The sequence below is a fragment of the Rhizobium sp. IY2 genome (assembly GCF_047532935.1).
In the GTDB taxonomy this organism is placed as follows: Bacteria; Pseudomonadota; Alphaproteobacteria; order Rhizobiales; family Rhizobiaceae; genus Rhizobium; species Rhizobium anhuiense.
Genome location: NZ_JBLKNU010000002.1, coordinates 800,439 through 1,028,954, shown reverse-complemented (window position 1 = coordinate 1,028,954; position 228,516 = coordinate 800,439). Strand labels below are relative to the sequence as shown.

The following is a 228,516-nucleotide window of genomic DNA, read 5'->3' as shown; positions in this document are numbered from 1 at the left end:
GCCGAGATAGCCCTTTTCGAGGACGGCGACATTGGTGACGCCGAATTCCTTGGCGAGATAATAGGCGGTGGCAAGACCATGGCCGCCGCCGCCGACGATGATGACGTCGTAATGCGGCTTCGGCGCCGGATCGCGCCAGGCAGGCGCCCATCCCTTGTTGCCGCGAAGGCCGTTCAGAAAAATCGAAAGAGCGGAATAGCGCATGGGTCACCCGGAAAGAACAGGAGCATGATGCCAGAAAGAGACGCGTGCACTTGCACAATAAGGACATAAATAGCTAAGAAAGAGACATGTCCTCACTTGATAGCAGAAATGTCCAGACAATCGGCTTCATCCTCATCCCGGGATTTGCGCTGATGTCCTATGCCTCGGCCACAGAGCCGCTCAGGGCGGCAAATCTTCTGGCCGGGCGCGAGATCTATCGGCTGCGGATCTTCTCGCCGGATGGTGCAGCGGCGCTTTCCTCCTCGGGCACCAGCGTTCCCGCCGAACTTTTGCCGGTCAGAGGCTCGGGACTTGGAACAGCCTTCGTCTGCGCCGGCGGGTCACCGCGCGACTGGCGATATCCCGGTGTGCTTGCCTGCTTGCGGCAGCTGTCGCGCGAAGGTGTGCGGATCGGCGGCATCTCGGGTGGCCCCTATCTGATGGCCGCCGCCGGATTGCTGGGCGGCCGCGACTTCACCATCCACTGGGAGCATGCAGCCGCCCTTCTCGAAGCCTTCCCGGACCTCACGCCGCGCCAGGCGCGCTTCATGATCGACGGCAACCGGATCACCTGCGGCGGCGGCATCGCGCCGCTCGACATGATGCATGTGCTGATCGCCGAGCGCATGGGGCCGGATTTCGCCCGCCGGGTCAGCGACTGGTATCTTCATACCGAGGTCAACGAGCCGGCAGCCCCGCAGCGCGCCTCGCTGGCCGAACGTTACGGCGTCCATCATCCCGGCCTGCTCAGCGTTCTCGAACGGATGGAGGAGACGATCGAGATGCCGCTCGAACGTGCCGCCATGGCGCGCATTGCCGGCGTCACCGCACGCCACCTCGACCGGCTCTTTGCCGCCTATCTCGGCACCACCTTCCTCGATCAATATCGCAGGATCAGGCTGCAGCATGCCCATCGCCTGCTGAAACAGAGCCCGCTTTCGGTCTCGGAAATCGCGGTCGCCACCGGTTTTTCCAGCCTGAGCCATTTTTCCCGGATGTTCCGCGCCGTCTACGGCATCGCTCCGCGCGCGGCGCGGCGGGAATAGGTTTTCTTCACGGTTGAGGAATTTTCACTATGGCGATAGGGTTGCCTTCAGATCAAAGAGAAGGCGGCGGTGGAAAATCCATGAAATCCAAGCGTGAAGCGGCAGAGCAACCGGAACAGGCGCATAGTGGACGCGCGCCCTTTTCCCAGGATCCGCACGCCGTCCGGGAGCCGAAGGAGAACAACCTCGAAATGGCGATCGGCCACGAGGTGCGCGCCTACCGCAAGAAACTCGGCATCACGGTCACCGATCTGGCGGCCGCGACCGGCATTTCGCTCGGCATGCTGTCGAAGATCGAGAACGGCAACATCTCGCCGTCGCTGACGACGCTGCAATCGCTGTCGCGGGCGCTCGGCGTGCCGCTGACCGCCTTTTTTCGCCGCTTCGAGGAACCGCGCAATGCCGTCTTCGTCAAGGCGGGGCAGGGCATCGAGCTCGAACGGCGCGGCACGCGCGCCGGCCATCAATATAATCTGCTCGGCCATATCGACAACAATACCAGCGGCGTCATCGTCGAGCCCTATCTGATCACGCTGACGGCCGATTCCGATATTTTCCCGACCTTCCAGCACGAGGGCATGGAGTTTCTCTACATGCTCGAAGGCGAGGTGATCTATCGCCACGGCGACCAGCTTTTCCAGATGCAGCCGGGCGACAGCCTGTTCTTCGACGCCGACGCGCCCCATGGGCCGGAGCAGTTGATGAAGTTGCCGAGCAAGTACCTCTCGATCATCAGTTATCCCCAGCAGAACTCCAAGAGCTGACTTGCCTTAGAAGAAAAGTTTATTCCTCCCAGTTGATGTCCTGATGTAGACCTGCTAGTCCTTTCTCAACATGAAAGGAGGCACACCTATGTGCGGCATCGTTGGACTGTTCCTCAAGGACAAGAGCCTTGAGCCTCAGCTGGGAAATCTGCTCTCGGATATGCTGATAACCATGACCGATCGCGGTCCGGACTCGGCCGGCATCGCCATCTATGGCGGCTCCGCCGAAGGCAGGGCAAAAATCACCATCCAGTCGGCCAATCCCGGCGCGGATTTCGACGGCCTCGCCGGCGACCTTGAGAAGGCCGGCATCAAAGCCGACGTCTCGATCAAGAGTACGCATGCGGTCATCGAGCTGGACGCGTCCAAGCTTGGCAATGTGCGCAAGGCGCTTGAAGAGATCCGCCCGGCGGTCCGTCTGATGGGATCGGGCGAAAGCGTCGAAATCTACAAGGAGATCGGCCTTCCGAAAGAGGTCGTGGCGCGCTTCGGCGTCCGGGCGATGAGCGGAACCCACGGCATCGGCCATACCCGCATGGCGACGGAATCCGCGGTCACCACGCTCGGCGCGCATCCGTTCTCGACCGGCGCCGACCAGTGCCTTGTGCACAATGGCTCGCTCTCCAACCACAACAACCTGCGCCGCGAACTGGTGCGCGAAGGCATGACCTTCGAGACGCAGAACGATTCCGAAGTCGCCGCCGCCTATCTCACCGCCGAAATGGCCAAGGGCAAGGATCTCGGCCAGGCGCTGACGGGCGCGCTCGACGATCTCGACGGCTTCTTCACCTTCGTCGTCGGCACCAAGTCCGGCTTCGGCGTGGTGCGCGACCCGATCGCCTGCAAGCCCGCCGTCATGGCCGAGACGGATCAGTATGTCGCCTTCGGCTCGGAATATCGCGCGCTGGTCAACCTTCCCGGCATCGAGAATGCCCGTGTCTGGGAGCCGGAGCCGGCAACCGTTTACTTCTGGGATCACGACAAGGCCGCCTGAAGGACGCCTGAAAAGCAGGAGCCGGCGCAAACCGTCTCGGACCAACGAGGAATAAATGCCCACATTCGATCTTTCCAACACGCCTCTTCGCGAACTGAACAGCGCGCTGCACGCCCTTTCCCAGGGTGCCAACGACACTGAATTCGAAGTCATCAACCCGCGCGGCAGCCATGCCGTCGCCGTTGGTATCGACAGCCCCGTCACGGTCGCTGTCAGAGGATCGGTTGGCTATTACTGCGCCGGCATGAATGACGGCGGCAGGGTGACGGTTCATGGTTCGGCCGGTCCGGGCGTTGCCGAAAACATGATGTCCGGCACCGTCGTCATAGAGGGCGACGCCAGCCAATATGCCGGCGCCACCGGCCGCGGCGGCCTGCTCGTCATCAAGGGCAACGCGGCGTCGCGTTGCGGCATTTCGATGAAGGGCATCGACATCGTCGTTCATGGCAGCATCGGCCACATGTCGGCCTTCATGGGTCAGTCCGGCCATCTGGTCGTACTGGGCGACGCCGGCGATGCGTTGGGGGATTCGCTCTACGAAGCCAAGCTGTTCGTCCGCGGCGAGGTCAAGAGCCTCGGCTCCGACTGCATCGAGAAGGAGATGCGGCCGGAGCATCTGGACAAGCTTGCCGAGCTGCTCGATCGCGCCGGGGTCACGGACGTCAGGCCCGAAGAGTTCAAGCGCTACGGCTCCGCCCGCAAGCTTTACAATTTCAACATCGACAACGCCGACGCGTATTGAGGCGAGGGACCCCCATGAGCTATCACAACCCCTATACCCCGCCGCGCAAGTCCGCGACTTTCGACGACTATACGCTTGCCGAAATACGCCGCGCGGCCGCGACCGGTATCTATGACATCCGCGGCGCCGGCACCAAACGCAAGGTTCCGCATTTCGACGACCTGCTGTTTCTCGGCGCCTCCATCTCGCGTTATCCGCTCGAAGGTTACCGCGAGAAATGCGACACGACAGTGGTGCTCGGCTCACGTTTCGCCAAGAAGCCGATCACGCTGAAGACGCCGATCACCATTGCCGGCATGAGCTTCGGCGCGCTGTCCGGCAATGCCAAGGAAGCGCTCGGCCGCGGCGCGACGATCGCCGGGACCTCCACGACGACAGGCGACGGCGGCATGACCGATGAAGAGCGCGGCCATTCGCAAACGCTGGTCTACCAATACCTGCCGTCGCGCTACGGCATGAATCCGAAGGATCTGCGCCGCGCCGACGCGATCGAAGTCGTGGTCGGCCAGGGCGCCAAGCCCGGCGGCGGCGGCATGCTGCTCGGCCAGAAGATCTCCGACCGCGTCGCCAATATGCGCAACCTGCCCAAGGGCATCGACCAGCGCTCGGCCTGCCGCCATCCGGACTGGACCGGCCCCGACGATCTGGAAATCAAGATCATGGAGCTGCGTGAGATCACCGACTGGGAAAAGCCGATCTACGTCAAGGTCGGCGGCGCGCGTCCGTACTATGACACCGCTCTTGCGGTGAAGGCGGGCGCCGATGTCGTCGTGCTCGACGGCATGCAGGGCGGCACGGCGGCGACCCAGGACGTCTTCATCGAGAATGTCGGCATGCCGACGCTCGCCTGCATTCGTCCGGCTGTCCAGGCGCTGCAGGATCTCGGCATGCACCGCAAGGTGCAGCTCATCGTTTCGGGCGGCATCCGCTCCGGCGCCGACGTTGCCAAGGCGCTGGCGCTGGGCGCCGACGCGGTCGCGATCGGCACGGCGGCGCTCGTGGCGATCGGCGACAACGATCCGCATTGGGAAGAGGAATACCAAAAGCTCGGCACGACGGCCGGCGCCTATGACGATTGGCATGAAGGCAAGGATCCGGCCGGCATCACCACCCAGGACCCGGAGCTTGCCAAACGCCTCGACCCGGTTGCGGCCGGCCGCCGCCTCGCCAACTACCTCAAAGTCATGACGCTCGAGGCCCAGACGATCGCGCGAGCCTGCGGCAAGAACCACCTGCACAATCTCGAGCCGGAAGACCTCGTCGCGCTGACGATCGAGGCATCGGCCATGGCGCAGGTGCCGCTCGCCGGCACCAACTGGATCCCCGGCAAGACCGGTTTCTAAAAACGCCGGCCGGGCGCGTTTGGGAGGATGCGGCCGGCTTCATTATCAAGTGTCTAAGATCATTACATAAGGTCAATACAAGGGGACAAACGTGACACTGGACCTCTCGCAATACGCCTCCGAAAAAGGCATCAAATATTTCATGATCAGCTACACCGACCTGTTCGGCGGCCAACGCGCCAAGCTGGTCCCCGCCGAAGCCATCGCCGACATGCAGAAAGATGGCGCCGGCTTTGCGGGCTTTGCAACCTGGCTCGATCTGACGCCTGCCCATCCCGACCTGTTCGCGGTTCCCGATGCTTCCTCCGTCATCCAGCTGCCCTGGAAGAAGGACGTCGCATGGGTTGCCGCCGACTGCGTCATGGACGATCAGCCTGTCGAACAGGCCCCGCGCGTTCTGCTGAAAAAGCTGGTCGCCGAGGCTGCGAAAGAGGGGCTGCGGGTAAAAACCGGCGTGGAGCCCGAGTTCTTTCTCATCTCTGCCGATGGCTCGGTGATTTCAGACCAGTTCGATACCGCCGAGAAGCCTTGCTATGATCAGCAGGCGGTGATGCGTCGCTATGATGTCATCGCCGAGATTTGCGACTACATGCTCGAGCTCGGCTGGAAGCCCTATCAGAACGATCACGAGGACGCGAACGGCCAGTTCGAGATGAACTGGGAATATGACGACGCGCTTCAGACGGCGGACAAGCACTCCTTCTTCAAGTTCATGGTCAAGTCGGTCGCCGAAAAGCACGGCCTTCGCGCCACCTTCATGCCGAAGCCCTTCAAGGGCCTGACCGGAAACGGGTGCCATGCCCACATCTCGGTCTGGGACATCGATGGCAAGGTGAACGCCTTCGCGGACAAGGAAATGGCCTTCGGGCTCTCCGCTCAGGGTAAAACCTTCCTCGGCGGCATCATGAAGCACGCCTCGGCGCTCGCCGCGATCACCAATCCGACGGTCAATTCTTACAAGCGCATCAACGCGCCGCGCACGACATCGGGCGCCACCTGGTCGCCGAACACCGTGACCTGGACGGGCAACAACCGCACCCACATGGTGCGTGTGCCGGGACCCGGACGTTTCGAGCTGCGCCTGCCGGACGGGGCAGTCAACCCGTACCTCTTGCAGGCGATCATCATCGCCGCCGGCCTCGACGGCATCCGCAGCCAGGCCGATCCCGGTCGGCATTACGATATCGACATGTATGCCGAGGGGCATCTGGTGAAGGACGCACCGCGCCTGCCGCTCAACCTGCTCGACGCGCTGCGGGCCTATGATGCCGACGAGGGCTTGAAGGCGGCCATCGGGGCTGAGTTTTCCGCCGCCTACCTCAAGCTCAAGCATCGGGAATGGAATGCCTACTGCTCGCATTTCACCCAGTGGGAACGCGACAACACGCTCGACATCTGAGGAGCGGGCAGACCTGCAATAGGCACGCCGGACGGAAAAGCGCCGGCGCGCCCAGGTTCTCTGCGCTTGAAACGGCGAAGGAAAAGACCGCATGAAGAACTTCGTACTCACCGTATCCTGCCAATCGACGCGCGGCATCGTTGCGGCGATTTCGAGCTATCTGGCGGAGAAGGGCTGCAACATCATCGACAGCTCGCAGTTCGACGATCTCGATACCGGCAAGTTCTTCATGCGCGTCAGCTTCATTTCGGAAGAAGGGCTTTCGGGGGCCGATATCGACGCCGGTTTTACAGCCGTCGCCGCGCCCTTCGAGATGGATTACGAGTTTCACGACAGCGAGAAGCGCATGAAGGTGCTGCTGATGGTGTCGCGCTTCGGCCATTGTCTCAACGACCTGCTCTACCGCTGGAAGATCGGCGCGCTGCCGATCGATATCGTCGGCGTCGTCTCCAACCATTTCGACTACCAGAAGGTCGTGGTCAACCACGACATCCCCTTCCACCATATTCCGGTCACCAAGGCCAACAAGGTGCAGGCCGAGGCCCGGATCATGGAGGTGGCCGAGCAGACCGGCACCGAACTGATCGTGCTCGCCCGCTACATGCAGATCCTGTCGGACGAGATGTGCCAGAAGATGTCCGGCCGGATCATCAACATCCATCATTCCTTCCTGCCGAGCTTCAAGGGCGCCAATCCCTACAAGCAGGCCTATGGCCGCGGCGTCAAGCTGATCGGGGCGACGGCGCATTACGTCACCGCCGATCTCGACGAAGGCCCGATCATCGAGCAGGACACGGCGCGCATCACCCATGCGCAGTCGCCCGACGACTATGTCTCGATCGGCCGCGACGTCGAAAGCCAGGTGCTGGCGCGCGCCATCCACGCCCATATCCATCACCGCACCTTCATCAACGGCAACCGCACCGTGGTCTTCCCGGCAAGCCCCGGAAGCTACGCCTCCGAACGCATGGGTTGAGAGAGACGGCCATCGACGGCAGCACGCAGTCGCATCGGTCATGCAGGACGTTAAAGCTGCGGCGAGTGCCGCCGAAAGTTTGGGAAATGCATGCCGGGCGGGCTTGCCACGGCGCGAAAGACTTATATAGTCAGGAAATAAATATTCCGTAGAGGAAATAAGAGGGAACGGAAATGGCTTTATCATGGCGTTTCTCCGTCTTGGCGGATCGGCATCGCGCTCTGGGATCGAAGCTCGAGGACTGGAGCGGCATGGGAACCGCCTGGACCTACGACAAGGACATGTCGGAAGAACATGTCGCCGTTCGCACCAAGGCCGGCATCATGGATGTCTCGGGCCTGAAGAAAATGCACCTGGTCGGCCCGCACGCCATCGCCGTGCTCGACTACATCACCACCCGCGACCTGACGAAGATCTATCCCGGCCGCTCGGTCTATGCGACCATGCTGAACGAGCGCGGTCACTTCACCGACGACTGCATCGTCTATCGCACCGGCCCGAATTCCTGGATGCTGGTGCATGGCTCCGGCTCCGGCCACGAGGAAGTCGTCCGCCAGGCGGCAGGCCGCAATTGCGCCGTGCTCTTCGACGACGACCTGCATGACCTGTCGCTGCAGGGTCCGCTCGCGGTCGACTATCTCGCCAAATACGTGCCCGGCATCCGCGACCTCAAATATTTCCACCACATGCAGACGACGCTATTCGGCGCGCCGGTGATGATCTCCCGCACCGGCTATACCGGCGAGCGCGGCTACGAGATCTTCGTGCGCGGCCAGGACGCCGTGATGGTCTGGGACCGGATTGTCGAGGAAGGCACGGAGATGGGCATCATCCCCTGCTGCTTCTCGGTTCTCGACATGCTGCGTGTCGAAAGCTACCTGCTCTTCTACCCCTACGACAATTCGCAGATGTATCCCTTCGCCGATCAGCCGCCCGGCGACAGCCTCTGGGAACTCGGCCTCGACTTTACCGTCAGCCCCGGCAAGACGGGCTTTCGCGGCGCCGAGGAACATGCCCGCCTCAAGGGTAGGGAACGCTTCAAGATCTTCGGCATGCTGATCGATGCCGACGGACCGGCCGATCTCGGCGACGAGGTCTTTGCCGACGGCAAGAAGGTCGGCGTCATCACCTGCCCGAGCTATTCGTCGCTGACGAAGAAATCCATGGCGATTGCCCGTCTCGACGTTGACAAGGCGGTGCATGGGACGAAACTCGAAGTCCGCGGCAAGAGCCTCAAGGCAGGCGCCACCGCCCATACGCTTCCCTTCGACGATCCGGAGAAGAAGAAGAGGACTGCCGTAGGTTAAGGAGCACGCGAATGCTCGTTGCAGGCATCAAGAGCCGACCAGTCTACACGGGACTGACCATCCAGCCCAACGCCCGGCGGCACATTTTCGCGGTCGAAGGGGAGGGCGCCAAGGCTCTCCTCGATCAGCAGCCGGCGCTTGACGACACGGCGCTTTCCCGCAGCGAAATCCTCTATGTCGCCCGCGGCTCGCAAGGGTCCGGCCTGGACGAGGCGCTGCGCCGCCTCGGCGCCGACATGTTCTTCACCGCCCCGACCATCGCAACGCTGCTCTTCCGGTTGAAAGGCTCGCTCGCCACCGCCCATATGGGCACGCGGCTTTATATCTCGGGCACCGAAGGCTTCATCGGTCAGGCGATGCTGGTGGCGCTCGAATACGGCATGGACCATGCCTCCGTCATCACCGAGCATCGCGGCTCGCTGGCCCGACGCGTGCAATGCGTCCATTGCAAGGGCATCACCGACGACGTCACCACCAGCCCCTTTGCCTGCAGCCATTGCGGGCTCCCGCTTCTGGTGCGCGACCATTATTCACGCCGGCTTGCGGCCTTCCAGGGCGTCAATATCGATGCCGAAGAGCCCGGCAGCGCGCCTGATCCGGAGGAGTTGTTCCTTTGAGCGGTGGTACTGAAATTCCTGTCCGCGTGGCGCGGATCACGCCGATCGCCGAGCGCGTCAAACGATTTCGCTTCGAGCGCCTGGACGGCAAGCCGATGCCCTATTTCTCCGGCGGCGCGCATGTCATCGTCTCGATGAACGATGGCGGCCACATGCGCCGCAACGCCTATTCGCTGATGTCGCCGCCGCATGACTGCACAGCCTATGAGATCAGCGTGCTGCATGTCGAGGATTCACGCGGCGGCTCCACCTTCATGCATGAGAAGGTCAGCGAAGGCGACGAACTGAAGGTCAGCTATCCCGTCAACCTGTTCCAGCCGGACTGGCGTGGGCGCAAGCATCTTCTGATCGCCGGCGGCATCGGCATCACCCCCTTCATCGCGATGATGGAGCAATTTTCCCGCGAAGGCGCCAATTTCGAGCTGCACTACGCCATCCGCTCGCGCGACCGCGGCGCCTATTGGCGGGAACTGCTGGAGCGCTACGGCGGGCATCGCATCAAGATCTATTGCGACGCCGAAGGTGGCGCCATCCCGTTGACGCGTCTGCTCGACAGCCAGCCGCTCGGCACGCATCTCTATGTCTGCGGCCCCACAGGCATGATCGACGGCGTGCTGAAAACAGGCCTCAACGCCGGCTGGCCGGAACAGAACCTGCATTCGGAACGGTTCCTGTCGTCGCTGCCCGGCAAACCGTTTACGATGGAACTGATCCGCTCCGGCAAGACCGTGAAGGTCGGCCATCACGAAAGCATGCTGGAGGCGATCGAGGCGGCGGGCGTCGACGCGCCCTTCCTCTGTCGCGGCGGCGCCTGCGGTCAATGCGAGACGGGTGTCGTCACCTGCGACGGCAAGCTGCTGCACCATGACGTCTATCTGACGAACGAAGAAAAAGCATCCGGCCGCAAGGTGATGATCTGCGTGTCCCGCTTCGAGGGAAACACGCTGCATCTCGATCTCTAGCGGCATCTGATAAAGCGGGACAAGGAGACCGAACATGGCAATCGCCTTCAAGCAGGAAACCTTCCGGAACGATTTCAGCTACCGCAACAGCCCCGAAAACATCCGGCGTTTCCCGTTTCCCTTCGACCGCGACGAATACATGTATTCCGTCAACATGGAGCCGCATGTGCGCGGCCGGACGGGCACCGTCTACGAAAACCTGATCGACGTCGACGAGCATTACGTCGCCGAAATGCACGACCGGGCATTGGTTCTGAAGGAGGATCCGCTGCGTTATCAGGCGCTGCCGCACATGATGAGCGCGCAATGGGATACGCTCGAACTTTTGATGGAAGAGCAGGCGGCGGGTTACCCCGACCATTTCACGCTGATCCGCAACGGCGATCAGTGGCGCTGGATCAACCGCCCGCTCGGCATCGACAACAGCTTCACCTTCGGCGATGACTCGACGCTGCCCTGCGAACCCTTCGAATATATCACCCGCCAGGCCCAGGGCGACTTCTGCATCGTCGATCAGCGCGACGGCAATCTCTGGATGGACGCCGGCATGGTGACGACGCAGGCCGACTGGTCGCTCGATTTCGATATCGGCATGAATTTCATGGAATGGCACGGGCCGGTGCCGCTCGCCCACCAGATCGGCGTCTTCGACCGGGCGCTGAAATTCCTGTTGAACCTGCAGCAGGGCAAACCGACACGGCGTTTCAACTGGACGATGACGATCAATCCGCGGCTCGACACCAGCCCGGAGAATTACCACAAATGGGGTCCCGATCGCACCACGGTGACGCCTGACAATGTCGGCGAGAAGGTGCATCTGCGCGTCGAACTGCAGAGCCTCTGGCGCCTGCCGCGCTCGAACGCCATCCTCTTCGTCATCCGCTGCTACCTGATGAACATGGAAGAGCTCGCCACCGTGCCGAAATGGGCGCGCCGCTTTCCGCGCGTGCTGAAGACGCTGCCGCCGGAGCTCATCGACTACAAGGGCCTCACCCGCTTCCGCGAGACGACGATCGACTGGCTTTCCAAATATGACGACGGAGCTCCGACCAGTCCCGGCATCTATCCCGACTGACGCGCAGCGGTGCGCACCAGCGCCGCGTGCGGTTTCAGACGCGCAAAACAGGCAATGACATATAATCAAGAGGGGAATGCTTCATGACAAGAGTAGCCGTCATCGGTGCCGGTCCTTCCGGGCTTGCGCAGCTACGCGCCTTTCAATCGGCCGCCCAGAAGGGCGCCGAGATCCCGGAGATCGTCTGCTTCGAAAAACAGTCGGATTGGGGCGGGCTCTGGAACTATACCTGGCGCACCGGCCTCGACGAATATGGCGAGCCGGTCCATGGCAGCATGTATCGTTACCTCTGGTCGAACGGCCCGAAGGAATGCCTCGAATTCGCCGATTATTCTTTCGAGGAGCATTTCGGCAAGCCGATCGCCTCCTATCCGCCGCGCGCCGTGCTCTGGGATTACATCAAGGGCCGCGTCGAGAAGGCGAATGTCCGCCACTGGGTGCGCTTCAGCACGCCGGTGCGCATGGTCCGCTTCGACGATCAGACGAAGAAATTCACGGTGACGGCGCATAACCGCATCGAGGACCGGATGTATGACGAGGAATTCGATTATGTCGTCGTCGCAAGCGGCCATTTCTCGACGCCGAACGTGCCCTATTTCGAGGGTGTGAAGACCTTCAACGGCCGCGTGCTGCATGCCCATGATTTCCGCGACGCGCTGGAGTTCAAGGGCAAGGATATCCTCATCGTCGGCCGCAGCTATTCGGCCGAAGACATCGGCTCGCAATGCTGGAAATACGGCGCGAAATCGGTGACGACGAGCTACCGTTCAAAACCGATGGGCTTCAAATGGCCGGAGAATTTCGAGGAACGGCCGCTGCTGACCAAGCTCGAAAACCGCACGGCGCATTTCCTCGACGGCTCGAGCAAGGAGGTCGATGCTGTGATCCTCTGCACCGGATACCAGCACCACTTCCCCTTCCTGCCCGACGATCTCCGGCTGAAGACCGCCAACCGCCTCTGGGCCGACAGCCTCTACAAGGGGGTGATCTTCGACAAGAACCCGCAGCTTTTCTATATCGGCATGCAGGACCAGTTCTACACCTTCAACATGTTCGACGTGCAGGCCTGGTGGGCGCGCGACGTAATGATGGGGCGCATCACCCTGCCGTCGGAAGAGGCGCTGAAGGCCAATTTCGACATGTGGCGCGCCCGCGAGGAAACGCTTGAAGATGCCGAGCAGATGATCTGGTATCAGGGCGACTATGTGAAGGAACTGCTTGATGAAACCGACTATCCCTCCTTCGACATCGAGGGCACCAACCGAACCTTCATGGAGTGGGAACATCACAAGGCCCACAATATCATGGGCTTCCGCGATCATGCCTACCGGTCGCTGATGACCGGCAACATGTCGCCGACGCATCACACGCCCTGGGTCGAGGCGCTCGACGATTCCATGGAAGAATATCTGCGCAACTGATGAGGCAGGCCTGCATTGCCGGAGGAGGGTGGTCGTGCATTCTCTTCCGGCGCATGCGCCGTATTAAATGAGACGACATAAATCCATCTGCAACTCTTCTCTTCGGATGTGGCCTTCATGGATTTTCAAACGAGCATTCTCGGGCGCATGAACGGTTTTCTCTACCGCTGCCGCGCCGACGAAAACTACACCATGCTTGAAATGACCGACGGCATCGAGCGCATCTTCGGTTATCCCACCGACGAGATCATCGGCAATCGCACGCGGACCTTCACCTCGATCATGTACGAGGAAGACGTGCCTCTGATGGACGAGATCGTCGGTCGGGCGCTGGAGAAGCGCACGGACTGGACGATGGAATACCGCATCCGTCACGCCATGGGTCATCTCATCTGGGTCACCGAGACCGGCGGCGGCATCTGGGACGAGAAAGGCGAGCTTCTCTATCTCGAAGGCAGCATCATCAACATCGAATCACTCTATCAGCGAATCGATGAGCAGACCGCCGACATGCGCGTCACCGCCTCGAAGACCAATGAGATCCTGCAATCGCTGCGTTACCTGAAGCTGCTCGCCGTCAATGCCGGCATCGAGGCCGCCCGCGCCGGCACCGCCGGATCAGGCTTTGCCGTGCTGGCCGCCGAGATGCGCACGCTCGCCAACTCCTCGGAAGAGGCCGCACGCGCCATTTCCAACGCGCAACGCAAGGCGGAAGGCTGAGCGTCACCCGGCGCAGCGGCAGATTTGCGGCTGACGTCGAAAGCCGCATTATTAACTGTTCGGCACTGCTGGAGAATACAAAGCTTTTGCAATGGCTTGGCGCAATCTCGCCCTTGAAAACCCTCACGTCATTATGGGTAATGTTAAGGCCGCGTTAACTTTTTGTTAACCATAGCAGCGCTAGACATGGTCAACGATTTCTTCACATAGATGACCAAAGTGCTAACAGACGCTCGCTCTATCCGCATCAAGGGCCGCTCTTTCCTCGCGGTCATGCTGTCCCCGGATCTTCCCATCGATGATTGGTTGATCAGGCTGGACGATCTGGCCGCGCGTTCGGCCGGGTTCTTCCTCGGCCGGCCTGTCGTGCTCGACCTGACCGACCTGCAGATCGACCGCTCGCAGCTGAAGGACCTGATTGCCGAACTTGCCAAGCGCAATGTCAGCATCATGGGCATCGAAGGCGCGCGGCCTTCGATCCTCGGCTCCGGCATGCCGCCGGCGCTCAAAGGCGGCCGGTCGGTTTCCGATATCGAGGTTCCGGCCAAAGAGAGCGTCGATACGCCGGTCAAACCGGCAGCGGCGGAGACGCGTCCGGCCATGCAATCGATCGTCATCCGGGAGCCGGTACGCTCCGGACAATCGGTAATATTCCCGGAAGGTGACGTCACCGTCATCGGATCGGTCGCCTCGGGTGCCGAGGTCATCGCCGGAGGGTCCGTGCATATCTATGGCGCCCTGCGTGGCCGAGCCATGGCGGGGTCCATCGGAAACGCGTCGGCGCGGATCTTTTGCCGCAAGCTCGAGGCCGAGCTGGTTGCAATCGACGGCATCTACAAAATGGCGGAAGACATGGCCCCCAATCTTCGCGGACAGGCTGTTCAGCTCTGGCTCGAAGAGGACGCGATCATGGCAGAGAAACTGATCTGACGGCAGCGCTGCGCGTCTCTTCGAGAGCCGCAAAGGACGCTGTAACACTTTGAATTACTGGGGCCACGGCAAAGGAGAGACAATGATGGGGAAAGTGATCGTCGTCACGTCAGGCAAGGGCGGGGTTGGCAAGACCACCTCGACCGCCGCATTGGGAGCGGCGCTGGCGCAACGCAATGAAAAAGTCGTCGTCGTCGATTTCGACGTGGGCTTGCGCAATCTCGACCTCGTGATGGGCGCCGAACGCAGGGTCGTCTACGACCTGATCAACGTGATCCAGGGCGACGCCAAGCTTACCCAGGCGCTGATCCGCGACAAGCGGCTGGAAACGCTGTTCCTGCTGCCGGCCTCGCAGACGCGCGACAAGGACAATCTGACGGCCGAGGGCGTCGAGCGCGTCATCAACGACCTGAAGCGCTATTTCGACTGGATCATCTGCGACAGCCCCGCCGGGATCGAGCGCGGCGCAACGCTTGCCATGCGCCACGCCGATGTTGCCGTGGTCGTCACCAATCCGGAAGTCTCGTCGGTGCGCGATTCCGACCGCATCATCGGCCTGCTGGATGCCAAGACCGCCAAGGCCGAACGCGGCGAGCGGATGGAAAAGCACCTGCTGCTCACCCGCTACGACGCCAACCGCGCTGAACGTGGCGACATGCTCAAGGTCGACGACGTCCTTGAAATCCTTTCCATCCCGCTGCTCGGCATCATACCCGAAAGCATGGATGTCCTGCGTGCCTCCAACATCGGTGCGCCGGTCACGCTGGCAGACAGCCGCAGCGCGGCTGCGATGGCCTATTTCGATGCCGCCCGCCGGCTCGCCGGCGAGACGGTGCCGATCGCGATCCCAGAGGAAAAGCGGAATATTTTCGGCAAGATCTTCGGACGGAGGGCGGCATGAATATTTTCCGTCTTTTCAACAAACAGAGAACCGCACCGGCCGCCCGTGAACGGCTGCAGGTCCTTCTCGCCCACGAACGTTCCTCGGCGGGGTCGGACCTGGTCTCGCTGCTGCGCGAGGAAATCCTGGCGGTGATTGCAAAACACGTGCAGCTCGACCATGACAAGGTGCAGGTGACGATCGATCGCAACGAATACGTCTCGACGCTGGAGATCGATGTCGAAATCCCGCTGAATGCGGCCGTGCAGGCCGCTTGAAGGATAGCGCTGCCTGTCGTTTCGACAGGCGGCGCCGACAGTCAGGACTTTCTGGCTTTGCGATTGGCGTAGCGCAGGTCGCGTTCGGCCTTTCGGGCCGCTTCATCGGCAATCACACGGGCGATCCGGTCTTTGTCAGCTGCTTCGCGCGCGTCGGCCTCGGCGCGTGCGGTAGCCTCGGCGGCAGCCTGACGCTCGGCTTCCGCGGCCTGAGCCCGCTCCAGTTCCTCGAGCTTGACCTGTTCGCGCGCAGCACGCCGTTCTTCCCTGGCCGCGGCAATGGCCTGGCGCTCCGCCTGCTTGGCGAGCCGGGTGGGTTCGGCCGTATCCTTGGCGGTACGATAGGCATTGAGGAGAGCGGCCTTGGCTTCGGCAGCGGCGCTGCGGCGATCGGCAAGCTCGTTGTTTCTGGCGTTTTTCAAATCTGTTTCCTGACTGTTGGATGTCTGGCCCGAAGGTCAGATTTTCTTTTTCTTTGCGGCAAGAGCGGTAACCGCTGTCAAGCGATCCTGCAACTCCTTGGCCTCGCGGGCTTCGCGTAACCGCAAGGTCTTTTCTTCGCGGGCCCGCACCGTCTGATCGACTTCCTCAACCGCACGGCTTCGCGCCAGGAATTGCGATTGCGCGTTTCCAAAGGCAATCTCCGCCTGCTTGCGTGATTTGCTATGTGACTCTGTCATATCCGTCCTGGATTCATGCGCCGCTCAGCGAACGCAGCAAAAAGGCCAGGCAAATTGCCTGACCTTGATAGTATCATGCTTTCGGCAGTGCCGGTACATCCGCGGTCAAAGGAAAGCAGATTTCAGCTCAGGCAGCCTGGAGATTGCAAGCGGACATTTTGCCCGACTTGTTATCGCGCTCGAGCTCGTAGCCGATCTTCTGGCCTTCGACGATTTCGCGCATTCCGGCGCGCTCGACGGCAGAGATGTGAACGAAGGCGTCAGCGCCGCCGTCATCAGGCTGAATGAAACCGAAGCCCTTGGTGGAGTTGAACCATTTAACTGTGCCAGTGGTCATAACAAACCCTTTCATAGCAATTGACAGACCGCACGTGCGCAAGCACGACGGATGATGATCTCGATTTTGAAGAGGGAAGTTCGTCCAGGGCACGTTGCTAGCGTGCGATAACAAAAGTCAAACAAGCAATATCGACAACCGGGATATAGTCATCCAAGCCGAGTTTGTCAACTTTTAGTTTTTCAGAGTAGTGAAATCTCCACCAGGTTGTATATCGGCCGCCTTGCATGCTGAAAGTCAGATCACCGCCTCAGACCTCAAAGAGCAGGGGTTATGAGCGCGGCCGCGACTTCTGCGGGTCGTAATGCGAAAGCGGCACGATCGTCGCCGGCAGGCGCTTCTGGTGGCCGTCGAGCTTGCCGATTTCGACCTCTGTGCCGGGGTTTGCATGCATCACGTCGATGCGGGCGAGCGCGATGGTCCTGCCGAGAACAGGCGAGCGCGTGGCGCTGGTGACGACGCCGACCTGGGCCCGGCCGATATGGACGCAATCGCCATGGCCGACCGCCTCGTTGGCCTTGATGTCGAGGCCGACGAGCAGGTGGCGCGGATGCTCCTTGCGCCGGATCAATGCCTCGCGGCCGATGAAATCATCCTGTTTGGATTTCAATGGCACGGTGAAACCGATGCCGGCCTCGAACGGGTCCGTCTGGTCGGTGAATTCGTGATGGGCGAAAATCAGGCCCGCCTCGATGCGGACCATGTCGAGCGCCTCCAGCCCCATCGGCTTCAACCCGTGCGGCTGGCCTGCCTCCCAGACGGCGTCGAACACCGTCAGCGCATCCTTCGGATGACAGAAGATCTCATAGCCGAGCTCGCCGGTATAGCCCGTGCGCGAGACGACGACAGGGGCGCCCTCGAAGCCGCCGATGCGACCGACGGTGAAGCGGAACCATTCGAGCTCGCCGATTTCAGGCTGGCGCGGCGCCGTCCAGATGATCTGCTTCAGGATATCGCGGCTCTTCGGCCCCTGGAGGGCGATATTGTGCATCTGGTCGGTCGAGGAGCGGACCCAGGCCTTGAAGCCCTTCTTCTCGGCCTGTTGACGCAGCCATATGCCGCTGAAATCATCGCCGCCGATCCAGCGGAAATTCTTGTCGCCGAGCCTGAACAGCGTGCCGTCATCGATCATGCCGCCGTTTTCGTAGCACATGGCGGAATAGACGACCTGGCCGGTCGACAGTTTGCGCACGTCGCGCGTCAGGCAATATTGCAGCAGTTCCTCGGCATCCGGCCCCGTCACCTCGAACTTCCGCAAGGGCGAGAGATCGATGACGGCGGCGCGCTCGCGGCAGGCCCAATATTCCTCGACCGGCCCTTCGCTGGAAAAGCGGTTCGGCAGCCAGTAGCCGCGATATTCGGCGTAGTCCCGCGTCAAGGCGGAGAGGCGAGGATGGAAGGCGGTTTCGCGCGTCAGTTCGGCGTCGGCATCTGGGGTCATGCGATAGGCTACCGCTCGTGAGAATTTCTCTTTTCCGGAAAAGGTGCGGACGTGGATATCCGTCGGATCCCAGCCGTTCGCCGCGTCGATATCGTCGGGACAGGACGAGGAGACGCAGACGAGATCGGTCAGCGCCCGCATCAGCACGTAATCGCCGGGACGCGACCATGGCTCGTCGAGATAGAGCTGGTTGTTGTGGTCGATATTGGTGTTGTAGAAATAGTTCAGCGCTTCCCAGCCTTTGCGGCCGGCAATGCCGTAGGGCGCCAGCGCCGCGTTGAAATTATCCGTGCAGTTGACGTGGCCGGGATAGCCCATGTCGTCGTAGTAACGCGCATTGCAGGCGGTCGCGAAAGCGTCGTGGCGCCCGACCGTATCCTGGACGATCTCGACCAGCGGCTCGAAGTCGCGGTCGAAGGCCTTGGAGGGCAGGCCAGGCATGGGATAGCTGCGGCCGAGCAGCGTGCGGGTGACGGTGGAATCAAGCGCGAGATCGAGGCCTTTGTCGACCTTGCGGGCGGCAAACGCCTGGAAATCGGTGCACTGGCGTCCATAGACGTCGATGATCTGGATGAATTCGCCGGCACGTACGAAATAGGCAGCGGCGGTCGCCGCCCGGATGCGGATATCCTCGACCGGATCGGCGACCGGTTCCGGCAGGGCCGAGGCGTAATCGCGGATCAGCAGGCTGCGCTTGATCCTGATCTCGATCGGCGTCGCCGTATCCTGCGCCTCCGGCGACATGGCTGCGGCGGGTGCCGCGACAATCAGCAGGCCCTTCATGGCAATCGTGAAATCCGCTTGGCTGCCCGGGGTCGATCCCGCCCCGAAAATGCGAAGCGCTCCGGCCGAAGCCAGATCGGCGCCGCGGCGCTGAAGCGCTACGCGCGTGCGTGCGGCGCTCTCATGCTCTGCCTGAAGAATGGCCTTCAAACCCTCGGCTGAATTGCTGAATGCCGCACCAAGACCGGCCGCCCGGAATCGTCCCTTTTCGTCGAGGAAAGAGATCTCGCAGACCTGCCCGCCCTCGCTGTCGATGACGCTGACGCGGTCGCCCGGCGCGACGCGCATGACGACCGATCCGCCGCCCTTTGCCCGGTAGCGCTCGGTTCCCTCCGGCAGAGTGGGAATGCCGGGATAATGCACGAGGCTCGCAGTCGCCGGGCGCAGGCCGTTCATAGCAGGATGAAGTTCTCGCATGCTGCCCTCATGGGGGATCGGCGTACCCTGGGGCACACCCATACAGGTTACAAAATGCCTCGGGAAAGTAAAGTCATGTTGACTAAAAAGAAAATATCTTCACTATGCATAAAGAGTTGAGACTCGGGGAATCCGTCGGGAACACGGATCGCCAAAATCATCCGGGCCGGCTTGAGACTGTCAGGGAGACACGTTCAGGGAGACGTACAAAGATACGTCCGGAACAAATCGAATGGGGAATTTCACCGATGACAGATGTTGTGGAGGCCGGAATTGCATCCGGCACCGAGGGTAAGCTTGTACGCGCGCTCGATTGGAAGGGCGCATTCTGGGTGGCTGCGGGCGTGCCGCCGCTCGTTCTTTTCTCCATCGGCGGTATCGCGGGCACGACGGGCAAGCTCGCCTTCGTCGTCTGGATCATCTCGATGGTGATGGGTTTCCTGCAATCCTTCACCTATGCCGAAATCGCCGGCATGTTCGGCAACAAATCCGGCGGCGCCTCGGTCTATGGCGCCACCGCCTGGCTGCGTTATTCGAAATTCATCGCGCCGCTGTCTGTCTGGTGCAACTGGTTTGCCTGGTCGCCGGTGCTGTCGCTCGGCTGCGCCATCGCCGCCGGCTACATCCTCAATGCCTTCTACCCGATTCCGGCGGCGGATTCGCAAATGGTCCTCGACTGGATCGCCGCCCATGCCGCTTCCATCACGGCCGATAGCCCCCGCGTCGCCGAATATATCGCAGCCCATGCCGGCACCACCCCCGATGACGCCGTCAAGGCATTGCTCAGCACCGACGGTGTCGCGGCGCTCACGCCGGCGATCCGCAACTGGTCGCTCGTCACCTTCAACATCCCCTTCCTTGCCACCGCCAATATCAATGCCACCTTCTTCATCGGCGGCATCCTGATGCTGATCATCTTCGCGATCCAGCATCGCGGCATCTCGGAAACGGCCAGCGTACAGAAGTGGCTGGCAATCATCGTGCTGGTGCCGCTGCTGATCATCGGTCTTTACCCGATCGTCAGCGGCCAGATCCTTGCCACCAACGTCACCGGCCTCGTGCCGCCGACGGCTGCCTATGCTGCCGCCGACGGCACCTGGAGCAACGGCGGCTGGACGCTCTTCCTCGGCGGCCTCTATATCGCCGCCTGGTCGACCTACGGCTTCGAGACGGCGGTCTGCTACACCCGCGAACTGAAGAACCCGAAGACCGACACCTTCAAGGCGATCTTCTATTCCGGCCTTGCCTGCTGCCTGTTCTTCTTCCTCGTGCCCTTCGCCTTCCAGGGCGTTCTCGGCCATGCAGGCATGCTCGCCCCCGGCATCGTCGACGGCACCGGCGTTGCCGAAGCGCTCGGCGGCCTGATCGGCGCCGGCCGGATCGTCACCCAGCTGCTCGTCGTGTTGATGATCATGGCGCTCTTCCTCGCCATCATGACGGCGATGGCCGGCTCGTCGCGCACGCTCTACCAGGGCTCGAAGGACGGCTGGCTGCCGAAATACCTCGACCACGTCAATGAGAATGGCGCGCCGACGCGGGCGATGTGGACCGATTTCGCCTTCAATCTCTTCCTGCTGGCAATCGCCTCGGATGTCGGCGGCTATTTCTTCGTGCTCGCCGTCTCGAATGTCGGCTACATCATCTTCAACTTCCTGAACCTCAACTCCGGCTGGATCCACCGGGTGGATTCCGGCCATATCGAACGCCCCTGGAAGGCGCCGACGTGGCTGATCGGCCTCAACACCGTGCTCGCCTTCGTCAACGCCCTCTTCCTCGGCGCCGGCGCCAAGGTATGGGGCTATTCCAATGCGCTCTGGGTCGGCTTCATCTTCGCCGCCCTGATCCTGCCCGTCTTCGCCTATCGCCACTATGTGCGCGACGGCGGCAAGTTCCCGGCCGGCGCGATGGAGGATCTCGGTCTGGTCGGCCAGGATCTCGGCGTCAAGAAAGCCGGCATCCTGCCTTACCTGGCGCTCGCCGGCGGCTTGGCGATCGTCCTGATCGCCAACGTGATCTTCCAGCTTCCGGCCTAAAATCGCCTCCCAAGCAGCAAGGCCGAAAAGCCGCCATGGAAACATGGCGGCTTTCTTCGTTGGTGTTGCAGACCGGGCGAGACGACTCATCCGGTTATGGGCGGAGACTCAGCGGCCGCCCTCGATCTTGCGGTGGCGCTGGTTGATGCCGCCCTTGCCGTAGGGATAGTCGAACGGCTGAGGGGCGCTCACCTCGTTCAATCTTGCCATGTCATCATCGGAGAGCTTGAGCTTCATGGCGCCGAGATTGTCGGCGAGCTGTTCGGGCGTGCGGGCGCCGAGGATGACCGAGGTGATCGCCGGCTGTGCCGCCGTCCAGGCGAGCGCCACCTGCACCATGCTGACGCCATGCCCCTTGGCGATCTCTTCGACAACAGCGATGATCGCCCAGGTTCGCTCCAGCGCATTGCGCGGCGCATAGGATTCGCCGCCGCGATTGGGGTTTTCACCGAGGCGGGTAGCACCCGTCGGCATCTCGTCGCGCTTGTACTTGCCGGTCAGCCAGCCGCCGCCGAGCGGCGACCACGGCAGCAGGCCCATGCCGGCATCCTGGCAGGCCGCGACAATCTCAAGTTCGATGTCGCGCACCAGCAGGTTATATTGCGGCTGCAGCGTCACCGGGCGGGTATAACCGCGTGCCTTGGCGATTTCCGAGGCCTTGGCGATGTGCCAGCCGACATAATTGGAGAAGCCGTAATAGGCGATCTTGCCGGAGGAAACCGCATCGTCGAGAAAGCGCAGCGTCTCTTCGATCGGCGTCAGCGCATCCCAGGCATGCATCTGATAGAGATCGATCTGCTCAAGGCCGAGGCGGCGCAGAGAATCGTCGAGCGCCTGGCCGAGATGCCGGCGCGACAGGCCGATATCGTTGGGTCCGTTGCCCATCGGGAAACGCCCCTTGGTGGCGACGATCGCCTGGCGGGCCTCGGTCGGGCGCGCTTTCAGCCAGCCTCCGATGATCTCTTCCGACTTGCCGGCGCTGTAGACATCGGCGGTATCGATGAAATTGCCGCCCCAGGCGAAATAATCGTCGAGCAGTTTATGCGAGGCGGCCTCGTCAGCCTCCGCGCCGAACGTCATGGTGCCGAGGCAATAGGCGGTGACGACGGTCCCGCTGGGACCGAGCTTGCGATAGTCCATTTCTTCCTCCTCATGCGGATACCCGCAGCCGACGCGCAAACGGTCGGGGTAGAAGCCGGGGCTCCTGCAATCAATGACAATATTGAGCTTGAGGCGGCCGCTTGCCGCCGGATGACGTACCGCGCCCTGAGCTCGCAGCGCAGGGGCGAGGGGGAGCATAGCCAATCCCGCCCTCGCGACAAGTGAGAAAAAAATTTTCCCGCCTGCCGTCGCAGCCGGCGACGGTTACGGATTTTGCGAAAACGAGCCGGCGATCAGATCGGCCGCAGCAACCCCGGTCTCGTAGGCGCCGTGCGCCGTTGAATAGCGCGACGTCGAACAGGCTTCGCCGGCAAAGAAGATCCGCCCGTCATGCGGCGCGGCGAGACGGCCGCGCAAATTGGACGCGCCGGGTTCGGCATAGGAATAGGAGCCGCCGATATGGGGCACAGCGGCCCAGGCCGACAGTGCGGCGACCGACAATTGCTTGCGAATGTCAGCGCCGAAATGCGCTGCCAATTCGTTGCACGCGAAGGAAAAGGCGGCCTCGCTGCCTTGCCCTTCCAGATCATGCGCGAGGTCGCCGGCGAAATAGGCCTCGACGACAGGCGCGCCGAACGGCCGGAGCTGATAGGTGCCGGTCGCGCCACGACTGGTGGAACCGAGCATATGCGTATCCGCCGGCAGCGCCTCCGGATTTGCGAGCCTCAGGAAGAGCTTGTCGGCGAGGCCGAGCGGCAAACGGGCTGCCGCCTCGATCTTGTCAGGCAGAGGCGGGTCGAAGGCGATCCTGCCGGCGGCAAGCACATTCGTCGACACGGTCACCAGCACGGCGCGGGCACGGAGCACACCCTGGTTCGTCTCGATGCCGATACGGCCGGCATGACGGTGGTCGATGCGCGTCACCTCGGTGCCGAGCCTTGCCGGAACCGGCTTACCGTAACGCGAGACCAGCGTTCCATAACCCTCGCGCACCCGCCAGTCGGGACCGGGGCCGGGATCATATCTGTTGTAATCGACGATTGACGACCGCTCCAGCTCGGCGCCGGTGATATAAGTGCCGATCGCACGGATCTGGCCGTTCCAGGGATTGCCGGGCTCGAGCAATTCGGCCATGGCGGCGTCATTCCCCTCATGGCTCTCGAGACGCTCGAAATAGGCGCCGATCGCCTGCCTTGCGGCACGCGCTTCCGCGCCATCACGCTGAAGCTGGCGTCCGCCGTCGTTCCAGGGCGCCGGCGTGCGGTCGACCGTCAGTCCGACCTCGCCGGCGATCGCAGTCCAGGCATTGGTCCGCGCGCCATGCAGCCAGCCGCAGCCGAGATCGAGCGCAATATCGGCGTCAGGCAGTCCAACCGTCCAGGCGCGCCCGCCGAGACGATCGCCGGCTTCAAGCAGGAGGATGGACAGATCCGGGCGGAGCGCCTGCAAGCGACGGGCGGCGGCAATACCGGCAGCTCCACCGCCGATGATGACGACATCCGCGTCGGCACCCTTGCTATCGTCACCAGGCATCTATTTTCCTTCGGTCGCGCGACGGTTAAGTGGAAAGGGGCAAGGCAGTGCCGCTTCGCTATTGCAACTGTGCCAGCAGCCGCCGGAGCGCTGTCCGCAGATCGTCCATTTGCTGCTGGCTGGTCAAGGCGGCCCAGCTTTCATCGACGCGCCGGCCCGCCGCCATCGCTATCGGCCTGACTCCTTGGCCTTTTTCCGTCAGAAACACCAGCCGGCCGCGCCGATCGTTCGGATCGGGCCGGCGCTCGACATAACCCAAGCGCTCGAGTTCTTCCACGGCCTGGGTCATCGTCTGCTTGCGAACACGGGCGAGCTTGGTCAGCTCGCTGACCTGAATGCCCTCGGGTCGCGCGAAGGTGAAGACGTTGGCGTGCGGCGGGCGGATATCTCCGTAGCCGGCCTCATCGAGTGCCGCTTCGACAGCCTGTGTCCAATGCTGATGGACCAGACGCAACAACAGGCCAAGGGACGAAGACGCCATGAAACCCCCGCGGCAATATAGACAGTTACCTGTCTATATGATAAATGGACAGTTGCCTGCCTATATAGCACGAAAGCGCGGAGCTCCATATGCCGACCATCGATATTCTCACCTCGTTCATCTCCTACGAGGAACTGGGGGAGGGCGACCCGATTGTCTTCCTCCACGGCAATCCCACTTCATCGCATCTCTGGCGGAACATCATGCCAGGCGTCGGGCCAGGCCGTTGCCTGGCGCCCGATCTGATCGGCATGGGACGCTCCGGCAAACCCGATATCGACTATCGCTATGGCGATCACATCGCCTATCTCGACGCCTGGTTCGAGGCGCTTGACCTCGACGACGTCGTGCTCGTCGGCCACGACTGGGGCGGTGCGCTGGCATTCGACTGGGCTTCGCGCCACGCCGAACGTGTGCGCGGCATCGCCTTCATGGAAACCATCCTGCGGCCGATGAGTTGGGAGGATCTGCCAGGCGGCGGAAAGGCGCGTTATGAACTGTTGCGGGGCGCCGGAACAGGCGAGGCCAAGGTCCTCGATGAAAATTTCTTCATTGAGCAGGCCTTGCGTGCAACCACGCTGAAAGGGCTTAGCGATGCCGACTGGGATGTCTACCGCGCTCCCTATCCGGACCGTAACAGCCGGCGCCCGCTGCTGGAATGGCCGCGCGCCATGCCCATCAACGGCGAGCCGGCCGATGTGGTCGCCAGGATCGAGAACTATGACCGCTGGCTTTCCGCCAGTCCTCAGACTCCCAAGCTGCTGCTGACCTTCGACGGGCCTGCCGAAACGCTGTTGATCGGCAGCGAGATGATTTCGTGGTGCCGCGACAACATCGCAGGCCTGGAGACCAGGGGGTGCGGGCCTTCGCGCCACATTGCCCCTGAGGACCAGCCCGAGGCGATTGCCGCCGAAATCAAAAGCTGGATCGACAGGAGGGGTCTCAGGGCAGCGCAGCCGAAGGTCGAGTCTCAGGTATAAAATCTGCGTCTGCGTCACCGTGACTGCGCCATGACAGACTGTTGCAATGTTGAGCCGGTTCATGGGCGGGATCAATCAGCCGCTGTGAAGGTCCAATGCCCCGTTTCGATCGACGACGCTTTCTTCTCGCCTGGCTTCGCGCGCCGTTGCGCATCGCTTCGATCACACCATCAGGCCCCCGCCTTGCGGGCCTGATGACCAAGGAAATTTCTGCGCTCACCGGGCCGGTTCTCGAACTCGGTCCGGGCACCGGCGTTTTCACCGCGGCCCTTTTGCAACGCGGCATTGCCGAGCGGGATCTGACGCTGGTGGAATACGAGCGTGATTTCGCCACGTTGTTGCAGGACCGCTTTCCCGATGCCAGGGTGCTGCAGGTGGACGTGCGGCAGATGTGGAAGACGTCGCTTTCCGGAAGTTTCTTCGGCGGCGTCGTCAGCGGGCTTCCGCTTCTTGCCATGCGGCCGGACGACGTGCAGGCGCTGCTCGAGGACTGCTTTGCCAACCTCAGGCCGCACGGCGCCTTCTATCAATTCACCTACGGGCCGAAATGCCCGGTGCCTGCCGAAATCCTCGACGCCCTCGGCCTTGTCTCAAAAAAGATCGGCTGGACGTTGCGCAATATTCCGCCGGCCGCGGTCTATCGCATCAGCCGCCGCTACCAGCCAATGGCCCTGATCGAGCAGCGCCGCGCATGATGACGGATACGATCCTTTCCGACGAAGCGGCGCTCTTGCATTCGATACGCCACGGGCACCGCAGACTTGCTTGAGGGTGATATGGTTTCCACCTATGGATCGACGGCCCCGACAAGCCCCCATAGGCCCTGCGACAGGAATGTGAGATGCGCATATTACTGATCGAGGATGAACCTCAAATGGCCGCAGCACTCCGAGGGGCGCTCACCAGGCACGACATGGTGATGGACCACGTTTCGAGCTTGGGCGACGCCGAACTGGTGATCGGCGACGGCGCCCATGACGCCGTCCTCCTGGATCGGCAGCTGCCAGACGGCGACGGTCTTGAGCTTATTCCGAAGATCCGCAAAAGGGGATTGACGCTACCGGTCATCGTCATCACCGCCAAGGGAGAGGTTCCAGACAGGATCACCGGCTTGGAGACCGGCGCCGACGATTACCTCGCCAAGCCCTTCGTCTTCGACGAACTTCTGGCGCGGCTGCGTGCCGTCATGCGCCGCTCCGAAACCTTGCGCCCCGCGCTGATCTCGATCGGCCGGCTTTCATTCGATCCGACCTATTGCGAGATCATCGTCTCCGGCCGGCGTCTGGAAATGCCGCGCCGGGAAGCGCTGGTGCTCGAATGCCTCGTGCGCCGGGCCGGCCGCATGGTGCCGCGACCGGCCTTGATGGAAGCGGTTTTCGGCTTCGACGACGAGATCCAGTCGAACGCGCTCGATTCCCACATATCGCGGCTGCGGCGCAAGCTGGCAGCGTCGCAGGCGGGCGTGGTCATCAACGTTATCCGGGGCGTGGGTTATCTCCTGCGTGAGGCATCATGAGCAAACATTGCTCCTATTCGCTGCACAAGCGGCTGTTCTGGCGGCTTCTTGCCGTCCAGTCGGTCGTGCTCATCCTGGTGATGATCGTGCTGATCTCGGTGGCCAAGATATGGGATTACCGGTCGACGGAAGGTACGATCGAGATTCTGCGCCAGGCCGTCTTCCGCCAGCCCACCGGAGCGTTGGGCCTGAGGGAGACCGAGGATATCAGGCAGTTGCGGAAAGATGCGCCCGATCTCTGGTACACCATTCGCGACATGCAGGGGCATGTTTTGACCGAGGGCCGGATTCCGGAAGAATATGCCAGCATCGGCAATACGCTCGATCATGTCGGCCAGGCGCGCTTCGGCGAGAATCTCGGCGACCACGACCGTCCGGCGGCAAGGATGAAGTGGATTGCGATGGATGGGGGACAGGTGCAGTTCCTGACCGGCACCGACGGCCCCAACCCGCTCGCCCCTTTCCTGTTCGGCGTTTCGCTGATCCTTGCGAAAATGGTGATTCCCATCGTTGCGGTGATGGCGTTGGGAGCGCTGATCGCAACGCCGCTCGTCGTGCGAAGGTCGCTGGTCGGGATCGACCAGGCCGCGTTGCAGGCCGATACGATCGATATCGACCAGCGCGGCGGCCGGCTCTCGGCAGACGATATTCCCGACGAGATCGCGCCGCTGGTGCGTGCCGTCAACCGCGCGCTCGGCCGTCTCGACGAGGGGTATGAGCGGCAGGAACGGTTTCTGACCGACGCCGCCCATGAACTGCGCACGCCAATCGCCATTCTGAATACGAGAATTGGATCCCTGCCGCACAGTTCGATCAAGACCGACCTTCTGGAAGATGCCGCAAGGCTCGCCGTCCTCACCGAGCAGATGCTCGATCTTCAGCGGCTGAAACAGGGCAAGGTCCAGTTCAGCAAGGTCGATTTGGGGCAGCTGGCGCGCAAGGTCATCATCGAGATGGCGCCGCTGGCCTTTGCCGCCGGTTATACGGTGCAGTTCGAGGTCGACGGCGCCGGAGAGATCGACGGCGATCCTCTGGCGCTGCAGCGCGCCCTGATGAACATCCTGCAGAACGCGATCAACCACGGCGGCAGGAAAGGCATCATCTCGCTGACGTCAGGCTGCAACTGGATCGAGGTCAGCGACGAGGGACCAGGCATTCCCGCCGATGTCCGGGATCGGATATTCGAGCCCTTCTTCAAGCGCCATCATGACGGACGCGGCGCTGGCCTCGGCCTCAATCTGGTTCGCGACATCATCCGTTTGCATGGCGGCGAGGTGACGATCGACAACCGCAATCCCGGCGCGGTCTGCCGGTTGAGCTTCCCGCTGGAGAGGGCCGCAGGTGGGGACACTCCACAGCGGCTGGCGCGAGTGATGGATTCAATCGCCTCTCCGTGACATATAGATTCGATGAGCGTGCATAGAGATTCGCAACTCGACATGTTTGCTAAGGCATCGCCCGCGATCGCCAAGGCGCGCGGTCCATCGCGCCGGCCGCCGTCGCAGCCGGCCGGCTCTTCCCAAGAAGACATGGCGCGGACGCTGGAAGAGAGCGGCAATTATCGCATCCTGAGAAAACTCGCCGCCCGGCCGATTGCGCCCGTCAGACGGCCGGGATTTTCGCGGCTCGGCGTCGTTCTCGACACCGAGACGACAGGTCTCAGCCACCGCAACGACGAGATCATCGAAATCGGCGCCGTCGCCTTCACCTTCAACGATGACGGCGCGATCGGCGACATCGTCGGCATTTATGGCGGCCTGCAACAACCGTCCCGGCCGATCCCGCCCGAGATCACCCGGCTGACGGGCATCACCGATGCGATGGTCGAAGAACAGGTCATCGATATCCAGGCGTTGCGGTCCCTGATCGAGCCGGCGGATCTGATCATTGCCCACAATGCCGGTTTCGACCGGCCGTTCTGCGAGGCCTTCTCGACAATTTTCGCCGGCAAGGCCTGGGCATGCTCGGTGTCGGAGATCGACTGGAGCGCCCGGGGTTTCGAGGGCACGAAGCTCGGCTATCTCGTCGGCCAGGCCGGATATTTCCATGACGGCCATCGCGCGGTGGACGATTGCCACGCGCTGCTGGAAATTCTCGATCGAGAGCAGGGCGAGAGTGAAAGCCCGTTCACCGAGCTTTATCGCGCCAGCCAGCGTTCGCGCATCCGTATCTTTGCCGAACACAGCCCGTTCGAGATGAAGGACCACCTGAAGGCGAGGGGCTATCGCTGGTCTGATGGAAGCGATGGCCGGCTGAAGTCGTGGTGGATCGAGGTCGACGAAGACGGCCTCGGCGACGAGCTTTCCTATCTGCGCGCGGAGATTTACCGGTGGAAAGAAGCAGAACCACCGCTCGTGCGGCTGACGGCCTTCGATCGCTTCAAATCCTGATCGCGAAGCGGTTCCGATCGTGACCGCGAAATCGCCCATAGATAGCGACCCATGCAGGCACCGCATAGGTGCAGTGATGCATTGGCGCTGCAACAATCGAAGGTCTCGTACTATATAGAACTCATCGAAGCGAACGAAGCGCCAAGGACTGGCAGCTAGGCTTCGAAAGCCCACGGAAAGGGGATCATTATGAACGTAGCACGCTCTTTTAACAACTGGCGCAAGTACCGTCAGACGGTCGCTGAACTGGGTCGCATGTCCGCACGCGAACTGGACGACCTCGGCATCGGCCGCAGCGAAATCCGCAATGTCGCCCGCGCAGCCATCGCCCGCTAACGGCAACTAAGACTACGCATTTTCGAGACTGTGCCCAGCGCCTGCTTCCTCCCGAGCGGGCGCTTTGCTTTTGTGTTTCCGGTGGATGGATCACGGGCAGTCGAGCCGCCCGCTTTTCGCATAACGCATAGCTGCCTTGCAAAGAAATGCCTATCAACTGGGCAAGAAATAAGTATGATTATTTCTATCGAAGCGATGCACCTCCTCCCGCATCCCTTCGATATACAGGCGCCCCATCCTCCTCCCAGGGTCGTCTGTGGAACGACAGCACTCCTCCTCCCAGCTGTCGTTCGGTTCTTTTCGAAAGCCTGCCGCACCTCCTCCCGCGGCAGGCTTTTTCGTTTTGGCCGACAGAAATTCTAGCGGGGCTGAGAAACGAGCACCTGCGATCCGTCGCTTGGGAGATGACAGTTTTCCCGTTTATTGTTGATTTTATTCCCTATTTTCCCGGTCCGCTTGCTGCCGCGCGCGAGCCTGCAGAAACATATTGACTCCGAACTTGTCGTACAACTATGTAACCGTATGGTTCATTGCCGAGCGGAGCGGACGGTCGAACCGAGCCGGCTTTCGCGACAGCAACAACGCTTGACGACAACGAAAACTGAGGAATTCGACATGCAGACCGACGTCAGACATGCCTCCCATCCCGAGGCAGTGCGCAATTTCGACACCGAAACGCTGCGGCGTCACTTTCTGGTCGAGACCATCTTCGAGGGCGGCGAGATCCGGCTCACCTATTCCCATTACGACCGCATGGTCATCGGCGGCGCCACACCGCTCGATACCGGGCTGACACTGACGGCGCCGACGGCGATCGGACAGGAAACCTTCCTTGCCGAGCGTGAACTCGGCGCGCTGAACATCGGCGGCGCCGGCCGTATCGTCGTCGACGGTACCAGCTACGATCTCGCCAAGTATGATTGCCTCTATGCTGGCAAGGGTGCCAAGGATATCCGGTTCGAGAGCGCCGATGCCGCCAATCCGGCAAAGTTCTATCTGGTCTCGACTCCGGCCCATCAAACGCACCCGACCGTGTTGCTCACCCGCGAAAAGGCCCGTCACCTGACGCCCGGCGAAGCCGCGACGGCCAACAAGCGGTCGATCTACCAGTTCATCCATCCGGACGTCTGCCAGTCCTGCCAGCTCACGCTCGGCTTCACCATGATCGAGCCGGGCAGCGTCTGGAACACCATGCCGGCCCATACGCATGACCGCCGCATGGAAGCCTATCTCTATTTCGATCTCGAAGCCGAGCAGCGCGTCTTCCACTTCATGGGCGAGCCGCAACAGACCCGGCATATGCTCGTCGCCAACGAGCAGGCGGTCATCTCGCCGCCCTGGTCGATCCATTCGGGCGCCGGCACCAAGAACTACAGCTTCATCTGGGCGATGGCCGGCGACAATAAGAGCTTCACCGACATGGACCATATCGCCATTGCGGATCTGAGGTGAGCGCCGTGGCCAATCCCTTCGACCTGTCCGGCAGGACTGCCGTCGTTACCGGCGCCAATACCGGCCTCGGCCAGGCGATCGCGGCGGCGCTGGCCGAGGCCGGCGCGTCGATCGTCGCCGTCGGCCGCTCCTCGATGGACGAAACCGAGGCGCTGGTGAAGCAAGCGGGAAGCCGCTTCCATGTCATCAAGGCCGATCTCGCCAGCATCGAACCGGTAAAGGGGATCGTCGCCGAGACCATCCAGACTTTCGGCGGCCTCGACATCCTCGTCAACAATGCCGGCATCATCCGCCGTGCCGATGCGCTCGACTTCACCGAGGAGGACTGGGATGCGGTGATCGACGTCAATCTGAAGACCGCCTTCTTCCTGTCGCAGGCGGCCGGCCGCCATATGGTCGAGAAGGGCAGGGGCAAGATCATCAACATCGCCTCGCTGCTCTCCTTCCAGGGCGGCATCCGGATCCCGTCCTATACGGCCTCGAAAAGCGGGCTTGCCGGACTGACCAAGCTGCTGGCCTGCGAATGGGCCGGCAAGGGCGTCAACGTCAACGCCATCGCCCCCGGCTACTTCGTTACCAACAACACCACGGCGCTGCGCGAGGATGCCGACCGCAATGCCGCCATCCTTGCCCGCATCCCGGCCGGGCGCTGGGGAACGCCGTCCGAACTCGGCGGTGCGGCCGTATTCCTGGCATCGTCGGCGTCCGACTACGTGCATGGAACGGTGCTACCCGTCGATGGCGGTTGGCTGGCGCGGTGATCCGCCCATTGAACGACGACTGCATCATTCAAAGTGCGACAGCGCCGCGCGTCTGAGAAGATACGCGGCGCTGTCGGCATAGAGCTGCTGTTGCTCGATCGCGAGCTTGAGGGCTTGGCGGAGCGTGAGGAACAAGCGCTGGAGGAGGACTAACGCCTATGCTGGCACAGCCTAGGCGCCACTTTTGGGTGACTACATCGTCTGACCTATTGACGCGTGCATGAATGTGCACATATACATTCTTTATGACGGAGAATTCCACCACAATCGATAGTTCCTGTATGAGTCGCCAAGCTGCGGCCGACAAAATTGCCCGCATCCTCGATGCGCAGTTCTTCCGCGCTCTGTGCGAACCCGTCCGCATCGAGATCATATTGGTCCTGATCCGAAAGGGTCGATCGGATGTTGGTGCCATCGCCGAAGAGCTTCCGCAGGACCGCTCGGTGATCTCTCGGCATCTCCAAGTGCTCGAACGCGGGGGGATCGTGTGCGCCAGCCAGGAAGGGCGGCATGTGTTCTATGAACTTGACGCTTCCACCAGCGTCCAGCGCTTTGAGGCAATCCTGGGCCAGCTCAGAGCTCTGCTGCCGCTGTGTTGCCCGGCCAAGCCGCGATAGATCGATAGAGTTTTGCCATAAATATGCATAAGGACGCACAGATGCATGTACTATTTATTGCTCCCGTGCAGCCTCGGATCGCAGGCGCGCCATGTTGATCGCCGCGACAACTTTCGTGAGCTGCACAAGCACTGGCATTCCAGTCCTTCCTGGCGGCGCATCTCTACCGCACCGATCCATCTTGCCGACGCGTGCAATCGCTCGGGAGGTTCGCGGCCTGCTGTGACCACCCTGTGGTCGGGATCAGGAATTTCTACGCTCCCTCTCCATTCTGAAGAACGCTTATCGCGACGTAGGTTGCAAAAGAGGTATTTTCCAAATGACAGCTGTTCAAAATCTGGATGTACTGGTCATCGGCGCAGGTCAGGCGGGGCTCGCGGCCGCCTGGCACCTACAACGCGCGGGTCTGAACTTCCTTGTTCTGGAAGCGTCCGACGCCGTCGGTGGAGCGTGGAACCTCTACTATGACAGCCTCACACTCTTTTCGCCGCGGCGCTTCTCCGAGTTGCCCGGAATGGCCTTCCCCAAGGCGGCAGGTGAATATCCGCGCAAGAATGAGGTCAGCGCCTATCTTGCGGCCTATGCCGACAGTTTCGGCTTCCCAATCCGCACGCGCTGCAACATCGTATCGGTGCGGCATGATGGTCGGCTATTCACGGCTCTGAACGATGGCGGCAACGTGTTCGAAGCTGCCAACGTGATCGTCGCAGCAGGCGGTTTCGCCACGCCAAACTGGCCGAAGATTCCCGGCGAAAACACATTCAAGGGAACAACCCTCCACGCCTACGCCTACCGTAACCCGACAGGATACGAGGGAAAGCGCATCGTTGTGGTGGGAGGGGGCAACTCCGCCGTCCAGATCGCGGCCGAGCTGGCGGATTGCGCGGACGTGACCCTCACCACGCGGGAGCCCATCAAATATCTGCCTCAGCGCGTGCTTGGCCTGGACCTGCACTATTGGCTCTGGTTGACGCGCCTTGATCGTACCCGCCTGTTCAATGGCGGGGGAACGCCGGTCCTCGATGACGGCACCTACAAGGCCACCATCGCGGCGGGCCGTCCGCGACACCGCGCAATGTTCAGCTACTATACCGAAAACGGGGTCGTTTGGCCGGATGGCGAGGAGAATGAGATCAATACGGTGATCTATGCAACCGGCTACCGCCCCACAGCCGGCTTCCTCGCAGAGCTGCCGGGCGCGCTCGATATGGACGGCAGGCCCAGGCAGCACGACGGGATTGCCGATCTGCTGCCGGGTCTGTTCTTTGTCGGCATCCCCAATCAGCGGAATCTTGCATCCGCCACCCTGCGCGGCGTCGGCCCGGATGCCGACTATATCGTCAGCGCAATGAAGCGACGCTGATGGCCGCCGCTATCCGTGGTGATGCCGGCGGAAAACATGGCGAAGAGCTCCGCCCAGCGTTACGATTCACGAGATGATGCTGATGATAGACCGACACCTGCGACCGGAAACCTATGCCAAGGCGACCGCACCATTGTCCACTCCTCCAGCTGCGAGGGCCGCGGCATAGGCGGCATCCACGATTGCGCGTCTGAGCGCTGAAGGCGAAATGTGGTCGTGGTATATTTATGTCGCCCGGCGATTCTCCATTAACATTCGTTCGACTTCCGCGGAATATTCAGGAAGGCAAACATGTTTGACAGGCAACCGGTTCTCGAAAATCAGCGCGTCCATATTCGTCCGCTTACCCAAGGGGATTTTGACGCACTTTATGCGGTCGCATCCGATCCGCTGCTTTGGGAGTTGCATCCGGCATCAAATCGCTGGCAGAAAGACGTTTTCATTGAGCTTTTTAATGCCGCCATTGATTCAGGCGGGGCGCTGGCCGTGATAGACAAGGCTGCGAACCGGATCATTGGTTCGTCTCGCTTTAACATGCCCAATGTGAAATCTTCCAAGGCGGAAATCGGTTGGTCCTATCTCGCGAGGGATTATTGGGGCGGCGCTTGGAACCGCGAAATTAAGCGGATTTTGATGAGTCATGCATTCCGGTTCGTCGATACTGTCTACTTCCGCATTGCGGAGGCAAACATGCGTTCGCGCCGGGCAACTGAAAAGCTCGGCACGCGCCTGATCGAAAAGACGGAAATCATCAGAATGCCTGACGGAACGCCAGTCCTCCACGTCTTTTACGAGATCACGAAAGACGAATTTGCAGCCCAGGCACTGCTTCCGTCCCGCTAGGTCTAGGCCTTTCTCGTGAAGATAGAGAAGTAACAGTGACGGCTCTCGTTTCCGCAGTGCCCACTGATCACAAACCATGGTCGGCCGACTGCGATGAGACCACGTCTTTACTCATCGAAGAGCGAAACTGCATTGCTTTTAGAAAGGAGGAAGTGCCACTAATAACCTCAGGCGCAAGGATTGTCTGTTCGGCCAGTTAGCCGCAACTCGGCCGCCGCCGGTTTGAAATCACAAACCAAAAGCCACAGCCGTGACCGGCGTCGTTTTGCCTTTCCTGCCGGCATGCGTTAGCAAAAGGAAATGAGGCCGGCGCAGCCGCATCGACACGCAGGATTCAATAGGCATGACGGACAGGGACAAGGCGGTCTTCAACACCATGCGGCAGCCGGCTAATAACCTGCGCAGCGGCCTTGCGGATACGTTGACGGCGCAGATCGAGTCCGGCGACCTGAAACCCGGCCAGCGTCTGCCGACCGAACAGGCGATCATGCAGGCGACCGGCGTCAGCCGGACGATCGTTCGCGAAGCGCTCGCCGCGCTGCGCGCGAAAGGCCTGATCACCACGCGGCAAGGCCTTGGGGCGTTCGTCGCGAACGATCCGACGACCCGATCCTTCTCCATCATTCCCAACGACCTGCAATCGATCGACGAGGTTCTGCGCGTGCTGGAGCTGCGCATGGGGATCGAATACGAAGCCGCTGGCCTTGCCGCATTGCGACGCACGCAGGACGATATCGACCGCATGCAGGATCGTCTCGATGCCCTCGACAAGGCGCTCGAGGAGGGCGGTTACGGCGCGCAGGAGGATTACGCCTTCCACAGGTCCATTCTGGTCGCGACGCAGAACTCCTATTACAGCCGCCTCTTCGATACGTTCGGGGACATCATGGTGCCGCGGCAATGGGCGCGCCTGGACAAGATGACGGCAGTCGAGCGCAAGCGCCATGCGGCACGCATGCGCCGGGAACACCACGCGATATTCGCGGCGATCCGTGACCGAGAGGAGGCCGCCGCACGCCGTGCCATCCGGACCCACCTGTCGAAAAGTGCGGCGCGCTTCGAAGAGTTGCGCGACGCTACGGTATAATCCTTCTTACAGCTCAGGCTTCGGCTTCATCAGCCGCCGCCAGGCGGCGTGGTCGGTGTGCAGATCGACGGAAGCGTGGATCGCGGGAAGAAGCGGTTTGCGTTTGCGCCGGCCGAAGCGCCGTTTGAAGCCCAGGATGTTTTCGACGAAGCTCCTGGTGTAGAGGCCGGGGCCGCTCGAATAGATGCGCCATCCGCCGTCGACGGCGATCTCTCCCGCCTTGACGCGCTCCCATTCGGCCGCCGCCTGGTAGCGGTCATGGAAAGCCGCATCGCTGCTGCTGAAATAGGTATTGCGCTGGCGCAGCGACGCATGCGGCAGCGCTGACGTGATCGAAATCGGATTGACGACGGCGATCGCCTTCCAGAGCTCTTCCGCTTCGGCCTCCAGCGCCAGCGTTTCGCAATAGCGCAGATGCGCATGCACATACATCAAGCCGATCTCGCGGCCGAAGAAGGAGGAGGATTCGGCCCGGCGAAACAGCGTCTCGGGTCCGCCGGCATAGGTCGCCGGCTTCTCCATCAGCCGCACGCCGTCGGGGAAGAGCAGATGCTCTTTAATCAGCTTCATATGATCGCGTCTCTGCGCCGGCGTGAACAGGCCGCCGAGCATTGCCTGCGTCATCGAGATCAGCGAGAAGTGCAGGCCGGTGCGCCGGTCGCTCGGGTGCAGCAGCAATTCGACGCCGTCATGGGCGGGATCGAAGATACCGTAGCCGGCAACGACGCCGTCACGCACGAGATGGCGGTTGAAATCCCGGCGCATCGCGGTTGCGATCTTCCGCAGTCCCTTGGCCTTGTTGCCATGGCCGAGGCGGCGCAGGATCGCGGAATAACGGACGATCTGCTCATAGAGCAGGGCGACGGTCCAACTGCTGACCATCCAGTCGCGCAGATGCGGATCGGCCGGCTGCAGCGAATCGTTCCAGTCTCCCTCGCCATAGCGGATCAGATGCGTTCCCGGGATGAACGCTTCGCGGACGGTATCGAGCAGCTTCTCGACATGGATCTCGATGGTATCGAGCTCCGGCGCCCTGGCCATCGTCTTCTCATCGCGCCAGGAGACTTTCTCGTCGAGGAAGCCGAGATCGCCGGTCGCCTCGATATAGTCGCAGAGCGCCTTCAGCGGCCAGACGACGATATCGCCGTGGCTATCGCCCGCCCGGATATTGGCATAGGGCTCCAGCATGAACCATTGCGGCCAGTCGCCTTTCTCCAGATATTGTTCGCTGAGGACGGTCTTCAACACCTCTTTGGCTTCGCGGTCATGCTCATAGGCGAGCAGGAATTCGATCGGCCCCTGGCAGGCGTCGCGTGTACCCCAGGCAGCGCCGGTATATTGTTCGAGGCCATGCGGCACGCTCAAATGCACGATGGCGTCATGCGCGAGCCAGGGTAGCAGGGCCGTCTGCGCCGCAAGATCGGGCGAGGTGCTGCCGATCGTTACGCCGCGGACGGCGTTGCGCCAGAATTTTGATGCCGGCGCAAGCATGGCCTCGTCGGTGACGCCGGCCTCATAACGCTGCGCCAGGCGCTCGGCTTCCGCCGCATCGGTCATCGAACCGACGACGGCGAAGGAAAGCCCCCGCGTCGGTCGGGATCGGAGCGCGACGAAGGCGCCGTTGCGCGCCACCCCACCGCTATAAAGCAGTTCGTCGCCGCCGATCTCCTCGATGGCATCGGGTGTCGAACTTACCAGCCAATAGCTGGCATCGGGATAACGCTCGCCCCAGAGCCAGGCCGGGTCCGGCCGGAAAAGGATGCGTTTGCCCGAGGTGTCGAATTCGATCTGGCCGCCCGCATCATATTCGCGCTCGCCGAGCACGACATGGCCGAACACCAGGAAGCGGCACGGCGTGCCCTCGACGGAAATGGTCCACTGCATCGCCGCATCCTCGCCGGAGGCGACCGCCGAAACGATGATCGTGCGTTCGGGGAGGCGATAGATCCAGCGGCAATCGCTGAGACCCATGTCGAAAGCCGACGGTACCGCCAGCAGCTGCCAGCCGGCGCCAAGATCCACCATGATGCGCAGCCCGCTGGCGCGCGTCAGATTGTAGGGGTCGCGGGACACGGAAAAGAGTTTGTGAAAGGAGGTATTGCCGATCGTCAGCTGCGCGGCGAAAATGCCCTGCATCCAGCAGGTCGCGGCAAGCGTCGCATCGTCGAGCAGCATATTCTGGCCGCTACGAACGATCGCGCCGTGGCGGCGGGCCACCATGAGTTCCTTGTCGCGCAGCACGACATGGCGGTTCAAAACGCCGTCGGAGACAAAAAACGACAACAGCTTTCCGCCGCCCCGCTCTTCGAGGCTGCGCTGGGGATAAAGCTGGCTGATCGCGTTTTTGTCGAGCGTTTCGGCCTTCAGCAGGGCGGCATCCTGCAGCAGGCTGCGCACCGGCGCCGCCTCTGCGATATCGGCGGCCGTATTGTCCGCCGTCGCCAGCCCATCGAGCCGCGAAAGATCGGCATCGCTCGACGCCTCGGGATGATCGGCGGCAAAGACGGCAAAGAAGGTCGCGGTCACACCGCTTGCCGGCACGGAGAGCGCTTTCGACTGGATGGCGGGACATGCCGTCTCCTGCTGGCGCCGTTTGCTTGGCAGGCTGGTGCCGAAGGGGCCGACCAGCAGATCATCGAGACGGTTCTTCGCCTGCACCAGCTGGATCGCATCCGTGGCATAGGCAGCCGCGCCATCGACGCAGCCCTGCGCGAGCCAGGGATTGCGGGCGCCCGACTGCTTGAGATTTTGCCGGTTCATCACCACAGGGCCGAGTGTCTGATGATCGGCAATATGGTGATCGACATATTGCGAGGCATAGGCTTCGCTGTTCATCAGGAAGCCGCGATCGCCGAGACCGACGTCCTGGATCAGCACCAGATCCGCCGGCAGCGTTCCCTCCTTCAGATGCCGGATGGAGACGCGCCAGAACCAGGCCGTTTCGGAAGGATGCAGCTCAAGACGGACGGCGTAGCCGATATCGCCTGTTTCGCCGCTCCAGGAAAGGCTCGTCACATCGTGCCCGAAGCCGCCATTGGCGCGTGGCCCGACAATCTCGACGACCTCGGGTGCCGCGCCGCCGATGCGCAGATAAAGGCGACCGATGCCGCCAAACAGCGGCGAGCCCTGGATCTGGTTGATCTGCACCGATCCCTTGTCGTCGGCATATTCGATGGCAAACAGCGTGCCGTTCGGCAGGGCCGATACCGACAGGCCGGACCCGTTGCTGATCGTGACGAGGCCAAGCTCCTCGCGTCGGGGCATTTGAAAACTGCGCGTAAGGTCCGGGGCCATTGAGATCTCGTCGATTGGCTTCAGAGGGGAACTGGAGGATGACGCAAAATGATTGAGAGAAATCTTACCGGCGATCGGAAGATCGGCAACTTATCACCTTGGTTTTCACGTTGACGCCGGCCGCCTGGCGAAGGGGACTGAGAGCAGGGCGCAGCCGGTCAGGACGGCGATGACCAGCCAGGCTTCGTTGATCGCCTGGACGCTTGCCGCGGTCTGGACCAGCGGATCGAGCACCGCCGTCGTGTCCGCATCGAAGCTGCCGCTATGTCCCGATATGGCCTGGAGAGGTGCGCCGACAAATGTCGCAGCCTCGATATCGCCGGTTTGAAGACGGGTCCAGAGGCTTTGTCCCAGCGGTTCCGAGCGCGTGTAGATGATGGTGTCGATCAGCGCGATGCCGATCGCCCCGCCGAGATTGCGCATCAGATTGAAAAGACCGCTCGCATCGGGGATGCGATCCGGCGGAAGCGTGCCGAGCGCCAGCCGCGTCGGCGGCAGCAGGCAGAACATGATGGCGACGCCGCGCACGACCTGCGGCCAGAACATCGCGTCATAATCGGAGCGGGGATCCTGAAACGCGCTCATTCCGACACCGATCGCAAACAGGGCGAAACCGGCGGCCGACAGCAGCCGCGCATCCATGCGCTTCTCCAGCGCCACCGCGATCGGCGCGGTGATCAGTTGCGCAATGCCGGTGACCAGCATCGTCATGCCGATTGCGAGCGCGTCATGTCCCCTGATGAAAGCGAGAAAGACCGGCATGAGATAAACCGAGCCGAAGAGGCCGATGCCGAGCACGAAGCTCAGCACCGAGCCGACGAGAAAGTTCCGGTCGCCGAAATTGCCGAGATCGACGATCGGCCGGCTTCGGTAGAGCGTTCGCCCTATGAACGCGCCTCCCGACGCAAGACAGAGGGCCAGCAGGCCGAGCACATAGGCCGAGGTCCAGCCGCTGGTCGGCGCCTCTTTCAGGCTGAGTTCCAGGCTCGTCAACGCGGTCGCCATCAAGAGAAGCGACAGAACGTCGAGATGCCCAAGCTCGGACGGATCGGCCGCCTGCCGCGGCAGGAAGCGCGCCGCCAGAATTGCCGAGACGATGCCGGGGATGATGTTGATCAGGAACAGCCAATGCCAGGAATAGGTCTGCGTCAACCATCCGCCGACGATCGGCCCGACGGTCGGCGCCAGCACCGCCAGCACGCCGGCGATGGTCGTCGCCAGCGCCTGTCGCTCGTTCGGAAAGAGGATGAACACGGCTGAAAATACCGAGGGGATCAGGGTTCCACCGGAAAAACCCTGCAGCACCCGCCAGGCGACCAGCTCACCGAAACTGCCGCTGGCCGCGCAGCCGGCGGAGGCGGCGACGAACAGGCTGATGGCGGTGACGAACAGCCACCGCATCGTCAGAAGCCGCGTCAGCAGGCCGGTGAGCGGGATCGCCACCACTTCGGCGATGAGATATGCCGTCTGTATCCAGCTCATCTGATCCGGATCGATGCCGAGCGCCGACTGAATGGTCGGCAGCGATGTCGCCACCACCTGGACGTCGAGGATCGCCATGAACATGCCGACGCACATCGCCAGAAAGCCGAGCCAGACGATGGCGGGCGTTTCACCAGAATGGGCAGATTCAAGTCGTTCCGACATGCGATGATCCCGCACACTGCATTCTTCGCTCCCGACTGCGAAAGCCAAGGCTGATCGCGTTTACGATCGAGACGACCGACGGCATGGTTCAAGCAAAGAAATGGACCGCGATTCCGCCGATCGCGACACCATAGTTCGGATGAGGACGGAAGCGATAGAGCCTGCCCACACAAATACGTCACCAACGCAATCGAGCCTGACCGGGAAGGCCAGACTCGATCTTCGATCGGCGAATGCGGTCCGGGCGTTTTATGCGCTCGGCTCCTTTGCGGCCAGGACGATTAGCCGCGGAAGAGCGACAGGATGTTCTGCGACGACGAATTCGCGATCGACAGCGACTGGATCGCCAGCTGCTGTTGTGTTTGCAAGGCGGAGAGTTTGCTCGACTCCTCCTCCATATCGGCATCGACCAGCCGGCCCACGCCCGAGTCGATCGAATCGGAAAGCGCACCGACGAAGTCTTCCTGCAAGTCGATGCGCGTCGAGATCGAACCCAGTTGCGCACCGGCAGAGGTCATTGCCGATAGCGCGGATTCGATGGTCGACAGGGCCGACTGGATCTGACCGGTGGTGAAGTTCGTGATATCGAGCGAATAGACGGAATTGCCATATGCATCAGCCGTTCCGAGAATACCCGTGGAGGTTTCGATCGACCCGCCGCTCATGCCGAACAACACATTGCCCACGGAGCTGGTATCCAGGGTGTATTCCGTCATCTTAACGGAAACGGCGCCGGAACCGTCGCGAACGAAGGAGGATACGACACTTTTCGTGCCATCCGCGCCCGCAACCCAGTTCTCGCCCGAGAACGACGCCGACTGGGCAATGCTCGCCAGCTGTTCCTGCAGCTGGCTGATTTCTTCCTGGACCTTGGACTTGTCGACACCGTCCTCGGTTGCTGCGACGAGCTTGGATTTGATCTCGTCGACGACGTCAATCGCATTGTCCATGGCCGTATAAGCCGTATCGACCTTTGCTGCGCCGAGGCCGAGCGCGTCGGACACGGCGGAGAGCGCCTTGTTGTCGGACCGCATCGTGGTTGCGATCGACCAGTAAGCGGCGTTGTCGGATGCGGTGTCGACCCGGTAACCGGTGGAAACGCTGTTCTGTGTCGTTTCGAGATTGGAGTTGATGCTGCGCAGCGTCTGAAGGGCAGACATCGCTGAATTGTTCGTATTGATGCTCGTCATGGGAAATTCGCCTGCTTCGGAGGTTGAATGTGTTGCATCCCGGGGAACATCCCGGCCGTGGCGAGCAGCCTCATGCTTATCGATCCGTGTTTCCGATCAATTCGCCACCGTTGGGTTAATTATCGTACTTAAAAGTACCTTAATGGTTAACGCGGCGCGCATGGCCCGATATTTTTCTCGAAACGGGACGTGAAACCTCGGAAGACCCTGATCCGCCGGCCATCTCACGGGCGAATCCTGCATTGATTTCTGCCGAAGAGCTGAGCCGAAAGGTCGCTGCAGAAATTTGAGATCGGCAATTGACGGGTCGGCGGGAAACTGACTATCAATATTAAATCAATTTGATTGACTACAAAAATAAAGCACAAGGGGAACATTGGAATGAGATCGAGCAAGAGGGCAATCCGCAATATTTCCGTGCGTGCCGGCTGGGCGGCGGCAACCGCCCTGACGGCACTCGTCGTTTTTGGGGCAGGTGGTGCAGCCGCTGAATCGGTGCTGACGATGCACATCGAGGAGCAGACCAGCTGGGTGCAGAACTTCAATCCCTTTGACCTCGCCGGCCGCCGGCAGAGCACGATGGATTTCATCTACGAGCCCCTGGTCATCTTCAATGCCGAGGATGGCGGCAAGCCGGTGTTTCGCCTGGCGACCGATTATAAATTCTCCGAGGATATGAAATCGGTGACCTATACGCTGCGATCCGGCGTGAAGTGGTCGGATGGCCAGCCGCTGACGTCGGCCGACGTGAAATACACGATCGATCTGATGCTGAAGAACGCCGCCCTCGACACCGTCGGCGTCGGCGAGAGCGTTGCCTCCGTCGAAACGCCGTCGCCGACCGAGGTCAGGATCGATCTCAAGGCGGTGAATTCCGATTTCCCGGAATCGCTTGCGGATCTGGCCGTCGTTCCCGAGCATATCTGGAAGGACGTTTCCGATCCGGTCGCTTTCAAGAACGAGAAGCCTGTGGGCTCCGGCCCGATGACGGAGCTGCGCCGCTTCACGCCGCAGGTCTATGAGCAGTGCCGCAACCCGAATTACTGGGATGCTGCCTCGCTGCACGTCGACTGCCTCCGGCTGCCGCAGATCTCCGGCAACGACCAGATGCTTGCCATCCTGCCGGAGGGCAATATGGACTGGATCGGCTCTTTCATTCCGCAGATCGACAAGACCTTCGTCGCGCTCGATGCCGATCACAACGGCTATTGGCAGCCGCCGGCCGAAACCGTCGCCTTCCAGATGAACTTCAAGAGCGGCAATGAAGGCAACCTCGAGGCCTATAAGGACCTGAATTTCCGTCACGCCTTCAGCCTTGCCATGGACCGCGCATCGATGGTCGATATTGCCGGCTTCGGCTATCCCGTCGTCAACGAACATGCGACCGGCCTGCCGCCGCGCTTCGAGACCTGGCGCAACAAGGGCGCCGAAGGCGACAAGGACGCCTTCATGGGCTTCGATACCGAGAAGGCCAACAAGATCCTCGACGATGCCGGCTACAAGAAAGGCGCCGACGGTTTCCGCACGACGCCAGGCGGCAAGCCAATCGCCTTCCCGATCATCGTTCCGAACGGCTGGACGGACTGGATCGACGCGGTGCAGATCGCGGTCGAAGGGCTGCGCGCCGCCGGCATCAACGCGTCGGTTGCCACGCCGGAATACGAACAATGGCGCAAGCAGATCATCGACGGCAGCTTCGAGGTCGTCATGAACTCCCGCGCCGACGGCGCAACCCCGTTCCGCGGCTATTATCAGAGCCTGTCGACCGCCTATGGCGGGCGCATCACCGGCGCGCCCTCGCGCTATTCGAACCCGAAGCTGGACGCCCTTTTCGATCAATATCTGAAGGCAACGTCGGAGGATGATCACAAGAAGATCTTCAACGATATCCAGCTGCTGATTGCCGACGACTTCCCCGTCGTGCCGGTGTTCAACGGGCCGACCTGGTATCAGTTCTCCAGCAAACGCTTCACCGGCTGGGTCACCGACAAGGATCCCGTCATGAATCCGGAGGATCATGACAATAACCGCATGCGCCTGATGCATTTGCTGCGCCTCAAGCCGGTCAGCTGAGCCTCGCGAAGGAGCGGAAATGCGCGTTTCGAGCCGGCGCCTCGGCGTCTATGCGGTCGCCCTGGCGTTCGCGATCGTCATGAACTTCATCCTTCCCCGGCTCATGCCGGGGAGTCCGGTCGATGCCATGGTCGCCCAGCTCGGCCCGCGGGCGACACCCGCGGCCGTTGAGGCGATCAAGGCGCGCTTCGGCGCGGTCGACCAGCCGATGCTCTGGCAGTTCGTCGATTACGTGAAGGGGCTTGCGACCTTCGATCTCGGCGTCTCGGTCAAATATTATCCCCAGACCGTCGTCCAGGTTCTTGGCCGCTCGACGCTCTGGACGGTCTTTCTCGTGACGACCGCGATCATCTTTTCGCTCTGCGTCGGTGTCGTGCTTGGCGCGATCTCGGCCTGGCGCCGCGGCGGGCGCTTCGACACGATCGTCTCGCCGCTCTCCGTGATCATGATTTCGGTGCCGCCTGTCATCGTGGCGCTGACGACGCTGTTCGTCTTCGCGGTCTCGCTGCGCTGGTTTCCTGTCGGCTATGCCTATGATCCGAACCTCGATCCTGCCTTCGATTTCACCTTCGTCGGCAGCGTCTTTGCCCATGCGATCCTGCCGGTGCTGACGCTGTCACCGTTCCTGATCGGCGAATTCCAGACGACGATGCGCTCGTCGATGATTTCGGTGCTCGGCGAGGATTATGTGACTATGGGGCGTGCCAAGGGCCTCAGCCACCTCACGGTCATGTTCGGTTACGGCGCGCGCAATGCCATGCTTCCGGTGCTGACCAACCTGGCGCTGATGCTCGGCGCCGTCTTCGGCGGCTCGATCGTTACCGAGATCGTCTTCAACTATCCCGGCTTGGGACTGACGCTCTATACTGCGAGCATCGCCCGCGATTACCCGGTCATCCAGGGACAGCTACTGCTGATGACGCTCGCGACGCTCGGCGCCAATTTCCTCGTCGACCTCATTTATGGGCTCGTCGATCCCAGATTGCGGGAGGCCGTATAATGGGCTTCGGACTCCGGCCTATTCTCAGGCAGAAGAAGGCGCTGGCCGGCCTCGTCATCATTGTTGCCCTGTGGCTGATGGCGCTGTTTGCGCCGATCGTCGCGCCCGGCGAGCCGGGAGCGCGTGTCGGGCGGTCGCACCAACCGCCATCGATCGAACATGTCATGGGCACCACGAAGATGGGGCGGGACGTCTATCGCCAGTTCGTCTGGGGCGCCCGCAGTTCTCTCTCCGTCGGCTTTGCCACGGGGATTGCCATCACCGTTCTCGGCACGGCCATCGGCCTCGTCGCCGGTTATGCCGGCGGCAGGACCGATGCGGTGCTCGACCTTGCGACCAACGCCGTGCTTGTCGTGCCGAACATGCCGCTCTTAATCCTGCTCGCCTCCTTCGCCGGCACGGTGGGGCCGATGACGATCATGGCGATCATCGCGCTGACCTCCTGGCCCTGGGGCGCCCGCATGACGCGCTCGCAGACGATGGCGCTTCGCAACCGTGATTTCGTCACGGCCTCCAAGATGATCGGAGAGCCGGCCTGGCGCATCATCTTCGTGGAAATCCTGCCGAACCTGACGACGCTGATCGGCATCAACCTCGTCGGCAGCATCATCTACGCCATCGTTGCCCAGACGACGCTCGAATATCTCGGCTTTGGCGATCCCTTGAAGGTCTCCTGGGGCACGATGCTCTACAATGCCCAGAATTCCTCGGCGATCATGGTCGGCGCATGGTGGGACATCGGCGTGCCGGCAGCAGGCATCGCACTGACGGGGCTTGGCCTTGCGCTTTTGAATTTCACCTTCGACGAGATCGCCAATCCGCAGCTGCGCTCCGGCCCGGCGCTGACGCGCTGGTTCCGCCTCACCCGCGCCCGCAACCGGGAACTGGAGCTTGGCCGATGAGCGACAATCTGCTGGAAATCGACAAGCTCAATGTCGACTATCTCGTCGACAAGGGAGAGTTTCGCGCCGTCAGGGACGTCTCCTTCACTATCGGCCGCGGCGAGATCTTCGGGCTGGCCGGTGAATCCGGCTGCGGCAAGAGCACGATCGCCTATGCCATCACCCGTCTTTCCAAGGCGCCGGCCTGGATCAGCGGCGGCAGCATCCGGCTCACCGGACAGGATCTCCTGAGGCTGCCGGAACGCGAGCTGCAGCGTATCCGCTGGAAGCGCATCGGCATGGTCTTTCAGAGCGCGATGAATTCGCTCAATCCACTGATGCGGGTCGAGGCGCAGTTCCACGACGTTCTCTACCGGCACACCGGTTGTTCGCGCGAGGAATCAAGAGCTCGGGCCGAGGAGATGTTCCGCCTTGTCGGCATTCACACCCATCGCATCGGCGATTACCCGCACCAGTTCTCCGGCGGCATGCGTCAGCGCATCGTCATTGCGATCTGCCTGGCGCTGAGGCCCGAACTCATCATCATGGACGAGCCGACGACCGCGCTCGACGTCGTCGTGCAGCGGGAGATCCTCGAGCAGGTCGTCGATCTGCAGCGGAGCTATGGTTTCTCGGTGCTCTTCATCACCCATGACCTGCATCTGATGGCGCAGCTCTGCCAGCGCATCGGCGTCATGCTGAAGGGCGAACTCGTTGAAGTGGGCGACGTGCGGCAGGTCGCCCAGGCGCCGCTGCACGCCTATACCCGCAAGCTCTGGAATGCCATTCCACAGCTTCCGGGCAATCCGCATCTCTCGGGGGTCCTGGCATGAAAGCGGAGACTGATGCTGTTGTCACGGATGCCGTGATCCGGCTCGAAGACATCAAGCGCAATTTCGGCCCGGTCCAGGCGCTGAAAAGGGTGTCCTTCTCGCTCTTTCCCGGCCGGGCATTGGCGCTGGTCGGCGAATCCGGCTGCGGCAAGACGACCTGCGCCCGCATCATTGCGCGTCTGGACAAGCCGACCGGCGGCAGGCTGTTTTTCCGCGGACAGGATCTGACCGCCCGCGGCGAGGCCAAGGATGAGCATCGCTACCGCCGAGAGGTGCAGATGGTCTTCCAGGATCCGTTCTCGTCGCTCAACCCGGCCTTCACCGTCAGCCATCATCTGGCGCGGCCGCTGCAATTGCACCGGCAGAACGGCGCGAGGGCGGATCTTGCCGAAGAGATTGCCAGCCTGCTGGCAAGCGTGGGGCTGGAACCCGATTTGACCCGGCAAAAATTCCCGCATGAGCTTTCGGGCGGGCAGCGGCAGCGCGTCAACATCGCCCGCGCGCTGGCGGTCGCGCCGAGCGTGTTGGTCGCCGATGAGCCGACCTCGATGCTCGATGTCTCCATCCGCAAGGACATTCTCGATCTGCTCGCCACAGTGAAGCGTGAAAACGACTTGGCCATGCTCTATATCACCCACGACATCGCGACGGCCGCACTTGTGGCCGAGGAGATCGTCGTGATGTTCGCCGGTCAAATGGTCGAATGGGGCGATACCGATGCCGTCCTCTCCGATCCCCGCCATCCCTATACGCGGTTGCTGCTTTCAGCCGTTCCGGATGGCAGCCGGCCGTTCGTGACGGGCGGAAGCGCGCGTTTCCTCGAACAGGCGGAAAAGGTGCGCTCGCTCAGCCGTCCTGAGTCCACCGTCGTCGAGCAGGTCGGCCCCAATCATTTCATGCGCGCGCTTGGCGGCTCGAATGCCGGAATGCTCGAGAGCTGATTTTCAAAAGGCCAATTCTCAAAAGGCCAATCCTCAAAAGGAAAGAGTGACCATGTCCACATCACGACCGAAAGCCCTGCGGCTTGAAACCCTTTGGAACCCGCCTGCCGACGGCAAGGAGTTTTCCTACGTCCTGCGCCTCAAGAACCTCGGCACCGAGCCGCTTTCGAATTTCTCGCTTTGCGTCAGCGGCCCGGGTCGTGTCGATCCGGCAGGTCGTGTCGAAGGCGCCACGGTTTCGCAGCGGCTCTCGAATTTCACCGAATTCCAGCCGCCGGCCAATTTCGTTCTCGGCGTCGGCGAGACGTGGACGATCTCGGTCTATGCGCTGAGCTGGCAGTTCCGCCACTGGACGGACGGCGCGACGAGCGGCTATCTCGCGCTTTCCGACGGCAGCACGATCGTGCTCACCATAGAGCCGACGCGATCTTCGGTCAGCAACGCGCCGCTGAAGCGTGGCGCCGAGATCTATCCGGTTCCCGTCAACGCGCCGGTTCAGGTGTCAATCATCCCCTGGCCGAACCATGTGGCCGTCACTGCCCGCCGGCCGCTGCCGGCCGGTTTTGCGCCGCAGGCGCAAAGCGCTGAAGGGGAGGCGGCAGCACGCAGCTTCGCAGCGCTGGTCGAGCATCTCTTCGCCGTTGAAGGCATCGTGCGGAGCGAGGCGGAAGGCGCGGTTCCGGTTGTCCTGAAGGAGGCCACCGGGTTCGGACCAGAGGCTTACCGGCTGAGTTTCGAAGGTGAGACGATCACCATCGAGGCAAGCCGCCAGAGCGGCTTCTTCTACGGTCTCGTCACGCTCGGCCAGATCTGGCGCGGCGCAAGGCTGCATCCCCAAGTCTTCCAGTTTCCGGCCGCAGGCGAGATCGTCGACGAACCGTCGATGGGCTGGCGCGGGCTGCATCTCGATGTCGCCCGCCAGTTCTACGGTGCTGCCGAGGTCAAGAAGCTCGTGGCGGTGCTGGCCTGGAACAAGCTCAACCGCTTCCACTGGCACCTTTCCGACGACGAAGCCTGGCGCGTCGAGATCGACGCCTATCCCGCCCTGACCGCGGTCGGCGCCTGGCGCGGCCATGGCCTGGCCGTTCCGCCGCTGCTCGGTTCGAGCCCTGCCCGCACCGGCGGTTATTACACCAAGGCTGCGATCCGCGAGATCGTCGCCCAGGCTAAGAGCTTCGGCGTCGAGATCGTGCCGGAGATCGATGTCCCCGGCCATTGCTACGCCATGCTACAGGCGATACCGGAGCTGCGCGACCCGGCCGAGGTCGGCAGCTACTATTCGGTTCAGGGCTTTCCCGACAATTGCATCAACCCGGCCCGCGAGAAGACCTACGAGATCATCGAGACGATCCTCTCGGAACTCATCGAGCTCTTTCCGTTCAAGACCATCCATCTCGGCGCCGACGAAGTTCCGCTCGGCGCGTGGTCCGGCTCGCCGGAAGCGCTCGAGCGCCTGCGCACCGTGGCGGGCGACGAGGTGGCCGATGCGCATGCCAAGCGGCTGAACGTCGTGACCAATACCCATGGCGCCGACGACATCCACGGCTCGGGCGCCGCCATCCTGCAGGCGGAGTTCCTGAATCGTGTCCAGCGCTTCCTTGCGAGCAAGGGCTGCATCACCGGCGGCTGGGAAGAGGCCGCCCACGGCGATGTCATCGACAAATCGAAGAGCTATCTCTGCAGCTGGCGCAACGTCGAGGTCTCGGCCGAACTTGCCGAACGCGGCTATCAAATGGTGGTCTGCCCCGGGCAGGTCTATTACCTCGACATGGCGCTCAGGCCCGATTGGGACGAGCCCGGCGCCAGCTGGGCGGGGACTTCGGATGCGGAAAAGCTCTACAATTTCGACCCCATCGGCGGCTGGACGACAGCACAGAAACAGAAGCTCCTCGGCATCCAGGCCTGCATCTGGTCCGAGCCGATGACGGATCGCGCCGTTTTCGACCGCCTCGTCTTCCCCCGCCTTTCCGCCCTTGCTGAAACGGGCTGGACGAAGCCGTCATCCAAGTCGTGGGAGCGTTTCAGGGCGCTAGCAGGACTGATGCCGCTGCTCTACGGGCTGCAGCAGTCGTAGCGCCCGGATCGGCCACGGGTTTTGATTTGCCGACCACCCTTGCCATCGCCGGAGGCGGTGATGGCGGGGGATACTGACATTGCTTTCAAAGGGAATTGTCCGGTGCCGCTTCATCTGCCGCGGGCGGCTGACATTCGGCTGCGGCGATACGAATCGGACGTGTTCCAATCGGCGCGCCGGTCGCGCGGTCGATGGTGACGGGATCGATCTCGGTTCCGGTCTCGGCGTCGAAGAAGCGGGTGACGTCACCGCCGCCGCGATGCTTGCGGCCCCAGGCACCGATCGCAAACAGCACCGGCAGAAAGTCGCGGCCAGCCTCCGTCAGCACATATTCATCGCGCGGCGGGCGCTCGGAATAGCGGTGTTTTTCCAAGAGCCCTTCCTCGGTCAACGATGACAGCCGCCCCGTCAGCATCGTCGGGACGATGCCGAGGCTTTTGCGAAATTCATCGAAGCGGGTCAGCCCCGCATGGGCGTCGCGCATGATCAGCATGCTCCACGCATCGCCGACGAGCGCTAGGCTACGGGCGATCAGACAGGGTTGATTTGAAAGATTCTTCATGTCGATATCTTTTTAGTAGTGACTTGCTATCAATTTGATAGTAACAGGTTGCGCATAGATGTTCCATGACAAAAACGAAGGCAGACATTGATGAGCAAGAGAGAACGCGGCGTTGCCCTGGTCACCGGGGCTTCCTCCGGCATCGGGCTGGTGACGGCGAAAGCGCTGCGGCACGACGGTTACCGTGTGTTCGGCACCAGCCGGAAGCCGATGCCTGATACCGCCGATGGCATCACCATGCTGGTCTGCGACGTCATCGACGATCAATCCGTGCAGGGCGTCGTCGACGAGGTTCTGAAACGCACGGGACGGATCGATCTGCTCGTCAACAATGCCGGGATCGGCCTGCTCGGCGGTGCCGAGGAGTCGACGACGGCGCAGGCCAAAGCCGTCTTCGACGTCAACGTCTTCGGCACGATGCGCATGACCAATGCAGTGCTGCCGGTGATGCGGCGGCAGCGTAGCGGCCGGATCATCAACCTGAGCTCGATCCTCGGGCTGATCCCGGCGCCCTTCAACGCGCTCTACGCAGCAACCAAACACGCGATCGAAGGCTATTCGGAATCCCTCGACCATGAGGTGCGAACGCAGGGCATCCGCGTCGTGCTCGTCGAACCGGGCGTCACTCGCACCTCTTTCGAGGAGAACATCACCCGGCCGGACAAGCCGCTTGCCGTCTATGATGCGGTGCGCGCCGATGCAGAGAAGCTGATGCGCGAGATCGTCTCGAAGGGCGATGCGCCCGAAGTGGTCGCCGCAACCGTCGTCCGGGCTGCCAATGCGCCATCGCCCAAGAGACGTTACACGGCCGGGAAAGCAGCAGGACAGGTGCGTTTCATCCGCCGCTTCCTGCCCGAGTCCTTCGTCGACAAGAGCCTGCGGAAATTCAACAAACTTCCCGATTGATCCTGGCTTGCCGCGCATTGTCGGCTCATCACAAACACGAAAGTTCGCCTTCATGAAAGCATTCCTGATCGATCGCTACAAGAAAGGCGGCGCCCTCAGGCTCGGCCAGAGCCCTGAACCGCAGCTGCGCGAGAATGACGTCATGGTCGAGATCCATGCCGCTAGCGTGAACCCGCTGGATGCCAAGATCCGGGACGGAGAGTTCAAGCTGATCCTGCCTTACCGGCTTCCTTTGGTGCTCGGCAATGATGTCGCTGGTGTCGTGGTCCGGGTGGGCGCCAATGTCCGGCAATTCAAGCCCGGCGACGAGGTCTATGCGCGCCCCAGCAAGGATCGCATCGGCACCTTCGCCGAGTATATCGCCATCGACGCTGCCGATATCGCCCTGAAGCCCGCCAATCTCAGCATGGAAGAGGCCGCATCCATTCCGCTTGTGGCGCTGACCGCATGGCAGGCGCTGGTCGAGCGCGCCAAGCTGCAGAAGGGGCAGCGGGTGCTGATCCATGCGGGCTCGGGCGGCGTCGGCACCATCGCGATCCAGCTTGCCAAACATCTCGGCGCCCATGTGGCGACGACCGTGAGCACGGCAAATATCGAGCTGGTGAAAAGCCTCGGCGCCGACGTGTTGGTCGATTACAAGAAGGACGACTTCGAAAAGGTGCTGAAGGGCTATGACGTGGTGCTGAACAGCCTCGGCAAGGATACGCTGGAGAAATCGCTCGCCGTCCTCAAGCCGGGCGGCAAGCTGATCTCGATATCAGGTCCGCCTGATCCCGACTTCGCCAGGGAAAACGGCTTCGGCTGGCTGCTGCAGCAGGTCATGCGCTTCTTGAGCTTCGACATCAGGCGGAAATCGAAACGCCTGGGGATCGGCTATTCCTTCCTCTTCATGACGGCAAACGGCGCGCAACTCGGCAAGATCACCGCGCTGATCGAGGCGGGCGCCATCCGCCCCGTCATCGACCGGGCCTTCCCGTTCGAGAAGACCAACGAGGCGCTGGACTATGTGGAAACGGGACGCGCGAAGGGCAAGGTCGTCATCGCGGTGAAGTGAGGTCTTTAGCCGGGGGGCTTTTGCAGGACGTCAAGCGCGGATTGGTTTCGGAAAAGACAAGTGCGGTCGAGCGAAGGGCGTCACTGTTGCTGCCGGTAGGCAGAGGGTGTGACGCCTGTGCCCAACTTGAATGCCCGTGTCATGTGGCTCTGGCTGCTGAAACCGCAGGCCGAAGCGATCTGCGCGATCGGGTCCATGCCGCACAACATCGATTTGGCGCGCTCGACACGCCGATGGGCCACCCAGCCATGCGGGGACACACCATAGCTTGCCCGGAACATCCGCTGAAAATGAAAGGCGCTGAGCTGCCCGATCGTCGCCAGATCCTGTAGGCGGATCGTCTCACTGAGATGGGCCTCGATATACTCGAGAATACGGCGTCGCACATGAGGAGCGAGCCCGCCGCTGATCGCGCAGGGACGCATCCCGCCAAAACGCGGATCAACGAAAAGATCGTTGATCGTCTGCGTCATTGCTTCTTCAGCCAACAGATGACCGCCCGCCAAAATCGCTTTCGTCATCTGCCGCAGCGTGTGCGCCACGGCGGGTGCCTCTGCGAAGGTCACTTCGGGAAGAGCCATGAGCCGAGCATCGCGGTCAAACGTCTCCGAAAACATCCGGCGCATTTGATCGTCGGGAACATACAGATGCACGAATTCGAAGAAGTCGGTGATTTCCCATTCGGACGAGTGCCCCTGTGGCATGATGCACAGGACCCCTGGACGGCCGCGCACGGGGCTGCCGTCCAGACGACGCGTTCCGGCGCCGCCTCTGAGATAAAGACTGAACGTATGACCGTTCGGCCGCTCATAGCTCATCCTGTCGTGTGAATTGTTCCAGATGGCCGCTGATCGCCCGAAACCCAAATCGATGGATTGTGACATCCGCGCATTGGGAGATGCGGACAAAAACCTGAAAACCGAGAGTCGGCTATCTTTCACCAATACTTCCCCATGCCTGGCCACGCCTTGCGAACAATACTGGTCGACGACCCACATGGCGAGCAGGAAGTCCGGGCAAATCGATTTCATAGCAAGAATGTGCAAGAGCCCTGCGCGCGGTTCGCCTATTGGTCGCGAAAACGAGGATCACTCCATGGCAAATGCCGCTCTCTTCATCGCGACCGTCCTCATATGGGGGACGACCTGGATCGCCATTGCGATGCAGGTCGGTCCCGTGCCGGTCCTGGTCTCGGTCTTTTACAGATTTGCAGTCGCAGCAGTGATACTCGTCGCCATCCTGGCTGTCATGCGGCGACTCAAGCTCCCTACCTTGCGCGATCAACCTTTCATCCTTGCGCAAGCGCTCTGCCTGTTCAGCCTCAATTTCATCTGTTTCTACAGCGCCGCCGCCTCCATCCCGTCCGGGCTGATCTCCGTAATCTTTTCGCTCGCAACGATCTACAACGCAGTCAATGCGCGCCTGTTCTTCGGCGACCGCATTACGGGCCGCACGCTTCTCGCAGCGGCGCTCGGAGCAACCGGGCTCCTCCTGCTTTTCGGCGAGGAAGTTGTCGTCGATTTCGATACGGGCACGTTGAAAGGGATCGGGCTCGCAGCGCTTGGCACGCTCTTCTTCTCGCTGGGCAACATGGCATCGCGTCGAAACAGCGCGGTCGGAATCTCACCGCTGACCGCCAATGCATGGGGCATGACCTATGGCGCGATCATCCTCCTCTTCCTGATTGCCGTGACGCAAACGCCGATCGTGGCGCCGCCCAACATCACCTATATTGCCGCCCTGTTCTATCTCGCGGCAATCGGATCGGTGATCGGTTTCACCACCTACCTGATGCTGGTGTCCCGCATCGGTTCCTCACGCGCTGCCTATGCCACCGTCCTGTTCCCGATCGTTGCCCTGTCATTGTCGACGGTCTTTGAAGGCTACCACTGGAGCGGTCTGGGCCTGATCGGCCTGGCGCTGACGCTTCTCGGGAACGTGGTCATCTTTGCGCGACCTCTCGCCCGTCGCCCGCTGCAAGCAGATGCGAGGCAGCCGGCCGGCGGATGAGGCCGGCATCGGTAACCTCCCGGGCGCTCTAGCACTTTGAATCTACGCATCGCGCTTTCCGAAAATCGATTCCGATTTTCGGGCCGATGCGCTAGCCGAGCGGTTTTTGCAGGACGTCGAAGCGCGGATTGGTTTCGGAAAAGATCGGCAGCGCGGCGGCGCCGAGGATGGCCGTATCCTTGCCGGTCATGCCGATCATGACGCGAGGCGCGGTGCGCTTCTGGCTGGGGTCGATCGGGGTGTACAGCGGCTCCAGCCGCTCTGCCAGCCGAAGCATCAGCGATGTCGATATGCTGCCGCCGAGCACGATGGTCTGCGGATCGAAGGCCAGTTCCAGAAAATCGACAGTCTGCCGCAGCGGCTGGACGGCCTGATCGAGCCAGGCATCGAGACCCTCACCGCCCCTGGCGATCAGTGCGTCGAGATCGTCAGGCGAAAGCTCCTCGGCATTGGCAATGCCCATGAATTCGTAGGCAACGGTCGGCGAAATGTAGCGATCCAGACAACCGCGCTTGCCGCAGCTGCAGAGCTTGCCATGCGGTTCGACGATGATATGCCCGATCTCGCCGGCATTGTTGCGGCTGCCCTTGTAGAGGTGGCCGTCGAGGAACATTCCCGCACCGATGCCGCCGCCGCCGGCGAGGAAGAGACAGACGAAGCTGCCCAAACCGCGGGCGACGCCGTGAAGACGCTCGCCGATCGCCGCTGCCGTCGCATCGTTCTCGACGAGCACCGGCACCTTCACCCGCTGTTCCAGCTCATGCCCGACAGGAAAGTCCTGCCAGCCGGGCAGGCTCTGCGGGCTGAGAGAGGTTGTGCCGCCATCGGCATAACGGCCGGGCAGGGCCATGCCGACGCCGAGCAGCCGGTTCCGGTCGAATGCGAAGGCCTGCTGAAGATCCTCGACGATTGTCTGGAGAGCCGGCATGGCCCTTTGCGGATCGGGGTGTTCGACATGGCGCTCGATGCGTGCGCAAACGGCGCCGGACAGATCCGTCAGAACGCCGCTTGCGCGCTGGCGGCCGAGTTCGAGGCCAATCGAATAGGCACCGCGTGGATTGATGGTGTAGGGGATGATCGGCTGACCGCGCGCCAGCTTCTGCGCCTCGGACGGGACGAGAAGGTGCGATCTCTCCAGTTCCTCGACGATATTCGAGACGGTCTGGGCGGTCAGCGCCGTCATCCGGGCGATCGCCGCGCGCGACAAGGGGCCGTGCGTGCGGACAGCCTCGATCACCACACGCCGGTTGTGAGACTTGGCCTGCTCGAGATTCGTGCCAGAGATCGCCTTCATGTCGCCTTCAAAGGAAATGGTGCGTCACCCTTGTCACAAGACGAACAGCGATGAAAGCTCCATTCTTCGCAACGTCTTATTTGCTCAACGGGCTCTGCGTCCTTGCAGGAAGCCGAGGAGCGCTATGCCGGATAATCCGGTGACGGCGCTCAGGATGGCGGTTCCCGAATAGCCTGTCATGAATGTGCCGGCGGCAAAGACCAGCGCGCCGATCCCGGCGCTGGCAAAGATGTTGACGGAGATCAGTGCGCTGCCGAGCCCCGGCCGGTCGGCGATGAGATCCTGCAGATAGGTGATCGGAAAGCTGATGATCGCGGCCGCTCCAATGCCTGCGAGCAAGGTGAGCCCATAGAGGTGCCACGGCTGCGAGGCAAAGCCGAGAAGGCTGAGGAATACGGCATAGATGACGGTGCCGGCGGCAAGCGCCGTCATCTGCCCGGTCTTCCGGGCAATCCGCGACCAGATGATGATGAAGACGACCTCCAGCAATGCGACGATGCCGACAAGAATGCCGACGTCGCTGAGCTTGCCATGCGCAGCACCGGTGGCGATCAACGGCAGAAGGGCGTCATTGAGATGCAGCGTGCTGGTAATCAGCGCCACCCCGCAAATATGCGCGGAGATGCGCGGCGAAACCACCTGGCGCAGCGCGCCGAGATAGCTGAGATGATGGACCGCGGCCATCTCCGTTGCCGACCGCTTGGGCAGGGCGAAGATGATGATCGCCTGGCAGAGCAGACATGAGATGGCGGCAAAGAGATAGGCCGGCAGCATGCTCGATGCGCCGGACAGCATGAGGCCTGTTATCCCCGGGATCAGCACCCAGGACAGCGAGATCATGGCGCGCACACCGGAGTTGGCCGTCACCATGTCGCTTCGGTTCATGCCGTGCATCGCCGCGCGTGCATTGGCAAACAGCAGCGAGTTCAGCGCCCCGTAAATCGGCAGCGGCAGCAAGCCGCTGATGACGAAGACGGCGGCTGTGGGAAAAGCGTAGACCATGCCGTAGCCGGCGATGCCGAACAGGCAGGCGCCGATCATCGTCGACCTGTACTCGCCCAGCCGATCGGCGAGATTGCCGAGCAGGATGCTGATGACGACGTTCACCGCCGCCGAGACGAAACTCAGGAAGGAATAGAGGCCGTCGCTCAAGCCCAATTCGCGGATACCGACGATCGAACGGTAGGGTGCAGTCATCGCCCCCGCCATCCCGAAGGTAAAAATGGCGATCATGCTGGCGCGGATCGCCGGATTGCGGAAGACATCGGGAAAAAGGCGGCTCATGCGGTCATCGATCCGAAGTAAGCCGGCTTCACAACCTGCTCCTCTCGTATTCCTCTAGAGCAATTCCAGGAAAAGTACGAACCGGTTTTTCGTCCGGAATTGCGTAAAAACAAAAAGTTAGAGCGGTTCGGCGCTTCCATGAAAAGATGAACCGCTCTGGATTTCAATAATGTTCCGATTGCGAGAAGGTCCGCGCCAGTTCGGCTTGGCCAGCCGTGAGGCCGCAATCGACTGGCAGGCAGACGCCTGTGATCGCTGCGGCAAGAGGACCGGCAAGGAAGGCCACGGCATTGGCGACGTCTTTCGGATCGACGACGCGCTGCAGCGGATACCAGCGGCGAGCTTCCTCGAAAACATTTGGATTGGCGCTTGCGCGTGCTTCCCAGGCCTGCGTCTTCACCGTGCCGGGTGCGACGGCATTGGAGCGGATGCCGAACTTGCCGTATTCCACGGCAACCAACCGGGTAAAATGCAGAAGGCCTGCCTTGGCGGCGCTATAGGCAGGGTGTCCGAAGACATGCAGGCCGTTGACCGAGGCGATGTTGACGACGGAGCCCTTCGAGGCCTTCAGCATGGGCTCGCATGCGCGGAAACATAAGAATGCCGCTTCGAGATTGAGCGCAACGTCCGCCCGCCAGATCTCCGGCGTCGTCTCGTGCAGGTTGGTGGCGCGGGCCGCACCGGCATTGTTGACGAGGGTCCGAACCACACCGATCTCCGCCGCACGCCTTGCCAATTCGGCAATGCTCGTCTCGTTGGTCACGTCGCATCCGACGGCCACGAAACGATTGCCCGGCCCGAGTTTTGACGCCACGGCAGCCGCAGCGGCAGCATCGATGTCGGCGAGCAGCACGACGTCGTGGTCATCGGCGAGCCGTGCGGCGATCGCCGCGCCGATATCGCCTGCAGCGCCGGTCACGATGGCTATCGACTGCGTCATTTCCTGTCGCTCCCGTTCATGAACCTCAATCTCCAAGCAATTGCCGGTCGTCGCCGTCGCGGTGAATGACCAGCTGCTGCTTGATGCGCCGAAGCGTGGTCGTCGCCTTTGGCTGAACGGCGTAGGCGACCAGGCTCGACAGAATATCGACCGTCGCGATGTAGGCGATGCGCGTGGAGGTCGGGCGATAGATATTGCTGCCTTCGGGAAGGTCGATCGGCACGACGATCTCGGCAGCCTTGGCAACCGGGCTTGCCGTCTGGGTCAGAGCGATCGTCTTCACCTTGGCCTGGCGGGCAAGCTCGAAGGCCCGCACCAGCTCCGTATTGCGTCCCGAGAAGGAGGAGCCGATCAACACGTCGCCGGGCCTTGCCGCGGCAGCCATCATCAGCTGCATGCTGTGGTCGGAACTTGCCGTGATGCGCAACCCGAGACGGAAGAGGCGATTCTGGAGTTCGTCCGCGATCATCGACGAATTGCCGCCCGAGCCGAAGGCGTAAATCATATCGGCCTTGGCGATATGCGAAACGGCGGCTTCGATCGCGGCGAGATCAAGCGACCGGTGCAGGAGAAACAACGCGTTCTGGGCCTTGGTGATGATATCCTGGGCCACATCGGCCGGGTCGGTGCTTTTCGATTCCGGTTTCAGATAACGCACGCCGATATGGGCGGTTCGGGCGAGCTGCACCTTGAAGTCGGAGAAACTTTCGCAACCCAGCCGACGGCAAAAACGGGTGACGGTCGGCGGCGATACCTCGGCCCGTTCCGCCAGCTCGATGATCGAGGCGTTCACGGCAAACTCGAAGTCGTTGACGATGATTTCCGCGATGCGGCTCTCGGAGGGGGAGAGCCGGCTCTTGTCTTCCTGCAATGTCGAAAAGATATCCAAACCCGTCCCCCCGATGGCGCGCTATCCATCCTTCTTCTTATAGGCCACGCAGTCGATCTCAACCTTGCAATCGACCATCATCGACGATTGCACACAGGCGCGTGCCGGCGGATGTTCGCCGAAATACTCCTGATAGATTTTATTGAAGGTCCAGAAGTCGCGCGGATCGTCGAGCCAGACGCCGACGCGCACGACGTCCTCGACGCCGTACCCGGCCTCATCGAGGATCGCCAGCACATTGGCGATCGTCTTGTGGGTCTGGGCAATGATGTTACCGTCGATGATTTCGCCATCTTCCATCGCAACCTGCCCGGAAACATACAGCCATCCGTCGGCTTCGACCGCACGTGCGAAAGGCAGCGCCTTGCCGCCGGCGCCGGTTTGAACAGTGCCATAGCGCTTGATGGGCATGCTGAAGTCCTTGCAAATTATTTTCTTGATAAGTTGACAAATGACCATAGAAAGCGGAATTTGACCAGTGAAAAACGCGATTTATGAAAAGAATTTCAATCCGGGGCAAACATGCGCGATCCTTTCCTAAATCCTTTCCCGTCCGACAGCGCCCGGTCTGCGATCTGGGAAATGCTCGTTCCGCGCGATATCGATGCCTTTCTGGCCGCCGACTGGTCGATGGTCGAGCATGACTTCGTCGAAGAGGGCTTCATCGGCATCGACGGTCAGAAGGCCGTCAGCCCCGACAAGTGGCGCCTCGCATTTCCGACGCTGTCGGCCTATCGCGAGGAATGGCTGAGGCAGGCCAGGGATTTCGCCGCACAGAGTTTCGCGGAAGATGCGCGCACGGCGATCTTCACCACGACGACGCTTGAGGATATCGAGATCGAAGGCGACATGGCGCTTGTCCGCAAGAAATTCGACGGCGGCATTTCCAAGCCTGACGGCACCCGCGATATCATGCAATGGCAGACGCTTTATTATTGCAGGCTTCACCAAGGACGCTGGAAAATCTCAGGTTTCACCGGCTACCTGCCGAACCCGATGGGTTGACGCGCGGACGACAACACGAAGGCCACTTTCTTGCGCATTTTCACCGCAGCACTGGCGACCGAGACCAACACCTTTTCCCCGATCTGCGTGGATCGCCGCGCATTCGAAGCCTCGCTTTATGCCCCGCCCGGCCAACATCCGGAAACGCCGACGCTCTGCACTGCACCGATCACCGTCGGAAGGCGCGTCGCCCGAGAAAAAGGTTGGGAGCTGATCGAGGGAACCGCCACCTGGGCCGATCCCGCCGGTCTCGTCAACCGGGCGACCTACGAAGAATTGCGTGACGAAATCCTCGATCAACTCCGCGCGGCAATGCCGGTCGACGCTGTCGTGATGGGCCTGCATGGGGCCATGGTGGCCGCCGGATACGAGGACACGGAAGGCGATCTTCTCGCGCGCATGCGCGAGATGGTCGGGCCCGACGTGCTGATCTGCGCCGAACTCGATCCGCACAGCCATCTCACGGTAAAACGCGTCGCGGCACTCGATTTCGCCGTCTATTTCAAGGAATTTCCGCATACGGATTTCGTCGATCGCGCCGAGGATCTCTGGCGCATCGCCGTGGAAACACTGGAAGGCCGGGCCCAGCCTGATATGTCGGTGTTCGACTGCAAGATGATCGACGTCTTCCCGACATCGCGCGAGCCGATGCGCTCCTTCGTCGACAAGATCATGCGGATCGAGAAAGATGATCCGGACATCCTGTCGATCTCGGTGATCCACGGCTTCATGGTGGGCGACGTTCCCGAAATGGGAACGAAGCTGCTTGTCGTGACCGACGACAAGCCGGAAAAGGGTGCGGCTCTGGCGCGCGAACTCGGCCTGGAGCTGTTTTCCAAGCGCGGCACCTTCATGGTTCCGCAGATCGACGAGAAGGAAGCCGTGTCGCGGGCGATGGCCGCCACCGCATGGCCCGTCGTCATTGCCGACGTCTGGGACAATCCGGGCGGCGGCACGGCAGGGGATGCCACTGTCGTCCTCGGCGAACTCCTGGCCCGCGGCGTCACCAGCGCCGCGATCGGCACGATCTGGGATCCGGTCGCCGTGCAGATCTGTTTTGCGGCGGGCGAGGGGGCGGAGATTCCGCTGCGCTTCGGCGCCAAGTCGGCGCCCGGCACCGGCAACCCCATCGACGGCACCGTGAAGATCGTCAAGCTCTTGAAGAACGCCGAGATGCAGTTCGGCGAGAGCCTCGCACCTTTCGGCGATGCCGCCCATATCGTGCTTGACGGCATCGACATCATCCTCAATTCCACCCGCGCCCAAAGCTTCGATCCGAGCCTTTTTTCGGTGATGGGCATCGATCCCACCAGGCAGAAGATCCTGGTGATCAAATCCACCAACCACTTCTTCGCGTCCTTCTCGAAGATCGCAGCGGAAATCCTTTACTGCTCCGCCGGAACGCCCTATCCCAATAATCCGGCAACGACGCCGTACCAGCGGGCACCGAAGACCATCTGGCCGATCGTCGCCGATCCACATGGGATAGAACGCGGAGCCGCCTAGATGCCTGATACCAGCTTCGCCGTCGTCGCCAAGGCAGGCGACAGGATCGCCGACCTCTCGACGCCGCGTCCCGTGATCGACGAAGACAGGCTGGCGGCAAACATCGCCCGCGTTCAATCCTACATGGATCAGCACGGGCTGAACTTCCGGCCGCATATCAAGACGCACAAGATCCCGGCCCTGGCCGTCGCGCAGACTGCCGCGGGCGCCAAGGGCATCAATTGCCAGAAGGTGACGGAAGCCGAAGTCTTCGCCGCGGCCGGCTTCGAGGACATCCTCATCACCTTCAATATCCTCGGACCGCAGAAAATCGAGCGGCTGGCCAGGCTGAACGACAGGATTTCGGCGCTCAAGGTCGTCGCCGACAGCGAAGTGACGGTCGATGGGCTGGCAGCACATTTCTCCGGCCACAAGCCGCTGAACGTACTGGTCGAATGCGATACCGGCGCTGGCCGCTGCGGCGTACAGACGCCGGGGGAGGCGGCCTCGCTCGCCAAGCGCATCGCCGCCGCCGACGGCCTGACCTTCGGCGGCATCGTGACCTATCCGAAGCCGCAATCGGCGGCCGCCGTGGAAGCCTTCATCGCTGAAACGCTGGCACAGCTGAAAGCCGAAGGCATTGCCTGCCCGATCGTCAGCAATGGCGGCACACCCAGCCTCTTCGAGGCCCATCTCGTCAAATCGGCCACCGAACACCGCGCCGGCACCTACATCTACAACGACCGCCAGATGGTGCGCATGGGCCATTGCACCGAGGACGATTGCGCCATGCATGTTCTGGTGACCGTGGTGTCACGCCCAAATGTCGACCGCGCCGTCATCGATGCCGGCTCAAAGGCGCTGACCTCGGATCTTCAGGGCTTCAGCGATTACGGCCTGATCGTCGGTTATCCCCAAGCGCGGATCAGCAGCCTCTCGGAAGAACACGGCGTCATCGATCTGTCCAATTGCACCGGCCCCCGGCCGCAGATCGGCGAGAAGCTCTTCATCATCCCGAACCACACCTGCGTGGTATCCAACCTGTTCGATACGATGGTCTTCCACCGCGGTGGCGTCGTCACCCGCGTCGAGGAAGTCGCGGCCCGCGGCCTCGTCTGGTAGGGGAGGAACGCCGCTCGACGGGGCTCAGTGCGTCACTTGGGCATATCGTGAAGGTATGTTTCAAACTTTGACCAGAACTGGTGGTCAAATACGGTTTCTTTATCGAGCTTTAGCTGCCGTGCCATGCCGATGCATTCGCTGGCGTTTAGTTTGATCGTTTTTCGAGATTTGATAAGCTCTAAAAACAGACCCTCGAAAGCCATTTCATATTCTCGATTGTCCAGATAAAGCCCAATGGCCTCACCGGATTCAGCATCGAGATCTGCGCGTGACATCACGCTTCGCACAAACTGATCGATCGGCTCAAAATCATCACTTGTTTGTCCGCACGGCATGTATCCGTCCTAGGCGGCCGTCGGATTGATGAGGTTCATATCGATTTCGGTCAGTTCCACCCGCCGCTCGAAGGCAATGCCCGCCTCGTCGAAGAGGTGGCAGTCCGCAGCATTGATGCCGGTTGCGACAGGCGCATCCGCGCGGATGCCGACGCTGCCGGGCAGCATGGCGCAGAAATTCTCGGCTTCGCCGTTCAGCGAGGCGTAAGCGACCGTATTTGCCCCGAGGCGCTCGATGACCGTCGGCGTCACGGTAAAGACGATGTCGCCGCCGCCGAGCTGGATATGCTCCGGCCGGATGCCGAGCGTCAAAGCCTTGCCGACCATGCCGTCGCGCGGCGTCACTGGCAGAACGGCTGTCTGGCCCTGATAATCCACCTCGACGCCATTGGCGCTGACGCCCTTGCAGGTCACCGGCAGGAAATTCATTTTCGGATTACCGATGAAGCCGGCGACAAACTGGTTTGCCGGCTTGTGATAAAGCTCCAGCGGCGCCCCCGTCTGCGAGATATCGCCGGAATCGAGCACCACGATACGATCGGCCATGGTCATCGCCTCGACCTGATCGTGCGTCACATAGATCATCGTCGCCTTCAACTGCCTGTGCAGCTTGGCAAGCTCGATGCGCATGTCGGCGCGCAGTGCTGCGTCGAGGTTGGAAAGCGGCTCGTCGAACAGGAAGATCTTCGGTTCGCGCACGATGGCGCGGCCGATCGCGACGCGCTGGCGCTGGCCACCGGACAGCATGCCGGGTTTCTGCTGCAACCGCTGTTCGAGGTGAAGGATGCGGGCGGCATTTTCCACCTTGGCCTTGAGCTTTTCCTCTTCCATCCTTTCGACGCGAAGCGGGAAGGCAATGTTTTCGAAAACTGTCATGTGCGGATAGAGCGCGTAGGACTGAAACACCATGGCGATGCCGCGCTTGACCGGCGGCAGGTCATTGACCCTGATACCATCGATAACGATATCGCCCGCGCTCGTCGCATCGAGACCGGCAATCATGCGCAGCAGGGTGGATTTGCCGCAGCCTGACGGGCCGACGAAGACGACGAACTCGCCGTTCCTCACCTCGAGCTGCACGCCCTTCAGAACTTCGTAGTCGCCATAGAACTTCTGAACTTTGTTGAGAAGGAGCTGTCCCAAAAATCTGTCTCCACCGGCGGCCTTGTCGCACATTCGATCGGGGAGGGATCGCGGGCTGTGCACCCGCGATCCCAAAGAGTCCAAAGCGCTTTACTTGAACGCTTCGATTTCGCCGGCAGCCTTCTTCAGCGCGGCTTCCGGTTCGGCCTTGCCCGTCACCACCGACTGAATCATCTCGATGATCGAGTTCTGGAAGCCCTTGTAGTCGGTGAAGAGCGGTTCGGGACCACCATAGTTGATACCCTCGATGAGCGGCTTCCAGTAAGGATCCTTGGCGACGAACTCGTCGACCTTTGCCGACGGGCGCAGCGGGGTCAGGCCGGCACCGCCCTGCAGCTCGTATTCCGACTGGACGTCGGGCGAGGTGATGAACTTGGCGAATTCCGTCGCCTTCTCCTCGACCCCCGAACCCTTGAAGATCGCCAGGCTGTCGGTGATCAGCAGCGTGCCGGGTCCCTTGGCGTCGGGACCGAGCGGCAGCGTCGCAATACCCCAGGCAATCTTCGTCTCCTTCAGCCTGGAGGCGGCGCCCGATCCTGCCTGGATCATGGCGACCTTGCCGTCGAGGAAGATGGCGCGGACTTCGTTCTGCTCATAGGCCGTCGGGCCTTCCTCGGAGTAGGGGACGATATCCTTGTAGGCCTTCAGCGCGGCGAGAATCTGCGGGCTGTCGAGCGTGACCTTGCCTTCGGCATCCGTCACCGCGCCGTTGTTGGTGTAAACCCAATGCATGAACTGGTGCATCGTGTTGTCGAAGGTCTTGGCGGAGAGACCGAAGCCCGGAATGCCGGTCTTTTCCTTGATGGTCTTGGCCATTTCGATTTCTTCAGCCCAGGTCTTCGGCGGCTTCTCGGGATCGAGGCCGGCCTGCTTGAAGAGGTCCTTGTTCCAGTAAAGCGCCTTGGTGGAGAAAGCGATCGGGACGCCCCACTGGGTATCCTCGAAGGTCACCGTGTCGACGATGTGCGGATAGTAGCTCTTCTTTTCGTCATCGGTCATCGGCACCGGGACGATCAAGTCGTTCTGCGCGAATTCCTTCAGCGTGCGCGAGCCGACATAGGCCATGGCAACGGGCGTGCCGGCGGCGGCGAGCGTCGTTGCCTTGTCCTGGCACTGCGCCCAGCCGACAACTTCGGGCGTGACCTTCCAACCTGCGTTCTTTTCTTCCCACTGCTTGATGTATTTGGTGTGGACCGGGTCGATCGTGTCGCCGCAATAGATCCAGCTGATTTCCTTGTCGGCCGCCTGGGCAGTGACTGCGGTCAATGCCGTCGAACCGAGCAAGGCGAGGGCCATCAGGCCTGTCTTGATGGTAATGCTCACGTCGTGACTCCCATTCTTGTGTTAGCTGTTCACTCGTTTTTTGGTCTTATTGTTTCACCGCACCGGCGGTCAGCCCGCCGACAAGGTAGCGCTGAAGGAAGAAGATGACGACCATCGCCGGCGCGATACCGACGAAGGAAGCCGCCATCAGTTCGTTCCAGATGACCTCCTGCTTGCCGAAGTAAGCAAAGAGCCCCACCGGCAAGGGCATGTATTCGCTCTTCGAGTTGAACGTCAGCGCGAAGATGAATTGCTGGGCGTAAGCGCCGATGAAGGTGGTTATGGCGACGACGATAATCCCCGGCATCGCAATGGGCAGGATGACACGGCGCAGCGTGTAGAAATGGCTGGCGCCATCCATGTAGGCCGCTTCGTTGAGCTCCTGTGGAATGCGGATCATATAGGTGCGCAGCAGCCAGATCGCCGACGGGATCAGGAAGGCGACGCCCGGCACGATCATGGCGAGATAGGTGTTGAGCACGCCCATGCTGCGCATCAGCCGGAAGAGCGGGATCAACAGCACGGCGCCGGAGAACATGTTCACCGTCAGGAACGCGCCGAGCAGGATCCCCATGCCCTTGAATTCGAACTTCGCGAAGGCGTAAGCCGCCGGAATGACGAGGCAGAGCACGATCAGCGTGACGATGATCGAGATGAAGAACGAGTTGAAGATATAGCGCCCGAAGCCCGGAACGCTGATCCACATTGTCCGGTAGGCTTCGAACGAGCCGTTCTCCGGCCAGAAGCGGTAAGGCGAGGAAAAGAGCTGGGCGAGCGGCTTCAGCGACACCAGGAAGCCCTCGACGAAGGGCGACAGCACGAAGAACAGAAACATCGCGATGCCGCAATAGATCAGGATGATTTCCCACCAGCGGTAACGGTCGATCATGGCGGCACTGCTCATGCGCGCTTCTCCGGATTGAGACGGCGGGTGACGCGGAAATAGGCGAAGCAGAAGAGCGACAGGAAGATGCAGATCAACACAGCGCGCGCTGCACCTTCCCCGTATTTCTTCGAACCGATCGCCGTCTGATAGGTATCGATGATCATCGTCGTCGTCTCGCCGCTCGGTCCGCCCTGCGTCAGGATCCAAATGATGTCGAACGAGTTGAAGGTGGCGATCAGCGACAGCATCGACATGGTGATGATCGCCGGAACCATCAGCGGCAGGGTGATGCGGCGGAAGCGGTACCAGCGGCCGGCGCCGTCGGTCCAGGCAGCCTCATAAAGATCCTTCGGAATGGATTGGATCGCCGCCAGGAAGTAGATCGTCACCAGCGGCACGCCGATCCACACATCGGTGATGATCGTTGCCCAGAAGGCGGTGCTGCCATAGGCGAGGAAGGCGACCGGGCCGTCGACGAGACCGAAGCGCTGCAACAGGCCTGATATCATTCCGAACTGGCCGTTATACATCCAGCCCCACATGAAGATGCCAATGGCCATCGGCACGATCCATGGCGGCATGGTCAAAAGCCGGAACAAGGAGCGGCCTGGTACGGCGGCATTCAGCATGCATGCGCCGAAGGTGCCGATCACCATTTTCAGGGCGACCGAGAAGAACGTCCAGATGAAGGTCCGGAAGATGACTTCCGCAAACCGCTCATTGAAGATCTTCTCGTAGTTGATCCAGCCCACCCAATTGGTGGTCTTCCTCAGCGATGCATCGGTGAAGGAGAGAATGAACGTATCGACCAGCGGATAGGCGACGATCGCCAGAACGTAGAGGACAGCCGGGAGAAGAAGGATCCAGGCGAAGATGACCGTGCTTCTTTGAACACTCATCTTGCCACTCTCCTCAAGCCGCTCTTGCGTGAAGGGCTTCGTCGAAACGGTCCCAGATCGGTCTGAGATCGACGACCGTTTTCTTCATCCTCGCCTCGTCCATCGCCAGAGCCAGAATGCCGGCTTCGAGCGCATTCAGCGTGGAAACGGGAAGTTCGAGCCCGGTGCGCACGCTTTCAAGCAGGTCGCTCGCCATCTGTTCATCGGCGCCGTAATGCTGGGAGAGCTCGGTGGCGGCATATTTGTTTTCGACCACCTTGTTGCCGGTCAGCTGTTCGTGAACGTCGAGATAGCCGCGCACGAAATCGCCTTCGGCCATGCCGCGCGACCCCATGATGGCGAAACGGCGGAACTGGTCGGGCACGTTGAGATTGGTGTGAAAGTTCATGCCGACGCCATTGGCATATTCGACGATCGCCACCTGGTAGTCGATGATATCGGCATCGCTGTCGAAGACCTTGTCCGAGCCCATCCATCCGCTCGGCTTGCGGTGGAAGAGTTCGAGGTCGTTGATGCCCTCGCGCGCCGGATCGTTGGCCGGAATGAAGCTCTTGCGGCCGCCGAAACTGGCGACGCGTTCCGGCCGTGCGCCGACCACGCCATTGTAAAGATCGAGGTCGTGACAGCATTTCTCCAGCATGAAGCTGCCGGAGTAACGCTCGTAGCGGCGCCAGTCGCGCATGAAGAAGGCGCCGTGATAAGGCTCGATATGTTCGGAGGCCTCGATCGACACGATCTGACCGAGCTTGCCCTCGGCCTGGATGGCGCGGAGATCCTTATAAAGAGGGGAATAACGCAGCACGAGACCGACCATCAGCCGCTCGTGGCCGAATTTTGCCATCAGATGGGCAAGCTCGATGCTTTCTGCGATGGTCGTGACGATCGGCTTTTCACAGAAGACCTTGAGACCGGCCTGAAGGCCGAGCCTGATATGGTCGAGATGGAGGTGATTGGGGGAGCCGATCATCAGCAGATCGAGCTTTTCGGAAGCGAGGAGTTCTTCCGGCGAACCATAGGCCTTGCCGACTGAAATGCCCTTTTCCGTCAATCCGGGAAGTCCGGCGGGTTCCGGATCCACATAGCCGACAATGTCGAAGCTGCTATCGATTGCCTTGAAAACATAGCCGAGATAGCCGAGCCGGAATCCTAGCCCAATGATTCCCACTTTCATGCCGATCAAGTTCCCATTTAGTAATTTATTTTCTTTAAGTTGGGACAAAAATCGAGAGGCGTCAATAGAAAACGGGCCTCAAAGCGCGAGTATGAAATTAATTTTCATAGATCGATAGCGGGCGGCCCATTGCTTGCAACAACTGGGCGGACGCGGTTCGCCGGATGGACGTTGGTGCGCACGCTCCCGAAGCCAAGGCAGTCATTCGGCGCGGTTGCCCCGGCCGACAAGCTCACGCGAAACTCGCGAAATGTTGAAAAGAGTCGCGAGCTTACCTGTGTAGGATGGTGCGAGAACAAGGAGGCAGGAGGAGCCATCATGACGCGTATGACAGCCAAGGATTTCCCTCAGGAACTTCTCGAACTCTACGATTATTACGCCCACGGGAGAATTACCAAGCGTGAGTTTCTCGACCGGGCCGGCAAATTCGCCGTCGGCGGCGTGACGGCGGCCGCCATTCTTGCGTCGCTGAGCCCTGACTATGCGCTGGCGACCCAGGTCGAGTTCACCGATCCCGACATATCAGCCGAATACATCACCTATCCCTCGCCAAAGGGAAATGGAGATGTGCGCGCCTATCTCGTCCGCCCGAAAAACGTGACCGGCAAAGTCGCGGCCGTGGTGGTCGTTCACGAGAACAGGGGCCTGAACCCCTATATCGAGGATGTGGCGCGCCGCGTGGCAAAGGCGGGTTTCGTAGCACTTGCCCCGGATGGCCTGACGTCGGTCGGAGGCTACCCCGGCAATGACGAAAAGGGGCGGGAGCTTCAGCAGAAGGTCGACCCGGAAAAGCTGATGAACGACTTCTTCGCGGCGGTCGAATTTTTGATGCATAACGATCTCACCACCGGCAAGGTCGGCATCACCGGCTTCTGCTATGGCGGCGGCGTCGCCAACGCCGCGGCGGTGGCCTATCCGGAACTTGCCGCGGCCGTGCCCTTTTACGGCAGGCAGCCGCGCGCCGAGGACGTGCCGAAGATCAAGGCGCCCTTGCTTCTCCATTATGCCGGGTTGGACAAGGGGATCAACGAAGGCTGGCCGGCCTATGAAGCTGCGCTGAAGGCATCGGGAAAAACATTCGAGGCCTACATCTATCCCGACGTCAATCACGGCTTTCACAATGATTCCACGCCCCGCTACGACGAGGCGGCAGCCAAGCTCGCCTGGCAGCGAACGGTCGACTGGTTTACGAAATATCTCGCCTGAGAAGGCCGGATTTGAACGAGCTGCGGCGGGGAGCCTTTCCCCGCTGCTATCCGTCCCGTGGCCTGTCAAGGCGACTGACGGCCTGTGATCAGGTTCCAGAAGGCACCGTCGCCGGACAGGTTTTCAGAATCGGCAAGCTTGCGAAGCTGCAGGAAAGAGGCCTCGGACACATTCCGATTTCCCCAGCGCAAGCAGTCCATGAACTTGACTTCGCGTTCCTGCACACTCATCGGCTCTTCGAGCGATCCCTTTGCATGCAAGCGAGACTTGCTCAAGATGCGCCCATCGCGCGTCGTGACGGTGACGACGTGCGGGAGGCGCTCCACACCTTTTTCCTCTTCGGCCGAATAGGACTGCATTTCGATGCACGGCATGAGTTCCCGGATTTCCGGCCGCCCAATCTCCTGCCGCGTAAAGTCCGAAAGGCTAAGGGAGCCTTTGAGGAAAGCTGTCGCCAGGCAATATTGCATCGAGAAGCGGGCCTGCATCTCATCGGCGGGGTTGGGATAAGCGAGGTTGCGGGCAGCGGATATGCCGACTTTCGTCTCGATCCTGGCAATGTCGCCAGCCAGAAGCCCATGCTCCTGCTTCAGTTCCAGAAGCGCGTCGATGGCGCGATGGGTCGAGGCGCAACAGGGATGGCGCTTGGTCACCACGCCGCGGCTTTCGATGATATGCTCCTGCTCGAAGGTCAGTCCCTCCCAGCCCTTGGCATCATCGCCCCCGAAAAGATCGAGGAAGCCTTGCGGCCGCTCGAGGATATCCGGCCGCCCGCTCATGCCCGCCAGCGCCATGCGCGCCGCATCCACGGCATGGCGCGCGGCAATGCCGGCGTGAAGCGGTTTCGCGGTCGTGCCGAATTGCCCTTTCGGGCCGCAGGCGAAGCTCGTCGCAAGGCTCATCGCTGCGGCTACGCCGTCTTCGTCGGCGCCGAGAAGCCGTGCCACGCCAGCCGCAGCCCCGATGCTGCCGACCGTCGCTGTCGCGTGCCAGCCCCTGTTGTAGTGAGAGGGATTGACGCCGAAGCCGACCGCCGCTTGCGCTTCCAGCCCGGCCAGGTAGGCCTCGAGAAACCGTCTTCCGCTTGTCACCTTGCCGCTGGTCAGAACCGCCAGCAGTGCGGGCACCAGCACCGCGGAAGCATGCGCCCTCGCCGGATGGAAATTGTCATCGAAATCCAGCGCATGCGCCGCGGTTGCGTTGATGAGTGCGGCGAGCGAAGGCGACGCGGAGCCGCCGGTGACGAGCCGCGCTTCGCCGCCTCCGGCGATTTCTCCGTCGAAGGCGCGGATGAGTGCGACAACGCTTTCATCGCTGCTGCCTGCAATCATGCAGCCGATGGTGTCCACCACAGCATCTCTTGCCCGGTCTATGGCGCGGTTTGAGAACGTCGGTCGCGACAGGAGCTGTTCCGCGATCTTCCAGAGAATGGTGGCCATTGACGAAAGTCTTTCCGTGAGTTTGGTTCTGCGCGGAAAATGTTCAACTTTCCGCAGCTCCGCAATCTTATGCGGATCGCGGGTAGGGCTATCGACATTGGAGATAGAATGGCGCGAGACACGAGTGCGGCGATCAGCCTGAAGCATATCGAGGCCTATGACGCCATCGCCGCGACGGGCTCGACCATCGCCGCTTCCGTCGAGCTTGGTATCTCGCAATCGAATGCCAGCCGTTTGTTGCAGCAACTGGAAGACTATCTCGGCGTCCGGCTGTTCGAACGGGAAAAGAACCGGCTTCAACCGACCCGCGAGGGACTGCAGCTCGGCCCGGAAATCCGCGCCATTTCCGACCGGCTGCGCGCCTTGAAAACCGCGGCGATGGAGCTCGAGAGCGGTCGGTCGCGCGAGATCATGCTGCGGCTCGCCTTTCCCTCCAGCCTTTCCTCGACGCGCATTCCGAAGCTGGTGAAGAATTTTCTCGCAGCCAATGGTCCGATGCGCGTCGAAATTGCATCCGGCAGTTATCTCGCAATAGAGCGGATGGTGGCCGACGGCGAGGCCGATCTCGGTTTCGCGCGGCTGCCGCTGATGAGCCCGGGGTTGAAACAGGAGAAGGTGCTGTCGTCGCGGATTGTTTGCGTCCTGCACAACGATCATCCCAAGGCCGGCAGCCGCCTATTGTCGGTGGGTGACCTGAAGGGGCAGGATCTGATCATGCTGAACAGGGAGCGGCCGGTTCGCCATGAACTGGAGGCATTGTTCTACAAGGCCGGCATCCGCCAACGCCCCCTGCTCGAGGCGCATTCGGTGGCGAGTGCCTGCGCTCTGGCCGCCCAAGGGCTCGGCATTGCGCTGGTCGGTGAGATCATCGCCCGCGAATATGCGACGCTGCCGCTGCAGTTCATCCCGCTCGAACCGGAACTGCCGGTTGCCTACGCGCTGATCAGCGGCGAGAAATTTCCGATGCCCAAGGCCGCCAGCCTCTTCCTTCAAAGCATTTCGGACTGGGCATGATGACGGTGCTTGGACTGTCCCGGGGGATCGCAAACGCATGAATATCAAGCAACTGGAAGTCCTGCGCACGCTTCTGGCGACGGGGTCGACGATTGCCACGGCAAAGACGATGGGTCTCAGCCAGTCCGGTGTCAGCCGCCTCCTCCAGCAGCTCGAGGCGGATCTTTCGATGTCGCTTTTTGTGCGCGACAAAGGCCGTCTCATTCCCACGCCCGAGGCCCTGCTTCTTGCCCGCGATGCCGAGAACATCTTGCTGGCGGTCGATCGGATGTCGGGTCATGCGGAGGACCTAAGAAGCGGCGCAGCCGGTCCGGAGATCGTCCGCATCGGCCTGCCGAGCAGCATGTGGGAGCATTTCGCGCCGGCCATGCTGGTCGATTATATCAGGGATTTCCCCGGTGTGCGGATCGAGACCTTCTTCGAGACGACGACTGCGATCAACAAGCTTGTCGGGCAGAGGGTGATCGATTTCGGCTTTCTGCGCATGGAGGGCGAGAGCGGACCGGGCATCGAGGTCGAGCGCGTCGCCACCGGCGAAAGCGTCTGCGTCGTTCCGAAGGATCATCCTCTTGCGAAACTGGAGGAAATCACGGTCAAGAATTTGCGCGACGTTCCTCTCATTCTGATCGGGCGCCAACGGCCGAACCGCATGGCGCTCGACCAGACCTTCCGGCGAGCCGGCATCAAGCAGATCGTCAAGATCGAGACACATACCAACAGTTCCGCCTGTTCCTATGTCGCGCATGGCCTTGGGGTCACGATCATCAGCAGCTTTTATGCCAATCTCTATCGCCACCTGCCGGTGGTTCACCGTCCTTTCGTGCCACGCGCGACCCAGGAATTCGGATTGGCGAGGGCGGTCGGGACGCCACTCTCGATTGCTGCCCACGCTCTGAGCGACGCCTTGAAGCGACAGATCCGGCTTTCGCAAAAAGACGTTTGAAATTAAGCTATTAGCCTGAAGCCTTGCGCGAACGCAGTCGCTTTGGTTGCGGTCGTATTCCGCATAGACTTATGACGGAATCGCATAATATTGCGGATATTTCTTCATTCGATCATAGTCTGCGGCAACGAAACCGATGGCGCCGGGCACAGTCCGTCGCCCATCGCGGGGAACAAAAATGCTGAAATTCGTTCTAAACCGCCTGCTGATGGCATTGCCGACGATCGTCCTCGTTTCGGTGACTGTCTTCACCCTGATCCGCTTCATACCCGGCGATCCGGCGGCACTGATGCTGGGGGATATGGCTGAGCCGGATCAGATCGCGGCAATGCGCTCGGAACTCGGCCTCGACAAATCGCTGCCTGAGCAGTTCCTGATCTGGACCGCCAATGTCGTGCAGGGTGACTTCGGCCGCTCGATCGTCAATGACGAGGCGGTGCTGCCGCTCGTCGCTTCACGTTTTCTGGTCAGCGCCGAAGTCGTCGTCGTCGCCGTGCTTCTGGCAAGCCTCATCGCCGTGCCGGCCGGCGTCATCGCCGCCTGGCGGCAAAACAGTCTGACGGACCTTGCGCTGGTCGGCACGGCCACGATCCTGCTGTCGATCCCGACATTCTGGCTCGGCCTCCTGCTTCTGCTTTTCTTCGGCTTGAAACTCAGCTGGCTGCCGGTGCTCGGCTATGTCTCGATCGGCAGCAACCTCACCGGCGGCCTGCTCTATCTCGTGCTGCCGATCATGACTCTGGTCATTCACGAGATGGGTGTGTTGATCCGCATGGCACGCGCCTCGACGCTGGAAGTGCTGCGTCTCGACTATATCACCCACGCCCGGGCCAAGGGGCTTTCCGAAAGCGCCGTCCTCTGGCGGCACGCCTTCAAGAATGCCTTCGGCCCGACCTGGACAGTCATCGGTCTGATCCTCGGCAATCTGCTCGGCGGCATTGCCGTCATCGAGACGGTCTTCACCATTCCGGGACTCGGGCGACTGATGGTCGACAGTATTTTTGCCCGCGATTACCCGGTGATCCAGGGGTGTCTGCTGTTCGTCTCGCTTTCCTATGTGCTGGTCAATTTGGTCGTCGACCTGCTCTATCCCTTGTTCGATCCGCGGGTAGTCGCCGAATGAAAAACGTCACGTTCAACGGCTTCATCGGCAGCATTCTGATTGCCGCATTGCTCATCTCCGCTGCGATAGGCCTTTTCTGGACCCCCTATGATCCGATGAAGCTCGGCTTCACCGCGCGGCTGGCGGCGCCAAGCAGCGCCCACTGGCTCGGAACCGACGAATTCGGCCGCGACGTACTCAGCCGCCTGATCGTCGGCGCCCGGGCGAGCGTCTGGATCGGCACCTTGACGGTCACATTCGCGACGGTCTGCGGCACGCTGATCGGTCTCGTCAGCGGTTACGCCCGCGGTTGGATCGATGCAGTCATCATGGCCGTCAACAATGCGCTTCTCGCCTTTCCGGGCATTTTGCTGGCGCTCGGTTTGCTCGCCGTCTTCGGCGCCAACCAATATGGCATCATCTTCGCGCTGGGCATTGCCTATTCGCCCTCGATGGCCCGGGTTGTCCGGGGTGCCGTTCTGTCGCTGCGCGAGCGGGAGTTCATCGAGGCTTCCAAGGTGATGGGCAATGGCGAGCTCTACACCATGTTCCGCCATATCCTCCCCAATTGCATCGCCCCGATCACCGTGCTTGCGACCTCGATGTTCGGCTGGGCGATCCTTTCGGAAAGCGCGCTCAGCTTTCTCGGCCTCGGCGTGCCGCCACCGGCGCCCACCTGGGGCAACATGCTGGCCGCCGGCCGGCCATTCATCGAGCAGGCGGTCTGGCTGGGTCTCTTCCCGGGCCTGGCGATCGCCCTGACGCTCCTCGGAATCAATCTTCTGGGCGACGCTCTTCGAGACAAGCTTGATCCGCGGATGAGGGGACTGAAATGACCAAGGAAACGCTTTTGAATGTCCGCAACCTGTCGCTTCAGGTCGCCGGCACCGGTGTGCAGGTCGTCAAGAACGTGAGCTTCGACATCGCGCCAGGCGAGATCTTCGGCATCGTCGGGGAAAGCGGATCGGGCAAGACGCTGGCAACACGCGCCCTGATCTCGCTGCTGCCGGCGCCGATCAAGGTGATCGGCGGCTCCGTTGCCTACAAGGGACGCGACGTGCTTGCGATGAGCGCTGCGCAATTGCGCCAATTGCGCGGTGCGGAAATCGGTGTCGTCTTCCAGGAACCGATGACCTCGCTCAATCCCTCGATGACCGTCGGCCGCCAACTCGAAGAAGGGTTGCAGCTGCATACGAAATTTTCGCAGGAAGAGCGGCGCAGCCGGATCCTTGACATGCTGAACCGGGTCGGGATCCGCGATCCCGCCGGGGCGCTCACTTCCTATCCGCATGAATTCTCGGGCGGCATGCGCCAGCGCATCATGCTGGCATCGGTCATGCTGCTGAAACCGGCGCTGTTGATCGCCGACGAGCCGACGACGGCGCTCGATGCCGTGATCCAGCGCGATGTCATGGAATTGATGGTGGAACTGACGCAGGCGGAAGGCACCGCCGTGCTGCTGATCAGTCACGACCTGCCGATGGTTGCCCGCTACACCAACCGCATCGTTGTCATGGAAAAGGGCGTGATCGTCGAAGAAGGACGCACCGCCGATCTGCTCGACGCACCACAGCGTGCCTATACGAAGAAACTGCTTTGCTCCCTGCCGTTCCGCGGAGAGACCCGGACGATCGACAAGACCAAGGCGCCGATGGTCTCGGCACGGGATATCGTCGTCGATTATCCGGGCCGGCGGTCGCTGATGAAAAAGGCAACGCCAAAGCGGGCGCTGCATGGCGTCAGCATCGATATCCACGAGGGCGAAGTCGTGGCACTGGTCGGCGGTTCGGGTTCCGGCAAGACCACGCTCGGCCGCACCATTGCCGGACTGGTCCGGGAGAGCGAAGGCGATATCCGGTTCAGGGGACGCAGCCGCGACGACAACTGGATGGACTATCGGCTGAATTGCCAGATGGTGTTTCAGGATCCTTATTCCTCGCTCGATCCGCGCATGACCATCGTCGCGCTTGTGGAAGAAGCGCTGCGGCTCGTTCCCGATCTCGACGCTGCGGCAAAGCGCACGCGCGCCCTGGAGACGCTGGAGGAAGTCGGGCTTGGGGCCGACTACGCCGGGCGCTACCCGCATGAACTTTCGGGCGGCCAGCGTCAGCGCGTGGCGATTGCCCGGGCCATTGCGCGCCGGCCGAAATTCCTGATCGCCGACGAACCGGTATCGGCCCTCGACGTGACGGTCAGGGCGCAGGTGCTCGAACTCCTGTCCGATCTGCAAAAACGCTACGGCTTTTCCTGCCTGTTCATCAGCCACGATCTCGGCGTGGTCGAACAGGTGGCCGATCGTGTCGTCGTCATGCAGGACGGCCGGATCATCGAGCAGGGCGACCGCGATACGGTTTTCGACAGGCCGAAGGAGGCCTACACACAACGGCTTCTCTCGGCCATCCCCGCTCTGGACCACAATGCTCAGGGCGGCGTGATCCTCAAATGGCGCCTGGAGAACTGACATGACGACGATGATTGAATCCGCAAAGCTTGCGGAGCGATTGAATGCGATCTGCGATGCCCAGCCTTTCGTGACGCGCTTCATGGTGCGTGCGCTCGGCAGCGGAGAAACGATCGGCAGAGGTGCGGACGAGGAAACGCCCTCCGCCAGCACCCGAAAGACCTCGATCATGATGGCAGCCTTGAAGGCCGCGCATGAAGGCCGCCTGGATCTGGACGAACGGATTACCTACGAAAAGCGTTTCGCCGAGGAAGTGGCAAGCGGGATGTTCCGCTATCTCAGCCCCGGAATCGTCATATCGCTGCGCGATGCCATCACCGGCATGATGGTGCTGAGCGACAATGTCTGCACCAAGATGGTCTTCGAAAGGCTGACGCTCGAAGAGGTCGACAATTATTGCAAGTCGATCGGCATGACAGGCACCAACCATCGCTTCCTCATCCCTCCCTTGGCGCTGTCGCCCGATCATTCCTTGAAGGCCGTCACCACGACGACGGCGCGGGATCAGGTCTATCTGCTGCAGACCATCCTGGATGCGCAGGATTCGCGGGACGCTGCGGACCGGCTCGGCTGCTCGCAGGCGCTGTGCGCCTACGCGCTTCAAACCCTGAAGAACCAGATCCTGCGCTATGCCATTCCTTCCCGGCTGCCGTTCGGGGTGCTCGTCGCCCACAAGGGCGGCACGGGAAAGCGCGGCCGCATGAATGCCGGCATCGTCTATCGCGACGGGACCCCCTTCTACATCATCGCCGCCTATACCGACGACGTGCCGCAGGAAATGCCGGACGGCACACCTGGTTATACGGTCGCGCTCGAAACCATCGGCAGGCTTTCACGCGCCTGCTGGGATGAACTCCGATCCTAACAATCCATAAAAGAGGGTAGAACAATGCATAAGCTTCTTCTCGCAGGCACCATGTTGATGGCGATGGCCGGCGTGGTCGATGCCCGCGATATCGTCGTGGCGCAAAGTTCCGATTTGCGCAGCGCCAATCCAGGCGTCAATCGCGACGGCAATACCGATGGCGTCATCCTGCATATCGTCGAAGGGCTCGTCGGCTATGCCAACAACGGCGAGGTCAAGCCGCTGCTGGCAAAGAGCTTCGAAGTCTCGGCGGATGGGCTGAGCTACAGCTTCAAACTGCGTGACGACGTCAAATTCCACAACGGCAAGAAATTGACCGCCGATGACGTCGTGTGGAACTGGAACCGCTATCTCAAGCCCGAAACGAAATGGACCTGCCGTCCTGACTTCGACGGCAGCGGCAGCGTGCATGTTACCGGGGTCAAGGCAGTCGATACTTCGACCGTCACCATCACGCTGGAAAAGCCATCCGCGGTCTTTCTTGGCCTGATGTCGCGCCCCGAATGCGGTTACACCGGGATCATCTCCCCGGAATCGGTCGGTGCGGACGGAAGCTTCATCAAGCCGATCGGCACCGGTCCCTTCAAATGGGATGAATGGAAGAAGGGCGAATATATCCATCTCGCCAAGTTCGACGATTATGTCTCGCCCCAGAACGACGGCAAACCCGACGGCATGGTCGGCTCGAAACGCCCTCTCGTCGATGGCATCAAGTTCATGGTCATTCCCGACGCTTCGACCGTAAAGGCCGGCCTTCAGTCCGGCGTGCTCGATACCGCGGAGATTTCACCGGATCTCATTCCCGAATTCAAGACGAGCGACACGATGCAACTGATCGTGGCGCGCAACAACGGCAAAAACCTCTTCTACATCCAGACGCGCGACAAGGTTCTGAGCAATCCCGGCGTGCGCCGCGCGATGGCGATGGCACTCGATCTCGACCAGCTCGTCGAGGCAGCCTCCAATGGCACCGGCACCGCCAACGGTTCGATGGTTTCGCAAGACTCGCTCTATTTCGACGATGTCCAGAAGGAGCGCCTGCCCTACGACATCGAGGCGGCAAAGAAGGAGCTTGCGGCCGCCGGCTACAAGGGCGAGCCGATTACCATCATCGCCAACAAGCGCAGCAACGTGCCAAGCTTCCCGGCCGCGGTGATGGCGCAGGCCATGATGCAGCAGGCAGGTCTCAACGTGCAGATCGAGGTGCTCGACTATGCGACGCAGGTCGATCGTCGCCGCTCCGGCAACTACCAGATCATCTCGCAATCGGTCGCGCCGCGGCTCGATCCGGCGCTGATGTACGGCTTCTATGTCGGCAACAAGGACAAGAACGCTTCGTTGATGTGGGATGACCCGAAGGCAGTCGAACTGATGAAGGCGGCCTATGCCGAGCCCGACCAGGCGAAGCGTCAGGCGATCTTCGACGAGTTTCACACGCGGATGCTCAAGGAAATGCCGGGCATCTTCCTCTATGACATGGTCGATGTCTGGGGCGCGACCAAGAAGCTCAAGGGCCGGCCCGTCTGGCAATCGAATGCCCGTCTTTGGGAAGTTTCGCTCGACAATTGAGCCTGAACGGCGGCGCCCGGTGGGTCGGGCGTCGCTATTCCACTTCGACAGTCAACAGAAGATCCGGCAGGCATCAGTCCTGCCGGGTCCGGTGCAACACGTCCCTGTGGCGGCAGGACAGACAGCGAGGAAATGCCATGAATCTTGACGCGATCAGCTCCATTGCCGCGACGATCGAAAAGATGAAACCGGATTATCTCGCTCTCAGCGACAGCATCTGGGATTTCGCGGAGCTGAAATTCGAGGAGCGGCGCTCGTCGCAATTGCTGGCAACGGCACTCGAGGAAAACGGCTTTGCCGTGCGCCGCGGCGTCGCAGGCATGGAAACGGCCTTCATCGGCGAATCCGGCAGCGGCAAGCCGGTGATTGCTTTCCTCGGCGAATTCGATGCCCTGGCCGGAATGAGCCAGACCGCCGACGTGGCTGAGCCTCTTCCCCAGGCGGCGGGAGCAACCGGTCACGGCTGCGGGCATAATCTGCTTGGTGTCGGGTCGCTGATGGCGGCGGTTGCGCTTGCCCGCCACCTCAAGGAGAACAATTTGCCCGGGACGGTGCGCTATTACGGCTGCCCGGGAGAGGAGGGCGGTTCCGGCAAGACCTTCATGGTTCGCGCCGGCGCATTCGATGATGTCGATGCCGCCCTGACCTGGCATCCGGCTCCGTTCAACGGTGTTCGCTCGACGAACAATCTTGCCGTTCTCGAATATTACTATCGCTTCAGGGGTGTCGCGGCACATGCCGCCAACAGTGCCCATCTCGGCCGTTCGGCGCTCGATGCGGTCGAACTGATGAATGTCGGCGTCAATTTCCTGCGCGAACACATGCCGCAGGATTGCCGCGTTCACTACGCGATCACCGACACCGGCGGCAGGGCGGCCAATGTCGTCCAGGCCAGCGCCGAGGTGCTCTATCTGATCAGGGCGCCTGACATGCCGCAGGCGCTTGAGCTTGCCGGGCGCGTCGAGAAAGTTGCACGAGGTGCGGCGATGATGACTGAAACCGAAGTCGAGATCGTGTTCGACACCGCCTCGACGAACCTTCTTCCCAACATCACGCTGGAAACGGCAATGCACCAGAACATGGTCGCGCTCGGGCCGATAGCCTTCGACGAGGCCGACATCGCCTTCGCCAGGAAAATCCAGGATACCTTCACTGAGGAAGCAATCAGGAGCAGCATCCGCCTCTATCAGATCAAGGGCGATGTGTTCTCCAATGCCAAGGTCGATGGCTCGACGCCCTTGCACATCGGTCTGCGCGATTTCGAGGGGCAATCGCATTTCCGGGCCGGATCGACCGATGTCGGCGACGTCAGCTGGGTGACGCCGACCGCGCAATGCTGGGCGCCAGCCTGGGCGATCGGCACCAATCCCCATACCTGGCAGGTCGTCGCACAGGGAAAAAGCCCGGCCGCGCACAAGGCCATGGCACATGCGGCCAAGACGCTTGCGACAACGGGGCTCGCATTGATGTCGTCACCCGACCTCCTGGCAGCCGCGACGGACGAGTGGCGAGAAAAGACCAGCGGCAAAGCCTATACATGTCCGATCCCCGACAATGTGATGCCCGCAACGGTTCATGGCCGGTAGTTCCCGTCTCCGTCTGCTGTGACAACGACCTGCATCGCACCCGCTTGCAGGATCCCATGAAAAAGCACTAAGGGTATGGAAGTCGAAAGCGCGGAACTGAGGCATTCACCGCTTTCGAACCTCCAACACGTCGGAAAAGGCAAAGATGACAAGCTCCGAATGGCGGGTGGGAGTGCTGTTTTCCAGAAGCGGAATTAGCGAAATTACGGAAACCGAGCACTTTCTTGGCACCGCACTTGCGATCGAGGAAGTCAATGCGGCGGGGGGCGTGCTTGGCAAGCCCATCGTTCCGATCGCCTATGATCCGGGCGGGGACCAAACCGCCTATCGCAATCTGGCCCGGCGCCTGCTCGCCGATGACGACGTCAATATCATTTTCGGTGCCTCGATGTCGGCCAGCCGAAAGGCGGTGCTGCAGATCGTCGAACGGCACAACGGACTGCTGTTTTATCCGTCGATGTACGAAGGTTTCGAATATTCGGAGAATGTGGTCTATACCGGCGCCACCCTCAATCAGAACACCTTCGCGCTTGCGGAATACCTTCTGCGCCACCATGGACGCCGGATCTACTTCGTCGGCGCGGATTATATTTATCCGCGCGAATCCAATCGGGTCATGCGGGATGTGGTCGAGGCAAAGGGCGGTGAAGTCGTCAGCGAGCGATATCTTCCTCTTCATGCCGACGAACAGACCTTGCGTTCGGTGATTTCCGATATCGTCCGTCTCAAGCCCGATGCCATCTTCTCGACGATCATCGGCCGGCCGGCGCAGCGTTTCTACCGCATGTATGCCGAGGCCGGAATCGATCGGACGCGGGTTCCGATTGCAAGCCTGACCATGGCCGAGAGTGAGATTCGCGAGATCGGAGCCGACGCCTGCACCGGCCATATTCTTTCGGCGACCTATTTCCAGACGGTCGAGAACGAGGCGAACGAGCGCTTCGTGGGGGCATTCAAAGCCCGTTTCGGCCAGGACTTCACCACGAGCGTCTGGTCGCAGCCGGCCTATGCGCAGGTTCACCTTTTCGCCCGCGCACTTGCCCGGGCCGGCTCGCTCGAGACCCATCGTATTTCCGAAGAAATCCTTCTGGAAGATTATCTTGCTCCAGAGGGCCGGATCAACTTCGACGCCGACACCCGCCACCTCTGGTTGCATCCCCGCATCGGCGTGGCGCGCGCCGATGGGCTTTTCGACATTGCCTGGCAGGCGCCTGGCCCGATCCGGCCGGACCCGTATCTGACGGCGTCGCGGTTCGAAGACGTCTGGCTGGAGGCCTGAGATGGCGGGACCGAGCAGGATCGTTCAGGATCTGCGGCGCGCACGCGTTCTGGTTGTCCATCCGCGTGACGAGGACGGCAACGTGCTGATCGCTCACCTCAAGCGCCTTGGCTGCGAGGTCCGGGCCACCTGGCCGCTTCCGCCAGCCTTGCCTCCCGACGTGGACACCGTCTTCCTGCATGTAGAGGATGTGCATGTCGAGCACGCGCTTGAGATCATCGACCTCCAGCAGACGGCGATCATCGCCATCGTGACCTATGAGAGCCCGACAGCCCTCCAGGCGATCATCGATCTCAACGCCCACGGCGTTATCAGCAAACCGTTGCGGCCGCTCGGCATCCTGACGCAATTTGCGCTTGCACGCTATCGGCAGAGCTACGAAAAGCGGCTCGCCGGCAAGGTGCAGAAACTCGAGGAAACCTTGAAAAGTCGCCGGCTGGTCGAAAAAGCCGTTTCAGCGCTGCGGGCCATGAATGGTCTCGACGAGGCCGCGGCCTATAAGCTCTTGCGCGATCAGGCGACGTCAAAGCGCGTTCCGATGGCGACGATCGCCGAATCCATCATTGCCGCGCAAGACACCATGAAAAGCCTCGGACTTTCCATCGGCGCAAAAACTCAACCTTAAGTTGCCAGCACTGGCGTCGCTGAAAATGCCTGCTGACGCGGCTTGACGGTCACATTCTTTCGTGCAAGCCTAAAGACAACGAGCAGGTTTGCTCAGCGGCAGGGCTGCCGCATTCACATCATGGCTATGTAGCCTCTGGTTCACGGATTGAATTCCGTGCCAGAGGTTTTTTGCGTTTGGAGACAAGATTGAGTGTCAAGACCTCAACCGCACGGGCGGTAACCGTCGCAACCGTCCAGTTCGAACCGATCATCGGTGATCGCGCCGGTAATCTCGCGGCTATCGAGCGGCTGGCGAAGGCGGCGAAGACCCAAGGCGCGGAGATCGTCGTTCTGCCGGAACTGGCCGATAGCGGCTACACCTTCCGTGACGGCGAGGAGGTTGCCGCATTGGCCGGCCCGGTACCCGGCGGCCCGAGTGCCGAGACGCTCCGCCGCCTTGCCGAGGAGTTTGGCCTTTACATCGTCAGCGGCATTGCCGAGCAGGATGGCGACCGGTTTTACAACAGTGCTCTTCTTTGCGGCCCCGAGGGATATATCGGCAAATACCGCAAGCTCCATCTGTGGAACAACGAAAACCGTCTTTTCAGAAAAGGCGATCTCGGACTGCCGATATTCGACCTGCCTTTTGGCCGTATCGGCATTGCCATCTGCTACGATGGCTGGTTTCCGGAAACGTTTCGTCAGTTGGCCCTGGCCGGCGCCGAGCTGGTCTGCGTGCCTACCAACTGGGTCCCGATGGCCGGTGCCGAAGGCCTTCCCGAGCCGATGGCCAATATCCTCCATAAGGCGGCCGCCCACACCAATGGCCTTTACATCGCCTGCGCCGACCGGATCGGCATCGAGCGCGGCCAGTCCTTCATCGGCCGCAGCCTGATCGTCGGCCCGCAGGGTTGGCCGATCTCTGGTCCGGCCAGTGCCGATCGCGAGGAAATCCTCCTTGCGCAAATCGATCTGTCGAGCGTGACGGAAACCCGCACGCTCAACAGTTTCAATCATCTGCTCGGCGACCGCCGAGCCGATGTCTACGGGTAATGTCAATCCACTCAAGAAAGGGGAACAAAATGCAAATGAAAACCATAATCCTTACACTGGCATCTGCGGCATTCGCCACCGCAGCTTTCGCCGAGGATCCGATCAAGATCGGCGTGCCGGTCGGGCTTTCAGGCGCAAACAGCGTGGTTGCGCCGTCCGTCGTCCAAGCTGCGGAGCTCGCCGTCGAAGAAATCAATGCCAAAGGCGGCGTGCTCGGGCGGCCATTGGAGCTTGAGATCGCCGACGATGCATCAGGGGCGGCCGGCGCGCAAAAGGCCTTCGATTCCCTGGTTTTCCAGAAGGAGGTGAACGTCATCATCTCCATGGAGACAAGTGCTGCGCGCAATGCCGGCCTGCCGATCGTTTCCAAGGGTGAGGTGCCATACATCTACACGTCCTTCTACGAAGGCAAATCCTGCAACGCCAATCTTTTCGTCGATGCCTGGGTTCCAGAACAGCAGGTGCCGCCTGTCGTCGACAATTTCATCAGCAAACAGGGCGCAAAGAAGTTCTTCCTGATCGGTTCGGACTATGCCTTCGGACGCGGCATGCTGACCTTCGCCAAGGGCTATATCGAAAAAGCCGGTGCTCAGATCGTCGGCGAGGAATATCTGCCGATCGACGGCAGCGATTGGACGGCCATCATCTCCAAGGTCCGCTCCTCCGGCGCCGATGCGATCATCACCTCGACGGCCGGCGGCGCACCGAACGTGACCTTGACCAAGCAGTTGCGTTCGTCTGGCGTCACCCTGCCTTACGGCAATCTCGCGGTCGACGAAGGCACCGCCAAGAGCATGGGCGCGGATGCCAAGGACATCTTCCTTTCGGCCTCCTACGTCACCGGCATCGACAGCCCGGAAAACAAGGCTTTTCTCTCGGCCATGGACAAGAAGTTCGGCAAGGAACTGCGCACGCCGAACGATCTCTCCGTGCCGCAATATGAAGCGATCTACCTTTACAAGGCAGCCGTCGAAAAGGCTGGCAACACGGATACGGCGGACGTGCTCAAAGCCCTTCCTGACGTCTCCTTCACCGGTCCGCGCGGCAAGATCTCCATGAACAAGCAGCACCACGCGCCGCTGACGATGTATCTTGGCCAGGTCAAGGACGACGGCAGCGTTGCAGTCGTCGATAGCTTCAAGGACGTCGATCCCGGCGATCAGTGCCCGAATCTCTGAAACCAGCGTGGCGGGGCAGGGCGCCCCGCCTCCAGCATCGGAGTTCTAGAAATGACGCTCTTTCTCGATATCGTCAGCACTGCGGCCATTCTCTTCATCGTTGCCGCCGGGCTGCTTGCGATCTTCGGCGTGCTGAAGATCATCAATTTCGCGCATGGCGCATGGCTGACCATCGGGGCTTACTGCGCTGTTGTCGTCAGCGGGTTCGGTCTCAATCCATGGCTTGCCATCCCCTTTGCGTTTCTGGTCGGCGCGATCCTCGGCGGTGTTGCCGAACGGTTCATCGTACGGCCTCTCTATCGCCGCCCGCTCGACGCCATTCTTGCAACCTGGGGCCTTGGCATCGTCATCGGCCAGCTGATCACGCTGTGGTTTGGCCGCGACGTGCAGTTCACGCCGGCGCTGCTGCCGGGCACCTTCGATCTCTTTGGCACCGGCTACTCGGCCTACCGTCTTTTCGCCATTGTCGCCGCCATCTGTCTGGGTCTCGGCTTCACCTTGCTGCTCGATGGGACAAGGCTTGGTCTCTCCGCCCGGGCAGTCATCATGAACGAAACCCTGGCGCGCGGGCTCGGTATCGATACCGAAAAGGTGCGGCTCGCGACCTTCATGATCGGCACCGGCCTTGCGGCCCTTGCCGGCGTGCTGCTCGCGCCGCTGACCAGCGTCGATCCCAATATGGGCGTCGCCTGGCTGACGGGCGCCTTCATGCTGGTGATGGTCGCAGGCTCTTCTTTCACTGCGCTTGCTGCCGCCTGCCTCATCTTCGGGGCCGCCCAAGTGCTCGTCAGCACCTATTTCAGCCCAATCCTCGGCGGCATCACCGTGGCCGTCCTCTGCGCGATCACACTGCGCATACGTCCGAAGGGATTTGCCCGTGCCTAATAGACAAAAACTCCGGCTTGTCCTTCTTCTGACGCTGGCGCTCGCGGCTCTCCTGCTGATCGTCATCGGACCGATGTTTCTCGGCCGCTTCAGCCTCAACGTGCTGACGCGTTCGATGATCTACGCCATGCTGGCGATTACCGTCGACTTGCTCTGGGGCTATACGGGCGTTCTCACCTTCGGGCAGGCGGCATTCTTTGGCGTGGGCGCCTATGCCACCGCCATGGTTCTCACCCATATCGGCGCAAGCCCGGCGCTTTTCGTCGTCGCCCTTGTCGCCGCCGTGTTCGTTCCGCTCGTGCTTGGCCTCGCCGTCGGCTGGCTGTCGTTCTATCACGGATCGACACCGCTCTATGCCACCGTGATCTCGCTCGTGGTGCCGATCGTCGTCACCCAACTCATCTTTTCCGGCGGCACCTGGACCGGTTCGTCGAGCGGCCTTGTCGGTTACGAAACCCTCCCGCTCGGGCTTCCTGGCTATTTTCGCCTGTCGGGCGCGTGCCTGCTGGTCTTGGCCGTTCTTGCCATCGTCTTCGTCCGGTCGGACGCCGGCCGTCTGCTGGTTGCAATTCGCGACAACGAAGCCCGCATCGCCTATCTCGGCATGAACCCCGCTCGGCTGAAGATCGTCCTGACGGCCGTTCTGGCTGGCGTATGCGGCCTGGCCGGCTTCCTTTATGCCAACGCATCCGGTGTCGTCGCACCCGAGAATACCGGCTTCGTATTCGGAACCGAACTCGTCGTCTGGACGGCGCTCGGTGGCCGGGGAACGATCATCGGACCCTTGTTCGGCGCAATCGGCATCGACTATCTGAGCGCCAGCCTTTCGGGCGATCTGCCCTTCCTGTGGCAATTGATCATCGGTGCGCTCTTCGTCGCCATGATCATCCTTTTGCCGGGCGGCCTCGCTTCCCTGGTGACGCGATTCCTGCAGTCGGCCAACTCCAGCAGCACTCTGAAGTCCTTGCCGACGCGCATCGTCGCCGAGGACGGTCCGTTGGCGGGCAAAAGCCTTCTGTCGATCCGCGGTCTCGGCAAGTCCTATGGCAGCCTCTCCGTCCTCAAGGGCATCGACCTTGAAATCGGCGCCGGAGAACTCGTCAGCCTGGTCGGCCCCAATGGCGCCGGCAAGACCACGCTGATGCGTTGCCTGTCGGACGGTACCCAGCAGATCGAAGGTCAAGTGGATATCATCGGCACGAATATCGCCGGTCATGCACCGGAACGGATCGTCGCTCTCGGCGTCGGCCGCAAATTCCAGGTTGCCAGCATCTTCGACAGCATGACCATCGGCGAATGCCTCAAGATGGCGCGTTTCAGCCGCGAGACACCCAGTCCGATGCGATCGCTCGCCGAGATCATGCTGCCGGCCGCTGCAGCTGAGATCCTGACGCTCACCGGCATGGCCGACATGTTGGACAAGCCGGTCTTGCTGCTGTCGCATGGTCAAAGGCAGGCTCTCGAACTGGCGATGGTCGTCGCTCTGGAACCACGCATCATTCTTCTCGACGAACCGACGGCGGGTCTTACCAAGACCGAGCGCATGACCATCGGAGCCATCCTCAAAAAACTGACGGACGAGATGGGTTTCGCCGCCATCCTGGTCGAACACGATCTGGATTTCGTGCGCGACATATCGAGTCGCATCGTGGTTCTCCACCAGGGCAAGCTCGTTCTCGACGGCACGGTGAATGACGTGGTCAATTCCGAAACGGTTCGCACCATCTACGCAGGAGGCGCCCATGGCTGACGCGTTCAAACTCAAACTCAGCGGCGTATCGAGCGGATATGGCGCGGTCGACGTCGTCAACAGCGTGTCGCTTGCCATCCGGCCTGGCGAAATCTTCACCCTCATGGGCAAGAACGGCATGGGCAAAACGACGCTGCTGAAGACAATCCTTGGCTTCCTGCGTGCCGGCAAGGGCAAGATCGAGGTCGATGGTGCCGCTATCATCGACAGGAAGCCCGCCGAGTTGATCGCTTCCGGCATCGGCTACGCCCCTCAGGAATTGCCGTTGTTTCAGGATCTCTCCATCCGCGACAATCTGCGCCTCGCGCTCAAAGGCGATCGGGATCTGGCATCCGCCCTGGAGCGGGTCTACGCCTATTTCCCGTTCCTGAGGGATCGGCTGGCACAGAAAGCCGGCACGCTGTCGGGCGGGGAGCAGAAAATGCTGATCCTCGCGCGGGCGCTGATGCTGCGTCCGAAACTGCTGCTGATCGACGAAATCTCCGAAGGTCTGCAGCCCTCTGTTGTCCAGAACATCGCCAAGGCATTGAGGGACGACCGCGAAAAGCGCGGCACGACCATCCTGCTGGTCGAACAGAATCTGGATTTTGCCCTTTCGGTGGCGGACCGCTGGGCCATTCTCAAACTCGGGGCGATCGAAGACGAAAGCCTCAACGGTCCGGAGAGCCGCGCCCGTGTCCTGCAACATCTGAAGATCTAGGGGCCGGCGCAAGTGCGAGACCCATGGAACGCTTTCATGCCCTATCCGGATGCGGATGTCGGGCACGCGGCCAGCGGCCCGCTTTCCGGCCTTCGACTGGCGGTCAAAGACCTTTTCGACGTTGCCGGCTATCCCACAGCGGCCGGCAACGCCACGGTACTTGCTGCCTCCGGCATCAAGACATCGACGGCGCCTCTGGTCCGAACACTGCTCGATGCCGGCGCCTGCTTCGTCGGCAAAACCAATACGGATGAGCTCGCCTATTCCCTGATCGGCGGCAACATCCATTTCGGTATGCCGATCAATCCGCGCGATCCCAATCTCATCCCCGGCGGGTCGTCGTCGGGCTCGGCCGTCGCGGTTGCTGCGGGCCTTGCGGATATCGGGCTTGGAACAGACACGTCCGGCTCCATCCGGCTGCCGGCCGCCGTCAACGGCCTCATCGGCTGGCGGCCGACACATGGAAGCCTCGACAACCGGGCACTGCGTCCGCTGGCGCCAAGCTTCGACGTGCCGGGTTTCATCACGAGAAGCCTGGAACCAATGGCTGCGGTGATGAGCGCCGTCGGCATGCCCGCGGCAGATGACCGACCATCATCTATTCTCATTTCCGCGGATATCTTCGCAACCATCGACGACGCGTTTGCCGACGAGATGACCGCCAGCCTTCGATCAGCGGCCATACCTGTCCGCAGGATAGATGCGATCTCCTCGTTCAGCCTCGCCGACCTTGCTTCGGCGTTCATCACCATCCTGCAAAGGGAAGCCTGGGACAGCAACAAAACACTCTTCGAGCGGGGCCCTGAAGCCATTGCTCCCGATATTGCTTCGCGCCTTCTGTCAGGATCTCGTCTGGATGACGAGGAGGTGCGTGAGGCACGTGCGATCGCCAAGCTCTTTTCCGCGGAGATCGACCGATTGCTGTGCGAAAATGTGATTGTCGCTCTTCCGACCTTGGCCATGAACCCGCCAGCGCGCGATGCCGGCGCAGAAAGCTTCGCTAGATTCCGTTCCGCCTGCATCGAGCTTCTGTGTCTTTCGGGCCTTAGCTGCTGCCCGCAACTGGCTCTTCCAATTGCCAGTTACGTGGGGAAAGTTTCGCTTTCCTTGTTAGGCGAAAGGAGCGCCGACAGGATGCTCATGAATGTGGCCGGGCGACTAAGGGCTGAATGAAAGAGCAAATGCGGCCGGGACGCTTTCCCGCCGTCCATCCATCCCCGTGACTTGCGACCGGCCGATGAAATTGCCCCTGCAATGGCAGCGGAAGCGCGGCACGACGCTTGGCTATTGTGTGCCGCCGCCTTTGCGTCGCCTGACCATCTGGCCACCGATGATTAGCAGAGCCGAATTGACCGCACCTATGCGGGCAATCGCCCAACTGCCCGCCGCCACAAACTGCGGAAACACTGCGTCCCGCAGTTGACGCGAAACGCTTTTTGACGATACGGCAGGGCGAAATCGCAAATGGCGGATGGTCGTCGGTGGGGCGGAAGAGCTGCGGAGCATGGGTTTGAAACGGGCGGTGGATTTTTTCCTGGCTTTGCTTGCATCGGTGGTCCTGCTCGTTCCGATCCTGATCGTCGCTCTTTGTGTTCGCTTAACCTCGCCAGGACCGGTTCTCTACTGGTCAAAACGGATCGGTCGTTTCAACCAGATCTTCCTGATGCCGAAATTCCGGAGCATGCGTGTCGACACGCCGACGGTTGCCACGCATCTGCTCGACAATCCGGATCGGTTTCTGACACCCATCGGCTCGTTTCTGCGCAAATCCAGCCTCGACGAACTGCCGCAGCTTTGGTGCATTCTCGAGGGGAAGATGAGCTTCGTCGGTCCGCGGCCGGCGCTCTACAACCAATATGATCTGATGGAGTTGCGCACGGCGCACGGTGTCGACAAGCTCCTGCCTGGATTGACGGGATGGGCGCAGATCAACGGGCGCGACGAATTGCCGATCCCGGAGAAGGTGAAATTCGATGTCGAATATCTCGAGCGGCGCTCATTCGGCTTCGATATGCGCATCCTGTTCTTGACCGCCGAGAAGGTCATTCGCCGCAAGGGTATCAGGCATTAAGTTACCTACTTCTGATAGACTAGCGGTGCAGAAGGCCTTGATTTCCGATTATTTCAGTTGCGCTCGTTGGAGAAAGTGACAAGAAGGTGGTTGTCTGATTGATCTGCGAGACGCTGGTAAGCAATGCCTGAAAATACCCCCGCTGGGACGCCGCGCTCAGGATGGTTGTTACTGCCGATGCAAGCGCTCGTCGCTCCTCTCCTGGCGATGCCGCGTGTTGCCAAACGCGCACTGGCTTTGCTGGTGGATTCCTGCTTTTGCATTCTGACGATCTGGCTCGCCTATTGCTTCCGCCTGAACGAATGGACGGTGCTGACCGGCGTGCAGTGGTTGCCGGTCTTTGTTTCGTTGTGCATGGCACTTCCGATCTTCATCGTCATGGGCATGTATCGGGCGATCTTCCGTTATGCCGGCCTGGCGGCTTTCATCGCGGTTCTGAAGGCCATTGCCATCTACGGCGTCGCCTTCATGACGATATTTACGGCGCTCAGCGTCCCGGGCGTTCCGAGAACCGTCGGCATTCTCCAGCCCTTCCTGCTGCTGATCGGGATCGGCCTGTCGAGGTTGGGTATCCGTTACTGGCTCGGGGATGCCTACCAGCGCATCCTTAACAAGAATACGGTCGCCAAGGTGCTGATCTACGGGGCAGGGAGTGCCGGGCGGCAGCTGGCGGGTGCCCTGACGAACAGTGCCGAACTCAATGTTGTCGGCTATCTCGACGATGATCCGCGCCTCAAGGGCGGCATCATGGGCGGCCTGCCGATCTACGATCCCTCGGATCTTCCGGTGCTCGCCGAAACGCTTGGCGTGCACAATGTGCTTCTTGCTCTTCCATCGGCATCGCGGCAGCGCCGCAACGAAATCCTGGAGCATATTCGCACAGCCAGGGTGAACGTTCGCACATTGCCGGATCTTACGGCCCTGGCTCAGGGGCGGATCGCCGTCTCCGACATCCGTGAACTGGAGATCGAAGATCTGCTCGGAAGAGAAGCGGTTGCGCCGCGGCAGGCCTTGCTCGACAAGGCGATGCGCAACAAGGTGGTGATGGTCACGGGTGCCGGCGGCTCGATCGGCGGCGAATTATGCCGTCAGATTTTGCGTAATAGCCCTTCCAGCCTGATCCTCGTCGATCAGAATGAGTTTGCGCTTTATAATATCCACGCCGAGCTGCAGAAGCTGGCCGAACTGTACAAGCATGAAAATCTGCAGATTGTCCCGATTCTCTGTTCCGTCCGTGATCAGGATCGCATCGAGCATATCATGCAGAGCTGGCGACCTCAGACGCTTTATCATGCCGCCGCCTACAAGCATGTGCCTCTTGTCGAACATAATGCCGTGGAAGGCATCAAGAACAACGTCATGGGGACGCTGGTCACGGCACGCGCGGCGAACAAGAACGGCGTCTCGAATTTCGTGCTGATCAGCACGGACAAGGCCGTGCGTCCGACAAATGTGATGGGCGCCAGCAAGCGGCTGGCGGAGATGGTTCTGCAGGCGCTCGCAGCAGAGTCGACGACTGACAGACTGCAAACGAATTTCTCCATGGTGCGTTTCGGAAACGTCCTTGGCTCCTCCGGTTCGGTCGTGCCGCTTTTCCGGCAGCAGATCAAGGAAGGTGGTCCCGTGACGCTGACACACCCTGATATAACCCGCTATTTCATGACCATTTCGGAAGCCTCGCAACTCGTTATCCAGGCTGGCGCGATGGCCGAGGGCGGAGATGTTTTCCTGCTCGACATGGGTGAGCCCGTTCGCATCGCAGATCTCGCCCGCAAGATGGTGGAGCTTTCCGGGCTGACGGTTCGCGACGAGGACAATGCCGAAGGGGACATCGAGCTTTCCGTCACCGGCCTCAGGCCCGGCGAGAAACTCTATGAAGAACTGTTGATCGGGGATAATCCAGAAACGACCGAACATCCCCGGATCATGAAGGCGCGCGAGGATTTCCTCTTCTGGCCGGAGCTTTCGAAAAAGCTCACCTCACTCAATGTCGTCTTGGATCGGAACGATATGACCGCAGCGCGGTCGATGTTGGCGGAGCTCGTCTCTGGCTATTCATCAACGGGCGAGGTCTCGGATCTCGCGTTCACCGGTGCCGAAACCACTACCGCCGCCTGAGACATCCGGCAGCTGGTTCCGGCTGACAGACGCTCAGCCGCGAACGCCGGTGTTGTTCCCACGGTCGGAAAGCCGTTGTGGGCAGCCGAGTGGGCTAGCTGAAGAGCCAATTCATGTGCTTCATCGACCTGTCCGTTACTATCGCCAGTATGCGCGAGTCGAACTTTCCGCCGATGATCGACCGAGGAAGTAGCCGAGGCCGAATGCCAGCATGCCGGTGGCGAGCAACAATGCGCTTGCTGCTTGCGGGTGATCCCTCGCGCCGGAGGCGACGGCATAGACCTCGCGCTTCACCTCGTTGGCGGCCGACTTCGCGACCTTGGTCAATCCCTCCGGCTGCTCGGTGGGCGTGCCGGTGAATCCGGCGTTCAAGTTCTGTTTGTCGGCCATGTCGAGGACCTTTCCTGAGAGTGGCGCGAAGCAGAAAGTTCAATCCTGCTCGCGTGTGCCGGGGGAGGCTTCGCGTTGATCCGCGTCTTCGAGATCCGTCTTGACGAGGAATGCATCCGTATGTTCGCGTGAGGCCTCTCGCAATGCTGCAAGGCTTGGAGGATTGTCAGCCTCGCCCTGCTGTGCATCGAGTTCATGTTCAGCCAGGCTCCAGTGATGCTGATGCTTGCCGTCCGGCCTTCCTTCCTTCTCCCACAGAGAATGGGCCCTTTTTCGGATCTCCTCCTCGCGGGTGGCTGCCGGCGACGCGACGCTCTGCTTGTTGATATCGGTTGCGGCTCGCCGAGCCATCTCCCGTCCGCTTGTTTTCGTGGCGGACGGAACTTCCGGCCGGTCACCGTCGGTCGCGCTTTCGCGTATCTTGCGTCGTGCTGGGTTTTTCATGAGCGCCTCCTTGGAGTTCTCAACCAACTCGACCGACCTAAGTTCCAAACAAAGTTTGCTTCTGATTTCGTCAGGTTCATGCCGTCACTCGACCGTAGTGCGTCTTGGCATGGGGACAAAACTAATATACTAGTATGCCAGATAGGTTCAGCGTCCCGGTATCGTTATGCGGCAGGCATCAGAAACCGAAGTTTTGGTCGTCCCGGCCCCGCAAGAGGTTGCCGGCAGGTTGCGCCGTATCACCGCGGCCGGCGCAATCTACGAGCGCCTGCATGCCGACATCGTGTCATTGCGAATGCCGCCCGGCATGCTGCTGCAGGAAAAGCGGATCGCCGATGATTTCGGCGTCAGCCGCACGCCGGTACGTGAGGCGCTGCTCCGGCTTTCCGAAGGCGGACTGGTCGATATCTATCCGCAGTCGAGCACCGTCGTGTCGCGGGTGCCGGTTTCGGCGATCCCCGAGGCGGTCGTCGTGCGCAAGGCGCTCGAAGGCGCGACTGTCGAGACCGCGGCCCTGACCGCCACCGCCGCAGACATTGCCCGTCTCGACGCCATCATCGCGCGGCAGCAGACCCATGCTGCGGCCGGCAATGCCTCGAATTTCCATGAGGACGATGAGGCCTTTCACGAGGCAATCGCACAGATCTCCGGTTATCCCGGCATCTGGGCGACCCTGAAAACGGTCAAGGTGCAGCTCGATCGAGCACGACGGCTGACGCTGCCGGTTCTCGGGCGCATGGACAATGTGGTGCACGAACATATGATCATCCGCGATGCGCTCGCCGCCCATGATGCGGTGGCGGCACGCAGCGCGATGACCCATCACCTGAGCGCGGTCATTCCCGATGTCGACGAACTGCGCGCACGTTACCCCGATTATTTCTGCTGACGGCAGGCGAACATGAAACGAAAAGGCGAGGGAAGGACGAAGGATGCGACAGGGTTGGAGATGGTTCGGACCGGAAGCGCCGGTGACGCTGGATGACGTCCGCCAGACGGGTGCGACGAATATTGTCTCTTCGCTGCATCAGGTGCCGATCGGCAGGGCCTGGACGGAAACGGAAGTGCGCGAGCGCCAGTCTCTGATCGAGACGACGCCTGGCGACCGTTCGCCGCTCGTCTGGTCGGTCGTCGAAAGCATCCCGATCCCCGACGCCGTCAAACGCAAGGGTGGGGAGGCCAAAGCCGAAATCGAGGCGTGGATCGCCAGCCTCGAAGCGGTGGCCGCCTGCGGCATTCCGATTGTCTGCTATAATTTCATGCCGGTGGTGGACTGGACCCGCACCGAACTCGATTTCGTGACGCCGACGGGTGCCACCGCCATGCGCTTCGACCACGAGCGCTTCGCGGCCTTCGATCTCTTCATTCTGGAACGGCCGGATGCGGCGCAGCACTATTCCGCGGAGGACCGCGAACGGGCGCGTATCGTCTTCGAGGCGATGACGGACGACGAGATCGCCGACATCACCCGTATCATCACCTCGGCTCTGCCTGGCTCGACCACCGAACCTCTGACCATTCCGGCCTTCCGCGAAAAGCTGGTCGCCTATAGCGGTATCGATGCCGCCAGGCTGCGCCGGCACCTGATCGAATTCCTGGAGGCGGTGACGCCGGCTGCCGAAGCGCGCGGTGTCAAGCTGACGCTGCATCCCGATGATCCGCCGCGTTCGCTGTTCGGCCTGCCGCGCATCGCCTCGACGGCCGATGATTATGCCGCTCTTTTCGATGCGGTGCCATCGGCGGCGAACGGCATGTGTTATTGCACCGGCAGTCTCGGGGTGCGCGCCGAAAACGATCTGCCGGCGATCGCCCGGCGTTTTGCTTCGCGCATTCATTTTGCCCATCTGCGCGCCACGACGCGCGAAGGCGACGGCCGGACGTTCCATGAAAGCGCGCATTTGGAAGGCGACGTCGATATGGTCGCGGTCCTCCGGGAACTGGTGGCGGAAGACCGCCGCCGCGGCGCGCAGGACACCATTGTCTTCCGCTCGGACCATGGCCACCGCATGCTCGACGATCTCGACAAGGTCGTCACACCAGGCTACCCCGCCATCGGCCGCATGCGCGGCCTTGCCGAGCTGCGCGGCATCCTGCATGCGCTGGGCGCCCCGCCGAACTGAGGGCGTCCCCTGTTCGCGCAGCGCCCTTCGGCGGAAATTATCGCGCTCTGAAGCCCGAAGGACGCTTCAGAGCGCGCAACCCTTCAAGAAAAGATCGGCGCACATCTTTGCCCGCGCCTGGATCGCCTCGATCTTGGGCGGCGGTTCCTGGCGCAGGATCGCCGCACGCTGCGGCTCCATGGCCATCATGCCGCGCAGCATGCCGCAGGCCAAATGCGGATCGTCGAGCGCAATGAGGCCGCGCTCGACCTGGCGGCGCAGCCAGTCCTCCATCAGCTCATTGGTGCGCAGGATCGCCTGTTCGTAGAAGGACGTGGCGATCTCCGGAAAGCGGTCCGATTCGCCGATCACGAGGCGCATGATGGTGACCGTCTCGTCCGAGAGCGACAGCATGCCATAGGCCATCAGCATGCGCTCCAGCCCGTCCCTCAGGTCTGCAGTGGCGAGCGTTGCGGGATCGAGCGCAAGCAGGAAACCGACGATACGCTCGGAGATCATGCTGGCGAAGAGATCGGCCTTGGTCGGAAACAGCCGGTAGAGGGTCTTTGTGGAAACGCCGGCCTCCTGGGCGATCGTGGCGATGCTTGCCGCCGCGTAGCCATTCTCGTGAAACTGGGTGTTTGCTGCCTTGATGATCAGACCCTTGGTGTCGTCGTCACAGCGTATCTGCGGCCTGCCGCGCGGCCTCTTCTCGATTTGTTGATTTTGGACCATCGCAATTTTCCAAATTCTTGTTGACATCGATTTTATAGAGCATATTTTGGAAAACATCAAGTTTCCTAATTAGGATTCCACCTGACTTCAGAGGCCGCAGCCCAAGAGACGGCGACCGTCATCCGGAGAAAGACAATGACCATCAAGACGCTGCATGCCCTCAACAACAACGCTGCTCCCGAAACTGTCGCCGAAGCCGCCCCGGCCAGCCTGGACGCGGGCCAGCCGCCGCGCATCGCCGAAGCTGCCGCTCCGATTTCCGAGAAAAAGCCTGCCCGCAAGCGCGGCGGCCGATCGCTGCTACTTGGCGCCACCGCACTGGTGCTGATCGCCGCCGGCGCCTATTACGGCCATGATTACTGGACGGTCGGCCGCTTCCATATCTCGACCGACGATGCCTATGTGAAGGCCGACAACAGCACGATTGCCCCGAAGGTTTCCGGCTATCTCGCCGAGGTCCTCGTCATGGACAACGAGACCGTCAAGGCCGGCCAGCCGCTTGCCCGCATCGACGATCGCGACTTCAAGGCGGCCCTCGATCAGGCCAAGGCCGATGTCGCTGCCGCGGAAGCTACCGTCAGCGCCAAGCAGGCGTCGCTCGAGATTCAGCAGTCGACGATCGCTGCGGCCCGCGCGACCGTCGACGTCGATCGCGCCAACGAGACCTTCGCCGAGCAGAACAACAAGCGTTATTCGAACCTTGCCACCAGCGGTTATGCCCCGGTCCAGACCGCCCAGCAGGCCGCCTCGCAGATCGCCGCCGCTCAGGCCACCATCGTGCGCGACAGCGCCTCGCTCGATGCCGCCGTCAAGCAGGTCGATCTTCTCAATGCCGAGCTTGCCCAGGCGAGGGCCTCTCTTGCGCGCAGCCAGGCCGTCCAGCGCCAGGCCGAGCTCAGCCTTTCCTATGCGACGATAACAGCCCCGGTCGACGGCACCGTCGGCAACCGGACGCTGCGCGTCGGACAATATGTCCAGGCCGGCACTCAGCTGATGTCGGTCGTGCCGACGACGGCTGCCTATGTCATAGCCAACTACAAGGAAACGCAGTTGACCGACGTGCGGGCCGGTCAGCCGGTCGAGATCGAGGTCGATATGTTCCCCGGCCGCACCTATCACGGCCATGTCGACAGCCTCGCTCCGGCAAGCGGCCAGGAATTCGCGCTGCTGCCGCCCGATAACGCCACCGGCAACTTCACCAAGGTCGTTCAGCGCATTCCGGTGAAGATCCTGCTCGACGGCGATGCCGCCGCAAACGGCGATCTGCGCCCCGGCATGTCCGTTCAGCCTGATATCAATACCAAGAACGATCGCAGCTAGGCCAGCGGCGAGGAGTTTGTGTCATGTCCACCATCACAGCAACAGCCATCGCCGTTCCGCAACAAAGGACCGGGGCTAGCACCCGGGACTGGATCGCCGTTCTCGCAGGCATGATCGGCGCCTTCATGGCGATCCTCAACATTCAGATCACCAATGCCTCGCTTCTCGACATCGAGGGCGGGATCGGAACAGGCGTCGACAACGGCGCCTGGATTTCCACCTCCTATCTGATCGGCGAGATCGTCGTCATTCCGCTGACGGCCTATTTCAGCAACGTCTTCTCGTTCCGCCGCTATATCCTGGTGAATTCGATCCTCTTCCCGCTGTTTTCGATCGCCTGCGCCTTCGCCCATGATCTCGGCACGATGATCCTGCTGCGCGGTCTGCAGGGTTTTGCCGGCGGCGTGCTGATCCCGATGGCCTTCACCATGGTGCTGACCAAGCTGCCGAAGAACCAGCAGCCGCTCGGCTTGGCGATCTTCGCGCTTTCGGTCACTTTCGCGCCGGCAATCGGCCCGACCATCGGCGGTTATCTCACCGAAAATTACGGCTGGCAGACGATCTTCTTTATCAACGCCATCCCGAGTGCCATCATGGCAGTCGCCCTTGCCCTGACGCTCGACAAGCAGCCGATGCAGCTCGGCCTGCTGAGGGAAGGCGATTGGGCGGGCATCGTCACGATGGCAATCGGTTTGTCGGCATTGCAGACGGTGCTTGAAGAAGGCAACAAGGAGGACTGGTTCTCCTCGCCCTTTATCGTCAAGCTCAGCATCCTCGCCGTCGTCTTCCTCGTCGCCTTCATCTGGATCGAGCTCACCGTGAAGAAGCCGCTGGTCAAGCTCAGCCTGCTGAAGCAGCGCAATTTCGGCATCGGCGTTGCGGTCAACGTGCTGGTCGGCGTCGCCCTTTTCGGCACCGTCTATATCCTGCCGCAATATCTCGGCCAGGTGCAGCGCTACAATGCCGAGCAGATCGGCAACGTGCTGGCCTGGACCGGCCTGCCGCAGCTGCTGTTGATCCCGCTCGTGCCGATGATGATGAAGCGCTTCGATGCCCGCTACATCGGCTTCCTCGGCATTTCGATCTTTGCGATCAGCTACTTCATGAACATCATGCTTTCGGCCGATACCGCGGGCGATCAGTTCTGGATCCCCAACATTGTCCGCGCCATCGGCCAGGCTCTGGTGCTGACCCCGATCACCGCCATCACCACTGCCGGCATTGCACCTGCAGATGCCGCCGCCGCTTCCGGCCTGACCAACATGCTGCGCAATCTCGGCGGCGCCGTCGGCACGGCGACACTCGGCACGGTGCTGACCAAACGCGAGCAGTTCCATTCGAACATCATCGGCCAGTCGGTGACGCTCGGCCGCGACGAAGTCCGCAATCGCCTCGACCAGATGACAGGCTACTTCCTGTCGCACGGCGTCTCCGACCATGCCGTCGCAGCCCAGAAGGCCGTCGTGGCGCTGGGTCAGGTCGTCAAACGCCAGGCTCTGATCATGGGTTTCAGCGATACCTTCGCCGTTATCGGCGTGGTTCTTGCCATCGCAGCCGTCGCCCTGCTGCTCACCCAAAAACCGCGTGCCGGTGGTGGCGCCGGCGCTCACTGAAACGACAGCGCTCGCCCGCCTTCCCGGCGAGCGCTTTCTCTATTGCGGAATTTCGACCGTGAAGGCGAAGCGGGCCACAGCGCCCGGCGCCAGGATCGTGGTGGACGGCCTCGCCGAAAGCTCGCTCGATGCTCCAGCTTCCGCGGCCGTTCCATGCCAGGGCTCGATGCAGAGGAAAGGCGCACCCGGCTTGGTCCAGAGCGCAAGATTGGGCAGGTTTTCGAAATGGAACCGCATGGTCGGCCCGCCTTCGGCGCCATAACTCAAGCCTTTGCCCGCCCCACTCGGAAAGATCATCGCATCCTGTTCGAACATCGCGTGATCGAGCATCAGCCGACCGGCATCAAACGGCGAGGGCAGAGGCGCAGGGTTGATCAGGCCACCCGCCAACCGCACAAGACCCGGCTCGCCTTCATTGTCGAGCGTCACGATATGGTCGCGCCCGGCAGCGCCGGGCAGCGGCCAGGCGAAAGCCGAATGGAATCCGAGGCCGAAGGGCATCGGCTTCTGGTCGCGATTGGCAACCTCCGCCGTCACCGTCAGCGCACGGCCCTCGACCGCATGCACCACAGCCAGCTGAAAATCGAACGGATAGACTGCCCGCGTCTCCTCCGAGGCGATGAGTTCGTAGCGGCACATCGTTGCGGTGGATCCGGCAAGCGCGAATTCGCTGCGGCGGGCAAAACCATGCTGGGCCATCGGATAGACCGCGCCGTCGATCGCTATCTTGTCGTCCGGCGCCTTGCCGACGATCGGAAACAGGATCGGCGACCGCCCGGTCCAGAAGGCCGCATCGCCGGTCCATAACCACGAGCGTCCATCGCTTGTCGTCAGCGCCTGCATCTCGGCGCCGAGCGAGGAGACTTCGACGGCGAGATCTTGATTCCCGATCCGGATTGAGCTTGGCATCGCGGCTCCCTTTCGCATTGGTGCGGCACCAAGCCATACCTTTCCGCACCGGGTATTTCCACCCCATTGAGAGAGGCGGGACGGCAGCCACGATGACAATAGCAGTGCCGTCGCGGTGCTTATTTCCGCACCGCGCCTAATCTCGCGATCACTTCATTCGGAATGCCGTAGCGCTGAATAGCGTCACGGTTGTTCCGCAACCCGCATATCTCACGCTGGATGAAGAATGCCCAGACGGCGTCGGATGCTTCATTGAGAAGCCTCTCGCGTTCCTCAGCGGTCTGGTGATCGGGAGCCCAGGCCTTCAGGGCGGCAAGTGCCGCCTCCACCTTCAGCCCGTGACGTCCGAGCGAATCCGCGCGTTCCGACATCAGCTCGTATTCGAGGACGTTGAAGCCGCTTTTATCCTGCTGGGATTGTCGGAAGGACTGCGGCGGACGAACGCTCATTGGCACAGGTCTCCGTTGGCGTGAGTTCCGATATTATCCAATCCTGTTCCAAATTAAAGAAGGTGAGCAAGATGCCGTCCGAAATCCGCACTCGCTTTTCGGCGTCGTACTCTTGATCGAGAGGACAGGAAACAGGGCTATCCTGCGGTTTCCTTGCATGGCATAAGCGCGCCAAAATCTCCTTCTCCAGGCGCCGCGCAAATCATGATCCGTATCGAAAATATCAGCAAGCAGCTCAGCCACCGTATCCTCTTCATCGAGGCGTCCGCGGCCCTCAATCGAGGCGAGAAGATCGGCCTGGTTGGTCCGAACGGCGCCGGCAAGACGACCGTCTTCCGGATGATCAACGGCGAGGAGCAGCCCGATGAGGGGCAGGTCTCCTGCGAGAAGGGCGTCACCATCGGCTACTTCAACCAGGATGTCGGCGAGATGTCGGGCCATAGCGCCGTCGCCGAGGTGATGAATGGCGCAGGTCCCGTCAGCATCGTTGCCGGCGAATTGCGCGAGCTCGAAGCCGCCATGGCCGATCCCGAGCAGGCCGACAATATGGAGGAGATCATCGAGCGCTACGGCGAGGTGCAGGCGCGCTATGAGGAACTGGACGGTTATGCGCTGGAGGGACGGGCGCGCGAAGTGCTTGCGGGCCTGAGCTTCAGCCAGGAGATGATGGACGGCGATGTCGGCGCGCTATCGGGCGGCTGGAAGATGCGCGTGGCGCTCGCCCGCATCCTGCTGATGCGTCCTGACGTCATGCTGCTCGACGAGCCGAGCAACCATCTGGATCTGGAAAGCCTAATCTGGCTGGAGGAGTTCCTCAAAGGTTATGAGGGCGCGCTGCTGATGACCTCGCATGACCGCGAATTCATGAACCGCATCGTCACCAAGATCATCGAGATCGACGGCGGCACGTTGACGGCCTATTCCGGCGATTATGAATTCTACGAGCAGCAGCGGGCGCAGAACGAGAAGCAGCAGCAGGCTCAGTTCGAGCGCCAGCAGGCAATGCTCGCCAAGGAAATCAAGTTCATCGAGCGCTTCAAGGCCCGCGCCTCGCATGCCTCGCAGGTGCAGAGCCGCGTCAAGAAGCTGGAGAAGATCGACCGGGTGGAGCCGCCCAAGCGCCGCCAGGCCGTCTCTTTCGAGTTCCAGCCGGCGCCGCGATCCGGTGAGGACGTGGTCAACCTGAAGAACGTGCATAAGAAATACGGCAGTCGAAGCATCTATGAGGGGCTGGATTTCATGGTGCGGCGGCGGGAACGTTGGTGCATCATGGGTATCAACGGCGCCGGCAAATCGACGCTGCTGAAGCTGGTGACGGGCACCGCCGAGCCTGACCAAGGCAGTGTGGCTCTCGGCGCCAGCGTCAAGATGGGCTATTTCGCCCAGCACGCCATGGATATTCTCGACGGCGAGCATACCGTCTTCCAAGCGCTGGAAGACCGGTTTCCTCAGGCGGGGCAGGGGCCCTTGCGCGCGCTGGCCGGGTGTTTCGGCTTCTCCGGCGACGATGTCGAGAAGCGGTGCCGCGTGCTGTCAGGTGGTGAGAAGGCGCGCCTCGTCATGGCGATGATGCTGTTCGACCCGCCGAACCTGCTCGTGCTCGACGAACCGACGAACCATCTCGACCTCGACACCAAGGAAATGCTGATCAAGGCGCTGTCGCAATATGAAGGCACGATGCTGTTCGTCTCGCACGACCGGCATTTCCTGGCCGCGCTCTCCAACCGGGTGCTGGAGCTGACGCCCGACGGCGTCCACCAATATGGCGGCGGCTATACCGAATATGTGGCGCGCACCGGCCAGGAGGCGCCCGGCCTGCGAAGCTGACGGCATTTTTGCCCCGGCATGTCGAAACCGTCGGCGTCGAAACGACCAGTGAAGAGCCGGCCAGCGATATCGTTGGCCGCTCGGAGCAACGGAGGAGAAATGCCCATGCAGTTGGATCGGATCGAAGTCGTCACGCTGTTCGTCGATGATATCGGCGAGGCCAAAGCATTCTACCAAAAGGTCTTCGCACCTGATGTCGTCTTTCAGGACGCAGTATCCTGCGTGCTGAAATTCTCAGGAACGATGATCAACCTGCTCGATGCTGCGCAAGCGCCTCAGCTGGTCGAGCCATCCGCCGTGTCGTCCCCCGGTTCGGGGGCACGCGTACTGCTGACGATCAAGGTCGATGATGTCGATGCAGTTTGCGCAGAACTGCGCAAACTCGGGGTAACGCTGCTCAATGGTCCCGTCGATCGTCCATGGGGCCGCCGGACGGCGGCCTTTGCGGATCCGTCGGGCCATGTCTGGGAGGTCGCGCAGGAGTTGCGCTAAGCTGGTGTCGCCGCGTTCCGAGGTCGCCTTCAGATTTTGCGACTGTGATGCGTCTCGGCAAGTTTCGTTCACGCGAAGAACAGATTCGGCGGCTATCGCCACGATGATGACCAAATTCCGTGGTGTTCGGAGCCCTCTTCATGCAATCGGGGACGGGCGCATCGGCATGGACTGGATCAATCGCTATATCGATCAGCCGCTACTGCACGGCGCGGCGGGCTTGCTGCGGAGTTGGCATCTGCGCACGCGGCAACCGCCGGAGCTGCTGGAGCCGACATGGAATCTCGTCGTGCTCTCCTTTCTGCTGATCGCGAGCGGCCAGGTCGTAGCCGGCAAGCCTTTCGCGCTCAGCGTTGCCGCGCTGGTCATGCTGGCCCTGCCCTCAGTGCGAAAGCTGCTTTCGGCGGCAAAGGCAGGGGGAGGCGGTTACGGCGCGCGGGAATACAAGTCGCTGAGAGCGCGCGCCATCGCCAAACGCGAGGCGGAGTGGTCGGTGCGGATCATCGTGTTGTTCGCATCTGCCTGCCTTCCGTTCATCGCCCGCATCGACGATCCGGTGGGAGCCTATTTCATGCTGGGGGCAAGCATCTGGTTCGTATTGACCGGGCCGCTCAAGGCTTATCTCGATGCGGCCGAACCTCCCGAACCGAATGAAGGCGACCGGACGTATAACGGCGTCTTTCACCTCGGCTGACTGAAGTCGAGGCGGCATGCATGCGCCCACTGTCAGGCCGACGGGAACCAAATGGGGCGGCCTCCGTTATCTCCGCAGCAACGTAAAAGGAGATTGCGATGCTTTACTACGCTCTGGTGTTTCTCGTTGTGGCCTTGATTGCCGGCGTCCTCGGATTTGGCGGCATCGCAGGGGCCTCAGCTTCCATTGCCCAGGTTCTGTTCTTCATTTTCCTGGTGCTGTTCGTCGTATCGATCGTCATGCGCCTGATGCGAAAAGTATAGTGCGGACAGATAAAGTATAAAAACCCGGCGAGACATATCGCCGGGTTTTTATTTTACTGGGCCAGGGCAGTTAAAAATTCTGCGCCTAAGGCAGAATGAAAGATGGCCGTTTTGCGATAAATGGCACCTAATCGAGGATTGGGATATGAGGCGCTGCCGTCCTTGGCAACACACCGGTTAGTCTGGGATCATCTGCCACTTCGACCATGAAAGCATATGGCTTGAAACCGGACCGCTGATAGAACGGCAATGCATTCGGATGATCGAAGTGGCAGGTGTGGACCCAAAGCCGTTCGATGGGATGCGCCCAGGCAATCGATAACGCCTTGTCCATGAGATAGCGCCCCGCACCGGTTCCGATCGAACTTTTGGCAACTCCAAAGAAAACCAGTTCACACCGGCCATGTTGCCGGAAATCAAGCTCCAGCATGCCGGACGGTCGTCCGTCCGCCAGGAGGACGTATATTTCCACCAGCGGGTCGTTGATAATGGCCGTCAGCCTGTCATCGGGCATGACCAAGCGCGAAACCCACATCCAATCCTCTCCGACCAGCCGGAAAAGCTGGCGATATGCCATCAGATCGGGAGCTGTCATCCGCTCCAAAGAGATCCCAGGGATAAGCTTGGCTTCCCTGGAGGCCGGCTTCTCCGTCATCTCCAGACAGGTGACGGCATTTGCCAGTTTACCCTTGGGGACCAGAGAATATCCCTCTGGCAAATGTGGATTGGAATTATTCGATTTTTCAACAGTTTCCATAGCCATCACACCGTTGCGATCCGCTGCCTCTCCCGTCGATTTCTTGCATCGCATGAACCGCTGACTTGCGCGAGGAATTTATCGTTAGGGATGGTGTGACAACTCGCGCGTGAGAAAATCATGCAGGCATTGCGTTGCGACTTGCGTCGGTGCGGGACTGCGCAATACTCCGAGCGATAAGTATTTTGAAAGGCCGATTGATTTTGCCATCCATATTTTCACCTGTTTCACTGTCCGAAGACGCGGACTCACCAAGCGGATGGTGGGTCGTCCGTGGAGCGCATGCGCTGACAGCTGTAACCTTCGGATCAGCCTACGCCTTCTCCGCTGTGTTTCCCGGTCTTTCCGAGGAATTCGCGGCATCGCGTGGCGAGATCGCGCTTGTCTTCTCCATCTCGGCTTTGGTGTTCTATTCGCTGGGCGCAATCGCCGGCCCGCTTGCCGATCGCTGGTCGTCCCGCGCCGTCATAGCGACCGGTTTGGTGGCAATGATCATCGGTTACGTCGGAGCCAGCCAGGCACAGTCGCTGGCCTCGCTCTACATTTGGTACGGTGCCGGGGTGGGGGTTGGGATCGGCCTCTCTTATGTTCCGGCGGTTGGAGCTGTGCAGTCTTGGTTTATCCTCAAGCGGAGCCGCGCGTCCGGCATTGCTACGGCCGGCATCGGCCTCGGCACACTCTTGCTGCCGTTTACGACCGGCCGGCTTGTCTCCGGGCTTGGTTGGCGTGGATGTTTCATCGCTTTGGCGGTTGTCATAGCCGCAATCGGTCTGCCGGCGGCAATGCTCGTGCGTAGACGCCAAGACAACAGCATTCCTTCAGAACTGCGATCCAGCGACCGGCCCAGCCCTTTCACCGTATGGCGCGATGGCCGTTTCAGCCTGTTCTACATCATGCTGCTCTTGGTGTCGTTCTGCACATTCATTCCCTATGTGCATATCGTCCCGGCAGCGCATGACATGGGTCTGTCGCTTGAAAGCGGTACAATCCTTATAGCGCTCATCGGCGTCGGAAACATCTTTGGGCGTTTCGTGCTGGCCGGTTTGGGCGACCGCATCGGTTCCTTGCGCCTTTTGACAATTCTTACCTTTGCTGTTGCCGGCTCATTCGTCCTGTGGTCCGCTGCCAACGGCATGGCCATGATGGTGCTTTTCGCCCTGTTGTTCGGGGCGAGTTATGGTGGCTGTGTCGGCCTTTATCCGGCCGTCGCCGCCAATCTCTTCGGCACCCGTCATATCGGAACGATACTGGGCTATCTCTATACGGCCGTGGGTGTGGCTGCTTTGCTGGGGCCAACAATGGCGGGGCTCGTATTCGATAAAACCGGTAGCTATCTGGGCCCCATACTGTTCAGCGCGGCTGCCGCTGTCGTTGCCGGTTTCCTGACACTCTGGCTTCGGCAGAAATGGTAGCGCCGCAAATGAACAGAGGCGGCCAGACCGAGCCTTGTGGTCACCGGCCGCTCAGCCGGATGTCACCGGTCGAGATCGATGTGCCTTTCTGGCAACCATTCCGGATAAGATCATGAAATAATCGAATGCCGCGAAAAGGTGCCTTCGAAATGTCCCAATGGGGCTGAACCGTAGGCTTGTTTGTCGCTTGCGCCTTCCCATGCGCTTTGACATGCGATGCGTAAATGATGCCGGTTCGGGATCGTTTTGCGGTTCCGTCCGTTATCTGTTGCCGAATCTGGTGGCGAGTAGCCGGGTATGCTCCCGTCACGATTTGAGAAGGAGAGACTTATGAACAAAATTCTTGCGACGGCCTTTGCCGCGGTATCGTTGACCTTTGTCGGAGCGGGGGTGGCCAATGCAGCCGACCTCGTCACAAGGACATATGAAGAGCCGGACCTGCGCAATGGCGTGAAGATCGGTTATCTTACCTGCGATATCGGCGGCGGCACGGGTTATGTGCTCGGTTCATCCAAGGAAGCCGATTGCATTTTCCAGTCGACCGTCGGCAACGAGCTTTCGGATCGTTATACCGGCGAAGTGAGAAAACTTGGCATCGACCTTGGTTTCACCACGCGCAGCCGCCTGATCTGGGCCGTGTTTGCGCCGACCGCCGGCTATCACCGCGGCTCGCTCGCCGGCCTCTATGTCGGCGCTACCGCCGAAGCCACGCTCGGCGCCGGTGTGGGCGCCAATCTCCTGGTCGGCGGTACCTCCGGCTCGATCCATCTGCAGACGGTCAGCCTGACCGGCCAGCTCGGCCTCAACGTTGCGGCAGGCAGCGCCTCGATGACGCTGACGGCAGCGAATTGATGTTCTCTTTTGGCGCCTCCTGCCGCATGGCGGTGGGGAGGCGCCAACTCTTCTGAGGAGCGATTTCGCGCCCTCGCATGCCCAAGCCGGATCACGACATGATGGATATTCGAATGGCAACGCCCGACGAGGACGAGGTCCTGGTGGGGCACTATCTGAAGATCTGGGACAGCTACGGCACACCACCGGAACACTACAGCTCCGATGCGGCGGCGCGGATCTTGTCTTTCATCAGAAGCGGTCGCGAAGAGCGCCGCCTGACCTCGTTCCTTGCGATCGTCGACGGTGAAATCGCCGGTTCTGCATCCTGCCAGCTGCACCAATCGCCGTTTCCGGAGGTCATCCGTCCGGAACAGCGGCTGTTCGGTTATATCTGGTCCGTCTATGTCGCCGACGCCTTCCGTCGGCGCGGCATCGCATTGGCGCTGACCAACAAGGCCGTCGATTATCTGAAATCGATCGGCTGCACGACGGTCGTCATCCATGCCTCGGATGCCGGCGAACCCGTTTATAGGGCTGCCGGTTTCGAACTGGCGAAGGAAATGCGCCTGAAGTTCCCGGAGGAATAACGAACGGATGCGGCCGGTGCCGCATCTTCCGCTTACGTCTTCGGCCGGCCGGGTGCGATAAAGGCGGCGATCGTCGCCGCGTCATGGCCGGCCTCACGCAGGAAGCGGCTGGCAAATTCGATGGCGGGGCCTCGAAGCGCATCGTCCGGGCGGATCAGGTGAAAGGCCACGTGATAATCGAGCGTCCGTTCCGAGACAGTGACGACGCGCCCGGCCGCCAGCGCCGCATCCGACAGCGGCGGTCGCGCCAGCGCGATGCCGAGCCCCTGCGCACAGGCGTCGATCACCAGATTATAGTCTTCGAAGCGCCGGTCATGGCCGCGCGGCGTATAGTCGACACCCTCGCGGGCGAGCCAGCGGCGCCAGCCTTCGATGTTCGAATCGTGCAGGATCGGCAGTTCGAGCAGCGACAAGGCATCTGAGCGCTGTCCGAGCCGGTCCGCCAGCGCAGGGGCAGCGATCGGACACGATTTCTCCTGCCAGAGCGGCAGGGCGCGCACGCCCGCCCACGGCCCCTTTCCGCAGCGGATGGCAAGATCCGTGCCTTCGCCGAAATCCGCCAGCCGATGTTCGAGCGTCAACTCGACATGCAACTCGTTTCCCTCAAGCTTCGGCAGGCGCTGAAACAGCCATAGCGAGGCGACGGAGGGCGTTACCGAGAGGCGCACTACCGCCTTGTTGCGGCGGGGCAGCCAGCGCTCGCCACTATTGCCGAGCAGCGCCAGCGCTTCCTCCGCCCGCGCGAAAAACCGCATACCTTCCGGCGTCAGGCGCACACCTCGGGCTTCGCGGGCAAACAGCCGCACGCCCATCCAGCGCTCCAGGCGCGAGACCTGCCGCGACACCGCGCCATGGGTGATGCCGCTTTCCTCGGCCGCGGCCGAAAACGATCCGAGCCGGGCGGCGCGGGCAAAGGTCTCGAGCGTGTCGAGGGGCGGAAGCACGGGCGAGCTGTGAACCATACGCACATTTGATCATCGATTGCGATGCTTTTCAAGCACGGATCGAAGCCCTAATCCATTCTCACGGAAACAGATGGAGGCGAAAATGAGCATGGCGGCAAGCGCACCGGTTACGGCGAAACAGCAAGGCGGGTTCGATATGGTGGCCTTTGCGGCGATCCTCGTTACCATCCTCTTCTGGGCGTCCTCCTTCGTGGTGATCCGCATCTGTCTCGGACCGCTGACGCCGATCGAACTGGCGACGGCGCGTTATGTGGCAGCCGGCGCCATCGCCCTCGTCTACCTCGTCATCTACCGGCCGATGCCGGAAAGGCGCGATTTCCTCCGCCTCTCCATTGCCGCCGTGCTTTTCATCGCCGCCTATGCGGTTTTGTTGAACACCGGCGAGCAGACGGTTGCGGCAGGGCCGGCGAGCTTCATCATCAACACCATGCCCGTCTTCACTGCCCTGATTGCCACATTCGCGCTCGGCGAGCGCTTTGGCCGCTGGGGCTGGGCGGGTACCGCGGTTTCCTTCGGCGGCGTAGCGCTGATTGCGGTCGCCTCCGAAGACGGTTTCAAGCTCGATCCAAATGCGGTCATGATCCTTGGTGCAGCGCTCTGCTCGGCGATCGCCAGCGTGCTGCAGAAGCCGCTGCTTGGACGGCTGCCGGCGCTTGCCGTCACCGCCTGGATCCTGCTCATCGGTTCCGTGCCGCTGTTTCCGGCCGTCCCGGCGACAATCCAGGCGCTCGCGGCCGCACCGGCCGAAGTGAACTGGGGCGTTGCCTATCTCGTCATCTTCCCCACTGTGATCGGCTATCTCACCTGGGCGATCGCATTGAAGCGGCTGACGGCCGCCCGCGCTTCGAATTTCCTCTACGGCGTTCCGCCGGTCGCCACGCTAATCGGTTTTGTCTGGCTGGGCGAAACGCCAACGGTGCTCGGTGCGGTCGGTGGCGTCATGGCAATCCTCGGTGTGCTCATCGTCAACGTGATGCGGAAGCGATAGCGTGAGATTCGAGCCGCGAGGGCGAACTGGTAACAGATAGGCATTGCGCTGCCCTTCGCTTTCTTTAAAACGAAAGCAGATACGAAAGGTATGCGCCCATGTTCTTGACCGACCGGCAAACCGAAATCGTGGCGATTGCGAAATCGAGCGGCAGGGTTCTGGTCGAGGAGCTTGCCTCTCGCTTTTCCGTGACGCGGCAGACGATCCGCAAGGATCTGAACGATCTCTGCGACGCACAGGTGCTGACACGTATTCATGGCGGTGCCACATTCCCGAGCGGCACCGAGAACGTCAAATACGAGGCGCGCCGACAGATCGCCGCTTCCGAGAAGCAGGCGATCGGCATTGCCGCGGTCGAGTTGATCCCGAGCGGCGCCTCGCTCTTCATCAATATCGGAACGACGACCGAGGCGGTGGGCGAGGCGCTCGCCAATCACCACGAGTTGATGGTGATCACCAATAATATCAACGTTGCCAATAGGTTGCGTTCCTTTCCGGCGATCGAGGTGGTGATCGCCGGCGGGGTCGTGCGTGGTTCGGACGGCGGGATCGTCGGTGAAGCGGCCGTCGATTTCATCCGTCAGTTCAAGGTCGATTACGCCGTGATCGGCGCGTCGGCGATCGACGTGGACGGCGCGCTTCTCGACTACGATTTTCGCGAGGTGAAGGTGGCTCAAGCGATCATCGCCAATGCCAGGCATGTCATCCTGGTTGCCGATTCGACGAAGTTCGAACGCACTGCACCGGTCAGGATCGGCCAGCTTTCGCAGGTCCATACCTTCATCACCGACCACTGTCCGGTGGCGTCGATCCGCAATCTCTGCCTCGAAAACAATGTGAAGCTGATCGAAACGAACGGCAGATCGCGCTAGCGGATAGGGCTGAAAAGCATCAGCGCCTTTCGAAAGCGCACGATGCTCTATGCCTTTGATTCAGATGACAATTCTCATTTTATCCTGATCCGGCCTAAAAATCGTCCAGATCAAGGTGGTGATCTGCGAAACATTCGTTTGACATTCGTATTTCTTTCGTTTTAACTGATGTCACTTTCGCAATTGCGCAAGTTTTGTGCGATGCGAAATCTGCAGCGGGGCTCGGAGGGGATATTGGGCCGGGAGATTCACGACATATTCGTCATCGGTGGCGGCATCAACGGCTGCGGCATTGCGCGCGATGCTGTTGGGCGCGGCTATTCGGTGGCGCTGGCGGAGATGAACGATTTCGCCTCGGGCACCTCGTCGGGCGCCACCAAGCTGATCCATGGCGGCCTGCGTTATCTCGAGCATTACGAATTCCGCCTGGTGCGCGAATCGCTGATGGAGCGCGAAATCCTCTGGGCGATGGCGCCGCACATCATCTGGCCGCTGCGCTTCGTGCTGCCCTATCACAAGGGCGGCATCCGTCCGGCCTGGCTGATCCGGCTCGGCCTCTTCCTCTACGACCACCTTGGCGGCCGCAAGCTGCTGCCGCCGACCTCGGTGCTCGACATGCGCCGCGATCCGGCCGGCAAGCCGCTGAAGGCGCTGTTTGCCAAGGCCTTCGAATATTCCGACGGCTGGGTCGACGATGCCCGGATGGTGGTGCTGAACGCCCGCGACGCCGCCGACAAGGGGGCGACCATCATGCCGCGCACCAAAGTCGTGGCGGCAAGGCGCGAGAAGGGCCTGTGGCATATCGAGACCACCGATACGGTCACCGGCCGCAATGACAGCCATCAGGCCCGCATGCTGGTCAATGCCGCCGGTCCCTGGGTCGACCATGTCATTCGTTCCGCCTTCGGCCAGAACGAAGCCCATCATGTCCGCCTCGTCCAGGGCAGCCATATCGTCGTGAAAAAGAAGTTCGACGATGTGAGAGCCTATTTCTTTCAGAACCCCGACAACCGCATCATCTTCGCCATCCCCTACGAGGGCGACTTCACACTGATCGGCACCACCGACCGCGACTATACCGCCGATCCCAAGGATGTCAGGATCTCCGAGGAGGAGACCGTCTATCTCTGCAATGCGGCGTCGGAATATTTCAAAGAGCCGGTTAAGCCGGAAGATATCGTCTGGACCTATTCGGCGGTCAGGCCGCTTTATGACGACGGTGCCTCGAAGGCACAGGAGGCGACGCGCGACTATGTGCTGAAGCTGGAAGGCGAAGGTGCCGCACCGTTGCTCAACGTCTTCGGCGGCAAGCTCACCACCTATCGCCGGCTTTCCGAACATGCGCTGGAGAAGATCGGTGCTGCCATCGGCGTCAAGGGCGCCCCGTGGACGGCCAAAAGCCATCTGCCGGGCGGCGACTTCCCGGTCCGGGGCTATGAGGCACAAGTTGACAAGCTGAAACGGCGTTATCAGTTCCTCGCCGATCAGCATGCCCGCCGCCTGGTGCGCCGCTATGGCACCAGGGCTGAGGTGCTGCTCGGCGATGCCCGCGGCATCGACGATCTCGGACGGTTGTTCGGCGGTGATCTCTACGAGGCGGAGGTCACCTATCTCGTTAAACAGGAATGGGCCCGGCACGCCGAAGACGTGCTGTGGAGGAGAACAAAGGATGGCCTGCGCCTTTCGAAGGAGCAGGCTCAGTCACTGGAGGAGTACATGGCTGCCATGCCGGCGATGGCCGGATAGGAGCCCTGTGGTCCCCGCTGCGTGGAGGCACGGGAATCGGAATGCTGGAACTGCGGAACGCCGCCAAGATGGTGGGCGCGGACTATCACATTTATCCGACCGATCTGGTCCTCGAGCGAGGCACGCTGAACGTCCTGCTCGGGCCGACGCTGTCGGGCAAGACGTCGCTGATGCGGCTGATGGCCGGCCTCGACCGGCCGACGGGCGGCTCCGTCCATTTCGACGGCGTCGATGTCACCGGCATGCCGGTGCAGAAGCGCAACGTTGCCATGGTCTACCAACAATTCATCAACTATCCGGCGCTGACCGTCTACGAGAACATCGCCTCGCCGATGCGCATATCAGGCAAGGATGCCGCCACGATCGACCGCGACGTGCGCAAGGCGGCCGAGCTCCTGAAGCTCACGCCCTATCTCGACCGCACGCCGCTCAATCTGTCGGGCGGCCAGCAGCAGCGCACGGCGCTGGCGCGCGCCCTCGTCAAGAATGCCAGCCTGGTGCTGATGGACGAGCCGCTCGCCAATCTCGATTACAAGCTGCGTGAAGAGCTGCGGCAGGAATTGCCGCGCATCTTCGCCCAGTCCGGCGCGATCTTCGTTTATGCCACGACGGAACCCTCCGAAGCCTTGTTGCTGGGTGGCAATACGGCAGCGCTCAACGAGGGCCGGATCACGCAGTTCGGCCCGACGATCGAGGTCTATCGCAATCCGCTCGATCTGACGACGGCGAAAACCTTTGCCGACCCGCCGCTGAATTTTATTGATCTGGTCAAATCGGAAGGCAATTTCCTGCGCGATGGCGCCGTGATTTTTGCCGTGCCGCCGCATCTTCAGAACGTGCCGGACGGGCCGGCAACGATCGCGTTTCACCCGCATCATCTTGCACCAACCGCCCAGACGGCTGATTCGGCGCAGCTGATAGCACGGACGCAGATTTCGGAGATCACGGGATCGGAAAGTTTCGTGCATCTACAATTTGCCGGCACCCGCTGGGTGATGCTTGCGCACGGCATCCACAATATCGATCCGGACACGGACCTCTCCGTTTTCATCGATACGCGCCACCTGATGGCGTTCGGCGCGGACGGCCGGGCGATCACCATCGCCGGGCAGAGGGGCTAGGAGAAGATCATGGCACGTATCACCCTCGATCATATTCGACATGCCTATGGGCCGAACCCGAAGAGCGAGAAGGACTATGCTCTCAAGGAAGTGCACCACGAGTGGAACGACGGCGGTGCCTATGCGCTGCTCGGACCTTCAGGCTGCGGAAAGACCTCGCTGCTCAATATCATTTCCGGCCTCATTCAACCGTCCGAAGGGCGAATTCTCTTCGACGGACAGGATGTTACGAACCTGCCGACGCAGCAGCGAAATATTGCGCAGGTATTCCAGTTTCCGGTGATCTACGACACGATGACCGTCTATGACAATCTGGCTTTCCCCTTGCGCAACCGCGGAGTCGCGGAGCCTGATGTTGATCGTCGTGTCCGCGAAATACTGGAGATGATTGATCTTTCAGACTGGGCCAAGCGGCGCGCGCGCGGTTTGACGGCGGACCAAAAGCAGAAGATTTCGCTCGGCCGCGGCCTTGTGCGCTCGGATGTGAACGCGATTCTCTTCGATGAGCCGCTCACCGTTATCGATCCGCATATGAAATGGGTGCTGCGGTCGCAGCTCAAGCGGCTGCATAAGCAGTTCGGCTTTACGATGGTCTATGTCACGCATGACCAGACGGAGGCGCTGACCTTCGCCGACAAAGTCGTGGTGATGTACGATGGCGAGATCGTGCAGATCGGCACGCCGGCCGAGCTCTTCGAGCGTCCGAGCCATACCTTCGTCGGCTACTTCATCGGTTCTCCAGGCATGAACTTCATGCCAGCCAAGGTGGAAGGCCGCACGGTTCGGGTCGGCGAGCACGCGCTGACGCTCGACTATGCGCCAAAGACTGCGGCAGCGGCCAAGGTAGAGCTTGGAATCCGGCCCGAGTTTATCAGGGTCGGCCGCGAGGGCATGCCTGTAACCGTCAGCAAGGTGGAAGATATCGGCCGGCAGAAGATCGTCCGCGCGCAGTTTGCCGGCCAGCCGATCGCGATCGTCGTCCCTGAAGACGGGGAAATTCCGGCGGATCCACGGGTGACCTTCGAACTGTCGGGTATCAGTATCTATGCCGACTCTTGGCGCGCCGGACCGGAGGCTTGATCATGGAAAAAACCTGGAACAACAAAGCGTGGTTTCTGGTCCTGCCGGTCCTCGTGCTGGTGGCATTCTCGGCCGTCATTCCCTTGATGACGGTTGTGAACTATTCCGTTCAGGACACTTTCGGAAACAACCAGTTCTTCTGGAACGGAACGGACTGGTTTACCCAAATCCTGCATTCCGACCGTTTCTGGGCCGCCCTGCAGCGAAATCTAGTTTTTTCGTTGATCATTCTCGCTCTTGAGATCCCGCTCGGTATCTTCATTGCGCTCAACATGCCGAAATCGGGCATCGGCGTGCCGGTGTGCCTGGTTCTGATGGCGCTGCCACTACTGATCCCGTGGAACGTTGTCGGCACGATCTGGCAGGTGTTCGGCCGCAACGACATTGGTTTGTTCGGCTATTCCCTCAATGCCATCGGCATCGATTACAACTATGTGCAGGATCCGCTCGACGCCTGGGTGACGATCATCATCATGGACGTCTGGCACTGGACGAGCCTGGTCGTCTTGCTCTGCTATGCCGGCCTCGTTTCCATTCCGGATGCTTTCTATCAGGCAGCGAAGATCGACGGTGCGTCTCGTTGGGCGGTATTCCGCTATATCCAGCTGCCAAAGATGAAACGCGTTCTTCTGATCGCCGTGCTGCTGCGTTTCATGGATAGTTTCATGATCTACACCGAGCCTTTTGTCGTCACGGGCGGCGGTCCCGGCAACGCGACCACTTTCCTGTCGATCGATCTGGTCAAGACCGCCCTCGGACAGTTTGACCTCGGTCCGGCCGCTGCTATGTCGCTGATCTATTTCCTGATCATCCTGCTGCTTTCGTGGGTGTTCTACACCGTCATGACAAGCCACGACGCGGAGAATTGAAATGAGCGCCTCCAACGAAACGACAGCGAGCCGAAAAATCTCAGGCGTTACCAGTGTCGCAAGCGGTCTCTCCTCCGATGAAGTAAGCCGTCTGATGCGCCGGCGCGGCGAGGAATCGCGCTGGTGGTGGCTGGTTCCGACGATCTATATCATCGTGCTCCTGCTGCCGATCTATTGGCTCGTCAATATGAGCTTCAAGACCAATGCGGAAATCGTCAATTCTCTGACGCTTTATCCTCATAACCCGACGATCGCCAATTACGTGACGATCTTCACGGAGAAGGCGTGGTATTCCGGCTACATCAATTCAATCACCTATGTCGTGATCAACATGGTGATCTCGGTGGCAGCCGCGCTGCCGGCGGCCTATGCCTTTTCCCGTTATCGGTTCCTTGGTGACAAGCATCTTTTCTTCTGGTTGCTGACGAACCGGATGGCGCCGCCGGCGGTTTTTGCCCTGCCGTTCTTCCAGCTCTACTCAGCCTTTGGACTGATCGATACGCACATCGCCGTGGCATTGGCGCATTGCCTCTTCAACGTGCCGCTTGCGGTCTGGATACTTGAAGGCTTCATGTCCGGCGTGCCGAAGGAAATCGACGAAACGGCCTATATTGATGGCTATTCGTTCCCGCGGTTTTTCCTGAAGATCTTCACGCCGCTGATTGCGAGCGGCATAGGTGTCGCCTGCTTCTTCTGCTTCATGTTCTCTTGGGTCGAGTTGCTGATCGCACGAACGTTGACGACTACCGACGCGAAGCCGATCGCTGCCACCATGACCCGTACCGTCTCCGCATCCGGCATGGATTGGGGCTTGCTCGCCGCCGCGGGTGTTCTGACCTTGATCCCAGGGGCGCTGGTGATCTGGTTTGTGCGCAATTACATCGCCAAGGGCTTCGCCCTGGGGAGGGTTTGATGGGCTTTTCGCTTCCCGATTTTTCATGGATGGCATGGACCTGGCCGACGGCCGCGTTCTTCATCGTTATCGCATTGCTGCTGATCGGCATGGGGGTCTGGGAGTATGCCGTGCCGGGCGGCAACCCGCGGATCGGAATCCTGCGCTTCGAGACGACGCGCGGTGACCGGCTTTTCCTTTCGCTGCTCGGCAGCGCCTTTATCCATCTTGCCTGGCTTGGTCTCGCGGGATCAAGCCTCTGGTGGGCTCTCGCTCTCTCCGTTGTCTACGCCGTCGGCGTATTCCGTTACGTGTGAGGCAAACTGATGCAGATGGCCGGGGTTTTTCTGGCCGCCTGAGACGTGAAGACTGCAATCGCAAAACCCTGGGAGGATATCATGCGAAGGCATTTATTGACGACGACAGCAGCGGTACTGCTGGCCATGACCGGGTCGGCCTATGCCGGCATGGACGAGGCAAAGACTTTCCTGGACAAAGAGATCGGCGACGTGTCGACGCTCTCTCGTGGCGACCAGGAAAAGGAAATGCAATGGTTCGTCGATGCGGCGAAGCCTTTCCAGGGTATGGACATCAAGGTTGTTTCGGAAACCTTGACCACTCACAAGTATGAGTCCGAGGTTCTGGCTCCGGCCTTCACTGCGATCACCGGCATCAAGGTCACGCACGACGTCATTCAAGAGGGTGACGTTGTCGAGAAGATCCAGACGCAGATGCAGACCGGGCAGAACCTGTATGATGGCTGGGTCAACGACTCCGACTTGATCGGTACGCACTGGCGCTATCAGCAGGTGCGCAATCTGACCGACTGGATGGCCGGCGAAGGCAAGGACGTTACCAATCCCGGCCTCGATATCGACGACTTCATCGGCACCAAGTTCACGACCGCGCCGGACAAGAAGCTCTACCAGCTTCCCGACCAGCAGTTCGCCAACCTCTATTGGTTCCGCTACGACTGGTTCAACGACGAGAAGAACAAGGCCGATTTCAAGGCGAAATACGGCTACGATCTCGGCGTTCCGGTCAACTGGTCGGCCTATGAAGACATTGCCGAGTTCTTTACCGGCCGTGACGTCAACGGCAAGAAGGTCTTCGGCCATATGGACTACGGCAAGAAGGACCCGTCGCTCGGCTGGCGCTTCACCGACGCCTGGCTGTCGATGGCCGGCAACGGCGACAAGGGCCTGCCGAACGGTCTTCCGGTCGACGAATGGGGCATCAAGGTCGACGAGAATTCGCGTCCAGTCGGTTCGTGCGTCGCGCGTGGCGGCGATACTAACGGCCCGGCATCGGTCTATTCGATCCAGAAGTATCTCGATTGGTTGAAGGCGTACGCACCGCCGGAAGCTCAGGGCATGACCTTCTCGGAATCCGGTCCGGTGCCGGCACAGGGTAACGTCGCGCAGCAGATCTTCTGGTACACGGCGTTTACCGCAGACATGGTCAAGCCTGGCCTGCCTGTTATGAATGAGGACGGAACGCCGAAATGGCGCATGGCACCGAGCCCGCATGGCGTTTACTGGAAAGACGGCATGAAGCTTGGTTATCAGGACGTCGGCTCGTGGACGTTGATGAAGTCGACCCCGACGGACCGCGCGAAAGCTGCCTGGCTCTATGCACAGTTCGTGACCTCCAAGACTGTTGACGTGAAGAAGAGCCAGCTCGGTCTCACCTTCATCCGCGAATCGACCATTCGCGACAAGAGCTTTACGGAGCGCGCTCCGAAGCTCGGCGGTCTGATTGAGTTCTATCGTTCGCCGGCCCGTGTTCAATGGTCGCCAACCGGCACCAACGTTCCCGACTATCCGAAGCTGGCTCAGCTTTGGTGGCAGGCCATCGGTGACGCCGCTGCCGGCGCCAAGACACCGCAGGAAGCCATGGACTCTCTTTGCGGCGAGCAGGAGAAGGTCATGGGCCGTATCGAGAAATCGGGTGTCCAGGGCGATATCGGCCCGAAACTCGCCGAAGAGCATGACCTCGCTTACTGGAACGCGGATGCGGTGAAGAAGGGCAACCTTGCACCGCAGCTGAAGATCGAGAATGAGAAGGAAAAGCCGGTCACTGTCAACTACGACGAACTCGTCAAGAGCTGGCAGTCGAAGTAAGGCGGACCTCGGCCGGAGGCGACAAAGCTTCCGGCCATCACTTCCTGCCACCGGCTACGGCCGGTGGCACCCACAATCTTTCTCTCATGAAACCTCCGCGTCTGCCCTCCTTGCCGGGCGGAGCGGTTTCGTGCGAGCCGGAGACGGATATGAGCGGCTATATTCTTTCAATCGACCAGGGCACGACGTCCTCACGCGCGATCATCTTCGACGGCGACATGAAAATGGCCGGCTCCGCGCAGGCGGAGATCACCCAATACTATCCGCAGCCCGGATGGGTGGAACATGACGCCACGGAGATCTGGCTGTCCGTGATCGACACGGTGCGCAAGGCGATTGCAGATGCCGGCATACAGGCCGGCGACATTGCCGCGATCGGCATCACCAACCAACGCGAGACGGCGGTCGTTTGGGATCGCAAGTCCGGAACACCGCTTCATCGCGCGATCGTCTGGCAGGACAGGCGCACGGCTGAAATGTGCGAGAGCCTGAAGGCCGACGGGTACGAGAAGCTGTTCAGCGCCAAGACCGGGCTGTTGCTCGACCCCTATTTCTCCGGAACGAAGCTGCGCTGGCTGCTCGACAATGTCGACGGTCTGCGTGAGAAGGCGGAGGCAGGCGATGTCTGCTTCGGCACGATCGACAGCTGGTTGATCTACAATCTGACGGGCGGCCGTGTGCATGCCACCGATGCGACCAATGCATCGAGAACGCTGCTCTACAATATCGATGACGGTGCCTGGGACGAGGAGCTTCTCGGCATTCTCGGTATTCCCCCTGCGGTGCTTCCCGAGGTCAGGGAATGCGCCGATGATTTCGGCCGCGTCGACAAGGCGCTGCTCGGTGCGGAGCTTCCGATCCTCGGCGTTGCCGGCGACCAGCAGGCGGCGGCGATGGGCAATGCCTGCTTCGAGCCCGGCATGATGAAATCCACCTATGGCACCGGCTGCTTTGCCCTGCTGAACACCGGCCGGGACCGTGTTTCCTCCTCCAACCGGATGCTGACGACGATCGCCTACCGGCTCGACGGCGAGACGACCTATGCGCTCGAAGGCTCGATCTTCATCGCCGGCGCCGCCGTGCAATGGCTGCGCGATGGCCTCGGCATCATCGGCCAGGCGTCGGAGGCGGGGGTGCTTGCGGCCAAGGCCGACCCCGGACAGCAGGTCTATATCGTTCCGGCCTTCACCGGCCTCGGCGCCCCCTATTGGGATCCGGCCGCGCGCGGCGCGATCTTCGGCCTGACCCGAAACAGCGGGCCGGCGGAATTTGCCCGCGCCGTGCTCGAATCCGTCGCCTACCAGACGCTCGATCTGCTGGTGGCGATGAAGAAGGACTGGGGCGTCAACCAGCTGGAAACGGTGCTGCGTGTCGATGGCGGCATGGCGGCTTCGGATTGGACCATGCAGTGCCTCGCCGACATGACGGGGAACCCCGTCGACCGCTCGGCGATCCGCGAGACGACGGCGCTGGGTGCTGCCTGGCTTGCCGGCTCGAAAGCCGGCATCTGGCCCGGCAGGCGGGAGTTTGCGCAGGCCTGGGCCTGCGACCGCCGCTTCAGCCCTTCGATGGAGGAGACCGAGCGGCAGACCAAGATCATCGGCTGGAAGAATGCCGTCTCCAGAATGATTTCGGACGCCTCGGCGGGATAGAACCGCTTCCGGCTCTTACGCGCCGCCGGCAGCCTTTCTGTTGATGAAGCTCAGGGCCAGCACGGCAAAGATCAGCGTTCCCGTGCCGACCTGCTGCCAATAGAAGTTCAGGTCTGTCAGCAGCAGCCCGTTGGCGACGATGCTGAGCAGCAGCGCGCCGAGGACGGTCCCGCCGACATTCGGCCGCCCGAGCGGGCTGAGCGTCGTGCCGATGAAGGTGGCGCCGATGGCATTGAGCAGGAAGGCATTGCCGGAGGATGGAATGTAGGTGGTGACGGTTGCCGTCAGGATCAGGCCGGCGATGGCCGCGATCAGCCCGACCAGGATGAAGGTCACCGCGACATGGGCCGGCGCTGCGATGCCGGAATAGCGCACGACGCCCGGCTGGATGCCGATCGACAGAATGACGCGGCCGAAACGCGTGCGGGCAAAAACCACCGCTGCGGCTGCGATGACGATGATGGCCGCGGCCAGCGGCACCGGAAAGCCGGCGACCGTGCCGTGGCCGAGGAAGCGGAAGGCCTCCGGCACGCCGTTCGGCGGCAGATAGACCGGATTGCCGCCATTGGTCAGCAGTTGTTGAACGCTGCGGCCGATGAACAGCGTGCCGAGCGTGGCGAGGAACGGCGACACGCCGATCCCGGAGATCAAGAGCGCGTTGAAGGCGCCGACGACCGCCCCGGCCGCCAGTCCTGCGAGCGCGGCGAGTGCCACCGGCTGCCCGGCGAGAACCAGCGAAACGAAGGCGAAGCTGGCGAAATCCATTGCCGTTCCCACGGAAAGATCGATGCCGCCCGAGGCGACGGCGAAGGTCATGGCGATGGAGACGATGGCAAGCAGCGTGAAATTGTTGACCAGTATGCTCTGCAGGTTCGCCAGCGTTGTGAATGTCGGCGTTGTCAGGGAAAAGGCGGCGAATACCGCAACCAGGGCGAGGATCAGCCCATAACGCACCAGGCCGCCGGCGATCAGACGCGGCAAGCCTGTCGTAGCGGGGGTAGGGGTATGGAGCGACATGGTCAGACCTCCTGCCGGCGCAGCAGCGTCGTCGCGGAAACGACGATGAGAATGAGCACGCCCTGGACGCCGCTGACCAGGGTGCTCGAAATATTCAGCAGCTGGAAACCGTTGACCAGGAAGCCGACCAAAAGGGCCGAAAGCAGCGTCCCGGTGACTGTCGGAACCAGCCGACGCGAAAAGACCGAGCCGAGCAGGGCCGTTACGACGACCGGCAGCAGCATCTCGCCGGAACCGGTCGTGCTGCCGCTCAGATAGGAAACCGACAGGATGCCGGCGATGCCGCCGGAGAGGCCGCTGGCGACGAAGGCACCTGATAGTAGCCGGCGAAGCGGCAGGCCGGCGGCACGCGCCGCATCCGGAAACTCACCGACAGCATAGAGACGCAGGCCGAGCGGAGTATATTGCACGATCGCCGTCGCGATCGCCGTGAAGCCGAGGAGCACATAGGCAAGAACCGGTATGCCGAAAGGATCCGAGGCCGAAAGCGCTGAGAGGAAGGGCGTCGAGGCCGGCAGGACGGTATTGCCGGTCAGCACCAATTCCAGGCCGGCGACGACGTTCATGACGGCAAGCGTGGCAAGCAGTGGCACGATGCCGGCATAGACGACGGCAATGGCATTCACCGTGCCGATTAGCGCCCCGGTCAAGATCGCCGCCGCAATCGCCGTCGCGTCGCCGTAGCCGAGCTGCGTCAGGCTCGCATAGACTGCGGCGCTGAGACCCATATTGGCGGCGAGCGACAGGTCGATGCCGCCGGTGACGACATTGGAGCCGCCGGCGATCAGCACGATCGTCAGACCGATGGCAAGCACGCCTGAGATGGCCGATTGGCCAAGCACATTACCGATATTGCCGATGCTGAGGAAATAGGGTGCAGTCAGCGAGAAGACGATCAGAATGGCGGCGAAGGCGATCAACGATCCGAAGCGTAGCGCGGCCGCTGCAATATTGCCGGCCGGCCGGGGAGGCGGTTCCGCAGCAGACAAACCGGAAGGCGCGAATTCCACTTCAGCCGACATGGCGTTGTCCCTCGGATGATCCGGTCGATTGCGCCAGCACGGCATCCGCCGTGGTCTCCGACGAGATGAATTCCCGCACCACCCGCCCGCGGAAGAGCACGAGGATGCGGTCGGTGATGCCGACGAGTTCGGGCAGATCCGAAGACAGCACGATCACACCGGCGCCGCGCGCCGCGAGTTCGCCGATCAGCGTATAGATCTCGACCTTGGAGCCGATATCGACGCCGACCGTCGGCTCGTCGAGGAGATAGACCTCGGAGCGGCGGCTCAGCCATTTGGCGATGGCGATCTTCTGCTGGTTGCCGCCTGAAAGCGTGCGCAGCAGGGCATCGCGCCCATTGGTTTTCACCTGCAGCCGACTAATCAGGGCATCGGCTTCGTCCCGTTCGCGTTTGCGATCGAGAAAGCCGAAACGGGTGAAACGGCCAAGGCTGGAAAGGCTGATATTTTCCGCGACGCTGAGGTCGAGCGCGATGCCGTGGCGTCGCCGGTCTTCCGGCACCAGCGCGATCTCGCGCCCGGTCGCCTGCGTTGGATTGGTGAAACGGGCAGCCTTGCCGCTGACCTCGATACGGCCGGACGCCGCTGTCTCCAGACCGAAGAGCGCGCGGACCAGCTCCTTGGCGCCGGAGCCGAGCAGGCCGGTGAGGCCGAGCACCTCGCCGCGGCGAAGCGTGAAACTGACGTCGCTATATTTCCCCGGCGCCGACAGTTGCTCGACCTTGAGGATTTCCTCGCCAGGCGTCACCTGTGGCTTCGGGAACATCTCCTTGATGTCGCGCTCGACCATCAGCCGCGCAATCGCACCGGCCGAGGTGTCCCCGATCGGCAGGGAGGCGACATCAAGCCCATTGCGCAGCACGGTGACGTGGTCGCAGAGCTCTTCGATTTCGTTCAGGTAATGCGAGATATAGATGATGGTGACGCCCTCGTCGCGCAGACGACGGATCAGCCGGAAGAGGATATCGGCCTCGCGGCGCACCAAGGCGGCGGTCGGCTCATCGAAGACGAGCACTTTCGGCTGATTGAGGAGGGCGCGGGTGATCTGCACGATCTGCTTTTCGGCGGTCGACAATTCGCCGATCAGCGCGCTGTTCGGCAAGCGGATACCGAAATAGTCGTTGAGAATGTCGGATGCGCGCCGCTGCATCAGTCGCCGGTCGAGGAACGGCGTGCCAGATATGCGCGGTTCCCGGCCGAGGAACAGGGCTTCGCCGACGGTGAAGGTCGGCACCAGCAGCCGATCCTGGTGAATGAAGTGGATGCCGAGCTCTTCGGCAAGATGCGGCGTCAGCCTGTCGAATGTACGCCCTTCGATCTCGATCCGGCCGCCATCCGGCTGGTGAAGACCGGCCAGCAGCTTGATCAGCGTCGACTTGCCGGCGCCGTTCTGGCCGACGAGACCGTGGATGGTGCCGCGCCTGACGATCAGCGACGCGCCGGCAAGCGCCTGCGCCCCGCCGAAATGCTTGACGATGCCTTCGAAGCGGATGATGTCGTTGCGTGCCGTGACCGGCTGCTTCAACGAAATGGCCGTCATGTCGATCTCTCCGGGCGGGCAGATTCCGAGCGATCCGGCAGGGCCGGATCGCTCGCGTTCAGTGTCAGCCGATGCCGAGTTTCTTGGTGACTTCGCCGACATTGGTCTTGTTGGCGAGCAGCGCCGGAACATAGGTTTCGCGCGGCAGGGTCTGGCCGGCGAGCAGCTTGGCGACGTTGCGGATGGCGGTGCGGCCGATTTCCGCCGGCTGCTGGGCGACATCGGCGCCGGCCGGCGAATTCGGATCGGCGATGAGCTGCAGCACTTCCGGGCTGCCGTCGACGCCGTAGGTGCGGATCTCGGTCCGCCCGGCGGCCGTCAGAGCCTGAGTCGCGCCCAGCTGCGGAATGTCCCAGGCCGACCAGATCGCCTTGATCGAACCCTTTTCCGGATATTTGTTGAGGATGGCCGTGATCTGCGTGAAGGCGTCCTGCACGGTGTTTGGGATGACGTCGCGCAGTTCCGGCTGGAGGATTTTCACCTTCGGGAAATATTTGACGACATTGACCAGCTGGTCGTAGCGGATCGCGCAGGGGGTGACGCCGTAGAAGCCGTTGAAGACGACGATATTGCCTTCGCCGCCGATATCGGAGACGAGCTGTAGCGCCAGGTCCTTGCCGATGCCCCAATTGTCGGAAGTCGTGTTGTTGATCGAATTGGTCGAGCCGACGTCGACGGTCAAAACCGGGATCCCGGCATCGCGCGCCTTCTTCAGCCAGGGATCGATGACGCTGAGCGTACCGAGGATCTGGACGATCGCATCCGGCTTCTGGGCGATTAGCGTCTGCAATTGCGAAACCAGCTTGCCGTCATTGCGCCCGGCATCGACGGCGATGGGCTCGCCGCCGAGGCGCTTTACCTCTTCGATCTGGGCATTATAGGCCTGCAGGTCGAAGAAGTGATCGGTGCCGGTGGCGCTGATGGCGATGCGCTTGCCTTTCAGCGACAGCTCTTCGGCTGCAAAAACCGGCTTCTGCCCGATGAGCGAGGCACCGGCGACGGCAACCCCGGCCGCGGCGGACAGTTTCAACAGGTCTCGTCTTCCGAGACCGCTTCCGGATTTTTCGATGCTCATTGCCATTCTCTCCAATTAATTATGTCTATAGATTAAATGGATTAATGCGGATGAGGAGGAACGAATTTCCAAAAGAACGATCTCCGGGGAAAAGAGTGGAGGGAACGAAAGCTGATCCCTGGCTGCGGTTTCCCATGACCGGGAATGATTTCGGATGTCTCGGCGGTTTTGAGAGCGATCAGATGAGTCGACAGTCCACGGCCACCGATCAGGAAGAAACACGCACTGCATAATTCTTGCGCATGCGACCAGATTTGCCGAGGGTGAACGCCTGCCAGGCCGTGGTGCCGTGTGGCGCGACAGCAGTCATAAAATCACGATTTACATGGGCGCGGTCGGGTTTTATCCCACGACGTTGATATCCAGCGCGAAGCTTGGCTTCCATTTGGCGCGCAACTTGCCTCTCTCCCTGTCAGGGAGAATGAAACAATGCCCGATATCGATCCGCAGATTTTCTCAATAAGCCGGCCATCCCTCGGAGGCTACAAGGCCTTCGTTCAACGCGACATGATCGTCGAGACCTATCGCAGTGCCGCGGGGCAAATGGTTTCAAGGGGCTCGCTTCATAGAATTTCGATCAACCGTACGGCGCACGGCAAATATGCCTATCGGTTTGGAAGCGGGGCATTCTGCAAAGTTGAGAGGCCGCCCTTCACTCTGGGATTTCAACCGGCTGCCACGGTCCTTGAGGTCGAGGGCGATGCGGCGGATTATATCTCGATCTTCCAGTCACCGGCGCTCTACAGCGGCATCGGGGGTTCTCGCTTCGATCCCGAGCATTGGGATAGTGATGCGCTGAGCGCGACGACGGATCCGACAACGCTGCAGGTTGCGCTTTCTCTTGCATTTGCCGCCGAGAAGACTGGGCGCGACGACCCGCTTTTGATGCAGCATCTGGGAATGGCGCTCGCCTGTTGTGTTGTAAAACTGCTGGGCGCCAAACCTGAAGCCGGCGATCGTCCGCTGACATCGGAGAATCTCCGGCGCGTGATCGATTACATCGAGGACCTGCTTGGCAAATCCGATTTGAGTGTTGAGGAGCTGGCCGGTGTGGCCCATATGAGCCCCTTTCACTTCAGTCGGGAATTCAAACGGGCGGCGGGCATGGCGCCGCATCGCTTCGTCCTCGAACGCAGGATCGAGCGGGCGCGACTTTACCTTGCCGATGGCAAGGAGACGCTTGCAAACATCGCTTATACCACAGGCTTTTCCAGCCAGGCGCATTTCTCCAGCGTCTTTCGGCGTCTGATGGGGGCGACACCGAAGGAATACCAGCGTTCGGTCCGTCTTTGAGCCGGCGCCCGCCGATGGCAAATCAGCAATTTTGCGAAAGATAATCGCACGAATTTGAAATCTCTTGAGGCTGCGGTCTGCGAGGCTCTTCCCATCAGGAGGCCTGCATGACCGCTTTTGCCCAAACCAATCCGATTACCGATATCTGTTTTTTGGTCGAGGATATCGAAAGAGCGTCGGCCTTCTATGTCGAGCGGCTTGGCTTCAAGCCGCGGCGCCGCGCTCCGGGCTTTGCCGATTTCAAAGGGGCTGGCGTGACGCTGGCGCTCTGGGAGATCGCGCATATCGCCGAGAATACCGGTGTCTCAAACCGCCGGGCTCCTCCGGGCGTGCACAAGGCCTGCGCGGCCATCGAGCTTGCCTCGCCAGAGCAGGTCGATGCTGCCTATGTGGAGCTGAAGGCTGCGGGCGTGCTCTTCCACGCGCCGCCGCAGAATTACGTCTGGAATGCGCGATGCTGCTATTTCGCTGATCCCGACGACAATCTCTGGGAGATCTATGCGTGGTCTGAAGGCGGCCCGATCGGCGACATCGACCCGCGGCAACGAGCATAAGCGGCCCAGCCAGCCGTCCGACAAACCAACAAGGGGAAGGCAAGCAAATGAACGGGGATGACAAACAAATCGTGGTCGGCAGGCGTACCGTCCTGAAGGGCGGAGCCTTTGCTCTCGCCGCGGCGACGGCGGGGATCAGCGTATTCGTACCGCGTCATTCGAACGCCGCCGCATCCAAAGTCGTCATCAAATATGATTGGCTGATGAGCAACGGACAGATCGGCGATATCGTTGCCGTCAAGCAAGGCCTGTTTGAGGCCGAGGGTCTCGACGTCGAGTTTTCCCCCGGCGGTCCCAATTCGGCAACGGTGCCGCCTGTGATCACGGGTGATGCGCAGCTCGGCCAATTCTCGGATTCGGCACAGCTCCTTCTTGCCCGGTCATCCGGCGTGCCGATCAAGATCTTCGCCTGCGGTTTCCGCATGGCGCCTTTCGCCTTCTATTCGCTGCCCAAGGCGCCGATCCGCACCGTCAAGGATATGGTTGGCAAGCGCATCGGCATCCAGCCGACCGCCCGTTATGTGCTCGATGCCATCCTGCTGAAGAACAATATCGACCCCTCGAGCCTGACCATCACCAATATCGGCTTCGACATGACGCCGCTGATGACCGGCCAGGTGGATGCGGTCACCGGATGGATCACCAACACGCAGGCCCTTTCCGTCATCGGCCCCGACCGCATCGATCTGATGATGAAGGACACAGGCTTGCCATCCTATGCCAATGTCTATTTCGCCACCGACGATGCCGTGAGCGGCAACGCCGAGACGCTGGCAAAGGTGCTGCGTGCGGTCGCCAAGGGCTGGGCCTGGACGCATGAACATCCCGAAGAGGCGGTGAAGTTGACAGTCGAGGCCTATCCGCAGCTCGATCTTGCCGTAGAGCTGCAGACCGTGCCGCGCATATTGTCGCTGAGCTTCGACGCTGCGACCGGCAAGGATGGCTGGGGCAGCTTCGATCCGGCCGCGCTTGCCGAGCAGATTTACGTCTATGACAAGATCGGTCAGTTCAAGAGCGGCGCTCCGAAGCTGGAGGATTGCTATACGACTGAGATACTGGACATGACGGCGGGCGACCGCCCGAAGATTGCGTGAGAGCGGATTTGCCTGAAGCAGCGGCCATCGAAACCAAGGATCTGGCTGTCGGCTATGCCGGCGCTGTCGAGACGACCCGCATTCTGTCCGGCGTCGACCTCAGCGTCGGCAGGGGTGAGTTTCTGACCATTCTCGGCCCTTCCGGTTGCGGCAAGTCGACCTTCCTGCGTGCGGTGGCGGATCTTCTTCCGCCGCTTGACGGGCGGCTGTCGGTGCTCGGCAGGACAGCTTCGGAGGCGCGCCGGCGGCGCGAGGTCGCCTTCGTCTTTCAGGACGCAACGCTGTTGCCCTGGCGGACCGTGAGGGAGAATGTCGCTCTACCGCTCCAGGTGGGGAAGAAGAGCGTCTCGCGATCTGTCGATCCGCGGCCCGACCATTGGATCGAGCTGGTCGGCCTGTCGCATCTGGCCGACCGCTATCCGCATCAATTGTCCGGCGGACAGCGCCAGCGCGTCGCCATAGCGCGTGCGCTTCAATGCGAGCCGGATATCCTGCTCATGGACGAGCCCTTCGGTGCGCTCGACGAGATCACCCGCGAACGACTGAACGACGAGCTTCTGGACGTCTGGCGCCGGACCGGCACGACCATCCTGTTCGTCACTCACAGCGTCATCGAGGCGATCTATCTCGGCGGACGCGTGCTGGTCCTGGCCGCCAATCCGGGCCGCGTCCAGGCGCTGATCGACCTTGCGCCGCTGAAAGACGAGCGCGGCCTCTGTCGGCGTGAGAGCCTCGATGTCCAGGAGACCGCCGCCCGTCTGCGCCAATTGCTGCAGGAGGGGAGTTCGGCTGCATGACGCACCGTCCGTTATCCATCATCGAGGCGATCGGCCTTCCTGTTATCGGTGCCCTCTCATTGCTTCTCGCCTGGCAATGGCTGGTGCCGGCTCTCGGTATTCCCAGTTATATCGTTCCCACGCCGCTGGCGATCCTGCGCACGCTTGGCATCGAATGGCGCTTCCTGCTGTCGAATGCCGTTCCGACATGGGGGGAGGCGGGTCTCGGCTTCCTCCTGGGCAACGGTCTCGCCGTGATCATGGCGATTGCCTTTGTCTATAATCCGCGGTTCCAGGCCGCCTATTTTCCCGTCGTCCTGCTCTTCAACACCATCCCGGTGCTGGCGCTCGCGCCGATCATCATCCTCATCTTCGGCCTCGGCATGCTTCCGAAGATCATCATCGCCGCTCTCATCTGCTTCTTCCCAACCCTGGTGAATACCGCCCGGGGCCTCAATCTGGCGACTGCGAGCGAGCTTGACCTGATGCATGTGCTTTCGGCGAGCGGATGGGAAACGTTCTGGCGCCTGCGCGCACCACGGTCCGCCCCCTTGCTCTTTGCATCATTGCGCATTTCGGCAACCACCTGTGTGATCGGCGCGATCGTCGGGGAGTGGATCGGCTCGAACCAGGGGCTGGGTGCTGTCATCATCCAGTCGACATTCAACTATCAGGCGGAAAGGCTCTTTGCCGCCGTCGTGCTCGCTTCTCTCTCCGGCATCGTCTTTTTCGCCGTCGTTGCCCAGATCGAGCGGATTTTCCGTCGGCTGCATCAGGGGCAAAGCTGAAGCCCCGGTACGAACGAACCACCAGTCCGAACTCATGCCCAGATGCCGATCACGCAGACGCAGATATTTGGCAGCTATCGAAGATAAGCCGGATCGGCGCTATTGAACATTGTATCACTTGAGACTAAATATAACCTCAAGTGAAAAGGATCCATGATCATGATGGGATTTGCGCTCATCGCCGATGTTCTCGGATTGCCTGCCAGGGAACCGGCATCGCGTTCGGCCTTCGGCCTGCTCTCCAGCATCGAAGAAGGCTTGCCGGTCAAGGCGCTCGATCGCATGGCGCTGCTTCTGGCGCCCGATGATGTCCAGTTCAAATACCGCCTCGTTCCGAAGGCCACCTATGAGCGGCGCAAGTCCAAGCATCGGCTCTCTTCCGACGAGGGCATAAAGCTCGCCCGTCTTGCCCGTGTCTGGGGCCTTGCACTCGATGTCTGGCAGAGCGAGGCTGAGGCGCGCGACTTCCTGTTTCGCCCGCATGCAATGTTGGAGGACAGGCGGCCGATCGACGTGGTCATCCAGAGCGAGATCGGCGGCGAGCTGGTACTCGATATCCTCGGAAGCCTGAAATACGGCAGCGCTGCGTGAGCGCACAGCATCTCGACCGGACGTTGACATCCGTCCGCATCGGCGATCCCGCCGGAACCTATCCGATCTTCGACGCCACCGGCTCGACCATCGCGCCGGGACGGTGGAACACATCGGGCAGCCCGATCATCTACACCAGCGAGCATTATTCGACGGCGCTGCTCGAAAAGCTCGTTCACGGCAGCGGGCGGCTGCCGCCCAACCAGCACTATGTGACGATCACAATACCGCGTGGGTTAAGCTACGAGGTCTTCTCCGAGCCCGCGCTGCCCGGCTGGGACAGCATGCCGGCTGTTGTCAGCAAGGCTTTCGGCGAAAAATGGTGCCAGGAAAAACGCAGCGTCATCCTGCTGGTGCCAAGCGTCGCCGCCCGCGTCGACCGCAACATATTGATCAACCCGGCCCACCCGGAATTCCCCTCGATCACCGCGAGCCTCCACCAACCCGTCTTCTGGGATCGCCGTTTGTTCGGCATGTGATGGGTTGAGGGTGCAATCAACGTTTCGGTGACGACCGGCGCCGCATTTCTCCCGGATTGCCGCAATCACACCTCCCGCCGCGGCGAGCGGGCCATCAGCCTGGCATAGGCGATGGCCGATAGCATGTTGACGTGGTTGGCCTTGCCGGTGCCGGCGATGTCGAAGGCGGTGCCGTGGTCGACCGAGACGCGGTCGATCGGCAGGCCGAGCGAGACGTTCACTGCCGTCTCGAAGGCGACGAGCTTGATCGGGATATGGCCCTGGTCGTGATACTGGGCGATGACCAGATCGAAAGCGCCGTTATAGGCGCGAGCAAACACCGTATCGGCCGAGATCGGCCCGACGACGTCGATGCCTTTTGCCTGCGCCTGCTCGACGGCCGGTGCCAGGAATTCCATATCTTCGGTGCCGAACAGGCCGTTTTCGCCGCAATGCGGGTTGAGGCCGGCGACGGCGATACGCGCCTTGCGGCCGAGCCGCAGGAAGTGCCTGTGACCGGCTTCGATGGTCGCCAGCACCCGCTCGGTCTTGGCGCGCTCGATCGCGCCCTTCAGCGAAATATGGGTGGAGACGTGGATGGTGTTCAGCCGCTCGGAGGCCAGCAGCATGAAGGAGCTTTTCGAGCCGGTGAGATGCGCAAGCAGCCCGGTATGGCCGTCATGGTGATGGCCGGCGAGGTTCATCGCTTCCTTGTTGATCGGCGCAGTGACGATGACATCGGCTTGCCCTGACATGGCGAGATCGACGGCGCGGGTGATATAGCGCACCGAGGCATCGCCGGCGACGGGGCTGACCTTGCCGATTTCGGGTAGATCAGCGCCGAGCGGGACTTCGTCGACAGCGATCCTGTCGTCACCGGCGGCATCGGCAGGGCCGAATTTCAGTCCGGCGCCGGTGACGCGGTCGGCGCGTTCCAGTGCTTCGACATTGCCGACAATGACGAAATCGCGGCGCTCCTCCCTCGGAAGGGCTGCCAAGGCCTTAACGATCACTTCGGGGCCGACGCCGGCCGGATCGCCCAGCGTCACGGCGACTTTCGCATTCCTGTCCATCGAGCGGGTCCCTTCTGAAAACTTTGCCGCCTAAAAAGCGGCGGCGTAAATCGAGCGAATGTCGGCGCGCGAGAGGTCGCGCGGATTGTTATCGAGCAGGCGGCGAATGGCAAAGGCGTCGTCGGCCATGGCGTCGAGATCGCTCTCCGGCACGCCAAGGCCGGAGAGCTTCATCTCGATGCCGAGCTCGGCGCAGAAAGCGTAAGCCGCATCGAAGACGGATGCTATATTCTCCGAGGTCTCGTAACCGAGCGCTTCCATCACCGCCTTCGTTTTTTCCGGGGCAGCCGGCGTGTTGAAGGCGAGCACATGCGGGAAGATCAGCGCATTGGCCGCGCCATGGGCCACGTGCCAGCGGGTGCCGAGGGGATAGGCGAGCGCATGGCCGCCGGCGGTGTTGACCGGGCCCAGGCAGAAGCCGCCGTAAAGCGAGGCGAGCGACAGGCCGGCGCGCGCCTCGGCGTCGTTGCCGTCCTTGACGGCGCGGGCGAGATATTTGCCGACGAGGCGCGCTCCCTCGATCGCATAGATATCGACCATCGGATGGGCTTTGCGGTTGGTGAAGGCCTCGACGCAATGGGCCATCGCGTCGACGCCGGTGGCGGCCGTCGTGCGGGCAGGCACGCTGAAGGTCAAGGCCGGATCGATGACGGCGATATCGGCCAGCATGTGCAGGCTTTCCACCGCAAGCTTTGCCATCGTGGCGGGATCGGTGACCAGCGCGCGGATGCCGGCCTCGCTGCCGGTGCCCGATGTCGTCGGCACCTGGGCGAGAGCGACCTTGCGCGGCCCATGCACCCTGTTCGGGCCGACGACCTCATGCAGCGTCTGCGTGGAGCCGGCAAGCACGGCCGCCAGTTTTGCCAGATCCATGGCGCTGCCGCCGCCGAAGCCGACGACCAGCTCGGCATTGGCGGCGTTTGCCGCCGCCAGGACCTTTTCGAGATTGGCCGTATCCGGTTCAGGCATCACATCGGAGAAGACTGCCACCTCACCCTTCAGCTCCAGCACGTCGATGCGCGAGGCGTTGAAGGCATCGGAGATGACAAGTGTGCGCCGATAGCCCTTATCGGCGGCCCATTTGCCGAGCTTTCCCGCCGTGCCGACGCCGAATTCGATCAGATGCGGCCGAACGATCGTGATTGGCGAACCCAAGCTGGCCATGAACCAGTCCTCCCTGCAATATCGTCGCTCTCTTTAATGTAAAGTTGTAAGATCAAAGTCAAGCCGGCATTCCAAAGGGTGGAGATTTTTATCGGCAGATATGGGCTTGCCGCGCCTTGAGACGGGGGTTCCGTGTCAGTATCAATAAATATATCAGTGGGTTATGGATTCCATATCGATGGCGACTGCAGTTCGGCGCAAAGGGCCGGCCGCCACGCCGACGGCGGTGAATAATCCGATCCTGTTGTCAACTACCATCCCGCTGCCGATCGGCGGCCGTTGTATCCTGTATCTTTCGCGTGCGATTGGATGCAGGTTTACAATTTTCCGGCTGCCGCTTTGCTCACGGCAGGGATTGCGGGGCGAGGCTGACATATTTGATGGCGCGCCGGTAGTAGGTGTAGGCGATATGGAGCGTGCCGTTGTGACCCTGGAGGACCGAGGGATAGGAGAATTCGCGGTTCAGCGAATCCTTCGAATTGTTGCTGAGGCAGAAGCCGTCGCCGGTATCGAGGTCGATGTGGTGTGGAAAGCTCTTGCCGCCATCCCGCGATATCGCCAGGCTCAGCGGCGCCCGCGGAACACCCCAAATGGCTTTGCGGCCGCCATCGGCTGCAACGACGGTCTCGCCGGCAGCGCCACCCTCGATTTCATCATAGAGCGACTGGCGCCGCGCATCCGACATGCCGGCATTCGAATGGTTGTAAACCATTGCGATTGCTCCATAATTCAGGATCGTGGCCTGGATCGAGGAGTTGTTGTTCGGCAGGTCGGTGGCTTCGGGCGCACTCCAGGTCTCGCCACCATCGGAAGATCGGCTCGACAGGATGTTTACGGCGAAACGGTTACGATAGAAGGCGATCATCTCGTCGCCGCCGAGCGGCAGGATGTTCATATGTACAGCGCCGACACTGTCCGGAATGTCCCGCATCTGCCAGCTCGCGCCGCCATCGCGCGACGTCAGCACGGCAGCCGTGTCGGCATCGCCGCTCCAGCGCTGGCCGTTCAGGCCGACGCAGCGGAATACCGGAAGCAGCCAGTCGCCCCTGCCATTGACGACGATCTGCTGGCGAACGAAGGTGCCGGGGCTGTCACAGAGGATTCGGACAGCGCCGAAGCTCCGGCCGCCATCACTTGAAATCCGGCATTTGACAATCGAACCGTCCTGATTGCCCGAGGTCTGCGAGGTATAGAGCAGCCAGATCTTTCCGTCCGGAGCATTGAAAATCAACGGATTTTGCTCGGATTTCTGCGGATCGTCGCTCATCTTTTCCGGTGCGGACCAGCACTCGGAGCCGGGCGCCAGCCGCGACATGTAAATCGAGATGTCACCCATGCCCTCCATGGTGCCGCCGAACCAGACGCAGGTCAGCGTGCCGTCTGGCAGAAAGGCAAGATTGGCCGCATGGTTCTGGATGCAAGGGGAGGGCAGGTAGGCCTCGGCGCGGCCCTCGATCGTGGGGTGAGGGGCGATGGCCCCTGTCATCAGGGCAGGAACGGCTTCCGGAGGCAGGCCGGTAAAACGCATGACGGATCTCCTCAAGGCAGCTTGGCGTAGCTATCGGCGAGTGCGGCATAGTCGGCATCGCCGAGCGGCATCAGCGGCGCGCGCGTGCGCCTCCAGGCGGGATTGCCGGTTTTCAGCCCCACCATTGCCTTGATGGTGGGGATCTGGACGTAGGAATTGGACAGCGTGCGATAGGCGTTGATGCGGGCCTGCGCCGCCTCGACATCGCCAGCACGCGTCTCGTCATGGACATGGTCGTAGACAGTGCGCAGCGAATTCGCCACGAGATTGGAGGTGGCGGTGATGCAGCCGGCCCCGCCCGCCTTCAAGAGCGGCAGCAGCAGCGGATCGGCGCCCGCCAGCACCGAAAAACTGGGATGGGCGGCGATGATTGCCTGCATGTTGTTGAAATCACCCGCAGATTCTTTGATGCCGACGACCGTTTCCGGGAAGGCGGCAATCAGCCGGCCGATCAGCGGAAGGGAGAGCGGCACGCCGGAGACCTGCGGGATATGATAGAGGATGACCTGCAGGCGGGTATCGGCGACTTTTTCCAGCACCTGCGAATAGGCGGCGAAGAGCCCATCGTCGGTGACGCCCTTGTAGTAGAAGGGCGGCAGCATCACCACCTTGGTCACGCCAAGCGACAGCGCGTGCCGGGTCAGCTCCACGGTCTCGGGGATGGCGACGACACCGGTGCCCGGCAAAAGCCTGTCGGCCGGAATGCCGGCCTTCAATGCCGCTTCCAGAATCGTGCGGCGCTCGGCTGCGGAGAAGGAATTGGCCTCGCCCGTCGTGCCGAGCAGCGCCACGCCATGACATCCCTCGGCCAGCAACTGCCGGCAATGATCGGTGAAAAGGGCGAGATCAGGTGTATTGTCTGCCGTCAGCGGCGTTGCCGATGCGCTGAAAACGCCTGTAATCCTGTGATGGCTCATTTCGCCCTCCTCGGCGCGTCCTGTCTGGGGGCGATGAACCGCCCGATGGCGCATGGAAATGTCATTCATCTGTCGTGATGGAGTGCAAAGAACTTTTCCATTGCGGCCATTTTGTCAAGAAGACAAAGTGCTGCGGTGCAGATTAGAAAACTTATCTATCTGTTATTGTTTATATATTTTTACAACGAAATTTTGTTCGGATCAAAATAACGATTTTTTGTTGACATATTTACAATAACGAGAGAACGATACGGGACGGATTGTGCTGCGCCTGGCAGGTGCAGGGAGAGCGCTGCCGAATTCACCGTGGGAGGGAATGCCATGTCTTTTGACCAAACGGATAAAACCAATCTATCGCGTCGCAACGCGCTGAAGCTCGGCCTTGCGGCCGGCGTCGGCCTGACCGTGTTCGGGATGAATGCCCGCATCGTGATGGCCGATGAAGGCCAGGTGCTGAAGGTCGCGCATCCGGCCTTCGACCAGGACTGGTCGCCGCTGCGCGGCGGCGGCAGGACGTTCCGCTGGAATTCGATCTGGTGGGCCTCGCCGATGTATTTCGACAGCCAAGGCAATATCAAGCCTTACGTCTTCACCAGCTGGGAATCGGCCGACAACACCGTCTGGACCTTCAAGATCGAACCCAAGGCCGTCTTCTCCGACGGCAGCAAGATCACCGCGGCCGACGTCAAGGGATCGTGGGAAGTCGCCTCGATGCCGAACACCAAGAACCAGCGCGCCGACCAGGTGCTGAGCAAGGTCAAGGGTTACGCCGAAATCGCTGCCGGCTCCGGCAACGAGCTGACGGGTGTCGCGACCCCCGACGAGGGAACGGTCGTCGTGACGCTGGCTGCCGCCGATCCGATCTTTTTCATGCGGCTCGCAAACCACATCGCGCCGATCACCAAGGCATCGCAGTCGCGCGGCAGCGACGGCGAGGAGATCATCGACTGGTACAAGCCGGATAGTAAGCCGGTCTTCTCCGGCCCCTTCAAGCTCACGAGCCTCGATATCGACGCCGGCAAGCTTTCTTTCGAGCCGAACGAGAATTTCTTCGGGCCGAAGCCGAAGCTTGCACGCATCGACATCACCTCGATCGAAGACAATGTCAGCGCGACGTCGCTGATCAAGTCGGGAGAGTTCAACGCCCATACCGAACTCATCACCTCGACCATCATCCAGGATCTCGGCCCGGAATTCTCGGCAGGACCACTGATTCCGACGAGCCAGCACTTCTGGTTCAACATCTCCCGTGCGCCGATGGACGATCCGAAGGTCCGCCAGGCGCTGATCATGGCGGTTGATCGCGACGGGCTGTTCAAGGCGTCCTATCCCGATGGGCCGCACAAGAAGGCCGACCAGATCCTCAATTCGGTTCCGGGCGCTGACAATTCCGGCTTCGAGCCCTATCCCTATGATCCGGAAGGCGCAAAAAAGCTGCTTGCGGAATCGACCTATGGCGGGCCGGAGCGCCTGCCGAAGATCCTGTTCGTCGGCATCTCGGGGCCGGCCATTCAAGCGGCCGCCCAGTTCATTGCCGAGCAGTGGCGCCAGAATCTCGGCATCACGGCCGTCGACATGAAGCCGCAGCAGGACTCCTATGCCGGTCCGGACCAGAACTCGGTCCAGATCTTCCGCGACGACGTCGGCACCCGCGTGCCCGATGCGGTCTCTTATCTCGCGGGTTCCATCGCCTCGACCTCATCGAACGCACAGAACAAGCTCGGCGGGTACAAGAACGACAAGGTCGACAGCGCCCTTGCCGAAGCGACGACCAAGGCTGCGGATGATCCGCAGCGCATCGCTCTCGCCCAGCAAGCCCAGAAGGCGTTCCGCGACGATTGGGCCTTCATCCCGTGGTATTCTCAGGCGATGTCGCGCTGGGCCACCAAGGACGTCAAGGGCCTGGAAAAGAACCTCGACTGGCAGGTGGTCGAACCCTGGAACATTTCCATCGGTTGATCGGCGGAAACCGTCCCTGTCGGCACTAACCCGCGCGAAGGCTGCAAGGCCTTCGCGCAAGTTTCAAGAAGAAGAGATGCGATCGCAGCCAAAAGCGGGAACGCATCGAACAACAGGTGGGAGGTGGCCTTGCTGCGCTACGTGCTAACCCGGTTTGCCATCTGGATTCCGTCGGTTCTGGTGGTGATGCTGGCCGTCTATGCGCTGGCCTTCTATGGCGCCGGCGATCCGATCAAGCTGATCTTCCTGCGCGCGCCCGGTGATGTCGCCTATAATCCGCAGCGCATCGAAGCCATTCGCGAAAGTGCCGGCCTCAACAAGCCCTTCATCGAACAGTTCGGCCTTTACATCTGGAACCTGCTGCACGGCCAGTTCGGCAATTCGCTGACCTCGGGCCGCTCCGTCTGGGCAATGGTTTCGGCGGCTGCACCCGTCTCCTTCCAGCTGGCTCTCTGTTCGATCATCCTGACAGCCGTCGTTGCGATTCCGCTCGGCATGATCGCGGCGCTGAACCAGAATTCGCGCATCGACTATGCCATTCTGGGCTCGGCGCTCTTCCTCTGGGCGATCCCGGCCTATGTCGCCGGTCCGCTGCTGATGGTCGGCCTCATCGTGCTGCTGCCGGGTGCAAGCGTGCCCTACGGCTGGGGCGGCATATTCGATGTCCGGATACTGCTGCCGCTGCTCGTCCTGTCCTTCCAGCCGATCGCGTTGATCGTGCGCCAGACGCGCGCCGCCGTCATCGAGGTGCTGTCTGAGGATTTCGTCCGGACCGCCCGCGCCAAGGGCGTGCCCGAGATCGTCGTGGCACTGCGCCATATCCTGCGGCCGGTGCTCACACCCGTCGTCACCCAGCTCGGCCTGATCATGATCACCATCGTCAACGGCGCGATCTTCGTCGAACTCGTTTTCGGCCTGCCGGGCCTTGGCCGCTTGACCGTGCAGGCGCTGATCAATTCCGATTATCCGGTCATTCTGGCCATCACGCTGATCGGATCGTTCCTGGTGATGGTGTCGAACCTGCTGGTGGATGTGCTCTACCCGCTGCTCGATCCACGCGCCAATGATTCAAGAAGGAGCCGCTGACCATGTCCGCCGTCCCTCTTTCCACCGCTGAAACCATCGAGGAGCCGCCGGTCAGCCTCTGGCGCGACGCTTGGTACCGGCTGAAGCGCAACAAGCTTGCCATCTTCGGCCTCGTCGTCGTCCTGATCCTCGCCTTCACGGCGATCTTTGGGCCCTATCTCACGCCCTACGACTATCTGAGCCAGGACCTCAACGCCCGCAACGCACTGCCGTCGATGAGTCATCTCTTCGGCACCGACGATCTCGGCCGCGACGTCTTCAGCCGTGTGGTCTTCGGCACGCGCACCGCTTTCCTCGTCGCCGTCATCGTCACCTTTTTCGCGGTGGTGATCGGCCTCACGCTCGGCGCGGTGGCCGGTTTCTTCGGCAATCCCTTCGATCGCGCCATCATGTGGCTGACCGATGTGACGATGTCGGTTCCCAACCTGCTGCTCGTCGTCGTCATCAACGCCTCGCTGAAATCGCCGATCAGCAAATGGATGGAGGCGCGCTACCTCGAGACCCTCAATCCCTTCTACCGCCAGACGATATGGGTGGATTTCATCCTCGTCTTCGGGTCGATGGCGTTGATCTCCTGGCCGCCCTATGCCCGTCTCGTCCGCGCCCAGGTGCTGTCGATCCGCAGCCGGCCCTATATCACCGCGGCCCAGGCGCTCGGCCTGTCGAACTGGATCATCATCAAGCGTTATGTCATTCCGAATGCGCTGGGGCCGTTGATCGTCTCGGTCAGCGCCGGTCTCGGCACGGCGATGGTGCTGGAAAGCGCCTTCAGCTTCCTCGGCGTGGGTGTCAATCCGCCGACGCCCAGCTGGGGCAACATGATCTCGGACGGGCTTCGCGTCTGGCAGCATTATCCGCATCTTCTCGCCGCTCCGGCGGCCGTGCTTGGCCTTGCCTCGGTTGCCTTCAGCTTCCTCGGCGACGGCCTCAACGACGCGCTCAATCCGCGGGGCAGCAAATGATGGACACCAAAAGCACCGACCGCCTGCTCGATGTCAGAGGCCTTACCGTCGAAATCGACGGCCGTAACGGCCCGGCCGTCGTCGTCGACGGCATCGATCTCCATGTCGACAAGGGCGAGACCCTCGGCGTCGTCGGCGAATCCGGCTGCGGCAAGAGCCTGACCATGTTGAGCCTGATGCGCCTGCTGCCGAACAAGATCAAGGTCACCAGGGGATCGGCGACGTTCGACGGGCGCGACCTGCAGACAATGTCCAATCGAGAGCTGCGCAAGGTGCGCGGCGGCGATATCGGCTTCGTTTTTCAGGATCCGATGACCTCGCTCAATCCCGTCATGCGCGTCGGCGACCAGATCTGCGAGCCGCTGATCTACCACCGCGGCATGAAAAAGGCCGAAGCCCGCACGCGCGCTGTCGAGCTTCTGCGCCTGGTCGGCATTCCCGGCCCGGAGGAGCGCCTGCAGGCCTATCCGCACGAACTTTCCGGCGGCATGCGCCAGCGGGTGATGATCGCGATCGGCCTTGCCTGCAACCCGAAACTTCTGATCGCCGATGAGCCGACGACGGCGCTTGACGTCACCATCCAGGCCCAGATCGTTGATCTGGTGAAGGAACTGCGCGCCAAGCTCGGCATGTCGGTGGTCTGGATCACCCATGACCTGGCGCTGATCGCCGGCCTCGTCGATCGCGTCGCCGTGCTCTATGCCGGCACCGTGGTCGAGGACGCGCCGGTCGACGAACTCTATGCCCGCCCGAGCCATCCCTATACGCGCGGTCTGCTGTCCTCGATCCCGAAACTGTCAGACCCGCCGGCAAGCCGGTTGAGCTCGATCGGCGGCACGCCGCCGGAGCCTGGCCGCCGGCCGAAGGGCTGCCCGTTTGCGCCGCGTTGTCCGCTTGTGGAAAACATCTGTCACGAGAAGGTGCCGCAACTCGAACCGCTGAGCGGCAGCAGCAATCATCGCGCCGCCTGTTTCGTCGTCCAGAGAATGCAGGAGGCCGCATGATGGGTGCCGAACCGCTGCTCAAGGTCGAAAACCTGGTCAAGCATTTCCACGTCAAGCTCGGCGCCTTCGGGGAGCGTTCGGCGACCGTTTATGCGCTCGACAATGTCAACCTCGACATCATGGAAGGCGAGACGCTGAGCCTTGTCGGTGAATCCGGCTGCGGCAAGTCCACGACCGGTTTCACCATCCTCAACCTCTACAAGGCGACCAGCGGCAAGGTCGTCTACAAGGGTCAGGATCTCGCGACGCTCGACGAAAAGCAGATGCGGCCCTTCCGCCGCGACCTGCAGATCGTCTTCCAGGATCCGTATTCGACGCTCAATCCGCGGATGACGGTGGGCGAAGCGATCGGCGAGCCGATCCTCTTCCACAAGCTCTGCACCAAGGCGGAGCTGAAGGAGAGGGTGGCGACGCTGCTCACCGATGTCGGCCTGCCCAAGCGATTTGCCCAACGTTACCCGCACGAGCTTTCCGGCGGCCAGCGCCAGCGCGTCGTCATCGCCCGCGCGCTCGCCTGCCAGCCGAAATTCATCGTCTGCGACGAGGCGATCTCGGCGCTCGACGTGTCGATCCAGGCACAGATCATCAATCTGCTGCTGGATCTGCAGGAGAAATATGGGCTGACCTATCTCTTCATCGCCCATGACCTCGCCGTGGTGCGCCACATCAGCACCCGCGTCGGCGTCATGTATCTTGGGCGGCTGGCCGAACTTGCCACCCGCGAGGAACTCTTCGACAATCCGCTGCACCCCTATACCAAAGCGCTGCTGTCGGCCGTTCCGGATACCGATCCGGAGCATGAGCGCACGCGTCAGCGCCAGATCCTGCAGGGCGACGTGCCGAGCCCGCTGAACCCGCCGTCGGGCTGCCGTTTCCACACGCGCTGCCCGATCGCCATGGATGTCTGCAGCAATATCATTCCCGCGTGGAAGGAGGCGAAACCCGGCCATCTCGTCGCCTGCCACGCCGTCAACACCGGACAGACCGCATGACGCTGAAGGCCGTTATCATCGCCGATGATCTGACGGGTGCGCTCGATACCGGCACGCCCTTCGTCGAAGCCGGCCTCTCGGTTTCGGTCGCCGTCGATGTCGAGGCTGCTCAGGATGCGGTCGCCACCGGTTGTGATGTCGTCGTCGTCAATACTGCATCGCGCGCCATTGGCGAGCGCGAAGCTGCCGAGAGGGTGCGCCACGCGACTGGGGCGCTTCGCGGCGCAAAGCCTGATATCGTCATGAAGAAGATCGACTCCCGGTTGAAGGGTAATGTCGCGGCGGAAAGCCTGGCGCTGGCGGAGGTGCTCGGCCTGGAGACCATCCTCGTGGCGCCCGCCATTCCCGATCAGGAGCGCGTGACCTACCGGGGCTGCGTCGTCGGCCGCGGCGTCGACGGGCCGCTGCCGATCGCCGATCTGTTCAAGGGCCGCGCGGGCAATGTTGCCGTTGCCGATGCGGAGGACGATATGGATCTCGACCAGATCGTTGCCGATCATGACTGGCGGCTGACACTTGCGGTGGGCGCCCGGGGTCTCGGCGCCGCACTTGCCCGCCGGCTTGGCGAAGAGGAGCGACAGCCAATGCCGGAATTTGCAGCGACCCAAGGTACGCTATTTGCCTTCGGCTCGCGCGACCCGATTACCATAGCCCAGATGGACCGGCTCGAAGCTTCGGGCGTCCTGCGCATGGTGGTGGACGCGCCGATGGGGGAGATCGAAGGCGGGGAGGGCATGGCGCTGCCGGCGCTACTGCGCTGCTCCGGCGATATGGCAGCCGATGCAGCACTGGTCGCCCACCGTTTTGCGGCAGGCGTCAAAACGGTTATCGACGATACCGGGCCTGACATGCTGATGCTCGGGGGTGGCGACACGGCGCTTGCCGTTTTCCATGCGCTCGGGGTCAGGGTGCTCGCCCCGAAGGGCGAGATCGAAGCCGGCGTGCCATGGTTCGATGTCACGGCCGCCGATGGTCGGCATTTTCGGTGCGCCGTGAAGTCCGGGGGCTTCGGCAAGCCCGATAGTTTGCTAAGACTGGTTCGTTGGAATCGGGCGGCATAGAACAGGATGAGAGCATGATGTCGTCCGAAAACGGCTCACGCTTTTCGGCATCATGCTCTAGTAAGATACCGCCGGGGAGAATGACGTGGCTGAAGTGAATGGCGAATCTTTGAACGCGGAAGCCGGCCCGCCGGGCAAGCCGGAACGCGGCAAGGCCGTCAAGTTGGTCGATCGCGTCTTCGACCAGTTGCTCGAGCGTATCCGCGGCGGAAACTATCCGCCGGATTCACGCCTTCCCGGCGAGCATGAGCTTGCCTCGATGCTGGGTGTGTCGCGGCCGATCGTCCGCGATGCGCTGGCGCGCCTGCGCGATCAGGGCATGGTCTATGCCCGGCAGGGCGCCGGCACTTTCGTCAGCGCGCATGGATCGCCGACGACGCAGCTTGCCTATTCGCCAGTCAAGACGATCGCCGATATTCAGCGCTGTTACGAATTCCGCCTGACGATCGAGCCGGCGGCGGCCTATTTCGCTGCCAAGCGCCGCAATGAGCAGGCGATCCAGAAGATCGCCAGCGCGCTTGCGGATCTGCGTGAAGCGACCAGCCATCAGCTTCACCGCACCGACGCCGATTTCATGTTCCATCGTGCCGTCACCGAAGCCGCCAACAATCATTATTACACGGCCTCGATCGATGCGCTGAAGGCCCATATCGCCGTCGGCATGCATCTCCACGGCCTCTCCCTGCTCGGCCCGCGCCAGGGGCTGGAACAGGTCTATGAAGAGCACAACGCCATCTACAAGGCGATCGCCGATGGCCGGCCTGACGATGCGCAGAGGCTGATGAAGGCGCATCTCGAAGGCTCCCGGGACCGCCTGTTCGAGGGCAGGGTGCTTGACCTGTCCTTCTGAAGCGCATTCCCAGGCGGCTATCCGCTCGAAATGAGTCAGCCGGATTTCTGCTTCTTGATGATGCTGATGTTGCCGCTCACTTCGAGGATGGCAGATTTTATCTCCGTCACGCTCTCGATACCTTCCTGGCTTCGCGCTGCCTGCATGACATCTTCCTTCTGCAGCCGGGCTCCTTTGAGCGCGCGTTCGTCGTAGACGCCATCCGTCACCAGAACGGTCGGAACGCCATCGATGATATGAGCTGCGCGAGGCCACCACCTCTTGACGTAGGACAGGCCGATGTCGGTCGTAAAGAGTGTCAGCGCGGACGCAAAAGTTCCCGGTGATGACGGGGCCGTTGCCGTGTACATCGGATGCGTAGCAGTCCAGGCGCCTTCGCCGATCAAGGGAACGAAGCGCACCCCGCCGAGATCCTCTTCCTCGAAGGCGTTGGCCCCGGTACGGGTGAGGCGTTTCAGGCGCTGCGCTTCACTACGTCCGACCGGAATGATCAGCCGCCCTCCGAGGGTCAACTGTTCTTTCAAGGCGCTTGGCACCTCGGGTGCGCTCGCAGAAACGATAATGGCATCGAACGGAGCGGCTTCCGCCCAGCCCTTGCTGCCATCGCCGACGCGAACGTCAATGTTGTCGTATTCCAGCTTCTCGAACCGTTCCTTGGCCTGAAGCGCCAGGCTTTCATGGCGCTCGATGGAATAGACGTGGCCTGCTATCCGGCTGATGAGGGCTGAAGCGTATCCGGAGCCCGTTCCGACCTCGAGCACTTTGTCGCCGGCATCCAGATCGGCCTTTTCGAGCATGAGAGCCACGATGAACGGCTGCGAAATTGTCTGGCCCTCGCCAATCGACAGCGGCGCATCCTCATAGGCGAATTCCTCGAAGCCTGGAGCGACGAATTTTTCGCGCGGCACCAGGCGCATTGCCCTGGTGACGTTTTGATCGCGAATACCACGACCTGACACCTGGTGCTCCACCATGCGTTCTCGGATGCGCGTCATGTCCACGGATCAGCTCCACTGTCGCCGATTGCACCTTGGGCAAACGTCCGGGTGGTGCAGACTGTAAAACAAATGGGCGACGAGGGAGTTCCTGCGCGGAGCAGATTTTGGCAAGCGGCGAGGGCGCGGGTGAAGCGACACCCGATGGGTCGCACTTCATCCTTGAACCCACCCCGCTACATGAAAAAGTTGCATAATGCATGTTATGGAACTAAAATATATTTTAAATTACAATAGCTTGTATTAAATCGCGCGCGACCGCCCCGCGTTCCAAGACGCTCCCCGTCACAACATATCGCAACAATAAAGCGCAAACCGCAACACCGAACCGCAGCATAATGCATCGCTCCCAGCCGACTTGCCGGTTTGCTGACGCCCTTTCCAATCATCGAAATGACGAGGCACTTTAATGTACACAAAGATAATCACGCTGGCCGCCGTGGCTTTCTCGGCCGTGCCGGCTTTTGCCGCCGATGCCGTGGTTCAAGATCCCGCTTACATCCAGCAGGCACAGACCCAGTCGGCCTTCGACTGGTCGGGATTTTATCTCGGGCTTCAAGGCGGATACACCTCGACACATGCGAGCTATCTCAACGGTTCCGAGCAGGATCTGGATGGAGGTTCGACGGGTATCTATGGTGGATATAATTTCCAGCACGGTCCCTTCGTCTTCGGTATCGAGAATGACTTCAACTACAACTGGAAGGACGGGAGCGACGTTTCCCTCAAATGGGACGGCTCGGCGCGCGGGCGCGTGGGATATGCCTTGGACCGTACGCTGATCTACGGAACCGGAGGTTTGGCCGCGGCCGGTGGAGAAGTCGACGTGCCCGGCGTTGGCAAGAAGGACGACATTCTGATCGGCTGGACAGCCGGCGGCGGCGTGGAACATGCCCTGACCGACAATATAGTGATGCGCGCCGAATATCGTTATGACGACTTCGGACGCAAGGATTTCGGCTCGGCGCTTGGCGATTTCGAGGTCAATCAGCAAAAGGTCACGGTCGGCACCAGCTTCAAATTCTGAACGTCGATCCGATCACGCCTCGACATCGGTTGAGGCGTGATCATCTCCTGGTGTGCGAATATTGGCATTGCAGGCAATCTCTGATCTAGTCTCGAACTCTCTCCGCCGGGCAGTCCAGCCGCAGGCTCCTGATATTCGAAACGAGCGAGAGCTGTATTCTCATGACCACGCACCGCTTCATTCCGACAAGCTTTCACAATGTCATCGGCTCTCTTCAGCCGGCCCTGCATATTGCCGACGGCGATACGGTCGTCACCGAGACGCTCGACGCTGCCGGGCATGACAAGGACGGTATCAAGCAGGCGCCTGGCGGCAATCCGATGAACGGCCCGATCTTCGTGGAAGGGGCTGAGCCCGGAGATGCGTTGCGAGTCGAGATCATCAGCATGACCCCGACCAGGGATACGGGTTTTACACGCAGCGTCGTCGCGGCCAATGTCGTCGATCCCGAAGCGGTTCGTGACCTGCCGCCGCGCGATGTCGCCATCTGGGCCATCGATCGCGAGGCATTGACCGTCCGGCTTTCCGAGCCCGTCTCCGGCCTCGAAAATTTCGTTCTGCCTCTCGCCCCGATGATCGGCTGTTTCGGCGTGGCGCCCAGCCTCGGCCAGGCGATATCGACCGCGACCAGCGGCGAATATGGCGGCAACATGGATTATCGGCTGTTCGGCCCGGGCACCACGGTCCGCTTCCCGGTCGCGGCGCCCGGCGCCTTGTTCTTTCTCGGTGACTGCCATGCGGTGCAAGGGGATGGCGAGATCGTCGGCACCGGTGTCGAGACCACCTTCGACGTCACGGTGCGGCTGACGGTGGAGAAGAAGGCCGGCCTGGTCTGGCCGCGCGGGGAAACCGCCGACGATATCTTCACCATCGGCAATGCCCGGCCCCTCGATCAGGCGCTCCAGCATGCGACCAGCGAAATGCTGACCTGGCTGGCATCGGACTATGGCCTGGACAGGACGGCGGCCAGCCATCTGCTCGGCCAGGTGGTGCGCTATGACGTCGGCAACGTCTTCGATCCGGCCTATACGATGGCATGCCGTGTCGCCAAGAAATGGCTGGTCGGCTGATAGAGATCATCGGAACCTACCATCCCTGGTTGGGCTCCTCTCCACGCCTGACATGATCGACTACCTCAGCCCGCGGAGCATGGGGAAGAAACAGTTCAAGAGCAGCGGAAAGGTCCGTGCGGCCGCGGCGGATTTCGCCGTCGCCGGCTTCCACTCCGATCAGGCCTTTATTGTGCACATCGGCGAGCCTGACGATCAGATCGGCGTAATTGTGCGAAAGTCCTGCGCGCGTCAGCGTTGCCGGCCAATCGGCACGCGGCAGTTCGCGTGCGACGACGCTCCGGGTCATTAACCGCCCCAAGGCCGCAGCGATCTCGAGCGCCGTGTATTCGCGCGGCCCCTCGCCATGGACGATCCGCGGCGAATGTCCATGTTCCTCGCCGGCCAGCAGAAGGTCGGCTGCCATACCGCCAATATCGGCGGCGGAGACCGTCGGGAAAGGCCGCGATAGCGGCTGGTGCATGCTCGGCATTATGCCGGTCTCGCCAGCGATCTTCAGGTAGCGTGCCCAGTTTTCCATATGTTCGGCCGAGCGCAGAAAGACCATCTCGGTAGCGCATTGCCGGAACCGTTCCTCCATCGCATGGAACAGGCTGGTAATGCCGGTATCGATCGTCAGATGTGCGCCGTAATCCGAGATCGCCAGGACGCGCGGCGGCCGGGCGGCGTCGATCGCGTCCGCCATCCGCTCGATTGATCGCAGCATCTGGCGTCTGACATCGGCAGCATGCGGATTGATTGGGCAAATGAGCTGGACGGCTGTCGCATTCCTCATCGCGCCGGCCATGGCATCGGCATCGCCAATCTCGGCAATGGCGATCTCGCATCCGAGTGCTGCAAGTGGTGCAGCCTTGCCGCGATCACGGAGCACCGCCCTGACGGGAGCGCCCTCGGCCGAAAGCTTTGTTATCGTTGCCTTGCCGACCTTGCCGGTGGCGCCGAAGATGACAAACATTGTTCTCTCCTTCGCTTGTTCGCTATCGAAAGAGGATGCCTTGATGTCGTGGATCTGGCCTGCGCATTCGGCCGATCCGTTGCAGGATCGGCCATTTTTCGTCAATTGACCAAGCGGGCGATGGTGCCTGGGCTGATGCCGAGCAGCCGCTTCATGCTGTTTGCCATATGGCTTTGATGCGCAAAGCCTGCCGCCAGCGCGATCTGGCTCAGCGGCAGGCCAGAGGTCCGAATCAGTGCCTCGGCGCGCGAGACCCGGCGTTGCATCACATATTGATGCGGCGGTATGCCGAAACTATTTCGAAATTGCGTCTTCAGGCGCGAGAGGCTGAGTCCGGCAAGACCGGCAAGACCGGCAAGACCGGCAAGTTCGGCAAGCGAAAGCAGCGCGTCGAGATTGTCCTCGATGTAGTCGGTAAGTATCCGCTTCTGACGGGGCGAGAGCGCTCTACCGGCATCCGCCGGGCGAGAACTGCCGCTGCCGGCCTCGACCAGACGGAGCGCCAAGGCTGTTGCCAGCGTATCGGCATAGAGATGGTCGGACGGCTCGTCCGCTTCGAGCTCCGCTTTCAAGGCCCAGGCGATTGCCTCGAGTCGCTGATCGCGGAGCTGAAATTTCGGCGCCATCGCTTCCGCGGGATCGCGTCCGAGGTCGATGGCAGCCTGATGGAAAAGATCCTTGCTGATCTTCAGCCGCAGGATCATGCATTCGCCGTCGTCCTCCCAGACGCCATCCAGGCCGGCTGGCACCACATCGATATCGCCGTGCTTCTGCAGCCGGCGATGCTCCCGCCCGTCACAGCGGCATTGCGCTCGCACAGGTCGGCCGACGTGGATTCCGAGGCGATGATAGGGTGTCCCTGCAATATGGGTGCGGCCGGGCGGAATGCGCAGCAGCTCGGCCTCCAAGCCGCGCCAGCCACGCCCCCTGCTCGTTGCAAGGATGGTCGCGCTTCCTGCTTGCGGATGATCGTTCATTGGTCCGTCCCATTCGCTTTCGAATGGGACGGAGACTATCCCAAGCGTCATTTCCGCGGCAAGAAGCGGATTGGGTGAGTTCTCAATCGTGCCGTGACAGGAAAGTGGAAACGGTCGCCAGGCAAAGCTGCTTTTCCTCGACATGCGGCATATGGCTGGAATTTTCGAAGAGCACCCATTCGCAGCCGGGAACGTGTTCGAGATAGGGCCTTACCACCAGGGGTGTCGCCTCGTCGTATTTTCCCGAGATCAGCAGCGTCGGGGCCTCGATGCGGTCGAGCCTGGTTTCGATCGTCCAGTCCTTCATCGTGCCGATGACGTGAAACTCGGTCGGGCCGTTCATGTTGCGGTAGACGGTATTGTCCTCGTCCATGATCGCGAAGGTGCGCGCCACTTCAGGCGGCCACGGCACCACGCGGCAGACATGGCGGTCATAGAAGACGCGCGAGGCGGCGATATAGTCCGGATCGGCGAGGCTTCCCGCCAGCTCATGCTTCAGCAGCGTGTCCTGCACCTCCTGTGGCAGTTCCTGCCTTAGCCGGTTCGCCTCCGAAACCCAGGTGTGCATGTTGGCCGGCGAATTGGCGATAACAAGCGCCTTCAGGCCTTCAGGCCGGCGCACCGCATGTTCGGCGCCGAGCATGCCGCCCCAGGACTGGCCGAGAAAGGCATAACGATCCTGAATGCCGAGATGGGAAAGCAGCGCATCCAGTTCTTCGAGGAACAGGCCGACCGTCCAGAAATCCGGACCCTTTTCCGGAAGGCGGGTGGAATTGCCATTGCCGAGCTGGTCGTAATGGATGACCGGGCGGCCGTCGAGAGCGGCGATATCCTTGAAGGAATCGACATAATCATGGGTGCAGCCGGGTCCGCCATGGGCGACGACGAGCGGCAGCTTGCCACTGGCAAGCGAACCGGTGACGCGATACCAGGTGCGATAGTCGCGAAAGGGCAAATAGGCTTCTTTGGTCGTGACTTCGCCCACGGGCGTCTCCATCTCTTGGCCGTATGAAAAAAGCATAACGCGGCGGCAACGGTGAAGGCAGCTATCACAAGTTATAGGGTGGCCAATGATGGGTCGGCCGGTCTTCGAGCAGGCGGTAATGGGTGGCGCGCACCACGGCCTGGGTGCGGTTGCGGGCGCCGAGTTTCTTGGCCGCGGCGTTCAGATGCATGACGACGGTCGGCACGGAACGATCGATGATGCGGGAAATTTCCTTGGCGGAATAACCTTCCGCCGAATGGCGCAGGCATTCGCGTTCCCGCTCGGTCAGCCGGATCGTGCCGACGCTTTTCGCCCGCGTGTCGAAAAGCGTATAGGCGCTCTCATGGAAGACGTGGGCCAGCAGGTTGAAGTCGGCGATATAACGCAGGGCGTGCCGTTCGAACTCGTCGTTACCGCCGAAGCGGATGCCGGTGACCGTCGCATAGTCGCCGCGTGGCATATGGACCGGGACGGTGACGCCGGTCGACATGTCGCGTTCGCTCAAATAGCGCGTCACCGGCGCCGTGTCCTCGTTGATGAAACCCCTGATCAGCGTGTCGGCGTCCGGGTCGTAGTTCCAGAAGAAGGGTGCGGAGGTGCGCAGCGCCACCTGTTGCACCGGATCGATACGGAAATAGCCTTGATTGAACCAGTAGTCGTGCATGTCGTCGGAAATGTTCCTGAGCTTCAGCAGCGACGGTATCATGATCGCGCCGTCGAGATCGTAGGGCACCGGCGTGTAGTCGTAGATCAGCGCCTCGAAGCCGATCTGCTTCATCGCCTCGAAGGCCTGATCGATCCGGCCGTCCAGCGTTTCATGCGCTGTGAACTGCGCTCTGATCGTTCCGATATCGTCAAGCACGGGCTGCTCCAGTTTCGACGTGGCGCCCTACCCTATCACTTCTTATAGCTGGCACGGAACGCGATTTACGATAAAAAAATAACCACGCCCAAATATTGAGCAAGTGAAACCTTCTGCCGGAGCGATCAATGTGGCGTGAAATACAGCCGGACGAGCGATTCTTGATCGATGTCGATGGTTATCGCATCGTTGCTTACAGTTTCGGAGCCGGCAGTGAGACGGTTTTCTGCCTGAACGGCGGGCCGGGTCTGCCCTGCGATTACCTGCGCGAGGCGCATTCCTGTCTCGTCGACAAGGGCTATCGTGTCGTCGCTTTCGATCAGCTCGGCACCGGCGCTTCCGACCGGCCGGACGATCTCTCGCTCTGGACAATCGGCCGTTATGTCGAGGAGACGGAAACGGTGCGCAAGGCGCTGGGGCTCGGTAAGGTCCACATGCTCGGCCATTCCTGGGGCGGGTGGCTGGCGATCGAATATGCGCTGACTTACGCTCAGAACCTGAAGACGCTGATTCTCGAGGATACCGTCGCCGACATGCCGCATCTGATCTCGGAGCTGGAACGGCTGCGTGCAGCACTCGGTCCCGAAACCGTATCGATGATGCAGAAACACGAGGCGCAGGGCACCTACAATCATCCGGAATATCTCGCCGCCGTCACCATCCTCAACTACCGCCACGTCTGCCGTCTGCCGGAATGGCCGGAGCCGGTGCGCCGCTCGCTCGACGATTGGAACATGGCGCCCTACGAGACGATGCAGGGACCGAACGAGTTTCTCTATATCGGCAACCTCAAGGACTGGAACCGCATCCCCGATCTGCCGCGGCTGACGCTGCCGGTGCTCATCACGACGGGAGAGCATGACGAGTTGACGCCGGCCTGTGCGCTCAGGATGAAGCTTGCGCTGCCGAATGCCGAGCTGAAGGTATTTGCCAATGCCAGCCATATGCCGTTCTATGAGAACCCGCAGGATTATTATCCGGCGCTTCTCGATTTTCTCGCCCGGCACGAGGCACACTGATGCAGCACAAAGCGGAGCGAAGCCGACGAAAACAGAGAGGCGATCGCCGTCATGCATCGCTATAAATTCGTTCTGACGCGACCGCTGCAGTTCCTGCCCGTCATTTTCGGCATCAGCATCATCACTTTCATTCTGGTCCGGCTGATCCCCGGAGACCCGGCGCGCAACATCCTCGGCACGCGCGCCACGCCGGCGGCCCTTGCCAGCATCCGCGCCCAATACGGCCTCGATCAGCCGATGTGGCTGCAATATGTCTATTTCCTCAAGAACCTCGCCAATGGTGAGATGGGCAAGTCGATCCTCTACAAGATCGACGTGCTGAAGCTGATCGTTACCCGCATCGAGCCGACGCTTGCGCTCGTCGCCGCGAGCGTCGTGCTGTCGGTGCTGATCGCGGTGCCGATGGCGGCGATCGCTGCGCGCAATGCCGGCCGGGCGCCGGACCATGCGGTGCGCATCGTCTCGACCTTCGGCATCGGCTTTCCGCCCTTCTGGCTGGGACTGATGCTGATCATCCTCTTCAGCGTCGAACTCGGCGTGCTGCCGGTTTCGGGCTACGGCGCGACGATTGGCGAAAAGCTGTCGCATCTCGTGCTGCCGAGCCTGACGGTGGCGCTGTCGCTTTCGACCGTGCTGACGCGCAGCCTGCGGGCGGCGATGATCGAGCAGCTGAAATCGGATGTCGCGACGGCGGCGCGCGCCCGTGGCATGCCCGAAGGCATCGTCTTCTGGCGACATGTGCTGCCGAATTCCTTGGTACCGACGATCAACCTGCTTGCCGTCAACATCGGCTGGCTGATCGGCGGCACGGTGGTGGTCGAGAGCGTCTTTGCGCTGCCCGGCATGGGACAGCTGCTCGTCAGGGCGATCTTCTCGCGCGACTATATGGTGGTCCAGGGTGTCGCCATGGTCTTTGCCTGCGCCACCGTGCTCATCAACTTCATCGCCGACATCGTCACCGTCGCCGTCGATCCGAGGGTGAAGCTATGAGCATCGAGGCGATTGCTCCCGCATCTCTCGGCTGGCGCCGGTTCTTCGGCCGGCGGCTGATGCTTGCCGTCGGTGCCGGCCTGCTGTTGTTCTTCGTCCTGCTGGCGATCGGCGCGCCCATTGTCGCACCCTACGATCCGATCATGCAGAATGCCGATGTGCGGCTGCAGGCGCCTTCGCTGTTGCATCCCTTCGGCACCGACAATTTCGGCCGCGATATCCTCTCTCGCGTTATCTGGGGCGCGCGCCTCGACCTGCAGATGGCGCTGATCGGCGTCATTTTTCCCTTCCTGATCGGCACGACGGTCGGCACGATTGCCGGCTTCTTCGGTGGGATCGTCGATGCGCTGTTCATGCGTCTTGTCGATATCATTCTTGCCTTCCCCTTCCTGGTGCTGATGCTGTCGATCATCGCAATTCTCGGCCCTGGCCTCGGCAGCTTCTATATCGCCATGGCGCTGGTCGGCTGGGTCTCCTATGCGCGGCTGATCCGGGCGCAGATGCTGGTGCTGAAAAGCAGCGACTATGCCGTCGCCGCCGTCAGCCTCGGCTTCAGCCGCACGCGCATCATGTTTCGCCATCTGCTGCCGAACGCGATCGCCGGCTCGATCGTCTTTTCGATGTCGGATGCGACGCTGGTGCTGCTTAGCGGCGCCGCCGTCAGCTATCTCGGCCTCGGCGTCCAGCCGCCGATCGCCGAATGGGGCGTCATGGTCGCGGAAGGACAGAGTTTCATCACCACGGCCTGGTGGATCACGCTGTTTCCCGGCCTTTCCATCGTCTGTCTCGCCTTCGGCTTCAGCATGCTGGGCGATGCGCTCGGCGAGCTGTTGGGGGTGCACGAATGAGCGGCTCCGTACTCTCCGTCCGTGATCTTACCGTCAGGGCGCATGTCGATTCCGGCCCGCGCACGCTGCTCGATGCCGTCTCGCTCGATCTCGGCAAAGGCGAGATCCTCGGTCTCGTCGGCGAAAGCGGCTCGGGCAAGAGCCTGTTCTGCCGCTCCCTGGTGCGCCTGCTGCCCTCTTCGCTGCTGAAGATCGAGAGCGGCAGCGTGCTGCTCGAAGGGCGCGACCTCATGCGGGTCGATGATGGCGAGATGCTGAAAGTGCGCGGCGGCGAGATCGGCATGATCTTCCAGAACCCGACCAGCCATCTCGACCCGGTGATGCGGATCGGCGATCAGATCGCCGAAGGCATCCGCTATCATCAGGGCCTCGGCGCCCGCGAGGCCCGCGCCGCAGCGACGGACATCCTGGCGCAGGTCGGCTTCCCCGATCCCGCGCGCCAGTACGACAGCTATCCGCATGAATTTTCCGGCGGCATGCGGCAGCGGACGATGATCGGCGTGGCGCTGTCCTGCAATCCGAAGATACTGATCGCCGACGAGCCGACGACGGCGCTCGACGTGACCATCCAGGCGCAGATCCTGCGGTTGTTGATCGACATTCGCGACCGGCGCGGCCTGTCGATTATTCTGATCACCCACGATCTCGGCATCGTCGCCCAGACCTGCGACCGCATCGCCGTGCTGCGCGGCGGCAAACTGCTCGAAGAGGGGCCGAAGCGGACGATCCTGGCGCGGCCGCAGCATCCCTATACGATCAACCTGATCAACAGCCACCCTTCCCTGCCGGGCGAGACAGCGGCGCCGCTGCCCGAAATTGCCGAGGCCGGCCAGCCGGCGAGGCCCTTGCTCGAAATCGATGATCTCCACGTACGTTTCAGAGCCGGTGGCGCCCTGCTTAAGGGCGGCGCCAAGACGGTGAGCGCCGTTGCCGGCGTCAGCCTGCAGATCATGCCGGGCGAGACGGTCGGCATCGTCGGCGAATCCGGCAGCGGCAAGAGCACGCTTGCCCGCGCCGTGCTCGGCCTCACACCGCTTTCCTCAGGCCACGTCACTTTCGACGGCGTCGATCTGGCGCTGCAGAAGAGCGCGGGCCTCGCAAAGCTGAGACGCGAGACGGCGATGGTCTTCCAGGACCCCTATAACGCGCTCAATCCGCGCCTGACCATCGGGCAGATGCTGGCCGAGGTCCTGAAGGTGCAGGGCAAGGTCGCCAAAGCCGATATCCCGGCGCGGATCAATGCTCTGCTCGACCTCGTTGGCCTCGAACGCGAATTTGCCGGCCGCAAGCCGCGCAGCATGAGCGGTGGCCAGTGCCAACGCGCCGGCATCGCCCGCGCGCTGGCCGTCGACCCGAAACTGATCATCGCCGACGAGTGCGTCGCCGCCCTCGACGTTACCATCCAGGCGCAGATCATCGAGCTCTTTCGCGAGCTCACGGCGAAGATGAACCTCACGCTGATGTTTATCGCCCACGATCTCGCGATCGTCCGCAATCTCTGCGAACGCGTGGTTGTGATGTATCGCGGCGAGATCGTCGAGGAAGGCCGTTCCGAAGAGGTGTTCGCGCGGCCGAAGCATCCTTATACGGCGGCGCTGATCGCCGCCATTCCCGACATCGATCCTGACAAACCGCTGCTGCAAGGCGCCGGTGGCAAGGACGATCCGCAATCGATACCGATCCAGCCCATCAAACGCATGCCATAACAACGAAGGGAACGAATTCATGACAAACAGGTGGAAATCAATCGGGCTTGCAGCCTTGCTCGCCGGCCTGACGCTCAGTGCAAGTTATGCCGAAGCCGCCGGTGTGCTGACCATCGGCCGCCGCGAGGATTCGACGACATTCGATCCGATCAAAACCGCGCAGAACATCGACAACTGGGTATTCTCCAACGTCTACGACGTGCTGATCCGCGTCGACAAGACAGGCACGAAACTGGAGCCGGGCCTTGCCGAAAGCTGGACCGCTTCGGATGACGGGTTGACCTACACGTTCAAGATCCGCGACGCGAAATTCTCCGACGGTTCGCCGCTGACCGCGGAAGATGCCGCCTACAGCCTGCTGCGCATCCGCGACGACCCCGCCTCGCTCTGGAGCGATTCCTACAAGGTGATCGATACGGCGGTCGCGACCGACGCGCACACGCTGACGATCAAGCTCAAGAACCCGTCTGCGCCGTTCCTTTCGACGCTGGCGCTGCCGAATGCCTCCGTCATCTCCAAGAAGGGCATGGAAACGCTGGGTGCCGATGCCTACGGCGAGAAGCCGATCGCATCCGGCGCCTTCGTGGTCGAGGAATGGCGGCGCGGCGACCGCGTCATTCTGAAGAAGAACCCGAACTTCTGGCAGGCCGACCGCGTCAAGCTCGACGGCGTCGAGTGGATCTCGGTGCCTGACGACAACACCCGCATGCTGAACGTTCAGGCCGGCGAGCTGGACACGGCGATCTTCGTTCCCTTCTCCCGCGTCGAGGAGTTGAAGAAGGACCCGAACCTCAACGTCGATATCGATGCCTCGACCCGCGAGGATCATCTTCTGATCAACCATGCGCATGGCGCGCTCGGCAAGAAGGAAGTCCGCCAGGCGCTGGATCTTGCGATCGACAAGAAGGCGATCGTCGATACGGTCACCTTCGGCCAGGGCACGGTCGCCAATTCCTACGTTCCGAAGGGCGCGCTCTATTACTATGCCGACAATCTGCAGCGGCCTTATGATCCCGAAAAGGCAAAGGAGATGCTGGCTGCTGCCGGCGCCTCCGACCTGACGCTGAACTATCTGGTGCGCGCCGGCGACGAAGTCGACGAACAGACGGCCGTGCTCGTCCAGCAGCAGTTGCAGAAGGCCGGCATCACCGCAAATCTGCAGAAGGTCGACCCGAGCCAGGAATGGGACATGATCGTTGCCGGCGACTACGACGTCTCTGTCAACTACTGGACCAACGACATTCTCGATCCGGACCAGAAGACCACCTTCGTCCTCGGCCACGATTCCAACAACAACTACTCAACCAACTACAAGAACGAGGCGGTGAAGGAACTGGTGGCCAAGGCGCGTCTCGAGCTCGACCCGAAGAAGCGCGAACAGATGTATGTCGACCTGCAGAAGATGGCCAAGGACGACGTCAACTGGATCGACCTCTACTACAGCCCCTATATCAACGTCTCGCGCAAGAATATCGAGAACTTCTACCAGAACCCGCTCGGTCGTTTCTTCCTGGAAGATACGATCAAGAACTGAGTTCGGGCAGCATGCAAATGCTCCGCCGCCGTAAAGGCGGCGGAGCCTCATTTATTGCTGCGACACGTGGCTGAGGCCGCCTGCTTACTCGGCGGCCGCGAGCTTGTCCTGCGTCCTGGTGTCGAAGTCGCTGGCGTCATGGCGCTCGTGCAACTGGCTTGCGGGCTCGCCGGAGAGGCGGTTGACCATCCGGCCGCGTTGCACGGCCGGCCTGCTGTGAATGGCGTCGGCCCAGCGCAGCACGTTCTTATAGTCCTCGACCTGCAGAAACTCGGCCGCGCCGTAGGTCCAGCCCTTCACCAAGCCGCCATACCAGGGCCAGACGGCAATATCGGCGATCGTATATTGGCTGCCCGCCAGATACTCGCTTTCGGCAAGGCGACGATCGAGCACGTCGAGCTGCCGCTTCACCTCCATGGCGAAGCGGTCGATCGCATATTCGATCTTGACAGGCGCATAGGCGTAGAAATGGCCGAAGCCGCCGCCGAGATAGGGGGCGCTTCCCATCTGCCAGAACAGCCAGGACAGGCATTCGGCGCGGTCGGCTGGCTCGGTCGGCAGGAAGGCGCCGAACTTCTCGGCGAGATAGGTCAGGATGGCGCCGGATTCGAAGACACGGATCGGCTTCGGACCACTGCGGTCCATCAGCGCCGGGATCTTGGAATTGGGGTTGACCGCGACGAAGCCGCTGCCGAACTGGTCGCCATCGCCGATCTTGATCAGCCAGGCGTCATATTCGGCGCCGCTGTGGCCGAGCGCCAGCAGTTCCTCGAGCATGATGGTGACCTTCTGGCCGTTCGGGGTGCCGAGCGAATAGAGCTGCAGCGGATGACGGCCGATCGGCAGTTCCTTGTCATGCGTCGCTCCCGCGATCGGGCGGTTGATGCTGGCGAACTGGCCGCCATTCGCCTTGTTCCAGGTCCAGACCTTCGGGGGTGTATAATCGGAAGAACCGCTCATCTTTCAAACTCCTGGGATTGGTCAGACAGAGTGCGGGCAGGTTGGGTTGCCGCATTTTTCCTGACATAGCAGAGGCGATGAGGTTTTGTCACAGGTGTCGGCGCGGTTTCACGCAATCGTCAGAGTCTTGGCAAAGCTGAAGAAAACCGCTGCTTCAGGCATCCGCGTCGGGAAGACGCCTGCCTGTTGCCGCTGAAACCAGATGTTCGCTGGCAGACCGCAAGGCGAAGCGGATCGCGTCGCCCGGCCTTACGGCGATGCGCTCGCGAAACAACATATTGACGTTTTCTTCCCCGATCCGGGCCCCCTCGATCCGGGCAACGACCTGCGTTTCCGCGCCTGTGGGCTCGACGACCACGACCTTCGCCGGTGTTCCATCATCGGCGATGACGAACTGTTCCGGCCTGATGCCATAGATGAGTTCTTCGCCGGGATCGGCCGTCCCGGGACGCAGCGACAGCGGCATGGCGACGCCGCTTTCGGTGCGAAAGATCGAAGGCGCGTCGGCCTGGATGCGGCCCTTGAGCAGGTTCATCGCCGGCATGCCGATGAAGCCGGCGACGAAGGTGGTTGCGGGGCGATCATAGATTTCCAGCGGGGTTCCGATCTGTTCGACAATGCCGTCGCGCATCACGACGATGCGGTCGGCCATGGTCATCGCCTCGGTCTGGTCATGGGTGACATAGACGGTGGTGATCTTCAGCCGCTGGTGAAGCTCCTTGATCTCGGCGCGCATCGCCACGCGCAGCTTGGCGTCGAGATTGGAAAGCGGTTCGTCGAAGAGGAACACTTTCGGATCGCGCACGATCGCGCGGCCCATGGCGACGCGCTGGCGCTGGCCGCCCGAGAGATGACGCGGAAGGCGGTCGAGATAGGGTTCCAGCGCCAGGATCTTTGCGGCGGACTGCACTCGGTGGCCGATCTCGTCCTTGGCCGTGCCGCGCAGCTTCAGGGAAAAGCCCATATTCTCGGCCACCGTCAGATGCGGATAGAGCGCATAGCTTTGGAACACCATGGCAATGTCGCGCTCCTTCGACGGCAGGTCGTTGACCATGCGGTTGCCGATTGAAAGCCGGCCGCCCGAGATCGTTTCCAGGCCGGCGATCATGCGCAGCAGCGTGGACTTGCCGCAGCCGGACGGTCCGACGAGCACGATGAATTCACCATCCTCGATATCGACGTCGACGCCGTGAATGACCGGCAGGTTGCCGTAGGACTTGCGGATGTTGTGAAGCGCAATCGACGCCATGATATTCCCTCCCCCACGAGAACAGGATGATTTCAGGCCGCGCCCTCGCCCTCATGATTGACCGCCGTGCGGGTGCCGGAGGAGAACATGATCAAGGCGAAGAGCGGTTCGGTACCGAGCGCGCGCGCCCAGTGCCTGATATTGCGGGGAATCCGGATGGCGTCGCCGGCTTCGAGCCGGTAGAGCGCATCGCCGAGCTTGTGCTCGCAATGGCCGGAAACGACGTAGAGGATTTCCTCGCAATCGGGATGCGAGTGCAGCTGGTTGCGCTCGCCGGGATTGATCCGGCAGGTGCCGAAGGTCATCTCGGCGCCGGGCGTGCCGTCACCAGTGATCTTCCAGTTGAGTTCGCCCCAGCTGGTCGGCATGAATTCGCCGCCGGCTTTCCTGAATATGACATCGGTATCGGTCAAGGCTGTCGCTCCCCTGTCAGAGATTGGTGGTGACGCCGGCATCCGCGCATCTGTAGAATTCGAAGAGCCTCATGATCTCGCGGGCGATTTCGAGCGTGCCCCTTGTTATCGGCGTGCCGGAGAGGATCGCATCCGTCAGATGCAGGATTTCGGGCACATAACCGAGATAAAACAGGTTGTTGTTGTAGAGCTGGCCGAGCGAATGCTCCGGCTCGTAGAACAGCGCCGCATTCTCGTCCGGCTGGATGAAGCTCGCGGCACGGCCATAGGACGGCAAGTCGGCCTTGCGGAAGTAGGTCAGCCGGCTGCCGTTTTCGACGATGGCGTTGGCGCCTTCGCCGATGATTTCGACCCGCTCGAAGATGCTGCCGCCCGACTGGCCGGCGGCAAGATGCAACGTGCCGATTGCCCCGGAGCGGAAGCGCAGGCTGGTGACGGTCGCGCCCGTCGACGCTTCCCATTCATAACCAGCCCGTTCGATCTCGCCGCCGAGGAAGTTGAGGATCGCGCCCGGATGGTAGATATGGTCGAGAAAGCTCTGCATCTTGACGAGATCGGCGCGGTCTTCCTGGCTCGGCAGGCTCTGGGGATAGCGGACATTGATCGAGGTCAGCCGGCCGAAACCCGGCGAGCCGATCAGATCCTTGAGCTTTTCGATTGTGGGGAAAAAGGTCTTCTTCAGGCCGGTCATCACCATGCGGCCGGCCGCGCTACTTGCCGCCTGCAGCCTTTCGATGTCCGCAAGGCTTGCCGCCGTCGGCTTTTCCATCCAGACGTGAGCGCCTGATGCAAGCGCGTCGAACGCCAGGTCGGTCGCCTGCACCCGGCCGTCGGGATGATAGGCGGTGACGAGAAAGACCAGCTCCGGGTTTTCCCGTTCGAGCATCTCGCGATGGTCGGTATAGGCTTTTCCGGCGCCGAAGAGTTTTGCGAATTTCTCGGCGCGGCCGAGATCGAGATCGCAGATGCCGGCAAGCTCGACCGGCGCGTAACGCAGCGCCGGATAGACATTGCGATAGGCATGACCGCCGGCGCCGATGAAGCAAGCCTTGATGCGGTGATCGAATTCGAAATTGTAGCGGATTTCCCGCTGGACATGATGCGACATGGTCAGCCCTTGATTGCCCCCTGCGTTAGCCCCTCGGTGAAGCGGCGCTGCATCAGGATGTAGAGAAGAATGATCGGCAGGAATGAAATGACGGTCCCGGAAAAAACCAGGCGGTAATCGGAAGCATAGGTGCTGGCGAAGCGGACGAGCCCGAGCGGCAGCGTCTGCACCTCGGGACTGATCAGCACGATCAGCGGCAGGAAGAAATCGTTCCAGGTGGAGAGCGCGCTGATGATGACGAGCGCCTGCACCGCCGGCGTCGAGATCGGCAGAAAGACCTTGGTGAGGATCTGCAGATGCGAGGCGCCGTCGATCTTGGCGGCCTCGATCAGATCATCAGGCACGCCGATGAAGAAGCTCCGCATCAGGAATATGCCGAAGGGAATGCCGTTGCTGACCTGCACCAGCACGATACCAGCAAGCGTGTTGACGAGGTTCAGCCCGAAAAGCACCTGATAGAGCGGGATGACGATCGCCTGGACGGGCACGGTCAAGCCGAGGATGAAGGCGTAGAACAGCCATTCCCGGCCGGGAAAACGGATCTTGGCAAGCGCATAGCCGGCCGGCGCACAGGTGATCAGCGACAGGGCGACGACGCCGATGAGATTGATGAGGCTGTTGCCGACGAGTTCGCCGAACCCGCCGATCTGCCATGCATCCAGATAGTTCCGCCACATCAGGTCGGCGGGCCAGGTGAAGGGGTCGGCCTGGCCGATCTCGGCCTCGGTCTTGAAACTCGAGACCACCAGCCAGACGAAGGGGGCTAGGATCAGGATCAGTGCCGGGGTCAGGGCCAGCGCCACCGGCCATTCGCGATGACGGACGCTCATTGCGAAAGCCTCGCACGCCAGCGGTTGAAGACGATGGTGATGGTGATCGCAAGCAGGCTGAGCAGGATGCAGAGTACCGCCGCAAGCCCGTGATCCTGGGACTGGAAGGCAAGCCGGTAGATATAGGTGGTGATCAGCTCGCTCTGGTAGAACGGCCCGCCATTGGTCATGACGAAGACCGTGGCGAAGCCCTTCAGCCCGTTGATCATTGCCAGCGAGACGACGAAGGTCGTCACCTCACGAAGCCCCGGCAGCGTCACGTAGATCAGCTTCTGGAAGGCGTTGGCGCCGTCCACTTCGGCCGCGTCGTAGAGCGAGCGGTCGATGTTCTGCAGGCCGGCGATGAAGAGCAGCATGTAGAGGCCGAAGCCCTGCCACGAGCTTGCGATATTGACGGAAAAGAGCACCAAAGCGGGATCGGACAGCCAGCCTTGGGTGAAGGCGCCGAGCCCGATCCGCGTCAGCGCGGTATTCAGCAGGCCGAAGAACGGATCGTAGATATTGGCCCAGATGACGCCGACCACCGCCAGCGACACCAGATGCGGCAGGAAGAAGGCGGTGCGGAAGAAGACCTGGGTGATCCGCAGCCTGCTGACGGCAAGCGCCAGCAGAAGACCGAGCCCGCCTGCCATCACCACATGATAGGCCAGCCAGAGGAAGGTATGGACGAGGCTCTTCCAGACGATCGGATCGTGTGCGGCCTTGGCGTAATTGTCGAAGCCGACGAAACTGGCGGAGGTATTGAAGCCGGCTGAACTGTTGAAGCTCAGCCAGAAGGTGGCGGCGATCGGCAGCAGGGTGAAGACGGCATAAAGGCCGAGCGCCGGCGCCATCAGCCACAATGCGGTGCGGGCATCGCCAGCGGATGAGTCAGATGTGGCAGCCCCCGTCGTCCGGCGTTTGGACATACGGACGGACAGGCCGCCCGTATGTCCCGCCACGGCAGGCGCATCCCTGAGAGGAGCCACGACCTTGCTTCCGGGCGTTTCTGGAATGACCACTATTTCGCCTCTGCCATCTTTGCCTGGATCTGCTTCATGCCGTCCTCGCCGCCGATCTGGCCGGAGATCAGGCCCTGGATGACCTGGAAGTAGGTGTCGAGTACCGGGCCGGGCAGATAGACGCTCGGATTGTAGCCGACGCCGCCGGCGGCAGCCGCGAAGATGTCCTTCAGCACGGGCGTCGGCGGCTCGACGCCCGGGATTTCGCGCGGATAGATCATCGTGCTTGCCGGATCCTGCGCGCGCTTCTTCATCACCGCATCGGACAGCATGAAGTCGATCCATTTCATCGCGAGTTCCGGCTGTCTGGAGTTGACCGGCACCAGCCAGCTCCAGCCGACGCCGCCGGTCGGTATCGCCGCACCCTTGATGTCGGAAGGCATGGGCGCGTAACCGGCATTGGCGAGGTCATAGCCGGCCTTGCGGGCATTGGCGGTGAACCACGGGCCGGCAACGAACATCGCCGCGCGCTTGTTGAACCAGAGGCGGGAGGCGCCATCGAGATCGAGGCCGGCCATTTCCTTCCTGATGTCGCCCGCCTCGACCAGCTTCTGTAGCCGGACGGCGCCGGCGGCGACCGAAGGATCGTCCCAGGCGATTTCGCGGCGTAGCGCCTTGCCGATCACCTCTTTACCGCTCGCCGATTGTAGCAGATTGCCGAAGAGGTGGCCGGCACTGCCGGTGGTGCGCGGGCCGATGGCGATCGGCTGCAGACCGGTCTCACCGATCGATTTCAACAGTGCTTCGAACTCGGTCCAGGTCGCCGGAATCTTCCAGCCGGCCTGCTCAAAAATATCCTTGTGATACCAGATGCCAAGCGCATCGAGGCCATCGGGAACCTCGTAGATTTCGCCGCCGAACTGGCCCTTCAGCTCGGTGTAGAGCCAGGGATAGATCTGGTCCTTCCAGCCGCGTTTTTCATATTGCTCGGTGAGCGGCATGACCTGCTTGGCGTTCTTGACGACGCTGATGCGGCCGATGCCGGAGTTGGTGAGGATCACGTCGGGGCCGGCGTCCGACTGGATGGCCGCCTGCACCGCGCCGTTGCTGATCGTCCCGGTCGGCGGCATGAATTCGACGGTCACGCCGAGATTGGCCTTTTCGAAATCGGCCTTGATGCCGTTCCACAGCTGGGCCACCAGCGGTTCGGTGATCTGTTCCGGACCCCACATTTTCAGGGTTTCGGCATGCGCCAGCGAACTTGCGGCGATCATCGCCGCCAGTGCCGTGCTGCGGGCAAGAAATTTCAGCATTGCTCCCTCCTCCGGCCGCTCCACGGCCACGTTTTTCACTTGTCGAAAAGGAGACCTCCCTCTCCTTCGCTCCACTGGCATTTCATCCGGCTAACGCGCTGGATTTTCCCTCTGAAACCGAGCCATGACGGCCTGCTGGACGTCGCTGATATGAGCGTGCATCAGGGTCTTTGCGCGGGTAATGTCGCGCGCCCGGAACGCCTGCAGGATCTGATCGCGCTCCTCGGCCGCCCTCTCGGCCAGATCGCGGCTCTCGTTGGCGATCGAGCGGCAAATCTGGATCTGCAGCGCGAGCCGCGCCAGCGTTTCGATCAACGGCGCGCTTCCCGAAAGCTCGGCGATGGTCTCGTGAAACTCCTTGTCGCGAATGCCGTAGGTCTCCATGTCGCCGCGGCGAAGTGCCGCCACCGCCTCATCGAGGATGCGCTCGAAACCGACGATGTGCCGGTCGCTCATCTGTGGAACGGCGAGCTCGACGGCGAAGCATTCAAGCGTCTTGCGTAGATCGTAGAGATCGTCGATCTCCTTCGGCGTGAAGCTGCGCACGAAGAAGCCGCGATACGGCCTGATCTCGATCAGCCCTTCCTTGGCGAGCGTGCCGATCGCTTCGCGAAACGGTGTGCGGCTGACCTGCAGGCGCTCCGTCAGTTCCTTTTCATCGATCGAGACGCCGCTCGGCAGCTCGCCGGAGACGATCAGGCGAACGATTTCCTCGTAAATCCGCTCGCGAAGGGTGAGGTGGCGCGGTGCGTTCATGGTCTCCATTTCCGTCTGGCATTCGTGATTTAAGTATGCAATATACGAAAGAATATACAATATGGAAAATACAAAATCGGGAATTTTATCTAGAGAATGTCGGAGATGGATCAAAAAGGGGAGGAAAACCAATGGGAAAGGTCTATATCGTCGGCACTTGCGACACCAAGGGTGCTGAACTGAGCTACGCCAGGGAGGTGGTTCTTTCGGCCGGAACCGAGGCTGTTCTGGTCGATGTCGGCACGCTTGGGGAAGGCACCGGCGCCGATGTCCAGGCGCGTGACGTCGCCGCATTTCATCCTGAGGGCGCTGCGGACGTGCTCGGGCAGACCGATCGGGGAGCGGCGGTTTCGGCCATGGCCAAAGCGCTGACGGCATTCCTGAAATCGCGCAACGACATCGGCGCCGTGCTCGGCCTTGGCGGCACCGGCAATACCGCGCTGGTGACGGAGGCGATGCGAACGCTTCCGATCGGCCTGCCGAAACTGATGGTCTCGACGGTCGCCTCGGGCAATGTGGCGCCCTATGTCGGCCCGAATGATCTCACCATGATGTATTCGGTCGTCGACATCGCCGGTTTGAACGCCATCTCGCGCAAGGTAATCGGCAATGCGGCAAATGCGGCGGCCGGCATGGCCCGCAACCCCATCCCCGTCTCCAGCGATGATCGGCCGGGCATCGGCATGACCATGTTCGGCGTCACCACCTCCTGCGTCACCCAGCTCCGCGAAATGCTCGGCACGACGCATGAAATCTACGTCTTCCATGCGACCGGCGTCGGTGGCCAGTCGATGGAGAAGCTTGCCGATTCCGGTCTGTTGCAGGGCGTAATCGATGTGACGACGACGGAGGTGCCCGACCTTCTCATCGGTGGCGTCTTTCCGGCGACCGAGGATCGCTTCGGCGCCATTATCCGCACCGGCCTGCCCTATATCGGCTCGGTCGGCGCCGTCGATATGGTGAATTTCGGCGCGCGGGACACCGTGCCGGCGCCCTTCCGCGACCGCAGGCTGCACGTCCACAATGCACAGGTGACCCTGATGCGCACCACCCCGGAGGAAAACCGCCGGATCGGCGCTTTCATCGTCGAGCGGCTCAACCAGATGCAGGGTCCGGTCCGCTTCCTGCTGCCGCTTCAGGGCGTTTCAGCGATCGACGCCGCCGGTCAGCCATTCCATGATCCCGAAGCCGACGAGGCGCTGTTTTCTGCCATTCGTGGTGGCTGGCGCGAGGCGCCGAACAGGCGCCTCGTCGAGATAGACGCCCATATCAACAGTCCGGAATTCGCCACGGCACTCGTTGCCGGCTTCCATGAGATCCATGCCTGAGGAGAGAGTTTTGACCCGCATCGACAGAAACGACATTCTGAGCAAGCTTCGCCGCAAGATCGCCGAAGGCCTGCCGATCATCGGCGGTGGCGCCGGCACCGGCCTTTCCGCCAAGAGCGAAGAGGCCGGCGGCATCGATCTGATCGTGATCTATAATTCCGGCCGCTACCGCATGGCCGGCCGCGGCTCGCTTGCCGGCCTGCTCGCCTATGGCAATGCCAACGAGATCGTCAAGGAGATGGGCCGCGAGGTCCTGCCGGTCGTGCGCCACACGCCGGTGCTTGCCGGCGTCAACGGCACCGATCCTTTCATGCTGCCCGATCACTTCCTCGACGAGCTGAAGGCAATGGGTTTTGCCGGCATCCAGAACTTCCCGACCGTCGGGCTGATCGACGGCACGTTTCGCGCCAATCTCGAAGAGACCGGCATGGGCTTCGATCTGGAAATCGATATTATCGCCCGCGCCAACGCCAAGGACATGCTGACGACACCCTATGTCTTCAGCAGCGAGGACGCGATCGCGATGACCAAAGCCGGCGCCGACATCGTCGTCTGCCATCTCGGCCTGACCACAGGCGGCGCGATCGGCGCTGAAACGGCGCTGACCTTCGATGGATGCGTGGAGAAGATCAACGAATGGACGGATGCCGCAAGGTCGATCCGCGACGACGTCATCGTGCTCTGCCATGGCGGGCCGATCGCCATGCCCGCGGACGCGGCCTATGTGCTTGCACGCTGCAAGGGTTGCAACGGCTTTTACGGCGCGAGTTCGATGGAGCGTTTGCCGACCGAGGTCGCGATCAGGGCGCAGGTCGAGGACTTCGTGAAGATATAGGCGCGGCTTGGACCGGCCGTACACCAGCTGCCGGTGCTTCCATTGCCAGCGCCGGCAGCGACATTATGGCATGACCATCGCGTCGCGGGTTTCCCTGGAGCCAAGGATCTCGTCCAGCTGCCCGACAAGAACACGGCTGCCCTCCACGTCGGAAGCCATCCTGGAGAAGAGGTCCGCCATGCCGCGGAAGATGGTCGCGGCCGGATCATCTTCTCCCAGGAAATCGGCAATCTCCTGCATTTCGGCGACCCATCGATAGGCTTTCGGATACATGTCGGGAATGGATTTCGACAGCTTGCGGTCGACGTCGGGAAGGCTTTCGGAGAGTTCGGCCTTCAGGCTTGCGGCAGCACCCGAACGCGATGCCGCAAGCAGCATGGCGGTGCCGAGGCCGATAGATCCCTTGTTGATGCCGGCATAACACATCTTCAGTGCCGAGGCGGCGCCGGGCGGTCCGTCGAGCCTGCGGATCCTGAGGCCGCAATCCTCAAGCAGCCGGCTCCGCTCGGCACGATCGCCGCTGATATAGATGGTCGGACCTGATTTGCCGGGAACCGGCGGCCCGCCGATGATTGCGCCATCGAGCACCTCCACGCCGCTGCCGTCGAACCGTGCCGCCAAAGCCTGCATGGTTTTTGGCGCAATCGCGTTGAGGTCGATGAAGGGCGGCGGCGCCGGCATCCCCGACGATATGCCCGCGACGAATTCGGCGACCTTGATCGCCTGCGCCGGCGGAACGATCGACAGGATCAGCTCGGCCTTTGTCAGCTCCTGGCGTCCGACCGGCACCATGCCGGCTGCCATTGCCCGCGCAATCGTCTGCTCGCTTCTGCCCTCGAGATGGGTCAGCACCGTGACGCCGCGGTCGATCAGCCGTTTGGCGACAGCGCTTCCCATCGCACCCGATCCGATAATCGCAAAATGCGGCATGTGAACCTCAATAAGTGACGACATCGGGTTAGAACTGTTGCTGATGGCCATATCGTCAACTGCGACGATTCAGCCGGAGGTCCCGTTCTAAGCAAATGGCGGTTTTGTGAGGGCTGCCGTTGCGAGGCCTTTCCTTGACATTCGTCAATGCCGCGACGGTTGAGACCGGTATGATTGGGGCTATCATTCGCATTCGAGGATATGGATTTCAATGTATCGAACAATCATCTGCGGCATCGGCACGGGTTCGAGGCAAACGGCAATCCGGCTTTTGCGCCGGGCTGCGGCATTGGCGGATGAAGGCGGAAGCATCGTCGTCATGCATGTCATCGAGAATATCCCGCGCCGTCACCTGACGGAGCTTCCCGAGGCATTCGAAACGACCGCCATCGTCGACGCCGAAAAGAAACTTGCATCGCTCTGCAAGGAAATGGGGATTTTGGCGACGATCGAGGTTCGCATCGGCATTGCCGCTTCCCAGCTCGTTTCCGTCGCAAGGGAGAAGTCGGCCGATCTCATCCTGCTGTCGTCGCATGTGACCGATATCACCGACTACGTCTTCTCCTCGATTGTCGACAAAGTCGTGCGCCACGCCGGATGCTCGGTTCTCATCGATCGGCGTTTAGATCACGCATATGAGGGCGCGGCGTCTCAAGCCGAAGACGTGGCATTGTTCTAAGCTCCACCGCGCTGGCGTGACCGCAGTGGCTTTATCGCGCTGATATCGTCCGGGCGACCAATTTCCCCTCCCCGGCGGCGGCCCGGCAACCTATATCATCCCCAAGCCAACCAGCAGTATACGCTGCCCTCAGGAGATATGTATGAGCCAGGATCCCTATGAGCTTCTGGGCGTGAAACGGGATGCGACGCAAAAGGATATTCAAAGCGCGTTCCGCAAGCTCGCCAAGAAACTTCACCCCGACCTCAACCCCGGCGACAAAAAGGCAGAGGAGCGGTTCAAGGAAATTTCAACCGCTTATGAGATCTTGAGCGACGAGGAAAAACGCGGGCGTTTCGACCGCGGCGAGATCGATATTTCAGGCGCCGAGCGGGCGCAGCGCAATTATTACCGCGACTATGCCTCGAAGAGCGGCCCTGGCGATCCCTACCACAACAGTGCCGGATTTGCCGATTTCGGCGATGCCGACGATGTCTTTGCCAACTTCTTTTCACGCCGGGCCGGAGGCGGCCAGAGCCGTGGTCGTGGCCGGGACCGCCAGTTCTCGATGGAGGTCGATTTTCTCGAGGCCGTCAACGGCACCAGGACCGAGGTCAAGCTGCCTGGCGGTCCCGCGCTTGACGTGCAGATCCCGCCGGGAACGCGCGATGGCCAGACTTTACGGCTGCGCGGCAAGGGCGAGCCGGGCATCGGAGGCGGCCCGGCGGGTGATGCCCTGATCGAAATCCGTGTAGGCCCGCACCGCTTCTTCACGCGAGACGGCGACGATATCCGTCTGGAACTGCCGATCTCGCTCAATGAGGCCGTGCTCGGCGGCAAGGTTCGTGTGCCGACGCCGTCTGGGCCGGTCAATCTGACGCTGCCGCCGCATTCGAACACCGGCAAGGTCCTGCGCCTCAAGGGCAAGGGTGTTGCAAAACGCAGCGGCGGACATGGCGACGTTTATGTCTCCCTGAAGATCGTGCTGCCTGACAATCCCAACGAGCGGCTGACGGACCTGGTGAAGGAATGGGCGACGGCAAACTCGTATGATCCGAGAAAGAACATGGAGGCTTGATCATGGATGATCTCGAATTCCGTCTTTACTTGAAAATCGACATCGACCAGCTCGACCTCTGGATCGAACAGGGTTGGTTGATCCCCGAGACCTCAGGCGGCCAACGGCAATTTCGCGACGCCGACGTCGCGCGAGCGCGGCTGATCCTGGACCTCATGGGAAACATGGGCGTCAACGAAGCCGGCGTCGATATCGTCATGGAGCTGGTCGACGAGTTGCACGGCCTGCGGGGAACGATGGGCAAGTTGATGACCGCCATCGGCAGGCAGGAGCGGGATGTTCAGCGCCGGCTGTTCGACAGCCTCGAGGAGGTCGACCGGGTCTAGAGTTACTTGCGTGCAGGCGTTTTCTTACGACGCTCCATGACGGCGACAATGCGAGCCTGCTGCCTGCGAGAGGAGGCAGCAGGCTAGTGGAATGCAAGTCATCTGGTCATGGATGACTGGGCATGGTATCGTCCGCGCCTGGGGGCCTGTCATGTCTGAATTGCTTCAAAAAGCATCGGGGCAGAGCGATCCGCGCGCGAAGCGCCGGGCGGAAGTGCTGGCTTTCCTTATCCTTGCATTCGGAATATGGCCTCTGGTCGCCGTGGGTGTCGTCGGCGGCTACGGTTTCCTCGTATGGATGTTTCAAATCGTGTTCGGCCCTCCGGGGCCGCCGGCGGGGCATTGAGCCATGTCCCAAGTGCCGATGTCTCGACGTCAATTCCTCTCAGTCCGGCCGGCAACGACCGATCACAGGATTTGTCCGCCAGGAGCATCGATGCAAAGCCTTGCCGCGGCATGCACGGGGTGCGGACGATGCGAGGAGCGATGTCCCACCAAGATAATCCGTCTGGTGGACGGACTGCCGTTGCTCGACTTCATGCGAGGCGAATGCACGTTTTGCGGTGAATGCGCGGCATCGTGCCCGCAACCCGTTTTCACCACAGAGCGGATCGATCGTTTTGCCCATGTCGCCGCGGTTGGTGATACCTGCCTGGCGAAGCGCGGCATCACCTGTCAGTCCTGCGGAGAAGCTTGCCCTCAGCAGGCGATCCGTTTCCGGCCCCGCGTCGGCGGCCCGTTTCTTCCGGAACTTCGCACCGACATTTGCAATGGATGCGGAGGGTGCATCGCCGGATGTCCCGTCAACGCCATCGTGTTGCAGCCGAGCGGGATGGAGGCGGCCGATGCCTGAGCGGGGTCTGAGCTATCACATATCGAGTGCCGTGATCGCGACCATGCCGGCCCGCACCGGGGCTGTGCTGGCGGCCATCGCCGAGATGCGGAATGTGGAAGTCCACGCTCACGCCAACGGAAAGATCGTCGTCACTATCGAGGGAACGAGCACGGGCATGCTCGGCGATCGTCTATCGCAAATCTCGCTCCTGGACGGCGTGATTGCGGCAAACATGGTGTTCGAGCATGTCGAGGAGGAGATGCAAGGCCATGACGGGAGAATTGAACAGGCGTGAGCTTCTGAAGGCCCAGGCCGCCGCCATCGCCGCGGCCGCTGCCGGAATAGCGATGCCAGCTGTCGCGCAGCCGGTGCCCGGCGGCGTCGGCGCATTGGAAATCAAATGGTCGAAGGCCCCCTGCCGCTTCTGCGGCACCGGTTGCGGCGTCATGGTGGGCGTCAAGCAAGGTCAGGTCGTTGCAACGCATGGAGACATGCAGGCGGAGGTCAATCGCGGCCTTAACTGCATCAAGGGCTATTTTCTCTCCAAGATCATGTATGGCGAGGACAGGCTTCAGACCCCTCTGCTGCGAAAGCGGGACGGCCGCTACGCCAAGGACGGCGAGTTCGAACCGGTGAGCTGGGACGAGGCCTTCGACGTGATGGCCGAGCAGTGCAAGAAAGTGCTCGAGGACAAGGGCCCGACGGCTGTCGGCATGTTCGGCTCCGGCCAGTGGACGATCTTTGAAGGATATGCCGCGACAAAGCTGATGCGGGCCGGCTTTCGTTCCAACAATCTGGACCCCAATGCCAGACACTGCATGGCCTCGGCCGCTTACGGGTTCATGCGGACCTTCGGCATGGACGAGCCGATGGGCTGTTACGACGATTTCGAAAACGCGGACGCCTTCGTGCTCTGGGGCTCGAACATGGCGGAGATGCATCCGATCCTCTGGACACGCCTCGCCGACCGCCGGCTTGGGCAACCGCATGTGCGCGTCGCGGTGCTTTCGACCTTTACGCACAGGAGCATGGATCTCGCCGATATTCCCATCGTTTTCAAACCGGGAACAGATCTGGCGATTCTGAATTTCATTGCCAACCACATCATTCAAACAGGACGTGTGAACGAGGACTTCGTCCGCGACCACACGAAGTTTGCAAAAGGCGTCACCGATATCGGCTACGGCCTGCGCCCGGACAATCCGGTTGAAATCGCTGCGGCCAACGCCAGCGATCCCGGCAAGACCGAACCGATGGATTTCGACGCCTTCAAGGCGTTCGTTAGCGAGTACACGCTGAAGAAGACGTCCGAACTCACCGGGGTCGATCCCGAATTCCTGGAGCAGCTTGCGGAACTCTATGCCGATCCTGACCGCAAGGTGATGTCGCTTTGGACGATGGGATTCAATCAGCATGTCCGCGGCGTTTGGGCGAACCAGATGGTCTACAACCTGCATTTGCTCACCGGGAAGATCTCCGAACCGGGCAACAGCCCGTTCTCCCTCACCGGTCAGCCCTCGGCCTGCGGGACGGCCCGTGAAGTGGGAACCTTCGCGCATCGCCTTCCCGCCGACATGACGGTGACGAACCCCGAGCACCGCAAACATGCCGAAGAAATCTGGCGTGTCCCGCAGGGGATCATTCCTGAGAAGCCAGGATATCATGCAGTCCAGCAGGACCGCATGCTGAAGGACGGCAAGCTGAATTTCTATTGGGTGCAGGTCAACAACAACGTCCAGGCCGGACCGAATACGAGCAACGAAACCTGGCAGGGTTATCGCAACCCCGAGAATTTCGTCGTGGTTTCGGATGCCTATCCAACCATAACGGCGATGAGCGCAGACCTGATCCTTCCTGCGGCGATGTGGGTCGAGAAGGAAGGCGCCTATGGAAACGCCGAACGGCGCACCCATGTCTGGCATCAACTCGTTCAGGCCAAGGGCGAGGCGCGATCCGACCTCTGGCAGATCGTCGAATTCTCGAAGCGATTTACCACCGATGAGGTCTGGTCGAAGGAAATCCTCGATGCCAATCCGGCGTATCGAGGAAAAACGCTTTTCGACGTGCTCTTTCGCAATGGCGAGGTCGACCGGTTTCCGCTTGATGAGATCAGCGCCGAATACGACAATGCCGAGGCCAAGGCGTTCGGATTCTACATCCAGAAAGGCTTGTTCGAGGAGTATGCCTCCTTCGGGCGCGGGCACGGACACGATCTGGCGCCCTATGACCTCTATCATGAGGTCCGTGGACTGCGCTGGCCGGTGGTCAACGGCCAGGAGACGCGCTGGCGATACCGGGAAGGTTACGACCCCTATGTGAAGCCCGGCGAGGGCGTGAAATTTTATGGTCAGAAGGACGGCAGGGCCGTCATCCTGGCCGTGCCCTACGAGCCGCCGGCCGAATCTCCCGACGACGAATTCGATTTTTGGCTGGTTACCGGCCGTGTGCTCGAACACTGGCACTCGGGATCGATGACCATGAGGGTGCCGGAACTTTACCGGGCATTTCCCGGCGCGCGATGTTTCATGAATGCCGAGGATGCCCGCAAGCGCGGCATCAATCAGGGGGCGGAGGTGCGGATCGTTTCCCGCCGCGGCGAGATCCGCTCACGCATCGATATCAGGGGCAGGAATCGAATGCCGCCCGGCGTCATCTTCGTCCCCTGGTTCGACGCCAGCCAGTTGATCAACAAGGTCACGCTCGACGCCACCGATCCCATCTCCAAGCAGACGGATTTCAAGAAATGCGCGGTCAAGATTCTCCCCGCCGTTTAAGGCGACCGGAATGGCAGGCAATCGCAGCCGGAGTCGTCGTTTTCCTCGCGACGGCCGCCTTCGGTCAGGTGATACAGCAAACCGTCCCCCAACTGGAAGGCCCGACGCCCTCGATGGAAACAGGGGCCGCCAAGCCGCTGCCGAAATGGATCGTCGACGACAAGCGCAGGATGCGCGCCTATCCCGACCAGCCGCCGATCATTCCGCATTCGATCGAAGGTTACGAACTGTCGGTCAACGCCAACCGCTGCCTCTCCTGCCACAAGCGGGAGTTCACGCAGGATAGCGGCGCGCCGATGATCAGCGTCACCCACTATATGACGCGCGACGGCCAGATGCTCGCCGACGTTTCCCCTCGCCGCTACTTCTGCACGGCGTGCCATGTGCCGCAGGCGGACACCCAGCCACTCGTCCCCAATGCGTTCAAGGACATGAGCGAGCTCGGTTTCAAGCCGGCCGGAAGCGAGTGACCGTCATGATCGCATTTATCAGGAAAGCGGTTCTGTGGGCGTGGTCGATCCTGACGACGCCGGCGGCAACGATCGGGCTCGGCGTCCTGACGCTCGGCGGCTTCGTTGGTGGCGTTCTCTTCTGGGGCGCGTTTAATACCGCGCTGGAACTGACCAATACCGAAAACTTCTGCACCTCCTGTCATGAAATGCACGACAACGTCTATCAGGAGCTTTCGCGCACCATCCATTTTTCCAACCGATCGGGGGTGCGGGCGACATGCCCGGACTGCCACGTGCCGCATCAATGGACCGACAAGATCGCCCGCAAGATGCAGGCCTCCAAGGAGGTCTGGGGCAAGATATTCGGCACGATCAACACCCGGCCGAAGTTTCTGGAAAAGCGGCTGGAACTTGCGCAGCATGAATGGGCGCGCATGAAGGCCAATGACAGTCTGGAATGCCGCAACTGCCATTCGTCGGTGGCGATGGATCTGCAGAAGCAGACACAACGCGCCGCCGAGATCCATACCCGATATCTGCTTTCCGGCCAGGCGACCTGCATCGACTGCCACAAGGGTATCGCTCACGAATTGCCGAACATGGAAGGCATCGATCCCGGCTGGAAAATGCCGAAGGAACTCGAGGGCAGGAAGATGGTGAATGCGACGCCTATCGCCGACCTTCAGGAGGCCATGGCGAGGGCTCACGCGTCATCCATGGAGGATGCGAGATAGGCTTTCGCGGATGAATTGTCAGACGGTGTACCAGTAGCGGACGATGTGGAAGAACAGCGGCGCTGCGAAGGTGATGGAATCCAGCCGGTCGAGCACGCCGCCGTGACCCTCGATCACATAGCCCCAGTCCTTGGCGTTCAGATCGCGTTTGATGGCCGAGAGCACGAAGCCGCCGAAGAAGCCCGCGACGACGATGACCGTGCTGATGGCCGCCGCCTGCAGCGGCGAGAACGGCGTCAGGCGATAGAGCAGCGTTCCCACAAGGATGGCCGAGGCGCCGCCACCGAAGAGGCCTTCGAGCGTCTTCGATGGGCTGATGTTCGGCGAGAAGCGATGCTTTCCCAGGAGCTTGCCCCAGACATACTGGAAGACGTCGCTGAGTTGCACCACGATGACGAGATAGACGAGAAGCAGGGCGGATGGCGTACCGGTCTGCAGCATCAGAAGTGCGGGAGCATGGCTGATCGAATAGACCGTCAGCATCAATCCCCATTGCACCCTGGCGGTCCGGGCCAGGAATTCGTTGACGTCGCCCGTCAAGGTCGCCACCGCCGGCAGGATCAGGAAGGCATAGACCGGGATGAAGATCGCAAATAGGCCGTACCACGCCGTTCCGAGCAACAGGTAATGAAGTGGCAGGACGACGAAGAAGGACAGGAACAGCGCCAGGTGATCGCCGCGCCGCGATGGCGTCAGCGTCCAGAATTCGCGAAGCGCCATGAAGGACAGGAATGCGAACAGGACGACCACCGCGGTATCGCCGAGCAGAATCGCGCCGCCGAATATCGCGACCATGATCCACCATGAGCGAATTCGGGCATTGAGATTGTGGACGGTAGCGACGGATCCGGGCTCGGTCGCCCGCCGCTGAAGGGTGAAGCCAATGGCCGAGGCGACGGCCAACAGGCCGAGGATCGCGGCAAGCACGATGGAGAAATGGCTGGTCATGCGATGCGTTCTCCGTCTGCTAGCTCGATGACCGCGGCACGGGCGCGGGCCAGGAACGCGTCTTTTCCTTCGCCCGGTTCGACGCGGAGCGGCTTGCCGAAGCGCGCCGTGCAGGTGATCGGGACGATCAGCCAGCTTCCCTTGGGCAGGATGCGCTGAAGATTGTCGAGATGGATCGGCACGAGATCGACATCGGGGAAACGGCATGCAAGGCGATAGATGCCGCTGCGGAAGGGCGCGATCTCATCGCTGGCGCTTCTCGTGCCTTCCGGGAAGATCAGGACCGAGCGCCCCTCCTCGAGCAGGCGCTCGATCGGCTCCAGCGGGTTGCTGTCGGGCAGAGGCTTGCGGTCAATCAGGACGGCGCGCAGGCCTTTCTCGGCGATGAAACGGCGAAAGGCGGTCGTTCCCCAATAATCGCGCGCCGCAACCGGATGGGTCAGCCGTCGCACCGGCCACGGCAGGGCGGCCATGACGGCGACGGTGTCGACATGGCTGTTGTGATTGGCAAAATAGATGCGGCGGCGGGGGTCGGGCGTGCAGCCCCGCCACTCGCTGCGGGCGCCGACCACGATGCGGACGAAAAGCACGAGAAGGCGACGGATGAGTGCGATCATAATCTCTCCAGCGAGCGGGCAAGTCTTATCGTCCGCGTGGTGCAGGTGACGAGGCTTCCCGCCGCGATGATGACGGAGGCAAGGAGCAGCGACCAATGGCTGGCCGATATCGGCGTCTCCACGCTCTGGGCGACGAGGCCCGCCGTCAGTACCGCCATGCGGCGCTGCTTGGCCATGATGCCGCTGAAGTCCTGGGGGAAGACCGACCGCTCCTCCGAAGACCCTGATATAGGCGGTGAGTGCGGCGAGCAGCGCAGCCAGCCAGCCGAGCCAGGCAAAGCCGCAGGCATAACCGGCTGCGACGAGAAGCAGGCTGTCGGCGATCCGGTCGGGGAATTCATTGTAGAGCGGCCCGCTCTTGGTTTTCTTGCCGCCTTCGATCGCGACCATGCCGTCCAGCAGATTGCAGACGAGCCGCATCTGCACCGAGATCGCGGCGCAAACCATGGCGATCGGATGGGCCGTGAAGAGGATGAGCGCCGCGCCGAGGCTGGCAAACAGGATCGAGAAAAGCGAAATGCCGTTTGGCGTGACACCGGTGCGTGCCAGCCACGCACTCAGGCCGATCGCCCAGGACGACGACCGGCTCGCGATCGGCCGCCGCGAGGCGTCTTCTTCATCACCCATTTCAATTTCCCCAACCCGATAGTTCTATGCATATCCTGCCGGAGTCGTCGCGCCAAGCCCCTGTAGATCCTGCCCGGCAAGCACGGTGGCGCCGAGCGTGCAGCCTGCCATGCCTCGTTTTTTCAGTCAGGTCGCGGTGGCCGATCAGCCTGATTTTTAAGCCCATTCGCGGCTTGACACATTTTTAGGCGCTACTATGATTTTTGAACCAAATGGTAAAAAAGGGGAACAATCAATGACCAAAGATATCCTGATTTCACGCCGGGCAGTGATCGCATCCGGCATTGCGCTTGGGGTCAGCGGCTTTGCCCCGCTGGCAAGAGCGGCCGCGCCGCTGAAAGTTGCCGGCATTCATGCCTCGCCGGTTGAAAATGCCTGGAACTCCTGTCTGCACAAGGCCCTGCAGGACGCGGCCAAGGAAGGCGTTATCGAATATGTCTTCTCCGAAGGTGTTTCCGGCACCGATTATCCCCGCGCCATGCGCGAATATGCCGAACAGGGCAACAAGCTGATTATCGGCGAGGCCTATGCGGTGGAGAAAGAGGCCCGGCAGGTCGCGGCCGACTATCCCGATACCGCCTTCGTGCTGGGTTCGAGCGGCGAGCAGGCCGGCGATAATTTCGGTGTCTTCGGCACCTGGAACCATGACGGCGCCTATCTTGCCGGCATGCTGGCGGGCAAGATGACCAAGTCGAATATCGTCGGTTCGGTCGGCGCTATTCCGATCCCCGAGGTCAACATGCTGATCAACGCGTTCGCGGCCGGCGTCAAGGCCGTCAACCCGGAGGCAAAACACCTCGTCTCCTTCATCGGCACCTTCTTCGATCCGCCGAAGGCCCGCGAAGCCGGTCTTGCCCAGATCGACGCCGGCGCCGACATCCTGTTCGGCGAACGTATCGGTACCGCCGATGCCGCCAAGGAACGCGGCATCAAATCGGTCGGCTCGCTGATCGACTATACGCCGCGCTACCCTGACACTGTGTTTGCCAACGCCATGTGGTATTTCCGCCCGATCCTCAACGCTGCGATCGCCGATGTCGCGGCCGGAAAACCGGTCGGTCGGAACTACACCTCCTACGGCCTGATGAAGGAAGGCGGCAGCGATATCGTCTTTGTGAAGGGCGTGGCGCCCGCCGATGCGGAGGCTGCGATGGAAGCCAAGCGGGCGGAGATCAAGGCCGGCACCTTCGAGGTTCCGAAGATGATGGACGAGCCGAAGTAATTCGACTCATGCAAAGCGATGCGACCGACCTGGCGGCAGCGATCCGGCATGGCAAGCTGAGCGCTGCCGAGGCGATGCAGGCTTCTCTTGAGGCCGCTGCGCGGCAGGCGGCGCTCGGCGCGCTCGCCTATCTCGATGCCGCCATGGGCCTTGCCTCGGCGGACGACCGCGACCGGGAGCGGCGGAGCGCGCCGGATCGCTTTTCCATCAGGCCCTTTGCCGGTGTGCCGAGTTTGGCGAAAGATCTTGGCGGCCCCTTCGCCGGGCTGCCGGTCACCGCCGGTTCCCGTCTCTTCGAAAGAAAGGGCGGCGAAGCGGATTCCGATCTGGCTGCTCGTTTCCGCGACGCCGGCTTCTGCCTGTTCGGCCTGACGACGAGCCCGGAATTTGGGCTGTCGCTTGCCAGCGAACCGGCGATCGGGCCTCTCTGCCGCAACCCGCTCGATCCGGCCCGAACCGCGGGCGGCTCCTCCGGCGGTGCGGCGGCTGCGGTTGCCGCCGGGATCGTTGCGATCGCACATGCCACCGACGCGGGCGGCTCGATCCGTGTGCCCGCCGCCTGCTGCGGCCTCGTCGGAATGAAGCCGACGCGCGGCGCCATCCCGGGCGGCCCCTCCTTTGGCAACCACCTCGCCGGTATCGCCAGCGAACTCGCGGTCTGCCGTTCGGTGCGGGATACGGCGCTGATATTCGACGGGTTGGCCGGCGATTCACGAGGACCTTTTCCGGACCCCTCCTCTGTCGACAGCAACGACGGTCGTTTGCGAGCCGGCCTGCTGGTTGATACTGGGCCGGTCTATCCGACGGAGGGTGATCGGCTCGCAGCCGTCGAGGATGCGGCTCGTGCGCTCGAGAATGACGGACACCTGATCGTTCCGTTGAGCTGGGCCGCGTTCGAAGGAAGCGTCACGTCAAGCGGCCGCGCCTTCGCCGATATCGTCTCCGCCAACCTTGCGGCGCTCATCGAGGCGGCGGCTCTGGATGAAAGCAGGGCCGAGCCTCTGACGCAGGCTTTTGCTGCGCGCGGACGAGGGCTTTCGGTCACATCGCTCTGGAACACGCTGAACGAGGCCGTTCTGGTGAGCCATAAGCTCTGGACGCTGTTCGACAAGGTCGATTGCATTCTCACGCCGATGCTTTCGTCTGCGCCTCTTGCGATCGGCTCCTTTCCGTCCGATCATACCGACACGGATCTGCATCTCGAGCGGATGACGGCCTTTGCGCCGCTTGCCTGCCTCGCCAATATTTCGGGTTTTCCTGCTTTGACGCTGCCTTTCGGACAGGATGAGCACGCCCTGCCGCTGCCGGTGCAGATCATGGCGCCGATGGGTCACGAACCGCGCCTCCTGTCGCTTGCCGCACGCTTGGAGTCCGAGGGGCGGTGGCAGCATCGGTTTCCCGTCGCGGGACTGCCGTCATGACCGGGCCGGTGCTGGAGATCACAGGCGTCAGCAAGCGTTTCGGCGCCAATCTCGCCAATGACGATATTTCCATGACTCTTGCCAAGGGTGAGGTCGTGGCGCTGCTTGGCGAGAACGGTGCGGGCAAGACCACGCTGATGAGCATCCTTTTCGGCCATTACATGCCGGATGCCGGCCGAATTCTGATCGAAGGCAGGGAGGTGCCGCAGGGCAAGCCGCGCGCGGCGATCCAGGCCGGCGTCGGCATGGTGCATCAGCATTTCTCGCTCGCGCCCAATCTGACCGTTCTCGAAAATGTCATGACCGGCACGGAAAGACTGTGGTCCTGGCGCTCGGGAACTTCCGCGGCGCGCAAGAAGCTGCTTGATATATCCGAGCGCTTCGGCCTCAAGGTCGATCCGGATGCGCGCCTTGGCGACCTGTCGGTCGGTGAGCAGCAACGCGTCGAGATCCTCAAGGCGCTCTATAACGATGCCCGCATCCTGATCCTCGACGAGCCGACGGCGGTGCTGACCAATATCGAGGCCGAACGACTGTTCACGACGCTGAGGGAAATGGCCCGCCAGGGCCTTTCGTTGATCTTCATCTCGCACAAGCTCGACGAGGTGATGGCAGCGGCCGACCGCATCGTGGTCTTACGCGGCGGCAAGATGGTCGCCGAACGCAAGACGTCGGACACCAGCAAAGAGGAACTCGCCGAACTGATGGTCGGGCACCGTGTGACGCGGCCCGTGCGCGAGCCGTCGACAGCCGGCGCCATTGCCCTCGAAGCGGCCGATGTGACGGTGCGCAGCGGCGGCGTCGATCGGCTGAAGTCGATCAGCTTCCGGCTGCATGCGGGAGAAATCCTCGGCATCATCGGTGTTTCGGGCAATGGTCAGGCGACATTGGCGCATCTTCTCTCCGGCATGCTGGCGCGCAGCGCCGGCGACCTTCTGCTGTTCGGGGAAGCCGTCGGCAATCTCGGTGTCGCCGATGTCGTCGACGCCGGCATCGGCCGCATTCCCGAGGATCGCAACGAGGAAGGCGTGATCGGCGAAATGGCGATCTGGGAAAACGCCGTGCTGGAGCGCATCGCCTCATCGGCCTTTTCGCGCCGTGGTCTCGTCAATCGCAAAGCGGGCATGGCCTTCGCCAGGGAGATCATCGACGGATTCGATGTCCGCGGCGGCGGCCCGGCCATTCGCACCCGGCTGCTCTCCGGCGGCAATATGCAAAAGCTCATTCTCGGCCGCAACCTGCATCGGCGGCCGCGGATCCTGATTGCGGCGCAGCCTGCGCGCGGTCTCGATGAAGGGGCGGTGGCAGCCGTGCACGCCCGCTTGCTCGAAGCCCGCAGGCAAGGGACCGCCGTGCTGCTGATCTCCGAAGACCTCGACGAGGTGATCGCGCTTGCCGATCGCATACAGGCGATCGTCGGCGGCCGGCTGTCGCCGCCCGTCGAGGCTGAAGACGCCGATGCGCGCAGGCTGGGGCTGATGATGGCCGGCGAATGGCAGCAAAACCCAGAGGCCGGCCATGCGATTTGAGCGCCGCGAACACCGTCCGCTTTCCCTGCTGATCGTCACGCCCGTCATCGCGGTGATCGCAGCCCTGGCGCTTTCGGGCATCCTGATATCAATTGCCGGCGCGCCCGTGCTCGATGCCTATTGGCGCATCCTGACCGGTGCTTTCGGCTCGCGGCTGTCGTCAACCGAAACGCTGACGCGGGCAACGCCGCTGATGCTGACCGGGCTTGCCGCGGCCGTCGCCTTCCGGGCACGACTCTGGAATATCGGCGCCGAGGGCCAGTTCTATCTCGGCGCCATCGCCGTTGCGGCGGCAAGCTCGAAACTGCTCGGCAATCTTCCCGCCCCCATTCTCATTCCATTGCTACTGCTGATCGGCGCCATTGCCGGCATGGTGCTGATCCTGATCCCGCTCTGGCTCAGGCTGCGCTTCTCGGTCGATGAAGTCGTCACCAGCCTGCTGTTGAACTTCATCGCCGTGCTCTTCGTCTCGATGCTGATCGATGGCGTTCTCAAGGATCCGCTCGCCTTCGGCTGGCCGCAGTCGCAATCGGTCAGCGATCACGCCATGCTGCCGAAGCTGATCGCCCGTTCGCGCCTGCATATCGGCTTTGCGATCGCAATCGCGCTGGCGATCCTCGTCCATTTCATCCAGTCGCGCACCGTGTTCGGCATGCAGTCGCGCGCGGCCGGCCTCAATCCGGGCGGCGCTGTTTTTGCGGGCGTGCCCCTCGGCAGAACGCTGGTGAAGGTCGCCTGCCTCTCCGGCGGGCTTGCAGGGTTGGCAGGAGCGATCGAGGTGATGGGGGTCAAGGGTTACGTGACGACCGACCTGTCGCCCGGTTTCGGCTATGCCGGTATCGTCGTCGCCATGCTCGCCAACCTCAATCCACTCGGCGTCGTCTTTGCCGCCATTTTCACCGCCACCATGTTCGTGGGCGCCGATGGCATGAGCCGAGGCCTCGGGATCCCGACCTATATCGCCGACGTCACCGTGGCGCTGTCGCTGCTGACGATGCTGATCGCATTGTTCTTCACCCAATACAGGATCCGGCGATGATGCAGCTCTTCGACATCATCGCCTCCGCTGGGCTCTGGGCGGCAATCCTGCGGATCGCCACACCGCTGATTTTCGGCACGATCGGCGCCCTGCTCTGCGAACGGGCCGGCGTACTCAATCTCGGCATCGAGGGCATCATGACCTTCGGCGCGATGATCGGCTGGCTTTCCGTCTATCACGGCGCCGATCTCTGGACGGGCCTGCTGATTGCCGCCATTGCCGGCGGCGTCTTCGGCCTGCTGCATGCGGGCCTGACAGTGACGCTCGGCCTCTCCCAGCATGTCGCTGGTCTCGGCGTCACCCTCTTTGCCTCCAGCTTCAGCTATTATGTCTTCCGGCTGATCGTGCCGCTTGCCAATACGCCGCCCACCATCGTGCCGTTCCAGCCGATCGCCATTCCGGGTCTTTCGACTCTGCCTTTCATCGGGCCAGCCTTCTTCACGCAGACGGCGCCGACCTATCTCGCGATCGCCATCGCCCTACTGATGGCCTACATCATCTTCCGCACGCCCGTTGGGCTTGCGATCCGCATGACCGGCGAAAACCCGCATGCGGCGGAAGCTCAGGGCGTCAATCCGATGAAGGTGCGCTATGGCGCGGTGATTGCCGGAAGCGCACTGATGGGAATGGGCGGCGCCTTCCTGACCCTGTCGGCGTTCAACAGCTTTTTCCCGACCATGGTGCAGGGGCGCGGCTGGATCTGCATCGCGCTCGTCGTCTTCGCTTCCTGGCGGCCCGGTCGCGCGCTGTTCGGCGCCCTGCTCTTCGCTTTCTTCGATGCCTTCCAGCTCCGGCTGCAAACCGCGCTGAGCGGGCTTGTACCCTATCAGCTCTTTTTGATGACGCCCTATATCCTTTCCATTGCCGCCCTTGCCGTCATGGCCCGCCGCGCCCGCGTACCGCAGGCACTGATGCAGCCCTATCGTCGCGGCGAACGCTGAACCACTTCTGTCCAATGAGGCTCCGATGTTCGATCTGATCGTCAGAAATGCAAATCTCCCTGATGGCCGAAAGGGCGTCGATATCGGCATCCAGGGCGGCAAGATCATCGCGGTCGAGCCCAATCTCCAGGCGCAGCCGAGGGAAGAAATCGACGCGTCAGGCCGGCTGGTCAGCCCGCCCTTCGTCGATCCGCATTTCCATATGGACGCGACCCTGTCGCTCGGCCTGCCGCGCATGAACCTATCCGGCACCCTGCTCGAGGGCATCGCGCTCTGGGGAGAGTTGCGCCCGATCGTGACGAAGGAGGAACTGGTCGATCGTGCACTGCGCTATTGCGATCTGGCGGTCACGCAGGGCCTGCTCTTCATCCGCAGCCATGTCGACACCAGTGATCCGAGGCTTGTGACCGTCGAGGCGATGATCGAGGTGCGCGAGAAGGTCGCGCCCTATATCGATCTGCAGCTGGTCGCCTTCCCCCAGGACGGTTATTACCGCTCGCCGGGGGCGATCGACGCGCTCAACCGCGCCCTCGACATGGGCGTTGATATCGTCGGCGGCATTCCGCATTTCGAACGGACGATGGGTGAAGGCACGGCGTCGGTCGAGGCGCTCTGCCGCATCGCCGCCGATCGCGGCCTGCCGGTCGATATGCATTGCGACGAAACCGACGATCCGCTCTCGCGCCATATCGAGACGCTGGCTGCGGAAACCATCCGCTTCGGCTTACAGGGACGCGTCGCCGGCTCGCATCTGACCTCGATGCACTCGATGGACAATTATTATGTCTCCAAGCTCATTCCGCTGATGGCGGAGGCCGAGATCAACGTCATCCCCAATCCGCTGATCAACATCATGCTGCAGGGCCGGCACGACACCTATCCGAAACGCCGCGGCATGACCCGCGTGCGGGAGCTGATGGATGCCGGGCTCAATGTTTCCTTCGGGCACGACTGTGTCATGGACCCCTGGTATTCGATGGGATCGGGCGACATGCTGGAGGTCGGCCATATGGCAATCCATGTCGCACAGATGGCCGGCATCGACGACAAGAAGAGGATCTTCGACGCGCTGACCGTCAATTCGGCGAAGACGATGGGGCTTGAAGGCTACGGCCTGGAAAAGGGATGCAAGGCCGACCTGGTCATCCTTCAGGCGAGCGACACGCTGGAAGCGCTGCGGCTGAAGCCGAACCGGCTGGCGGTGATCCGTCGCGGCAAGGTCATCGCCCGCTCGGCGCCGCGCATCGGCGAGCTTTTCCTGGAAGGGCGCCCAGCCCGGATCGACGGCGGTCTGGATTACGTGCCTCGTTATTGAGGTGTCGTGGAGGTACCGGCTTACCGGAGCAGCTTCCATCTGCGCCAAAACAAAAAGGGCCGCGCGCCTGACCGTCGCATCACATCGGGTTTTGCGACATCGCAAATATCATTCGCAAAACCATCGCTTCAATCGGGATTATCGCAACAGCTTGACGAATCAGCATCTGCTCGACAATTTTATTTCGGCGTGGCCTGCGCCTAACCTCCCAGACCTTCCCCAGCATGGTCTTGAACGGAGGCAAAGGGACTTTCGTCTCAGTCCGTTGTCTTGGTCCGATCGTTTCGGGCGGGTTGCTGGGGAACTGCGTCCGAGGCGTGAAAGGCCTGACAATGACGCAAAACGGAAATCTCAAACGCCTTGTACGTGCTCGCGCAGCCAAAACCGGCGAATCTTACACCGCAGCTCTTCAACATATCCGCCAACGACCGGACGAAGCCGTGATCCGTTCGATACGGATCGCTGTCGCCCAAACATCGCTGTTCAACGATCCTCGTGATATTTCGGCGCTCCGTGCCAGCGGAGTGGAAATGCGCCGCCTTATGGAGGAAGCGCATAAGACAGGCGCTCGCCTCATACACTTCCCCGAGGGAGCGACCTGTTCGCCAAACAAACGCATCATGTCTGAGAATGGGCCTCGGGAAATTGGCCCGTCCAATTGGACGCGCTGCGAATGGAGTATTTTGCGGGAGGAACTGGAGGCAACCAGAAAATTTGCGAGCGAACTTAAGCTATGGACGATATTCGGCTCCGTCCATCAGCTCACTTCGCCACATCGACCGCATAACAGTCTCTACGTGATATCCGATCGTGGAGAACTGGTGACACGCTACGACGAGCGTCTGCTATCGAATACGAAAATCTCTTTTATGTACTCGCCGGGAAAAAATCCGGTGACCTTTGAGGTGGATGGTCTCCGTTTCGGCTGCTCGATGGGCATGGAACTGCATTATCCGGAAATTTTCACAGAATATGAGCGGCATGATGTCGATTGCGTCCTCTTCTCCACCACAGGCGAGGCGCCTTCAGCGCCTTCACTGGCTTTCGCCGCGGAGGCATTGGGACACGCTGCAAGCAATTCCTACTGGATCAGTTTTTCAGCTCATGCGCCGCAGAGCGTCACGGTCCCTTCCGGAATAGCTGCGCCTGATGGGCAATGGGCGGTACAATGCCCCACAAGTGGGGAAGCTGCGATCGCTGTTACGACCATCAGAAATGATCCGGAGTCTCCCGCAAGACCTTGGCGGCGAAACGCCCGTGCCAACCTTTACACGCCACACCAGATAGATGGTGATCCGAGGAGTGACGGTCGCAACCTATTCTGACGAATAGGTATTGGTCAGCGGGGTGGTTTACCCGCTGACCTCCCGGTGCGCGGCAAGGAACTTTTCTGCCTTGTCGCGAAGATCCTGACTTTCGAACGCGGCAAAAGCCGGGACTTTTGCAGCACACGGGTAGCGGCACAGATGGGGGGAAGCGGAAACGGCTTTTGGACGAGCTCGTGACAGAGCTGACGTTGATACGATTGCTGATGTGTGGCCGGCCGTGTCGGCCCGACAGATTCGGTTGCCTAACAGCAAAAAGCGGGTACCGGGGCTTGGCAATAGCGTAAATGCGCCTACTGGCTAGTCCTTGACGTCACGGCCACCCGCAGGAGGCGCATGAATAGTTTCGTGTCGTCCGCAAGGCTGGAGCCGTCAACTCGCGCGTGTTTGATCCCATCCATTGCAGCCACAATGATATCGGCCAGTTGCGCGGGCGGGGCCTGCAGCGGTTCAAGTTCGATCTCATCGCTCTCCACGGCGGCTATCAAGGTCTGTGTCAGCATGCTTAATAGCTTAGTCCGCGCCTCGAGCGTGATATCCGCAGCCAAGGCCATATTGGCAGCAAACAGTTCTTCCGGATCGGCACTACCGCCAAAGGGGGCGATCAACTCCCGCTGAAAGACCGATATGGCCATTTCTATTCGATCAATTGCCCTCCCCTTGCCCTCCAGAACTGCTGCCACTTCATTCAGTGTCCGGGTATGCGCTCGCATTGAGCCGGCCCGAAACAACTCTTCTTTGCTGCTGAAGCTCAGGTAGAGCGAGGCGCGCGAGATTCTCGCAGCGCGCGCAATGTCCGCCATCGAGGTTTTTCGAAAGCCAAAGCGCACAAACACCGGCAAGGCGGCGTCCAAAATCTGCGTTATTTTTTGCTCGGCTTGCATCATGTGGGCATATTGACACTTTTGGTCCATGCTGTCAAAAGGACGATTAGACAAATATAGTATATGTGTCTAATTTGGTTGAGCCGCCAGACGTGGTCACAAGGAGCTTCGATGAACACAGCGACGGACGACCCCACAACTGTAACGGTCTTGGTGACGGGCATTGGAGGGTTCCTCGCCGGGCACATCGGCTTGCAGTTGCTTGATCAAGGATATCGGGTTCGAGGCAGCCTTCGTCGCCTTGACAAGAGCGATGCCGTACAAAGCCAGTTTCGCGCGCAAATTCACAAGGATGCTCTTGAGCGCCTCAGCTTCGTTCAGGCTGATCTTGACAGCGACGATGGCTGGACTGCGGCTGTCGAAGGATGCAGCTATGTCATTCATACGGCGTCACCTTTCCCCCCGGGGTTTCCTGAAAATGAGGATGCGCTTATCCAGACAGCCCGTGACGGTGCGTTGCGGGTACTCCATGCGGCGCACCGCGCGCGCGTTAAGCGTGTGGTACTCACCTCCTCCATAGCCGCCACCAACCATGGCGACGGGAAGGCGCCTTTCACCGAAAAAAACTGGACAGACCCGGAAGGCCAACGGGCGACGCCCTACTACAAGTCGAAGACCCTGACCGAGCGGGCTGCCTGGATTTTTGCGCATGAGGTTGGCCTCGATCTGGCGGTCATCAACCCGAGCATGATTCTTGGGCCGTTACTCAGCGCGAATTTCGGGACGTCCGTGGGCCTGATCCATCATCTGATGACGGGACAATTCGAGGGCATTCCACGCTTCGGCTTCTCTGTAGTGGATGTGCGCGATGTCGCAGACGCTCACATTCGAGCGATGACCCATCCCGTGGCCAAGAGCCAACGTTTCATCGTCGGGGGCCGATTTTTCTGGCTCAGAGATTTGGTGGCCGTTCTTGCGGCTTCTTTCCCTGAGTACGCCGCCCGGCTTCCGTCAGGCGAAGTTCCCGATGAGGTCGTCAAGGCCATGGCGCAGTCGGACCCCAATGCCCGAATTATCGTTCACGAACTCAATCGAGATCTGAGTGTTAGCGCAGAAAAAGCCCAGCGTGTCCTGAACTGGCGCTCGCGCCCGGAGGAGGATGCCATACGCGCCAGCGCCCAAAGCCTCATCGACCTGGGATTGGTCCGCCGTCGGGGGGAACCGGCAATGTGATCACTATGCTCTGAAGCATTTCTACCGCGCATAGCGGTCGCCCGGTGAGGGATCGAGCGATCTCTCGTTTTCAAATGGAGAACACGCATGACAGTCTCGTTCGCCGACGCCCTTTCCACAACCAATGACGCCGACCTTCTCCGCGAAACTGAACGCGCCAGACTGCGCGCACTCGTTAGCGCGGATATTGTTCGGGCAAGACAGCTTCATGCTCCAGACTTTCAATTGATAACGCCGATCGGCGCAGCGCTTTCAAAAGACGAATACCTGGGTGCGATTGCCTCCGGACAAATCAGGTATTTGACGTGGGAGCCCGCCGAGATCGATGTGCGCCTATACGGCAGTGGGGCGGTCATTCGATATCGCGCCCAACTGGAAGTTATCTTCAGCGGCCACAAAGTCCCCCTCCATGATTATTGGCACACCGATGTCTATGAGCGTCGCGACGGGCAATGGATGGTCGTCTGGTCACAGGCGACCAGCGTCAGATAGCGGGAAGTCTTGCTGGCTGTGGCGAACGCTTTCCATGGATCGAGGCACAACTGTTCAAAGGACACCAACGGTGCGGGCGGGCCGGCTCTCAATAGAGGATGCCAACCGACGGCGGCCGAGGTGCCGCCATCAGTAAAAGAGGTCCGTCCAGGCACCACCTACAAAGACCGTTGATGTTGGCAGCCGATCGTTGGCAGGGGGCATTGCTGCAACTGTCCCAAGTCTGTGAATGACCGCTTCTGAATGTGGGGCGATCATTCCTGGACGTCTTACTTAGGTAGGAGCCGGCCACTCAAATGTCGCAAAAATCCCAGGCTTCGCGATAAAGTTGCCACCGTCTTGGCCCGGAGCCTATTTCTTCGAGGCCTCGTAGAGCGCCTTGGTTTCGGCGTTCATCGGATAGAGGCCGGGCAGCGGCACGCCTTCATCGATCCTGGTCATGATCCAGGCTTCCATCCGCTCCTGTTCCGGCGCTTCATCAAGCACGGCGTCGAGCATATCGGCCGGGATTAGCACCGCGCCGTCCTGGTCGACGACGATGATGTCGTCGGGAAAGACCGCCACGCCGCCGCAGCCGATCGGCTGCTGCCAGGCGACGAAGGTCAGACCGGCGACCGAAGGGGGGGCTGCGACGCCGCGGCACCAGACCGGCAGGCCGGTGTCGAGCACGCCGGCAAGGTCGCGCACCACGCCGTCGGTGACGAGTGCGGCAACGCCTCTCTTCTGCATGCGGGCGCAGAGGATATCGCCGAAGATGCCGGCCTCGGTGACTCCCATCGCATCGACGATGGCGACGCAGCCTTCCGGCATCGCCTCGATCGCAGCGCGCGTCGAAATCGGCGAGGCCCAGGATGCCGGCGTCGCGAGATCCTCGCGGGCCGGTACGAAGCGTAGCGTGAAGGCCGGACCGACGATGCGCGGCTGGCCGGGCTTGAGGGGAGTGGCGCCGCGGATCCAGACGTTTCGCAGGCCCTTCCTCAGAAGAACGGTCGTCAGTGTCGCGGTCGAAACGGTCTTGAGGGTTGCTATCGCTTCAGCGCTAAGGGCCATCGGTTGTCAGTTCCAATTGGGTTTCTGTCAGATACTCTGGATCATGCCGCCATCGACGCGGATCACCGATCCGGTGAGATAGGAAGCAGGCTCGCTCGCCAGGAAGGTGACGACATTGCCATATTCTTCCGGCCGGCCATAGCGGCCGAGCGGAATCTTGCCGGTGCTCTCAGTGACGATGTCGTCGATGGAACGGTTTTCGCGTTTGGCCTTCTGCTCGTCGAGGAAGGTGATGCGGCCGGTGGCGATCCGGCCCGGCAGGACGATATTGACGGTGATGCCGTCGCGCCCGACCTCGCGCGCCAGTGTTTTCGACCAGCCGACCAAAGACAGGCGCAATGCATTCGAGATGCCGAGATTGGGAATCGGCGCGACCACGCCCGACGAGGTCGAGGTGACGATGCGCCCCCATTTGCGCGCCCGCATCTGCGGCAACACGCGATCGGTAATGGCGATGACGGAGAGCACCATGCTCTGGAAATACTGGTTCCAGAGCATCGGATCCTGGCCGGAGACGGTGGTCGGCGGCGGGCCGCCGGTATTGTTGACGAGGACATCGACCGGTCCGAACTGGCGCTCGATTGCAGCGACATGCGCATCGATCGAACCGAGATCGGAAAGGTCCCATTGCAGCGCCAACGCCTTGCCGCCTTCGGATTCGATCGCAGCCGTGGTCTTCTCAGCGGCGGCGAGATCGATATCCGCCGCGGCAATTCTGGCGCCTTCACGCGCAAGTTTGACGGCAATCGCGCTGCCCAGTCCGCCGCCGGCGCCAAGCACCAGGGCCGTCTTGTCCTTCAGGCCGAAATCCATTTCATCTCCTCATATGGTCGGGCCATCTTTCGAAGCAATGGATCGTAAATAAAATATGGCTTCTGCTTCGTTCAAGAGATAGAAAAACTATCGATGGACACACGCTTTCTCGAAACCTTCATTATCGTTGCCGAGCGGCACTCGCTGGCGGAGGCGGCGCAGCGGCTGAACCTCACGCCTGCGGCCGTCGCCCAGCGCATCCGCGCATTGGAGGCCGAGCTCGGGGTGCGGCTGCTGGTGCGTTCCGGTCGCGTCATGCGGCCGACGGAGGCGGGTTTTGCCATTCTCGAACGTTGCAGGGAGCTGGTGCGCGATACACGAGACCTGAAGGCGATGGCCGGCACCGCGACGATTTCGGGCGAGATGCGGATCGGGGCGATCAATACGGCGCTGACCGGTCTCGTTCCCGACATTCTCCACCGCCTCGCCCAGGATTACCCGCTGATCGAGATCTTCCTCAAGCCGGGCTCTTCGATGGACCTCTATGCCGAGGTTCTGAACGGCGCGCTGGACGCGGCCTTCATCATCGAACCGCGATTTCCGATGCAGAAGACGCTGACCTTCAACAAGCTGCGCCAGGAACCCCTGGTGCTGATCGCTCCGCCGGACTGTAAGGGGGTGGATCCGCTCGAATTGTTGAAGACCCTGCCCTTCATCCGCTACGACCGCAACCAATGGGGCGGTCACATCGCCGATGAATATCTGCGCGAGATCGGCATCCATCCGGTCGAGCGTTACGAACTCGACGCGCTGGAGGCGATCGCGGTGATGGTAGACCGCGGTCTCGGGATCTCGATCGTGCCGGATTGGGCGCCGCCCTGGCCGGCTGGCCTTGATATCCTCAAGCTGCCCCTGCCCCGCTCGTCCGCTATGCGCACCGTCGGCATCGTGGCGACGCGATCCTCGCCACGGGCAAATCTCGTCGCCGCGCTTCTGGAGACCAGCCGCGCGGCGATGGGAGCCTGATCAATTTCAGGCGATCTTCTGACGAACCGGCAGTTTCCAGCCGGGCCGGACGAAATGGCAGGTATAACCGTTCGGAATCCGCTCCAGATAATCCTGATGCTCGGGTTCGGCCTCCCAGAAATCGCTGACCGGCACGACTTCGGTGACGACCTTGCCGGGCCACAGGCCTGAGGCGTCGACATCGGCGATCGTATCCTTGGCGACGCGCTCCTGCTCGGGGGTGACGTAGAAGATCGCCGAGCGGTAGCTCAAGCCAACATCGTTGCCCTGGCGGTTGCGCGTGCTCGGGTCGTGGATCTGGAAGAAGAATTCGAGGATTTCCCGATAGCTGATCCTTGAGGCGTCGAAGATGATCTCGATCGCCTCAGCATGGGTTCCGTGGTTGCGGTAGGTGGCATTCGGCACATCGCCGCCGGTATAGCCGACGCGGGTCGAAATCACGCCCTTGTATCGGCGGATCAGGTCCTGCATGCCCCAGAAGCAACCGCCGGCGAGGACTGCACGTTCTTCGGTCATTGGATATCTCCTTGTTTGCCGAGAGATAGTGTTTCCCGCCGAAGATTTCCATACGGCGGAATTCAGCACAGCTGTGCAATTTCCCTCAGATACGCCCGATCTGTCATGTCGATGTTACGCGCCGGCGCTAGCAAGGCCTTGAACATTCCTGCGGAGGCTGAGCCTCGACACCTGATGGAGACGGGTTATGAATAGACGCGAATTTCTGATCACATCATCAGCTGCAGCCGGTCTGCTGGCTCTTCCGCGTTTCGCATCGGCCGCGGCCGGCACGATCGATCTCTACAGCGGTTCGGATGCCAATATCGTCGACCTCTGGAACAACACCATCCGCCCCGCCTTCGAAAAGGCGCATCCAGGCGTTGCCCTGAAGGTGACCGATGCCGGCGACAATAACGGTTTGCGCGCCATCGCCGACCGTGCGCTCGCCGCACTGAAGACGAAGACCGATCCGCAGGCCGACCTGTTCGAGGTGTTCGATCCGCGCCTGCCATCCGGCGGCATCGATGCCGGCCTCTGGGTCAAGTTCTCCGCCGAGAATATCGAAGGCTACGACCATATCAATCCGCTTGCCTTCGATACCCCTTACTCGCTTCCCTACCGCGGTTCGCAGGTGCTTCTCGCCTACGACACCACCAAGCTCGATCCGAAGGATGCACCGAAGAGCTGGGAGCAGCTCACCGCATGGATCAAGGCCAATCCCGGCCAGTTCATCTACAACCGTCCGGACAAGGGCGGCTCGGGCGGCAACTTCGTCCGCCGGGCGATCCATGAGGCCAATGGCCGCGATCCGAAGAAGTTCAAGATCGACAATTTCACCGCCGACTTCGCCACGGAAGCGCTGACGCCGGCCTGGAAGATCCTCAACGACCTCGAGCCCGCGCTCTACGACAAGGGCGCCTATACCGCCGGCAACACCCAGTCGATCCAGCTGCTCGCCCAGGGCGTCGTCACCATGGTGCCGGTCTGGTCCGACCAGGTGCTGCAGGCGATCTCCCAGGGCGTGCTGCCGGAGACGACCGGCCTCGTGCAGCTTTCCGATCTCGCCCTTTGCGGCGGCTTTTCCGGCATCACCGTATTCTCGAATGGCGCCAACAAGGATGCGGCGCTGAAGCTGGCCGCCTTCATGCTGACGAAGGAAATGCAGGAAGCGATCATCACTCAGATCGGCGGCTTCCCCGGCATCTCCTGGGACCATATCTCCGACGATCTCCGCAAGAAATATGCCGACGTCATTCCATCGACCATCCCGACCTTCCCGGGCGGCGACTGGGAAAAGGCAATCGCCGACGGCTGGTACCGCAACGTCGCTCCGGGCATCAGCCGAACCTGATGTCCACCGACACTGCGCCGGCGGTTCCCAGCCGTCACCCGTCCATCACCAGGGGGAGCTCCATCGGGCTCCTCCTCGTCGCCCTACCGGTCTTCCTGCTCGCATGGCTGATCATCTTTCCGATCTTTTCGGCGGTCGTCGGCACGATCTTCGTTCGCGGTCCTGACGGAGCGACAGAAGTCTCGCTTGCCTCCTATCGCTTCTTCTTCACCGACGGCTACAGCCTCGGCAATCTCTGGCTGACGCTTTGGACGACCGCCGTCTGCGGCATCCTGCTTCTGGCGATCGGCCTTCCGATCGCGCTTTACCTTCGCTTCTCGCAAGGGCGTCTTGCCGCCTATGTGCAGGCTCTTGCGATCTTCCCGATGTTCGTGCCGTCGATCATCCTCGCCTATGCGCTGATCCGGACGATCGGGCCGAACGGCACCGTCGACCTGTTGCTGAATTCAGTCGGCCTGCCCAAGCTGCGCACGCCCTATCTGACGCCGTGGGGACCGGTCATCGGCCTCGTCTGGGACAATCTTCCGCTGACGGTGCTGATGCTGACGGCCGGGCTCTCCTCCATCTCGAACAGCGCCGTCGAGGCCGCCCGCGATGTCGGCGCAAGGCCGTTTCGGGTCTTCATCTCGATCATCCTGCCGCGCATGGGCAATTCGCTGCTGGTGACGGCTTCCTTTGCGGTGCTTGGCATCTTTTCCGCCTTCACCCTACCCTATGTGCTCGGCTCGGCATCGCCGGAGATGATGGGGCCGTTCATGCAGCGCACCTTCGCCGATATGAACGACCCGCTTGATGCCATGACCCAGGCCGTCATCACATTCGCCTTCTGCCTGGTTTTCGGCATTTTCTACATCCGGTCGATCGCCCGCAACCGCGAGGCCCAGCTATGACGACCGGCAGATCGAGCATGGATCTTCGCTTCGACTGGATCGGCTTGCTCTTCGCGTGCCTGCTGACACTGTTCATCGCGCTGCCGTTGATCGTGGTCGGCACATGGGCCTTCACCGAAGTCTGGCGTTATCCCTCGGTCATCCCGCAGCAGTTCGGCCTGCGTTTCTGGGGGCAGACGCTGGCGCGGGGGGATGTCTGGGACGCGCTCTTCCTCAGCCTGCGGCTGACGACGACGGTGACCATTCTCTCCGCCGTCATCTGCCTTCCCGCGGCCTACGCCTTCGCGCGCATGCGTTTTCCCGGCAGGAACATTCTGTTTCTGTCGTTCCTCGCATCGCATGCCTTTCCAAAATTCGGCCTGCTCGTCGCTATTGCCGGCATCTTCCTGCAGTTCGGCCTGATCAGCACCTTCTGGGGCGTCGTGCTGATCCAACTCGTCGGCACGCTGATGCTGATGATCTGGATCCCGGTCGCTGCTTTCCAGAATGTCGACCGGCGCATGGAAGAGGCGGCGCGCGATGCCGGCGCCACACCGCTGCGCGTCTTCTGGTCGATCACCCTGCCGCAGGCGGCACCGACGATATCAGCGGCGCTGCTTTTGACCTTCGTCGGCACCTTCTACGAGACCGAAGGCGCCTGGTTGATCGGCGCGCCGGAGATTCGCACCATGCCGGTGCTGATGATCAGCTTCATCAACAACCAGATCGTCGTGCAATACGGCGCCGTGCTCTCGGTCATGCTGTGGGTGCCGTCCTTCATCGCGCTGATGTTTGCACGCCGCGTGATCGGCACCGGCGCCTTTGCGAGAGGTTTCGGCGCATGAAATACCACGCGTCAGTCCAGGGAAGGGTTTGAGAATGGCACATCTGGCGATCGAGGGCGTTTCGAAACTGTTCGGGACCAGTTTTGCCGTTCGCGACTTCTCGCTCGAAGTCGGCGACGGCGAACTCGTCTGCCTGCTCGGCCCATCCGGCTCCGGCAAGTCGACGCTGCTCAGAATGATCGGCGGCTTCGAGCGCCCAAGCGGCGGGACGATCCGCATCGACGCGAAGGATGTGACGACGCTGCCGCCCGAGCGGCGCCCGACCGGCATGGTGTTCCAGAGCCATGCGCTCTGGACGCATATGGATGTCTTCAACAATATCGCCTTCGGCCTGAAGCTGCGCCGGCTGCCGAAGGCGGAAATCCGCGAGCGTGTCGAGAGCGCATTGGCGCTGGTCGGCCTTGCCGATTACAGCAGGCGGATGACGACGCAATTGTCCGGCGGCCAGCAGCAGCGTGTCGCCCTTGCCCGCTCGCTGGTGCTCGAGCCGAAGATCCTTTTGCTCGACGAGCCCTTCGCCAGCCTTGACCAGCACTTACGCGAAAGGCTGCGGGAGGAGGTGCGAGATATCCAGCAGCGCCTCGGCATCACCACGCTCTTCGTCACCCACGGCCAAGATGAAGCCTTGGCGCTCGCCGACCGCATCGTCGTCATGCGCGATGGGCGCACCGAACAGATTGCGCCGCCGAGCACCATCTACCGGCAGCCCCAGACCGCTTTCGTCGCCGGCTTCATCGGCTCGATGAATTTCGTCCAGGGGCGCACCAGAAATGGGGTCTGCGAACATCCGCTCTTCCCGCTTGCAATCCCCATCGAGGATGGGCCGGTGACGCTGGCAGCCCGCCCGGAAGCGTTGACGATCCGTCCCTCGGATCGGGCGGAGGCCGCGACTGTCCATCGCATCGTCGATTTCGGCACCCACAAGATGGTCGATGTCGATCTTGCCGACGGCACCCGCCTGAAGGCGATGGTGGCGCCGGACGATCGGATCCGGGCCGGGATGAGGGTCGAACCGCGCCTCGCCAGCTTTTTTGTCTTCCGCGACAATGAACTTGCCCATCAGTCGATGCCGGCCGCCGCCAAAGCCGAGATCGAGGCGCTCCAGCGGGTTTGAACCGCTGGAATACGCAGGTTCACGCCTTGCTCTGGAAACCTTCCAGTAGCCAGGGGTGCAGCGCCTTGCTGGCAGCCAGTATATCGCCTCGCCCGTCGATTTCGGTCCCGGAAAACCGGGTGACGATGCCGCCCGCCTCTTCGACCAGCAGCGCTGACGCGCCGAAATCATGGATCGCGAGCCCGTCTTCGAAGAACCCGTCCAGACGGCCGCAGGCGACATAGGCGATCGACAGCGCCGCCGAGCCGAGGCGGCGCACGCCTGCCGTGTTGGCCATCAGGCGTTTGATGGCGTCGAAATAGGTGTCTTCGGCAACCGCCTTGACCTGGCCGGGGATCGGCAGGCCGGCGCCGACAAGCACGTTCTCGATGTCGCCGACATTGGCGCAGCGGATGCGTTCGCCGTTGAGATAGGCGCCGCCGCCGATTTCGGCGCTGAAGAGTTCGTCCTGCATGGCGTCATAGACGACGCCCATGACCAGCCTGCCGTTTTCGACGATCGAGATCGTCATGCCGAAATGCGGAATGCCCCAGGCGTAATTGGTGGTGCCGTCGATCGGGTCGATATAGATGATCGGCGTCTCCGGAGCGGCCGTGCGGTTGCCGACGGCTTCCTCGCCCTGGATGGCATAGTCCGGGAAGGCTATCGTCATCTCGTCGACGATGATCCGCTCGACGGCCACATCGATTTCAGTCTGATAGTCGCGCGGCGCCTTGGCGAGCATTTCCTGGGATGTCCGCCGCCGCAACGAGCCGCGGGCGGTTTCGCCCGCCTTCAATGCCGTTTCGGCAAGCACGACGAGGCGGGACGAGGCAGTCGGGGAAAGACGCGCGGAAATTGAGAGTGATGTCATGGGGAATGTCCGGATGTAACGGAGGGAATCGCGAGAAGCCCATCCCTTCGCAGAGGCTGATGATGGTTTTATGAAGCTGCCCGCCATAGCGGGGCGGTTATCTCAGGATCGCTTCAAGCTCGGAAATGGTCGGAAACGCCTTTCTCGTTCCATGCCTTGAGACGGTGATGGCTGCGGCTGCGGCCGCGTGCTCGATGGCCAGCCTGTCCAGCCGCTGATCGCGCAACGCGCAGGATGCCAGGGCTGCGGCCATGAAGGTATCGCCCGCACCCGTCGTATCCACAACATCGCAGGCGCGGGCCGGCACGTCGATGCTGCCGTTCCGGTTCACGAGCGTCGCGCCGTCTCCGCCCAGCGTCAGGACGATTTCACGCAGACCCCGGCCGAGCAGATATTGGGCAGCATCCCCACCTGTCGTTCCCGTCAAAGCCTGTGCCTCACCCTTGTTGAGGAAGGCGATGTCGATGAGGTGCCAGAGATCGGAGAAATAGGAACGCACCGGCGAGGGATTGAAGGCGGTGACCATGCCGATCGCTCTTGCATGTTCGAGGATGTCGCGGGTCGTCTGGTCGGACAGATTGCCCTGCAGCATCATCAGATCGCCGGGACGGGCCGTCGACAGGATCCGCCTGACATGGGAGAGGGACAGGCTCTGCGCCGATTCCGTCGTCGTGACGATGGCATTTTCGCCGCCGGGCAGCCGGAAGATGATCGAGACATCACTCGATACACCGTCCATTTCGATCAGTTCACTCCGAAGCGGCTCGTCGGCGAGGTAATGGCGGATCGTATCGGCCCGCGCATCCCTGCCAATAGGCGCCACCAGCGTTGTCGGAACGCCGCAGCGGGCCATGACAACAGCCTGGTTCGTGCCTTTGCCGCCAAGATCGCTGCCACCGGCATTACCAAGGATGGAGGCACCGATGACGGGAAGTTCGGAAACGGCGATGGTTTCGTCGATGGCGACGTTACCGACTATGTAGGCGCGCATGCATCTGCTTTCGCAAGGTGAAGCTAAAGGTAAGGCGCATCGTGAAAATCGATCTCGAGCTGCATCGCCCGGCCGAAGATCGCGCTGAGCCGCGCTTTTTCATCCTCTTCCAGCGTTTCTCCTGCCATGTCGAGTTCATTCTTCAGCCATTGCGCCTGGGCGGCGAAATTCGGATCGACATGCAGGTCGACCCATTCCTTCAGCAGCAGATCGCCGATCGGGCAATTGGCGGCTTCCTTCGACCAGGTCCAGTACATCCACTCGGCTGCAAACATCGCCGCGACGGTGTCGAGGAAGCCGCCTCGGCGGGCGATCTCCAACATTCCGGCGCGAAAGGCCTCGACCTCGGCGATGCCGGTGTCGAAGGACGAGGGATCGATGCCGCGACTGACGAAGGTGCGTTCGAAATAGCTGATCTGCTCGTTGGCAAGCGCGTCGAGAACCGCGATCAGCCAGCGCTTCTGCGCCATCGTCTTGGCGGTCGCCGCCGCATAGGCAAAGATCGAGATGGCGCTGTCGACGAAGGCGCCTTCATATACGAGGTACCGTTCGAAAGCCTCCCTGCTCAACGTGCCGTTCTTGACGTCTTCGACGAAGCGGTGGTTCAGCATCGCGCGGAAGACGGCATCGTTCTCGCGCAGGATGCGGGCCGAAAGGCTCTCTGCCGCCATGCTCAGCCCTCCAGTCCTGGCTCGGCTGCTGCCCGAAAGGCCCGCACGCGTTCGACGTCGACAGGGTTCCACCAGACGCCGCCGTGCTTCAGCGAAGAGGCGACGATGACGCCATTGGTGCGGCTCAGAATATCGACGATATTGTCCTTGTTGACGCCGGAGCCGACGAGCAGCGGCAGGTGCGTGGCGGCGCCGATCTCCTCGATCTCCTCCATCGTCGCCGAATGGCCGGTTCGCTGGCCGGTGGCGATGACGCCATCGGCATCGAAGAAGGCGAGGTCGCGCGTCAGTTCTTGGATCGAGCGGTCGGCGACGATGGCGTGGCTGCCGTGTTTGACGTGGCTGTCGGCGAAGACCTTGATATGCTCGGCCCTGAGCAGCGAGCGGTAGCGCATGGCTTCGGCCGCCCTTCCCTCCATGAAACCTTCATTGGCGACATAGGCATTGGCCCATTGATTGACGCGGATGAATTTGGCCCCGCCGGCCATCGCGATGGCGAAAGCCGGGATCGGCGCGTTGGCCAGCACGTTGATACCAAGCGGGATGCCGGCCGCGCGCGCGATCCGGTCGGTGACGACGGACATGAAACCCGTCGTCTCAGGGCCTATATCTTCGGGCTTCGAGAACGGCACGTCGCCATGATTTTCGATGATCAGCCCATGCAGGCCGCCTTCCATGCAGGCTTCGGCGTCGCGCATGCACGCGTCGTAGATCGCGTCCATTGCCGCACCCCTGTAGCGGGGGGCGCCCGGAAAGGCCGGGCAATGGATCATGCCGATCAGAACCTTGTCCCTGCCGAAGATGTCCCGGATGGCGTTGGACGGCCTATCTGAAATTTCCTGCATGTCATTCCCTTTCCAATTCGTCCCGCGTGCAGGCATCACGCCTGCCTTTCGGTGAGCCAGCCGAGGATGTTTTTCCAGAGCCGGCCATAACCTTCCCATTCGCAGAAAGCAGGCGACAGCCAGTGCGGGCCGATATCCGAGGTCCAGGCGGCCGTCCGCCCAGCACCATGCGTGCCGAGGACGAGCAGCGGATGGCCGCCCTGATCGTCAGGCAGGCGTGCAACGATCTCGACATCGGCCCGGTCGCGCACTTCGACCTCGTTGACGCCGAGAAGCACCGGCCAGGCGCCTTCGAGACCCCGCATCGTCGGATGCTCAGGCTTCACCACTTCGGCGACGGTTCCCTCGGGGATTTCGACGCGGTCGTCGTAAGGCAGGCACGTGACGGGCAGCGTGTCTTCGACCGGGGTACGCCGCCAGCGTGCCTTGCCGTCGATGCCCTGGAAGGAGAAATAGCCGCCGACCATCAGCAGGCCGCCGCCCTTCTCCACCCAGGCCTTCAGAAGTTTCAGCCGGTTCGGCACGGTGCGTGAGTGCAGCCACACGTCCGGCGGCAGCAGCAGCGAATTGGCGCCGATATCGGAGAGGATGATGGCGTCATAGGCGTCGAGCCCGGTCATCTCGAAAGGGAATTTCTCCACCGCCTCGTGCGCCGGCATATAGGTGAGCTCGAAGGCGCTGCCGGCGAGTGCCTTGACCAGCGGTTCGGCGCCGAGATGGAAGGTGACGCTGCCGAACTGATCGAAGCCTTTGTAGTGCGTGGCGGAGCTGACCCAGCTCTCGCCGACAAGGAGGATTTTTTTTGTCATGGTCTGCCGTACCTGTGATCGATTGAATTGGTGGAGCTAGGCTCCGGCACAAAAGACGCGGCGCGGATTGCTGCGCATCATCTCGTCGAGAACCGTCCTGTCGATGCCGTGGCGCTGAAGACGGGGAAGGAAGTGGCGAAGGATGTAGGCGTAGCCGTTGCCGCCGTAATGCGTCAGCATCATCTTCAGAAAGACGTCGTGCGACAGCAAAATCCGGTCGAGATAACCAGCCTCGATGAGACGCACGATCGCGCGCGCCGCCTGCTCGTCGCTCGGGCATTGCACCTGCTGGTCGGCATAGAAGAAATCCATGCCGATCATGTCGTATTCGATGAAGGAGCCGCGCTCCGCCAGCTCGCTCTGATAGGCGATGTCGTCATGCGACGGGTTCATGTGGCAAAGCACGGTGTGGCGGAGATTTGCCCCTTCTTCGGCGACCACGTCGAGAACGCGATGGCCGAGACGGAACCAGCCCGGCAGATGCACCATCAGGGGAAGTCCGGTCAGCACCTGCGCCCGCGCCGCGCCGCGCAGCGATTTCTCTTCCTCGGCGGTGAAATCCGAGGAGACGCCGATCTCGCCGATCAGGCCGATCCTGACGTCGGTGCCGTCGACGCCTTCCCTCGCCTCGCGAACAATTTCCCGCGCGATGTCATCGACCCCCATTGCCGCGACGCCTTCCGGATGCGAGGAACCGAGGTAATAACCCGCCCCCATCACGATGTTCAGACCGGATGCTTTCGAGATGCGCCGCAGCGCCAGCGGATTGCGGCCGATGCCCTTGCAGGTCGGCTCCACCACCGTGCGGCCGCCGGCTGTTGCGAAATCCTGGAGTTCGGAGATCGCCAGATGTTCGTCGTCGAGCGTGATATTGTGCTTGTTGACGAAGGGATCTTGCCGGAGTTCGCCTAGGATCTCCATGCAGACGAAGCTTTCGGCGAGATATTGACGCTCCGGGGTCTTCGGCGCATGCCACCAGCAGCGGCAGTCGTTGAGGATATGCTCGTGCATCAGTGTCACGCCGAGCGCATCGGCCGAAACGGGGCCGGTGACGGTCATCACCTTGCCGGATCGGATATGCGCTTCGGAGAGGCTCTCAGCTGTCTGCTCGCTCATCGCCTCATCCTTTCCTGCGCATTCCGAAATGGAAATTGGCCGTGAAGATGCGCGTGTTCAGCCAGATGGCGACGAGGATGATGGCACCGGTAACGATCTGGGTGAAGAACGGCGATATGTGCATCAGGATCAGGCCGTTGCCGATGACGGCGATGGTCAGCGTGCCGAGTACGGTGCCGAGGATGGTGCCGCGTCCGCCCATCAGTGACGTTCCGCCGAGCACCACGGCAGCGATCACCTGCAGCTCGAAGCCGACAGCGGCATTGGACGAGCCGGAACCGAGCCGGGCGGCGATCAGCAGGCCGGCGACCGCGCAGGCGACGCCGGAGATGATATAGACCGAGGCGATGATCCATTTGGCGGGCATGCCGACACGCCGCGCCGCTTCCATGTTGGAGCCGACCGCCACGACCTGCCGGCCATATTTGGTCGCGGTGATGACGACATAGCCGAGAATGGCGATGATGACGGCGATGATCGCCGGAATCGGGAAGCTGAGGATCTCGCCCCGGCCGAGCGCGAAGAAGCCCGGCGCATCCTTGATCGGGATGGAATAGCCCTGGGTCAGATAGAGCGCCAGGCCGCGCAGGATCGAGAGGCCCGCGAGTGTCACGATGAAGGCGGGAATGCCCTGATAGGCGGTGAACCAGCCCTGGACCAGCCCCATGAAGGCGCCGAGCACGAGCATGCCGATGACGACGGATGGCCAGGGTACCCCCATCGCCATGATGATCGCCGCGACCGCATTGACGAGGGCGACCTGCGAGCCGACCGAGAGATCGATGCCGCCGGTGATGATGACGAAGGTCATGGCGATGGCGACGATCAGGATGGGTGCCGCCTGCCGCACGATGTTCAGGATGTTGCCGAGCGTGAAGAAGGTTTCACTGCCGATCGAGAAGAAGATCATGCAGGCCAGGAAGAAGATGGCGATCGACAGGACCTGCGCATGTTCGCCGAAGAAATCGGCGACGCGCGAACCATGGCCGCGTTCCGTATAAGCCGTCATTGCCTGGCTCCTTCACCGACGATCAAATGAACGAGATCCTCAAGGTTGGTGCTGCCGATCTGCCGTTCAGCCACCTTCGTGCCCTCGTACATCACCGCAATGCGGTCGCAGACCCGGAAGAGGTCCTGCAGCCGGTGGGTGATGAGGATCACCGAGACCCCATTCGCCTTGACGCGGTTGATCAGGGCCAGAACCGCCTCGACCTCGGCGACGGCAAGCGCTGACGTCGGCTCGTCCATGATCAGCACCTTCGGCTTGAAGGAGGCGGCGCGTGCGATGGCGATCGCCTGACGCTGTCCGCCGGAGAGCTGGGCGACCTTGCCGGTCAGTCTCGGGATACGGATCTCAAGCGAATCCAGCATCTTGCGGGCTTCCGACAGCATCGTCCTGGTGTCGAGAAACGGACCGCGGCTGAGCTCGCGGCCGAGGAAGAGATTGCCGACGACATCGATATGATCGCAGAGGCTGAGATCCTGGAACACCATTTCGATGTTTCTGCCGCGCGCATCCGCGGGACCGGAGAAGCGAACCTCCTCGCCTTCCATGGTGATGGTGCCGGCATCGGGAATGTAGGTTCCCGAGATGATTTTCGTCAGCGTCGACTTGCCGGCGGCGTTATCGCCGACAAGCCCCAGGCATTCGCCGGGGAAGATGTCGAGATCGACGCCGCGCAGGGCCTGGTGCGAACCGAAGGACTTGCGGATGCCGCGCAGCGAAATGCGCGGGTCGGATCGGGGGCCGCCGGATGTTCCGGTTCCGGAGGATGCGACCCCTCCGGAACCGGCGGCAGCGATGTCACGCTGTCCGCTTTCGATCATTTGAAGACGGCCCGATACGGCTCGACATTCTCCTTGGTCACGATGGTGATCGGCACCGAGATCGTCTTGGTGACGGCTTCGCCGGCCGAAGCCTTGACGAGCGCGTCGACGGCGGCACCGCCCATTGCCGCCGGATCCTGCTGGACGACCGCGACAACGAAGCCGGCATCGATGCCGGCAATGGCTTCGGCAGTCAGATCCCAGCCGAATACCTTGATCTTGTCCTGCTTGCCCTGGCTCTGGACGGCGGCGATCGCTCCCATCAGGGCCGGTTCGCCAGTGGCGTAGATCGCGGTCAGGTCAGGATTGGCAGTGATCAGGTTTTCGGCCGCCGCAAGAGCGTTGTCCTGGATATTCTGGCCGTCGACGACGCCGGCCATTTCGATGCCGTCGACGCCTTTCAGGGTCTTCTCGAAGCCCTCCTGGCGGATGTTCTGGATGAAGGAGTTCAGCGCGCCGACGACGCCGAGCTTGGCCTTGCCGCCCATGTTCGCCTTGACGTAGTCGAGGAAGTATTTGCCCATGTCGGCGCCGGCTGCGGCATTGTCCACACCGATCTGCGCCTTCTGCGGACCATCAGGCAGGATGGCGTCGATGGCGACGACCGGAATGCCGGCATCGGCGGCCTGCTTGACCGCCGGCATGATGCCGTTGACGTCGATCGCCACGACGGCAAGGCCGGAGACCTTTTCCTGGACGTAGGTTTCGATGGCGCTGTTCTGCGCTGTTGTCTCGTTGTTGGCGTTGAAGATCACCAGTTTGACGCCGGCGGCGTCGGCCGCCTTCTGGGCGCCCTCATTCATCTGATTGAAGAAAAGCGCCTGCTGGTTGATCTGCACCAATGCGATGGTCTTCTTTTCCTGTGCCGCGGCGCTGGACAGGCCGATAAAGGTCAATGCCGTGAAGCTGGCGGCTGCGATCATCGTTCGTCTTGTCAAATTCAATGTCATGTTCTCATCCTCTTTTGGTTTTTTGACGTTGCTGATTGTTATTTCGCAGGCGGCGCAACGGAGTTCCGCACCACGATTTCGACAGGCACCAGTTCCTCGGAAGCGGATGGTTTCCACTCGTGCCAATTGGTTTCCAGAAGCAGCTCCAGCGACCGCCGGCCGATCTGGCGCACCGGCTGGCGGATGGCCGTCAGCGGTGGCGCAAAGAGATGAAGCGGGCCGACATCGTCGAAGCCGATGACCGAGATGTCATCAGGGATCGAGACGCCCTGGCTTCTGAAGACCTCGACCAGCCCGATGGCGATCTCGTCGGAGCTGGCGAAGATCGCCGTCGCTTTTCGGTCTCCCGAGAGATAGTCGAGCGCCGCCGCCCGGCCGTATTCGATCGTATATTCGCCGGCATAGCGGTCGGCTCTGGCCTCGCCGCCATGCCGCTCCTTGAGCGCCTTCAGCAGGCCGCCATAACGCCTGCGGGCGCTGATCATGCGCTCGTCGCCGCCAATGAAGAGGACATGGCGATGACCCTGCTCGGCCAGATGCAGGCCGGCGAGATAACCGCCCTGCTCGTTGTCGCAGAACAGCTTCGGCGCCTTCGAATCGGGAATGTCCTCGTCGACGATGATGACCTTGCCGGTGCCGTTGATGAGGGCGGCCAGCGCACCGTCATCCGGATGGTTGGTGATGAAGATCAAGCCGTCGACGTGATTTCTCTCGATCAGCTGCAGATATTCGATCTCGCGTCCCGGCCGATTGAGGGTGGCATGCAGCGAGACGGCGAGTTTCCTTTCATCGGCCGCCTGCTCGACGGCGGCGACAAGGGTCGAGAAGAAGGGATTGGCGATATCGGGCACGACAAGGCCGATCGTGTCGGAGCGGCCCCTGCTTAAGCGGCGCGCATGCGGGTTCGGTCGGTAGTTCAGCGTCTGGATCGCATCCTCGATGCGCTTCTTCGTCTGAAAGGGAAGATCGAGGCTTCCGTTGACGAAACGGGACACCGTGGTGACCGACACGCCGGCGGCGGCCGCAACATCCTTCAAGCTTGGAGTCGTTCCCTTGGCCATTGACTGGACCTATTGTAAAGCGGTTTAGTAAAACGCTTTACAAGACAATATCGAATGTTCGCTGTTGTCAACAGCAATGACTGTGCGGGATCTGTTTTCTTATAAACCGATGGAAGCTCGACCGGCGATCCTCGTTGGCAATCGTCGGGTCGAGCTTGTCGCGCAACCGGGCGCCGGTGGTGCCCGGTTCGATTTTATGACAATTCCAGCCGGCTGTTGCCCTTATATGGCACGGTCCGTCGAGGCGTCGAAGAGATGGATCTGATCCGGATCGACCGACACGCCGATCGTGTCTCCCGCCTTGACCCTGTCGCGCCGCGTTTCGACGATCGTCAGCTCCGGCTGGGTCTCCGCGACGATGAAGGTCGAGGAGCCGGTCGATTCGACGAAGGCGATCGGTATATCGAAACTGCCCTGCCCGGGCGCGACGACGCCGATATGCTCCGGGCGGATGCCGGCGATGAGCTTGCGGCCGGGTTCGATGGCGCGGGATATCGCAAGCTTTTGCTTCACCGCGCCGAAATCCAGGATCAGGTTCCTGCCGTCTTCTGCAGCGATCGCGGGAATGAAATTCATCGCCGGCGAACCGATGAAACCGGCGACGAAGCGGTTCGCCGGCCGGTCGTAGAGATCAAGCGGCGCGCCCTGCTGTTCGATGATGCCGTCGCGCATCACCACCACATGGTCGGCCATCGTCATCGCTTCGACCTGGTCGTGCGTGACGTAGACGAAGGTTGCGTTCAGCCGGTCGTGCAGCGACCGGATTTCCTTGCGCATGTGGACGCGCAGCGCAGCATCGAGGTTGGACAGGGGCTCGTCGAACAGGAAGGCCTTGGGATGGCGGATGATGGCCCGGCTCATGGCGACACGCTGGCGCTGACCGCCGGAAAGCTCGCGCGGATAGCGCTTCAGCAGATGTGAAAGACCTGTCGTCGCCGCCACGTCCTCGGCGGCCTTCTTGGCCTCTGTCTTGGCAATGCCGCGGATGCGCAGGCTGTAGGTCAGGTTCTCCTCGACCGTCATATGCGGATAGAGCGCATAGGACTGGAAGACCATGGCGACATCGCGCTTGCGCGGCGGCACGCCGTTCATCAACTCGCCGGCGATCCTCAGATCGCCCGTCGAAATGCTTTCGAGGCCGGCAAGCGAGCGCAGCAGCGTGGACTTGCCGCAGCCCGACGGGCCGACGAGCGCAACGAAGGTGCCCTTGGCGATCGAAAGGTCGATATTCTTCAGGGCATGGAAGGCGCCGTAATATTTGTTGACGCCTCTGAGCTCGATCTGCGTGGTCATTTGAGGGCTCCAGAGGTGAGGCCGGATACGATGCGGCGCTGCAAGAGAACGAAAATGGCGAGGATCGGCGTCACATACATCGTGGCATAGGCCATGATGTTGTTCCACTCGTTGGTGTTCGGCCCCATGAAGGAATTGAGGCCGACGCTTGCCGGCTGAAGCTCGACCGCCTGGATCATCGACTTCGAATAGACGAATTCGCCGAAGGCCTGCATGAAGATCAGGATGGCGCTGACCAGGATGCCGTTGCGGGCAAGCGGCAGGACGATGTTGAAGAAAGCGCCGACACGTGAATTGCCGTCGACGAGGGCCGCCTCCTCGAGCTCCTGGGGAACGCTCATGAAGGTGGCGCGCACCAGGATGACGAAGAAGGGCATGCTCTTTGCCGCGACCGCGATGATGACGGCAAGCCTTGGATAGTCCAGCATGCCGATCTGCGAAAAGCCGACGAAGATCGGCGTGATCATCAGCGAGGCCGGCAAGACCTGCAGCATCAGGATCAGGAACAGGCCGATATCCACCCAGACATTGCGGTATCTGGCGAGCACATAGGCGCAGCCGACCCCGAGCAGGGTGATGAGCGCCATGGAGCCGAGTGCGATCACCAGAGAATTCCAGAGATAGCGGCCCATGTCGCGGCTTTCCCAGACATAGGCATAGGTGGCCCATTGCGGCGCGGCTGGCCAGAAGCTCGGCGGTGTCGCGAACATCTCCGAGCCGCTTTTCAGCGCGGTGATGTACATCCAGTAGAGCGGGAAGAGATAGATCGCCGCCATGACGACCGATATGGCGAGCATCAGGCGGTCGCGGTTGGTCGTATTCATCCGCGTACCTCGTGGCGTGTGGACCGGACATAGACGACGGAGGCGAACATGACGAAGACAATCATGATGACGGAGATCGTCGCACCCTTGGCGAAGTCGTATTGTCGGAAGGAGAGATCCCAGGCCCAGTATTGGGTGACGTTCGACGAGTTGTTCGGCCCGCCCGAGGTGATCGCGGCGAAGAGATCGAACTGCTGCAGGGTGAAGATCAGGCCGAGCGCGATGATCGCGCCGATGGTCGAGCGCATCATCGGCAGCGTGATCGTCCAGAAGCGCTGCCAGATATTGGCGCCGTCGAGTTCGGCCGCTTCGTAGAGATCGGCGGGAATGCCGGCGAGACCGACGGACAACAGGATCATGTTGAAGGAAGTGCCGAGCCAGATATTGGCGATGATGACGGCATAGAGCGAATAATGCGGGTCCGAGCGCCAGAAGATGTTGCCGGAGATGATGCCGCTTTCCCTGAGGATGAAGTTCAACACGCCGAAATCGCCCGAGAGAATCCAGTTCCAGATGGCGCCGACGACGAGGCCGGGCATCACCCAGGAGACGAGGAACAGGCCGCGCATCCAGGAGGCGCCGGGAAAATTGACCCAGAAGAACAGCGCCAGGCCGAAGCCGATCAGGAACTGGCCGGCGATGGAGCCGGTGACGAAGATGACGGTGTTGTAGAGGATCGGCAGCGTTTCCGGCTGCGCGAAGAGGTCAGTATAATTCTTGAAGCCGACGAAGGGACGCGAGAAGGTCCCGAGGCTGAACATGTCGACCTCCTGGAAGCTCATCACGACATTGTAGATCAGCGGCAGCCCCGCCATCAGGAACAGAAAGCCGAGCGGGAAAGCGACCAGCACGATATCGAAACCGCGACCGTCCCTGACGCTCATCAGGATCCTTTTCATGGGTCCTCCGATACTCCGAACGGGGCCGCCTGGCGCATGATGCGGAAGACGGCCCCTGCCGGGAGGAAATGAAGAGATGAACCGAGGCTCATCCGGTTAAAAGACGCGTTGCTTCCGGTCCCTCTTCTCCCCGCGGGGGAGAAGAGGGAGCAAGCGGCTCGCTCGCAGCCAATGATCAGCCTAGTACTGCCTTGATCTTGTCGGCGGCCTGGTCGAGCGCGTCCTTCGGGCTCATCTGGCCGGTCAATGCCGCCTGTATGGCGTCCTGGATCGCCTTGGAGATCTTCGGCCATTGCGGATGCGGACCGCGCGGCTTGGCGTATTTCAGCTGTTCGAGGAAGACCTTGAGGGCGGCATCCTTCAGCGGTTGGCCACTTTCGGGGATCGAGATGTCGGAACGGGCCGGAAGCTGGCCGAAGTTCTTGAACATCTTGTCGTCCTGCGAGGCGAAATATTCGAGCGCCTTGAAGGCTTCGGCCGGATGTTTGCTGGTGGCAAAGATCGCCCAGTTGAAATCGCCCATGGCCGAAGAGCGTTCGGCCCCTTCCTTCGGAACTGGGAGCAGGGTGACGCCCCAATCGAATTTCGCTTCCTGCGTCATGCGGTCGAGCTCCCACGGACCGGAGATCGCCATGGCCGCATTGCCCGAGTTGAAGGTTCCGGTCGAATCCCACTGACCGCGCGTCAGCGTATCGGGAGAAGCGAGCTTCTCGTCCATGATCGTCTTCCAGATCTCCAGCGCCTTCACCGCGCCGTCGGCATTGATGTGCTCATAGCTGCCGCCGCCCATCTGGGCCCAGGGAAGGAACTGGAAGGTGCCCTCCTCGTTGGCCTTGGCCGAGAAGGCGAGACCGTAGACGTTCTTGGCGGGGTCGGTCAGTTTGCGCGCATCCTCGACCAGCTCGTCCCACGTCTGTGGCGGTTTCGCCGGATCGAGGCCCTTCGCCTTGAACATGTCCTTGTTGTAATAGAGCGCGATCGTGTTGGTCGCCTTCGGCACGCCAAAATACTTGCCGTCCCACTCGACCGATTTCAACGGTCCGGGGAAATAATTCTCCGGCTTGATGACGGTCGACTTGGCGATCATGTCGGTAAGATCGAGGAAGGCGCCGCGCGACGAGAACAGCGCGTGCTCGGGATTGTCGACGGCGATGATATCGGGCGCCTGGCCGGTGGCATAGGCGCGCATCGCCTCGGTGACGACGTCGTCGAACTGGATCAGCCGGTATTCGATCTTGATGCCGTTGTTCTGAGCGTTGAACTCCTTGACGAGGTTCGGCGCCGGCTGGGTGTCCTTGTCAAGCGACCAGAGCGTCAGCGTGACGTCCTCGGCCTTGGCCGAAAGACCGAACAGCGAGACGCCTGCAAGGGCAAGCGCTCCCAGAATTGCATATTTGCGGATAGCCATGGTTCTCCTCCTTTGTGGTTATCCCCGTGTCCGGCAATTCCTCCTTGCCGGAAACGATGTCATCAGGCCGGATCGACGACGAATTCGCCGCCCCGGGCATGCTTGAGGTGGTTGAGCGCATAGACCTGGCCGGTCATTTCAAGCGCGTCGCGATAGACCGGGTCGTGCCAGCCCTCGATGTCGATCGAGCCCGACCAGCCGGCCAGGCGCAGCTCGGAAATGATATCGGTCCAGTTGCTGTCGCCGAAGCCCGGCGTGCGCATGAAGACGAACTTCTCTTTGCCGAAGATGCCGTGTTCCTTGATGACCTCCCAGCGGATGGTCGCGTCCTTGCCGTGGACATGGAAGAACTTGTGCGCCCATTTGCGGATCTGCGGCAAGGGGTCGATCAGATAGACCATCTGATGGCACGGTTCCCATTCCAGGCCGATATTATCATCAGGCGTCTCGTTGAAGATCAGTTCCCACGCATCGGGATTGTGGGCGATGTTCCAGTCGCCGGTCGCCCAATTGCCGTCCATGGCGCAGTTTTCGAAGGCGATCTTGATGCCCTTGTCGGCGGCGCGCTTGGCAAGCTCGCTCCAGATCTGCTTGTAGCGCGGCAGGCTGTCGGTCAGCGGTTTGCCGCGGATGCGGCCGGTGAAGCCGGCAACGCAGGTGGCGCCGAAGTGATGGGCATTGTCGATGCAATCCTTCCAGCCCTGCAGCGTTTCGAGGTCGATTTCGGTTTCCTCAAGCGGATTGCCGAACATGCCGAGCGTCGAGATGGTGATGTCGCGGTCGCCGATCGCATCGAGGCAACGCTTGCCGAGTTCGGCAAGGTCCTGGCCCTTGGTCGTTTGCCAGAAGAAGGGTTCGAAGCTTTCGAAGCCCATATCGGCGATATCGCCGATGCGGCTTGCGGCATCGCCCTTGTTGCCGCTGACCATGGTGCCGATGCGAATGGATTTTGCAGGGTTGCTCACGTCATGTCATCCTATGCTGAAATTTCGACGCGCTTGCCGGTCTTGGCGCTTTCGATTGCGCCGAAGACCATGGCAAGGCTTCTGATATTGTCGGAATTGACCGTCTCGGGCTGCTTGCCGGTGCTGATCGCCGCGATGAAATCGGCGATGACGCTGGCGTGGCCATGGGTTTCTTCATCGTGTTCCGGACCGGGAACGTTTACGGCTGCAAAGCCATGCAGAAGGCCGGGCTCTTCGCCGGCAACGGCCGCCTTGAAATTCTCTTCGCCATCCCAGGTGAGCATTCCCTTCGAGCCGACGAGGCGCCACTGGCTTTCCCAGCTGGTTCGCTCGCCCTCGGCGCACCAGGAGCCGCGATAGGTGAAGACGATGTCATCGGAAAATTCGAAAATGGCGTTGGCCGAGGCGCCGTGCCGATACCACGAACCCTTTGGATTGCGCTCGACGCAATAGACGGCGAGCGGCTTCCTATCGGCGACGTAGCGCGCCGCATCGAAAGTGTGGATCGCCATGTCGAGAAGCAGGACGTTGTCCATCTCTTCGCGAAAGCCGCCGAAATGCGGCGCGATGAAGAAGTCGCAATGGATGCCGGTAAGGTCGCCGATCGCGCCGCTGTCGACGAAACGGCGAAGACGCCGGACCCCCGATATGAAGCGGCGGTTCTGGATGACAGCGTGGATGCGCCCGGTCTCGGCGGCAAGATCGATCAGCGCAGCGCCCTCGGCAAGCGAAGCGGCCATCGGCTTTTCGCTGAGCACATGGCAGCCGGCCTTCAGCGCCGTCGAGACGACGTCGTATCGAGCCGACGGAATGACGATGTCGAAGACCAGATCGGCCTTGGTGGCGGCGATGACGTCAGCCAGGTCCGAACCGATGACGGCGTCCTCGAGGCCGAACTCCGCGGCAAGCGTTTCCGCCGTCTTCCGGTTCAGGTCGACGAGGCCGACAATGGTGATGGCATCGGCCAGCAGAGGGTTGGAAGCGATCGCACGCAACCAACCTTTGGACATAGCTCCGCACCCGCACAGAATGGCACTGAATTTCACGATTTCCTCCGAGGGAATGGCGCCAACTCCTAGTGACACGCACTCCGTAAACGTTTACGACTGTATGCGGAAACTTTTTGCCGTGTCAATAGAGGTCAGATGCCAAATTGATCCGGATGATTTTAGGCCGGGTCGGCCTAAAATCTGAATCCTGATCTAAACCAAAGAAACAGAGCATGATGTCGTCCGAAAACCGCGCACACTTTTCGGCATCATGCTCTAGGGAAAATCGCCACCGATGAAGGGGATTCGCCAGCTCGCCGACCACCTGGATATTTCGATCGGCACGGTCTCGCGCGCCCTGAACGGCAAGCCCGATGTCAACGAGGAAACCCGCCGGCGCGTGCTGGCTGCGGCCGAGGAACTCGGCTATGTCGCCAACCAGTCTGGGCGGAGCCTGCGTCAGGGAGAGACGAAGGTCATCGGGTTGATGATCGAATCCAGCAAGGAGACGGTCGAGAATGCCGACAACTTCTTCCTTGGCGTCACCAGCGGCCTGCAGAGCGTCTTTGCCCGCCATAAGCTCGACCTCGTGATGTTGCCCTGCCCGAGCGACGAGGACCCGCACGAATATCTGAAGCGGATGGTGGCACGGCACATCGTCGATGCGATGATCATCGCGGACACGCAGCGCGTCGACCGGCGCATCGACTTTCTGTCGCGGGCGAAGATCCCCTTCGTGGCGCTCGGCCGCAGCCTTTCGGCCGGCGATTTTCCATGGATCGATCTCGATTTCGAGGGCGTGGCCGACCATGCCGTCGAGCGGCTGGTCGCGCTGGGGCATCGTCGGATCGCGATCACCGCGCCGTCGAGCGAAGCCAATCTCGGTTATCTCTTTGTCGAAAGTTATCGCCGCGCACTCGAACGACACGGTATCGCATTCAACCCGGCACTCGTCATCCGCGTCAAGTCGAGCGAACGGGGTGGTTACCAGGCGGCCCATGAACTGCTGCTGCTCGAAGAACGGCCGACGGCGGTGATCCTGATCTATGAGCTGATGGCGATCGGCCTTTACCGCCGCCTGATGGAATCAGGTGTCATGCCCGGCCGCGATCTTGCGGTGATCGGCTTCCGCGACGCTCCTCGTGCACGGTTCTTGCAGCCGTCGCTCAGCTGCTTCCGTATCTCGCTCTACGATCTCGGCGTCGCGCTCGGCCGAATGCTTCTCGCCAACATGCAGGCCTATAGGGAATTCTATCCGAACGAGAGCCGCAACATCGTCTGGCCTCTCGAACTGATAATGGGTGAGAGCGATGCGTTTCAGGTCGGGGTCATGGCCTGAGCGCTATCGGCTCGCTTCCGGAAAGCGGAAGCGAGGTTCGTCCATTCCAGCGGCGGCGACGCCTCATGTGCCAGCAGGGAAGAACCGGTTTTCCGGCCGCGGCAATCCGAGATGTTCGCGCAGTGTCGTGCCTTCGTATTCGCTGCGGAACAGACCGCGGCGCTGCAGCTCGGGAACCAGCCGTTCGGTGACGTCGAGGAGACCCTGCGGCAGATAGGGGAAGACGACGTTGAAGCCGTCCGAACCTTGCTCGTCGAGCCAGCGTTCCATCTCGTCGGCGATACTGGCCGGGGTGCCGACGAAGGCAAGGCCGGCATAGCCTCCATAGCGCTGCGCCAGCTGACGCACGGTCAGATTTTCCTCCGCCGCAAGCTTCAGCACCTGAGCGCGGCCGGTCTTGCTGGCATTGGTGTCGGGAATATCGGCCGGCAGCGGCGCATCGGGATCGAAGCCCGAAGCGTCGTGACCGAGCGCGATCGAAAGCGAGGCGATGGCGCTGTAGTAATGCACCAGACTGTCGAGCGTGGCGCGTTTGGCGCGCGCCTCCTCGATGCTGTCGCCGACGATGACGAAGGCGGCGGGCAGGATCTTCAGATGGTCGCGCTTGCGGCCGATGGCTTCCATGCGGGTCTTGATGTCGGCATAGAGCGCCTTGCCGGCGGCAAGATCGCGCGGCGAACAGAAGACCATCTCGGCGGTCTCGGCGGCAAGCTGGCGGCCGGGATCGGACTGGCCGGCCTGGACGATGACGGGCCAGCCCTGCGGCGGCCGGGCGATATTGAGCGGCCCGCGGACGCTGAGTTCCTCGCCTTTGTGGGCGAGCACATGCATCTTTTCCGGATCGAAGAACTGGCCGCTCTCCCGGTCGCGGATGAAGGCATCGTCGGCGAAACTGTCCCACAGCCCGGTCACGACATCGTAGAATTCCCGCGCACGGTGATAACGTTCGCCATGCTCCACATGTTCGTCCAGGCCGAAATTGAGCGCGGCGTCGGGGTTGGACGTCGTGACGATATTCCAGCCGGCGCGGCCGCCACTGATATGGTCGAGCGAGGCGAAGCGACGAGCGATGTGATAGGGCTCGTCGAAAGTGGTGGAAGCGGTGGCGACGAGGCCGATACGCTCCGTCACCGCCGCCAGCGCCGATAGCAGCGTGAAGGGCTCGAAGGAGGTCACGGTGTGGCTGCGCCTCAGCGCCTCCACAGGCATGTTGAGCACGGCAAGGTGATCGGCCATGAAGAAGGCGTCGAATTTCGCCCGTTCCAGCGCCTGCGCGAAGGACTTCAGATGGGCGAAATTGAAATTGGCGTCGGGATAGGAACCGGGATAGCGCCACGCGCCGGTATGCAGGCTGACGGGACGCATGAAGGCGCCGAGGCGCAACTGCCGTGGGGTCATGACTTTCCTCATGGATCGGGCAAGGCGGTCGCCTGCCCCGCATTGGGCGTTCTTTCTGCAACCGTCGCGGCGACGCAGCGGGATATCGGTTACGTAGGAAGTCGCCGAAATCAAATCGAGACCGGAAGCGGCAATTCCGGGTGGGAATTTTATCGCTTGCCAAGCTACCTGGCCCGCGCCGGTGCAGAACGCAAACCCTAATCGCGGCGGTTGGAGACTGATAAGCAAACACTTTTCATTTTCGATGGCTTCTATAGAATTTGTGCTCTTATCTCGACGCTCGATTTCTTTCACCGATAGGCTCGTCAGAATTGGAGACATCGATGAACACAGTGCTGAGGTCAACAGATCAGATCCGGCCCGTGGCCGCCCGTATCGGCAGCGACGAGGAAGCGATCGCCACCGCCCGCAGACTGGCGGCCCAATTTGCCGCGCGCGCCGCCGAGCGCGATGCCGGCCGGATCCTGCCGTTTACCGAACTCGATCTTCTCGCCCAGTCCGGTCTGCTCGCGATCACCGTGCCTGCGCAATATGGCGGGCTCGACGTCTCCAACGCAGTGCTTGCCGAGATCACTGCGATCCTGTCGGAGGCGGATGGTTCGATCGGCCAGATCCCGCAGAACCATTTCTATATTCTTGAGGCGCTTAGAACCGATGGCGGCGAGGAGCAGCAGCGTTATTTCTTCGGCCGTGTGCTGGCCGGCGATCGTTTCGGCAATGCGCTTTCCGAGCGCGGCACCAAGACGGTCGGCCATTACAACACGCGCATCACCCGCGATGGTCCGGGCTACCGGATCAACGGCCGCAAATTCTATTCGACCGGCGTTCTCTTCGCCGACTGGGTCACCGTCTTCGCGCTCGATCCGGAGGATCGGCTGACAATGGCCTTCGTGCCGAAGGGCACCGAAGGCGTCGAGATCGTCGACGACTGGGACGGCTTCGGCCAGCGCACCACCGGCAGCGGCACGACGATCCTCGACAATGTCTATGTCAGCGCCGATTCCGTGGTCTTCCATCACAAGGGTTTCGAGCGGCCGACGACGATCGGTTCCGTCGGCCAGATCATCCATGCCGGTGTCGATCTCGGGATCGCGCGGGCGGCCTTTGCCGAAACGCTTGATTTCGTCAGGACGAAATCCCGCCCGTGGATGGATAGCGGCCTCGATCGCGCTTCCGACGACCCGCTGACGATCGCCAAGGTCGGCCAGATCGCCATCCGGCTGGAAGCCGCAACCGCTCTTGTCGAGCGCGCTGGCCACAAGGTCGATGCCGCGCAGGTCGAGACGACCGAGGAAAAGGTGGTTGAGGCCACACTTGCGGTTGCCGCCGCCAAGGTGCTGACAACAGAGGTGGCGATCGAGGCGGCGAATACGCTCTTCGAGCTTGCCGGAACCTCGTCGGTACAAACAGGTCTCAATCTCGACCGCCATTGGCGGAATGCCCGCACCCATACGCTGCACGATCCCGTGCGCTGGAAATACCATGTCGTCGGCAACTACCATCTGAACGGCGTGACGCCGCCGAAGAACGGTGCGCTCTGAAGCCTTCGTCGCTTTCAAACGAAAACCCCACCGCCGCTGCCGGCAGTGGGGTTTTTCATTGTCGATGAAGCCGTGGCCGCCTCAGCTATAGAGGCTGACCTCCGGTATCCGGTCGTTCAGCACGAATTCACCGACTTCTTTCGCCTTGTAGAAGACCGGGTCGTGCAGCGTGTGGGTACGGACATTGCGCCAGAACCGGTCGAAACGGTATTTGTCTGCCGTCGAGCGGGCGCCGGTCAGCTCGAAGACGCGCGAGGTGATGTCGAGCGCGACATGGGTGGCGTGCACCTTGGCGGTATAAGCTTCCGCCGCCGCCTCGCCGCGCTCGCGCGCCGTCACGTCGCTGCCACGGGCAAGACCCGCCTGCACGGCTGACGCTGCATGGTCGGCAAGGGCTGCCGAGGCCTTCAGCGCCGCGGTGAATTCGCCGACGCGTTCGAGGATATAGGGATCGTCGGCCGCCCGCTCGACGCCTGACGTGATCCACGGCCGGGTGGTGGTTCTGACGTAATCGACGGCCGCCTGCAGCGCGCCTTCGGCGGTGCCGAGATAAAAGTTGACGAAGACCAGCTGGATGAACGGCGTGTTGAAGGTCGACAATACAGGCGGCGCTGCGTCGGGGGCAGCCGGCGCACCGACGAAATCCTCCTCGTAGACCGGGAAGTCGCGGAACTCGACGCTGCCGCTGTCGGACAGGCGCTGGCCGATATTGTCCCAGTCGTCATTGGCGACATAGCCGGGGCGATTGGTCGGCACGGCGAAGCCGGCGATCTTGTCGTCGAGCGTGGCATTGGCGTTGATGTAGTCGGAGACCCGTGCCGCCGTGGAGAAGGATTTGCGTCCGTTCAGCACATAGCCGTTGCCACGACGAGTCAGCACCAGCCCGGGATCGCGCGGATTGACCGCCGCACCCCAATAGAGGTTCCTGGCGACGGTATCGCTGCCCAGCGCATGGGCACGGGCGGCATCGAGGGCCCAATAGATATACTGGCTGTTGACATAGTGGTAGCCGAGCAGCTGACCGATCGAGCTTTCGCCGCGGGCGAGAATGCGCACCAGCCTCAGTCCATCGACCCAGTCGAGGCCGCCGCCACCGATTTGGGTGGGATGCAACGCATTGAGCAGCCCGGCATTTTTCAACTTGATGATCTCGGCGAGCGGGGGACGGCCTTCGCGGTCGAGGTCTGCGGCGCGCCGGGAAAGATCGGCAGAGATATCCTCCGCACGGGCAAAGAGGTCTGCTCGGGTTGGGTTGCGGCTGGCCGCGAAGACGACATTGGACTGGCTCATGGGCGAAACTCCAATTCTCCAAAAGATGATCCGGCGGGAGCTTGAGGCTCCCGCCGGAAGGATCAGCGTGACCTCCTCAGAAAAGCTTGTCCGGAATCCAGCTCGCGGTTGCCGCATCGCTCGTGCTGAAGGCCGGAATCTTCGCAGCCAGTTCCTCGATCGTCTTGACGCCGGCCGCCCGCAGGCTCTCCTGCGTCAGAAGCGTCGGCTTCACGGTAATCTGATGGGGAACCGTCTGACCGGCGATCTCGAGGGCAGCGGCACGGATGGAGACGGCGCCGACGACGGCCGGATTGGTCGCGACGGTCGCAACCCAGGGGCTGCCTTCCTCGGTGATTTCCTGGATATCGGCGGTCGAGACGTCGGCCGAATAGATCTTCAGCTTAGCTGAAATGCCGAGATCGTTGGCGGCGAGCTTCACACCGCGGGCGAATTCATCATAGGGGGCAAAAACGACCGATATATCGGGATTGGCGGTGAGCGCGGCCTTCGCCTGGTCGGCGGTCGAGGTCGCCGTCGTGTCGCTGACATTGCCGAAACGGGCCTTTTCGACCACGCCCTTATTCTCCGACTTGAACTTGTCCCAGACCTCGTTGCGGCGGTCGAGCGGCGCAAAACCCGCGACATAGACATAACCGGCGTTGAAGTCTTTGCCGTTGTCCTTCACCACCTGTTCGAGCGCCAGCGAGGCGAGCTCGTGATCGCTCTGCTCCACCTGCGGGATCTTGGGGTTGTTGAGGTTGACGTCGAAAGCCACGACCTTGATGCCCTTGTCGAGCGCCTGCTGCACGACGTCGCCGAGCGATTCCGGAAGGCCGTGGTCGATGACGATGCCGGAGACGCCGAGATTGATCGCCTGCAGAATCTGCTCGCGCTGCTCGGCGGCGTCCTGCCGTCCGGGGAAGACGCGCAGGTCGATATCCAGCGCCTTGGCCTGGGCTTCCGCACCGGCCTGGTAGGCCTGGAAGAAATCGCCGGCCGAGATGTAGCTGATCAGAGCCACCTTGACCCCGCCCTTATCAAAGGGGGCCGGAGCGCCGGACAGGCCGTCGGCTTTTGCGCCTTGAATGAAAATGAACGGAATGACGGCGGCAGACAGTGCGAGCCGTGCGAGGGATTTCATCGTCGCGTTCCTTCTAGCAATCGGAAGCGTCGTCTGACGGGTTGGGAGCCCCGCGACGCATCGGATTATTTAGATATAATCTCTATGTTTTTAGTAGAGTAAATGATCCGATTTTCCGGGCTGCGGGAGATTCTTTGTTTCCCGGGGACAGTTTGTGAGGGAAAGGCGTGCCTGGAGTTCGACCACCCGGACGGGGCACACTCCTGATACAAATGCAGTCCCGGACATGATCGATGCCGCTTCTTCACATTGAAAATATCACCCGCAGTTTCGGGTCGACGCGGGCGCTTGCCGGTGCTGAACTGTCGCTGGAGCGCGGTGAGATCGTGGCGCTGATGGGTGCCAACGGTGCGGGCAAATCGACGCTGGTAAAGATCCTCTCCGGCGTCCTTCCGGCCGATGGCGGCACGGTCAGCTTCAATGGCCGCCCCTTTGCGCCGCGCAGCCCGGCCGACGCGGCAAAGGCCGGTGTCGTCACGGTGCATCAATCGACGGATCTCGTCGGCGCGGCTGGCCTGAGCGTTGCCGATGCCCTGCTGCTCAACCGGTTCGCCGATCGGAGCGCGCCCTTCTTCGTCTCGCGCGCCGGCATCCGCCGCGCCGCGCAGGCAATGCTCGATGCCGCCGGCTTCAGCCTGCCGATCGATCGTGATTTCGGCGACCTCGGCAGCGCCGACCGGCAACTGGTGGCGATCGCCCGGGCGCTTGCCAACCGCGCCGATCTGCTCATCCTCGACGAGCCGACGGCGAGCCTTTCCGGAGAGGAAAGCCGCCGCCTCTTCGATATTCTTCTCAGCCTGCGCAAGCGCGGCCTGGCGATCCTTTATATCTCGCACCGCACCGCCGATCTCGAAGCCATCGCCGACCGTGCGCTCGTCATGCGCGGCGGTCGCGTCGTCGGCACCTTCTCGCGGCCGATCGATTTTTCGAGCGCCATCGAGACGATGATCGGCCGCCGACTGGATGCGGCCCGGCCGGATGCGCGGCCTGCGACCGGTCCGGCGATTTTCGAGATGCGCGACATCAGCCTGCTCCCCGAAGCTGAGCCCTTCGATCTGTCCTTGCATGAGGGCGAGGTGGTGGCGATTACCGGCGTGCTCGGCGCCGGCAAGAGCCGGTTGCTCCAGGCGATCTTCGGCGTGACGGCGCTTGAGCGCGGCGCGATGTTCCTCGACGGCCGGCCTTACCGGCCGAAAAGCCCGGCCGAAGCGATCGCCGCCGGTGTGGCGATGGCGGCCGAAGACCGGCACCGTTCATCGCTGATGCCGCCGGCGTGGCCCGGCCATTCGCTGTCGGCGACGATCAGCCTGCCGCATCTTGGCAAATGGTATCCGCGCGGTTTCCTGGTCGGTGGCCGTGAACGACGCGAGGCCGAGCAGGCGATCGTCCGTCTCGGCATCAAGGCCGCCGGTCCCCTCGCCTCGATCTGGTCGCTCTCCGGCGGCAACCAGCAGAAGGCGGTGATCGCCCGCTGGGAGGCTGAACCGAGCCGGCTGCTACTGCTCGACGAACCCTTCCAGGGTGTCGACGTCGGCGCCCGTCATGACATCATCCGGGCAATCCGCGCCCGCACCGACCGGGCGACGCTGATCGCGACCTCCGACCCGGAGGAGGCCTATGAAGTGGCCGACCGCATCCTCGTCATCGACCGCCACGTGTTGAGGCCCGCGGCACACGGGGCCGCTTTTGCCTCCGTAATCCAGGGAATATCCGCATGACGACGATCGACGACGACACTCTTCCGCAGGCAAGCGCCCGGCCGAAGGCATCACCGCAAGCCGATAATGGTCGTCTTGCCGCCTTCGGGGCGTTCCTCCGGGCGGGTGCGGTGTTCATCCTGCTTACGGCTCTCGTCATCGGCTTCACCATCGCCGAGCCCGCCTTCATCAATATCGCCAATCTGATGAGTATTCTGCAGGCAGTGTCCGTCGTCGCCATTCTCGGCGCCGGCGTCACCGTGACGCTTGCTGTCGGCGGTTTCGACCTGTCGATCGGCGCGGTCGCCGCATCGAGCGTGATGGCGGCGAGTTATGCGATGATCGTCTGGCACCTCGATGCCTATGTGACGGTGCCGCTGGTGCTCGCCTTCGGCGCCCTGATCGGTCTCGTCAACGCCTTCCTGATCGTGCGCCTGAAGGTGCCGGATCTCCTGGCGACGCTGGCGATGATGTTCCTGCTTTCCGGTCTGCAACTGATCCCGACCGCCGGCCGGTCGATTTCGGCGGGCCTCACCCTGCCCGACGGTTCGAAGGCGACCGGCGCCTACGACCCGGCCTTTCTTCTGATCGGCCGCTACAGCATCCTCGGCACCCTGCCGGTTGCCGTGGTACTGATGGCGGTGGTCGCCGTCGCGCTTTTCATTCTCACCGAACGCACCCGCATCGGCCGGCTGCTGTTTGCGACCGGTGGCAACGAGGTCGCGACCCGGCTTGCCGGCGCGTCCACAGTCCGGCTGAAGACGCTCGCCTATGTGATTTCGGGCACGCTGGCAGCGCTGGGCGGCATCGTCATCGCCGCCCGCGTCGGGCGTGGCGATGTCTCCTCCGGCGGCTCGTTGCTGATGGATTCGGTCGCCGCCGCGCTGATCGGTTTTGCCGTCCTCAATCTCAGGCGTCCAAACGTGCTCGGCACCATTGCCGGCGCCGTCTTCGTCGGGGTGCTGCTGAACGGTCTCACCATGCTGAACGCCCCTTATTACACCCAGGATTTCGTCAAGGGCGCCGTGCTCGTCGGCGCCTTGGCGCTGACCTACGGCCTTGGCCGCAGCAATCCCTAATTCCAAGGAAGAAAGACATGACCCGCGAAATCAGGCTCAACGCCTTCGACATGAATTGCGTCGGACACCAGTCGCCGGGGCTCTGGCGCCATCCGCGCGACAAGTCCTGGACCTACAAGGATCTCGACTACTGGGTGCATCTGGCCAAGACGCTGGAACGCGGCAAGTTCGACGGGCTGTTCATCGCCGACGTGCTCGGAGTCTATGATGTGCTGAACGGCAATGTCGATGCCGCCCTGCGCCATTCGGCGCAGGTGCCGGTCAACGACCCGCTACAGCTGATCCCCACCATGTCCTACGCGACCGAACATCTCGGCTTCGGCCTGACGGCGTCGCTCTCCTTCGAGCACCCCTACACCTTCGCCCGCCGCATCTCGACGCTCGACCACCTGACCAAGGGGCGCGTCGGCTGGAATATCGTCACCTCCTACCTCAACAGCGGCGCGCTCAATATCGGCCAGCCGGCGCAGACGAAGCACGATGACCGCTACGATCTTGCCGAGGAATATCTGGAAGTCTGCTACAAGCTCTGGGAGGGAAGCTGGGAGGATGGCGCTGTCGTGCGCGACCGCGAAACCGGCATCTTCACCCATCCGGACAAGGTCCACCCGATCCGCCATTCCGGCAGGCATTTCAACGTGCCCGGCATTCACTTGAGCGAACCCTCGCCACAGCGCACACCGGTGCTCTACCAGGCCGGCGCCTCCAGCCGCGGCAAGGATTTCGCCGGCGCCCATGCCGAATGCATCTTCGTCGCTTCACCGTCGAAGGCGGTGCTGAAGCGCTATGTCGCCAATGTCCGCGAGGCGGCCGAACGCGTCGGCCGCAACCCGCGCGAAATCCTTGCTTTCAACCTGCAGACCGTGATCCTCGGTGAAACGGATGCGGAGGCACAGCGGAAATTCAACGAATACCGCAAATATGCCTCCTTCGAGGGCGCGCTAACGCTAATCTCCGGCTGGACCGGCATCGATTTCGGCCAGTTCGGGCCGGACGAAGTGTTGCGGCACCGCCATACCAATGCGGTGCAATCGGCTGTCGAGACCTTCACCACCATCGATCCCACCAAGGAATGGACGGTGCGCGAAATGGCCGATTGGGTCGGCGTCGGCGGTTTCGGCCCGGTCTTCGTCGGCTCGCCGCAGACGGTTGCCGATCTGATGCAGGAATGGGTCGAGGACACCGATGTCGACGGCTTCAACCTCGCCTATGCCGTGACACCCGAGAGTTTCGAGGATGCCGTCGATCTGCTGGTGCCGGAACTGCAAAAGCGCGGCGTCTACAAGACCGACTATGCCAAGGGAACGCTGCGGGAAAAACTCGGGGGAGCGGGGCCGCGGCTCGTTGCGCCGCATCCCGGGGCTGCCTATCGCAATCTCTTCGGCGAGCCCACCCGCGTCGCCGCCAGTGGCTGAGTGAATAATGGCGGGGTGACAAAAAATGTCTCGCGGTGTCCGAGGTTTAGAATTTAACCTCTATGACAATCGGCGTTTCACCCTGAATATGGGCGCTTGAAATTCGATCGATCAGGAGGGGTCATGACCGTACCATCTATCTCGCGGCGCACACTGATGAAGGGCACCGCCCTGCTCCTCGCTTCGACGACGCTCGCTCGCCAGGCGCTGGCGCAGGCGGCGCCTGCCGGTGGCCGGCTGATCGTTGCGGCCGATTCCGAACCGAAGAACCTCAATCCGGCGATCGTCGCCTCCAACGGCGTCTTCTTCGTTGCGAGCAAGGTGATCGAGCCGCTTGCCGAAGCCTCGTTCGACGGCAAGGACGGGCTTGCGCCGCGTCTCGCCACCTCCTGGGAGGGGTCGGCCGACGGCCTCTCCGTCACCTTCAAGCTGCGCGACGGCGTGACCTGGCACGACGGCAAGCCGTTCACCTCGGTCGATGTCGCCTTCTCGGCGCTCAACATCTGGAAGCCGCTGCAGAATCTCGGCCGCCTGGTCTTCGCCAATCTCGAAGCCGTCGATACGCCCGATGACTACACCGCCATCTTCCGCTTCTCCAAGCCGACGCCGTTCCAGCTCATCCGCAACGCCCTGCCTGTCGTCACCAGCGTCGTCGCCAAACACATCTTCGACGGTACCGATATTGCCACCAATCCGGCTAACACCACGCTTGTCGGTACCGGGCCGTTCAAGTTCGCCGAACACAAATCCGGCGAATATTACCGGCTGGTGCGCAATGAGAGTTACTGGGACAAGGAGCAGCCGAAACTCGACGAGATCGTCTTCCGCGTGCTGCCCGATCGCGAGGCTGCGGGTGCCGCACTCGAGGCTGACGAAATCCAGCTTGCCGCCTTTTCGGCGGTGCCGCTTGCCGATCTCGACCGCATCTCCAAGGTCGAGGGCATCAAGGTGATCTCCAAAGGCTACGAGGCTTTGACCTACCAGCTCGTCGTCGAGATCAATCACCGCCGCAAGGAACTGGCCGATCTCCGGGTCCGTCAGGCGATCGCCCAGGCGATCGACAAGAAATTCGTGGTCGACACCATCTTCCTCGGTTACGCCGCCGCTGCGACCGGCCCGGTGCCGAAGAATGCGCCGGAATTCTATACATCCGATGTCGCGACCTATGCGTTCGACCCCGCCGCCGCCAACGATATTCTCGACAAGGCGGGTTACAAACAAGGGCCTGATGGTAACCGTTTCTCGCTGAAGCTGCGCCCCGCACCCTATTTCAACGAGACCCGCCAGTTCGGCGATTACCTTCGCCAAGCGCTCGCCGTCATCGGCATCGATGCCGAGATCGTTAATGCCGATGCGGCCGCGCACCAGAAGGCTGTTTATACCGACCACGACTTCGACCTTGCCGTCGGCCCGCCGGTCTTCCGCGGCGATCCGGCGATCTCCACCACGATTCTCGTTCAGTCCGGGACGCCAGCCGGCGTGCCCTTCTCCAACCAGGGCGGCTACGTCAATCCGGAGCTCGACAAGATCATCAAACAGGCCTCCGAGACGGTCGACACGGCGGCGCGCACGGATCTCTACCGCAAGTTTCAGCAGCTCGTCGTCGCCGATCTGCCGCTGATCAACGTGGTGGAATGGGGGTTCATCACCGTCGCGCGCGACACCGTGCTCAATGTTGCGGACAATCCGCGCTGGGCGGTCTCGAACTGGGGCGATACCGCGCTGCAATCGTGATAGGATCGGCAGCAATTCTCTTCCAGAGGCCCTGTCCGGCGTGAAACGAGCCATCATCCTCCTGAGGCGCAGGGCAATCAGCAGCATTCCGGTGCTGCTGATCGTGGTGATCTTCACCTTTTTCCTGCTCGAATCCGCCTCGGGCGATGCCGTCGACGCCTATCTCGGTTCGATCGGCGGCGGCGATGCCGCACTGAGGCAGTCGCTGCGCGAGAGCTACGGCCTCGACCAGTCGATGTTTGCGCGCCTCTGGCTCTACCTTTCCTCGCTGGCGCGGTTCGATCTCGGCTGGTCGGTCGCCTTCAACCGGCCAGTCGGCGTGCTCATCACAGAGCGCCTGCCCAATACGCTGCTGCTGATGGGCAGCGCGACGGCACTCTCCTTTGGTATCGGCTCGGCGCTCGGCATCCTTGCCGGGGCGCGGCCGGGTAGCGTGCGAGATCGGATGCTGTCGATCGGCTCACTGATCGTCTATGCCATTCCGAGTTTCTGGCTCGGCCTGGTTCTCAGTATCGTTTTCTCGGTGAAGCTGCGTTGGTTTCCGATCGCCGGCGTGGAAACAATCGCTTCCGGCAAGACGGGATTTGCCCGCGCGCTCGACATTGCTGATCATTTGGTTCTGCCGGTGGGCGCGCTCGCGCTGATCTATCTCGCCTTGTTCCTGCGGGTGATGCGCAGCGGTATGGCCGAGGCCTGGAAGCTCGATTTCGTGCTCTTCGCCCGCGCCAAGGGCCTGTCGCGCGGCCGTATCGTGCTGCGTCACGTGGCGCGCAATGCGCTGCTGCCGCTCGTCACCATGCTCGGGCTGCAATCGGCGGCCATGCTCGGCGGCAGCGTGGTGATCGAGAGTGTCTTTGCGATCCCCGGTTTCGGCCGGCTGGCGCAGGAGGCGGTCAACGGCCGCGACGCGCCGCTGTTGATGGGCATCGTCGTCACCAGTGCCGTCCTCGTCATATCGGTCAATTTCCTCGTCGATCTCGTCTATGCCGCGCTCGATCCGCGCATCGGCGCATCGGAGGGCGGCGTATGAACTGGCTGCGGCGCCTGCTGCGCACACCGGAAGGTGCGGCCGGACTGGCGATCCTTCTCATCCTGCTTTTGGCCGGGCTGCTCGCTCCCGTCGTTTCGCCGGGCGATCCGCTGAGGATCGCCGGCCGCGCGTTGCTAGCGCCGTTCACCGATCCGGCTTTTCCGCTCGGCACCGACCGTCTCGGTCGCGACGTCCTGGCGGGGCTGCTCTATGGCGCGCGGACGTCGCTTGCCGTCGGCCTGGCGGCGGCGTTTTCAGCCATGGTGCTGGGGCTCTGTGTCGGCATGGTAGCCGGTTTTGCCGGCGGGCTCATTGACGAGGCGCTGATGCGGGTGGTCGACGCCTTCCAGATCGTGCCGGCTTTTCTCCTCGCCCTTGCCTTCGTCAGCACCATCGGGGTGTCGACGCCCATTATCGTCCTTGCCATCGCACTCGGGACGTGGGCCGATCCGGCACGGCTGACGCGAGCGCAGGTGCTTGCGATCCGCGAGCAGGATTATGTCGCCTCGGCAAGGGTGATCGGCATGCATCCGGCCGAAATCGCCTTTCGGGAAATCCTGCCGAACGCGCTGCCGCCGGTGCTGGCGCTTTCCGCCACCATCGTCGCCGGTGCTGTTCTCACCGAGGCAGCGCTGTCCTTCCTTGGCCTCGGCAATCCCAATATCGCCACCTGGGGTTCGATGATTGCCGAGGGCCGCAGCGTACTGCGTTCGGCATCCTATCTCTCGATCATACCGGGCGCTGCCCTCGCCGTGACCGTGCTCGGCGTCCATCTCTTTAGCGAGGGTCTCGGCCAGGCGCTCGGCGATAATGACGTGGGGGCGGCATGAGCGGTATTTTCTGCAGCCTGCGACAGCTTTCGGTCACCTATGGGCGCGGTGTCGCGGCCGCGCTCGACGGTATCGATCTCGATATCGTCGCCGGCGAAAGACTGGCAATCATCGGCGAAAGCGGCTCCGGCAAGAGCACACTCGCCCGCGCGCTAGCCGGCCTGCTGCCGGAGGGTGCGAGGGTCGGCGGCGAGATGCTCTGGCCCGGACTAGGCCATGCGCCCCGCCCGGGACGCGATTTCGGTGTCGTCTTCCAGGATCCCGGCTCCAGTCTCAATCCCGTGCTGACGATCGGAGAGCAGGTCGCCGAGGGCGCCAGGCGCCATCTCGGTCTCAGCTGGAAACAAGCCTATGTCAGAGCTGAGGAATTGCTCGGACGGGTGCGGATACCGCAGCCTGAAAAGACCATGCGGGCCTTTCCGCATCAGCTTTCCGGCGGCCAGCGCCAGCGCGTGGCGATCGCCGCAGCCATCGCTGCGAGGCCTGCGCTGCTGATCGCCGACGAGGCGACCAGCGCGCTCGACGTGGTCGTCCAGGCCGAGATTGTCCGTCTGCTCGACGGGTTGGTGCGCGAGGACGGCATGACGCTGCTGTTCATCACCCACGACATCGCGCTTGCCTCCGGTTTCGTCGACCGCATCGCCGTCTTCCGCAATGCGAGGCTGGTCGAGGCTGGCCCCGTCCGTTCCGTGCTTTCGGCGCCGAAAAGCGACTACACCGCCGCCCTGATCGCCAGCCATCGCGACCTCGCGACGCCGCCGCTGATCACGGAGGTGCAGCCATGAACGATGTGCTGCTTTCCGTCGAAAACCTGTCGAAAGGGTTTTCTTCCGGCGCGCGCCAGGTTGCCGCCCTCGACAATGTGTCGCTGACGATCGCGCCTGGGGAAACGCTCGGTCTCGTCGGGGCCTCCGGCAGTGGGAAATCGACGCTGTCGCGCATCCTGCTGCGGCTTCTCAGCGCCGATGCCGGGTCGATCCGCTTCGAGGGGGTGGATTGGCTTGCCCTGAACGGTGCGTCGTTGCGCCGCCGGCGGGCGCGCATGCAGATTGTGTTCCAGGACCCGCTCGCAGTCTTCAATCCGCTGGCGAGCGTTGGCGCCGTGCTCGACGATCCGCTTCGCATCCACGGCGTCGTCGCGAAAGACCGGCGCCCCGGCGAGATCGCCATGCTTCTCGAGCGTGTCGGCCTGCCCGCCGACTATGCCGGCCGGCCGATCCGCGCGCTGTCCGGTGGCCAGCGGCAGCGCGTGGCGATCGCCCGGGCGATTGCGGCACGGCCCTCGCTGCTGGTGCTGGACGAAGCCGTATCGGCCCTCGACGTCACCGTGCGCGGCAGGATCCTGGAACTTCTGGTCGATCTGCAGAAAGAACAGGGCATTGCCTGTCTGTTCATTTCACACGATCTTGCCGTGGTCCGCGCCGTTTCCCACCGCATCGCCGTCATGGATGGCGGGCGGATCGTCGAGACCGGTCCGGCCGCGGCGCTCGTTGCCGCGCCGCAATCCGATGCCGCTCGCGCGCTCGTTGCCGCCGTGCCCCGTCTCGCGACCGATCCCTGCTGAAGGAAGTATCCATGTCCGATCTTGGTTGGAATCCCCTGCATGGCGTACCCTCCTATCCCGCGGAACGCTACGCAGCCCTTGCCGACAGGATCGGCCGCCTATTGCGCAGCCGTGGCGACATATTGCTTGTGCAGGCAGAGGCAGTGGTGGCGCTGGAGGCGGCAGCGGTCAGCCTTGCGCGCCCCGGCCTTGCCGCACTCAACATCGTCACCAGCCTCTATGGCGGTTGGTTCGGGCAATGGCTGCGGCGGGGCGGTGCAACGGTCGCCGATATCGTCGCCGAACCAGGCCTGCCGATCGAGATCGATGCCGTCGCCAAAGCACTCGACGCCGGTTCTCGCATCGATGTGCTCGCTCTGGTTCATGCCGAATCCGCCAGCGGCATTCTCAATCCCCTGCCCGAGATACTGGCGCTTGCGCGTGATCACGGCATCGTCACCGTCGTCGATGCGGTCGCCTCGGTCGGCGGTCACGAATTCGATGTCGACGATCTCGGCATCGACATCGCGGTGATCGGCCCGCAGAAGGCACTCGGCGGTCCGGCTGGTGTCTCCGCGCTCTCGGTCAGCCGCCGTGCCTGGGATTTCATTCTCCGAGATGGCGCACCGCGCGATTCGATCTTGTCTTTGGCGGACATGAAGAGCTGGGTCGATAGCGGCCGGTTCGGCCTGCCGGGAACGCCGGCGCCGCTGGAATTCTTCGCGCTGGAAACGTCGCTCGACCGCATCGAAGCCGAAGGCCTGGAGAATGTGGTCGCCCGCCATGCGCTTGCCGCATCGGCAACACGGGCGGGGCTTGCGGCACTCGGAACTCCGGTCTGGGTGCCGGCAGCAAAGGCGTCGAACCTGGTGACGGCGGTGCCGGTGCCGGAGGCGCTGGCACCTGCCGTGCTGATCACTGCCGCCGGACGACTGGGGGTCGAGCTGACCGAAGGTGTCGGAACCGCGCCGGCCCGTCTCGTGCGGCTGAACCACACAGGTCCGCGCGCCACATTCCAGACGGTGCTGTCGAATGTCGTGGCCTATGGCGCGGCCCTCAGGCAGGCCGGTCATCTCGCGGATATATCAGCCGCTTCGGAGGCGATTTCGTCGGCCTATAGCCGCTGAGAGATGTTCCCGGAACCGGGACGGCATGTCGATGACCACAAGGCCGCCGCCCGGCTTACGCTTGGCCCGGCAAAAACCCTCCGGCATCCCGATAAAGCCGTATTCAGTCCTTGATAATCGTCGCTCGCCAAGGCAGGAGAGAGGCATCGTGGAGACTTGGTGCAGATGACGAGATTGCTGGATGCGCAGGGCCTGGAGATTTCGCATGAGGGGCACCGCACCCGCCTGAAATGGCATAGGTTGCGCAAACGGTTTGCCGATCCGCTGTTCTCAGCCGAGGTTATGGCGGAAGGATTTGCCGCCGGCGCTTCGATGGAGCTCGATCTGCGCGTGCGCGCCGATAGCGGTTTCGTCGTGCTGCACGACGAGGACCTCGAAGGCGAAACGACCGGGCATGGACCGATCGCCGAAAAAAGCCTTGGTGACCTCGGCGATATCAGGATGCAGGAGGGCGACCGGCCGCTGATCCTCAGCGAAGATCTCGCTGCCATGCTGCAATCCGCCCATCCGGCCGCGCTGCTGCAATTCGACATGAAGGACGACTACGAGGCGATCGGCGCCAGGGGCATTGAGCATCTTGCCGCGCATTTCCGCCATATCGCCGCCTCGGTGATCGTTAGCGGCGGCAGTCTCGATCTCATCGTCGCGGTCAAGGAGAAGCTTCCGCATCTGCTGCGCGGGATCGACCCCACCGACAAGCTCTACGATATCAGCAAGGCTCGCGGCTGGAAGGCTGTCGAGGCGGAATTGCGCGCCGACCTGCGCGGCCCGACCGAACCGGACACGATTTATTTGCAGTGGTCACTGATCCTGGACGCCGCCAGGGACGGTCTCGACATGATCGCGCTCTGCCAGGATCAAGGCAAACGCGTCGATGCCTGGACCTTCACCCTGAAGGATCCGGAGGCTGGTTTCAGCGAAGAGGAATGGTTGAATTTCTCGGCGCTGATGGCCCTGAAGCCGGATCAGATCACCACCGACGAGGCACCGGCGACCGAACGCGCCTGGCGCCGCCGCATGGCAGTCTAACGACAAGCATCGGAGTATCATTTCGAAAGGTGTGAGCCGCTGTCGGGACTCTATTTCTCGGCCTGTCGCATGTTTTGCGTAATTTGCATCATTTTAAACTTCTGATGCTATCCATATCCAGCAGACAAATGTTGGTGTTCGATATGCAAGTTGTTGATACTAAAGCAATTGCGCAACAAGCAAATTCCAGCTTGCAGGAAGCGTGGCATCTTGGGTGCACAGGCCGCTCCGTCGAGGCACTCACACTGGCCGGCCAGATCCTTGCGGATGCCACGGCGCGGGGCGACGATCGGCTCGCAGCTCAATGCGACACCGACATTGGCTGGTACTGTTTTCAGATCGGCAAGGCCGAACTTGGCCTGACGCATGTCCGCCGGGCGGTAGACTTCTGGAAAACGAACGGGGAGCCCAGGCAGGAAGCCTATGCCCGGGCCTATTTCGGATGGCTGCTGCTGGAATTGGGCCTGCCGGAGGAAGCGATCGAAGAAGCCACGCACGCGTTGGATCTGGCCGACAAGACAGCAGACCCGAAAGCGCAAAGCCTGGCCACCAACGTCATTGGAATTATCTTCTGGTACAACAAGCAGCCCGACCGGGCCATCCTGATGAGCGAGAGGTCTGTCGAACTCGCCAGATCGATCGGCGACAAGACCTATGAATGCTGGTGGCTCATCAATCTCGGCGGCGCTCATTCGGAAGCCGGATATATCGCGCAGGCGCTCGATCAGCCGGAGCAAGGCCACCAGATGCTGGTGAGAGCGCTGGAACTGACCGAACAGGCGCTCGACATCGCAACCGAGACTGGCGATCGCTGGGCTGCCCGCATCTGTCTCGGCAACAAAGCCGAGTTCCACAGCCACCTGGGCGAGCATGACAAGGCGCTCCAGTGCATGGTCCGCTACCGGCTGTTGCAGGAGAACAGCTATGTCAGGGACAGGCAGCAATATCTCTACACCTTGGGCCAGATCTACAACAATTCCGGCAAATTCGCGGAAGCTCTAGCGCCGCTGCTCGCGGCGGTGGAGCTGATAGACGATGGCGGCAGTTTCGATTCCTATATCCAGATCTATCTTCATCTGTCGCAAGCCTATGAGGGGCTGGGACAGTTCGATCCGGCGCTGGCGGCCCATAAAAAATATCACCAAGCCTATTTGCGCAATAGCGCCGAGAGAACCCAGCAGCGCGCCCGCCTTGCCGAAATCTACTATGAAACCAAGCGGTTCAAGGAAGTTGCCGAAACGGAGACGAAGCGCGCAGAAACGCTGGAGGCCTCCTATCAGAAGCTGCAGGAGCAAACCGATATCCTTGCCAGTGCCGTCTATGTGGACCCGCTGACCGGCCTCTATAACCGCAAATATCTCGACAGCCGTTTCAAAGAGCTGACGTCCGAGAAGCGCCCATATTCCATCGCTATGCTGGATGTTGATCACTTCAAGTCGGTCAACGACAACTTCTCTCACATGATCGGCGACCAGGTCCTCAGTGCCATTGGCACCATATT

Annotated in this window: 220 protein-coding genes and 3 pseudogenes (2 of these 223 running past the window's edge); 140 read left to right on the top strand and 83 right to left on the bottom strand. The window is 61.7% G+C overall.

The features are described 5' to 3' along the window. Positions 1-204: the 5' end (the start) of a sarcosine oxidase subunit beta family protein gene (locus ACMUVN_RS13520; RefSeq protein ID WP_097542647.1), read on the bottom strand. Its footprint begins 1,047 nt before the window's first position; the window shows 204 of its 1,251 coding nt (coding positions 1-204); it begins with the start codon at positions 202-204; its stop codon lies beyond the left edge, outside the window. Positions 205-290: 86 nt separating this feature from the next. Between ACMUVN_RS13520 and ACMUVN_RS13515 the strand changes: the two genes are divergently transcribed. The 16 genes from ACMUVN_RS13515 to minE all read left to right on the top strand — a co-directional run bounded on the left by ACMUVN_RS13515 (position 291) and on the right by minE (position 15,658). Further along, entirely contained in the window at positions 291-1,250 is a 960-nt protein-coding gene (locus ACMUVN_RS13515) for a GlxA family transcriptional regulator (RefSeq protein ID WP_414815161.1), read from the top strand. A gap of 80 nt (positions 1,251-1,330) precedes the next feature. Then, positions 1,331-2,014 (top strand): helix-turn-helix domain-containing protein, encoded by a 684-nt coding sequence (locus tag ACMUVN_RS13510; RefSeq protein WP_063475681.1) that lies wholly within the window; start codon positions 1,331-1,333, stop codon positions 2,012-2,014. 88 nt (positions 2,015-2,102) lie between these two features. After that, on the top strand, positions 2,103-3,008 hold the full coding sequence (locus tag ACMUVN_RS13505) for a class II glutamine amidotransferase (RefSeq protein WP_097542650.1): 906 nt from the start codon (positions 2,103-2,105) through the stop codon (positions 3,006-3,008). A 55-nt stretch (positions 3,009-3,063) separates the two neighbouring features. Further along, a complete protein-coding gene (locus ACMUVN_RS13500) occupies positions 3,064-3,750 on the top strand; it encodes a GXGXG domain-containing protein (protein WP_047611831.1) in 687 nt (228 codons plus the stop codon). Between the two features lie 14 nt (positions 3,751-3,764). Then, entirely contained in the window at positions 3,765-5,093 is a 1,329-nt protein-coding gene (locus ACMUVN_RS13495) for an FMN-binding glutamate synthase family protein (RefSeq protein ID WP_003594873.1), read from the top strand. A gap of 91 nt (positions 5,094-5,184) precedes the next feature. Continuing rightward, entirely contained in the window at positions 5,185-6,492 is a 1,308-nt protein-coding gene (glnT, locus tag ACMUVN_RS13490) for a type III glutamate--ammonia ligase (RefSeq protein ID WP_063475679.1), read from the top strand. Positions 6,493-6,583: 91 nt separating this feature from the next. Continuing rightward, positions 6,584-7,468: a formyltetrahydrofolate deformylase gene (gene purU / locus ACMUVN_RS13485; protein WP_183905569.1), complete on the top strand. Its 885-nt coding sequence runs from the start codon at positions 6,584-6,586 to the stop codon at positions 7,466-7,468. Positions 7,469-7,641: 173 nt separating this feature from the next. Beyond that, complete coding sequence (locus tag ACMUVN_RS13480) at positions 7,642-8,775, top strand: aminomethyltransferase family protein (RefSeq protein ID WP_414815160.1); 1,134 nt, start codon at positions 7,642-7,644, stop codon at positions 8,773-8,775. Positions 8,776-8,786: 11 nt separating this feature from the next. Continuing rightward, on the top strand, positions 8,787-9,392 hold the full coding sequence (locus ACMUVN_RS13475) for a dimethylamine monooxygenase subunit DmmA family protein (RefSeq protein WP_414815159.1): 606 nt from the start codon (positions 8,787-8,789) through the stop codon (positions 9,390-9,392). Beyond that, on the top strand, positions 9,389-10,354 hold the full coding sequence (locus tag ACMUVN_RS13470; RefSeq protein ID WP_414815158.1) for a PDR/VanB family oxidoreductase: 966 nt from the start codon (positions 9,389-9,391) through the stop codon (positions 10,352-10,354). Before ACMUVN_RS13475 ends, ACMUVN_RS13470 begins: the two co-directional genes overlap by 4 nt. A 34-nt stretch (positions 10,355-10,388) precedes the next feature. After that, positions 10,389-11,429: a heme-dependent oxidative N-demethylase family protein gene (locus ACMUVN_RS13465; RefSeq protein WP_414815157.1), complete on the top strand. Its 1,041-nt coding sequence runs from the start codon at positions 10,389-10,391 to the stop codon at positions 11,427-11,429. Positions 11,430-11,512: 83 nt separating this feature from the next. Then, on the top strand, positions 11,513-12,850 hold the full coding sequence (locus ACMUVN_RS13460; RefSeq protein WP_097544638.1) for an NAD(P)-binding domain-containing protein: 1,338 nt from the start codon (positions 11,513-11,515) through the stop codon (positions 12,848-12,850). Between the two features lie 117 nt (positions 12,851-12,967). After that, positions 12,968-13,570, top strand: coding sequence for a PAS domain-containing protein (locus tag ACMUVN_RS13455; RefSeq protein ID WP_063476227.1), 603 nt, complete (start codon positions 12,968-12,970; stop codon positions 13,568-13,570). A gap of 210 nt (positions 13,571-13,780) precedes the next feature. Next, positions 13,781-14,500 carry a septum site-determining protein MinC gene (gene minC, locus ACMUVN_RS13450; RefSeq protein WP_097544639.1) on the top strand — a complete coding sequence of 240 codons (720 nt, stop codon included), beginning with the start codon at positions 13,781-13,783 and terminating at the stop codon, positions 14,498-14,500. Positions 14,501-14,585: 85 nt separating this feature from the next. Further along, positions 14,586-15,401, top strand: a complete 816-nt coding sequence (gene minD / locus ACMUVN_RS13445) for a septum site-determining protein MinD (protein WP_018448670.1) — start codon at positions 14,586-14,588, stop codon at positions 15,399-15,401. After that, a complete protein-coding gene (gene minE / locus ACMUVN_RS13440; protein WP_003574994.1) occupies positions 15,398-15,658 on the top strand; it encodes a cell division topological specificity factor MinE in 261 nt (86 codons plus the stop codon). The genes minD and minE overlap by 4 nt, the downstream gene beginning before the upstream one ends. A gap of 41 nt (positions 15,659-15,699) precedes the next feature. Here minE and ACMUVN_RS13435 read toward each other — a convergent pair whose 3' ends face one another. The 4 genes from ACMUVN_RS13435 to ACMUVN_RS13420 form a co-directional block, all read right to left on the bottom strand. Next, positions 15,700-16,080, bottom strand: coding sequence for a DUF6481 family protein (locus ACMUVN_RS13435; RefSeq protein ID WP_414815156.1), 381 nt, complete (start codon positions 16,078-16,080; stop codon positions 15,700-15,702). A gap of 36 nt (positions 16,081-16,116) precedes the next feature. Further along, positions 16,117-16,338 carry a hypothetical protein gene (locus tag ACMUVN_RS13430; protein ID WP_047613334.1) on the bottom strand — a complete coding sequence of 74 codons (222 nt, stop codon included), beginning with the start codon at positions 16,336-16,338 and terminating at the stop codon, positions 16,117-16,119. A 127-nt stretch (positions 16,339-16,465) separates the two neighbouring features. Next, a complete protein-coding gene (locus ACMUVN_RS13425; protein WP_003548109.1) occupies positions 16,466-16,675 on the bottom strand; it encodes a cold-shock protein in 210 nt (69 codons plus the stop codon). A 271-nt stretch (positions 16,676-16,946) separates the two neighbouring features. Continuing rightward, positions 16,947-19,316, bottom strand: coding sequence for a DUF1989 domain-containing protein (locus ACMUVN_RS13420; protein WP_414815155.1), 2,370 nt, complete (start codon positions 19,314-19,316; stop codon positions 16,947-16,949). Positions 19,317-19,564: 248 nt separating this feature from the next. Here ACMUVN_RS13420 and ACMUVN_RS13415 point away from each other — a divergent pair, with 248 nt between their 5' ends. Continuing rightward, positions 19,565-21,349 (top strand): APC family permease, encoded by a 1,785-nt coding sequence (locus ACMUVN_RS13415; protein ID WP_183844838.1) that lies wholly within the window; start codon positions 19,565-19,567, stop codon positions 21,347-21,349. A 108-nt stretch (positions 21,350-21,457) separates the two neighbouring features. Here ACMUVN_RS13415 and ACMUVN_RS13410 read toward each other — a convergent pair whose 3' ends face one another. From ACMUVN_RS13410 to ACMUVN_RS13400, 3 genes are all read right to left on the bottom strand, one after another. Beyond that, entirely contained in the window at positions 21,458-22,489 is a 1,032-nt protein-coding gene (locus ACMUVN_RS13410) for an aldo/keto reductase (RefSeq protein WP_183844837.1), read from the bottom strand. Between the two features lie 225 nt (positions 22,490-22,714). Next, the gene (locus tag ACMUVN_RS13405) at positions 22,715-23,983 is read right to left on the bottom strand and encodes a flavin monoamine oxidase family protein (protein ID WP_183905566.1); all 1,269 of its coding nucleotides are present in this window, start codon (positions 23,981-23,983) and stop codon (positions 22,715-22,717) included. A gap of 58 nt (positions 23,984-24,041) precedes the next feature. Then, complete coding sequence (locus ACMUVN_RS13400) at positions 24,042-24,464, bottom strand: MarR family winged helix-turn-helix transcriptional regulator (RefSeq protein ID WP_097622830.1); 423 nt, start codon at positions 24,462-24,464, stop codon at positions 24,042-24,044. An 89-nt stretch (positions 24,465-24,553) separates the two neighbouring features. On the opposite strand from ACMUVN_RS13400, the gene ACMUVN_RS13395 reads away from it, so the two are divergent. The 12 genes from ACMUVN_RS13395 (at position 24,554) to ACMUVN_RS13340 (ending at position 35,809) form a co-directional block, all read left to right on the top strand. Next, positions 24,554-25,444: a haloalkane dehalogenase gene (locus tag ACMUVN_RS13395; protein WP_063476224.1), complete on the top strand. Its 891-nt coding sequence runs from the start codon at positions 24,554-24,556 to the stop codon at positions 25,442-25,444. A 95-nt stretch (positions 25,445-25,539) separates the two neighbouring features. After that, on the top strand, positions 25,540-26,139 hold the full coding sequence (locus ACMUVN_RS13390) for a class I SAM-dependent methyltransferase (RefSeq protein ID WP_063476223.1): 600 nt from the start codon (positions 25,540-25,542) through the stop codon (positions 26,137-26,139). Between the two features lie 146 nt (positions 26,140-26,285). Beyond that, entirely contained in the window at positions 26,286-26,960 is a 675-nt protein-coding gene (locus tag ACMUVN_RS13385; protein ID WP_414815154.1) for a response regulator transcription factor, read from the top strand. Next, on the top strand, positions 26,957-28,357 hold the full coding sequence (locus ACMUVN_RS13380; protein WP_063476221.1) for a sensor histidine kinase: 1,401 nt from the start codon (positions 26,957-26,959) through the stop codon (positions 28,355-28,357). Before ACMUVN_RS13385 ends, ACMUVN_RS13380 begins: the two co-directional genes overlap by 4 nt. 12 nt (positions 28,358-28,369) lie before the next feature. Next, positions 28,370-29,350, top strand: coding sequence for a 3'-5' exonuclease (locus ACMUVN_RS13375; protein WP_097544646.1), 981 nt, complete (start codon positions 28,370-28,372; stop codon positions 29,348-29,350). Between the two features lie 189 nt (positions 29,351-29,539). Further along, entirely contained in the window at positions 29,540-29,686 is a 147-nt protein-coding gene (locus tag ACMUVN_RS13370; RefSeq protein WP_003548073.1) for a DUF1127 domain-containing protein, read from the top strand. A 615-nt stretch (positions 29,687-30,301) separates the two neighbouring features. Beyond that, positions 30,302-31,138, top strand: coding sequence for a 5-dehydro-4-deoxy-D-glucuronate isomerase (gene kduI / locus ACMUVN_RS13365; protein WP_097544647.1), 837 nt, complete (start codon positions 30,302-30,304; stop codon positions 31,136-31,138). Beyond that, positions 31,135-31,899, top strand: coding sequence for a 2-dehydro-3-deoxy-D-gluconate 5-dehydrogenase KduD (gene kduD, locus ACMUVN_RS13360; RefSeq protein WP_280178053.1), 765 nt, complete (start codon positions 31,135-31,137; stop codon positions 31,897-31,899). The genes kduI and kduD overlap by 4 nt, the downstream gene beginning before the upstream one ends. 281 nt (positions 31,900-32,180) lie before the next feature. Then, entirely contained in the window at positions 32,181-32,516 is a 336-nt protein-coding gene (locus ACMUVN_RS13355) for an ArsR/SmtB family transcription factor (RefSeq protein ID WP_414815153.1), read from the top strand. 319 nt (positions 32,517-32,835) lie between these two features. Further along, positions 32,836-33,879, top strand: coding sequence for a flavin-containing monooxygenase (locus tag ACMUVN_RS13350; RefSeq protein WP_183844832.1), 1,044 nt, complete (start codon positions 32,836-32,838; stop codon positions 33,877-33,879). A 291-nt stretch (positions 33,880-34,170) separates the two neighbouring features. After that, positions 34,171-34,722, top strand: a complete 552-nt coding sequence (locus tag ACMUVN_RS13345; RefSeq protein ID WP_183844831.1) for a GNAT family N-acetyltransferase — start codon at positions 34,171-34,173, stop codon at positions 34,720-34,722. A 343-nt stretch (positions 34,723-35,065) separates the two neighbouring features. Then, a complete protein-coding gene (locus ACMUVN_RS13340; protein WP_183844830.1) occupies positions 35,066-35,809 on the top strand; it encodes a FadR/GntR family transcriptional regulator in 744 nt (247 codons plus the stop codon). Positions 35,810-35,815: 6 nt separating this feature from the next. On the opposite strand, the gene ACMUVN_RS13335 is transcribed toward ACMUVN_RS13340, so the two are convergent. From ACMUVN_RS13335 to ACMUVN_RS13325, 3 genes are all read right to left on the bottom strand, one after another. Continuing rightward, complete coding sequence (locus ACMUVN_RS13335) at positions 35,816-39,103, bottom strand: GH36-type glycosyl hydrolase domain-containing protein (RefSeq protein ID WP_183844829.1); 3,288 nt, start codon at positions 39,101-39,103, stop codon at positions 35,816-35,818. Positions 39,104-39,208: 105 nt separating this feature from the next. Then, positions 39,209-40,750: a DHA2 family efflux MFS transporter permease subunit gene (locus ACMUVN_RS13330; RefSeq protein WP_063476217.1), complete on the bottom strand. Its 1,542-nt coding sequence runs from the start codon at positions 40,748-40,750 to the stop codon at positions 39,209-39,211. 281 nt (positions 40,751-41,031) lie between these two features. Continuing rightward, positions 41,032-41,940: a flagellin gene (locus ACMUVN_RS13325; RefSeq protein ID WP_063476216.1), complete on the bottom strand. Its 909-nt coding sequence runs from the start codon at positions 41,938-41,940 to the stop codon at positions 41,032-41,034. Between the two features lie 381 nt (positions 41,941-42,321). Here ACMUVN_RS13325 and ACMUVN_RS13320 point away from each other — a divergent pair, with 381 nt between their 5' ends. The 6 genes from ACMUVN_RS13320 to ACMUVN_RS13295 are packed head-to-tail and all read left to right on the top strand — an operon-like array spanning position 42,322 to position 49,742. Next, positions 42,322-44,013 (top strand): ABC transporter substrate-binding protein, encoded by a 1,692-nt coding sequence (locus ACMUVN_RS13320; RefSeq protein WP_063476215.1) that lies wholly within the window; start codon positions 42,322-42,324, stop codon positions 44,011-44,013. 19 nt (positions 44,014-44,032) lie between these two features. Beyond that, the gene (locus ACMUVN_RS13315; protein ID WP_063476214.1) at positions 44,033-45,013 is read left to right on the top strand and encodes an ABC transporter permease; all 981 of its coding nucleotides are present in this window, start codon (positions 44,033-44,035) and stop codon (positions 45,011-45,013) included. Further along, positions 45,013-45,915 carry an ABC transporter permease gene (locus tag ACMUVN_RS13310; protein ID WP_063476213.1) on the top strand — a complete coding sequence of 301 codons (903 nt, stop codon included), beginning with the start codon at positions 45,013-45,015 and terminating at the stop codon, positions 45,913-45,915. The genes ACMUVN_RS13315 and ACMUVN_RS13310 overlap by 1 nt, the downstream gene beginning before the upstream one ends. Next, positions 45,912-46,727, top strand: coding sequence for an ABC transporter ATP-binding protein (locus ACMUVN_RS13305; protein ID WP_063476212.1), 816 nt, complete (start codon positions 45,912-45,914; stop codon positions 46,725-46,727). Before ACMUVN_RS13310 ends, ACMUVN_RS13305 begins: the two co-directional genes overlap by 4 nt. Then, positions 46,724-47,668 (top strand): ABC transporter ATP-binding protein, encoded by a 945-nt coding sequence (locus ACMUVN_RS13300; RefSeq protein WP_063476211.1) that lies wholly within the window; start codon positions 46,724-46,726, stop codon positions 47,666-47,668. The genes ACMUVN_RS13305 and ACMUVN_RS13300 overlap by 4 nt, the downstream gene beginning before the upstream one ends. A gap of 52 nt (positions 47,669-47,720) precedes the next feature. Continuing rightward, positions 47,721-49,742 (top strand): beta-N-acetylhexosaminidase, encoded by a 2,022-nt coding sequence (locus ACMUVN_RS13295; protein WP_063476210.1) that lies wholly within the window; start codon positions 47,721-47,723, stop codon positions 49,740-49,742. Between the two features lie 85 nt (positions 49,743-49,827). Here the strand turns inward: ACMUVN_RS13295 and ACMUVN_RS13290 are convergent, their stop codons facing one another. Beyond that, positions 49,828-50,304, bottom strand: coding sequence for a winged helix-turn-helix transcriptional regulator (locus ACMUVN_RS13290; protein ID WP_063476209.1), 477 nt, complete (start codon positions 50,302-50,304; stop codon positions 49,828-49,830). Positions 50,305-50,394: 90 nt separating this feature from the next. On the opposite strand from ACMUVN_RS13290, the gene ACMUVN_RS13285 reads away from it, so the two are divergent. Continuing rightward, positions 50,395-51,210 (top strand): oxidoreductase, encoded by an 816-nt coding sequence (locus ACMUVN_RS13285; RefSeq protein WP_063476208.1) that lies wholly within the window; start codon positions 50,395-50,397, stop codon positions 51,208-51,210. Between the two features lie 52 nt (positions 51,211-51,262). Then, on the top strand, positions 51,263-52,264 hold the full coding sequence (locus ACMUVN_RS13280; RefSeq protein ID WP_063476207.1) for an NADP-dependent oxidoreductase: 1,002 nt from the start codon (positions 51,263-51,265) through the stop codon (positions 52,262-52,264). Between the two features lie 80 nt (positions 52,265-52,344). Here the strand turns inward: ACMUVN_RS13280 and ACMUVN_RS13275 are convergent, their stop codons facing one another. Continuing rightward, entirely contained in the window at positions 52,345-53,082 is a 738-nt protein-coding gene (locus ACMUVN_RS13275; protein WP_063476206.1) for a helix-turn-helix domain-containing protein, read from the bottom strand. 277 nt (positions 53,083-53,359) lie between these two features. Here ACMUVN_RS13275 and ACMUVN_RS13270 point away from each other — a divergent pair, with 277 nt between their 5' ends. Further along, positions 53,360-54,274 (top strand): DMT family transporter, encoded by a 915-nt coding sequence (locus tag ACMUVN_RS13270; RefSeq protein ID WP_063476205.1) that lies wholly within the window; start codon positions 53,360-53,362, stop codon positions 54,272-54,274. A gap of 91 nt (positions 54,275-54,365) precedes the next feature. Here the strand turns inward: ACMUVN_RS13270 and ACMUVN_RS13265 are convergent, their stop codons facing one another. The 5 genes from ACMUVN_RS13265 to ACMUVN_RS13245 all read right to left on the bottom strand — a co-directional run bounded on the left by ACMUVN_RS13265 (position 54,366) and on the right by ACMUVN_RS13245 (position 59,092). Continuing rightward, positions 54,366-55,568, bottom strand: a complete 1,203-nt coding sequence (locus ACMUVN_RS13265) for an ROK family transcriptional regulator (RefSeq protein WP_063476204.1) — start codon at positions 55,566-55,568, stop codon at positions 54,366-54,368. Positions 55,569-55,652: 84 nt separating this feature from the next. Then, positions 55,653-56,852, bottom strand: a complete 1,200-nt coding sequence (locus ACMUVN_RS13260) for an MFS transporter (protein WP_063476203.1) — start codon at positions 56,850-56,852, stop codon at positions 55,653-55,655. A 163-nt stretch (positions 56,853-57,015) separates the two neighbouring features. Next, a complete protein-coding gene (locus tag ACMUVN_RS13255) occupies positions 57,016-57,792 on the bottom strand; it encodes an SDR family oxidoreductase (RefSeq protein ID WP_047613294.1) in 777 nt (258 codons plus the stop codon). A 25-nt stretch (positions 57,793-57,817) separates the two neighbouring features. After that, positions 57,818-58,681, bottom strand: coding sequence for a MurR/RpiR family transcriptional regulator (locus tag ACMUVN_RS13250; protein ID WP_047613292.1), 864 nt, complete (start codon positions 58,679-58,681; stop codon positions 57,818-57,820). A gap of 21 nt (positions 58,682-58,702) precedes the next feature. Beyond that, on the bottom strand, positions 58,703-59,092 hold the full coding sequence (locus tag ACMUVN_RS13245; RefSeq protein WP_012555064.1) for a RidA family protein: 390 nt from the start codon (positions 59,090-59,092) through the stop codon (positions 58,703-58,705). Between the two features lie 111 nt (positions 59,093-59,203). Here ACMUVN_RS13245 and ACMUVN_RS13240 point away from each other — a divergent pair, with 111 nt between their 5' ends. From ACMUVN_RS13240 to ACMUVN_RS13230, 3 genes are read left to right on the top strand one after another with little or no spacing between them, the layout of a single operon-like run. Then, on the top strand, positions 59,204-59,686 hold the full coding sequence (locus tag ACMUVN_RS13240; protein WP_047613290.1) for a hypothetical protein: 483 nt from the start codon (positions 59,204-59,206) through the stop codon (positions 59,684-59,686). A 30-nt stretch (positions 59,687-59,716) separates the two neighbouring features. Beyond that, positions 59,717-61,192, top strand: a complete 1,476-nt coding sequence (locus ACMUVN_RS13235; protein WP_047613288.1) for a M81 family metallopeptidase — start codon at positions 59,717-59,719, stop codon at positions 61,190-61,192. Continuing rightward, the gene (locus ACMUVN_RS13230; RefSeq protein ID WP_063476202.1) at positions 61,193-62,293 is read left to right on the top strand and encodes a D-TA family PLP-dependent enzyme; all 1,101 of its coding nucleotides are present in this window, start codon (positions 61,193-61,195) and stop codon (positions 62,291-62,293) included. Between the two features lie 32 nt (positions 62,294-62,325). Here the strand turns inward: ACMUVN_RS13230 and ACMUVN_RS13225 are convergent, their stop codons facing one another. The 6 genes from ACMUVN_RS13225 to ACMUVN_RS13200 form a co-directional block, all read right to left on the bottom strand. Beyond that, a complete protein-coding gene (locus ACMUVN_RS13225) occupies positions 62,326-62,628 on the bottom strand; it encodes a hypothetical protein (RefSeq protein ID WP_063476201.1) in 303 nt (100 codons plus the stop codon). Between the two features lie 9 nt (positions 62,629-62,637). Beyond that, positions 62,638-63,771, bottom strand: coding sequence for an ABC transporter ATP-binding protein (locus ACMUVN_RS13220; protein WP_047613512.1), 1,134 nt, complete (start codon positions 63,769-63,771; stop codon positions 62,638-62,640). A 90-nt stretch (positions 63,772-63,861) separates the two neighbouring features. Further along, positions 63,862-65,067 (bottom strand): ABC transporter substrate-binding protein, encoded by a 1,206-nt coding sequence (locus tag ACMUVN_RS13215; protein ID WP_047613511.1) that lies wholly within the window; start codon positions 65,065-65,067, stop codon positions 63,862-63,864. A gap of 73 nt (positions 65,068-65,140) precedes the next feature. Continuing rightward, positions 65,141-65,998 carry a carbohydrate ABC transporter permease gene (locus ACMUVN_RS13210; protein WP_047613283.1) on the bottom strand — a complete coding sequence of 286 codons (858 nt, stop codon included), beginning with the start codon at positions 65,996-65,998 and terminating at the stop codon, positions 65,141-65,143. Further along, positions 65,995-66,879: a carbohydrate ABC transporter permease gene (locus tag ACMUVN_RS13205; protein ID WP_047613282.1), complete on the bottom strand. Its 885-nt coding sequence runs from the start codon at positions 66,877-66,879 to the stop codon at positions 65,995-65,997. The genes ACMUVN_RS13210 and ACMUVN_RS13205 overlap by 4 nt, the downstream gene beginning before the upstream one ends. A gap of 13 nt (positions 66,880-66,892) precedes the next feature. After that, complete coding sequence (locus ACMUVN_RS13200) at positions 66,893-68,050, bottom strand: Gfo/Idh/MocA family protein (RefSeq protein ID WP_047613509.1); 1,158 nt, start codon at positions 68,048-68,050, stop codon at positions 66,893-66,895. A gap of 318 nt (positions 68,051-68,368) precedes the next feature. Here ACMUVN_RS13200 and yghX point away from each other — a divergent pair, with 318 nt between their 5' ends. After that, positions 68,369-69,256, top strand: a complete 888-nt coding sequence (gene yghX, locus ACMUVN_RS13195; RefSeq protein ID WP_047613281.1) for a YghX family hydrolase — start codon at positions 68,369-68,371, stop codon at positions 69,254-69,256. A 65-nt stretch (positions 69,257-69,321) separates the two neighbouring features. Here the strand turns inward: yghX and ACMUVN_RS13190 are convergent, their stop codons facing one another. Beyond that, entirely contained in the window at positions 69,322-70,695 is a 1,374-nt protein-coding gene (locus ACMUVN_RS13190) for an MmgE/PrpD family protein (RefSeq protein WP_414815152.1), read from the bottom strand. Positions 70,696-70,734: 39 nt separating this feature from the next. Here ACMUVN_RS13190 and ACMUVN_RS13185 point away from each other — a divergent pair, with 39 nt between their 5' ends. From ACMUVN_RS13185 to ACMUVN_RS13110, 16 genes are all read left to right on the top strand, one after another. Further along, on the top strand, positions 70,735-71,709 hold the full coding sequence (locus tag ACMUVN_RS13185) for a LysR family transcriptional regulator (protein ID WP_414815151.1): 975 nt from the start codon (positions 70,735-70,737) through the stop codon (positions 71,707-71,709). Between the two features lie 37 nt (positions 71,710-71,746). Next, positions 71,747-72,652, top strand: coding sequence for a LysR family transcriptional regulator (locus tag ACMUVN_RS13180; RefSeq protein ID WP_414815150.1), 906 nt, complete (start codon positions 71,747-71,749; stop codon positions 72,650-72,652). Positions 72,653-72,830: 178 nt separating this feature from the next. Beyond that, positions 72,831-73,775, top strand: a complete 945-nt coding sequence (locus tag ACMUVN_RS13175) for an ABC transporter permease (protein WP_047615028.1) — start codon at positions 72,831-72,833, stop codon at positions 73,773-73,775. Continuing rightward, entirely contained in the window at positions 73,772-74,590 is an 819-nt protein-coding gene (locus ACMUVN_RS13170; protein ID WP_017992060.1) for an ABC transporter permease, read from the top strand. Before ACMUVN_RS13175 ends, ACMUVN_RS13170 begins: the two co-directional genes overlap by 4 nt. Next, complete coding sequence (locus ACMUVN_RS13165) at positions 74,587-76,215, top strand: ABC transporter ATP-binding protein (RefSeq protein WP_183844825.1); 1,629 nt, start codon at positions 74,587-74,589, stop codon at positions 76,213-76,215. The genes ACMUVN_RS13170 and ACMUVN_RS13165 overlap by 4 nt, the downstream gene beginning before the upstream one ends. Position 76,216: 1 nt before the next feature. Further along, positions 76,217-77,080 (top strand): serine hydrolase, encoded by an 864-nt coding sequence (locus tag ACMUVN_RS13160; protein WP_047615024.1) that lies wholly within the window; start codon positions 76,217-76,219, stop codon positions 77,078-77,080. 24 nt (positions 77,081-77,104) lie between these two features. After that, entirely contained in the window at positions 77,105-78,649 is a 1,545-nt protein-coding gene (locus ACMUVN_RS13155; RefSeq protein ID WP_183844824.1) for an ABC transporter substrate-binding protein, read from the top strand. 137 nt (positions 78,650-78,786) lie between these two features. Beyond that, the gene (locus ACMUVN_RS13150) at positions 78,787-80,235 is read left to right on the top strand and encodes a M20 family metallopeptidase (protein WP_183844823.1); all 1,449 of its coding nucleotides are present in this window, start codon (positions 78,787-78,789) and stop codon (positions 80,233-80,235) included. Between the two features lie 145 nt (positions 80,236-80,380). Further along, entirely contained in the window at positions 80,381-81,514 is a 1,134-nt protein-coding gene (locus tag ACMUVN_RS13145; protein ID WP_028756478.1) for a transporter substrate-binding domain-containing protein, read from the top strand. 1 nt (position 81,515) lies between these two features. Further along, entirely contained in the window at positions 81,516-82,139 is a 624-nt protein-coding gene (locus tag ACMUVN_RS13140) for an ANTAR domain-containing response regulator (RefSeq protein WP_028756477.1), read from the top strand. A gap of 188 nt (positions 82,140-82,327) precedes the next feature. Continuing rightward, a complete protein-coding gene (locus tag ACMUVN_RS13135) occupies positions 82,328-83,173 on the top strand; it encodes a nitrilase family protein (protein ID WP_183844822.1) in 846 nt (281 codons plus the stop codon). A gap of 29 nt (positions 83,174-83,202) precedes the next feature. Further along, positions 83,203-84,351: a substrate-binding protein gene (locus tag ACMUVN_RS13130; protein ID WP_047613269.1), complete on the top strand. Its 1,149-nt coding sequence runs from the start codon at positions 83,203-83,205 to the stop codon at positions 84,349-84,351. A 51-nt stretch (positions 84,352-84,402) separates the two neighbouring features. Beyond that, positions 84,403-85,236, top strand: a complete 834-nt coding sequence (locus tag ACMUVN_RS13125; RefSeq protein ID WP_028756474.1) for a branched-chain amino acid ABC transporter permease — start codon at positions 84,403-84,405, stop codon at positions 85,234-85,236. Further along, the gene (locus ACMUVN_RS13120; RefSeq protein WP_312865374.1) at positions 85,229-86,986 is read left to right on the top strand and encodes an ABC transporter permease subunit; all 1,758 of its coding nucleotides are present in this window, start codon (positions 85,229-85,231) and stop codon (positions 86,984-86,986) included. Before ACMUVN_RS13125 ends, ACMUVN_RS13120 begins: the two co-directional genes overlap by 8 nt. After that, positions 86,979-87,686: an ABC transporter ATP-binding protein gene (locus ACMUVN_RS13115; protein WP_183844820.1), complete on the top strand. Its 708-nt coding sequence runs from the start codon at positions 86,979-86,981 to the stop codon at positions 87,684-87,686. Before ACMUVN_RS13120 ends, ACMUVN_RS13115 begins: the two co-directional genes overlap by 8 nt. 12 nt (positions 87,687-87,698) lie before the next feature. Next, positions 87,699-88,859 carry an amidase family protein gene (locus ACMUVN_RS13110; protein WP_183844819.1) on the top strand — a complete coding sequence of 387 codons (1,161 nt, stop codon included), beginning with the start codon at positions 87,699-87,701 and terminating at the stop codon, positions 88,857-88,859. Positions 88,860-89,000: 141 nt separating this feature from the next. Here ACMUVN_RS13110 and ACMUVN_RS13105 read toward each other — a convergent pair. Further along, positions 89,001-89,081: pseudogene (locus ACMUVN_RS13105) on the bottom strand (EamA-like transporter family protein); the annotation flags it as partial. A 109-nt stretch (positions 89,082-89,190) separates the two neighbouring features. Between ACMUVN_RS13105 and ACMUVN_RS13100 the strand changes: the two are divergent. Both ACMUVN_RS13100 and ACMUVN_RS13095 read left to right on the top strand, forming a co-directional pair. Next, complete coding sequence (locus ACMUVN_RS13100) at positions 89,191-89,757, top strand: sugar transferase (RefSeq protein ID WP_028756496.1); 567 nt, start codon at positions 89,191-89,193, stop codon at positions 89,755-89,757. Between the two features lie 123 nt (positions 89,758-89,880). Continuing rightward, positions 89,881-91,875 (top strand): polysaccharide biosynthesis protein, encoded by a 1,995-nt coding sequence (locus ACMUVN_RS13095; RefSeq protein WP_047613263.1) that lies wholly within the window; start codon positions 89,881-89,883, stop codon positions 91,873-91,875. 138 nt (positions 91,876-92,013) lie between these two features. Here the strand turns inward: ACMUVN_RS13095 and ACMUVN_RS13090 are convergent, their stop codons facing one another. Beyond that, entirely contained in the window at positions 92,014-92,265 is a 252-nt protein-coding gene (locus tag ACMUVN_RS13090; RefSeq protein WP_047613262.1) for a hypothetical protein, read from the bottom strand. Positions 92,266-92,304: 39 nt separating this feature from the next. Beyond that, a complete protein-coding gene (locus ACMUVN_RS13085) occupies positions 92,305-92,709 on the bottom strand; it encodes a DUF2934 domain-containing protein (protein ID WP_097594734.1) in 405 nt (134 codons plus the stop codon). A 166-nt stretch (positions 92,710-92,875) separates the two neighbouring features. Here ACMUVN_RS13085 and ACMUVN_RS13080 point away from each other — a divergent pair, with 166 nt between their 5' ends. Beyond that, entirely contained in the window at positions 92,876-93,598 is a 723-nt protein-coding gene (locus tag ACMUVN_RS13080; RefSeq protein WP_028756500.1) for a GntR family transcriptional regulator, read from the top strand. A gap of 43 nt (positions 93,599-93,641) precedes the next feature. Next, positions 93,642-94,829 (top strand): mannonate dehydratase, encoded by a 1,188-nt coding sequence (gene uxuA / locus ACMUVN_RS13075; RefSeq protein WP_097594735.1) that lies wholly within the window; start codon positions 93,642-93,644, stop codon positions 94,827-94,829. A gap of 66 nt (positions 94,830-94,895) precedes the next feature. On the opposite strand, the gene ACMUVN_RS13070 is transcribed toward uxuA, so the two are convergent. Then, positions 94,896-95,543, bottom strand: a complete 648-nt coding sequence (locus ACMUVN_RS13070; RefSeq protein ID WP_047613259.1) for a TetR/AcrR family transcriptional regulator — start codon at positions 95,541-95,543, stop codon at positions 94,896-94,898. Between the two features lie 135 nt (positions 95,544-95,678). On the opposite strand from ACMUVN_RS13070, the gene ACMUVN_RS13065 reads away from it, so the two are divergent. After that, positions 95,679-96,863, top strand: coding sequence for an HlyD family secretion protein (locus ACMUVN_RS13065; RefSeq protein ID WP_097594736.1), 1,185 nt, complete (start codon positions 95,679-95,681; stop codon positions 96,861-96,863). A gap of 23 nt (positions 96,864-96,886) precedes the next feature. Next, positions 96,887-98,476 (top strand): DHA2 family efflux MFS transporter permease subunit, encoded by a 1,590-nt coding sequence (locus tag ACMUVN_RS13060; protein ID WP_414815149.1) that lies wholly within the window; start codon positions 96,887-96,889, stop codon positions 98,474-98,476. A gap of 39 nt (positions 98,477-98,515) precedes the next feature. Here ACMUVN_RS13060 and ACMUVN_RS13055 read toward each other — a convergent pair whose 3' ends face one another. Further along, on the bottom strand, positions 98,516-99,385 hold the full coding sequence (locus ACMUVN_RS13055) for an aldose 1-epimerase family protein (protein ID WP_097594898.1): 870 nt from the start codon (positions 99,383-99,385) through the stop codon (positions 98,516-98,518). A 119-nt stretch (positions 99,386-99,504) separates the two neighbouring features. Beyond that, entirely contained in the window at positions 99,505-99,834 is a 330-nt protein-coding gene (locus ACMUVN_RS13050; protein ID WP_047613256.1) for a DUF6665 family protein, read from the bottom strand. 204 nt (positions 99,835-100,038) lie between these two features. Between ACMUVN_RS13050 and ACMUVN_RS13045 the strand changes: the two genes are divergently transcribed. The 4 genes from ACMUVN_RS13045 to ACMUVN_RS13030 all read left to right on the top strand — a co-directional run bounded on the left by ACMUVN_RS13045 (position 100,039) and on the right by ACMUVN_RS13030 (position 103,110). Beyond that, the gene (locus ACMUVN_RS13045) at positions 100,039-101,661 is read left to right on the top strand and encodes an ABC-F family ATP-binding cassette domain-containing protein (protein WP_097594738.1); all 1,623 of its coding nucleotides are present in this window, start codon (positions 100,039-100,041) and stop codon (positions 101,659-101,661) included. A 99-nt stretch (positions 101,662-101,760) separates the two neighbouring features. Then, the gene (locus ACMUVN_RS13040; protein ID WP_097594739.1) at positions 101,761-102,153 is read left to right on the top strand and encodes a VOC family protein; all 393 of its coding nucleotides are present in this window, start codon (positions 101,761-101,763) and stop codon (positions 102,151-102,153) included. 103 nt (positions 102,154-102,256) lie between these two features. Continuing rightward, a complete protein-coding gene (locus ACMUVN_RS13035) occupies positions 102,257-102,847 on the top strand; it encodes a hypothetical protein (RefSeq protein WP_047613252.1) in 591 nt (196 codons plus the stop codon). Between the two features lie 98 nt (positions 102,848-102,945). Further along, on the top strand, positions 102,946-103,110 hold the full coding sequence (locus ACMUVN_RS13030) for a DUF1328 domain-containing protein (RefSeq protein WP_028756510.1): 165 nt from the start codon (positions 102,946-102,948) through the stop codon (positions 103,108-103,110). 127 nt (positions 103,111-103,237) lie between these two features. Here the strand turns inward: ACMUVN_RS13030 and ACMUVN_RS13025 are convergent, their stop codons facing one another. After that, positions 103,238-103,867 carry a GNAT family N-acetyltransferase gene (locus ACMUVN_RS13025; protein WP_097544705.1) on the bottom strand — a complete coding sequence of 210 codons (630 nt, stop codon included), beginning with the start codon at positions 103,865-103,867 and terminating at the stop codon, positions 103,238-103,240. A 197-nt stretch (positions 103,868-104,064) separates the two neighbouring features. Here ACMUVN_RS13025 and ACMUVN_RS13020 point away from each other — a divergent pair, with 197 nt between their 5' ends. The 3 genes from ACMUVN_RS13020 (at position 104,065) to ACMUVN_RS13010 (ending at position 106,700) form a co-directional block, all read left to right on the top strand. Beyond that, a complete protein-coding gene (locus ACMUVN_RS13020) occupies positions 104,065-105,279 on the top strand; it encodes an MFS transporter (RefSeq protein WP_097594740.1) in 1,215 nt (404 codons plus the stop codon). Between the two features lie 330 nt (positions 105,280-105,609). Then, on the top strand, positions 105,610-106,131 hold the full coding sequence (locus ACMUVN_RS13015; RefSeq protein WP_063476190.1) for a DUF992 domain-containing protein: 522 nt from the start codon (positions 105,610-105,612) through the stop codon (positions 106,129-106,131). A gap of 101 nt (positions 106,132-106,232) precedes the next feature. Further along, a complete protein-coding gene (locus tag ACMUVN_RS13010; protein ID WP_245434846.1) occupies positions 106,233-106,700 on the top strand; it encodes a GNAT family N-acetyltransferase in 468 nt (155 codons plus the stop codon). A 32-nt stretch (positions 106,701-106,732) separates the two neighbouring features. On the opposite strand, the gene ACMUVN_RS13005 is transcribed toward ACMUVN_RS13010, so the two are convergent. Beyond that, positions 106,733-107,662 carry a LysR family transcriptional regulator gene (locus ACMUVN_RS13005; protein WP_028756515.1) on the bottom strand — a complete coding sequence of 310 codons (930 nt, stop codon included), beginning with the start codon at positions 107,660-107,662 and terminating at the stop codon, positions 106,733-106,735. A 73-nt stretch (positions 107,663-107,735) separates the two neighbouring features. Here ACMUVN_RS13005 and ACMUVN_RS13000 point away from each other — a divergent pair, with 73 nt between their 5' ends. From ACMUVN_RS13000 to glpK, 10 genes are all read left to right on the top strand, one after another. Next, positions 107,736-108,653, top strand: coding sequence for a DMT family transporter (locus ACMUVN_RS13000; RefSeq protein ID WP_183844817.1), 918 nt, complete (start codon positions 107,736-107,738; stop codon positions 108,651-108,653). A 98-nt stretch (positions 108,654-108,751) separates the two neighbouring features. Beyond that, positions 108,752-109,525 (top strand): DeoR/GlpR family DNA-binding transcription regulator, encoded by a 774-nt coding sequence (locus ACMUVN_RS12995; protein ID WP_063476188.1) that lies wholly within the window; start codon positions 108,752-108,754, stop codon positions 109,523-109,525. 234 nt (positions 109,526-109,759) lie between these two features. Continuing rightward, complete coding sequence (gene glpD / locus ACMUVN_RS12990; RefSeq protein WP_097594741.1) at positions 109,760-111,271, top strand: glycerol-3-phosphate dehydrogenase; 1,512 nt, start codon at positions 109,760-109,762, stop codon at positions 111,269-111,271. Positions 111,272-111,312: 41 nt separating this feature from the next. Then, on the top strand, positions 111,313-112,392 hold the full coding sequence (locus ACMUVN_RS12985; RefSeq protein WP_047613245.1) for an ABC transporter ATP-binding protein: 1,080 nt from the start codon (positions 111,313-111,315) through the stop codon (positions 112,390-112,392). Positions 112,393-112,401: 9 nt separating this feature from the next. After that, positions 112,402-113,472 carry an ABC transporter ATP-binding protein gene (locus ACMUVN_RS12980; RefSeq protein WP_097594742.1) on the top strand — a complete coding sequence of 357 codons (1,071 nt, stop codon included), beginning with the start codon at positions 112,402-112,404 and terminating at the stop codon, positions 113,470-113,472. Between the two features lie 2 nt (positions 113,473-113,474). Beyond that, positions 113,475-114,341, top strand: a complete 867-nt coding sequence (locus ACMUVN_RS12975) for a carbohydrate ABC transporter permease (protein WP_047613241.1) — start codon at positions 113,475-113,477, stop codon at positions 114,339-114,341. 1 nt (position 114,342) lies between these two features. After that, the gene (locus ACMUVN_RS12970) at positions 114,343-115,254 is read left to right on the top strand and encodes a carbohydrate ABC transporter permease (protein WP_003552208.1); all 912 of its coding nucleotides are present in this window, start codon (positions 114,343-114,345) and stop codon (positions 115,252-115,254) included. Next, positions 115,254-115,550 carry a DUF2160 domain-containing protein gene (locus ACMUVN_RS12965; protein ID WP_018246653.1) on the top strand — a complete coding sequence of 99 codons (297 nt, stop codon included), beginning with the start codon at positions 115,254-115,256 and terminating at the stop codon, positions 115,548-115,550. The genes ACMUVN_RS12970 and ACMUVN_RS12965 overlap by 1 nt, the downstream gene beginning before the upstream one ends. Before the next feature lie 81 nt (positions 115,551-115,631). After that, on the top strand, positions 115,632-117,356 hold the full coding sequence (locus ACMUVN_RS12960; protein WP_047613501.1) for an ABC transporter substrate-binding protein: 1,725 nt from the start codon (positions 115,632-115,634) through the stop codon (positions 117,354-117,356). 149 nt (positions 117,357-117,505) lie between these two features. Continuing rightward, complete coding sequence (glpK, locus tag ACMUVN_RS12955) at positions 117,506-119,008, top strand: glycerol kinase GlpK (RefSeq protein ID WP_097594743.1); 1,503 nt, start codon at positions 117,506-117,508, stop codon at positions 119,006-119,008. A gap of 15 nt (positions 119,009-119,023) precedes the next feature. On the opposite strand, the gene ACMUVN_RS12950 is transcribed toward glpK, so the two are convergent. From ACMUVN_RS12950 to ACMUVN_RS12930, 5 genes are all read right to left on the bottom strand, one after another. Then, on the bottom strand, positions 119,024-120,025 hold the full coding sequence (locus tag ACMUVN_RS12950) for an ABC transporter permease (RefSeq protein WP_047613237.1): 1,002 nt from the start codon (positions 120,023-120,025) through the stop codon (positions 119,024-119,026). A 2-nt stretch (positions 120,026-120,027) separates the two neighbouring features. Beyond that, a complete protein-coding gene (locus ACMUVN_RS12945; protein ID WP_047613236.1) occupies positions 120,028-121,047 on the bottom strand; it encodes an ABC transporter permease in 1,020 nt (339 codons plus the stop codon). Further along, a complete protein-coding gene (locus ACMUVN_RS12940; RefSeq protein WP_047613234.1) occupies positions 121,037-122,587 on the bottom strand; it encodes a sugar ABC transporter ATP-binding protein in 1,551 nt (516 codons plus the stop codon). Before ACMUVN_RS12940 ends, ACMUVN_RS12945 begins: the two co-directional genes overlap by 11 nt. 64 nt (positions 122,588-122,651) lie before the next feature. After that, on the bottom strand, positions 122,652-123,662 hold the full coding sequence (locus ACMUVN_RS12935) for a sugar ABC transporter substrate-binding protein (protein WP_047615008.1): 1,011 nt from the start codon (positions 123,660-123,662) through the stop codon (positions 122,652-122,654). A 208-nt stretch (positions 123,663-123,870) separates the two neighbouring features. Beyond that, positions 123,871-124,047, bottom strand: a complete 177-nt coding sequence (locus ACMUVN_RS12930) for a hypothetical protein (RefSeq protein ID WP_155295713.1) — start codon at positions 124,045-124,047, stop codon at positions 123,871-123,873. A 44-nt stretch (positions 124,048-124,091) separates the two neighbouring features. On the opposite strand from ACMUVN_RS12930, the gene ACMUVN_RS12925 reads away from it, so the two are divergent. The 7 genes from ACMUVN_RS12925 (at position 124,092) to ACMUVN_RS12895 (ending at position 129,237) form a co-directional block, all read left to right on the top strand. Continuing rightward, positions 124,092-124,955, top strand: a complete 864-nt coding sequence (locus ACMUVN_RS12925) for an AraC family transcriptional regulator (protein WP_047613232.1) — start codon at positions 124,092-124,094, stop codon at positions 124,953-124,955. A gap of 107 nt (positions 124,956-125,062) precedes the next feature. Further along, a complete protein-coding gene (locus ACMUVN_RS12920; protein ID WP_047613230.1) occupies positions 125,063-125,509 on the top strand; it encodes a VOC family protein in 447 nt (148 codons plus the stop codon). A gap of 47 nt (positions 125,510-125,556) precedes the next feature. Next, positions 125,557-126,603: an ABC transporter substrate-binding protein gene (locus tag ACMUVN_RS12915; protein WP_414815148.1), complete on the top strand. Its 1,047-nt coding sequence runs from the start codon at positions 125,557-125,559 to the stop codon at positions 126,601-126,603. Positions 126,604-126,611: 8 nt separating this feature from the next. Then, the gene (locus ACMUVN_RS12910; protein ID WP_097594745.1) at positions 126,612-127,400 is read left to right on the top strand and encodes an ABC transporter ATP-binding protein; all 789 of its coding nucleotides are present in this window, start codon (positions 126,612-126,614) and stop codon (positions 127,398-127,400) included. Next, positions 127,397-128,167 (top strand): ABC transporter permease, encoded by a 771-nt coding sequence (locus ACMUVN_RS12905; protein ID WP_047613228.1) that lies wholly within the window; start codon positions 127,397-127,399, stop codon positions 128,165-128,167. Before ACMUVN_RS12910 ends, ACMUVN_RS12905 begins: the two co-directional genes overlap by 4 nt. Positions 128,168-128,326: 159 nt before the next feature. Next, positions 128,327-128,758 carry an antitoxin Xre/MbcA/ParS toxin-binding domain-containing protein gene (locus tag ACMUVN_RS12900; protein WP_047613499.1) on the top strand — a complete coding sequence of 144 codons (432 nt, stop codon included), beginning with the start codon at positions 128,327-128,329 and terminating at the stop codon, positions 128,756-128,758. Next, a complete protein-coding gene (locus tag ACMUVN_RS12895; protein WP_097594746.1) occupies positions 128,755-129,237 on the top strand; it encodes an RES family NAD+ phosphorylase in 483 nt (160 codons plus the stop codon). The genes ACMUVN_RS12900 and ACMUVN_RS12895 overlap by 4 nt, the downstream gene beginning before the upstream one ends. A gap of 65 nt (positions 129,238-129,302) precedes the next feature. Here ACMUVN_RS12895 and pdxA read toward each other — a convergent pair whose 3' ends face one another. From pdxA to ACMUVN_RS12875, 4 genes are all read right to left on the bottom strand, one after another. Then, positions 129,303-130,289 (bottom strand): 4-hydroxythreonine-4-phosphate dehydrogenase PdxA, encoded by a 987-nt coding sequence (gene pdxA / locus ACMUVN_RS12890; protein WP_097594747.1) that lies wholly within the window; start codon positions 130,287-130,289, stop codon positions 129,303-129,305. Positions 130,290-130,319: 30 nt separating this feature from the next. Continuing rightward, positions 130,320-131,453, bottom strand: a complete 1,134-nt coding sequence (locus tag ACMUVN_RS12885; RefSeq protein WP_097594748.1) for an iron-containing alcohol dehydrogenase — start codon at positions 131,451-131,453, stop codon at positions 130,320-130,322. Positions 131,454-131,796: 343 nt separating this feature from the next. After that, complete coding sequence (locus tag ACMUVN_RS12880; RefSeq protein ID WP_097594749.1) at positions 131,797-132,981, bottom strand: sialidase family protein; 1,185 nt, start codon at positions 132,979-132,981, stop codon at positions 131,797-131,799. A gap of 11 nt (positions 132,982-132,992) precedes the next feature. Further along, the gene (locus tag ACMUVN_RS12875) at positions 132,993-133,898 is read right to left on the bottom strand and encodes a dihydrodipicolinate synthase family protein (protein ID WP_028757420.1); all 906 of its coding nucleotides are present in this window, start codon (positions 133,896-133,898) and stop codon (positions 132,993-132,995) included. A 321-nt stretch (positions 133,899-134,219) separates the two neighbouring features. On the opposite strand from ACMUVN_RS12875, the gene ACMUVN_RS12870 reads away from it, so the two are divergent. The 7 genes from ACMUVN_RS12870 (at position 134,220) to ACMUVN_RS12840 (ending at position 141,812) form a co-directional block, all read left to right on the top strand. Continuing rightward, positions 134,220-135,857 (top strand): ABC transporter substrate-binding protein, encoded by a 1,638-nt coding sequence (locus ACMUVN_RS12870; RefSeq protein ID WP_097594750.1) that lies wholly within the window; start codon positions 134,220-134,222, stop codon positions 135,855-135,857. A gap of 129 nt (positions 135,858-135,986) precedes the next feature. Then, on the top strand, positions 135,987-136,943 hold the full coding sequence (locus ACMUVN_RS12865) for an ABC transporter permease (RefSeq protein WP_047613496.1): 957 nt from the start codon (positions 135,987-135,989) through the stop codon (positions 136,941-136,943). Positions 136,944-136,945: 2 nt separating this feature from the next. Further along, positions 136,946-137,905: an ABC transporter permease gene (locus tag ACMUVN_RS12860; protein WP_047613218.1), complete on the top strand. Its 960-nt coding sequence runs from the start codon at positions 136,946-136,948 to the stop codon at positions 137,903-137,905. Next, a complete protein-coding gene (locus tag ACMUVN_RS12855) occupies positions 137,902-138,909 on the top strand; it encodes an ABC transporter ATP-binding protein (RefSeq protein WP_097594751.1) in 1,008 nt (335 codons plus the stop codon). Before ACMUVN_RS12860 ends, ACMUVN_RS12855 begins: the two co-directional genes overlap by 4 nt. Continuing rightward, positions 138,909-139,901 (top strand): ABC transporter ATP-binding protein, encoded by a 993-nt coding sequence (locus ACMUVN_RS12850; RefSeq protein ID WP_047613214.1) that lies wholly within the window; start codon positions 138,909-138,911, stop codon positions 139,899-139,901. The genes ACMUVN_RS12855 and ACMUVN_RS12850 overlap by 1 nt, the downstream gene beginning before the upstream one ends. Further along, the gene (locus tag ACMUVN_RS12845) at positions 139,898-140,962 is read left to right on the top strand and encodes a four-carbon acid sugar kinase family protein (RefSeq protein WP_047613213.1); all 1,065 of its coding nucleotides are present in this window, start codon (positions 139,898-139,900) and stop codon (positions 140,960-140,962) included. Before ACMUVN_RS12850 ends, ACMUVN_RS12845 begins: the two co-directional genes overlap by 4 nt. Positions 140,963-141,047: 85 nt before the next feature. After that, on the top strand, positions 141,048-141,812 hold the full coding sequence (locus tag ACMUVN_RS12840; protein ID WP_047613211.1) for a FadR/GntR family transcriptional regulator: 765 nt from the start codon (positions 141,048-141,050) through the stop codon (positions 141,810-141,812). A gap of 35 nt (positions 141,813-141,847) precedes the next feature. On the opposite strand, the gene ACMUVN_RS12835 is transcribed toward ACMUVN_RS12840, so the two are convergent. After that, a complete protein-coding gene (locus ACMUVN_RS12835) occupies positions 141,848-142,087 on the bottom strand; it encodes a YetF domain-containing protein (protein WP_409527200.1) in 240 nt (79 codons plus the stop codon). 33 nt (positions 142,088-142,120) lie between these two features. Further along, positions 142,121-142,813, bottom strand: a pseudogene (locus ACMUVN_RS12830) (protein-L-isoaspartate(D-aspartate) O-methyltransferase); the annotation flags it as partial. Positions 142,814-143,216: 403 nt separating this feature from the next. Here ACMUVN_RS12830 and ACMUVN_RS12825 point away from each other — a divergent pair. Further along, entirely contained in the window at positions 143,217-143,834 is a 618-nt protein-coding gene (locus tag ACMUVN_RS12825) for an outer membrane protein (RefSeq protein ID WP_047613209.1), read from the top strand. 161 nt (positions 143,835-143,995) lie between these two features. Then, a complete protein-coding gene (locus tag ACMUVN_RS12820) occupies positions 143,996-144,904 on the top strand; it encodes an acetamidase/formamidase family protein (protein ID WP_047613208.1) in 909 nt (302 codons plus the stop codon). Positions 144,905-144,920: 16 nt separating this feature from the next. On the opposite strand, the gene ACMUVN_RS12815 is transcribed toward ACMUVN_RS12820, so the two are convergent. The 4 genes from ACMUVN_RS12815 to ACMUVN_RS12800 form a co-directional block, all read right to left on the bottom strand. After that, positions 144,921-145,859, bottom strand: coding sequence for an NAD(P)H-binding protein (locus ACMUVN_RS12815; protein WP_097594753.1), 939 nt, complete (start codon positions 145,857-145,859; stop codon positions 144,921-144,923). A gap of 101 nt (positions 145,860-145,960) precedes the next feature. Next, positions 145,961-146,836: a helix-turn-helix transcriptional regulator gene (locus ACMUVN_RS12810; protein WP_414815147.1), complete on the bottom strand. Its 876-nt coding sequence runs from the start codon at positions 146,834-146,836 to the stop codon at positions 145,961-145,963. Between the two features lie 82 nt (positions 146,837-146,918). Then, entirely contained in the window at positions 146,919-147,821 is a 903-nt protein-coding gene (locus ACMUVN_RS12805) for a proline iminopeptidase-family hydrolase (RefSeq protein ID WP_097594754.1), read from the bottom strand. Positions 147,822-147,885: 64 nt separating this feature from the next. Then, complete coding sequence (locus ACMUVN_RS12800; protein WP_047613206.1) at positions 147,886-148,683, bottom strand: helix-turn-helix transcriptional regulator; 798 nt, start codon at positions 148,681-148,683, stop codon at positions 147,886-147,888. Positions 148,684-148,811: 128 nt separating this feature from the next. Here ACMUVN_RS12800 and ACMUVN_RS12795 point away from each other — a divergent pair, with 128 nt between their 5' ends. Genes ACMUVN_RS12795 through ACMUVN_RS12775 form a run of 5 tightly spaced genes read left to right on the top strand, consistent with a single transcriptional unit; the run spans position 148,812 to position 154,780 of the window. Next, a complete protein-coding gene (locus ACMUVN_RS12795; protein WP_097594755.1) occupies positions 148,812-149,702 on the top strand; it encodes a proline iminopeptidase-family hydrolase in 891 nt (296 codons plus the stop codon). Between the two features lie 51 nt (positions 149,703-149,753). Then, a complete protein-coding gene (locus ACMUVN_RS12790; RefSeq protein ID WP_047613202.1) occupies positions 149,754-150,692 on the top strand; it encodes an ABC transporter permease in 939 nt (312 codons plus the stop codon). Then, positions 150,689-151,540: an ABC transporter permease gene (locus ACMUVN_RS12785; protein WP_047613200.1), complete on the top strand. Its 852-nt coding sequence runs from the start codon at positions 150,689-150,691 to the stop codon at positions 151,538-151,540. The genes ACMUVN_RS12790 and ACMUVN_RS12785 overlap by 4 nt, the downstream gene beginning before the upstream one ends. After that, a complete protein-coding gene (locus tag ACMUVN_RS12780; RefSeq protein ID WP_097594756.1) occupies positions 151,537-153,246 on the top strand; it encodes a dipeptide ABC transporter ATP-binding protein in 1,710 nt (569 codons plus the stop codon). Before ACMUVN_RS12785 ends, ACMUVN_RS12780 begins: the two co-directional genes overlap by 4 nt. Before the next feature lie 19 nt (positions 153,247-153,265). Beyond that, complete coding sequence (locus tag ACMUVN_RS12775; RefSeq protein WP_097594757.1) at positions 153,266-154,780, top strand: ABC transporter substrate-binding protein; 1,515 nt, start codon at positions 153,266-153,268, stop codon at positions 154,778-154,780. 84 nt (positions 154,781-154,864) lie between these two features. Here the strand turns inward: ACMUVN_RS12775 and yghU are convergent, their stop codons facing one another. From yghU to ACMUVN_RS12735, 8 genes are all read right to left on the bottom strand, one after another. After that, positions 154,865-155,740: a glutathione-dependent disulfide-bond oxidoreductase gene (yghU, locus tag ACMUVN_RS12770; RefSeq protein WP_063476155.1), complete on the bottom strand. Its 876-nt coding sequence runs from the start codon at positions 155,738-155,740 to the stop codon at positions 154,865-154,867. 154 nt (positions 155,741-155,894) lie between these two features. Continuing rightward, positions 155,895-156,989 carry an ABC transporter ATP-binding protein gene (locus ACMUVN_RS12765; RefSeq protein ID WP_097594758.1) on the bottom strand — a complete coding sequence of 365 codons (1,095 nt, stop codon included), beginning with the start codon at positions 156,987-156,989 and terminating at the stop codon, positions 155,895-155,897. Between the two features lie 32 nt (positions 156,990-157,021). After that, positions 157,022-157,402 (bottom strand): cupin domain-containing protein, encoded by a 381-nt coding sequence (locus ACMUVN_RS12760; RefSeq protein WP_097543975.1) that lies wholly within the window; start codon positions 157,400-157,402, stop codon positions 157,022-157,024. A gap of 16 nt (positions 157,403-157,418) precedes the next feature. Then, positions 157,419-158,510 (bottom strand): Gfo/Idh/MocA family protein, encoded by a 1,092-nt coding sequence (locus tag ACMUVN_RS12755; RefSeq protein WP_097594759.1) that lies wholly within the window; start codon positions 158,508-158,510, stop codon positions 157,419-157,421. 2 nt (positions 158,511-158,512) lie between these two features. After that, positions 158,513-159,340 (bottom strand): carbohydrate ABC transporter permease, encoded by an 828-nt coding sequence (locus ACMUVN_RS12750; protein ID WP_063476153.1) that lies wholly within the window; start codon positions 159,338-159,340, stop codon positions 158,513-158,515. After that, a complete protein-coding gene (locus ACMUVN_RS12745) occupies positions 159,337-160,248 on the bottom strand; it encodes a carbohydrate ABC transporter permease (RefSeq protein ID WP_206114570.1) in 912 nt (303 codons plus the stop codon). The genes ACMUVN_RS12750 and ACMUVN_RS12745 overlap by 4 nt, the downstream gene beginning before the upstream one ends. Positions 160,249-160,340: 92 nt before the next feature. After that, positions 160,341-161,594, bottom strand: coding sequence for an extracellular solute-binding protein (locus ACMUVN_RS12740; RefSeq protein WP_097543977.1), 1,254 nt, complete (start codon positions 161,592-161,594; stop codon positions 160,341-160,343). Positions 161,595-161,684: 90 nt separating this feature from the next. After that, the gene (locus ACMUVN_RS12735; protein WP_097594760.1) at positions 161,685-162,350 is read right to left on the bottom strand and encodes a GntR family transcriptional regulator; all 666 of its coding nucleotides are present in this window, start codon (positions 162,348-162,350) and stop codon (positions 161,685-161,687) included. Between the two features lie 131 nt (positions 162,351-162,481). Between ACMUVN_RS12735 and ACMUVN_RS12730 the strand changes: the two genes are divergently transcribed. Continuing rightward, complete coding sequence (locus ACMUVN_RS12730) at positions 162,482-163,678, top strand: Tm-1-like ATP-binding domain-containing protein (RefSeq protein ID WP_097594761.1); 1,197 nt, start codon at positions 162,482-162,484, stop codon at positions 163,676-163,678. A 10-nt stretch (positions 163,679-163,688) separates the two neighbouring features. Then, positions 163,689-164,513, top strand: coding sequence for a phosphoenolpyruvate hydrolase family protein (locus ACMUVN_RS12725; RefSeq protein ID WP_210202929.1), 825 nt, complete (start codon positions 163,689-163,691; stop codon positions 164,511-164,513). 63 nt (positions 164,514-164,576) lie between these two features. Here the strand turns inward: ACMUVN_RS12725 and ACMUVN_RS12720 are convergent, their stop codons facing one another. Continuing rightward, positions 164,577-165,494, bottom strand: a complete 918-nt coding sequence (locus ACMUVN_RS12720; RefSeq protein ID WP_097594763.1) for an NAD(P)-dependent oxidoreductase — start codon at positions 165,492-165,494, stop codon at positions 164,577-164,579. 160 nt (positions 165,495-165,654) lie between these two features. Here ACMUVN_RS12720 and ACMUVN_RS12715 point away from each other — a divergent pair, with 160 nt between their 5' ends. From ACMUVN_RS12715 to ACMUVN_RS12675, 9 genes are all read left to right on the top strand, one after another. Further along, positions 165,655-166,122, top strand: coding sequence for a universal stress protein (locus ACMUVN_RS12715; RefSeq protein WP_097543981.1), 468 nt, complete (start codon positions 165,655-165,657; stop codon positions 166,120-166,122). A 142-nt stretch (positions 166,123-166,264) separates the two neighbouring features. Continuing rightward, complete coding sequence (locus tag ACMUVN_RS12710; protein WP_097543982.1) at positions 166,265-167,179, top strand: DnaJ C-terminal domain-containing protein; 915 nt, start codon at positions 166,265-166,267, stop codon at positions 167,177-167,179. 2 nt (positions 167,180-167,181) lie between these two features. Beyond that, complete coding sequence (locus ACMUVN_RS12705; RefSeq protein WP_097594764.1) at positions 167,182-167,505, top strand: chaperone modulator CbpM; 324 nt, start codon at positions 167,182-167,184, stop codon at positions 167,503-167,505. A 151-nt stretch (positions 167,506-167,656) separates the two neighbouring features. Beyond that, complete coding sequence (gene napE / locus ACMUVN_RS12700; RefSeq protein WP_097544073.1) at positions 167,657-167,851, top strand: periplasmic nitrate reductase, NapE protein; 195 nt, start codon at positions 167,657-167,659, stop codon at positions 167,849-167,851. A gap of 3 nt (positions 167,852-167,854) precedes the next feature. Beyond that, a complete protein-coding gene (locus ACMUVN_RS12695; RefSeq protein ID WP_097543984.1) occupies positions 167,855-168,358 on the top strand; it encodes a ferredoxin-type protein NapF in 504 nt (167 codons plus the stop codon). Further along, entirely contained in the window at positions 168,351-168,635 is a 285-nt protein-coding gene (locus tag ACMUVN_RS12690) for a chaperone NapD (RefSeq protein WP_097594765.1), read from the top strand. The genes ACMUVN_RS12695 and ACMUVN_RS12690 overlap by 8 nt, the downstream gene beginning before the upstream one ends. Next, the gene (gene napA / locus ACMUVN_RS12685) at positions 168,610-171,114 is read left to right on the top strand and encodes a periplasmic nitrate reductase subunit alpha (RefSeq protein WP_097543986.1); all 2,505 of its coding nucleotides are present in this window, start codon (positions 168,610-168,612) and stop codon (positions 171,112-171,114) included. The genes ACMUVN_RS12690 and napA overlap by 26 nt, the downstream gene beginning before the upstream one ends. Beyond that, positions 171,084-171,584: a nitrate reductase cytochrome c-type subunit gene (locus tag ACMUVN_RS12680; RefSeq protein WP_097594767.1), complete on the top strand. Its 501-nt coding sequence runs from the start codon at positions 171,084-171,086 to the stop codon at positions 171,582-171,584. Before napA ends, ACMUVN_RS12680 begins: the two co-directional genes overlap by 31 nt. Before the next feature lie 5 nt (positions 171,585-171,589). Next, on the top strand, positions 171,590-172,300 hold the full coding sequence (locus tag ACMUVN_RS12675; protein WP_164735902.1) for a NapC/NirT family cytochrome c: 711 nt from the start codon (positions 171,590-171,592) through the stop codon (positions 172,298-172,300). Between the two features lie 18 nt (positions 172,301-172,318). Here ACMUVN_RS12675 and ACMUVN_RS12670 read toward each other — a convergent pair whose 3' ends face one another. The 3 genes and pseudogenes from ACMUVN_RS12670 to ACMUVN_RS12660 all read right to left on the bottom strand — a co-directional run bounded on the left by ACMUVN_RS12670 (position 172,319) and on the right by ACMUVN_RS12660 (position 174,492). Then, on the bottom strand, positions 172,319-173,248 hold the full coding sequence (locus ACMUVN_RS12670; protein ID WP_097543988.1) for a phosphatidate cytidylyltransferase: 930 nt from the start codon (positions 173,246-173,248) through the stop codon (positions 172,319-172,321). Next, the gene (locus ACMUVN_RS12665) at positions 173,245-173,865 is read right to left on the bottom strand and encodes a lysophospholipid acyltransferase family protein (RefSeq protein WP_097543989.1); all 621 of its coding nucleotides are present in this window, start codon (positions 173,863-173,865) and stop codon (positions 173,245-173,247) included. The genes ACMUVN_RS12670 and ACMUVN_RS12665 overlap by 4 nt, the downstream gene beginning before the upstream one ends. Beyond that, positions 173,862-174,492: pseudogene (locus ACMUVN_RS12660) on the bottom strand (CDP-alcohol phosphatidyltransferase family protein). The gene ACMUVN_RS12665 and the pseudogene ACMUVN_RS12660 overlap by 4 nt, the downstream one beginning before the upstream one ends. 235 nt (positions 174,493-174,727) lie before the next feature. Here ACMUVN_RS12660 and ACMUVN_RS12655 point away from each other — a divergent pair. The 7 genes from ACMUVN_RS12655 to ACMUVN_RS12625 all read left to right on the top strand — a co-directional run bounded on the left by ACMUVN_RS12655 (position 174,728) and on the right by ACMUVN_RS12625 (position 183,284). Then, on the top strand, positions 174,728-175,714 hold the full coding sequence (locus ACMUVN_RS12655; RefSeq protein WP_047613180.1) for a BMP family protein: 987 nt from the start codon (positions 174,728-174,730) through the stop codon (positions 175,712-175,714). A gap of 8 nt (positions 175,715-175,722) precedes the next feature. Further along, entirely contained in the window at positions 175,723-177,135 is a 1,413-nt protein-coding gene (locus ACMUVN_RS12650; RefSeq protein ID WP_097594768.1) for an amidase, read from the top strand. Beyond that, positions 177,132-178,664 carry an ABC transporter ATP-binding protein gene (locus ACMUVN_RS12645; protein ID WP_063476140.1) on the top strand — a complete coding sequence of 511 codons (1,533 nt, stop codon included), beginning with the start codon at positions 177,132-177,134 and terminating at the stop codon, positions 178,662-178,664. The genes ACMUVN_RS12650 and ACMUVN_RS12645 overlap by 4 nt, the downstream gene beginning before the upstream one ends. Further along, the gene (locus ACMUVN_RS12640) at positions 178,654-179,703 is read left to right on the top strand and encodes an ABC transporter permease (protein WP_097594769.1); all 1,050 of its coding nucleotides are present in this window, start codon (positions 178,654-178,656) and stop codon (positions 179,701-179,703) included. The genes ACMUVN_RS12645 and ACMUVN_RS12640 overlap by 11 nt, the downstream gene beginning before the upstream one ends. Beyond that, positions 179,700-180,644, top strand: a complete 945-nt coding sequence (locus ACMUVN_RS12635; protein WP_063476138.1) for an ABC transporter permease — start codon at positions 179,700-179,702, stop codon at positions 180,642-180,644. Before ACMUVN_RS12640 ends, ACMUVN_RS12635 begins: the two co-directional genes overlap by 4 nt. A 25-nt stretch (positions 180,645-180,669) precedes the next feature. Next, positions 180,670-181,959, top strand: coding sequence for an amidohydrolase family protein (locus tag ACMUVN_RS12630; protein ID WP_097594770.1), 1,290 nt, complete (start codon positions 180,670-180,672; stop codon positions 181,957-181,959). 332 nt (positions 181,960-182,291) lie between these two features. Next, entirely contained in the window at positions 182,292-183,284 is a 993-nt protein-coding gene (locus ACMUVN_RS12625; protein ID WP_097594771.1) for a carbon-nitrogen hydrolase family protein, read from the top strand. 293 nt (positions 183,285-183,577) lie between these two features. Here ACMUVN_RS12625 and ACMUVN_RS12620 read toward each other — a convergent pair whose 3' ends face one another. Beyond that, positions 183,578-184,171: a TetR/AcrR family transcriptional regulator gene (locus ACMUVN_RS12620; protein WP_097594772.1), complete on the bottom strand. Its 594-nt coding sequence runs from the start codon at positions 184,169-184,171 to the stop codon at positions 183,578-183,580. A gap of 108 nt (positions 184,172-184,279) precedes the next feature. Between ACMUVN_RS12620 and ACMUVN_RS12615 the strand changes: the two genes are divergently transcribed. Together ACMUVN_RS12615 and ACMUVN_RS12610 are read left to right on the top strand one after the other, a co-directional pair. Further along, positions 184,280-185,341, top strand: coding sequence for an SDR family oxidoreductase (locus tag ACMUVN_RS12615; RefSeq protein WP_097543994.1), 1,062 nt, complete (start codon positions 184,280-184,282; stop codon positions 185,339-185,341). 87 nt (positions 185,342-185,428) lie between these two features. Then, positions 185,429-185,833 carry a nuclear transport factor 2 family protein gene (locus ACMUVN_RS12610; protein WP_063476133.1) on the top strand — a complete coding sequence of 135 codons (405 nt, stop codon included), beginning with the start codon at positions 185,429-185,431 and terminating at the stop codon, positions 185,831-185,833. Positions 185,834-186,184: 351 nt separating this feature from the next. Here the strand turns inward: ACMUVN_RS12610 and ACMUVN_RS12605 are convergent, their stop codons facing one another. Together ACMUVN_RS12605 and ACMUVN_RS12600 are read right to left on the bottom strand one after the other, a co-directional pair. After that, positions 186,185-186,883 carry a ribonuclease activity regulator RraA gene (locus tag ACMUVN_RS12605; RefSeq protein ID WP_097594773.1) on the bottom strand — a complete coding sequence of 233 codons (699 nt, stop codon included), beginning with the start codon at positions 186,881-186,883 and terminating at the stop codon, positions 186,185-186,187. 27 nt (positions 186,884-186,910) lie between these two features. After that, positions 186,911-187,696, bottom strand: coding sequence for an SDR family oxidoreductase (locus ACMUVN_RS12600; protein WP_097630946.1), 786 nt, complete (start codon positions 187,694-187,696; stop codon positions 186,911-186,913). Positions 187,697-187,789: 93 nt separating this feature from the next. On the opposite strand from ACMUVN_RS12600, the gene ACMUVN_RS12595 reads away from it, so the two are divergent. Continuing rightward, a complete protein-coding gene (locus ACMUVN_RS12595; RefSeq protein WP_063476130.1) occupies positions 187,790-188,662 on the top strand; it encodes a LysR family transcriptional regulator in 873 nt (290 codons plus the stop codon). A gap of 6 nt (positions 188,663-188,668) precedes the next feature. Here the strand turns inward: ACMUVN_RS12595 and msrA are convergent, their stop codons facing one another. Next, on the bottom strand, positions 188,669-189,178 hold the full coding sequence (gene msrA / locus ACMUVN_RS12590) for a peptide-methionine (S)-S-oxide reductase MsrA (protein WP_097594775.1): 510 nt from the start codon (positions 189,176-189,178) through the stop codon (positions 188,669-188,671). A 187-nt stretch (positions 189,179-189,365) separates the two neighbouring features. Between msrA and ACMUVN_RS12585 the strand changes: the two genes are divergently transcribed. From ACMUVN_RS12585 to ACMUVN_RS12570, 4 genes are read left to right on the top strand one after another with little or no spacing between them, the layout of a single operon-like run. Then, positions 189,366-190,511, top strand: coding sequence for an extracellular solute-binding protein (locus tag ACMUVN_RS12585; RefSeq protein ID WP_097594776.1), 1,146 nt, complete (start codon positions 189,366-189,368; stop codon positions 190,509-190,511). Then, a complete protein-coding gene (locus ACMUVN_RS12580; protein WP_097594777.1) occupies positions 190,511-191,401 on the top strand; it encodes an ABC transporter permease in 891 nt (296 codons plus the stop codon). Before ACMUVN_RS12585 ends, ACMUVN_RS12580 begins: the two co-directional genes overlap by 1 nt. Continuing rightward, positions 191,398-192,225, top strand: coding sequence for an ABC transporter permease (locus ACMUVN_RS12575; protein WP_097544000.1), 828 nt, complete (start codon positions 191,398-191,400; stop codon positions 192,223-192,225). Before ACMUVN_RS12580 ends, ACMUVN_RS12575 begins: the two co-directional genes overlap by 4 nt. Positions 192,226-192,259: 34 nt before the next feature. Then, complete coding sequence (locus tag ACMUVN_RS12570) at positions 192,260-193,339, top strand: ABC transporter ATP-binding protein (protein ID WP_063476125.1); 1,080 nt, start codon at positions 192,260-192,262, stop codon at positions 193,337-193,339. 19 nt (positions 193,340-193,358) lie between these two features. On the opposite strand, the gene ACMUVN_RS12565 is transcribed toward ACMUVN_RS12570, so the two are convergent. The 16 genes from ACMUVN_RS12565 to ACMUVN_RS12490 all read right to left on the bottom strand — a co-directional run bounded on the left by ACMUVN_RS12565 (position 193,359) and on the right by ACMUVN_RS12490 (position 208,897). Further along, positions 193,359-194,192 carry an inositol monophosphatase family protein gene (locus tag ACMUVN_RS12565; protein WP_063476124.1) on the bottom strand — a complete coding sequence of 278 codons (834 nt, stop codon included), beginning with the start codon at positions 194,190-194,192 and terminating at the stop codon, positions 193,359-193,361. A 97-nt stretch (positions 194,193-194,289) separates the two neighbouring features. Continuing rightward, positions 194,290-195,183, bottom strand: coding sequence for a ribokinase (locus ACMUVN_RS12560; protein ID WP_047613152.1), 894 nt, complete (start codon positions 195,181-195,183; stop codon positions 194,290-194,292). A gap of 23 nt (positions 195,184-195,206) precedes the next feature. Further along, the gene (locus ACMUVN_RS12555) at positions 195,207-195,854 is read right to left on the bottom strand and encodes a TenA family protein (protein WP_097594778.1); all 648 of its coding nucleotides are present in this window, start codon (positions 195,852-195,854) and stop codon (positions 195,207-195,209) included. Positions 195,855-195,856: 2 nt separating this feature from the next. Next, positions 195,857-196,699, bottom strand: coding sequence for a BtpA/SgcQ family protein (locus tag ACMUVN_RS12550; RefSeq protein ID WP_097594779.1), 843 nt, complete (start codon positions 196,697-196,699; stop codon positions 195,857-195,859). A 35-nt stretch (positions 196,700-196,734) separates the two neighbouring features. Beyond that, the gene (locus ACMUVN_RS12545) at positions 196,735-197,508 is read right to left on the bottom strand and encodes a glutamine amidotransferase (protein WP_097594780.1); all 774 of its coding nucleotides are present in this window, start codon (positions 197,506-197,508) and stop codon (positions 196,735-196,737) included. Positions 197,509-197,544: 36 nt separating this feature from the next. Next, entirely contained in the window at positions 197,545-198,624 is a 1,080-nt protein-coding gene (locus ACMUVN_RS12540) for a phosphotriesterase (protein WP_097594781.1), read from the bottom strand. Positions 198,625-198,628: 4 nt separating this feature from the next. Then, positions 198,629-199,633, bottom strand: a complete 1,005-nt coding sequence (locus tag ACMUVN_RS12535; protein WP_097594782.1) for an ABC transporter permease — start codon at positions 199,631-199,633, stop codon at positions 198,629-198,631. After that, on the bottom strand, positions 199,630-200,451 hold the full coding sequence (locus ACMUVN_RS12530) for an ATP-binding cassette domain-containing protein (RefSeq protein WP_047613142.1): 822 nt from the start codon (positions 200,449-200,451) through the stop codon (positions 199,630-199,632). Before ACMUVN_RS12530 ends, ACMUVN_RS12535 begins: the two co-directional genes overlap by 4 nt. Then, a complete protein-coding gene (locus tag ACMUVN_RS12525) occupies positions 200,448-201,401 on the bottom strand; it encodes a substrate-binding domain-containing protein (RefSeq protein WP_047613141.1) in 954 nt (317 codons plus the stop codon). The genes ACMUVN_RS12530 and ACMUVN_RS12525 overlap by 4 nt, the downstream gene beginning before the upstream one ends. Before the next feature lie 38 nt (positions 201,402-201,439). Next, the gene (locus tag ACMUVN_RS12520; protein ID WP_097594783.1) at positions 201,440-202,462 is read right to left on the bottom strand and encodes a LacI family DNA-binding transcriptional regulator; all 1,023 of its coding nucleotides are present in this window, start codon (positions 202,460-202,462) and stop codon (positions 201,440-201,442) included. Positions 202,463-202,684: 222 nt separating this feature from the next. Next, positions 202,685-203,755 carry an ABC transporter ATP-binding protein gene (locus ACMUVN_RS12515; protein ID WP_097594784.1) on the bottom strand — a complete coding sequence of 357 codons (1,071 nt, stop codon included), beginning with the start codon at positions 203,753-203,755 and terminating at the stop codon, positions 202,685-202,687. Beyond that, entirely contained in the window at positions 203,752-204,579 is an 828-nt protein-coding gene (locus tag ACMUVN_RS12510; RefSeq protein WP_047613138.1) for a carbohydrate ABC transporter permease, read from the bottom strand. Before ACMUVN_RS12510 ends, ACMUVN_RS12515 begins: the two co-directional genes overlap by 4 nt. Continuing rightward, the gene (locus tag ACMUVN_RS12505; RefSeq protein ID WP_047613136.1) at positions 204,576-205,478 is read right to left on the bottom strand and encodes a carbohydrate ABC transporter permease; all 903 of its coding nucleotides are present in this window, start codon (positions 205,476-205,478) and stop codon (positions 204,576-204,578) included. The genes ACMUVN_RS12510 and ACMUVN_RS12505 overlap by 4 nt, the downstream gene beginning before the upstream one ends. 175 nt (positions 205,479-205,653) lie before the next feature. Beyond that, positions 205,654-206,886, bottom strand: coding sequence for an ABC transporter substrate-binding protein (locus ACMUVN_RS12500; RefSeq protein WP_047613135.1), 1,233 nt, complete (start codon positions 206,884-206,886; stop codon positions 205,654-205,656). Positions 206,887-206,948: 62 nt separating this feature from the next. Then, complete coding sequence (locus ACMUVN_RS12495) at positions 206,949-207,851, bottom strand: sugar phosphate isomerase/epimerase family protein (protein ID WP_047613133.1); 903 nt, start codon at positions 207,849-207,851, stop codon at positions 206,949-206,951. Between the two features lie 11 nt (positions 207,852-207,862). Next, positions 207,863-208,897, bottom strand: a complete 1,035-nt coding sequence (locus ACMUVN_RS12490) for a Gfo/Idh/MocA family protein (protein ID WP_097594786.1) — start codon at positions 208,895-208,897, stop codon at positions 207,863-207,865. 238 nt (positions 208,898-209,135) lie between these two features. On the opposite strand from ACMUVN_RS12490, the gene ACMUVN_RS12485 reads away from it, so the two are divergent. After that, entirely contained in the window at positions 209,136-210,179 is a 1,044-nt protein-coding gene (locus ACMUVN_RS12485; RefSeq protein WP_097594787.1) for a substrate-binding domain-containing protein, read from the top strand. A 63-nt stretch (positions 210,180-210,242) separates the two neighbouring features. On the opposite strand, the gene ACMUVN_RS12480 is transcribed toward ACMUVN_RS12485, so the two are convergent. After that, positions 210,243-211,577 carry an LLM class flavin-dependent oxidoreductase gene (locus ACMUVN_RS12480; RefSeq protein WP_097594788.1) on the bottom strand — a complete coding sequence of 445 codons (1,335 nt, stop codon included), beginning with the start codon at positions 211,575-211,577 and terminating at the stop codon, positions 210,243-210,245. Positions 211,578-211,900: 323 nt separating this feature from the next. Between ACMUVN_RS12480 and ACMUVN_RS12475 the strand changes: the two genes are divergently transcribed. Next, complete coding sequence (locus ACMUVN_RS12475) at positions 211,901-213,118, top strand: SfnB family sulfur acquisition oxidoreductase (RefSeq protein WP_097594789.1); 1,218 nt, start codon at positions 211,901-211,903, stop codon at positions 213,116-213,118. Positions 213,119-213,199: 81 nt separating this feature from the next. Here ACMUVN_RS12475 and ACMUVN_RS12470 read toward each other — a convergent pair whose 3' ends face one another. Both ACMUVN_RS12470 and ACMUVN_RS12465 read right to left on the bottom strand, forming a co-directional pair. Next, complete coding sequence (locus ACMUVN_RS12470) at positions 213,200-214,408, bottom strand: acyl-CoA dehydrogenase family protein (protein ID WP_097594790.1); 1,209 nt, start codon at positions 214,406-214,408, stop codon at positions 213,200-213,202. Between the two features lie 76 nt (positions 214,409-214,484). Next, on the bottom strand, positions 214,485-215,531 hold the full coding sequence (locus tag ACMUVN_RS12465; protein WP_063476107.1) for a substrate-binding domain-containing protein: 1,047 nt from the start codon (positions 215,529-215,531) through the stop codon (positions 214,485-214,487). Positions 215,532-215,764: 233 nt separating this feature from the next. Here ACMUVN_RS12465 and ACMUVN_RS12460 point away from each other — a divergent pair, with 233 nt between their 5' ends. The 11 genes from ACMUVN_RS12460 to ACMUVN_RS12410 all read left to right on the top strand — a co-directional run. Beyond that, entirely contained in the window at positions 215,765-217,249 is a 1,485-nt protein-coding gene (locus ACMUVN_RS12460) for a sugar ABC transporter ATP-binding protein (protein ID WP_097594791.1), read from the top strand. Beyond that, complete coding sequence (locus ACMUVN_RS12455; protein ID WP_097594792.1) at positions 217,246-218,307, top strand: ABC transporter permease; 1,062 nt, start codon at positions 217,246-217,248, stop codon at positions 218,305-218,307. Before ACMUVN_RS12460 ends, ACMUVN_RS12455 begins: the two co-directional genes overlap by 4 nt. 17 nt (positions 218,308-218,324) lie before the next feature. Beyond that, complete coding sequence (locus ACMUVN_RS12450; RefSeq protein ID WP_097594793.1) at positions 218,325-219,722, top strand: LLM class flavin-dependent oxidoreductase; 1,398 nt, start codon at positions 218,325-218,327, stop codon at positions 219,720-219,722. Positions 219,723-219,845: 123 nt separating this feature from the next. Next, positions 219,846-221,456, top strand: coding sequence for an ABC transporter substrate-binding protein (locus ACMUVN_RS12445; protein WP_097622795.1), 1,611 nt, complete (start codon positions 219,846-219,848; stop codon positions 221,454-221,456). Positions 221,457-221,496: 40 nt separating this feature from the next. Further along, a complete protein-coding gene (locus ACMUVN_RS12440) occupies positions 221,497-222,486 on the top strand; it encodes an ABC transporter permease (RefSeq protein WP_097622794.1) in 990 nt (329 codons plus the stop codon). Then, positions 222,483-223,316 (top strand): ABC transporter permease, encoded by an 834-nt coding sequence (locus ACMUVN_RS12435; RefSeq protein WP_097622793.1) that lies wholly within the window; start codon positions 222,483-222,485, stop codon positions 223,314-223,316. The genes ACMUVN_RS12440 and ACMUVN_RS12435 overlap by 4 nt, the downstream gene beginning before the upstream one ends. Beyond that, positions 223,313-224,101 carry an ABC transporter ATP-binding protein gene (locus ACMUVN_RS12430; protein WP_097622792.1) on the top strand — a complete coding sequence of 263 codons (789 nt, stop codon included), beginning with the start codon at positions 223,313-223,315 and terminating at the stop codon, positions 224,099-224,101. The genes ACMUVN_RS12435 and ACMUVN_RS12430 overlap by 4 nt, the downstream gene beginning before the upstream one ends. Beyond that, the gene (locus ACMUVN_RS12425) at positions 224,098-224,880 is read left to right on the top strand and encodes an ABC transporter ATP-binding protein (RefSeq protein ID WP_414815146.1); all 783 of its coding nucleotides are present in this window, start codon (positions 224,098-224,100) and stop codon (positions 224,878-224,880) included. Before ACMUVN_RS12430 ends, ACMUVN_RS12425 begins: the two co-directional genes overlap by 4 nt. Positions 224,881-224,891: 11 nt before the next feature. After that, entirely contained in the window at positions 224,892-225,986 is a 1,095-nt protein-coding gene (locus tag ACMUVN_RS12420) for a pyridoxal-phosphate-dependent aminotransferase family protein (RefSeq protein ID WP_097630948.1), read from the top strand. A gap of 165 nt (positions 225,987-226,151) precedes the next feature. Then, positions 226,152-227,015, top strand: coding sequence for a glycerophosphodiester phosphodiesterase (locus ACMUVN_RS12415; protein WP_179867839.1), 864 nt, complete (start codon positions 226,152-226,154; stop codon positions 227,013-227,015). 128 nt (positions 227,016-227,143) lie between these two features. Continuing rightward, a protein-coding gene (locus tag ACMUVN_RS12410; protein ID WP_097594800.1) for a GGDEF domain-containing protein crosses the window boundary here: on the top strand, positions 227,144-228,516 show its 5' portion. The gene runs 283 nt beyond the window's last position; 1,373 of the gene's 1,656 nt are visible here — the first part of the coding sequence; it begins with the start codon at positions 227,144-227,146; its stop codon lies off the right edge, out of view.

Coding starts and splice junctions, on each gene's coding strand:
- ACMUVN_RS13515 (WP_414815161.1), top strand. CDS start 291: ATGTCCTCACTTGATAGCAGAAATGTCCAGACAATCGGCTTCATCCTC.
- ACMUVN_RS13510 (WP_063475681.1), top strand. CDS start 1,331: ATGAAATCCAAGCGTGAAGCGGCAGAGCAACCGGAACAGGCGCATAGT.
- ACMUVN_RS13505 (WP_097542650.1), top strand. CDS start 2,103: ATGTGCGGCATCGTTGGACTGTTCCTCAAGGACAAGAGCCTTGAGCCT.
- ACMUVN_RS13500 (WP_047611831.1), top strand. CDS start 3,064: ATGCCCACATTCGATCTTTCCAACACGCCTCTTCGCGAACTGAACAGC.
- ACMUVN_RS13495 (WP_003594873.1), top strand. CDS start 3,765: ATGAGCTATCACAACCCCTATACCCCGCCGCGCAAGTCCGCGACTTTC.
- purU (WP_183905569.1), top strand. CDS start 6,584: ATGAAGAACTTCGTACTCACCGTATCCTGCCAATCGACGCGCGGCATC.
- ACMUVN_RS13480 (WP_414815160.1), top strand. CDS start 7,642: ATGGCTTTATCATGGCGTTTCTCCGTCTTGGCGGATCGGCATCGCGCT.
- ACMUVN_RS13475 (WP_414815159.1), top strand. CDS start 8,787: ATGCTCGTTGCAGGCATCAAGAGCCGACCAGTCTACACGGGACTGACC.
- ACMUVN_RS13465 (WP_414815157.1), top strand. CDS start 10,389: ATGGCAATCGCCTTCAAGCAGGAAACCTTCCGGAACGATTTCAGCTAC.
- ACMUVN_RS13460 (WP_097544638.1), top strand. CDS start 11,513: ATGACAAGAGTAGCCGTCATCGGTGCCGGTCCTTCCGGGCTTGCGCAG.
- ACMUVN_RS13455 (WP_063476227.1), top strand. CDS start 12,968: ATGGATTTTCAAACGAGCATTCTCGGGCGCATGAACGGTTTTCTCTAC.
- minC (WP_097544639.1), top strand. CDS start 13,781: ATGACCAAAGTGCTAACAGACGCTCGCTCTATCCGCATCAAGGGCCGC.
- minD (WP_018448670.1), top strand. CDS start 14,586: ATGGGGAAAGTGATCGTCGTCACGTCAGGCAAGGGCGGGGTTGGCAAG.
- minE (WP_003574994.1), top strand. CDS start 15,398: ATGAATATTTTCCGTCTTTTCAACAAACAGAGAACCGCACCGGCCGCC.
- ACMUVN_RS13430 (WP_047613334.1), bottom strand. CDS start 16,338: ATGACAGAGTCACATAGCAAATCACGCAAGCAGGCGGAGATTGCCTTT.
- ACMUVN_RS13425 (WP_003548109.1), bottom strand. CDS start 16,675: ATGACCACTGGCACAGTTAAATGGTTCAACTCCACCAAGGGCTTCGGT.
- ACMUVN_RS13420 (WP_414815155.1), bottom strand. CDS start 19,316: ATGCGAGAACTTCATCCTGCTATGAACGGCCTGCGCCCGGCGACTGCG.
- ACMUVN_RS13415 (WP_183844838.1), top strand. CDS start 19,565: ATGACAGATGTTGTGGAGGCCGGAATTGCATCCGGCACCGAGGGTAAG.
- ACMUVN_RS13410 (WP_183844837.1), bottom strand. CDS start 22,489: ATGGACTATCGCAAGCTCGGTCCCAGCGGGACCGTCGTCACCGCCTAT.
- ACMUVN_RS13405 (WP_183905566.1), bottom strand. CDS start 23,983: ATGCCTGGTGACGATAGCAAGGGTGCCGACGCGGATGTCGTCATCATC.
- ACMUVN_RS13400 (WP_097622830.1), bottom strand. CDS start 24,464: ATGGCGTCTTCGTCCCTTGGCCTGTTGTTGCGTCTGGTCCATCAGCAT.
- ACMUVN_RS13395 (WP_063476224.1), top strand. CDS start 24,554: ATGCCGACCATCGATATTCTCACCTCGTTCATCTCCTACGAGGAACTG.
- ACMUVN_RS13390 (WP_063476223.1), top strand. CDS start 25,540: ATGCCCCGTTTCGATCGACGACGCTTTCTTCTCGCCTGGCTTCGCGCG.
- ACMUVN_RS13385 (WP_414815154.1), top strand. CDS start 26,286: ATGCGCATATTACTGATCGAGGATGAACCTCAAATGGCCGCAGCACTC.
- ACMUVN_RS13380 (WP_063476221.1), top strand. CDS start 26,957: ATGAGCAAACATTGCTCCTATTCGCTGCACAAGCGGCTGTTCTGGCGG.
- ACMUVN_RS13375 (WP_097544646.1), top strand. CDS start 28,370: ATGAGCGTGCATAGAGATTCGCAACTCGACATGTTTGCTAAGGCATCG.
- ACMUVN_RS13370 (WP_003548073.1), top strand. CDS start 29,540: ATGAACGTAGCACGCTCTTTTAACAACTGGCGCAAGTACCGTCAGACG.
- kduI (WP_097544647.1), top strand. CDS start 30,302: ATGCAGACCGACGTCAGACATGCCTCCCATCCCGAGGCAGTGCGCAAT.
- ACMUVN_RS13355 (WP_414815153.1), top strand. CDS start 32,181: ATGAGTCGCCAAGCTGCGGCCGACAAAATTGCCCGCATCCTCGATGCG.
- ACMUVN_RS13350 (WP_183844832.1), top strand. CDS start 32,836: ATGACAGCTGTTCAAAATCTGGATGTACTGGTCATCGGCGCAGGTCAG.
- ACMUVN_RS13345 (WP_183844831.1), top strand. CDS start 34,171: ATGTTTGACAGGCAACCGGTTCTCGAAAATCAGCGCGTCCATATTCGT.
- ACMUVN_RS13340 (WP_183844830.1), top strand. CDS start 35,066: ATGACGGACAGGGACAAGGCGGTCTTCAACACCATGCGGCAGCCGGCT.
- ACMUVN_RS13335 (WP_183844829.1), bottom strand. CDS start 39,103: ATGGCCCCGGACCTTACGCGCAGTTTTCAAATGCCCCGACGCGAGGAG.
- ACMUVN_RS13330 (WP_063476217.1), bottom strand. CDS start 40,750: ATGTCGGAACGACTTGAATCTGCCCATTCTGGTGAAACGCCCGCCATC.
- ACMUVN_RS13325 (WP_063476216.1), bottom strand. CDS start 41,940: ATGACGAGCATCAATACGAACAATTCAGCGATGTCTGCCCTTCAGACG.
- ACMUVN_RS13320 (WP_063476215.1), top strand. CDS start 42,322: ATGAGATCGAGCAAGAGGGCAATCCGCAATATTTCCGTGCGTGCCGGC.
- ACMUVN_RS13315 (WP_063476214.1), top strand. CDS start 44,033: ATGCGCGTTTCGAGCCGGCGCCTCGGCGTCTATGCGGTCGCCCTGGCG.
- ACMUVN_RS13310 (WP_063476213.1), top strand. CDS start 45,013: ATGGGCTTCGGACTCCGGCCTATTCTCAGGCAGAAGAAGGCGCTGGCC.
- ACMUVN_RS13305 (WP_063476212.1), top strand. CDS start 45,912: ATGAGCGACAATCTGCTGGAAATCGACAAGCTCAATGTCGACTATCTC.
- ACMUVN_RS13300 (WP_063476211.1), top strand. CDS start 46,724: ATGAAAGCGGAGACTGATGCTGTTGTCACGGATGCCGTGATCCGGCTC.
- ACMUVN_RS13295 (WP_063476210.1), top strand. CDS start 47,721: ATGTCCACATCACGACCGAAAGCCCTGCGGCTTGAAACCCTTTGGAAC.
- ACMUVN_RS13290 (WP_063476209.1), bottom strand. CDS start 50,304: ATGAAGAATCTTTCAAATCAACCCTGTCTGATCGCCCGTAGCCTAGCG.
- ACMUVN_RS13285 (WP_063476208.1), top strand. CDS start 50,395: ATGAGCAAGAGAGAACGCGGCGTTGCCCTGGTCACCGGGGCTTCCTCC.
- ACMUVN_RS13280 (WP_063476207.1), top strand. CDS start 51,263: ATGAAAGCATTCCTGATCGATCGCTACAAGAAAGGCGGCGCCCTCAGG.
- ACMUVN_RS13275 (WP_063476206.1), bottom strand. CDS start 53,082: ATGAGCTATGAGCGGCCGAACGGTCATACGTTCAGTCTTTATCTCAGA.
- ACMUVN_RS13270 (WP_063476205.1), top strand. CDS start 53,360: ATGGCAAATGCCGCTCTCTTCATCGCGACCGTCCTCATATGGGGGACG.
- ACMUVN_RS13265 (WP_063476204.1), bottom strand. CDS start 55,568: ATGAAGGCGATCTCTGGCACGAATCTCGAGCAGGCCAAGTCTCACAAC.
- ACMUVN_RS13260 (WP_063476203.1), bottom strand. CDS start 56,852: ATGAGCCGCCTTTTTCCCGATGTCTTCCGCAATCCGGCGATCCGCGCC.
- ACMUVN_RS13255 (WP_047613294.1), bottom strand. CDS start 57,792: ATGACGCAGTCGATAGCCATCGTGACCGGCGCTGCAGGCGATATCGGC.
- ACMUVN_RS13245 (WP_012555064.1), bottom strand. CDS start 59,092: ATGCCCATCAAGCGCTATGGCACTGTTCAAACCGGCGCCGGCGGCAAG.
- ACMUVN_RS13240 (WP_047613290.1), top strand. CDS start 59,204: ATGCGCGATCCTTTCCTAAATCCTTTCCCGTCCGACAGCGCCCGGTCT.
- ACMUVN_RS13230 (WP_063476202.1), top strand. CDS start 61,193: ATGCCTGATACCAGCTTCGCCGTCGTCGCCAAGGCAGGCGACAGGATC.
- ACMUVN_RS13225 (WP_063476201.1), bottom strand. CDS start 62,628: ATGCCGTGCGGACAAACAAGTGATGATTTTGAGCCGATCGATCAGTTT.
- ACMUVN_RS13215 (WP_047613511.1), bottom strand. CDS start 65,067: ATGGCCCTCGCCTTGCTCGGTTCGACGGCATTGACCGCAGTCACTGCC.
- ACMUVN_RS13210 (WP_047613283.1), bottom strand. CDS start 65,998: ATGAGCAGTGCCGCCATGATCGACCGTTACCGCTGGTGGGAAATCATC.
- ACMUVN_RS13205 (WP_047613282.1), bottom strand. CDS start 66,879: ATGAGTGTTCAAAGAAGCACGGTCATCTTCGCCTGGATCCTTCTTCTC.
- ACMUVN_RS13200 (WP_047613509.1), bottom strand. CDS start 68,050: ATGAAAGTGGGAATCATTGGGCTAGGATTCCGGCTCGGCTATCTCGGC.
- yghX (WP_047613281.1), top strand. CDS start 68,369: ATGACGCGTATGACAGCCAAGGATTTCCCTCAGGAACTTCTCGAACTC.
- ACMUVN_RS13190 (WP_414815152.1), bottom strand. CDS start 70,695: ATGGCCACCATTCTCTGGAAGATCGCGGAACAGCTCCTGTCGCGACCG.
- ACMUVN_RS13185 (WP_414815151.1), top strand. CDS start 70,735: ATGTTCAACTTTCCGCAGCTCCGCAATCTTATGCGGATCGCGGGTAGG.
- ACMUVN_RS13180 (WP_414815150.1), top strand. CDS start 71,747: ATGAATATCAAGCAACTGGAAGTCCTGCGCACGCTTCTGGCGACGGGG.
- ACMUVN_RS13175 (WP_047615028.1), top strand. CDS start 72,831: ATGCTGAAATTCGTTCTAAACCGCCTGCTGATGGCATTGCCGACGATC.
- ACMUVN_RS13170 (WP_017992060.1), top strand. CDS start 73,772: ATGAAAAACGTCACGTTCAACGGCTTCATCGGCAGCATTCTGATTGCC.
- ACMUVN_RS13165 (WP_183844825.1), top strand. CDS start 74,587: ATGACCAAGGAAACGCTTTTGAATGTCCGCAACCTGTCGCTTCAGGTC.
- ACMUVN_RS13160 (WP_047615024.1), top strand. CDS start 76,217: ATGACGACGATGATTGAATCCGCAAAGCTTGCGGAGCGATTGAATGCG.
- ACMUVN_RS13155 (WP_183844824.1), top strand. CDS start 77,105: ATGCATAAGCTTCTTCTCGCAGGCACCATGTTGATGGCGATGGCCGGC.
- ACMUVN_RS13150 (WP_183844823.1), top strand. CDS start 78,787: ATGAATCTTGACGCGATCAGCTCCATTGCCGCGACGATCGAAAAGATG.
- ACMUVN_RS13145 (WP_028756478.1), top strand. CDS start 80,381: ATGACAAGCTCCGAATGGCGGGTGGGAGTGCTGTTTTCCAGAAGCGGA.
- ACMUVN_RS13140 (WP_028756477.1), top strand. CDS start 81,516: ATGGCGGGACCGAGCAGGATCGTTCAGGATCTGCGGCGCGCACGCGTT.
- ACMUVN_RS13130 (WP_047613269.1), top strand. CDS start 83,203: ATGCAAATGAAAACCATAATCCTTACACTGGCATCTGCGGCATTCGCC.
- ACMUVN_RS13125 (WP_028756474.1), top strand. CDS start 84,403: ATGACGCTCTTTCTCGATATCGTCAGCACTGCGGCCATTCTCTTCATC.
- ACMUVN_RS13115 (WP_183844820.1), top strand. CDS start 86,979: ATGGCTGACGCGTTCAAACTCAAACTCAGCGGCGTATCGAGCGGATAT.
- ACMUVN_RS13100 (WP_028756496.1), top strand. CDS start 89,191: ATGGGTTTGAAACGGGCGGTGGATTTTTTCCTGGCTTTGCTTGCATCG.
- ACMUVN_RS13095 (WP_047613263.1), top strand. CDS start 89,881: ATGCCTGAAAATACCCCCGCTGGGACGCCGCGCTCAGGATGGTTGTTA.
- ACMUVN_RS13090 (WP_047613262.1), bottom strand. CDS start 92,265: ATGGCCGACAAACAGAACTTGAACGCCGGATTCACCGGCACGCCCACC.
- ACMUVN_RS13085 (WP_097594734.1), bottom strand. CDS start 92,709: ATGAAAAACCCAGCACGACGCAAGATACGCGAAAGCGCGACCGACGGT.
- ACMUVN_RS13080 (WP_028756500.1), top strand. CDS start 92,876: ATGCGGCAGGCATCAGAAACCGAAGTTTTGGTCGTCCCGGCCCCGCAA.
- uxuA (WP_097594735.1), top strand. CDS start 93,642: ATGCGACAGGGTTGGAGATGGTTCGGACCGGAAGCGCCGGTGACGCTG.
- ACMUVN_RS13070 (WP_047613259.1), bottom strand. CDS start 95,543: ATGGTCCAAAATCAACAAATCGAGAAGAGGCCGCGCGGCAGGCCGCAG.
- ACMUVN_RS13065 (WP_097594736.1), top strand. CDS start 95,679: ATGACCATCAAGACGCTGCATGCCCTCAACAACAACGCTGCTCCCGAA.
- ACMUVN_RS13060 (WP_414815149.1), top strand. CDS start 96,887: ATGTCCACCATCACAGCAACAGCCATCGCCGTTCCGCAACAAAGGACC.
- ACMUVN_RS13055 (WP_097594898.1), bottom strand. CDS start 99,385: ATGCCAAGCTCAATCCGGATCGGGAATCAAGATCTCGCCGTCGAAGTC.
- ACMUVN_RS13050 (WP_047613256.1), bottom strand. CDS start 99,834: ATGAGCGTTCGTCCGCCGCAGTCCTTCCGACAATCCCAGCAGGATAAA.
- ACMUVN_RS13045 (WP_097594738.1), top strand. CDS start 100,039: ATGATCCGTATCGAAAATATCAGCAAGCAGCTCAGCCACCGTATCCTC.
- ACMUVN_RS13040 (WP_097594739.1), top strand. CDS start 101,761: ATGCCCATGCAGTTGGATCGGATCGAAGTCGTCACGCTGTTCGTCGAT.
- ACMUVN_RS13035 (WP_047613252.1), top strand. CDS start 102,257: ATGATGACCAAATTCCGTGGTGTTCGGAGCCCTCTTCATGCAATCGGG.
- ACMUVN_RS13030 (WP_028756510.1), top strand. CDS start 102,946: ATGCTTTACTACGCTCTGGTGTTTCTCGTTGTGGCCTTGATTGCCGGC.
- ACMUVN_RS13025 (WP_097544705.1), bottom strand. CDS start 103,867: ATGGAAACTGTTGAAAAATCGAATAATTCCAATCCACATTTGCCAGAG.
- ACMUVN_RS13015 (WP_063476190.1), top strand. CDS start 105,610: ATGAACAAAATTCTTGCGACGGCCTTTGCCGCGGTATCGTTGACCTTT.
- ACMUVN_RS13010 (WP_245434846.1), top strand. CDS start 106,233: ATGGATATTCGAATGGCAACGCCCGACGAGGACGAGGTCCTGGTGGGG.
- ACMUVN_RS13005 (WP_028756515.1), bottom strand. CDS start 107,662: ATGGTTCACAGCTCGCCCGTGCTTCCGCCCCTCGACACGCTCGAGACC.
- ACMUVN_RS13000 (WP_183844817.1), top strand. CDS start 107,736: ATGGAGGCGAAAATGAGCATGGCGGCAAGCGCACCGGTTACGGCGAAA.
- ACMUVN_RS12995 (WP_063476188.1), top strand. CDS start 108,752: ATGTTCTTGACCGACCGGCAAACCGAAATCGTGGCGATTGCGAAATCG.
- ACMUVN_RS12985 (WP_047613245.1), top strand. CDS start 111,313: ATGCTGGAACTGCGGAACGCCGCCAAGATGGTGGGCGCGGACTATCAC.
- ACMUVN_RS12980 (WP_097594742.1), top strand. CDS start 112,402: ATGGCACGTATCACCCTCGATCATATTCGACATGCCTATGGGCCGAAC.
- ACMUVN_RS12975 (WP_047613241.1), top strand. CDS start 113,475: ATGGAAAAAACCTGGAACAACAAAGCGTGGTTTCTGGTCCTGCCGGTC.
- ACMUVN_RS12970 (WP_003552208.1), top strand. CDS start 114,343: ATGAGCGCCTCCAACGAAACGACAGCGAGCCGAAAAATCTCAGGCGTT.
- ACMUVN_RS12965 (WP_018246653.1), top strand. CDS start 115,254: ATGGGCTTTTCGCTTCCCGATTTTTCATGGATGGCATGGACCTGGCCG.
- ACMUVN_RS12960 (WP_047613501.1), top strand. CDS start 115,632: ATGCGAAGGCATTTATTGACGACGACAGCAGCGGTACTGCTGGCCATG.
- glpK (WP_097594743.1), top strand. CDS start 117,506: ATGAGCGGCTATATTCTTTCAATCGACCAGGGCACGACGTCCTCACGC.
- ACMUVN_RS12950 (WP_047613237.1), bottom strand. CDS start 120,025: ATGTCGCTCCATACCCCTACCCCCGCTACGACAGGCTTGCCGCGTCTG.
- ACMUVN_RS12945 (WP_047613236.1), bottom strand. CDS start 121,047: ATGTCGGCTGAAGTGGAATTCGCGCCTTCCGGTTTGTCTGCTGCGGAA.
- ACMUVN_RS12940 (WP_047613234.1), bottom strand. CDS start 122,587: ATGACGGCCATTTCGTTGAAGCAGCCGGTCACGGCACGCAACGACATC.
- ACMUVN_RS12935 (WP_047615008.1), bottom strand. CDS start 123,662: ATGAGCATCGAAAAATCCGGAAGCGGTCTCGGAAGACGAGACCTGTTG.
- ACMUVN_RS12930 (WP_155295713.1), bottom strand. CDS start 124,047: ATGGAAGCCAAGCTTCGCGCTGGATATCAACGTCGTGGGATAAAACCC.
- ACMUVN_RS12925 (WP_047613232.1), top strand. CDS start 124,092: ATGCCCGATATCGATCCGCAGATTTTCTCAATAAGCCGGCCATCCCTC.
- ACMUVN_RS12920 (WP_047613230.1), top strand. CDS start 125,063: ATGACCGCTTTTGCCCAAACCAATCCGATTACCGATATCTGTTTTTTG.
- ACMUVN_RS12915 (WP_414815148.1), top strand. CDS start 125,557: ATGAACGGGGATGACAAACAAATCGTGGTCGGCAGGCGTACCGTCCTG.
- ACMUVN_RS12905 (WP_047613228.1), top strand. CDS start 127,397: ATGACGCACCGTCCGTTATCCATCATCGAGGCGATCGGCCTTCCTGTT.
- ACMUVN_RS12900 (WP_047613499.1), top strand. CDS start 128,327: ATGATGGGATTTGCGCTCATCGCCGATGTTCTCGGATTGCCTGCCAGG.
- pdxA (WP_097594747.1), bottom strand. CDS start 130,289: ATGGACAGGAATGCGAAAGTCGCCGTGACGCTGGGCGATCCGGCCGGC.
- ACMUVN_RS12885 (WP_097594748.1), bottom strand. CDS start 131,453: ATGGCCAGCTTGGGTTCGCCAATCACGATCGTTCGGCCGCATCTGATC.
- ACMUVN_RS12880 (WP_097594749.1), bottom strand. CDS start 132,981: ATGCGTTTTACCGGCCTGCCTCCGGAAGCCGTTCCTGCCCTGATGACA.
- ACMUVN_RS12875 (WP_028757420.1), bottom strand. CDS start 133,898: ATGAGCCATCACAGGATTACAGGCGTTTTCAGCGCATCGGCAACGCCG.
- ACMUVN_RS12870 (WP_097594750.1), top strand. CDS start 134,220: ATGTCTTTTGACCAAACGGATAAAACCAATCTATCGCGTCGCAACGCG.
- ACMUVN_RS12860 (WP_047613218.1), top strand. CDS start 136,946: ATGTCCGCCGTCCCTCTTTCCACCGCTGAAACCATCGAGGAGCCGCCG.
- ACMUVN_RS12855 (WP_097594751.1), top strand. CDS start 137,902: ATGATGGACACCAAAAGCACCGACCGCCTGCTCGATGTCAGAGGCCTT.
- ACMUVN_RS12850 (WP_047613214.1), top strand. CDS start 138,909: ATGGGTGCCGAACCGCTGCTCAAGGTCGAAAACCTGGTCAAGCATTTC.
- ACMUVN_RS12845 (WP_047613213.1), top strand. CDS start 139,898: ATGACGCTGAAGGCCGTTATCATCGCCGATGATCTGACGGGTGCGCTC.
- ACMUVN_RS12825 (WP_047613209.1), top strand. CDS start 143,217: ATGTACACAAAGATAATCACGCTGGCCGCCGTGGCTTTCTCGGCCGTG.
- ACMUVN_RS12820 (WP_047613208.1), top strand. CDS start 143,996: ATGACCACGCACCGCTTCATTCCGACAAGCTTTCACAATGTCATCGGC.
- ACMUVN_RS12815 (WP_097594753.1), bottom strand. CDS start 145,859: ATGTTTGTCATCTTCGGCGCCACCGGCAAGGTCGGCAAGGCAACGATA.
- ACMUVN_RS12810 (WP_414815147.1), bottom strand. CDS start 146,836: ATGAACGATCATCCGCAAGCAGGAAGCGCGACCATCCTTGCAACGAGC.
- ACMUVN_RS12795 (WP_097594755.1), top strand. CDS start 148,812: ATGTGGCGTGAAATACAGCCGGACGAGCGATTCTTGATCGATGTCGAT.
- ACMUVN_RS12790 (WP_047613202.1), top strand. CDS start 149,754: ATGCATCGCTATAAATTCGTTCTGACGCGACCGCTGCAGTTCCTGCCC.
- ACMUVN_RS12785 (WP_047613200.1), top strand. CDS start 150,689: ATGAGCATCGAGGCGATTGCTCCCGCATCTCTCGGCTGGCGCCGGTTC.
- ACMUVN_RS12780 (WP_097594756.1), top strand. CDS start 151,537: ATGAGCGGCTCCGTACTCTCCGTCCGTGATCTTACCGTCAGGGCGCAT.
- ACMUVN_RS12775 (WP_097594757.1), top strand. CDS start 153,266: ATGACAAACAGGTGGAAATCAATCGGGCTTGCAGCCTTGCTCGCCGGC.
- yghU (WP_063476155.1), bottom strand. CDS start 155,740: ATGAGCGGTTCTTCCGATTATACACCCCCGAAGGTCTGGACCTGGAAC.
- ACMUVN_RS12765 (WP_097594758.1), bottom strand. CDS start 156,989: ATGGCGTCGATTGCGCTTCACAACATCCGCAAGTCCTACGGCAACCTG.
- ACMUVN_RS12755 (WP_097594759.1), bottom strand. CDS start 158,510: ATGTCGCATCATGTCCAGCGGGAAATCCGCTACAATTTCGAATTCGAT.
- ACMUVN_RS12750 (WP_063476153.1), bottom strand. CDS start 159,340: ATGAGCGTCCGTCATCGCGAATGGCCGGTGGCGCTGGCCCTGACCCCG.
- ACMUVN_RS12745 (WP_206114570.1), bottom strand. CDS start 160,248: ATGTCCAAACGCCGGACGACGGGGGCTGCCACATCTGACTCATCCGCT.
- ACMUVN_RS12740 (WP_097543977.1), bottom strand. CDS start 161,594: ATGCTGAAATTTCTTGCCCGCAGCACGGCACTGGCGGCGATGATCGCC.
- ACMUVN_RS12735 (WP_097594760.1), bottom strand. CDS start 162,350: ATGAACGCACCGCGCCACCTCACCCTTCGCGAGCGGATTTACGAGGAA.
- ACMUVN_RS12730 (WP_097594761.1), top strand. CDS start 162,482: ATGGGAAAGGTCTATATCGTCGGCACTTGCGACACCAAGGGTGCTGAA.
- ACMUVN_RS12720 (WP_097594763.1), bottom strand. CDS start 165,494: ATGGCCATCAGCAACAGTTCTAACCCGATGTCGTCACTTATTGAGGTT.
- ACMUVN_RS12715 (WP_097543981.1), top strand. CDS start 165,655: ATGTATCGAACAATCATCTGCGGCATCGGCACGGGTTCGAGGCAAACG.
- ACMUVN_RS12710 (WP_097543982.1), top strand. CDS start 166,265: ATGAGCCAGGATCCCTATGAGCTTCTGGGCGTGAAACGGGATGCGACG.
- ACMUVN_RS12705 (WP_097594764.1), top strand. CDS start 167,182: ATGGATGATCTCGAATTCCGTCTTTACTTGAAAATCGACATCGACCAG.
- napE (WP_097544073.1), top strand. CDS start 167,657: ATGTCTGAATTGCTTCAAAAAGCATCGGGGCAGAGCGATCCGCGCGCG.
- ACMUVN_RS12695 (WP_097543984.1), top strand. CDS start 167,855: ATGTCCCAAGTGCCGATGTCTCGACGTCAATTCCTCTCAGTCCGGCCG.
- ACMUVN_RS12690 (WP_097594765.1), top strand. CDS start 168,351: ATGCCTGAGCGGGGTCTGAGCTATCACATATCGAGTGCCGTGATCGCG.
- napA (WP_097543986.1), top strand. CDS start 168,610: ATGACGGGAGAATTGAACAGGCGTGAGCTTCTGAAGGCCCAGGCCGCC.
- ACMUVN_RS12680 (WP_097594767.1), top strand. CDS start 171,084: ATGCGCGGTCAAGATTCTCCCCGCCGTTTAAGGCGACCGGAATGGCAG.
- ACMUVN_RS12675 (WP_164735902.1), top strand. CDS start 171,590: ATGATCGCATTTATCAGGAAAGCGGTTCTGTGGGCGTGGTCGATCCTG.
- ACMUVN_RS12670 (WP_097543988.1), bottom strand. CDS start 173,248: ATGACCAGCCATTTCTCCATCGTGCTTGCCGCGATCCTCGGCCTGTTG.
- ACMUVN_RS12665 (WP_097543989.1), bottom strand. CDS start 173,865: ATGATCGCACTCATCCGTCGCCTTCTCGTGCTTTTCGTCCGCATCGTG.
- ACMUVN_RS12655 (WP_047613180.1), top strand. CDS start 174,728: ATGACCAAAGATATCCTGATTTCACGCCGGGCAGTGATCGCATCCGGC.
- ACMUVN_RS12650 (WP_097594768.1), top strand. CDS start 175,723: ATGCAAAGCGATGCGACCGACCTGGCGGCAGCGATCCGGCATGGCAAG.
- ACMUVN_RS12645 (WP_063476140.1), top strand. CDS start 177,132: ATGACCGGGCCGGTGCTGGAGATCACAGGCGTCAGCAAGCGTTTCGGC.
- ACMUVN_RS12640 (WP_097594769.1), top strand. CDS start 178,654: ATGCGATTTGAGCGCCGCGAACACCGTCCGCTTTCCCTGCTGATCGTC.
- ACMUVN_RS12635 (WP_063476138.1), top strand. CDS start 179,700: ATGATGCAGCTCTTCGACATCATCGCCTCCGCTGGGCTCTGGGCGGCA.
- ACMUVN_RS12630 (WP_097594770.1), top strand. CDS start 180,670: ATGTTCGATCTGATCGTCAGAAATGCAAATCTCCCTGATGGCCGAAAG.
- ACMUVN_RS12625 (WP_097594771.1), top strand. CDS start 182,292: ATGACGCAAAACGGAAATCTCAAACGCCTTGTACGTGCTCGCGCAGCC.
- ACMUVN_RS12620 (WP_097594772.1), bottom strand. CDS start 184,171: ATGATGCAAGCCGAGCAAAAAATAACGCAGATTTTGGACGCCGCCTTG.
- ACMUVN_RS12615 (WP_097543994.1), top strand. CDS start 184,280: ATGAACACAGCGACGGACGACCCCACAACTGTAACGGTCTTGGTGACG.
- ACMUVN_RS12610 (WP_063476133.1), top strand. CDS start 185,429: ATGACAGTCTCGTTCGCCGACGCCCTTTCCACAACCAATGACGCCGAC.
- ACMUVN_RS12605 (WP_097594773.1), bottom strand. CDS start 186,883: ATGGCCCTTAGCGCTGAAGCGATAGCAACCCTCAAGACCGTTTCGACC.
- ACMUVN_RS12600 (WP_097630946.1), bottom strand. CDS start 187,696: ATGGATTTCGGCCTGAAGGACAAGACGGCCCTGGTGCTTGGCGCCGGC.
- ACMUVN_RS12595 (WP_063476130.1), top strand. CDS start 187,790: ATGGACACACGCTTTCTCGAAACCTTCATTATCGTTGCCGAGCGGCAC.
- msrA (WP_097594775.1), bottom strand. CDS start 189,178: ATGACCGAAGAACGTGCAGTCCTCGCCGGCGGTTGCTTCTGGGGCATG.
- ACMUVN_RS12585 (WP_097594776.1), top strand. CDS start 189,366: ATGAATAGACGCGAATTTCTGATCACATCATCAGCTGCAGCCGGTCTG.
- ACMUVN_RS12580 (WP_097594777.1), top strand. CDS start 190,511: ATGTCCACCGACACTGCGCCGGCGGTTCCCAGCCGTCACCCGTCCATC.
- ACMUVN_RS12575 (WP_097544000.1), top strand. CDS start 191,398: ATGACGACCGGCAGATCGAGCATGGATCTTCGCTTCGACTGGATCGGC.
- ACMUVN_RS12570 (WP_063476125.1), top strand. CDS start 192,260: ATGGCACATCTGGCGATCGAGGGCGTTTCGAAACTGTTCGGGACCAGT.
- ACMUVN_RS12565 (WP_063476124.1), bottom strand. CDS start 194,192: ATGACATCACTCTCAATTTCCGCGCGTCTTTCCCCGACTGCCTCGTCC.
- ACMUVN_RS12560 (WP_047613152.1), bottom strand. CDS start 195,183: ATGCGCGCCTACATAGTCGGTAACGTCGCCATCGACGAAACCATCGCC.
- ACMUVN_RS12555 (WP_097594778.1), bottom strand. CDS start 195,854: ATGGCGGCAGAGAGCCTTTCGGCCCGCATCCTGCGCGAGAACGATGCC.
- ACMUVN_RS12550 (WP_097594779.1), bottom strand. CDS start 196,699: ATGCAGGAAATTTCAGATAGGCCGTCCAACGCCATCCGGGACATCTTC.
- ACMUVN_RS12545 (WP_097594780.1), bottom strand. CDS start 197,508: ATGACAAAAAAAATCCTCCTTGTCGGCGAGAGCTGGGTCAGCTCCGCC.
- ACMUVN_RS12540 (WP_097594781.1), bottom strand. CDS start 198,624: ATGAGCGAGCAGACAGCTGAGAGCCTCTCCGAAGCGCATATCCGATCC.
- ACMUVN_RS12535 (WP_097594782.1), bottom strand. CDS start 199,633: ATGACGGCTTATACGGAACGCGGCCATGGTTCGCGCGTCGCCGATTTC.
- ACMUVN_RS12530 (WP_047613142.1), bottom strand. CDS start 200,451: ATGATCGAAAGCGGACAGCGTGACATCGCTGCCGCCGGTTCCGGAGGG.
- ACMUVN_RS12525 (WP_047613141.1), bottom strand. CDS start 201,401: ATGACATTGAATTTGACAAGACGAACGATGATCGCAGCCGCCAGCTTC.
- ACMUVN_RS12520 (WP_097594783.1), bottom strand. CDS start 202,462: ATGGCCAAGGGAACGACTCCAAGCTTGAAGGATGTTGCGGCCGCCGCC.
- ACMUVN_RS12515 (WP_097594784.1), bottom strand. CDS start 203,755: ATGACCACGCAGATCGAGCTCAGAGGCGTCAACAAATATTACGGCGCC.
- ACMUVN_RS12510 (WP_047613138.1), bottom strand. CDS start 204,579: ATGAATACGACCAACCGCGACCGCCTGATGCTCGCCATATCGGTCGTC.
- ACMUVN_RS12505 (WP_047613136.1), bottom strand. CDS start 205,478: ATGAAAAGGATCCTGATGAGCGTCAGGGACGGTCGCGGTTTCGATATC.
- ACMUVN_RS12500 (WP_047613135.1), bottom strand. CDS start 206,886: ATGGCTATCCGCAAATATGCAATTCTGGGAGCGCTTGCCCTTGCAGGC.
- ACMUVN_RS12485 (WP_097594787.1), top strand. CDS start 209,136: ATGAAGGGGATTCGCCAGCTCGCCGACCACCTGGATATTTCGATCGGC.
- ACMUVN_RS12480 (WP_097594788.1), bottom strand. CDS start 211,577: ATGACCCCACGGCAGTTGCGCCTCGGCGCCTTCATGCGTCCCGTCAGC.
- ACMUVN_RS12475 (WP_097594789.1), top strand. CDS start 211,901: ATGAACACAGTGCTGAGGTCAACAGATCAGATCCGGCCCGTGGCCGCC.
- ACMUVN_RS12470 (WP_097594790.1), bottom strand. CDS start 214,408: ATGAGCCAGTCCAATGTCGTCTTCGCGGCCAGCCGCAACCCAACCCGA.
- ACMUVN_RS12465 (WP_063476107.1), bottom strand. CDS start 215,531: ATGAAATCCCTCGCACGGCTCGCACTGTCTGCCGCCGTCATTCCGTTC.
- ACMUVN_RS12460 (WP_097594791.1), top strand. CDS start 215,765: ATGCCGCTTCTTCACATTGAAAATATCACCCGCAGTTTCGGGTCGACG.
- ACMUVN_RS12455 (WP_097594792.1), top strand. CDS start 217,246: ATGACGACGATCGACGACGACACTCTTCCGCAGGCAAGCGCCCGGCCG.
- ACMUVN_RS12450 (WP_097594793.1), top strand. CDS start 218,325: ATGACCCGCGAAATCAGGCTCAACGCCTTCGACATGAATTGCGTCGGA.
- ACMUVN_RS12445 (WP_097622795.1), top strand. CDS start 219,846: ATGACCGTACCATCTATCTCGCGGCGCACACTGATGAAGGGCACCGCC.
- ACMUVN_RS12435 (WP_097622793.1), top strand. CDS start 222,483: ATGAACTGGCTGCGGCGCCTGCTGCGCACACCGGAAGGTGCGGCCGGA.
- ACMUVN_RS12430 (WP_097622792.1), top strand. CDS start 223,313: ATGAGCGGTATTTTCTGCAGCCTGCGACAGCTTTCGGTCACCTATGGG.
- ACMUVN_RS12425 (WP_414815146.1), top strand. CDS start 224,098: ATGAACGATGTGCTGCTTTCCGTCGAAAACCTGTCGAAAGGGTTTTCT.
- ACMUVN_RS12420 (WP_097630948.1), top strand. CDS start 224,892: ATGTCCGATCTTGGTTGGAATCCCCTGCATGGCGTACCCTCCTATCCC.
- ACMUVN_RS12415 (WP_179867839.1), top strand. CDS start 226,152: ATGACGAGATTGCTGGATGCGCAGGGCCTGGAGATTTCGCATGAGGGG.